Below are 162,496 nucleotides of genomic sequence, written 5' to 3' on the forward strand. Positions count from 1 at the left end.
GTGACGCCATCAATATCCGCGGCAACCAGTCCACAGCCGACTTCTTCCTCAATGGCATTCGCGACGACGTCCAGTATTACCGCCCGCTCTACAATCTGGAGCAGGTCGAGATCCTGCGCGGCTCCAACGCTCTGCTCTTCGGTCGTGGCGGCGGTGGCGGTGTGGTCAACCGCGTCACGAAATCACCTGTGATCGGTGAAGCGTTTCAGGGCTATAGCGCCGCCATTGATACCTTTGGCGCCGGGCAGCTGACCGCCGACATCAATCTGGATACCGGCGATCAGTCCGGTCTGCGCCTGAACGCCTTTGTCGAGGAGATGGCCAATCACCGCGACGCCTTCGCCGGCAACCGCTACGGCATCAACCCGACCGCCCAGATCGCGCTGGGCAATGAGACGACGCTGACCGCCTTCTACGAGTATCTTGATGACGACCGCGTCGTGGACCGCGGCGTCCCGTCCATCGCCGTCCCGGGCGCTCCGGGGCGTCCGCTGGAGGGTTATGACAACACCTTCTTCGGCTCGCGCGACCGCAACCGGACAACGCTCCAGGCCCATACCTTCCGCGTCCGGGTGGATCACGAGTTCACTGATCAGCTGCGCGGCAATGTCACCGCCCAGTATGCCGATTACGACAAGGCCTATCAGAACATCTATGCGGCCGGTTTTGACCCGACGGTGACGCCGAGCCAGGTCACGCTTGACGGCTATCGTGACACGACGGCGCGGACCAATCTCATCGTCCAGGGCAATCTGGTCGGCGAGTTCCAGACCGGATCGATCGGGCATACGCTTCTGGTCGGTGGCGAGTTCGGGGACCAGGACACCGACAATGCCCGCACCGACAATCTCTTTGTCGCCAGCAATGACGACCAGATCACGATTGACTTCACCGATCCGCTCATCATTCCGGACTTCGACTTCGTGACCCCGGCGCGCGACCGCAGCTCGAGCGTCCAGTTCACCTCATTCTACATCCAGGATCAGATCGATCTGACCGACACGCTGAAAGTCATGGTCGGGGCCCGCTTCGACCGCTTCGATGTGTCCGTCCTCGACCGCCAGGCAATCTCGGCGACCGATAATGGCCGCCGCGGCCGGGTCGATGAAGAGCTCTCTCCGCGCTTCGGGCTGATCTACAAGCCGGCTGAAAACATTTCCGTCTACGCCAGCTATTCGGAAACCTTCCTGCCCAGCGCCGGCGATCAATTCCTGACGCTGAGCACGACGACCGAAGATATCCAGCCGCAGACTTTCGAGAACCGCGAGATCGGCGCCAAGTGGGACATCAATGCCGATCTGAGCTTTACCGCAGCCATCTTCCGGCTTGAACGCGGCCAGTTCACCACGGTCGACCCGGACGATCCGTCGATCGTGACCACGGTCGCGGGCAGCACGACCGAGGGCTTCGAGCTCCAGCTGGTCGGCGAAATCACCGACGCCTGGAGCCTCAATGCCGGCTACAGCTATCTCGACGGTGTCGTGGAAGGCGGCGGCTTTGACGGCAATTCCACCCGCCAGACGCCCGAACACATGCTGTCGTTGTGGAACCGCTATCAGATCAATGGCGAACTGGCCGTCGCACTCGGGGCCACCTATCAGGACGCCTCCTTCGTGCTCGAGAATAATGGCGTCGAGCTGCCGGGCTACACCCGCTTCGATGCCGCGGTCTTCTATGATCTCAGCGAAGCAACGCGCCTCCAGCTCAATGTCGAGAATCTGTTCGACACGGACTACTTCCCGGATGCGCATTCGAATTCGAACATTTCGACCGGCGAGCCGCTCAATGCGCGCCTGTCGATCAGTCACGAATTCTGATCGACGACCGGGTCGGAACCGATCGCAAAAAAGGCCGGAGCGTCAGCTCCGGCCTTTCCTGTATCGGGTCGGCGTCGACGCCTATTTCGGGGGCATGCGCGCGCCCGCATCCAGTCGGACGCATTCGGCGTTGATGTAGTCGGAATGAACCATGAAGGCGACAAGATCCGCATATTCTTCCGGCGTGCCGAAGCGCTGCGGGAATTGCAGGTGCGAGGCCAGCGAGACTTTCACTTCCGGCGGCATCTGCTGGTAGATCGGCGTCTCGAAGAAGCCTGGCAGGATGGTATTGACGCGAATGCCTTCCTTGGCGAGATCGCGCGCCATTGGCAGCGTCATGCCGTAGATGCCACCTTTGGAGGCGGCGTAGGCGACCTGGCCGATCTGCCCATCCTGGGCCGCAACCGAGGCCGTATTGACGATCACGCCGCGACCGGAGCCATCGACCGGATCGAGCGACATCATGCCGGCGGCTGATTTCGAGGCGCACAGGAAAGAGCCGATCAGGTTGACGCCGATGACCGTCTGGAAGCCCTTGGCGGAATGCGCGGAAATCTCGCCGGAAGAGGAGGAGCGGCGGGCTGTTTTCTCGGCCCAGCCGATCCCGGCGCAATTGACGAAGACACGTTCCTGGCCATGGGCGTCGCGGGCCTTGGCCAGACCGGCATCGACGCTGGCTTCGTCGGCCACATTGACCTGGCAGAACACGCCGCCAATCTCCTTGGCGACCGCTTCGCCCTTCTCGGCATTCATGTCGAAAATGGCCACTTTCGCGCCTTCGGCGGCGAGGCGGCGGGCTGTACCTTCGCCGAGACCGGAAGCACCGCCCGTGACAATGGCGGCAATGGATGAGTCGAGTTTCATGAGACACTCCCCTTTATCGATGCCAGCGACATAGCGTGACGACCGGCAAAAGAAAATCCGCCACGGCGGCTGGCCTGCTGTGGAAATCCGGCTTGGGGGCTTGATGCGAGCGGTGCTAGAGCAATCGAACGCCTTTGAAACCGACACGGGATTGACGATATGAGCGGACGTTACGCCCTGGTGCTGCATGGTGGTGCCGGAACCCTGGCTGATCGCGATTACGCCAAGGAAATCGAGCATATGCGCGGCCTCGCCGAGGCAGCAAAAGCGCGCCTGGCCATCGGCGCAAATGCCCTCGATATCGTCCAGGATATTGTCCGCGAACTGGAAGCTTCCGGCCTTTATGTCGCTGGCAAGGGTGCGTCGCCCAACAAGGCCGGTCGCTATGAGCTGGATGCCGCCATCATGGACGGCGCCACGCAGCGGGCCGGATCCGTCGCCTCGCTCACCGGCTTCACCAGTCCGGTCTCCGCCGCCCGCGCAATCATGGAGACCACGCCCCATGTCATGCTGGCCGGTCGCGGCGCCGAACGTTTTTGCGGCGAGGCGGAGCTGGAGCGCGTCGAAAGCGTGAATGACTACTATACACCTGCCGCCGCGCCGGATGACCGCGCCATCGCGACCGGGACGGTGGGCTGTGTGGCGCTTGACATGGAAGGTCGCCTCGCCGCGGCGACCTCAACCGGCGGGACGCTGAACAAGATGGAAGGCCGGGTCGGCGACAGCCCGATCATCGGATCGGGCTGCTGGGCTGACGGCCATGTCGCCGTTTCCTGCACGGGTCAGGGTGAGTTTTTCCTGCGCACCGCGACGGCCAAGGATGTCTCCGCCCGCATGCGCTATGGCCATCAATCCCTCGCCGATGCCGCTGCCGGCGCGCTCGCTGATGTTGGTGCCCTCGAAGGCGAGGGCGGCATCATCGCGGTCGACCGCGATGGCAACCTGGCCGCACCCTTCAATTCGCCGGGCATGAAACAGGCCATGGTCCACCCGGACGGCCGCATCACCGCCGGCGTGCGCTGACCATGTCGATCAAGCGGGGATATTTCGGGGTTGGCGCGGAAGGTATTTCCAAGCCGATGAATCTGGGTGCCATCCTGCGCACCGCGCACGCCTTTGGCGGCAGTTTTGCCTTTACCGTGGATGCCAGTCACCAGGTGCGCGACGTCAATCGGGCCGACACGGCCAAATCGGTCGACCACGTTCCCTATTACGAATGGGACGGTGTTGAGGGCATGGCGCTGCCGTCCAATTGCCAGCTGGTCGGAATTGAATTGACCGATGAAGCCATTGAACTGCCAAGCTTCCGTCACCCGCTGTGTGCGGCCTATGTTTTCGGCCGGGAGCGCGGCTCCCTGTCGGAGGAGATGCAGGCCAAATGCGCCCATATCGTCAAGATCCCGACCAAGTTTTGCGTCAATGTCTCGGTCGCCTGCGCGATCACGCTCTATGACCGCCAGATCAATTTCGGCGGCTTCGCCGAGCGTCCGCTCATGCCGGGCGGGCCGACGCTGGAAAGCCTGGCCGATGCGACGAAGAAATTCGGTATCCACCGGTGAAATCGGGGTCGGTCGAGCGATCTTAGGCCGGGATTAACCCTGCCATCATACCGCCATAGCCATGCCCTAGACGGCATTCCGCAAGCGTCTCCATGAGGATGATCACCGTGTTGTTACGATCTGCCTGCCTCGCCTTCAGCCTCGCCACACTCACGACCGCCGGGGCGCAGGCCCAGGATGACCCGCAATTTCGCGGCGAGTACAGCGATTGGCGTGTATTCACGCGCAATACCGAGGCCGGCTATTCCTGCTACGCGCTCAGCCGACCGACAGACAGTTCGCCGCGCGCCCATGAGCACGGCAATGTCTATTTCCTGGTCGCCAGCTGGCGATCGGGGGCGGTCGAGGACCAACCCTCGCTCCTGGTCGGCTATGATCTGCGCCCGACCAGCCCGCCGCAAGTCCGCGTCGGCTCCGACCGCTTTGACATGTTCGCCGATGGCCAGGAAGGCTTCCTCGACGATCTGGATGAAGAGGACGAGCTGGTCCGCGCCATGCGTCGCGGGTCGGCCATGCGGGTCTCCGCGACCACACTCGATGGCGTGTCGACGTCGTATGAGTTCTCATTGTCCGGGGTGACGGCCGCCTTGCAGCGCGTTGAAGCCCTCTGCAACTAGCCCGGGCCCCCTGATCGCGATTCGGAATTGCCGCGCTTTTGTGATAGAGCGCGCGGCTTCGTTTGAATTGAGCTAGTCTGGCGACCATGAACCACGCCCTGAACATTGATGCCCGCAACGCCAATGCCCCGCGCATTGACGAGACCACGCCACGCGCCCGGCCCTCGCTGGCGGGCCTGACGCGCGAGCAATTGCGGGAGGTCGCGATTGATTGCGGCGTGGACGAGAAGAAGGCGAAGATGCGCGCCGAACAGCTGTGGCGCTGGATCTATCATTACGGCGTGACCTCCTTCGACGAGATGACCAATATCTCCAAGGACCTGCGCGCCGTCATCGCGGAGAAATATGCGCTGCACCGGCCCAAGCTGATTGATCGTCAGGTCTCCGTCGACGGCACCCGCAAATACCTCATCGAACTGGCGCCGGGCGTCGAGTGCGAGACAGTCTTCATCCCCGATGTCGCCCGCTCGGGCGCCCTGTGCGTGTCGAGCCAGGTCGGCTGCACGTTGAACTGCACTTTCTGTCATACCGGCACCCAGGCGCTGGTGCGCAATCTGACGGCGGCCGAGATTGTCGCCCAGGTCATGATTGCGCGCGATGATCTGGACGAGTGGCCGACCTCGAACGAGAACCGGAAGATCACCAATATCGTCTTCATGGGGATGGGCGAGCCACTCTATAACCTCGACCATGTCGCAACCGCGATCGACATCATCTCGGACGGGGAGGGCATTGCCATTTCCCGCCGACGGACGACGGTGTCGACCTCCGGCGTGGTGCCGAAGATCAAGGAACTCGGCGACCTCACCGGCACCATGCTGGCGATCTCGCTGCACGCGACCAATGATCCGCTGCGTGACGAGCTCGTGCCGCTGAACAAGAAGTACCCGCTGAAAGAATTGATGGAGGCGATCCGCGCCTATCCGGGCCTGGGCAATTCCAAGCGCGTGACCTTCGAATATGTGATGCTCAAGGGCGTCAATGACAGCCTCGCCGAAGCCAAGGCGCTGGTGAAACTGCTCAAGGGCGTGCCCGCCAAGATCAATCTCATCCCCTTCAATCCCTGGCCGAACAGCCCGTATGAATGCTCGGACTGGGACCAGATCGAAGCCTTCGCGGACGTGGTCAACAAGGCCGGCTATGCCTCACCGATCCGCACCCCGCGCGGCCGCGACATCTTTGCGGCCTGTGGCCAGCTGCGCTCGGAAAGCCAGAAGGTGAAAGCCAGCGTGCTGCGCAAGCAGCGCCTGGAAGCGGAAACCGCCTCACAGCCGGATACATCCGGAGCGATTTGAGTCGCTTGCCGATAAGACATTTTCCCGAAAGTCTCTCGTAGGCTGATACCCTGCAGATTCGCCCCGCACATGGGGGAAATGATCGTGACAAGACTCCTTATCGTATTCCTTGCGTTGATTGGCCTTGCGGCCTGTCAGGCACCACAGGACCGCGCTTACGCCATTCTCGCCGAAGCGGCGGAGCGCGGGGATATTTCGGGCGCGCAGAGCCTCAGAGTCGGTGACGATGAACCCGTACGCCTTCTTGCCGAGGGCGTGGACGAGGCCAGCCGGTTCCGGCTGGCTTCCTTGTCCAAAATCTTCACCCAGATAGCGCTTCTTCGACTGGCCGACCAGGGCGAGCTCAATCTGGACCAATCTCTGTCCAGCCTGCGGCCGGGGCTCACGGCTGACTGGGCCGAGGTCGTTTCTGTGCGCCAGCTCCTGAACTTCAGTTCCGGCCTGCCCCGCGACCTCGATGATGAGACAGGCGGCGTCCGGTTCGACGCTACGGGTCATGCGCTCGCCTTCATGGACGCCCAGGGTCATCTGGCGCCCGACTACACGCCTGGCACCCGGACACGCTATTCCAATCTCGGCTACATGCACCTTGGCGCTGTGATCGAAGCGGTAACTGGTCAGACTTACGCCGACGCCATAGACGCGCTTGTCATCCGACCGGCAAGTCTCGTTGATACGGGCTTTGGCGTCGATCATCTCGGTCAGGGCAGACATTTGAACGGTTATGAGGGCGACCCGCTCGTCCTTGTCTCCGATCACCCGATTGCGCAACGTTACAGCACGGGCGGCCTACATGGTTCCATACGGGACCTGGAACTCCTAAGCCGCGAAATCCTCAATCCGGGTTTTCTCAGCGACGCAGCCCAACGCGAATTCTTTACCCAGTTCGGACGCCCGGATGCGCGCGACCCATCCTATGTCCTGGCGACCGGTCACGTGCCCGGCTTCACACATGCCTGGCTGATAGCGCGCGAACCGGCCCTTGCCATTGTCAGCCTGAACAATCGGGTTGAGGGCGAGCTGCGACAGATACCCGACATCATTACCCGGTCGGGAGCTGTCCTGTATCCGGCGATTGCCGAGCGAAGCGGGCGGTATCGCCCGGTCGAGGCCGACGGCTGGATCACGATCTCGGACTTCGATCAAATCACCGACCAGCCCATCCTGCCAAAACTGTCCGCGATGATTGAAGCTGTTCTGAGCGGCGACACCAACGCATCGCGTGACGCAACCATGCGCCTGCACGGGTACGAGCCCGACACGGCGAGCGCCTCGGACCTGGAGGATTTTGCAGGTTTCACAGGAGCTTATGTCCGCATTGCAGCGGACTTTGGTCCATTCCATCCGATCGCCTGGCGAATGGATGGCGAACGCTTGCAAATCTATCTCGAATCCGCAGACGGGCAGCGCGGGATCCACTTCGCCGCGGCGCCGTCCGAAGCAGACCCGACGGTGACGGACAGTCTCTCGTTGGGAACATATGGCTTCGAACCCTGAGCTGGGTTGGCATCATCTTCCCGGCGGTCTACCCCTCCAACATGACTGACGCCGTCCTCTATCGCTGGAAACTGAAACCCGGTCGCGAGGCCGAATTCGAAACTGCCTGGGCCGAGGGAACACGTCGGATCCACTCCGCTTGCGGCTCTTACGGCGCCATCCTTCATCGCGGTGAGGACGGGCTCTACTGGTCCTATGCGGCCTGGCCGGACGAAGCGACCCGCAAGACCTGCTTTACCAACCATGACTGGTTTTCACAGGACTGTTTCAAGACCATGCAGGCCTGTATCGCCGAGCGGTTCGACGAGATGCGTCTGACTGTCGCCGAAGATGCGCTGACCTCGCGCGAAGCTGCGCTTGAGGTCCCTGTTCTCACGACGGACCGGCTGCTTCTGCGCCCCCTGACCCTCGACGACGCCAAGGCCGTCTACCCGGCGCTCAGCGACGAACAGACCATGACCTACTGGTCCAGCGCGCCCCTGGCTTCGCTCGAAGCCGTGCGCGATTATCTGAGCTGGAATATTCATTCGGCCAGCGTCAGGACCTGGGCCATCACCCGTCCGCAAGCCCCGGACGACGCGCTGGGCTGGGTGATCCTGCTGAACCGCCGCTCCGGCGTTGCCGAGATTGGCTACATCATCAGGCCGGATGCCACACGACGAGGCTATGTCAGCGAGGCCGCCGGACGAGTGCTCGACTTTGGCTTCGACAAGCTCGATCTTCGCCGCGTCTACGCGGATACCGATCCGGACAATACCGGCTCGATCGCCGTCCTGACAAAGCTGGGCTTTACGCTCGAGGGTCGCTTGCGCGACGAGTGGGAGACGCATATCGGCGTGCGCGACACCCTGCTTTTCGGATTGCTGAAACGAGAGTGGAAGACCGCTTGAAGGACCAATTCGGGACCGGCGGCCTGTAAACACTAATTAACCATCGAAGCGCTAATTGTGGCTTATCAATACGAGTCGCCACGAAATCGATGCTGAATTCACTCAAAACTATACTTTTGATTGCAGGAATCGGCGCCACACCTTTGCTTGGCGCGCTTGAGCCCGCATCGAACGACCAATATGCCGCGATCTTCCCGCCGGGCTGGGATGCCCGGGACATTGTCCTGGCCGCCGCCGGCGCGGACCAGGCAGCACTGACCTTCGGGCGTACCCAGAATATTGGTGTCTTCATACTCGACAACGCCGCTGATCGTGACGCGCTGCGCCATGCCGGCGCGCTGATCATCCTGCCCGCCAATGCCTTTCGCGGCTGCCTTGTCGCCCCCTCTCCCACACAGGACGTTGCTTCATGACCAGTCTCAGCCACATCCGCCAGCGCGCGCAGATCGCAACCGTCCTGATCATGGCCGGGCTCTGGCTTGCTCTGCTGGCAACAGCCGCCTTCGTCGCCGCCCATCGTATCCTGCCCGCTGGCCTGGTTGGCATGGCCCTCCTGGCGATCGCCGCGACAAGCTGGCGCATGTCGCCGAACTCCCGGTCGTCCCGCACGACCGTCGGCACCGCCCTGATCGGCTTCCCGGCGCTTTTCGTCTACGTGATGAGCGGATCGGCCTGGCAGATCGACATGCACATGATGTTCTTCGCGGCGCTGTCGATTTCCGCCCTGATGCTGGACTGGCGCGTCATTCTCGCCGCCTCCGCTGCCACGGCGGTGCATCACCTGTCCCTGAATTTCTTTCTGCCCTGGGCCGTCTTCCCGGATGGTGCCGACTTCTTCCGCGTTGTCTTCCATGCCGTGATCGTTGTGGGCCAATCCGCTGCCCTGGTGTGGATGACCTACCACGCGGCGGCGGCCCTGGAGGGCGCTCACCGCAAAGCGGCCGAGGCCGAGGAGGCCCAGAAAGCTGCCGCTCGCAGTGCGGAGGACCAATCGACCACCCGCGACAATGCCGAACAGCAACGCGCCAATGTCGCCAATCTGGCTCAGACCTTTGAGTCCGCATTGCGGGTCGTGGCGGGCGGAATTTCCGGGGCGGCCCAGCAGGTCAGTACGCTTGCCTCCGACCTGACGGGTGACGCGCTGGCGACGCGTGAGGGCGCGACACAGGCCTCATCGCGCGCTTCGACCACCAATTCCAATGTTCAGTCGGTCGCCGCGGCCGCACAGGAGCTTTCGGCCTCTATCGGCGAGGTCGCACGCATTCTCGAGAATAGCGGCGATGTGTCCGACCGGGCCGCCGCGGAAGCCGAAGGTGCCGGGCGCTCGATCGATGCTCTGGAAGGCGCGGCGAAGGAAATCGAGGACATTATGCGCCTGGTGGCCGATGTCGCCGAGCAGACCAATCTGCTCGCGCTGAACGCAACGATTGAAGCGGCACGCGCGGGCGAGGCTGGCAAGGGCTTCGCGGTCGTGGCGTCGGAAGTGAAAGCGCTGGCCGAACAGACCACCCGCGCCTCCAGCGACATCGGTCAGAAGATCGAAGCCATGCGGGGCGCATCAGGCGGCGCTGCTGGCGCGCTGGGCCGCATCACCGAAATCATCGCGGAACTGCGCAACTCCACCGAAAGCGTGCAGGGCGCCTTCGCCGAGCAGAACCAGGCCACCCAGGAGATTGCCTCCCTGGCCGAGCGCGCGGCGATGGAAACCACCGAAGTCAATAACGCCATGGGCTCGGTCACCGACGCCGCCGAGCGGACCAATACGGCCGCAGAAGCCTTCACCCGTGCCTCAAGCGAGTTGGGGGAAGCGGCGGGTCGCCTTGATGAGGAACTCAACCGCTTCCGGTCCGAACTGGATGCCGCCTGATCAGTCCGGCTTGCGGAACCGCAGGACGAAACGATCCGTCTGACGGCGGATCGACGGATCAAAGGGGCTGATCTCGCGGCTGTCTTCGGCATTGGCCAGCATGTCGCTGCTCGCGTCGAGCTCGAAGCCGGCCGCCGTGACCTCCGCGATTACCGAGGCCTCATCGATACGGTGCAGGCTTTCAACCACGTCGAGACCCGTGCCCTCGACCGCGTGATGATCGATCACGACGAACACGCCGCCGGGGCGCAGGCTGTCAAAGGCTTCGGCGTTCATCGCGACGCGATCCGTGCCGTCCCAGCCCGTGTCGTGATAGAACAGAACCATGAAGACCGCGTCGAGCGGCTCCGTTCCGACATGCTCGCCGAAGGTTTCGATGGTGGAGCTGAAATGGGTCATGTTCGGCCGCTCTCCGGCAAAGGCCGCAAGCCCGGCATCGGTCTCGGCAAAGCGCTCCGCCACCCAGGTCGGGTTCATGGTGTAGACATGGCCGTCACTGCCAACCGCGGTCGACAGGACACGCGAGTAATAACCAGAACCGGCGGCCAGATCGGCAACGCGCCAGCCCGGTTCCAGGCCAGCAAACAGAAGCACTTCGGCCGGATGGCGATTGGCATCCAGCTGGCGATCCGCCTCCGGGCGGGTCGCATCGGCCACCGCGCTCTCGATGCTCGCCGGCATCGGATCGTCCTGGGACAGGACCGGGCTGGCGGCGAGAGCCGCCAGGGCGACAGAAGCAATGAATAGTCGACGCATGTTTTCCCCTCACAAAACAGGATGCTTTCTCGTCCTCCATACACCAGCGCGACCCCGGATGCTCCTGACAGCTCACTCACGAAGCCGTGACGGATTGGGCCAATCGAGATTCTTTTACGGTTGATAAGGACTTAGCCTCTATAACTCTGGTCTGACGGCATCACGTCGCGATGGAGGGGTCCGTGCATTTCATTCTGGCATTCGCCGCGCTCGCATCCGCGCTTGCGGCCTGGCTGTATCACCGCGAGAGCCGCCGCCTCTAGGCCGTGCGGGTAAGCGTCACCACCGACATCCAGACCTTGCGCGACACAGCCATGACGGCTTAGCTCCCCGGATCAACGCTTTTCCGGAGTGGCAATCATGCTGTTGCACCATGCGTCCTGGCCCGAGGTCGACACCTATCTCAAGCGCTGCAAGGGGATCATAATCCCCATCGGTTCCACCGAACAGCACGGCCCGAACGGGCTCGTGGGTACGGATGCGATCTGTCCGGAAGTGATCGCCGCTGAGGCCGGTGCAGAAGCCGGTCTTCTGGTTGGCCCGACCTTCAATGTCGGTATCGCCCAGCATCATCTCGGTTTCGCCGGCTCGATGACGCTGCGCCCCTCGACCATGATCGCCGCGCTCAATGACTGGATCGAAAGCCTGACGCGCCACGGCTTTGACCGCATCTACTTCCTCAACGGACACGGTGGAAACATCACCACGATCAACGCCGCCTTCGCGGAGTATTACGCCAATTTCTCGCTCGATGGCGCCGCTTGTCCGGTCAAGCTCATGCAGCGCAACTGGTGGGAACTCGCTGGCGTGATGGACACTTGCCGAAAGCTCTTTCCGGTCGGTGAAGGCATGCACGCGACAGCATCCGAAGTCTCCGTGACCTATTACGCTCACCCGCACGCGATCAAGAATGTCGAGATGAGCCCCAAGATCGCCCCGGTCGGCGGGTTCACAGACGCTGCGGACTATCGGCGGAAATTCCCCGATGGCCGGATCGGGTCCGACCCGTCCCAGGCCAGCCCGGAAAAAGGCGCCGAGATCGTCAGCTTCGCCAAGCAGGCACTGATCGCCGAATGCACCAGCTTCTTTGACGCGAAGCCGGCACTGGAACCAGCGGAGTAGACGCGGCCCGGATCAAGGAGTCCCGCGAGACCGCGACACAAAACATTCATTTCACCGCGCCCCGCGCGCTCGGTATACGCCCACTCTGACGTGTCGATACGGAGTGCGCCGAAATGAAAGCTTGGATCTGCCTGCCTGCATTGGCCCTGCTGGCCGCTTGTTCAGCCGAGCATGGCTCGACCATCAATACCGGCTTCAGCGAGGACAATCTGGCGACCTCGGACGCCTGCTTTGCCGAAACGCCCTCCAGCTTGCTCGACCCGGGACAGACGCTTCTGGAAACCGGCCCCGCTGGCCTGACCCGCGTGTCCTGGTCACTGGGCGGCGAGACCGGGGATATGGCTGTGTCGATTGCCGAGATCGAACAACCCACCAAGACCGCGCTTGATGCGGCCAATGCCGCCTTCTACAGCGCCGCCGGCCAGCAGCATGATCACAACACGGATGCGGTCATTTATCACCGCACGACGGACGGGACCTTCTGCACGGTGATCAGAGACGAAGCGACCGGTCGCGCGCTGGTGGACGCCATCATGAATTTGCCGGCAGCGGATCAGTCCGCGGAATAGGCGCCAGCCAACGGGGCGGGTTTGCCGGATGCCGACCGGGCATTGCCGGTCACAGGGCGCGTATCTCCGGCCCGACCTGCTCGACCGGAATTGCGGTGAGATGATCACCGGCCGCCGGCCCGCCGGTACAATCGCCGCTCGTCACATCGAAGCTCGCGCCATGGACCGGGCAGACCAGCGTCTCGCCCTTGTGCAGCAGGCCGCGACCGTCCGGCAGACAGAGCGGCAGGCCGGCATGCGGGCAGAGATTGGTGAAGGCCGTGACGGTTTCACCGCGACGGATCAGCACCACGGCCCCACCTTCCCAGTCAGAGGCACGGGCGCCAGGGTCCGGCAGGTCCTCCAGACGTCCGAGAATTGTTCCGGGCGGCGGTTTGGGCCGCATCAGCCGGCCTCCACCGGCGGATTGATGGCCCAGCGATAGGGCGCGATCTCGACCCGCACGAACAGGCCGGCAGACTGATAGGGGTCCTCGGCCAGCCAGGCATCCAGAGTGGCCCGGTCCTCCGCCTCGATGATCAAGAGCGACCCCGCCATGTCGCCCGCCTCATTGAGCCAGGGGCCAGCAGCCTTGACGCTGTTACCGGCCGCTTTCAGCCAGGCGATATGGGCGTCACGATTGGCCATGCGGATGTCGAGCGCGCCGGGCTTGTCCCAGGTGTGGACCAGAAAGAGCATCAGGCCGTCTCCAGCGTGAAGGGGCGCGCGAGCAAGGTCTCGATGGCATCATCGACGCTGGCCCGGCCAGAAAGGATCTCGTTGACCGCCTCGCAGATCGGCATCTCGACACCATGTCGGCGCGCGAGCTCAACCACGGCCGGGGCGCTGGCCACCCCCTCGGTGACCGCGCGTCGACTGGCCATGATGTCGTCCAGCGACACCCCCCGCCCCAGCGCCAGCCCGCAGGACATGTTGCGCGATTGCGGCGAGGAACAGGTCAGGACCAGGTCACCCAGACCGCACAGGCCCGACAGCGTTTCGCGCTGGGCGCCCAGCGCCAGGGCCAGCCGCGTCATCTCGGCGAAGCCGCGTGAAATCAGGGCCGCATGCGCCGACTTGCCCAGCCCCTTGCCCTCGGAAATCCCGCACCCGATGGCGAGCACATTTTTCACTGCGCCGCCAATTTCCGCGCCGACCAGATCGGTGGCGAGGTAGGGCCGGAAGCGCGGCGTGCCCAGCGCCTCTATCAGCTGATTGCCCACCGCCTCATCGGCACAGGCCAGCGTCACAGCCGTCGGCAGGCCCTGGGCCGTGTCGATGGCAAAGCTGGGCCCGGACAGGACCGCCGGGAGCGCCGCAGGAATGGTCTCTTTGAGCACCTGGGTCATCATCGACAGGGAGGATTGCTCAATCCCCTTGGCACACAGGACAATCGGCAGGCCGGGCCGGGCATAGGGCAGGAACGTCTCCAGCACGCGCCGCAAATGCTGCGCCGGCGCTACGGCAAGGATGGCGTCGCAGGCATCGAGATCGGAAATCGAGGTCGTCGCCTCGATGGCTTGGCTCAGCTTGACGTCCGGCAAATAGATTGTGTTCTCGTGCTTGGTGTTCACCGCATCGGTGACATCCTGCTCGAAGGACCACAGGGTCACATCACGCCCCGCCTTGGCCGCCGTTTGCGCCAGGGCTGTGCCCCAGGCGCCGGCGCCTATCACGCCAATGCTCTGATACTCGCTCATGCCTTGGGTCCCTTTCGTCCGGAGCCGATGGCCGGATCGGCCTTGGCCGACACCGCATCCAGCGGCCAGCGCGCCCGTGCCGGCGCATCCAGTCCGTCAACTTCGCCCCGCGCCAGCCTTTCCAGGCCGACCAGGGCAATCATGGCGGCATTATCCGTACACCATTTCATCGGTGGTGCGATCAAGCGGAAGCCCGCCGTCTCCGCTTCGACCTCCAGCGCCGCGCGTACGGCCTTGTTGGCCGCCACACCGCCCGCCACGACCAGTGACATCGGACGCGGCGCGTCCGGATAGCGCTCGGCAAACATCGCCAGCGCGCGGCGCGTCCGGCGAGCCAAAGCCCGCGCTATGGCCGCCTGCATGCTGGCGGACAAATCCGCCTTGTCCTGTTCGCTCGGTGCCTCGAGCCCGTCCCAGATCTGGCGGGCCGCCGTTTTCAGGCCGGCAAAGGAGAAATCACAACCCGGCTTGCCCTTGAGGGGCATGGGCAAGTCAAAACGCGTCGCATCCCCGCTTTTGGCCATGCGCTCCAGCGCCGGGCCCCCGGGGAAGCCCAGTCCCATGACCTTGGCGGTCTTGTCGAAGGCCTCGCCGGCCGCATCATCGAGGGTCGAGCCGAGGCGGTGATAGACGCCGACATCCTCGGCAATCAGCAATTGGGTATGCCCGCCGGAGACCAGAAGCAGCAGATAGGGAAAGGCGAGCGGTTCGGAGATCCGCGGTGACAACGCATGCCCCTCGAGATGATTGACCGCGATCAGCGGCTTGCCGGCACCCAGTGCGAGGCCCTTGGCGGTCATCAGGGCCGCCATCACTCCGCCGATCAGGCCCGGCCCGGAGGTCGCCGCAATCCCGTCGAGCTCGGCGATCTCCATCCCCGCCTCGGCAAGGGCCTCGACAACCAGACCATCCATGGCCTCGGCATGCGCCCGCGCGGCAATCTCGGGCACGACACCGCCAAAAGGCGCGTGGGCCTCGGTCTGACCGAGGACACAATCCGCAAGCACCTCGATCGTACCATCCGGCGCCCGGCGCAGAATCGCCGCTGCGGTCTCGTCGCAACTGGATTCCAGTCCGAGCACGGTCAGTGTGCGCGCTTGCGCTTTGGGGGAGGGGGGCGCTAAGTCCATGACTGTCCACTAGCCCCAAGACCGGGATGATTGCAACGTGAAGCCGCCGTCCAGACCGCTCGCCATCGCCACTCGCCGCTCTCCCCTCGCCCTGGTCCAGGCACATGATGTGCAGGCCCGGCTGGCGGCCCAATGCGGTCTGACCGGCGACGACGTCGAAGCGCACTTCCCCATCCTCGGCCTGGTCTCGACTGGCGACCGCATCCAGGACCGCACCTTGATCGAGGCAGGCGGGAAAGGCCTTTTCACCAAGGAAATCGACGAGGCCCAGCTGGACGGACGCGCCGCCTTCGCGGTGCACTCCATGAAGGACGTTCCGACCGTCCTGCCCGATGGGCTGACCCTCGGCGCCCTGCTCGAGCGTGAAGACCCGCGCGACATGCTGATCGCCCGCGGCGGTGAAACCCGCCTGGCCGATCTGCCCGAAGGCGTCACCATCGGAACAGCGAGCCTGCGCCGCCAGGCCCAGCTCCTCTTCAAGCGTCCGGATCTCAAGGTCGTGCCCCTGCGTGGCAATGTCGACACTCGGCTGGGCAAGCTCGCGGAGGGCGAGATCTACGCCACATTCCTCGCCCGTGCCGGCCTCAACCGGCTGGGTCGGGAGGAAGCCCGCCGGGATCCGCTGGACCCGTCCGACATGCTGCCTGCCTGCGCCCAGGGCGCGGTGGGTGTTGCCATTCGCGACGGCGATGAAGAGGCCGCTGCGCATCTGAGCGGCCTGCATCACAGCGGGACCGAGATCGCTGTGACCGCCGAACGCGCCTTTCTCGCCACGCTCGACGGCTCTTGCCGAACGCCGATTGCCGCCCATGTGAATAAGGTATCCATGGACTTCATCGGCGAAGTTTTGACTCCTGACGGCACGCAGTGCTGGCGAAAGCAGATTCGATTCGACATGACGACCGCCACTTCCGATAGCGCCCGTGAAGCCGGTGAGGTTCTGGGCCGTGCCGTGCGCGCTGCTGCCGGTGATGGTCTCGCTGCGGCCCTGGTGAATGCATGACGGTTTTGGTCACACGTGGCTGGCCGGGCGCGGAGCGCACCGCCTCCGGGCTGAGACGCCTGGGGATCGACCCCATCATCTCGCCTGTGCTCGACATCAATTTCCGCGCGCGCATCGATGCCAGCCTCGACGGCGTCCAGGCCCTTGTCTTCACCTCCGCAAACGGGGTTCGGGCCTGGGGGCCACGACGTCCGGAACGCGATCTCCCGGTCTATGCGGTCGCCGATGCCACGGCGCAGGCCGCGCGTGATATCGGCTTCAAGAAAGTCCATTCCGCCCGCGGCGATGTCACCTCGCTGGCCAATCTGATCCGGCGCAAGGTCAAGGCCGAAAAGGGCAGCCTTCTGCATGTGCGCGGCATCCACGTCTCCGGTGATCTGTCCGGCGCCCTCAAGCCCGATGGCTACAAGATCCGCGATGCAATTGGCTATGGCGCGGTTGCTGTCGATGCGCTTGGCGAAGAGGCTATTGCTGCCATTGTTTCCGGAGCGCCCGTCTCCGTCCTGATCCATTCGGCGCGTGGCGCGAAGACCTTTCTCGACCTGCTGCGCAAATTCGGGCTCCACCACTGGCTCGGCTCCGTGACGGCGCTTGGCATTTCTGCCAATGCGCTCAAGCCGCTGGAAGGCGCTGGCTTCGGCGCGCTGATCGCGGCGCCGGCTCCGAATGAAGACGCGCTGCTGGCGCTCCTCGATGATTCATCGGAACTGGCCTCGGCAGGCCACGCGTCCTAAGCTGACGCAAATTCGCGCGAATCATGGGCCGTCATGGCTGATCCCAACGAAACTCTCGATCCCGAACCCGTCGATGCCGAGTTCGAGCCGGCGGATGACAGCCGTCCGGCGACCAAGCCTGCCCGCAAGGGCGGCGGGGCGCTTGGCCTTGTCCTGGTCTTCCTGCTCGCGAGCGTTGCCGGCGGCGCCATCGGCTTTGCCGCCTCGCGCTATGTACCGGCCGCCGACATGCCTGAACCGGGCGCGGCCGCTGAGCGCGCGGCCCTGACCAGCGAGATAACAGGCCTGGAAACGCGTCTGGCCGCGCTCGAAGGCGAAGACCCGGTCGCCGCGATAGCTGATGAGGTTTCAGCGATCGCGCAACGTCTCGCCGCTCTGGAGAACGCTCCGTCCCCCAATCCAGGCGACGTTCCCGTCGACCTGTCCGCCATCGAGGCGCGGCTGGACAGTCTGGAGAGCGTCGTCCCGCCGGGAAGCGACCCGGTTGCCCCCTTTGACCCCACCGAGATGGAAGCCCGGCTCGCCGCGCTCGAGACCGCGCAATCCCTGACCGATGCCCGTGCCCAGCAGGCGCTGGAGGCCAGCCAATCTGCAACCGACAGTCCCGGCATTGATCCGCAAATCCTGCAAGCCCTCACGGACCGCATTGTGGCTGTCGAAGCGTCAGTGGATACGCTGGCAGCACCCGCGCAGTCGGACCCGGTGATCGCACAACTCCGCCAGGATCTGCTGAGCCTTCAAACCGAATTGGCGGCAGTGCGACGACTGGCAGAAGGTGCACGCGACCAGGCGGAAAACGCGGCCCAGACGGCTGCGGCGACGCCAGCCGATACGGGGCAGGCATCACGACAGCTCGCCGCCCGTGCCCTGGCCCTGACCGCCTTGCGCGAAATTGCCGGCACTGGAGACGGATTCGAGGCGGAGCGCGCGGCCCTGGCCCGACTTTGGCGGGGTCAGCCGGATCTCGCGGCCATGGCCGACTACTCACGCACCGGCGTACCGACAATCGGCGAATTGGCCACCCTCTTTCCGGGCGATGCCATTCGTGAAGCGGCCGGGCCGGGTCGGGTCTTCTTCGGCCTGATCGAAGTCCGGCGCACGGACGGCGATGACAATGATACCGGTCCGCTCGCCATGACCGCGCTTGCCGAGCGACGGTTGGCCGATGACGATCTGGTCGGCGCCGTCACCATCGCCGAGCGTCTGGAAGGCGACGCGCTCGAGACGGTACGGGACTGGTTGTTCCAGGCGCGCGCGCGCCTTGATCTGGATCAACGCCTGCAAGCGCTGCGTGACGCCTTGGCGGCCGACGCCGCCGAACAGGGAAGTGACCCGACATGATCCGCCTCATCCTGGCTGTCTCATTCGCCCTTCTTACGGCGGCATTGGGCGCTTTTCTCGCGCTCAATCCAGGCCGCGCCAGTTTCGAGTTTCTTGGTGTAGAGACCGAAATGCCCTTCGTCGTCGCCGCCGGCGGCGTGATCCTTTTTGCCTTTCTCATGCTGGTGGTCTGGTGGGGCATTTATCTGTTGTGGACCTCGCCGGACAAGGTGAAGGGCTTCATGGGGCGGCGTCGCCGCGAGCAGGGCTATGACGCGTTGGAGAAGGCTTTGATCGCCTCTGCTGCGGGGGATGGCGAAGCGGCTGTGCGACAAGCCGCCCGGGCCGATGCCCTGCTGGACCGCCCGGCGCTCTCCCGCCTTCTCGCCGCGCGCGCCGCCGAGGCCGCCGGTAATCTCGATGGCGCCCAGACCCATTACGAAGCCCTGCTGGACGATCAACGCACCCGCGTCGTCGCTCGGCGCGGCCTGGCTCAATTGTCGCTTGAGCGCGGCGATCACGGTGCCACGATCGACCATGCCACCGATGCCTTCCAGCAGGCCAAGGGCGCCCGCTGGGCGTTCGATTCCCTGTTTGATGCCCAGGTCGCCAAGGGACGCTGGCAGGATGCCCTGACAACCCTGACCGAAGGTGAGAAGCGCAAGCACGTGGCGCCGGACACCGCACGCCGGCGCCGCGCGGTATTGCTGACGGCTGCCGCGCTCGAGACCGAAAGCAGCGATGCCGACAGCGCTCGCGAGCTCGCCGTCTCCGCGCACAAGGCCGCCGCCGGTTTTGCGCCGGCGGCGGCCCTGGCTGCGCGCCTGCTCGCCGATGGCCGCCGTCACAAGCGCGCCTCGGAAGTGCTGGAATCCGCCTGGGCCGCCGCGCCGCATCCCGCGCTGGCGAGGGCCTTCCAGGATTTGCGCAAGTCCGACACCAAGGCCAAGCGCCTCGAGCGGCTGAAGACACTCGCCGCGCTCAATCCCGAACACCGCGAAAGCCGGCTCATCCTGATCCAGACTGCGCTGGAGGAAGGGGATGCCCCGTCCGCGCGGGCCTTGCTGGATCCCATGCTGGACGAGACCACGCCGTCCTCGCGCCTGTGCGCCCTGGCCGCCCGTCTGGCGCGGTTGGATGGCAAGGACGAGCTGGCACGCCGCTGGATGACGCGCGCCTCCCATGCCGGCGCCGATGCCGACTGGTCGGATATTGATCCGGAAGGCCGTCTCTTTGCCTACACGCCGGATGACTGGAAGCGGATGGTCTATGTTTTTGGCGACGAGAACCGCCTTACCCATCCGCGTTATGAACGCTATGAGCGGGCGGCCGGTGCGGTGCCGGAAACCGCCCTCCTCGATGCCCCGCGGCCGGTCAAGGCGGCCAGCTCGCGATCCACGCGATTTGTTGATGCCCCGCCGCGCATGCCCGATGATCCCGGGGTTCCGGACGAGGATGACGAGGCGTCCGCGTGACAGGCGGTGATGTGCCCGGCGGTGATGTGACCGACGACGATGTAACGCTGGTCGCGATTGTCGGCGGCTCGGCCTCCGGCAAGACCCGACTGGCCTATGCCATCGCGGACGCCATACCGGGCGCCTATGTCATCAAGGAAGATGATTATTACCTGGATGCGACACTGCTTGATGATTTCGATCCGGCGACCTTCAACTTCGACGAGCCGGCCTCCAAGGAGCATGATCGTCTGATCGCTGACCTCAAATCGTTGAAGGCCGGCCACAGCGTCGATATTCCGCAGTATGATTTCGCCACCCACAGCCGCCACGCAGAGACACTGCATTGTGAGCCGGCACCGGTGATCATCGTCGAAGGGCTTCACGCGGTCGCGAGCCCGGAGCTGGCTGATCTCTTCGACCTGATCATCTATGTTTCCGCGACCCGGCCCGTCCGCTTCGAGCGCCGCCTCAAGCGCGATGTCGCCGAACGCGGACGGACACCGGAATCGGTCAGACACCAGTTCGACACCATCGTGGAACCGATGCACACGCAGCACGTGGAACCGCAAAAACCGGGCGCCGACCTGATCATTACCAATATGGGCCCGCCGGATTTCGAGGGCATGGCGAGACCGGTTCTGGAGCGCTTGCGCAGACAGGTTTCAGGCCGCTGATTTTTGCCCTGATGAAGGGCTTGCCGACCGCTCCGTTCGCGGGTAGTTTCCGCCGCCTTCGGACCGGTAACGGATCGGAGCCCACAAATGGGCCGCTTTAGCTCAGCTGGTAGAGCAACGCATTCGTAATGCGTAGGTCAGGTGTTCGAGTCACCTAAGCGGCACCATTTTCTGATCTCACGACGGTTCGCTACGCTCACGCCTCCGAATGGGCGGCCTGGCCGGCCGACGCGCGGTCGCGCTTGCGAACCCTTCGGGTCCGGTATCGCTCGCGCGCCGGATCCGCGTCCGGAGGCCGGAATGAACTCCCGCGCTTGTCCGGGCCTCGAAACTCCCTACATACCCGTCCAAGCAATGAGGGGGTCTTCATGACCGAGACCAGCGCGTATGTGCCGCCGAAAGTGTGGACGTGGGACAGTGAGAGTGGTGGGCGTTTCGCCAGCATCAACCGGCCCATCTCCGGAGCCACCCATGACAAGGATCTGCCGGCCGGGCAGCATCCGCTTCAGCTCTATTCGCTGGCCACGCCGAATGGTGTGAAGGTCACGATCATGCTCGAGGAATTGCTCGCGGCCGGCCATGGCGATGCCGAGTATGACGCCTGGCTGATCCGGATCACCGAGGGTGAGCAGTTCTCCAGCGGCTTTGTGTCGATCAACCCCAACTCGAAGATCCCGGCCCTGTTGGATCGCAGCACCGAGACCCCGACGCGGGTCTTCGAGTCCGGTGCCATCCTGCTCTATCTCGCCGAGAAGTTTGATGCCTTCCTGCCGAAAGACACCGTGAGCCGGACCGAAGCACTGAACTGGCTGTTCTGGCAAATGGGGTCTGCACCCTATCTGGGCGGTGGCTTTGGCCATTTCTACGCCTATGCGCCGGAGAAGTGGGAATATCCGATCGACCGCTTCGCCATGGAGGTGAAGCGCCAGATGGATGTCCTCGACAAAACACTGGCGGATCGCCCCTATCTGGCTGGTGCGGAATACTCGATCGCCGACATGGCCGTCTGGGCCTGGTATGGCGCGCTGGCGCGCGGCGTTCTCTACGAGGCCGGCGAATTCCTGTCGGTGCAGGACTATACCCATGTGCAGCGTTGGGCCGCCGAGATCGCTGACAGACCTGCGGTCAAGCGCGGCATCAAGGTCAATCGGGTCTGGGGTGAGGAAGCCAATCAGGTGCCCGAGCGCCACTCAGCCGCCGATATCGACGCCAAGATGGGCTAGAGAGATACAGGCGGGGCCGCCCGGAGCCGCCCCGCCTCACGCCTGTTGCTCAGCCCACGCGATTGAGCAGGGCTGCCAGCTCATTCAATCGACGCGCTTCGGCCGGGACGAGGCCTGATGCACCGGCTGCCTCTGCCGCCAGGGCCGCTGCTGCGGCCAGGGCTTCACTATCTGGCGCGCCTGCCGACCAGGCATCCAGCGTTGAACGGATGGACGCGACCGCGTCATCGCCCAAGGCGTCTCCGCGCTCGATCTGATCGAGATAGGCCTGGGCGACAACGGGCTGGTCCGGCCATTCAATATGCAGTTGGGTCTGGGTATTGGCCTCGTCGAAGCGGATCAGCTCGGCCGCTGCGATCTCGTTCGCGGTCAGATGCTCGCTCGGCTGGAGGCGGAACACGTCCATGCCACGGACAATCTCCGGCGCCCAGATGCGTCCATTATGCCAGTAGGCTGCCCAATAGCCTGCAACGCGCAAGGCGTCCGCCCCGAGCGGACCCCGGTCGAAGAAGGCGATCTCGTACGGATTGTTGCTGTCTGTGAAATCGACGACGGACAGACCGCCACTATACCAGCCCTGGACCATGATATCGCGGCCCGGAACCGGAACGAGTGTGCCGTTGTGGGCGACACAATTCTCGACCGCCGATTGTTCGCCCGGGATCTTGAAGAAGCCGCGCCGCTGGAGTTCGCCATCAACAATATCGGCGATGATGTCCGCACCCCAGTTTTCCGGATCCGTTGACTGGCAGCGCGCGCCAAGGCCGCCGCCCCACTCATCCGTGAACAACACCTTGTCGGCATCGTTCGAGAACGTTGCCGAATGCCAGTAGGCCATGTTCGGATCGGCCAGGTCCGAGATGCGACGCGGATTCACCGGATCGGTGATGTCCAGCAGGATGCCATTGCCGCCACAGGCGCCGGCGGCGAGATTCATTTCGGGATACACGGTAATATCGTGACAGGACACGGTTGCGCTGGCTTCCTGCGCACCCTCCTCCATGGCGCCGCCGGCCCAGAGTCCTGCGATCTCGCCGGTCTCATAGTCCGTGAAGATGCGCGGGCGCGCAATCAAGGCAGCCTGCTCGGGCGTGTCCAGCGGCACTTCGATAATGTCGATCGAATAAAGCGCGGTATCCGGGTTTTCGTCCGGCTCGCCGCCACTGCAGCCAGCGAGTTCGCTGTCCGGCCGTGGGCTGCTTGTGCCCTGCACATAGATGTAGGCCGTGCGGTCATCGCTTGGATGCGGCACGAAGGTGTGGGTGTGAGAGCCACGACAGGTCTGGACAGCCGCCACCTGGCGCGGGGCGTTGAGATCACTGATGTCGAAAATTCTCACGCCGAGAAAACGCTCGGGACTCGACTCTGCCTCGACACCGCCGTTGCCGCAATCGAGGCGGCCGCGCGTCTGTTCGGTCGAGAAGAAGACGAGATCACCGTGAACGGAGACGTCGCCCTGGCCGCCGGGACAGACAACCGAGAGAATATGTTCCGGATCATCAGGGTTTTCGGCGTCAAACACGTTGAAACCATGGAAGCCGCCGACGATGACGCGGTCGCCTGTAAAGGCGAGGTCCGAATTGGCGAAGGCCAGGAGGCCCGGCCCGGTATCTTCGTCCTCTGCCGGTTCTGCGTCGGTTTCTGCTTCGGCGTCTCCCTCGGCGTCGATGTCAGCCTCGTCGACCGGGGCCTCATCAAGCGCTGCTGTGGCTTCATCTGCGGACACGGCTGGCAGGCTCAACGGGATCATCGCTGTTTCGCGGTCAAAAAATCCGTCCGGCGGGGGCACCGAGGCTGTCATTTCGAGATTCCAGATGACGCTTTCCGCATCAAAAATTCCCGGCGCGAGATCCGCTCGGGACGGCGGCGCCTCAGCGGTCTCCTCGACCGGTGCGGAGCAGGCGGCCAGGGCTGCTCCCAATGCTGCGAGTGAAACCATGGAACGGAAATTCGGCATCGTGTAGCCCCCTCGGAACGATGAAATTCAAAGACCGGCGAGGATGCCACGCATGCGGGCAATCTCGGCGGATTGGTCGGCAATGATGGCCGACAGGAATTCAGATAATTGTGTGTCTTCGCCATTGCCGGGCTCGGCCAGCAAGGCTTCAACCATGTTGATGGCGCCCTGGTGATGGTGGATCATTCCGACCAGATAGAGACGGTCGAAATCCTCCTCACGCGCATTGGCAAGCTCCACCATCTGCGCCGGCGACAGCATGCCCGCCATCACGGGAATGTCGGACGGTGCCTCCGCATGATCCTCGTGGCCCATCGAGTGCCCGCCATTAGCTGACGTCATTGCGTCATGGCCCGGACCGTCATGCTGCATTTCCAGCGACTGGTCCCGGCGGTGCAGCCAGGCGCGCATCATCTCGATCTCCGAGCTTTGCGACAGCGCAATCCGCTCGGCCATCATCGCGATCTGCGGATTATCCGTCCGGCTCGCGACCAATGCGCCCATCTCAACGGCCTGGCCGTGATGAACGATCATGTGCTGCATGAAGCGGACGTCACCGGCGGTATGGCTTGTCCGCGCCTGACCGACGGATTCAGCAGGCGTCAGCGTGCGCGCGCCTGTTCCCGGAGCACCCGGCTGGAAAATGGGCGGAGCTTTGGCAAAGCCCGTTTCGGCGGCCAGGGACAGCCCCAGAACCGCGACAAAGACAAGATGCGTCATGAACTCCCCTCGCCGGCACAGCCCCGTATGACGGGAATGTAATCATGCTTGCCGGGTCGGGGGAATAGCTGTGCGCTTCAGCTCCCAGCGGTCAGCCTTCGCCGGGGGCCATTTGCGACTGCATATAGCGTTCCTCGCCGACCTTCTCGATCAGGCCGAGCTGGGTCTCCAGGAAGTCGATATGCTCTTCCTCGCTGTCGAGGATGTCGGTGAAAATCTTGCGCGAGACATAGTCACCCACCTGTTCGCAATAGGCGATCGCCTCCTTGTAGAAGGGGTGAGCGCGTTGCTCGACCTTGAGATCGCACTCCAGGCATTCCTTGAGTGTCTCACCGATATAGATCTTGGCCAGGTCCTGGACGTTGGGCAGGCCCTCCAGGAAGAGGATACGCTCGATCAGGATGTCGGCATGCTTCATCTCGTCGATCGATTCCTCGTACTCGACCTTGGCGATCTTGGCGAAGCCCCAATCCTTGAACATGCGCGCATGCAGGAAATACTGGTTCACGGCAGCAAGCTCGAGCTTCAGCGCCCCGTTCAGCAACTCAATGACCTTGGCATCGCCCTTCATGGTGTCTCTCCCGTATGCAGCATGAGCCGCTACTCTACGGAAAGCCGACGGAGAGCCAAAACACTAAGTTTGCAAGTGAAACTGGGTCTCGCTCGCGACTACTCCGCGGCGGTCGCAATCCCGTCCGGTGCAATGCGGGTGGCGGCGATCATGTCGGCGACATCAGGCAGGCATCGGCCGCATTTCGGCTTGGCGTCGCAACGCTTGAAGACACAGGCCGCACCCTTGATCGAGGGATCGGCGGCGGCGGCCTTGAGGTCGCGATCGCGCAGGGCGTTGCAGATGCAGACATACATGGACGGACGCGATTTCCAGTTGATCCTGAGATTATCTTTCCCGCGAATGCGAATGACTGTCAACTGCATAATGTATGCGCCGGGCGGGGCTGTGCGCCCGACGCATAACAAGTGTGTCGAGGCTTCGGACTAGTTGCCACGCATGATCGAGCCGAGCGGGCCCAGCGCCGAGCCTTCACCCTGGCCCGAGCCGGTTACCGGCACATTGGCAAGGATACGGCCGGCCAGGCGAGAGAAGGGCATGGACTGGATCCAGACTTTTCCGGGTCCTTTGAGGTGGGCAAAGAAGACGCCTTCGCCACCGAAGATCATCGACTTGATATTGCCGGCGCGCTCGATTTCGAAATCGACACTCGGCGTATAGGCGACGACGCAACCGGTATCGACATGCAGTTCTTCGCCGGCCGCGAGTTCTCGTTCAATCAGTGTGCCGCCGGCATGAACAAAGACCCAGCCGGTCCCTTCGAGTCGCTGCATGATAAAGCCCTCGCCACCAAACAGCCCGGTCATGATGCGTTTCTGAAGAGCGATACCGACGGAGACCCCCTTGGCCGCTGCGAGAAAGCTGTCCTTCTGACAGATCAATTCGCCACCGAGATCGGGCAGGTGGACCGGGATGATGGTGCCGGGATAGGGCGCGGCAAACGCGACGCGGGCCTTGCCCTGACCGCCGTGGGTGAAGACCGTCATGAACAGGCTCTCGCCGGTCAGCAGCCGTTTGCCGGCTCCGGCGAGCGCGCCCCAGACGCCCTTGTTCTTCTGCGAGCCGTCGCCGAACACGGCCTCCATGCCGATACTGGGCGCCTTGTACATCATCGCACCGGCTTCGGAGACGACGCTCTCACCCGGATCAAGTTCGATTTCCACATACTGAATATCCGACCCGCCGATCTCGTAGTCGATCTCGTCCGCATCACTCATGGCGCTCTCCCTGTCGCATTGGATGAGGCAGGTTAGAGCGGCGTTGATCAGGAACAAGAAAAATCAGGCAGAGTCGCGTCGTGACCGACAGGTCGGAATCTAAATCGCCTGGAAATCGCCCGATTCGGCCGCTTCTCGGATCATATGCGCGAGATGGACCGGCATCTCGCCCTTGTGATTGCGGAAGCTGGCATTCTTGTCGACGCGCGAGATGCAGTCGGGCAAATGGCTCTCGTCCACGATCATGGACCCGGACAGGATCATGACCGGTGTGTCGCCGGCACAGGATTGCGTTGTCTCGAGCGTATCGGTGGGGTGCACGGAATCCGGCAGTCGGAGATCGAGCAGGATGAGGTCATAGCTGGACCGGGAAAGGCACCGCTTGGCGTCTTTCAGCGTTCGTGCCACCTCGAAGGAAATATCGAGATCACCCGCTTCACAGACCGCGTGCTGGACGAGCATCGCATCCGCGAAATCGTCTTCCACATGCAGAACGCGCAAAGCCTGGTTACTCATGTTTTCCTCCCTCAGCTCATATTCTATGCAGGTTGCGTTATCGAACCGTTTACAAAGCCGCGCAAGAGCAATTAAAAATCGCCCGGCACCGGCTGGCCGGCTCTAAGCGCCGCCGCGATCACGGTATTTCTCAACAGCATCGCAATCGTCATCGGCCCGATTCCCCCCGGAACCGGCGTGATCCAGCCCGCATGGCCGACGATTTCGTCGAAGGCGGCATCCCCGACAAGGCGCGTCTTGCCATCACCTCGCTCGGGCGCCGCGATGCGGTTGATACCGACATCCAGGACACACGCCCCCGGCTTGACCCAATCGCCGCGGATCATTTCCGGCCGCCCCACAGCCGGCACGAGGATATCAGCAGTCCGACACAAGGCCGGCAGGTCTGCAGTCCGGGAATGGGCAATTGTGACGGTGGCATTCTTCTCGAGGAAGAGAAGCGCGGCCGGCTTGCCGACCAGGATGGAGCGCCCGACCACGACAACCGACTTGCCTGACAGATCGCCAAGCGTCCGCTCGGCCAGCAGGACGCAGCCCGCCGGCGTGCACGGGCGCAGACCCGGCTTGCCGAGCACCAATCGCCCCGCGCTGACTTCAGTGAGCCCGTCAACATCCTTGTCCGGGTCGATGCGACCGATGACACGATTGGCGTCGATGTGATCGGGCAGGGGCATCTGGACGAGGATGCCGTCGACACTGTCATCCCGGTTGAGCCCCTCGACGATTTCGACAATCTCGGCCTCGCTCACGTCAGCAGGCTTGCGAATCTCGATCGATGTCAGACCGGCAGCCTCGGTACGGCGGACCTTGTTGCGGACATAGACGTCGCTGGCCGGATCATCGCCTACCAGCACCACAGCAAGACAGGGCGGACGGCCCAATGTCTTTGCCAGTTCGGCCCCGACTTCGCCGGCGCGGGCGTCGATCTCGGCGGCAATCGCCTTGCCATCAATCAGGTTTGCGCTCATCCGCGAAGGCCTCCAGCTGAGCGACAAGCCGGGCCTGTTCCGGCCCCTCGGCCGCGATCCGGACTGTCTTCAAACGCGATGTCGCGCCGCGTATCACATCAATGTCGCGCTTGGGAATAGCCAATTGCTTGGCCAGCAGCGCAATCAGCGCTGCATTGGCCTTGCCCTTCTCGGGAATGGCCCGGACCCGCGCGGCAAGGTGGCTCTGGCCGGCCGCATCCACACGCCAGGATTCAATGCCGTCGCGTGAGGCATTGGGCGTTAGCCGCACTTGGAGCGTCGCGGCGTCATCGGACACCGCGACCCGCATCACCTAGAAGAGCCGGACCAGTTCCGTGAGAACATATCCCTGCACGAACCCGATGAGCAGGATCAGGATGATCGGTGAAAAGTCCATGCCGCCCAGGGTCGGCAGGACGCGCCGAATCGGGCCCAGCAATGGTTCCGTAATCGCATTGGTCATGCGCCAGATCATGCCCACGAACTGGTTCTGGCCGTTCACGACATTGAAGCTGATCAGCCAGCTCAGGATGACACCGACAATGACAACCAGCATCAGGAGGTTGAGGAGCGGGTGGATGATGTAAATGATCAGTCCGTCGATCGGAGACATGGACAACCTTCTTTCGCCAGCGTTAGCCTTTCCTCGCTTCTAGCCCGCAATGTGCGCGAAGGTCCAGCGGCGCATGCTTGACACTGCAGCAGCAGAAAAGTACGTGCCTGCTGGGTTCGGGGCCGTAGCTCAGTTGGGAGAGCGCGTCGTTCGCAATGACGAGGTCAGGGGTTCGATTCCCCTCGGCTCCACCAAATCTCCGATCTCGCGGCAGTCCGCTTCGCGGACGCCTCCGATGGGGCGGCCTGACCGGCCGACGCGCGGTCGCGCTTGCGAACCCTGCGGCCTCGATATGGGTTCGTTCGGTTCCCCCCCTGCGGGCTTCGGGTGGCACGGCATCCGCAGCACGTACCCGGAGCGGCGGAGGGCTTGGCGGCAATGTTTCAATAACAGCCGAACGACGCCCTGGTCAGCCAACCAATTGCGGCATGGCCCCCGCGAGTCGGGCCAGATCCTCGACCAGTTTGCGGAAATCGTGTTGGCGGGCCGGCTTCTGAGAGGCCCCCACGACATTGCCGAAAGTGCGCGCCGGGCCGAGCATGTCCCCGGTCTCGCTCATCACCATGACCGGGATATCCCGCAGGCCCGGCGTGTCCTCAAGTCCCCTCAGCAACCAGAGTCCGTCACCCTGCGTCATGCACATGTCGAGCAGGATACAGACCGGGAGCTTGGGAGGATCACTGACCTGCCGACAGCGCAACAGGTCAAGCGCGGCTTCGCCGGAACGGGCAGTCTCGAGCCGCACCGCATTGGAATATCGCTCGAAAGCGGCCCGCACCAGGTCAATATCGTCTTCACAATCCTCGACCAACAAAACGGATTTCATGCGCACACTCACATCCAGCAGCGCGAGCAGGTTCGAAATGCTCGCAAATCCGCACGCCAATGCGCAAATCGGCGAGACCGCGCACGGAGAGACGGCGCCATGCTGACAGATGCTGGCGCGACTTGCCTGTGTTCCAGCTCACATCAAGCTGGGTTTTGGGCTTGCCCGTTGAGCCCTACCTTATACACCTACTTTTAGTGATGATTTAGGGGGCATTTGGGGGACCGGCTTTGGACTGGGGCAAGGCACTACGTGATTTTCGGGCACGGACCCGGGTCAACCAGAAAAACCTGGCTGAACAGCTTGGTATCAGTCAGCCGCAAGTGTCGCGGATCGAGGCCGGGACCGCGACGCCGCACCCGGATATCCTCAGCTCGATCCGTGCGCTGATCGAGCGACCCGGCAATCGCAGTCTGTTTGACGGGTTTTTGACGACAATCCGTTTCAATCCCCATGTCGCATGCCTTGTGCAGCCGGACATCGACACGGTTCGATATGTCGCGCTTTCGCAAGGCTTTCGGGAACACCCTCAATTTCGCCAGATCGATGTTGGCCAGACCGTCCGCAAGGCGGTCAGCCGCAATGGTGAAGCGCTGATCATGGAAACGCTGAGAAGCGGAATATTTGACGGTGAGGTTCTCGCGATTGATGCCCTGTGGAAGGCCTCCATCGACGAGCAGGTGAATTATTGGCATGGCATCCTCACCCCGATCCGGTCCGACGCCGGCGGGTGGTATGTCCACTGCGAGATGGCACCGCTCGCTGCCGCGGAATATCAGACCAAGCTTCAATTGCGCGATACGCCGCTACAATTGCACCGGCTAGGCTCCGGATCGCCAAGTGCGCCGGCCGTCTAGCCGGATCGTGAACGCGAACGCTTCCTTTACCGGCGGATGCTAATACGGCGGCATGACGTTGATCGCCCGCACCTTGCCGGCCCTGCTGGGCCTGATCCTGATCCTGGTTGCTCCGGGCATCTCTGCCCTGGCGAGCCCGCCGGCATCCGGAGAGTCGACGGAGGACGGTCGGCACAGGATGATCACCTCATCCGAAACCTACATGCCCCTGCCGCCGCTGACTGCGACTGTTCAGGCCAACCGCCGGGCGCGCGGTCTCCTGCAGATCGAAGCGGGTCTTGAGATTTCGGACTCACGTCTGCGGCATCGAGTCGAGCGTTACATGCCGCGATTGCGGAATGCCTATGTCTCGGCCCTCTCGATCTATACCGGCATGCATTACAGCTTTGGCGAGGTGCCGGACGCGGACCGGATTGCCCAGATTCTCCAGGAAGCGACCGACATTACGCTGGGTCAGGAGGGCGCTGAAGTTCTGATCGGGATGATTATCATCCACGCCGACTGAGGCCGCGAAACCCTGACCGTCAAAGGCGGGAAATTCTGGCCATGAAATCGGCGAGCTCGACATCGAGCGCGGTCACTCCGCCCGCATCGTGCGTTGCCAGCGTGACATCGACCTTGTTCCAGACATTGAACCACTCCGGATGGTGATCCATCGCCTCCGCCTTTACGGCGACGCGGCTCATAAAACCCCATGCTTCGTTGAAATCAGTGAACTCAAAGACCTTGCGGATGGCGTCGCGCCCGTCCACTGCAGCCCAGCCGTCCAACTGCTCCAACGCGGCCTGTGCGCCAATCCTCTTCATGTCTGCCTCCCGGCTTCGCGTGGTCGTGGCTATTCGGCGGGAACCGAGCGGTCGGCACCCAGCGTCATCGGCTCAATCCCCAGTGCCTTGAACAGGTCGAAATCGTCATGCTGTTCCGGATTGGGCGTGGTCAGCAATTCCTCGCCGACGAAAATGGAATTCGCGCCCGCCAGGAAGCAGAGTGCCTGCAATTCGCGGCTCATGCCTTCGCGGCCGGCCGACAGCCGGACCATGGAGCGCGGCATCAGGATACGCGCGGTCGCAATGGTGCGCACGAAGTCGATCCCGTCGAGCGGTTTGCTGTCTCCCAAAGGCGTGTTCGGAACCGCGACCAGGTGATTGATCGGCACGCTTTCGGGATGCGGATCCATTGAGGCCAGCTCCGTGAGCAGGCCGATCCGCGCCGCCTCGTCTTCGCCCATGCCGACAATCCCGCCGGTGCAGACATGAATGCCGGCGCCGCGAACCCTGGACAGGGTGTCGATCCGGTCCTGATAAGTCCGGGTCGAGATGACGCGGCCATAGTCTTCCGGCGCGGTATCCAGATTGTGATTGTAGTAATCCAGGCCCGCTTCGCGCAGCTTGACGGCCTGATCATCGGTCAGCATGCCCAGCGTGACACATGTCTCCATGCCCATCGACTTCACGCCGCTGATCATGTCGCAGATCTTGTCCTCGTCGCGCGTTTTCAGCTCGCGCCAGGCAGCGCCCATGCAAAATCGCGTCGCGCCTCCGTCCTTGGCCTTTTTGGCCGCATCAAGGACATCATCCAGTGGCATCAGCTTGGAGGCTTTCAGTCCGGTGTCGAAATGCGCGGACTGATTGCAATAGCCGCAGTCCTCGGCACAGCCCCCCGTCTTGATCGACAGAAGCTGGCTGGTCTGCACCTGGTTGGCCGGATGGCATTTCCTGTGCACGGACTGTGCGGCAAAGATGAGATCGTTGAACGGGGCGCGATAGATTTCGCCCGCCGTTTCGCGTGTCCAGTCCGTCCGGACCTGCGTCAGTTGGTCGATATCGTTCAAAAGGCTCATGGAAGATCAGTCCCGAAAAATGACACCGGAAACTAGGAAGACCGGCGCGCCGCGTCCAGACATGACACTGCGCTGGGCCGCGCGACTACTGTTCGTGGTCGCCATTGTGCTCATCACCGACCTCGCCCTGCAACCGGGAACCGCCTTGCCGCCCCGCCTGTTCGGCACCGACAAGCTGGAGCATTTTGCGGCCTTCATGGCGTTGGCCATTCTTGCGCGCGTCGCCTGCCCGAACCTGGCGCGCTCAATCACCGGGATTGTTCTGCTAGTCTATGGGGGTGGTATTGAGTGGCTTCAGGACATCGGCAGCTCAGGCCGAACAGCGTCACTGGCCGATTTCCTTGCCGATGCCATTGGCGTGATCTGCGGATTGCTCGTCGCCTGGTGGGCCGGAACCCGCTCCCGTCACTGACGCGACCCTCGCCCGGCGGCCGGACCCGGAATCGAAAAGGGCCCCGCCCAAGCGGAGCCCTTTCCATGTCAGCGCCTGGCCCGATCAGGCCGAAGGCGTCTCGTCTTCAGCGTTCGGATCAACACCTTTTTCAAGCTTCTCGAAATAGGCCTTGGTCATCTTGAAGACCAGGGGCGACAGGACCAGCAGTGCAATCAGGTTTGGCGCCGCCATCAGGCCGGTCAGCGTATCCGTCGTCAGCCACACGGTATTCATAAGCTGGGTGACGTTATCGCCGGCATAAAGCAGGAAGGTGGCTCCCAGGATCATGCCGATCCAGGCAATGCGGAAAGGCAGGATGATCTTCTCGCCGAGCAGGTATTCCGCACACCGCTCGCCATAATAGGACCAGCCGAGAATGGTGGTGAAGGCGAACAGGGCCAGGGCCCAGGTGACGAAATGATCACCGAAGCCGGGAAGGGCGTCGGCGAAGGCGGCCGTTGTGATGCGGGCGCCCGTGTCGCAAACCTCCGGAACATTGCCGCCGAGGGCGATCAGGCCGGCATCACACTCGCTCGGGATGACGCCCGAAGTGAGGATGGCGAGACCCGTGATCGAGCACACCATGATGGTATCAATGAACGTGCCCAGCATGGCGATGATACCCTGGTCGACCGGATCATCATTCTGCGCCGCGGCGTGCGCGATGGGCGCGGAGCCCTGGCCCGCCTCGTTGGAGAAGATGCCGCGTGCAACACCGCGCTGCATGGCCAGCATCAGGAGTGCGCCGGAGAATCCGCCCGCTGCTGCACCAAAGCCGAAAGCGTGGGAGAAAATGCTGGCGAGCGCGGCCGGTACGGCCTCGATATTGATCACCACGACCACCAGGCCGAGTGCGATATAGACGATGGCCATGGTCGGCACGACTTTTTCGGCCACGCTGGCAATCCGCTTGATGCCGCCGAGGATGACCATGCCGGCCAGCAAGGCGATCACGCCACCGGTGATATAGTATTCGACGCCATAGGTGTCGCCGACCGTGCGGACGACCTCAGCCGTCTGGATTGCGTTGCCTGTTCCGAGGCCCGCCATCACACCGAAGAAGGCGAACAGTCCGCCGAGCCAGACCCACTTCTTGCCCATGCCGTTCTTGATGTAATACATCGGCCCGCCGACCCGGCGTCCGCCTTCGTCGACCTCGCGGAATTTCACCGCCAGAACGCCTTCGGAAAATTTGGTCGCCATACCGACCAGCGCCGTCATCCACATCCAGAAAAGGGCGCCCGGACCACCGATTGCGATGGCGACGGCCACACCGGCAATATTCCCCGTGCCGATGGTGGAGGACAGGGCCGTCATGAGTGCCTGGAAGGGGGTGACATCCCCGGCGCCTTCCGATTTGCGTCCTTTGATCAGTTCGCCAAAGGCGAAGCCGATCTTGCGCAAGGGCATGAATCTCAGCCCGATTGTCAGATAAAGGCCGGTGCCCAGCAGCAGCACCAGCATTGGTGGCCCCCAGACGAAACCATTGACCAAATCGACATACCCAGAAATCACGTCCATGCCGCTCCCCATTTGATGGCTGGGCGCACATTAGGAATTTGTCGCGGGGTGTGGAAAGGCTTTTTTGCGTCTGGATGTCAGCCGCATGAGGACTTGTTAAGTTGAGCGATCATCTGTTCCGGAGGAAATTCCGTCCCATCACGGGAGCCCAACATGATCAGAACCATCCTTCGCGTCCTAGTATCCGGCCTTGTTGTCATGGGCGCCAGCGCTTCGGCCTGGGGCCAGACGCGCATCACGGAATCCGCGCGTGACACCGCGATTGCCGACATCGCCCAGATTATCGAGGACGAATTCTTCGATGCTGAACGCGCAGCCGAGATTGCGGGCTCCCTGCGCAGCGCTCACGCGGAAGGGGCCTTCGACGCGTTTGGTGACGGTGAAGCCCTGGCGACCGCACTGACCACACGCCTGGCCGAGGAAGACCGGCATTTCGGCGTCAATTTCGTCGGGGCCGAGGCTGCCGCGGCCGCAATGCAAAGACCACGCCGAGGCGGAGGCTCCGGCGCCGGCCCGGGAGAGCGTCCGGTCGATCCATGGCTGCCCCTGAGACGCCAGAATTTCGGGTTTGCCAGCGTCGAGATCCTGCCCGGCAATATCGGCTATATTGACCTGCGTCAGTTCGCCCCCATCGAGCCTGCCGAAAGCACGGCGCACGCGGCCCTCGACTTTGTTGCGGGTACCGATGCCGTGATCTTCGACGTGCGCCAGAATGGCGGCGGCGCCCCGTCCATGGTGCAATACCTGGTCAGCCATTTTCTGGAACCGGGTGGTCGGACCCTGATCAACACTTTTGTGTCGCGGGACTATGAATACCCCAACCAGATGTGGTCGCTGCCGTCGCATCCGGCCGGGAACCGCCCTGACGTCCCGCTTTATGTTCTTACCAGCGCCCGGACCGGGTCGGCCGGCGAAGCCTTTCCCTACCACCTCCAGGCGCTTGAACGCGCCACACTGATCGGGGAGACGACCTACGGCGCCGGCAATCCCGGCGGCACCTTCCTGTCCGATGCCGGCTTCTCGATTTTTGTCTCGACGGGCTCGGCCCGCAATCCGGTCACCGGGACGAATTGGGAAGGTACCGGTGTTGTCCCCCACATCGAGACCGATGCCGAGGCCGCGCTCGATACGGCCCTGCGCCACGCCTATGCGGCCTTGCTGGAGACAGATCCCGATGACGGCGCTCGCCGGACGCTGGAATGGGCGCTGGAAGGCCTGACGGCGAATGCCGCACCGGTCTCACTCAACGAGGCCGAGCTTGCCCGCTATGCCGGCGCCTATGGCATTCGCAGTTTCTCGGTCGAGGACGGGCAGTTGATTTACAGCCGCGACGGACGTCCCGGCGCAGCGCTGCAGCCACTCGGCGATCATCGCTTCCGTCTGGACGGCGACGACAATGCCCGCTTCGTCTTCGTGGTGGATGGGTCAGGCCCGGCCGATCGCATGGACCTGCATCTGGGCGATGGGCGCGTACTGGGCAATGCCCGAACGGACTGACCTCAATCCGGCAAAACCTCGATCGTAAAAATGCCGAAGATCCAGTCGTCGTCATTCATGTCCGCGAGTGCGGGGTCGGCGCCGCGCGGCCAGACCAGCATGGCGGGGCCGCGGCCACCAATCCCGAGCGGACGGCCGTCCTGATACAGGGCCAGGATGACGTCATGGGCCTGATAGCGGTCCGCCTCGATGTCGCGCTGATAGCCATCGAGGGCTGTGACCCGGACGGACCGGTTGTTCGCACCGGCGAAGGCCAGGACATCGCGAAGGCGCGGGCCGCGGAAACTGCGCTGATCGCCGCCGAGCGGGAAATCGGTTTCCACCGTGACAAGGTCGAAACCTGCCAGTTCCGACGCGCTCAGGCCGAGCGCCCGCTCGAAGTTGATGCCATAGCTGGCAAAGACCGGCTCCTCGCCGGCCTGCATGGCGCCGCGGTCATACTGCGAGAGCGGACCATGGAGGGTGACAAGGTCCGGGCCGGTCGGGCCAATCTCGGCGGCAGGCTGGCATGCGCCGATGAAAGTCGCCAGCAGGGCGGTGGTTGTCGAAAGGATGGTCAGTCGCATGCGGGTCTCCTGCAAAGCGCAATCGAGATCACAGATAGGATCCGGCGAGGGTCACGACCTGGCCACCCGTACCAATCTTGAAGCGCGCAATACCGGCACCCGATGTCGTATTGACCCCGCCCAGATCCAGCTGCTGCACCCCGCGTGCCCGGAGCTGTTCGATCGCCGTCCATAGCAGAAGATTGTGAGCGCCACGCGGCGCCGCTTCATGGTCCAACCAGCCGATCTGGTAGGTGGCCGAACACCCGTGCACCAGAAAGAGCATCGCGGCCCGCTTCTGCTTGCCGGAATCGGCCCGCAGGATGACCAGGCTGCTCCGGTCCTGCCGCGCTTCGACAAATTCGGGCACAAGGGCCGCCGGCGTCGAGCGATAGCCACGGGCCGCGCGCTGCCCCTCTTCACTGGCCAGCAGCCAGCGATACTGGGCGAGTTTGGTACCATTGGCGACGACAGCCAGATCCGACTTCTCCGCGGCCTTGAGATTATTGCGCCATTTCTGGTCGAGGCCCGCGCGCCGCGTATCGAGGTCCTGAGTCAGATCCAGCGTCACGGTGGAATGGCCGGTCATCACCCGGCTCAAGCGCCGAGTTCCCTCGTCCATCGCCGCGTCCGGCGTGATGATGGCAAGGCGGGGCCAGCCCAGTCCGAGGCCGGTTTTCAGCAGCCGATAGGCCTGCTCGCGCTTCGCGGCGGAAACAGTCTCGAGCCAGACCGGGCCGCGCGTGCAAAGCGCCATGTTGACCAGTCCTGCAATCTTGCGCGTTGTGAACTGGGCCAGACCGACCAGGACACCCTCATCCACGAGGCCGGCGCGAATGACCTGTCCGCCAAGCCGCGTCACCGCTTCGCCGTAACACCAGTCCTGCTGGAGCGCGGCGGGCCGGGCCGTCAGGGCGAGGTCCCAGGTCGGCTGAGCGATATCCAGATCAAGTTGCATGAGACGAAGCGTTAGGGATATCCGGTTAATGAGAGTTAAGCATAGCCGAAAGGACGCAGCGATGTTTGGAAAGCGACCCCAGACTGTCATGGGCCATACCATTGCCGAGCCGCGCCTGACCCTGATGGCGGTCTGGCTGGGCTTTCTCTATGTCGGCCTTCCCCTCCTCGTGATCACCGGCCTGCTCGACCTCGCCATGCAGGCCTTCTTCGGCATCTGTACCGGGCTTTGGTGTCTTCGCTGAAGCAAAGCGCCCAGCCTTCATACGAATTCGCGCGACAGGCGAGGCTGCGCATGTTTGAGTTGCTCTTCCAGAATTGGGGGAGACTGAGATGAGACGCATTCTTGCCGCTTTGGCCGTATTGACGATCGCTGCCTGCAGCGCGCCGACCGAAACATCCGACACGTCAGATGCCGAAAGCGCGGCCGTTGCACAGGCGATTTACGACGCCTTTGCCGCTGGCGACGTGCCGGCCTTTGCCGGCCTCCTCCACCCCGAGATCGTGTGGAATGAAGCCGAGAACTACCCCTATGCCGACAATAATCCCTATATCGGCCGAGACGCCGTGCTCGAAGGCGTGATCGGTCGGGTTGTGAGGGAATGGGAAGGTTTTGAGGCGGTGCCGGACAGCATGATCGCCCAAGGTGACCGTGTTGCTGTCATGGGCCGTTATACCGGCACGTTCAGCGCCACCGGCACGCCCATGGACGCTCAATTCGTCCATGTCTGGACCATCCAGGACGGCCAGGCCATCGCCTTCCAGCAATACGCGGACACCTGGCAAGCCCGCCAAGCCAGCGGTATGGATTAGTCGCAGAGCAGAGTCGGGATTGGACGCTTGTGAACCCAACGGGTTCGCCAGCGCGACCGCGCGTCGGCCGGTCAGGCCGCCTCATCGGAGACGTCCGCGCAGCGGACTGTCGCGAGACAAGAAAAATGTTGGACGTCACAAGTCGTTGGACGTTGCGCAAGTACATTCAATATCTTAGCCGAAGCGTGCGTCCAATTTGGCTAGACCAAACGTCAAATCAGTTTGGACAAAACGTCTCATTCAGCAGAACAAGTTGGATCTTCCTCTCATCGGGCAAAAAAGCGCCGCCCCAGTTGGGGGCGGCCCTTAGACGATTTGGCTGTATCGATTAGAGGTAGCGGTGAAGTTCGTGCGCACGACCCACAATTCGGTCGACGAGATGAGAGGTTTCAGACTCCGGCGAAACACCGAATCCAACACCATCAACGAGTACGAAGCCGCCACCAGGTTCCCGCCGCACTTCGGCTCCAGGCCAGATCTTCTCAGGCTCAACAGCAGCAGCGAGGATCTTCCGCAAACGGCCGCCCTCATTGACAGACCTGAACAATGCCACAAGGTCATAGCGATCAAGTGTCGGCTTGCGGGTAACTTTGAATGACCAATTCCGCGATGTCGCCTCCACTACAATCGCAGGATCAGTAATCACGCGTGCTGTTCCAGGCACCGATGCCGATGCGAACTTCTCGGTAAGTTCATCGCGCAGTACCTCAAGGGCTTGGAAGCCGGTGCGACTCTCTAGCCTAATGCCCACAAGACTGTGAACCTGTTCCCGAGAGACGAAACAAACTACACGTTTCCCATACTCGTTGATCGGCTCCACGCCTTTTTTTCTGAGCAACTTGAGCGCGCTCCGCGCAGAGCATCTCAACAACGGGGCATAATCAGCCGCCCTGGCGTAGGCGTCCTCGAATGCATCGAGAGACGCCTCGCAAATCCGTGATCGGCCAGATTCATCCTCGACAATCTTCAGGTAAGAAAGCTCAACCAGCTGGGCCAAACCGTCAGTTTCCGTTCCGAGACGTGCCTTTGCTTTCGCGAACGTGATTGCGTTCTTGATCTGGGCACCGGGCCGAAGGCGTGTCTTTTGGAAATAGGCGACCCTCGCACCATGGAAGAACGGCGCATCTTGATCATAATCGATCAGGCCAATGGTATTATTCCGAATGAGCTGTGAATAGGCTGCGGGGAGCGAGATGCCGACTTTAGCGGCAAACGACGCGAGAGGCATTCCCTTGGGGTCGAAGCCCTCGCGCCGCCCCTGGTGCGCCCGGGCGATAAAGGCTTTGATCGCGTCTTCCTGGAAATAGCGCTGCCCATCACACCGGAAGTCCATTTTGAGGGTCCCCCTGCTGACCAGCTCGTCGACCTCATCAATTGTGCAGCCCAGCTCCGCCGCGACGTGCTCCAAAGATAAAGCGGTGGCAATATAGCGCCTGACAGCATCGATGTTGTCACTACTGAGGCGATAAGCCCGTGTGTGAGCGCATCGCTGAGTCGGAACCGCCGCCGCCTCCAAAATCTTGCGCAGATATTTGCTTTCGAGCTTCAAGTCAGTAGCGACTGATTCCAAAGTCCAGGCCCCGTCCGCGCCGTCATGTTGAGACAGCCTGCCGGAGGGAGTAGCAAGACCACTACGAACCCGAACTTCGCCAAAGCAATCGCTGACCAGCGTACGCAAGCCTTCCGTTGGAATGGTGCGAGTGAGCTGCGGGGCGTAGTGGCAGCGCGAGTGATAGCGAGTCTGATCGGAATCAGGCTGCAGCCACTTAGCCTCCGCGAGAAATTTCACGATTGCGTCTCGGCCCGCAAGCAGTGACGGAAAACTGAACTGCGCCAAATTTCGGAGCTCACATGGTGTGTGCGAAGGCGATTCTATCCCTCGGTGGAGCTTGGTCAGGACGACCGCAGCCCGGAGAACGGAATGCAAGGACTGTCCAGCAAAGTGAGAAGGCTCTGCCGTCTCCACCCCCGTTACCTTGTTGAAGACGTGACGATCCAACGCGGTGGCGGGGTAGGGTATGGCGTGGTCTTGGCCAATCATTACACCCCGCTGGGTCCAGCCGGCCTCCGGGTACCGCCAATCAATCGGGTCGCCGTCGAGTCCCTCGATCAGCCTCACGTCATGGATGGGGCATGCGGCCACCGGCACGATGTCGAACCAAATCCGGATATAGCGCTCTTCCTCCAGGCAGAGCGGGCAGACCCGGCGTCGACCCTTCGAGAACGTCCGACTGGGGAGCAGATGACCGCAGATTTCATAGCCTTGAGTCGTGCGCCTGGGCGTGTTCCAGGCGAGTTCGTCGCTACCGTAGATGGGGAGTTGGTTCACAACCTCCAACTGCTCGTCGAAATCCCAGTCTAGTCCGTTCAGGCCTAGCGAGAGCAGAAAGGCCTCGGTACTGAACGCGTAGTTGGCGGTCGCTGCCCGCTGCAAAAATCCGTAAACGGGCTCGTGCGGATAGACCTCACCCGGCCAGTTCGACATGGGAAGCCTAGCGATATCCACTACGTCTTGATGGGCACTGACCATCTTATTTCCTTCCATTGCCGCGGTCATGAGAGCGACGGGTCGTTGCGGAATGGATTGAAAACCTCATTGGGGCGCTTGCGATCGTCGTATGCCTCCGCGAAATGGCAGAGTTCCAGCCTATCCGAACCGGCTTCGAGCGCGATTTCGCCCGCGGCGATCATGTAGACCTTGAGGATGCCGATACATCCTTTTGTCGCTTTGAAGAGTCGGCTCGAAAAATCCATTGAGGCAAAATCAGAGAGCTCGAACGGCATTTCCTCGTCGAACTTGTGACAAAGGACCCGAAAATGCTGGCAGTCTACGGGGTCCGTCCAGTCGTAGGGACGCAGCCGCTTGTAAGGCAGGCCGCCGCGCCCGATGAGCTGAGAATCCTCTGCGATGATCGAATAAGTCTCCGGCAGTCCGATGCAAAGGATGTTGAACTGATTGAGGTTGAGCATCTTGCGCAGCAGTTTGCGCGAAAAACTAAGCACCTTCCTGTTCTTCTCAGGGAAGAGCTCCTGAGCCTCATCAAAGATGACAAACTGAACTTCCGACCGTTGGAGTTCCCGCAGGATCGCCAGGATTAAGTTGGAGTTAGTCATCCGCAGCGAGACCTGCATGCCAAGTCCGCTGGCGATGCTGTCCAGCACTGCGCGAGCTCCGCCCTCGATGGGAGAATCGACCAGCAAAACGCTGCGCTTAATCCCATCTGCTCCGATCTCCGGCTTGTATTCCGCCAGAACTTCAGATGCGCCGTAAGTCTTACCGGTCCGGCTTTCGCCGATCAGCGCACAGATATTGCCCCGACCCGGCACTCCACCTTCGACGGGTTTGAAGAATCGCCTAATGGCCTTCGTTGCTTGCTGATGGTTGGCATGGTCAACGAAGATGTTTGTCATCTGCCTCTGACGATCCGCCGGCAGCCGTTCCTTGAAGTCACGCATCACTTCTACTCCCTGAATTGACTTGCGCGGCGAGCATGAGGATCTCGTCCATGTCGTCGCTCCCGGCAGCCGAGTTGATTTCGATCTTGGAAATTTGGGTTTCGCCGGTAGGAGGCGGTTCCAAACCGGTGGTCGGATCCGAGGTCACAAGCACAGGCTCTTCGTGGACTGCGGTCAGGGGTATGAGATCTGCTTCGCCTCCACACTGATCCTCGAATACGAGCTCGCTTACGCCCGGATGGGCACGGTTGCCGTAGAGATAGCGGGTGAGCTTGCGTTCGAGTTGCTTGCGGCGGCCCGACCGGAGGGCACCCATCCCTGCATTTATCAGGGCCGCCCTAGCCTTCCAGAGCGCTTCCGGGTCGCTGCGGTGTTCCTCCCGCATCAGCTCGTGCTCGCGGCAAAGCCGGTGCTGGAAAACAGAGAGCCCCTTGGTGTACTTCCGCCACTTGTCGACGACCGGAAGCTCGATGACCTCTTTGGCGTGATGGTTGTCGAGGTACACCTTAGAGACATCGTAGGGATCGCGGCGGACGTGGTACTTGGCTGAACAAGCCTTGGACGACTGACCTCTGTGATCGGGATGGGCGAGAATGCGATCCAGGTCAGGCGACCAGTACCTGATATGATCCCATTCAACGCCGTACTTCTGGACCGTACGCTCGGCGGTCTGCCCAGCGAGCGCGATGAAGAGCTCCTCGCTGGGAAGGCTCGGGCTGTCGAGAAGGTCCAGCTTGTCTCGCCACGCGTCGATCGGTGCCCTTGGAACCCCCGGCGCCCTGCCGAGTCCCCGGTTCGGCCGCCGATTGTAGTCCGTGACGATCCATTTGGTCGCGAGATCACGAAACTCTGACAGCGTCAAAACAGGCGCCTCCGGCTCCTCGTAATCGCGGTGCTGAACCGCGTTAGAGTGGGTCGTGCCGGGGAAGCGGTGGCTAAAGCGCGCCACTTCGCGCATGAAGCGTTCGACAAGGCCCTTGTGCCAGGGTTCACGCGGGGGAAGGCGAATGAGATTGAAGCCCAGGTCCGCAGCAGCGGCCAAGAGGTGACCGTTGGCAAACTCTCTTCCGTTGTCGATGTAGAGATTCTCAATCCGGCCCATACAAGGCCAGTCTTCGTCATTGAGGCCATCGATATGGTCAATGCGCTTCTGAAAGATTGCATTGCGCAGACCGTCTAGAACGGAAGCGTAGCCCGGGACGTCGAACGAGATCGAAAACCCGACAACCATGCGGGTGGCGCGGTCCAGAAACGCGATAAGGTAAGGACGTCCGAGAATGACGCGGTTGTCGTCGACGAGAATGAGATCCACAGGCGTAAAATCGACCTCAACCTCGCCGTAAGGGCGATCAGGCAACCCACGCGTCTGGTAGCTCTGGCAATTCTTACGCGCATAGTATGTGCCGATACGTCCCGCCTGTTTCACGAAAGGCGACACCTTCCTGCGAATCTCGCGCTCAAGCGTCGACAGGCTCGGCGGCGTCAGAAGTCCTTTCTCGTCGAGGTGTTTGAGCGGAGCGGACTCGCTATATTTCTTGCCTTCCGCCGAGCGGTTGACGTCAGAGATGTAGCTCAGTGCCTCGAGGTGAGCATCTTTTATCGAACCGCCCTGAAGGTACCGGTCGACAGCGCGATCAAGCGCGACCTTTTTCGCTTCGGGGAGCCTTGAGCCCCTTTTTCCCTTCAGGTCATGACGCGGAGCGTAAGCGGCGAGGCCGATTTCTTGGAAATGGGCGTCGTGCAAGCGCTTCCAGTTGAGCACCGAGGTAGGCGAGGGCGAGGTTTCCTCACCGCGTTCAAGGGCTTTCTCGGCGATCCGATCCTTGAGCCACTTCCGGCTTGTTCGAAATCCGGTCGGATGCTGCATCACATATTTCACGTAGTCATGTTTGAGCGCCGCGGCGGCTCGCGCGTGTGGGTCTTCCAGGTGCGGTGCCATCGGAGAAAGGGGTGGGCACATAGATGATCGGGATCGGTATTTAAGTTTCCCAGAGCCATAGAGGTCGACCAACCGAAGATCGGTTTCGATCAGCAATTCTTGTGTCTCGAGGTGAATAAGTATCCACTTGTCGCGTTGGCGCTTTTGGACAAAGTGCTCCTCACCGTTAATCCAAACACTATCGCCGACAACAAGTCTCAGCCGGGGATAGAGATTGCCATGTGGAACCTCGACTGATTTGAGGTGAGAACTGGTCATTCAGCGGCCTCATTGAACCGCACTTCAGTGTTGCGCCCATACTTTGCGCCTGAAGCGAGTACGACCTCGCCGGCAAGGCCCAAGCGCATTACCGAGCCAAAGGCCTCGGCCATCTGACAACGCGCTTCGATTGATGCTTCTTCGCAGAGTTGGCCGATGCTTGAGACGCCGCCGTGTGCTTCAAGCGTACGTCGCACCGTGTATTCACTCGACGGATCCTGCGGTGCATGCCGGTGGCGGTACATCGTCCGCGCGTTTGACAGCCTGGGCTCTGCGTAAAGGTCGCGCTCCGTCCAGACGAGCAATTCGACGCCGTGATCAAAACGATATGCTTGGCGAATAGCGGCTACTCGCGACACCCATTGGTCCGCTTCAGCGAAGTAGCTTGCCTTCGTGTCAATAGCAAAAAGGCGTTCGTCTTTATTCAAAGCGATGAAATCAGGTGTGTATTCACGCCTAACTCGCCCGCTATCATTGCTTTCCATCCAATAGAGGAGCGGATTCGGCTGGCAGACATAGTATTGAATGCGAGGGTCTACCGAAAGAAGGAGGTGGCCTAAGCTTTCGAGGTGGCTTTCAAACGGCGCGTATGAATTCAGGCATTTGGGAGTTTTGGCGAAAATCCCGTCGCGTGCGACCCAAACCTTTCCGGGCTTCCAGGTCCTCGTGGGCTCCGCGCCTTGATAGAGTCCGAGCTGGCGAAATTTTGAAGCGCGGCTTCCCCGCGGCGCGAATGTGGCTTTATCGGTCATGACCATAATTTGCGATGACGAGTAAAAATTGTCAATGTCAATTTAAGGAAGTTGACAAATTTTTTTAGTCTATGGTTAATGCTCGCGGCTGGGCAAGGACAAGAGCTGCAATGAAGTTCGAAATTGAAGAGACATTACACGGACCTAAGCGAGTTGCGGAAATGACGAGCTTGGCAATGGACGGTCAACGGAACTGGCGACACCGAGGGCACCTAGGTCCGAGCGATGGCACGCGTGGAAAAATGAGGACAAGGTCCGTCGCGGCTCTCGCGGTCCGCGCTTGGGCTTCGTCACTTGGCTTTCCGCCGCGCGAAAGTGAGCAGCTGGGCCAAGCAACAGCGGCGAGCGTATTATACGCTGCTATTATCAACTCGCCTTCGACACTGAAAGTAGAGGGGACACGCTCAGCAGTGGCCGAGTTTTTCGCGCAATATTCCGAGCACGACCATATCGCACGGGGCGTGAGCGGTCTCGGCGACACTCAGCAAGTTATCTCAATTACTTGGGCGGACAACGGCCCGCCAGAGCTCAACAAGAACGTGCCGGGAGCAAACGAGCTCGATGAAGTGATCGCGATGCGACAGTTAAATTTGATCGCACTCGGCGACTGGGTCGCTGATCAAGCTGATCATCCACTCTTTCTGATCAAAGCTCTCGACGCCTGATCTAATCCTATTGAGAGACTCATCTACTAGTGCGTTTTGGAGGGCAGGCACCTCGCCTGACGGGAAGACCACTTGGCGTTCTAAAAACTCCAACGAAATGGCTCAGAAACCTTCGATAGACGCTCAACCCTGCAAATCAATAAGCCTTCTAGGGCGGCCACCAGCTCGATGCGCCACGAGCCTCGCGCACAGCTGGTAGATCGCGCCCGCCAAATTTTACCCAGATTGAACAGGTGTCGGCTTAGGTGGGGCCGACTACGTAAAGCCCGCCCCACTTCAGCCGGGGCCCGAGAGAGCTGAAACCCTGCTATGCTTAGGCTAGGCTATCCAAAGGATTCCCATGCCTCGCGAGCTGGCTTCACTTCAAAAGCCGACCTCGGTCGCTCCGCAGTATAGCTCGTATGCTTCACGCGTAGCGAACCAGTTGGGAGATCACGGATCAAGTCAGTGTGACCGTAGGTAGGACGAAACCACTCGGAAAGCTCGAATGGGCGCAGGATCAAGGGAAACCATGGCGTCGCTCGACCAATGTCCGCCGGCGACTGAACGATACAAGGCCAGAACACCGGATCAGCATCATAGCTCCTGGCGCGGTACACCTCACCAGCGAGAAATAAGATAGATCCCTCTGCACTAGTGACATCCAGGTGACCGTCAAAATTAAAACTACGACAATCGCCCTCAATCGCCGCGATGGCTAGGACTGCCCGCTCCGTCGATTGCATGTACGGCTCGGACTGAGTGATGCGAACACTCTCGGCATCGTCTGGAAAGCGCTCGCAGCGGACCATGCGGCGGGAGATACTGCCAGGTTGCCCGAAGAAGCACGGGAAATGCTGATCCAGGGCCTGCCGCTTTCCACCGACCCATTCCGGAATGCGTCTGGGCGAGCCCGCGTGGCCAACCCACTCACTGAGCGACGCAATAGCCGTTTCTTCCGACGGCAGGCGGAGACAAAAGAGCCGCAACGGCGACCTCCATATTTTCTGAATAAGAGTTGTGATGACCATACCACAGAATTCCAATAATGCAAGAAAAACAATAAGTTCCAATTGGCAACGGCGCGGTGACAACAGGAAAGTTGAGCGAACCGACGCCCCATAGTTGTCGCCTGACAAGAAGACGCCGGCTGAAGCGCGGGCGCCGATTTGGCAACGCGATCTCCCCACTGTCGGGTCAATTCATGTAGACATGGATGTCATTGCCCGGGACACCTTGCGTTTCACACGTTCAACCAACAGCGCATCTTCCCCGGCGCTACGGGAAGAACTCGAGCATCCCGCAAATTCCAAACCAACTAGATGCGGACTATTTCAAAATGCACCTTAAACCCGCAGCTGCCAGATTGCCCATGTGATGCGGCGCGCTTCCTCATAGGCCGGTGATATCTTGTTTTGCTGGGCTTACGCTCGGGGTAAAGTCGGCGCTGGCCAACGTGCTGGCGGCTTGCTTGCGTGAGGGGTGACGCCAGTTTGCGCGTAATGCTGAAGTCCCTTCATCAACCCAGAAATGAGACCCCATGATCACACTTATTGCCGCGTCTGCCCTGATCTTCACGACAGTCGACCACCATGATCAGCCTAGCCACGATGGAAACCATCACGGGCATACCGAGGCCAGCTCGACGGTCGCGGCGGAGGTGCGGACAGCCGACGCTGATGGGCGCACTGCTGTCGTCAGTCATGAAGCTCTTACCGAGCTGGGCATGTCGGCCATGACGATGCGCTTCTCTGTAGCTGAGACCGTGGATTTCGATCTCTTCCGGCCAGGTGCACACCTGATGATTACCGTCGTGAATACTGCGGACGGGTTCCAGATCGCTGACGCCGAATTATCACACCACTGACCATGCCGGCCTCAGGGGGATGGCCGCATCCCCTTGAAAGCCAGCTCCAACCAGCGGCCCAATCCAGCCTTGCCCGCCAAGCTGGGCTTCTCGATCCAGGACCAGGACGCGGCGGAAATCAAAAGCGTAACGGGAATTGAATAAATGGCGACCTCCAGCGGGTCCGCCGCTGGATACCAGTACAGCACCACCTGCATGACGGGATAATGCCAGATATAAATACCATAGGACCAGTCGGGCAGGCGGGCGCCGGTCGGCCAGCGCCCCAGCCCTGCAAAGGCGACCGCAAACAATATGGACGCCAGTGTGAGGTTGAGAAATACCTCTGCCAAGGGATGACTGCCCAACGCAATCCAGACCGGCAATACAATTAGGGTCGGCCAAGGAAGAACCGGAATCTTTTCACGCCAAACATGAACCAGCATGCCCAGAGTGAACGCCGACGCCAGACGCAGGCCGCTCTCGATCATGGCCGGCGCATCGGACCAGAAGGACCGGACGACCAAATAAGCGGCGGTCACTCCGACAAAAAGGAAAAGTTTAGCGCCCCGCCCCCAAGGCAGCGGAGAGAAGAAAATCAGCGCAGCACCAGCATAGGCCAGCACCTCATAGCGCAAGGTCCAGAGAGTCGCCGAGAACTCGCCCGCCCAAGGATTGTCCGAGAAGATGCCTGCGGGGCCCTGGCTCGTATCAAGAAAGCCAAGTACTTGGACGGGAAAGCTCAACGTCTGCAATGAGCCGAAATAAGATGCGGCGCTCAGGTCTGTTACAACTGGACCAATGGCCAGGACGGCCAGAAGCGAAAGAGCGAGCAACGCTGGCCAGATCCGAAGCATGCGCGCCGCGGCGAACTGGAATGGATTGGATCGACGCTCGAGACTGTCGGCGATCAGAAAACCGCTCAGGACGAAAAAAGCATTTACCGCCGCATAACTGAGCGACCAGCCATTGATGACCAATGGGGGCGGCAACGTGGGCCCCTGCGTAACGATAATTGCATGTTCAGCAAGCACGGCAGCCGCCAACACCAGACGGATCGGCGTGAGCCGATTGTCGCGACCCGCGAATGCCGTCCCGATCGTTATCAAACCTGCGATGTCAGTCCCTCCATCGGCCCTTGCCAGAATACGCGGAGGACGCGCGCATCCCTCAAGCCGACGATCTGCTTAACGGCGCTTTGCCAATTCCATTCGGACCAAGCGCTGCAAACGCAAGACGAGCAAAAGCAAGCCGGCGAGCACCGTAACCAATGCAAACACCGACGCTGTGATCAGCAGGGGATTGTTGAAGTTTTCCCGCTCCTCATAGTCCATGATGTGGAGCATCCAGAAGAAGTCGAAGACGCGCCAGGTATCATTCCTGCGCGCAGTCACCATCCCTGTCTCCGGAGACACATAGATGCGCGTGCCCTCGCCATCCGCGAAATCGATCCGCCAGGCCGACCCGGAGCGACGGTATTCCCAGCTCGGTTCATCGAAGAATCGAACGGCAGCGATTTCCGGTCGATCAGCATGATCGGCGCTGGCTATCTCAATCGCCATTTCACGGGAAATCGGTGTGAGGCGTTCCCCTGTCTCGGCGTCCACGAGTACGCTCGCCCCGCTCAGTTCGGTGACACAGTAAACGACACGGCCCTGCCATACGCGCAGATCGATAGCTTCAAGCGCCCCTCCGATCGCGAGGTCAGAGAGTGCGGCCTGCACTGGCAGGACCCCTGACACATCGAGCGCCGGTGCCGTGAACTCCGCGATGTTGTGTTCCCCGCGAACCCGGTCCAGCGGCAAGGCGCTCATCACAACGCCGCCGGCAATCCATAGTACGATCTGAATTCCGACCACCAGGGCGAGCCACTTGTGAATGCGAAGGGTCCAGCGAAGCAGCACGGTCATGGGGGCCTCCGGGGCGATCTGCGAGCAATCAGAACGTCCCGTACGCAGCCCATCGGGTTATCCCTCAGGCGGAAAGCTGTCCCGCAACCGCCTGCGCGCCCGGTAGACACGCACTTCCGCAGCCTTTTCAGACAAGCCCATGACCGATCCGATTTCAGCGTGGCTCATCCCGTCGATTACGGAAAGCAAGAGCGGTGTCCGCAAACCCTCGGGCATGGCTTGGATGGCAGTATTCACGCGCGCCAGCTCATCCCGGTCAGAAACGATCCGTTCAGGTGTGGTCGGATCGACTGGCGCGGGCACCGAAGGTTCTTCCAGGCCTATCCAGTTGCGCACCGCGCGGCGGCGATGATGGTCCTTCGCCTTGTTCCGGGCGATCACAAACATCCAGGTTACGAAGGCGCGGGTCTCGTCGAAGCGGTGAAGGTTTCGGTGGATGGCGATAAAAGTGTTCTGCGCAACATCGTCGGCATCGGACCGACTGCCGAGCTGCCGTTCGAGGAAATTCACCAGCCGGGGCGCGTGGCGTTGCATCAGGCGATTGAAGGCCATTCGATCGCCCGCCCGCGCCCGGCAAGCCAATTGTTCGTCGCTGGGCGTCAGACCGGGGGCGTCAGCGTTCGGCATCAAGGGCCGCCGCCAGGCGCGCATCGAATATTTCGCGCTGCTCGACGTCCATCACGGCGCGCATGGCGAGGATGTGATTGAGCGTGGACAGCTGCAATTCGCCCATCACATCATGAAGGGCCTCTGCAGCCTCGACGACTTCCGGTGACATTTCCCGACTTTCCATCAAGGACGTGCCGATCGCGTGCCGGGCCTCTGCCAGTCGTTGGTCGAAGGCAGATTTTTCGCGAGCAAAATCCGCCTCCAAGGCCTCGATTTCCGCTTCCTGATCGCGGGTCAAATGGAGCTGGCCGTGAATCACGGCGTGAAGGCTGACCGTCACGGTATCGGAACGATTGCCTAGCTGAGCGCCCAGCCACACGCCTGCCAGTCCGCCCAGAAGCCCCAAGATTGCCGCTGTAACGCCTGCGCGCCAGATCACAGCTCAGTCCCCTCGCCCATTAGGGTTGTCAAAGGCAATTCGGCACGGGCGCCAAATACAGCGAGCAAGTCGGGCTCGCCAGACGGAGCCAGGCCAACCCCGACGACGCTACCGACCAGTAGCGCCAGAACGGCAGGTGCGGCACGGATCGCCAGGCCAGTTGATAGCCCCGAAATGTCCGGCACACGACGAGCCGGCGCTTCAAGACCGTCCCAAACATTCTTCTGGAAGCGCTCGAGGTCCAGACTTGTATGATCGGCAGCGATCCGTTCCAGGACATCATTCATGTGTTCATCGGACATCAAAGCCCTCCGTCAGGATGTGTGTAGATGGGCAAGCTTCCACCCATCTCCGGTGCGGACCAGAATAGCGGTGCCGTGGGCATCCCGTTCACGGGCCTCGCCCCGGACTTCATACTCCATCCGGATGTCGAAGGTCGCAAATGCCATTTCCTGATCAACTTGGACAGAATACCCTGACCAGTCGTACACATGGAATGTCACGTGCTCGGCGGCAAATTCGGGCACGAGATGGTGGTCGCGATATACGGCCCAACCGATATCACTGCCACTTCCCTCGAAAATGGTGAAGTCTTCTCCGTCCGCCATCACCCAGCGTTCGGCCGCCACGACATCCTCGTCCGACAGGGCACCGGAATAGTTTTCCAGAACCTGTTCGATCTCGTCCACCTCGTTCGCGAGGGCGGCTGTCGAAAGGCTCGTAGCCAAAACCATCGTCAAAGCCAAAGTACGATGCATCATCAATCTCCTTTGCGGGTCTCGAATTCGTGTCAGCCACCGAACAGGTGGCGCAAGCCGCCATGGGCGAGCGCCCCGCCAAGAAAGCCGTTGAGCATGAGGGCTGCGGCAAGTGCGAACAGCGTCAGCGAGAAGAGAAGCGCCGGCGTCTGACTGCTAGTCTTGCGCGCCCATTCCCCCAGCAGTGCAAGCCCGGCCAAGCCGACCAAAAGGCCGGTGCCGATGACCCGGTGCGCTAACATCACCCCCGTCTCGCCGGCAGCCATTGGCCCCGAATGAGCCCAACCCAGCAGGGCAGCGAGCGCTCCTGCCGCCGCGCCTGTCCAAACGAGAAAGCGGACCGTTTCCGCTCCAGCGGGCAAACGCCCAGCCAATGTGAGTGCCTGTGCGAGGGCAGCGGCGAGGATCAGGCCAATCGGGAAATGTACGGCAACCGAGTGGAAAGCACCGAGTCGCGACATGGCCCGCTCGAAAGGCGTCGAAGCGCCCCGTTCACCCCAATGGGCGTGCCCGGCCGCCGTCGTGGACAACACGTCAGCGTGATCAAGCTCATCGATATGAAGAGCTTCTTCGCCATCATGCACATGACCAGACCCATCCATCTGCATCGCAGCCGGTTCGGACGCGGGTCGCACGCTTGGCTCAGCATCTCGTGACGTGGTCGCTGGCTCAACTTGTCCGGCAGCGGGCGGATCGTGTTCCGCAGGCGGATGGCTCCACCCCCCTGCGGAAAAGCTGACCGCTGCAACGATGGCACACACCGCCATCATGCCTATTCGAAATCCGGACACGCGTATCTCCACCTTGGTTTGATGGAGATACGCACGTCCACGAGTTTTCCCTCAGCCCAAGCGGACCGACCTCAAGCGCAGGGAGTTCGTGATGACCGAGACGGAAGACAGGCTCATCGCCGCAGCCGCTATCATCGGTGACAACATGATGCCGAAGACCGGGTAGAGAATGCCAGCCGCCACCGGGACGCCAGCAGCATTGTAGACCAGGGCAAAAAACAGGTTCTCGCGGATATTGCGCATAGTCGCGAGGGCAAGCTTGCGGGCCCTGACAATGCCGGTCAGATCGCCTTTCACAAGGGTCAGGCCGGCGCTCTCAATCGCCACATCAGCGCCAGTCCCCATGGCAATGCCAACATCGGCCTGCGCAAGAGCGGGCGCGTCATTGACGCCATCGCCGGCCATGGCGACCCTGCACCCGTCCGCCTGGAGCTCTTCCACGATCCGGGCCTTGTCGCGCGGCAGTACATCAGCCCGCACATCGTTCAGCCCGAGCCTGGCCGCAACCGATCTGGCCGTGCGCTCATTGTCGCCGGTTGCCATCACCAGCCGGAATCCCAGCTTTTGAAGATCTTCAAGCGCCTGGGCCGCGCTCGGTTTGATCGGATCGACCACGCAGACCATGCCGGCCAGTTGGCCTTCAATCGCAACAAACATCACGGTCTCACCTTCGTCCCGGCGAGCATTGGCGTCGGCGGTTGCGGTCTCACTGACCGAAATGCCCGCGGCATCCATGAGCGCAGCATTGCCAAGAGCAATAGCCTTTCCGGAGACCCGGCCTGTCACGCCCTTGCCCGTGATGGCCTCGAACTGGTCGGCGACTTCCATCGTCGCCCCGCGACTCTTGGCGCCTTGTACTATGGCCTCCGCGAGTGGATGCTCGGACCCGCGCTCGAGGCTTGCGGCCATTTGCAGGACGTCATCCTCCAGATGGCCCGCGAACGCGATCACGGCCGCGAGTTCGGGGCGCCCCATGGTCAGCGTACCGGTCTTGTCGACAATCAGTGTATCAACCTTGGCGAATCGTTCGAGCGCCTCAGCATTCTTGATCAGAACTCCGGCCTGGGCGCCTCGCCCCGTTGCGGTCATCACGGACATGGGCGTGGCCAAGCCCAGTGCGCAGGGACAGGCGATGATCAAGACGGAAACGGCCGCGATAAGGCCATAGGCCGAAGCCGGTTCAGGTCCCCAGACCGACCAGGAAATGAACGCGATCGCCGCGACGACGATCACGGCCGGCACAAAACGACCCGACGCCATGTCAGCGAACTTTTGGATGGGCGCTCGGCTGCGCTGGGCATTGGCAACCATTTCCACGATCTGGCTCAACACCGTGTCTTTGCCGACCCGGCGAGCCGCAATCACAAGACTCCCATTGCCGTTGACCGTCGCCCCGGTGACCGCCTCGCCCTTGACCTTCTCGACCGGGACGGGCTCACCGGAAATCATCGATTCATCGACCGAGGACCGGCCGTCGACCACAACACCATCGGCCGGAATTTTTTCGCCCGGACGGACACGCAAATGGTCGCCCTCACGGATATGCTCGAGAGGCACTTCCTCGTCGTCCCCATCCACATTGACCCGCAATGCCGTCTTGGGCGCCAGATCCAGAAGGGCCCGGATCGCCGAACCGGTCTGTTCCCGGGCCCGCAACTCCATCAACTGCCCGAGCAGCACCAGAACGATAATCACCGCCGCCGCTTCAAAATAGACGCCCACATGACCGTTCGCGTGGCGGAAGGCGTCCGGAAATAGTCCAGGCGCCAACACCGCCACCACACTGAAAAGATAGGCCGCACCGGTTCCCATCGCGATCAGGGTGAACATGTTGAGATGACGGTTAATGACTGACTTCACGCCACGCTCGAAAAAAGGCCAACCCGACCACAGGACGACAGGTGTTGCCAGAACCAGCTCAGCCCAAGCCGCGCGGGTCTCACCCAAGGCTTCGCGCAGGAAGCCGAGACCAAGCATCGGCCCCATCGCCAGAACCAGGACCGGAAGGGTCAGGGCGGCACCGAACCAGAAGCGACGTGTGAAGTCGATTAACTCAGGATTGGGCCCCTCTTGACCGGTTGGCACCCCCATCGGCTCGAGCGCCATGCCGCAGATCGGGCAATCACCCGGCTCGTCGCGAATGATCTCGGGATCCATTGGACAGGTGTATGTCGTACCTGCCGGCATGTCTTCATACGCGTCACGATGGGCTCCGCTTAAAAAATGCTCGGGATCCTCAGCGAAACGATCATGACAGCGCTGCGAGCAGAAATGGTATGCGTCTCCCGCGTGCTCGTAGCTGGGCTTGCCGGCACCCAGCCGCACCTCCATGCCGCAGACCGGATCGGTCGCGACGGGCTGGTGATGCATATGTTCGTCGGCCTTATCTGATGTGCAATGCTGACAACTCATCGGGCAGTCCTCCTTTGGATTTCCCGGTTGTGAGGCTTCCAGTGGCTGGAAGGTCAAGCGGCACGTTTCTGATTAATCGCCGGCCAGCCCGTTCATGATCGGACAGTCTGGCCGGTCATCGCCATGACACGCCAGAACGAGACGTTGCAGCTCTGACTTGATCATCGTCATCTCGGCCAATTTCCGATCAACCTGTGCAACATGATCCATCGCCAAAGCCTTCACATCGGCACTCGCCCTCGATCGGTCTTCGTACAGCGACAGCAGAGCGCGACAGTCGTCGAGCGAAAAGCCCAGACTTCGCGCCCGACCGACAAAAGCGAGCTTGTGAACATCTGTTTCTGAGTAGACGCGGTATCCATTGTCCGCCCGCGCCGGCGCGACCAGGCCCACCTCCTCGTAATACCGCAAGGTTTTCGAGGGCAGGCCGGTCGCACGGGAGACGTCTTTCACATTCACTGCACGCCTCCTGCCACTGCGGCGGATTGTGTCGGCCCGGCCAGCCCCACACGTTTCCAGATCAGGAACGCCGCTGGAATAACCAGAAGGGTCAGGATGGTGGCGCTGGTCATACCGCCGACCATGGGTGCCGCGATCCGTCGCATCACTTCAGACCCGGTTCCATCACCGAACATGATCGGCAATAGGCCGGCAATCGTAGCAATGACAGTCATCATGATCGGGCGCACCCGCAACAGGGCCCCCTCGATCACCGCCTCGTCAATATCCGATCTGTTCAGCGGCCGGCCGTCTTCATCTGCAAGAGACTGATGGCGGGTGAGCGCTTGCTCCAGATAGACGATCATCAACACCCCGATCTCGACAGCAACGCCTGCCAGGGCAATGAAACCCACACCGACAGCGACGGAGAGATTATACCCGAGCATGTCGAGCAGCCAGACCCCGCCGACCAAAGCCAGCGGCAGCGTCCCCATGATCATCAGGACCGGGGTCAGCCTCCGGAAATTCAGGAAGAGCAGCAGCAAGATGATGACCAGGGTCACCGGAACGACCACCGCCAGCTTTGCCTGTGCCCGCTCCATGTATTCGAACTGACCGGACCAACTGATCGAATATCCCGGCGGCAATTCCATATACTCGGCCAAAGCCTGCTGGGCTTCCTCAACATAGCTCCCGATATCGACCCCATTGATATCGACATAAACCCAGCCATTGGTACGGGCATTTTCGCTGCGGATCACACCAGGGCCATCGGCGATCGAGATATCAGCAACCCGCCCCAGCGGAATCTCGGCACCGGTCGGCGTGACCACCGGCAGATCCCGGATCGAGTCCACAGAATTACGATAGTCACGCGGGTAGCGAAGATTGATGGGATAACGCTCCCGGCCCTCGACACTCTCGCCAACAGTCATGCCACCGATCGCAGTCCGAACGACATCATGGACGTCGGCGACATTCAGCCCGAACCGGGCGGCTTCCAGCCGATTGACGTCGATATCAACGAACCGGCCTCCGGTAACCCGTTCGGCATAAACCGATGCGGTTCCGTCCAGTGTCCGGATAATGGCTTCCACCTCCTCGCCAATCTCGGCAATCACATCCAGGTCCGGGCCGGCAATCTTGATACCGACAGGCGTCTTGATTCCTGTCGCCAGCATGTCGATTCGACCGCGGATCGGCATGATCCAGGCATTGGTGAGGCTGGGCACATCCACAGCGGCATCCAGTTCGGCTCGAATGTCGTCAATTGTGATGCCCGGCCTCCACTCTTCGCGCGGTCGCAGCTGGATGGTGGTCTCAATCATGGTCAACGGAGCCGGGTCTGTGGCGGTCTCGGCTCGCCCCGCCTTTCCGTGCACTGTCAGGACCTCCGGCACGGTCATGATCAGGCGGTTGGTCTGCTGCAGCAATTCGGTGACTTTGCCCGCCGACACGCCGGGGAAAGCACTCGGCATGTAGAGGATGTCACCTTCATCGAGATCCGGCATGAACTCGCTTCCCATGCGGGACAACGGCACGGCGGCACTGGCGAGCACCAGGCCGGCCGCGAGCAGCACGGCAACAGGACGGCGGATCGCAAGACCGATGAAAGGCCGATAGCCCGCGATCAAAAGGCGATTGACCGGATTCTTGTGCTCCGGCGTGATCCGGCCCCGCACAAGATAACCCATCAGAACCGGCACCAGGGTAATGGCCAGGCCGGCAGCCGCCGCCATGGCGTAGGTCTTGGTAAAGGCGAGCGGATGAAAGAGCCGCCCCTCCTGGGCTTCCAGTGCGAAGATCGGAACGAAGCTGAAGGTCACAATCAGGAGCGAAAAGAAGAGCGCCGGCCCCACTTCGACAGAGGCCTTGGTGACGATCTCCCACCGGTTTTCGCGCGTGATCGGTTCACGCTCAGCATGCTTATGCATGTTCTCGATCATGACGATCGCGGCATCCACCATGGCGCCGATGGCGATCGCTATGCCGCCCAACGACATGATATTGGCATTAATGCCTTGGGCATTCATCACGATAATCGCGGTGAGAATACCCAGCGGCAAGCTCAGGAAGATCACGAGTGACGAGCGGAAATGGAAAAGGAAAAGCGCACAAATCAGCCCCACGACAAGGAATTCTTCGATCAACTTTTCCCGCAGGGAGGACACTGCCCGTTCAATCAGGCCTGCCCGGTTGTAGGTGGTGACGATCTCCACGCCCTCGGGCAGCGAAGCGCCGAGTTCACTCAGACGCTCTTCGACGCGCTGGATGGTCGCGCGGGCATTCTCGCCATATCGCATGACGACAACGCCGCCGACCGCCTCGCCCTCGCCATTGAGCTCGCCGATGCCCCGCCGTAATTCCGGTCCAATTGTGATGTCGGCAATGTCCGACATCAGTATTGGTGTGCCGGTTTCAGTAACCGCAACCGGGATCGCTTCCAGGTCCTCGACACCCTCGATATAGCCGGATGCCCGAACCATGTACTCGGCTTCCGCCATCTCGATGACTCGGCCGCCACTTTCCTGGTTGCCCCGTTCGATCGCGGTTCGGACCGCAGAGAGTGGTATACCCAGGGCACGCAGCCGGTCGGGGTCGGCGACAACCTGGTATTGCCGCACCATGCCGCCAATCGTGGCCACCTCGGACACACCCTCGATTGTCTGGAGTTCGTATTTGAGGAACCAGTCCTGCAGTGAGCGGAGGTCGGCCAGATCGTGCTGCCCGGTCCGGTCGACCAGGGCATATTGATAGATCCAGCCAACGCCGGTTGCATCCGGCCCCAATGCCGGACGGGCCGCGTCTGGCAAGGTTGGAGCCACCTGGGACAGGTATTCCAGAACCCGGGAACGAGCCCAGTAGAGATCGGTCCCATCCTCGAAAATGACATAGACATAGCTGTCGTTGAAAAAGGAGTAGCCGCGAACTGTCACGGCGCCCGGCACCGCCAGCATGGCCGTTGTCAGTGGATAGGTGACTTGATCCTCGACGACCTGCGGAGCCTGCCCGGGGTAAGTTGTCTTGATGATGACCTGAACATCCGACAAGTCGGGAATGGCGTCCATTGGCATGCGGGAGAGCGAATACACACCACTCCCTGCCAACATGGTTGCCAGAATGAGGACGATCAGCCGATTGCCTATCGACCAACGGATAAGAGAGCCGATCATTCCTCGCCCCCAGCATCAACTGGCCGCACGACCGCAATGCCCGAAATCTGCCATTGGCCTGGCCGCGTTTCATCAATCGAAAAGCTGACATGGTCCCCTTCAGAGACCCCATCAAGCGTAACACCGTCGCCCAACTCGTAGACCATGCTCATGGCCGGCATATCGATCGCCTCGATGCGCTCATGATCGATCTCAACCATGTTGATATCGGACATCAGGGTAACGACACGGCCTTGCCCTTCGACCACGGGATCCGGCTGCGCCGCGTCCGATCTAGCTATCGAGGCGAGGCGCCACTGCCCTTCATCGTTCTGACGCAAGGTGAAGCTAACCTCATCACCCTCCGACAGGCCGTCGAGCGAAACGGCGTCCAACGTGAAAAAAGACATGCTCATCACCGGCCATCCGAGTTCCGGGATCGGATCATGTGTCAGGTCGATCATGCCGTGCGACGCCATCACACCGTCGACAACCCCTGCGCCTTGTACGATTTCCGGGGGGGCGGCGGGCGCGTCAGCCCCCGCCATGCGCAAGGCGACACCCTGAAGACTAGCTTCGGAATCGATCAGGAACTGGCTGGACACCACCACGCGCTCACCTTCCGACAGGCCAGTGAGAACCTCGACGCGTCCATCGGCCTCAGCACCCGTGCGCACTTGCGCCAGACGGTACCGGCCGTCACCCAGTGCCAGAACCACCCGCTCCGATTGACCGGTACGGATGACCGCCTCGAACGGAACTGACAGCACATTGTCGCGCGGCGACGCCTCGATGCGAACATTCACATAGGCTTCGGGGCGCAAGGCACCATCGCTGTTTGCAAAGCGCATGCGCACCGGAATGGAACGACTTCGCGGGTCCACAGTCGGGTAGAGATACTCTACCTGACCGTGCCACATCCGGCCTGGCTGGGCGCGCGACTGCAGCCGGACGCTTTGCCCTGGCTCGATCGCTGCAGCCTCATCTTCAAACAAATCCGCGACAACCCAGACCTCTCGCAGGTCCGCAATCGTCATCACCACCATGCTCGGATGAGCATGCGCGCCTTCGCGAACATTCATCTCCAGCACAACGCCTGTTCGTGGCGCGTAAACGTCAACCAATCTTTGTGGCGTGCCGCGTTGCGCGATTGAGTCAATCTGGGCCTGATTGACCCCAAGGGCTCGCAGACGCGAGCCCGCCGCCGCCACCAGGCCTGGGCGGGACACATTGACGGCTTGCAGGAATTCACTTTGAGCCGTGACAATTTCCGGCGAGTACATACGGAAAAGCAGGTCGCCCGCTTCCACCACATCACCTACAGCGGCGATGCGCAGATCCTCGATCCAGCCTTGCGCCCGCACATCAACCACAGAGGCTAGGTCATCAATGGGCCGCACATAGCCAACCGTGGCCAGGTCTTCCGCAAACCGACCCCGTGTCACATTTGCCGTCCGGACTCCGATGTTGTTCTCGACAGCCGAGGAGATGGTAATGGTGGAATCGTCCGTGGGCTCACTACCGGCATATACCGGGATCAAGTCCATACCCATGGGCGACCTGCCCGGCTCGTCCTGGCGAAAATTTGGGTCCATCGGAGCGACCCAGTAGAGAATTTCCCGCTCGTCGGATGTTGCGGCAATATCGCTTCCGCCCACAAGGCTCATGCCGAGCGCGCCAAGAGCGATCCCCGCCAACAAAGTGCCGGTACCCAGAAGGATTGTACGCGGGGTCATTGGACGTCTCCCGTCAGGAACAGGATCCGGCTATGCGCCTGCAACGCGTCAACGCGGGTCCGGATCAAGGTCAGCTCGATATCCAGCAAGGCGAGCTCGGAGCGCACGAGTTCGGCAAAGTCTGCCTGCTCGTTTTCGTAGGCTGCAAGGACGGCTGCCGTTGTTTCACGCGCGCGCTCCAGCACACCCGTTTCATAAATCATGGCCGTTTCGTTGAGGCGCTGGAAGCGTATCCAGTCTTCATCCAGTTGTCGGCGCAGATCGAGCAGCAACGCTCGACGGTCCAGCTCTTCGGCGGAACGCATCTGACGGGCTCCAGCCACGCTTTCATCCTGCCGCCGCTGACTGAAAATGGGCATTTGCACGCTCACACCGATGCTGGCGACGTCCGACCGGCTGCCTCGCACGCCATATCCGGCATCCACACTCCAGACCGGATTGTAGGCCTCCAGTGCCAGATCGATCTCCCGCTCGCTTGCCTCGATCCGGGCGTTTCGTGACATCACGGACGGATGTCTGGCCAAGGCATCCAAAGCCTCGTCGCCCCCGGGCAATGCCGGCAGGACAGGTAATCGCGGCAGCATGTCTCGTCCTGCTGCGGCAGCGCCGACATAACGCGCCAACTGCGCCCGGGCTGTTCCAATTTGCCGATCGATCTCAATTTGCCTGGCATCCAGCAATGCGGTTTCCAGGTCCACGCGGATGACGTCATGGGAATTGCCTCGCCCGCTGGCAAACAGGGCCGTAGCCACCTCGCTGAGCTGTCGGATCTCTTCGCGCCGGGCCCGCGTCAATTCACCTGCCTGTTCCCAGTAATAGGCTTCCAGCCAGGCCAGACGGACTGATCGTGTGATCAATCGCTGTTCCAACCCGCCAAGGGCCAGAACGCCCTGGGCCTGCGCCCGCTGCCGCTCTCGCTGCAGGTGACGGCTCGCGTTGCTGGGTATGACCTGCCGCACGCCGACCTGCATCTGGGTCATCGCTTCACTGTTGGGGTCTAGATTGCTGAGGGGGAGGTTGGCGAGGCCAACCCGCAACGTCGGATCCGGCAGAGCCATGGCCGCCTCGCCGGCACGCTCGAGCGCTACGGCACGCGATCTCAAACTCCCAATGGCCGGGTCTTCGGTTTGGCCGGCGATCAACACGGCCTCCGCCAAGCTGAGCGGAGAGGGTTCAGAAGCAGGTTGCGCAATCGCAGTTGAAAGCTGAAGCGCAGCCGCAAATGCGGCAATGGCGGGCATGGACATGAATGTCTCCGATGCGGGCAGAACGAAGGTGAAATGAGCCCATTAACAAGGCTCGGCTTCGTCACGCGCGCGGAGGACGATCCAGATGATCCAGAATGGTGGAAACCGGCCGGAGCACGACCCTGCGGGTAGTTCGTTCGATATGGCCCGCTGCCGGGCGCGTCGTCGCACTATCTGGGATCAGGGTCGAAAAGGAACAAGCAAGGCCGCACGGATTACCGGAGCACGCATCCATGCCATTACAGGGCTGGCCACGCTCTGCGGCGCCGACATCTTCAATGCCGCTGCCTTGCGGGCAGCAATCATGGTCCAACATTTGGGTCATGTCGCTTGGGGCCGCGGCATCCGGGCCGACGTCGGAGGCATAGCCTGTCCCGCCCAGCGCGAGTGCGCCCAGCAAAACCAGGATCAGGCTGAACCGTCGCCAAACCAAAATCGTGTGCCTCCTTCGCGCGCCGATCATGACACCCTATACGATGAGTATTGGTATTTCCCTCACGCGGAATGTCACAGGCGTGTCCCCTTTATGATCCGGGAGGCTCACGTTCCGCTCTGCTCGGCAGCTGCCGTCCGGACCCAATGAGACAGATAGATGCGTTCGAACGCGAAAACGGCAGCGATCGAAATCACAGCGATCAGAACAATCAACGGGTCCTGCTGCAGTTTGAGACCGGTAAACGCCATCAGAACCACAGCATCCAGCCCCAGAGCGGTCAGTAGAATGACACCGGACGCGCCAATTTCCACACGGCGGAATTTCCACACACCGAAATGAACGGCCATGTCCATGACCAGATAGAAGAAGGCGCCGAGTGACGCGATCCGGCCCAGATCAAAGAACACCGCCAGCACGGAGGCGATAACGACCGTGTATACCAAGGTGTGGCGCTGGATCGGCCCAGGCATTCCGAAATGCCTGTGTGGAATCATTTTCATATCGGTCAACATGGCCAGCATGCGAGAGACGGCAAATACACTGGCGAGCACGGCCGAAGCAGTCGCCACCGCCGCGAGCAATACCGTAAGATAAAACCCGAAACGCCCGAGCGCCGGCTCGGCGGCTTCTGCCAGCGCGAAATCCCGTGCCGCCACAATCCTATCCAGTGGCAAGCTGGACCCGACACCGAATGCCACGAGTAGGTAGAGCAGGACACACACCAGGATCGACGCCATGATAGCGCGTCCGACATTACGATGCGGTTCGGTGATTTCCGCGCCGCTATTCGTGATGGTGGTGAACCCCTTGAAGGCGAGAATGGCTAGCGCTACTGACGCGACGAATCCGAGCAGTCCGCTCGCGCCCTCATCACCAGCTGCGCTAGCGGCAAACCCGATTCCACTGGACCAGAGCGCCGCGATCCCAAACGCGGCAATCCCGCCGATCTTGAGCAGGGCCATGAACATCGAGAACAGTCCGATGGACCGATTGCCCGAAATGTTGATCAGAAAGGCAAATCCGATGACGCTGACCGCCAGGACGGGCACCAGCGGACCTCCCGACACATCGAAACCTCGCAGGACGTAAGTCGCAAAAGTCCGCGCCACCAAGCTTTCCGCGATCACCATGCTCAACGCCATAAGGAGAGCCGCGCCGGCTGCAATCGCTCCCGACCCGTAGCACTTCTCCAAGATCATGGCGACGCCGCCAGAGGACGGCCACGCATTGGACATTTTGATATAGCTATAGGCACTGAATCCCGTGATCACAGCGCCGATGATGAACGCCAGCGGGAAAAGGCGGCCAGCCAGCTCTGCCACCTGACCAGTCAGCGCAAAAATGCCGGCGCCGATCATCACGCCTGTTCCCATCGCAACAGCACCGGGAAGCGAGATGGAGCCAGCGTTGTAATGCGTTTGTTTGTGCTCAGTCATGACACCCTCGCGGCAACAGCTTCAACCAAGCGGCCACGATCTCTCCTGTGGGTCAAGCTGATGGCAATAAGCCAACACCATGTGGCTGGAAATATCGGCGCGTACTGGCAGATAAAGCTCAGGGCTGCGGGAAGTGATCGTTTGGTTTTCCGTCGCCTTGTCCATCCCGCGCTCTCCGGTTCAGTCCACGTCAACGATTCAGGACGATAAAAGCCGAAGCCGCGAGGAGGGCGAGTACAGGGCCCCTACCGATGACACCACGGGCTACCGAGTAGTTCTGCAGCAACGCCTCGAGGTCTTTCGGGATCGCCATTGGCTTGATAGCGAGAACGCCTGCCCCTCCGGTGTTGCCCTTGGGGACCCATCCGAAGACGTAGCCCGGTATCACGGCCACGAGCCGCACAACCTGTCCGCGATTTTCCTGCCGGTTGGACCGGCGGATACCGAGCTTCAGCATCCACCAGTGCGCGGACAAGTGTTTGAGAAAATAGCGTTGGCCGAGAATGTGGACCCGCTCAAAATGGCAGAACGCCAGTTCGTCCTCAAGGAGAGCATAAGCAGCGCGCGCGGTTCATTTCTTCGGCCCAGGCCGATGTCAGACTACGGCTCATGATCACACTTCGGCCAAATCGAACAGGGAGCATGATGCCGAGACAGAGAATTTCGGCACCTGTGAAGCAACAGCGGAACAATTGAACTCATTCAATTCACCAACAGGTTCCACGAGGGCACGGTGAGGGAGGTAGATGCATCGTTCAAGCTTAATCTCAACGTTGCTCGTAACCTCTTTGGACTCATCGCTACCGTCGAATATAGTGGCATCAACCAGCACGCTGCGGCGGCGGCTCGCAGAATTGAGCCGCCGGGGCAACAATACGTGCACACATTGCAGATTGACCTGCGAGCGCCGTCTCTCGCAGGTGCCGCCTTGGCCGTCGTCACTCTCGCGCAGAGTTTCGTTGAACATCGTCGTCCTCCTTGACCGACAGATTGTGACGCCCCGCGCAGCTTCTCGGTAAAACTGTGAAACGCATCGGCGACCAGGACGCGGACAGCTGGCTAGAGGCTGCCCAGGCTTCGGGCCACGGTCAGCAGGCCTTTTCCCGATTGGCAGCAAACGCCCGACTCTCGCCGGACTGCATTTCGGCTCCAAGCTCGTCATGGTCCGGTGGCATCGGGCTACTCCTTGGCGAAATCTGGAACAACCTAATTCCTCTAGCGACTACAGGGCCAACACCGGCGTCGGCGCGGGGTGGGATTGGAACTGGTAGTGAGCCCCCGGACCGGGGCGGCGATCCGAGGGCCCGAACGCGAGTCCAAGCTAGGTCTGCTCCTCCTGTTCCGGCAGCACCGGCCGCGGCGCAAACCATTTGTAGACGGCCGGCAGGACCAGCAGCGTCAGGACGGTCGACGTCACCAGTCCGCCGATGACCACCGCCGCCAGGGGACGCTGCACCTCCGAACCGATCCCGCTGGCAAACAGGAGCGGCATCAGGCCGAGCCCGGTCGTCGTGGCAGTCATCAGCACCGGTTGGGCCCGCATCACGGCGGCCTCGACGCTGAAGGCGTCGACATCCCGCCGCGTCCGCGCAAAGCGGTCGAGGAAGGAGACCAGCACCATGCCATTGCCCAGGGCGATGCCGAACAGGGCAATGAAGCCGACCGAGGCCGGCACAGACAGGTTCTGGCCGGTCAGCCAGAGCGCTGCGATGCCGCCGACCAGGGCGAGCGGGATGTTGGCCACGATCAGCAGGGCGCTTTTCAGGCGGCCGAAGCTGAACAGGAGCAGTAGCATCACGATGCCCAGCGTGACCGGGATGACCACGGCGAAGCGGGCATTGGCCTGCTGCTGCAGTTCGAACTGACCGCCCCATTCGACGTAGTAGCCGGATGGCAGGTCAACTCCAGCGGCAACGGCTTGCTGCCCTTCGGTCACGAAGGAGCCGATGTCGCGGCCGCGGACATTGGTCTGGATGGTGATGAAGCGCCGCCCGTTCTCGCGGGTCACCTGGCGCGGCCCCTCGATCCGTTCCACGTTCGCCACCTGGCTCAGCGGGATCAGTTCGCCGCCCGGCCCGTTCAGGACGATACGGCCGATGCGCTCCGCATTGGCGCGATCGGCCTCGGGATAGCGCACGACGATATCGAACCGCCGAATGCCCTCGAAGACCTGCCCGGCGGTTTCACCACCGACTGCACTGCGCACGACCGACAGAACGTCCTCGACGTTGAGCCCGAAGCGGCTCATCGCGTCGCGATCGACCGTGATGCGCAATTGCGGCGCTCCGGTCACCTGGTCGGTCTGGACGTCCGCCGACCCGTCGATGCCGCGGATCACGCGGGCAATCTCCGCCGCTTCCCGTTCCAGCACCGCCATGTCCTCGCCGAACAGTTTGATCGCGAGGTCCGCCTTGGTGCCGGTGAGCAGTTCGTCCGTCGCGGCCGCGATCGGCTGGGTGATGTTGAACCGTGCTCCGGGGAAGTCCTCGAAGCGCTCGCTCATGCGAGCCAGGAGGTCCGCCTGCGTGCGCGCCGTCGTCCATTCCGATCTCGGCCTCAAGGCAACGAAGGCTTCGCCGCTGTTGACCGGATCGGCATGAGCGCCGACTTCGCCGCGGCCGACCCGTGTCACCACGCGCTCGACCTCCGGAAAATCGTCGAGCAGGGTCTGCTCGAACCGGGTGACCGTATTGCGGGCCTCCGGCAGGCTGATAGAAGGGGCCATCGTCAAGCGGATAAGCAGGTCGCCCTCGTTCATGCGCGGGGTGAATTCCGAGCCGAGGCGCGGAAAGATCAGCGCGCCCGCCGCCAGCATGACGCCGGCGAGCAGGACGGCCGCCCAGCGCCGCGCCACGAAGAAGCCGACCGCCGGACCAAACCAGCGGGCATAGAGTCCGCCGCCTTGCGCACGGGCCGACCTTGGCCGCAGACCGAGAAAGGCCGCGGCCGGCGCCAGAAGGACGGCGAAGACCAGCGAACCCGCCATGGCAAAGACAACGGCAAATGCAAGCGGCCGGAACGTTTTCCCCTCGACGCCATCGAGCGTGAGAATCGGCAGGAAGACGACCACGACGATGAGGATGGCAAAAACCAGCGGCTGCAGCACCTCGGCGCAGGCTTGTGCCACCACATTGCGCCGGTTTGCCTCAGCTTCGGCCTCACGCAGGCGGCGATTAGCGTTCTCCACCATGACCACCGCCCCGTCGACCATCATGCCGATAGCGGTCGCGATCCCGCCCAGCGACATCAGATTCGCCGAAACGTTGAAGAGACGCATCGCGATCAGGGCAAAGCCGACCGAGAAGGGGATGGACGCCACCACAATCAGGCTCGGCCGCCAGCCGCGCAGGAAGGCGAACAGGATGACGGCAACCAGCAGGGCCCCCTGCCAGAGTGCCGTCGTCATGGTCGAGACGGCGGCACCGACCAGTTCGGACTGGTCGTAATAGGGCACGGCCTCGACACCTTCGGGCAGGGTTTCGTTGATGCGGTCCAGCCGGTCGTGAACGCGGCCGATCACTTCATTGGTATTGGCCCCGATCAGCTTGAGCACCAGCCCGGCGACAATCTCGCCCTGGCCGTTCATCGTAGCCAGGCCTTGGCGGGGTGCGCCGCCGATCCCGATCCCGGCGATATCCCGAACGCGCACCGGCACGCCATCGACGACCTTGACGACGATATCGCCCAAATCGTGCTCGCCTTCGGCCAGGCCGACCGCCCGTACCGTATATTGTTCGGAATTCTCGACCAGGAACTGCGCCCCGGCATTGGCATTATTGGCCCCGACGGCCGCCACCACGTCCGCAACGGTGAGGTCGTAGCGCAGGAGCGCGTCCGGCCGCACCTCGATCTGGTATTGCCGTTCGAACCCGCCCAGCGAGAGAACCTCCGTCACGCCGCGTATGGTTTGCAGGTCGAACTTCACCAGCCAGTCTTGGATGGTGCGCAGTTCGACACCGTTCAGGGCGCCATCGGTGCTGTCGAGGAAATAGAAGAGGATCTGTCCGAGCCCGGTGGTGATCGGCCCCATGGCCGGCTCGCCGAAGCCGTTCGGTATGTCCTCGCGTGCCAGCCGGAGACGTTCGCCGACAAGCTGGCGGGCCCAGTAAATATCGGTCCCGTCCTCGAAATAGATATTCACCACCGACAGGCCAAAATTCGAGGTGGAGCGGACCTCCGTCAGCCGCGGCAGCCCGTTCATGGCCGTCTCGACCGGGAAGGTGACGTAGCGCTCCACCTCTTCGGGGGCGAGGCCTTCGGTTTCGGTGAAGACCTGCACCAGGGCGGGCGTGACGTCGGGGAAAGCGTCAACCGGCATGGTCCGGAAGGTGACGCCGCCCGCTACGATGACCGCGATGAAGCCGAGCACCGCCAGGAGGCGTCCGCCGGCGAGGCGATGCAGGAGCCGCGTGGCCGCCCCTTGGTATTCCGGGGAGGTGTTGTCAGTGGGCGTGTCCATCTTCGAACTCCCCTTTTTGCAGTTCCGATTTCAGAGCGAAGGCGCCGGCGGTTGCGATACGTTCGCCCGGCTCGACCCCTGCGAGGATTTCCGCAAAGCGGTCAGAGCGCCGTCCGATGCGGACCGGACGAACTTCGAAACCGTGATCGGTACGTACGAAGACCGCATCGGCGCCGTCGATCGTCTGCAGCGCACTGGCCGGCACACGGGTGCTGGCTCGGGCGGCGAGCGCCTCGGCGTGAACCGTGACGAACATGCCCGGACGCAAGCGCTCGCCGGCATTGTCGAGCACGATCCGTGCCCGGCCCGTGCGAGTGCTTTCGCCGAGCTGGGGGCTGACGAAGGCGATCTCGCTGACGATTTCGGGGCCGCCGTCGCCCGGATCGATCCGGACGGGACTTCCGGCCCGCAGCTGGTCGAGATCGGCACCGTAGATGGCCGCATCGACCCAGACCGTGGACGTATCGGCAATGATAAAGGCCGGCGGCTGCGCGCCTTCCTCGATCACCTCGCCCAGCACGGCGTGGCGCTCGATGACGATTCCGGAGATCGGTGCCGCGAGCGCGTAGCGTGTCAGGGGCTGATCCGTTCCCGAGGCAAGGGTGGCGCGCGCCGCCTCGTCAACGCCCAGCGCCTCCAATTGCTGGCGGGCGCTGCGCACCTCGATGCGCGATTCCTCCAACGCCTGGCGGGCGTCGAGGAAATCCTGTTCCGCCGAAATCTGCTGCTCCCACAGCCGCCTCTCGCGCTCGAACCGCGATTGGTTGAGGTCGAGGCGGGCCAGGGCGGACAGGGATCCGGCCTTGGCGTCCGCCAGGGCGCGACTGTCGAGCACGGCGAGGAGCTGGCCGGTTTCGACCGCGTCACCCTCGGTGACATGGACGGCATGAACGATACCGGATACCCGCGGCGAGACATGGGCCAGACGCGTTTGGTCAAACCTGACCTCGGCGGGCAATTCCACCTCGCCATCCACGGGGCCAGAATCGACCGCGTCAACCGTAATGCCGAGCGCGGCGATATCGTCGTCGGACAGCTCTATGATTCCGACTTCATCGGCGTGATTGTCCTCTGCATGCCCGGTGTCAGTCGCGTTGTCATGGGCATCTGCGCCTACTGGAGCCTCGTGCGCGGACACTTGAGCGGGCGGGCCCGAACAAGCAGCCAGGAGGGAAAATGCCGCCGTGCCGGCGAGCAGTGTTCTGGTCATTGTCATGGGTTTGCCTCCGCGCCGGCAACGCCGGCGAGCTGTTTCAGGCGAGGTGCTCCGAAGAGCACGTCAAGTTCGATGGCCGAGCGAGCGAGTTCTGCCCGGGCCTCAATCGCCTGGATGCGTGTGTCGAAGTAAGTGCGCTGGACGTCCAGCAGATCGAGAAGCTGCAGCGCGCCCTCGCGATAGGCGAGACTGGTACGGGAGAAGGCGTTCTCAGCGGCAGGCAGCACGTGTCCGCTCAATGCTGCATAACGCTGCTGCGCGTCGCTCCACCGACGGTAGGCGGCTGCATGTCGCGCCAGCAATTGCCGCCGCAGAGCCTCCTCGTCCAGTCGGGCCCCGGTCTCGCGCGCCGCGGCTGCGGCGATCGCGCCCTGATTCCGGTCGATCACCGGGATCGGCATTTCGACCATGGCGAGATACGCCGTCTCGCTATCGCTGCCATAGCGCCTAATCCCGGCACCGACCGTGATATCCGGGATGGCTTCGGCCCGTTCCCTGGCAATCTCTTCGCTTCGTGCCCGGGATGTCTGCTGGGCCACCGCCAGATCCGGATTGCGCCGCATCATCGCCTCCGGCGTCAGTGCCGACAGTTCCGGGTTGTTCACAAGCACGGACGGGGGCGCGACCTCGCCCGCCGCCGCGCCGCCCCACATCGCGGCCAGCGCAAGACCTGCACGCCGCGCCTCGGTCAACGCCGATGCCGCCTCGATGCCGGCCGTGGCGGCCAGAATATCGGCCCGGTCGAGATTGATCGGCGAGGACCGCCCCGCCTCGACGCGCTGGCGTATGGCCGAAGCGGCAGCTTCCGCGAGATCCTGGAGCTCCGCCCTGACGCGGGCGGTTTCCTGGGCGGCACGGGCGTCTACGAATGCCGTGGCCGCTTCGCCCAGAAGGCCGGCAATCTCGGCGTTCAGCCTTGCTGTCTCGACACCGGCCCAGGCCTCGGCCGCCTCACGGGCGCGGCGACGGTCGCCGCCCAGCGGGATGGTCTGGCGCACGGCGACGGTGAGGTCGCCATCTCCTATACCGCCGCGATCACCGCCAAAGCCTTCGAGTTCTGCCTCGAAGGAGGGATTGTCCCACAGCCCAGCTTGAAGGGCGTCGCCGTGTCGGGCGGTCACCTCAGCGCGCAACGAAGCGATATGCGGGTTGGAATGTACGGCGCGTTGCAGGGCCGAGGAGAGTTCAAGCGGACCATTCTGCGAGACCGGCTGTGCCAGCACCGCGGACGCGATGAGAGCGCTGCAAGCCATGCCTGCAACCCCTCGACCCGGCCAATTCGGCCGGGGAGATTTGTCTGAATACATTCAGTTTTTCCAGTTGTCTGAAGAGAACGAAGGGTTCGAACGCTCTCGTCAGGCAATCGGCGGCTGGTATGGCGGCGCCTGCGCTCGGCCCGTACCGGATTCGTGGGAAAGGCGATAGGAGACCCGACCGGCCGGCGCACTCAGGTGCGGCGCGCCCGTTTTGGCCGGCATCGCATGATGGCAAACCCCACAGGCATGGACGGGGTGCTGCGCATGACGGTGATTGCTCTCACCGGAATCGTCCTCGGCGCGGTCCTCATGGCCCTGATGGTGGTCGTACCCTGGCACAGCGGCTTCCACCACCTCTCCCGAGAAGGATAGGACAGTCAGGAGAGCCAACAATGTGCGCAGCAAGTTTAGCACCAACACCTCCGGTTCGACAGTTCCTACAGAGAAGCGCCGTGTCGATCAACTCTCAAGCAATTGGAACAGTCTAATCCATCTAGCGGCTGGAGGTTCAACCTAATCGTCTGTGCCTTGTCAAACGAGCCGAAGGGCTCAGATCAGATGATCGACTGCCATTTTCGGTAGTGATGCAAACGACCGATGGGCGCCGATCTAGTCTCTCGACCTGATGGCGTGACTAGCTGGCTGAAGACAAATGTGGAAATGTCGGGCTATTCGGCATGACACTTCCACCGCCGTGTAACCCGCCAAGATTGCTGTCTTCATGTCAATTTTTAAGTCGAAATTTCTTGATCGCACCGCGTCCAGCCTAAGCCAAATTCGCGGCGACCAACTGGGAATGTTGCCAATTCTGATCGCGTCCGATCTTCTTGTGAAATTCAAAGTTGAACAAATTCTCACCGAGGTTGGCGCGTCGATCCCGATCTTCCCTGGGTTCAACTTTACCTTAGGCCGCAATCGGGGGGTTAGCTTCGGAATCCTGGATAGTTCGCATTGGATTGCGCCCTATCTGCTTTCAAGTTTCGCCATCGTCTTGGTTGTTTTTGCATTGAGCTGGGCCGCACGGCAAAGCTCCAAACTCATCAACTTCGCCGGCATTCTGTTTGCGGCGGGCGGGTTGGCAAATGCGATCGATAGGCTTGGCGATGGAGCCGTAACAGATTATTTGGATTTTGGATGGCAGGCGCTCCGCTGGCCCACATTCAATTTGGCCGACATTCTTATCTTCATTGGCGTAGTTCTGTTACTGATCGCATGGAGGAATGGGTCTCAGAATTTGGAAGACGGCGAGCAATAGTCAACTATTGCTCTTTGAGAGCCTTTGATTTGTGATCCGACAGGCATTTGGAGTGATCGAAGAGGCTTGTGACGATTTCACAAGAGCCGACTTTGCCACCGGCGCAGCCGTCGATCATGCGCATAAGTTCGCTTTCGAGCACACGAAGCTGCTCGATGCGTTTTTGCGTTTCAACTAGATGATGCCGCGCAAGTTCGTCCGCCTTGGCACAATCTGTGCCAGGGTTCTCCTGAAGATCGATCAGGTCTCGAATGGCTTCGACGGTAAAACCTAGATCACGCGCATGTCGGATAAAGCCGAGCAAGTCCACCGAGGCTTGCCCGTAGACGCGCCGTCCGCTTTCAACCCGCCTCGGTTCTGGCATTAGGCCGACGCTCTCGTAATACCGGATCGTCGTCACTTTGACGCCTGACGTTTCTGCCGCTTGGCCGATGGTGAATTCTTTTTGCATTTTTCTCTTGCTTCTACAGTCGCTGTAGAAATTAGACTCCATCTTAAACGTAGGAGTCAAGAAAATGAGTTGTTGCCCAAGCGACCAAAAATTCGATGGATCATCGGTCGCGTACAGACGCGCCCTGTGGGCCGTCATTTTTATCAATCTTGTGATGTTCGTCGTCGAAATCTCGGCAGGCTTCGCTTCAGGTTCGCAATCGCTGAAAGCCGATGCCCTGGATTTCGCAGGCGATACGATGACCTACACAATCAGCCTTCTGGTCATTGGCTCCGCTCTCGCGGTTCGAGCCAAAGCCGCTCTCTTCAAAGGTGGCCTTTTGTTCGCGATCGCGATTGCCGTGCTGAGCATGACACTGCTCCGCGCATTCTCTGGCGAGCCGCCAGTCGCAGAGACCATGGGCATTGTCGGGTTCGCGGCACTACTCGCCAACGCTATCAGCGTGCTGATCCTTCTCAAATGGAGAGACGGTGACGCAAACGTCCGTTCGGTTTGGCTTTGCTCTCGTAATGACGCTATCGGCAATGTCGGCGTCATGATCGCCGGTGGCCTCGTTGCCCTGACAGGGTCAGCCTGGCCGGATCTCATTCTCGCGTTTGTGCTCGCCGGCATATTCACCCGCTCGGCTTGGTCCATCTGCTCGCAGGCTCTCTCAGAGCTTCGCGACCACGCAGCAGTCGCCAACACAGGAGAAGCGTAATGTCCCCTTTGCTCACCGGTGTCGTCGCTTATGTTCTCATAACGGCCGCTCTCTCGATCCCATTCATGTTTCGAGCGCGGTCTGAGTTTCGACAGCAAGGTAAATGGTCGCCGCTGACCGCTGCCTTCTCGGGCCTCATCATGCACGGGCACTTCCTCGCCACGATCGCTCTCGCCTGGCTCGATCGTGGCAGTTTGTTCGCGTCGAACATGATCTCGCTGGCGATCGGGGGAGGGCTCTTCCTTGGTGGCGCTTACGTCATTTTCCTTGGCCGCTACGCCTATGGTTCACAGAAGCGGGTTTACGGCTTGCTCGAAGATGAGTTGATCCAACACGGTATCTATAAGCGCACACGCAATCCCCAGTATGTCGGCTACAGCGGCATGTTTCTCGGTGCTGCCATCGCGGCCGGATCCGGACTCGCCCTGTTTTCCGCATTGGCCTTCATCGCGATCATCCACGTGTTCATCACTTGGGTAGAGGAGCCGCACATTCGCAGAACCTTCGGAGATACGTTTGATCAGTATGCGCGCAAGGTCGGTCGGTATTGGTAGCGGAGCGTAGATCCTCGAATCCTGATCGCGAATTCTACATCAGGCGTTAGTTTAGAGTCTTGCTCGGTGCCTTTAGTGACAGGACGAGCGCACAGTCCGGCGTGTCTGTGCGCTGGCACTGGCTCGTGATCTCTTCCAGAGACGCTGCGAGCTGCCTGAGATCGGCGACCTTGCGATGGATTTGGGACAGATGCATCTCGGCCATCCCTGCAACCTGTTTGCAGGAAAAGGTCTGCTTCTCCGTCATGGTAAGAAGTTCCCTGACTTCCGCGAGAGCAAATCCCAACTGTCTTAGCCGAAGTGCAAACCGCAGGCGCTCGATGTCCGCCTGCGAAAACAGCCTGTGGCCAGCGTCGGAGCGCGCCGATGCGGCGACCAGATCGATGCTCTCATAGTATCGGATCGTCTCGATGTTGCAGTCCAACAGCTTCGCGACGGTGCCTCGTTTAAGCGGTCCCTTCATCGGGTCAACCTGTCCCCATGCAAATTTCTCTTGATCCTGCAGTTACTACAGGGACTACCATTCTGCAGTTATGAGATCGACCCAGAAAAACCTTATCCCTTCATCCTTCGTATCTGGCAGCGGGGCAGTCAGCGGCTTTCTCGCTTTTGTCGGCGCGTCCTGCTGCGTGGTTCCGATCTTACTAGTTCAACTTGGTGTCGCCTCCGGCTTGGTTGCAAAGCTCGGTTTCTTTGCACGCTGGCAGGATTGGTTCGCTTGGGGGGCGACCGGCATGCTCGCGTTCTCGCTGACGCTGGCGTTGTGGCGCGGAAGCCCGGGCCGGATATTCTGGATATGGTGGATTGTTGGCGCGGTATTTCTCGCCGTGTCGCTCATCCTGCCGAACTACGAGATGCGATTGCAAAGCTGGTTATTGGACTGGCTCCGAGCTTGATATGGCCAAACCTTCGCCGACCTATCAGTTTCGCGACGGAGGAACTATACCGCCGCCCGGGCCTATCGGTCGTCTCTCACGCCTGATTTTCGGCGCAGGCGCAATCTATTGGGCGGCCCAATTGTTTCGCTTCGGCGAGATGGATGCCTTGACCAATGCATGGGTGATCGGGTTCACGGCGTTTGCTGTCCACTTGGCCCCATACACGCTGAACATTGGACTGGGTTTTCGGCTAGGGCTTTGGCCTCGACTGCTGGCTACGGGCTTGTTGATCGGCGCCGCGGCTATCGGATGGCAATCTTCCGGCGAGTGGATCAATTCACAGCTTTGGTCGACCACCTATTGGCTCAATACCTATGTCTATCTCCACCTTGGTGGTTCATTTTTCCTGGCTGCTCTCTTCGGAACGCCCGGCTGCGAAATGCGCGCAATACCGATATTGATTGGCCGGATAGCAGGGCGTGAAACCCGCGATCACGAATGTCCCGGGCCGATTGGTGCAATTGATCAATGGGAGCGTTCCTTAAAGTCCGATGGTTGATATCCAACTCAAATCAACACTCACCTGTCCCCATTGTGGCAGCATACACGCCAATTTGGAGATGCCGACGAACGCCTGCCAGTACTTCTGGGACTGTCCGTCATGCAGCACGCTGCTGAAACCGAAGCCGGGCGATTGCTGCGTCTTCTGCTCCTTTGGAACCGTACCGTGCCCGCCTATTCAGGAGGGCGATGCGTGCTGTGCAGCAGGGTGGCCTCCCCGCGCTCGTCGGCTTGGGTGTTAGAGTACGGCACATCATGCGCTTTGTGCGGTGAACCGGACAATTCAGACATCCGCCGAATACAGAACTCAGCCGACAGGTTATGACCCCTCCTAAGCCAAAGCGGATGCTAGGTGTTGGCAAGAAGTCAATGCGGCCAAATGATCGTACAGCAGATCAGGGCTGTCGACCTTGTCGTGGCCCTTTTGAACACACAAACGATCCACTTGGATCATGAACCCCGACGCTTTCCAGCTTGGTTTGTCCAAGCTTCTTGGACTTTGTCCAACGACTTGTGACGTCCAACAAAAAATGGCGCACCCAAGAGGATTCGAACCTCTGACCTCTGCCTTCGGAGGGCAGCGCTCTATCCAGCTGAGCTATGGGTGCGTCGAAGGCGAAGCCATAGCCGATGCGGGTAAGGTGCGCAACGCGGCTTTGCGCCTGATGGTCAGCGCGTGTGGCTCGATGGCCGCGCCCGTGCTTCAGCCATCACCCGGGGTCTGGCGTTTTACGAAAATCGCGTAGGCGACCCGGCCCAGTCCGGCGATCAGGGCGATGATGACGGCCACCATCGACAGTGTGTTGGCCATTTCGAGCGGGGCCAGCAGCCAGGCGCCGGCATGGATGAGTCCGCCAATCACCAGGGCCAGGCCGAAGAAGCGCTGCGCCGCCATCAAGCCCGGCTTGCTATCGCAGGCGGGATCGGCGTTTCGCGGACGCTTGCCGGTGGCATTGCCAAACAGGACCAGAATCAACCCGATCATGACCTGGGTCACGCGATCCGGCATGTCCGGCCCGACCCAGTTGAAATCGGCGAGAAGCGACATGCCATAAGCCGTCGCCAGAAGAATGGCGGCGAGGGCGAGTGAACCCTTCAGCGAGCGCGTGATCATGGCATTTCCTTTCATTCCGGAGGGCTGACGGGCGGCACGCCGGTACCAAGGCCGAACGCCCCGGCAAAGCCGAGCAGCGCCTCTTCCAGCACCGAGACATTGAGATGGTAGATGACTGACTTCCCGGCCTTTTCAGTCGAGACGAGTCCGGCCCCGCGCAGTACATTGAAATGGGCCGACATGGTTGGTCGCGAAACCGGGAAGGCGTCGGCCAGATCACCGGCCGACCGCGGGCCCGACTTCAACAGGCGGAGCACTTCACGGCGGGTCGGGTCGGAGAGAGCCTTGAAAACATCATTCATGAAATGATATTTAGCTAATCATCTAATTGATGTCAAGCCCTGCTCTCGCGCAATCGCCCCGGACGAAGCCGGGGCGCGGTAGCGACACGCGATAGGGTCAGGCTAGGCCGGTGCCGCCGACCTCGTCGGCGCCATCATCCATATCACCGGAGTTGCGCCGGCCACCGAGATCGTCGCCATCACTGTCATCGCGGCGGCGGCGGCCGTCCTTGGCCTGGGAGTAGCCGGTCAGGCCTACCCCCCAGTCGCGGTCGAAACCGTCGACCCCGCGATTGCGGAAATGGACTTTCCGTCCCGGCCGCATCAGCCAGCCATAAAGCCAGATCGCCGCGATCGCACTGGCGAGAATGAGGATGACGGCAAAGCCGGCACCCATTTCACCTTGCGGCTGCAGGAAGACGCCAAAGAACCAGGCCAGGGCGACAAAAAACGGGGCGCTCACCGAGATGGCGAAAAACTTCCGGATATAATGCGTGCGCATGCGAGCCTCCCTGTTAGTCCTGCTGGTTGATTGCTGATCTGCGGCCCTCCTTCGGCCGCCATCACAATGGGCCGCAATCATGCCGAAAAAGGGGCAGGTCTGGCGGGATGGTCGCGACGGGAGTCCCCGCAGACGCGCGCGCGTGCATCAGGCATCCTGGCGGTTATAGGTGAGGGCAAGGAAGACATCTTCCAGATCAGCTTCCTCGGTGCGCAAATCCTCGATCCGGCCCCCGGCGGCGCGAAACTTCTCGATCATCTCGGCAACCGATTGCTGGCCATAGCGATAGGTGATGGCCAGTGCCCCGTCAGAACGGATCTCGGCGTCATACTCGGACAGCTCCGTCGGCACGGCGCTGAGAGCCTCGGCGGGCTCGATGACCAGGGTCTTGGAATCCATCCGCTTGAGCAGGGTTTCCTTTGGTTCGCAGGCGATCACCTGACCATGATCGATAATGGCGATCTGGTCACAGAGCTCCTGGGCTTCCTCGAGATAATGCGTGGTCAGGACAATCGTCGTGCCGCGCGCATGCAGTTCGCGGACATAGTCCCAGAGCTGGCGGCGAAGCTCGATATCGACCCCCGCCGTCGGTTCGTCGAGCACCAGGATGGGCGGGGTGTGGACCATGGCCTTGGCGACCAGGAGGCGGCGCTTCATGCCGCCGGAGAGCTGGCGTACATAGGCATTGCGCTTGTCGGACAGGCCGACCGCCTCGAGCAATTCATCCGTCTTGCGCTCGGCCTTGGGCACGCCATAGAAGCCCGCCATCAACTCCAGCGTCTCATGCGGCGTGAAGAAGACGTCCATGTTGATTTCCTGCGGCACCACCCCGATGGCGGCGCGCGCGGCGCGACTGTCCTGGTCGACATCAATGCCCCAGGTCTTCGCGGTCCCGCCGGACTTCTTCACCAGTCCCGCGAAAATATTGATGAAGGTCGACTTGCCGGCCCCATTGGGTCCGAGGAGACCGAAGATCGATCCGCGCGGCACTTTCAGGTCGATCCCCTTCAGCGCGACTTTCGGCTCGGCGAGCTTGGAACCGCGATAGGTCTTCTTCAGGCCGGTGGCCTCGAGCGCGAAATCAGGAAGGGAGGAGCTGTCGGACATGTCGCCTCGGAATTGACGGATGAGGGCCAAAGGCCATAACTAGGCTCCACACTTAGGGATCGTCATTCATCCTGTCCATGAGGGCTTGTCCATGGCCGACGCCGCCAATTCCGTACCGCCGTCCGAAATCATTGTCACCGACCAGCACCGCATGGCCTGCGATGGCGGCGATGGCGCATTGGGACATCCGCGCGTTTATCTGGAAATGGGCCAGGATGATTTCGTCGAATGCCCCTATTGCGACCGCCGCTTTGTGCGGGCCGGCTCGTCCGAAGACCCCAAGGCCTGACGCACCGCGCCAGACTGACGGGTCAAATGCAGGCGGCTGGGGAGGCGCATTGTGGCTGACACCGGAACACCGCCGCCCGCCAGGCGCGGCAAATCCACCTCGCAAGTCATCGGGCTCTTGGTCGGGATCGCCCTCGCCGTTCTGTTGCAAGTCCTGCCGCTGCCCGAAGGGCTGAGCCGCGAAGCCTGGCTGCTCGCCTCCCTCGCCCTGATGATGGCGGTCTGGTGGGCCACAGAAGCCATTCCAATCGCGGCCACGGCGCTGATCCCGATGGCGCTTTTCCCCTTGCTGGGCATCACTTCGACCGGTGCCGCGACCGGCCCCTATGCCAGCCCGATCGTGATGCTGCTCCTGGGTGGCTTTATCGTCGCCCTGTCGATCGAGCGCTGGAATCTGCACACACGGATCGCGCTCAATATCGTCAGCGGTTTCGGCGGAAGACCGGCCGCCCTCATTCTCGGCTTCATGCTGGCCTCGGCGCTCCTGTCGATGTGGATTTCCAATACGGCGACTACGCTGATGATGATCCCGATCGCCCTGCGTGTGGCCCAGGAAGTCGAGCGCGAGGGCGTCAGTTCGAGATTCTTCGCCCCGGCCCTGGCCCTTGGCGTCGCCTACGCGGCCTCGATCGGCGGTATGGCGACGCCGGTCGGCACGCCGACCAATCTGATCGGCATCGGTTATCTGCAAAACGAGTTCGACATCGCGATCGATTTCGCGACCTGGATGGGGATGGGACTGCCCATTGTCGCCCTTTTGATCCCCGTCGCCTGGCTCATTCTCACCCGCCTCGCCTTTGATCTGAAGGGTGGCGGTGACAGCGTTGCAGCGAAAGACCTCGTTCGCACCGAGCTCGCCCGACTGGGCTCCATGACCCGGCCGGAATGGCGTGTCGCCCTCCTGTTCGGAACGGTCGCCATCCTGTGGATGGGCCGGGTCCTGCCCGGCGAACTGATCGGCCAACCCGGCACGGAGTGGGGCTGGAACCCGCTTCTGGCCTGGCTCGGTACCACACTCGACCTGCCCGTCACCCTCGCCCTCGGCAATACCCAGATCGCGGTCATGGGGGCGCTGGCCACCTTCCTCGTGCCGGCCGGTGATCGCGGCGAACGTCAGGGTGAAATGCTGATGGATTGGGAAGGCCTTGCCCGCCTGCCCTGGAATGTCGTCATCCTGTTCGGCGGTGGACTCTCACTGGCCGCCGCCCTCTCCTCCACGGGACTGGCCGACTGGCTGGGCGGACAGATGGGCTTCCTCGCCGACATGCCGGTGCCGGTCCTCCTGCTGATCTTTGTGGCCTTGGTCGTCTTCCTCACCGAGCTGACCTCGAATGTCGCCACGACAACCGCCTTCCTGCCCGTGCTCGGCGTGATCGCGCTTGAGGCGGGTGTGGAACCGGAGACCCTGGTCGTCCCGGTCGCCATTGCCGCCTCGACCGCCTTCATGCTGCCTGTCGCAACCGCCCCGAACGCCATCGTCTATGCCTCCGGTGCCGTGACCCAATTGCAGATGATGAAGGCCGGGGTGCGCATCAATCTGGCGGCCATCGCCATCATCACCGGGATTTTCGTGCTCTTCGGCTAAGCCGCGGCACCGAAATCGCCATGGCGCTGGCGCCTGGCGGAACGGGAGGGGAACGGGATGTCGGCCAATGCCGTCAACCGGTTTGATTTGAATAACGTGACATCGTCGACATCCCGTTCGCGGAGATTTCCCGGACGCTCTCGCCCCCGATTCCAATGCGCCAGGTAGATGGGGTCGGTCGTTTAGTGCCCCGCGACCTGATCGCACGCCCTGCCGGAGTGTCGGACTGTCATCCCCGACACGCGGACAGGCTCCGCTCGCTTCCGGGCACAAGTGACAGGGCCCGCGCCTCCCATCCCGAAAACCGACGGCATTATTGCCCGGGGGCAGAGGGGGGAGGATAAGTTTTGTGAGAATTTCCGCCCCACACACCGTCATCCCGGCGCAGGCCGGAACCCGGTCTGCGACGCAAGCTGTTGCCAGGATTGGCGAAACCGCATGTGCGAGACTGGGTCCTGACTTGCGTCAGGATGACGGTGTTGGGGGTGTCAGGCGAGGATAGGCAGATACGCGCCGTACCGGAGCGAGCAAAAAGCTCCTAATCGAAGGCGGCGTCAACCGGCCAGTCTTCGCTTTCAGTGCGCCAGAGGATTGAGGCGATCTTCCACTCACCATTGATCTTGAACAGGGTGATGAAATTGACCCCGATCAGGAAGACCTCGCCGGTCACGCCATTGACGCCTTCATAGGCGGAGCGGGCATAGGCGATCTCGCCCCATTGGGTGATTTCGGTGCGGGTGGCGCGTTCGGTGAAGCCGTTCTCGACCAGCCACGGACCGGAGCGCTCGATATAGTCATCCAGCGTAATGACCCGGCCGGCGCCATTTCCGTCCTCGCCCGGACCGACCGCTCCCATGGCAGCACCGTCCATATAGAGGTCACGCATGGCCTCGAAGTCGCGGGCCTGGCCGACCGGGCCGGAGATGACCGCGTAGAGCGCGTCGATCTGCGCTTCGATGGCGGCGGTTTCATCGGTCTGCGCGGTGGCGGGCGCGATGATGGCGGCGGACGCGGCCAATGCCGCGAGAAGTGTGCGTTTCATGGGGCTCCCCAGCTTTGATGCCGTGCGAGCGTCGCCAAGTCGCGCCTGGGAGGCAAGTTACTGTTCGGACATCCGGGAGCAGGTGAATGCCTGGCGCTCTGCTTCGGCGGCGGCGATATCCGTATTCGCGTCGATGACGCGGCGATAGAGGATGAGGCCGGTTTGAGTGGGAGCCTCGAAGCTCCGATCGGTTTCTTCCGGGACGTTGGATGCCGAGCGCGCGAAAAGACGGATTGAAGTGGTGGCGCTTCCGGCATCCCGATCGCTGATCGCCGCGAAATTATTCGTATTGGAATCGTAGAAACTCACCGAGGCGTAGTTTCCGTCTGCGGGCCAGGGCGCTTCGATGCGCAGCGGGCCGTCATTGAGATCGTAAAGGCAGACCGAATAGAGAATGTCCGGGCTGGCGCGGACAATGGTCTGGTTGTCGGCGGTAACAGGCGGGGCGTGGCGGACCCGTCCGGCCTCTCCGCCCAGCGTCTCGATCCGGTCCATGGCCCGCGACATGATCAGGCCGGGCATCACAGTCAGCGTGATGCCCGCTCCTATCGCCAGGCCGAGCACAAAGGGCAGGAAGGGCAGGCCGCGACGCGTCATGTCTCGCCCCCGCAGCTGACCGGCTCTATGCGTGGGAAAGTCAGTGTGTCCAGCGCGTCGAGCACGGCCGGGTCGGGGTGATAGAGGCGCAGAGTGAGTGAGAACAGGCCGGCATTCTCGGTGACGATCGCGCCGGGCTCGTCCTGTCCGACCGGTATGATGACTCGACCCGTCGCGTCGGTGCGCGCCGTGGTCTGGCTGACCGCATGGCGGTCGCGGTTATTGCGCGGCAGAAAGCTGTCCTCGTCATAGATGGTCAGGGACCACCAGCGTGTCGGCGGCATATCGCCGATGACTTCATAGCGGCATCGCTCTGTGAGGTTATGGCCTTCACTGTCGCGGGTGGCGGTGAAATAGACCGCTTCCTCCCGGCTCAGCGCCAGCAGGCCTCTGCGCGCCACCAGCGAGCGGACCAGCGGATTGGCGTCTGGCGAGCCGATATTCGGATTGCTGACCCAGGCGCCGTTATGCACGCCGCCAATTTCGCCCGGGCTGAAGGCCAGGGCGATTGCCATAACGGTTCCGGCCACCAGGCCGAGAATGAAGGTAATGAGATGGCGCAGCGTCATGTTGCAAACCTAGCCAGATTGGTGCTGACCGGGAAAGCGAAAAGCGTCAGCCGGTCTTGGCTTGCATATTGGTCAGGGTTTGCAGCATGCCCTGGATATTGCGGAGCTTGGCCCGGCCATCCTCGGCCTGGGCCTCGGCGAGGCCGACTGCGGATTTCAGATGGCGCAGGGCCCGGGCCTGGGCGTCAGCCGAGCAATTTCCGATCGGCAAGGCGCCGCCAGTGGCGAGGCGCAAGAGTCCGGTGGCCTTGTCCAGCGCCGGTCGATCTCCCGACTCGACCATGTTCATGATCTTGCTCTCATCCACAATTTTCATGCCCATGGCGTCGAAATTGGCCGCCAGTTCCAGCTTGTCGCGTTCGGGGTATTTGCCCTTGAGGATTTTCGACTGCTGGGCGGTCAGCTTGGCCAGGCGCTCCAAGGGCTTGGCGTCGCCGCGAACATACCAGGACTCGCATCTGGATGAGCTCAGCGTCGAGCGGACATAGCCGGCCAGTTTCTGCTTGTTGGCCTCGCCGACGAGATTTTCCTCGAGCGCAATCAGCCGATCCAGCTCTTCGTCCGGTCCGCGTGAGTGGCGCAGTAATTCGTCGATGATCTCGGGCTGAAGCAGCCGGGCCGAGCGTGAGGCGAAGGCCTTGATCAGGGCATCGGCGGGCAGCGTGCTGTCGGCGCAGATGACCAGGCGGCTGGCGAGATCCCGGGCGAGCCGGACCTCGTCGCGAACACTGGTCGGACGCAGGCGCTTCGGGCGCTCAAGCTCCTTGAGTATATTCGTCGCGATGGTTGCCCGGCAGGCGGGATACTCCTTGGCCTTGATTTTCTTGGCGAGGCGTTTGGCCGCGCTGGGGGCGAGATTCAGGGCATCGGCGGAGTGGTCGCCATCGAACAGGCAGGCAAGACGCTCCAGTGTTTCGCCGAGATCCTTGCAGCTGCCGAGCAGCGCGTCACGTCCCGCGTCAAACGCGATGACTTCGGCCATGTAGTGGTCAACTTCATCCAGCGCGAATGTGCGGGCCGCTTCGTCGGCCGGCAGGCTGTCACCCATGTCGAGCAGGGCTTCCAGCTTGTCTGCGAACTTCTTTTCATGGCGAAGCCGGTCGGCCATGGCTGCGCGCAGCGAGTAAGCACGGCGGTCACGATTGTGAATCTCCGCGGCGATGTCGGCGAATTGCGCCTTCTTCGGATATTCCGGCAGTTTCTGATCGCGGCCATCCTTGTAGATGCGTGCCAGGGATTTCTGGACCAGCTCATTGAGCAGTTTCACATAGCCGTGCACGCCGGCATCGCTGTCCTTTGCCGAAGCAATGGCGACTTTCTGTACCGCGTGCTGGAGTTCTGTGCCGGAGGCTTCGAGGTTTTCTACCAGATCCGGGCGATGCAGCAATTCCATCGGTATGGCCTGCACGCGTTCGAACCAGCCCGTCAGAACGCGCCGAATGGTGTCGCGGGCATGTGGCTTGGACAGATCATCCGGGGTCAGGCAGGGTAGTTGTGCTTCGCCGGTCTTTTCCGTCTCCGCACCCATCGTCTCGGCCCCGGCTTCGAAGACGGGCACGGAGCGAAATTTGCGATGTTCCGAATTGAAGGTCTCCTTGGACACTCGGACCGAGGCATCCTTGTTCTTGGCGACCAGAGTCTGGGCCAGCTTGATGGCCTTTGCACGGTCCTCCAGCGCCTCGCTGAGCGCCCAGCCCGACTTGCGGTTTTTCTTGAAAAAGACTTCGTAGTGGACGTCGCCGGACATGTACCAACTCCCCTGGAGCCTTATTGATGGCACAAAGAGGCTTAAAACCGGGTGAACCATGCTCCTGATTCATCAAGGGAGCTTGGCGTGTCGGCCCGGCCGCGGCTATGGTTCCGGCACGCGGATCAATTTGCGCCCCGATTGACGGGGTCAGCGCGCGGAGATGGCATGGCGACGATTGCACTCGTGGATGATGATGAAAACATCATCACATCGGTTTCGATCTTTCTCGAAGGCGAAGGATATCATGTGCGGACCTATAATGACGGGGCCTCCGCACTGACCGCCCTGACAGAGGATCCGCCGGACCTTGGGATTTTCGACATCAAGATGCCGCGCATGGACGGGCTGGAATTGCTGCGCCGCCTGCGCCAGTCCTCCAATCTGCCGGTCATCTTCCTGACCTCGAAGGATGACGAGTTCGATGAGGCGCTCGGGCTCAATCTCGGCGCCGATGACTATATCGCCAAACCCTTCTCCCAGCGTTTGCTGGGCGAGCGGGTGAAGGCGGTCCTGCGCCGCGCCCGCCTGTCCGGGGATCCTGTCGGCACGGTGGGTCTCGAGCCGGGTGACAGCAAGCCGCTCGAGCGCGGCAGCCTGCTGCTGGACCCGAACCGCCATGCCTGTTCCTGGAAGGGTGAACCGGTCCGCCTGACGGTCACCGAATTCCTCATTCTCCAGGCCCTGGCGACACGCCCGGGCTATGTGAAGAGCCGCGACAATCTGATGGACGCGGCCTATGACGATCAGGTCTATGTCGACGACCGGACGATCGACAGCCATATCAAGCGTATTCGCAAGAAATTCCGGGAATCCGACAAGAGTTTCGACGCGATCGAGACCCTCTACGGCGTGGGTTACCGCTATAAAGAAGACTGATTCCAGCGCCGCGATGTCGGGTCTGCAGCGTGTCGGGACGCTGCTTCGCAGCCTCGCGCCGCGGCCGTCCTCGCGGCTGGCGCAGCTGATCCTGATGGCCAATTTCGTCGCTCTCGGCGTTCTGGTCGTGGGCATGCTGGCCCTGACCGAGACCCGTCGCGGCCTCGTCAATGCCAAGCTGGATTCGCTGCGTGCCCAGGGCGAGCTGATCGCCAATGTGCTGGCCGAGGGTGCGTCCGATGGCGCGCCCGCTCCCGCCCTGCGCAATGAAGATGCCCGCGCCATCTTGCGCCAGCTCTACGTGCCCGAGGAATCCCGCGTCATCGTTTTTGACAAGGGTGCGGCGATTGTCGCGGACAGCCATCTTCTGGCCGATGTATTCGAGACCACGCAATTGCCGCCACCCGGCGCGCAACGCCCACCCATCGCCGAAAGCGCCCGCTCCCTGCCCGTGCAGGTGCTCGACGCGCTCGCCAACCTCCTGCGCTCTTCCGAGGAGCGCGAAGCGATGGGGCGCGATCTGCGAGAGGAAGTGCGCCAGGTCATCAATGGCGAGACCGTCGCCGGGGTGCGGCGCGAGGCGGATGGTCGCCGCGTGGTGTCGGTCTCGCTGCCAATCCAGCCGGTCCGGGCGATTGTCGGCGTGGTGACGATCGAATCCTACGACCTCGACACGCTGATCGAGGCGGAGCGGCGGGCGCTCCTGCCCTTCATGATCATTGCTGCTCTGGTGACGGCGATGTCGTCGCTGGCCCTGACCGTTTTCATCGCCCGCCCGATCCGCCGACTGGCGCGGGCGGCGCGGGAGGCGCGGCGGGCCGGTGGCCGGCGCGTTACCATGCCCGATCTGCGAAGCCGCAATGACGAGATCGGCGAGCTTGGCGTGGCGCTGTCGGACATGACCGAGGCGCTCTATGATCGGCTTGACGCCATCGAGAGTTTCGCCGCCGATGTCGCCCACGAGTTGAAAAACCCCCTCACCTCGATCCGTTCCGCCGTTGAAGTCCTGCCCAGGGCGAAGGATGAAGAGCGACGCGGTCGCCTGCTCGCCGTGATCGCCGCCGATGTCGGGCGGCTGGATCGCCTGATCACCGACATCTCCCGGGCATCCCGTGTCGATGCGGAGCTGGCGCGCGAGGATGTCAGCCGATTCGATCTCGGCGACCTGATCGGGGAGCTGGTGGAATCCTATAACGAGGCAGGCAGCCATTCCGCCCGTATCCGGTTGGACCAGCAGGTTCGGTCGGCACTGGTCATAGGTCGCGGCGATCCGCTTGGTCAGGTCTTCCGCAACCTGCTCGACAACGCCCTGACTTTTTCGCCGGAGGGCGGAGAAATCCTGGTCTCGATGCGGCGCGGCCAGATGGAGGGGCGGACCAGTCTCAAAATCCATGTGGATGATCAAGGACCCGGTATTCCCGAAGACAATCTGGAAGCCGTGTTCGACCGCTTCTACACGGAACGCCCGAAAGGCGCGGCGTTCGGCACCCATTCCGGTCTTGGCCTCGCAATCTCACGCCAGATCGTGAAAGCGCACGGCGGTACAATCGTGGCCCGCAATCGTCGCAATCAGGATGGCGATGTGGTGGGCGCGCGATTCACCGTCGAACTTCCGGCGGCCTCCGCCGACTGACAAATTGACCGCGCGATTGCAAAAAGACGCTTCCCCCTCAACTCAAGCCGCGTTTAGATGCTGGCATGATCGGAGTCGTCGTCGTCAGCCATGGCCGTTTGGCCGATGAATTTGTTGCCGCCACGGAGCACGTGGTGGGCCCCATGGATGCGTTCCTGGCCGTCTGTATCGGTCCGGACGACGATATGGAGAAGCGTCGGGGCGACATCAAGCAGGCCATCGAGGACGCGGATCGCGGCGAGGGCGTGCTCATTCTGACCGACATGTTCGGCGGCACGCCATCCAATCTCGCCATTTCCCTGCTTGAGCCGGGCAAGGTCGAAGTGATTGCGGGCGTGAATCTTCCGATGTTGATCAAGCTGGCCGAGGCGCGCTCGCGCGCCGATCTCGATAGTCTCTCGCGCATGGGTGAGGATGCAGGCAAGCGCTATATCGCGATCGCGTCCAATGTCCTTGAAGGTGCCGGCAAGTGACGCCGGTCGCGCGCAAGGTGACCATCTGCAATGCGAGGGGGCTTCATGCTCGTGCGGCGGCCAAATTTGTCGAAATGGCCCAAGGCTTTGATGCCACGATCCATGTCTCGCGTGATGGCGAGACCGTGAATGCGGATTCGATTATGGAATTGCTCATGCTGGCCGCTGCCAAGGGCTCGGTCATCGGGATCGAGTCCGAGGGTCCGGACGCGGAAAAGGCAGCGGACCGCCTCAGCGAGCTGGTCGAAGCCGGCTTCCACGAAGACGACTGAGACATTCGTAGGCTGTATGGCGCCGCGATATGAAAAAGCCCGCCAAGCGGCGGGCTTTTTGTTGCGTCAGCTTGCTCAGTTCTGGCCGATCGGGGTGCGATCAAGATCGACATCCGGCGCGCCAGGCGCATAATCAGCCTTCCCGTCCGAACCCATCATCGGGTCGAGGTCCCCATCCATCAATGGATCATCGACGATCGGCGCGGCCGGCGTGTCGCTTGCCTCCGTGGCGACCGTCGCGACCGGCTCGGACTCAGGCTGGTCGTCAGCCGAGGCCGCGGGTTCTGCTTCGATGACGGTTTCCGGCGTCGCTTCAGATTCGACGCCAGCCTCGGCTTCCAAGGTGTCATTGCCCGGCATGGGCGGCGGCGGAGCGACCGGCATGGTCCGTTCATCGTCGAGATCAACACTTGCCGGAGAAGCGGCAGAGCTTGCAGCGTCATCGCCTTGAGGGTCAGCGGTTTCAACCGCGGTCAGGGCCGCGGCTGCAGCGACATCATCAAGACTGGGTAGATCTTCATCGACCGTCGGATCTGCGGCCTCCGCTTCCGTATCCGCGACCACGGCTTCCGCATCTGTGATCTCAGCCTCCGCAGATGCAATCTCGCTCTCTGGGAGAGCGATCTCGGTCTCCTCGGCTTCGGTCCCGGTTTCTGCCTGGTCCGGCAGATCCTCGTCAGTCTCTGAAACCGACTCACTGTCGGTGCTGGCGTCGACCGCCTCGCTGGTGTTGGTGGTTTCTTGCGCCTCGACATTTTCCTCTGCCGGCGCGGGCGCGAGGTCAGTCTCTGCATCCTCGGACGCAACGGACTCTGCTATCGGCTCGACCTCATCCGAAGCATCGCTCTCGGCACCTGGCGCCTCGATGTCCTGGGCGGTTTCGGTGTCCTGGACGGCATCGGCCGGTGCTTCCGCGTCGCCGGCAGCGTCCGGTATCGCAGCGTCAGCCGCGATTTCGGTTTCCGTGTCGTCGGTCGGCGCGGCCGGCAGAAGGTCGTCCTGGGCCGGCGCTTCGACTTCGCCCGATCCGTTGTCGTCCTGCGGAATTTCGCCGGTTGCAACCGCCTCGGAGGCGCCGTCTTCTATGGCGGCCTGCGATTCTTCGCTTTCGTCTATGGCTTCCGGCGAGTCTTCCGCTTCCGCGCTCGCGCCCGACTCCGGTCCGGACGCCGTGTCAGTCTCTGCCGCGGCTGTCTCGGCGACATCCGCATCATCATTGCCTTCCGCCGTCGCGGTCGCTGCCGCGATGGCAGCACTGGCGACCACGCCAGCCTTCGCCGCGCCGGATGTGTCGCTGGCGCGCACGCCTTCCTCGGGCGGGTTGCGCAGCGCGTGTTCGGCGAGACGGGCGACGCGAGCATTGAAGCGTCCGCCATCACGCACGCGATTTATCAGTCCGCCCAGCATGAAGAGCAGCAGGCTACCACCGATGATGGCCAAGGTCGGCAAAGCCGCCCCGAGAATGCTGCCGGCCGCCAGGGCCAGCGCACCGAGGGCCGGGATGTAAACCAGGCGCCAGGACCGTCCGAGAAAGCTCAGAAGGGCGAGCAGGCCGGCTCCAACGCCGAGCCCCCATTCGGTCAATTGTGCCATCGGTATGAAGCCGAGCGATGCGAGCGCGTCCAGGATGCCGGACGGCAGGGCTGCCTCAAGGCGCCAGCCCGGCAGGCCGGGCAGAAAGGCGGCGATCTCCGCATAAACATCAAAGGCCGGCACAGATGCGATCAGATTGGCATTGACCTCGGCCAGGAAGCCGTGAATGGCCGGCCAAACGGCGGCGATGGCCACCAAGGCGAGAGCGAGCACGGAGAGCCACCAATTGAAGCCTCGCGTTACGCCGGAGCGCGCCAGCAGGCCGGTTGCCTCCGGTGCCGCGCGCATCCAGGTGCCTCGCGTATGATTGACAATGGCCGCCGGGCGGGAGCGTCGATTGGGGCCGGCCTGGACCCGCAGAACGCTGGCCGTATCCCCCGGTGCCAGTGCATTCGAGCGCTCCAGAAGACGGACATCATGCGCCATGCCGTCCGTATCCGTGACCCGACCCATTCCATCATCCGAGGCGGAAACTTCACCTGAAACCGTGTAGAAATCGATCCGGCGGGCGCCGAAAGACTGCCCGGCATGTGCGGTCGGTAACAAAGACATGGCTTTACGCACCTCTAACAACGAACGCCTGGCCGGATGTGTCAAAACGGCAGGCCTCTCACCCATTCGCGAGGAACCCTACAAGTTTGATGCCGGAAATAGAACGGTCTTCATCCATTCTTCAGAAATTGTTCAACATCTGTTCCGCGCGAGGCGTGCTGAAAGCGGGCTTCCGTGTTCTTCGGCGAGCCGCTAGCTTGCCGCCATGCGAAGCTTGATTGTCTGTTTTTGCCTTGCCCTGACTGCCTGCGGCGGGGTGCCGGTACCGGAGCTGCCCGGTCTGGCGCCACCCGGGCGTGGGCCTTTCATGCCGCGTGATGAATTGCCGGTTCCTCCGAATGTAGAGCGCATGATGGGACCCGAGGATTGTCGGGGCTCGACCCTGGCCGCGGTATCGGCCTCCCTGCCTGATTATCCGGCCCGGGCCTGGGCGCGGGGACGGCAGGGTTGGGTCGTGGTGCGCTTTCATGTCTATGCAGATGGCAGTGTGCATCGTGCGCGGGTTCACCGTGCTGTGCCCGACGGACCGTTCAACCGCGCCACGGAGCGCGCAGTCTCGAATTGGCGGTTCGCGCCGCTGGAGGGCGTCGAAATTCTGGAGAATTGCGCCGTCATGTTCGAATTTCGCGCCGGCGAAGTGCACATTCGCTGAGCCGATCCCGCTTTCCACACATTCCTTCAGTGGGCGGGCGCGCATTCTTCGCTCCGCCTCGCTCGCGCGGGCCTGCCGGATATAGCAGGGCGGACGACCGATCCTGCCATTGCGCCGGGCTCGGGTTTTCCCCATTCGGTCTGGCGGGGTATATAACTTATTAAGATTTTTACCGGCCCGGGCATCGCCCGCGAGTCCACTGGCCGGTATCATGGTGATTCGTGAGGGCCGCAAGCGATTGGGGGCGGGTCCGCACCCAGGGCGACATTGATGACCGGACAGACATTTCAGTTCGTGACACTTGCTGTCACCGTCGGCGCCGTAGCCTTTGCCGTGGCCGTGGGTATCTGGGCCTTCAAGCTGACCTCGGGTGCGCGCGGCGCGCAGGCGCTATGGCGCCGCAAGCTGGCCGAGCTCGAGGATCGTATCGCGCGAGCCGATAGCGTTTTCGGCGCCCATCCCGGTCTCGTCCTTGTCTGGGATCAACCGCCCTTTGATGAAGCCGACACAGGCTGGGGTGAGCCGCGCATCTTCGGGTCCTCCGTGGCCCTGGCCTCACTGCTGCGCTTCGCCGAGGCCAGCGATGGCCCCAATCCTGCCGGCATCCTGATGGAAGGTCTTGCGGACTATGAGGCTCGCTCGGCTGGCGGCGATGAAACCACGCTGCGTCGCCGCTTCCAGGAGCTGATGCAGAAAGGCCAGCCTTTCTCGCTGACAATTCTTGGCCCCAGCGGTCGATTTCTGGAAGTTGATGGCCGGGCCGCCGGGACGCAGCTTGTGGTCTGGCTGTCCGATGCGACGATCCGCGGTCTCGAAGAATCCGGCGCTCGGGGGCGCATCGAGGAGGCGCGCCGCCTGGTGTCCAAGGACCCGCTGGCTTTTCTCGATATGCTCGGTCGTGCGCCTTTCCCGGCCTGGCGAATGAATGCCAGCGGCCGCATGGAATGGGCGAACCAGGCCTATGTGAAAGCGGTCGAGGGCGACACGATTGACCACACGCTTGATCGCCAGATCCTGCTCGACACGGCGATGTCGGACCTCGCGTCCCGCGCGACGACAGATGCCGACCCGGTCGAGGAGATGCGCATTGTGGTGGTCGACGGATCGCGCCGTGGCCTGCGATTCATGGTCTTCCCGGTCTCGGGTGGCGCTGCCGGCTTCGCCCTCGATGTCACGGATGGCGAAGAGGCCAAGGCGGCATTGGCCCGTTTCCGCCGGGCCCATGACGATACGCTCAATCACATGGCCGAGGCTGTGGTGGTGTTTGATCGGTCCAAACGCCTGAACTTTCATAACAAGGCCTTCTCCAACCTGTTCAAGCTCGATGATGCCTGGCTGAATGAGCGGCCGGGTCACGCGCAATTCCTCGATCGCATGCGCGAAAAGCGACTGCTGCCGGAGCAGGCCGATTTCAGTGCGTGGAAGACCGAGGAATTGGCGCGTTATGACGCCCCGCCGAATGAGGAAACGCCGGACGAGCTCTGGCCATTGCCGGATGGCCGCACGCTGCGCGTCGCCCGTCAGCGCCATCCGCTGGGTGGCCTCATGCTGATTTTCGAGGACAAGACGGACGAGCTCGCCCTGCGCGCGCGTTATAACACGCTGATCAATGTGCAGCGGGCCACGCTCGACAAGCTTCACGAGGCCGTTGCCGTTTTCGGGGCCAATGGGCGGCTGCAACTGAACAATTCGGCCTTCGAGGATCTCTGGGGTTTCGAGGCGGACGAGCTGGACGGCCAGCCTGATTTCGACGCCGTGTCCGAGACCTGCGCCGCCCTGTTTACCGATGACCGTGTCTGGACCGATATCAAGGCGCGGGTCACCGACCCCAGCCCGCAGGCGCGCAAACAGGTGACCGGTGAGATGCGGCGTTCAGACGGTCGTGTCCTGACTTATCTCACGCGCCCGTTGCCTGATGGCGCGACGCTGATCTGCTGGGATGATGTCACCGATAGCCGCCGCATCGAAGAAGCGCTGCGCGAGCGGGCCGAAGCGCTGGAGACCTCCGAGCGCATCAAGACCGAATTCGTCGAGCATGTGAGCTATCAATTGCGCACGCCGCTGACCACGATTGGCGGCTATGCCGACATGCTGGCCCAGGGGTTTGCCGGCGAGTTGTCCGATCGCCAGAAAGAGCCGATGTCGGCAATTCAGTCGGCGGCCGCTCATCTGGCCAAGCTGATTGATGATATTCTCGATGTCGCGGCGATCGATGCCGGGCAACTCGAGCTCGAGCTCGGCGATGTTGATCTGGGCGAGGTGGCACGCGAGGCAGCCGAGCTGGTCGCCGCCCGAGCCGATCATCACGCCATCAAGCTTGATATCGAGGTGGAAGACGGTCTTGGCCTGCTCCGGGCGGACCGTAATCGCCTTAAACAGGTTTCAATGAACCTGCTCTCGAACGCCATTCGTCATGTTGCGACCGGGGGGGCTGTCACGATCGGCGCGCGCTGCAATGGCGAGGATATTACGCTCTGGGTCCAGGATGATGGCGAGGGGATTGCGCCTGAGAAACAAGCCAGCGTGTTCGACCGTTTCTCCCGCGGCGAGCGTGGCGGCGCCGGCCTTGGCCTGTCACTGGTCAAGGAAATCGCCGAACTTCATGGCGGTTGGGTCGAGCTTCAGTCAGAGCCGGAGAATGGCACGCTGGTTTCCTGCCACCTGCCATTGGAGCCGCGCAGCACGGCGGTGCCACCCGAGCTGGATCTCGCCAACCGGGCGGCGACGCGCTTGGCGGGCGATCGGGCCCGCGCCGAATAATCGTCAGATTGGTTGTTGTGGTCGCGGTCGTGCCGGGGCGATCAGCCCTGGTCCTGCGGCATCCGCACGACCAGGCCGTCCAGGGCGTCGGTGACCTTGATCTGGCAGGACAGGCGCGAGGTCTCCTGAACCGCTTCAGCGAAATCCAGCATCGAGTCTTCCATCGCTTCGCGCGAACCGGTCTTGTCGGCCCAGGCCGGGTCGACATAGACGTGACAGGTCGCACAGGCGCAGGCGCCGCCACAATCGGCGTCGATTCCGGGAACCAGATTGCGCACGGCGCCTTCCATCACGGTCAGCCCGGTGGCGACATCGATGACGTGTTCGGTTCCGTTGTGCTCGATATAAGTGATCTTCGGCATGCTTGTCTCCGTTGGGTCCCCAGCACATGAACAGCGTTCACGGCCGAGTCAAGATTCAGCCTCACCGCTTGCCGTTCCGGGCGGGCTTCGCTAAGCGCAATCCATGGGGAATTCGAACACTGTTTCCTTGCCCGACCTGGCAGCCACGCAGGCCCTCGCCAATCGCCTGTCCGTGGCTTTGCGCCCCGGTGACACCGTCTTTCTGACCGGTGATCTCGGCGCCGGCAAGACGACCTTGGCCCGCACGGTCATTGCGACCCTGTGTGGCGTCGAGGATGCGCCCAGCCCGACCTATACGCTGATCCAGACCTATGAGGGCGATAAGGGCGAGCTCTGGCATGCCGATCTCTACCGGATCGAACACGCCCGGGAGCTGGACGAGCTGGGTCTGGACGACGCCTTTGGTGACATCATCGTGATGATTGAATGGCCGGACCGGCTGTTCGGCCTGGTGCCGGATGACCGTCTGGAAATCCATCTCGAAATGGCCGGGGATAGTCCGGGCGACGCCATGGACACACCGCGGCGGGCACGCTTAACAGGGTTCGGGGAGTGGGAGACACGCCTTGACGAAATCTGACCGAAACGCCGCAATGACGGCCTTCCTGGACGCTGCCGGATGGGGCGATGCCGAGCATCAGCCATTGCCCGGTGACGCCTCCACGCGGCGCTATGTCCGCTTGGTCAAGGGCGCCGAAATGGCCATGCTGATGGATGCGCCGGCATCCGCCGAAGCGCCCGTCTGTCCGCCTGACGCTGACCCCGATAAACGCGCAGCGCTGGGCTATAACGCCGTGGCGCGTCTGGCCGGGTCCAACCTGGTGGCCTTTGCCGGTCTGGCCGATGCCCTGTGCGAGCGCGGATTCTCGGCGCCAACCATCCTCGCCAGCGATATCGAGCATGGCTTCCTCCTGCTGGAGGATCTCGGCGATGATCTGATTGCGCGCTTGCTGCCCGGGACGCTGCATGAGGGTACGCTCTACGCCAAGGCGGTGGATGTGCTCGCGGCGATCTACCGGTCCAGCTTCCCGGCGTCGGTGGAGCGCGACGGGCAGTCCTGGCCGCTCCTGCGCTATGATGCGACGGCGCTGATGGCCGAGGCGGACCTCTTCCTCGACTGGTTCATGGACAAGCATGTCGGCGCCGGGCTCGACGCCGCCGCACGCGATGACTGGCGCTCAATCTGGGCCCGCGCCTTCGAGCGTCTGGATCATTGTGCGCCCGGTCTGGTCCTGCGAGATTTCCATGCCGAGAACTTGATCTATCTGCCCGAGCGGGACGGCGAGGCCGAAATCGGCCTGCTCGACTTTCAGGACGCGTTGATCGGGCACCCGGCCTATGACCTCGTCTCGCTCCTCGAGGATGCCCGGCGCAATGTGGAGCGCAAGCTGGCGGTGCCGCTCAAGGCCCGTTTCGTCGCCCAGGCCGGGATTGAGGATGCGGCCGGATTTGATGCCGCCTATGCCGTTCTCGGGGCCCAGCGCAATGCCAAGATCCTGGGGATATTCGTCCGCCTCGCCATGCGCGATGGCAAGCAGCGCTATCTCGACCTCTTGCCGCGCGTCGCCCGCCATTTTGTGGCCGACCTCCAGCACCCGGCCCTGATGCCGCTGCACATGTGGGTGAAGTCGCATGCACCGCAGGTCTTCGCGGAAGCGCACAAATGATTGAGATCCGCACCGCCATGGCGCTCGCCGCCGGTTTGGGGACGCGCATGCGACCGGTCACCAATGACCGGCCCAAAGCCCTGGTCGAGGTCGGCGGCAAGGCCCTGCTGGACTGGGTTCTCGACCGCTATGCGGCGGGCGGGGTCGAGCGCTGTGTGGTCAATATCCACCATTTCGCTGATTCGATGGAGGCGCATCTGGCCGGTCGGAGCCACGCGCCCGAGATCATTATCTCCGACGAACGCGGTGAGGTGCTGGAAACCGGCGGCGGCGTGGTCAAGGCCCTGCCCGAGCTGGGGACTGACCCGGTTTTCATTTCCAATATTGATGCGATCTGGGAAGAGGCGGGCGCCGCCTCGCTCGACAGTTTGCGGGCGGCCTGGGATGACAGCCAAATGGATGCCCTGCTCCTGATGGCCCCCATGGGCGAGACACTCGGCTTTGATGGTCCCGGTGACTCCTTCCTGGAAGGTGATGGACGGGTCCGCTTTCGGGGCGAGGCGGCGCGCGCGCCCTTCGCCTATGCCGGCGTCCAGATCCTGCATCCGCGCGCCCTGGCCGGGCGACCGGTCTCGCGCTTCTCGATGATGGAGGTCTGGCGCGAGCTCGCCGGTGCCGGGCGGCTGCACGGGGTCGTGTTGCCGGAATTCTGGATGCATGTCGGTGATCCCATTGCCCTGGCTGAGGCGGAAGCCCGGCTGGCGCGGTGAGCGAGCGGCTCTTCGATACGTCCGGGCCCAGCCTCTACACCCTCCCGCCTCAAGCGGATTTCCTGCGCGCCATTGCGACGACGCTGCGCGAGGCTTTCGATGCGGCCGAAAATCCCGATGCGCTGACCCGCCTCCTCATCCTCACGCCCACGCGCCGGGCTGCGAAGGCGCTGGGTGATGTCTTCGCCGAACTGGCCGGCAATGGCGTTGCCCTCCTGCCGCTCATCCGCCCGATCGGCGATGTCGATGTCGACGACCCGCCCTTCGAACCGGGCGAGCTGGCCGGTCTCGCCGCACCTTCAATCTCGCCGGAGCGTCGCCGCTATGAGCTGGCGCGCCTTATCCTGGCCAAGGAAACCGCGCTTGGGCGTCCGATCGGGGTGGGCGGCGCCCTGTCCCTGGCCGACTCGCTGGCGGCCTTGCTGGATGATTTGGCGACCGAGGATGCCAGCAATCTCGCGGCGCTGGATGAGGCGGTCGAGACTTATCTGCCGGCCGACCGGCGCGAGGCGGTGGAATTCCTCGACATTGTCCAGCGCATCTGGCCGGCACGCCTGGCCGAGCTGGGCCTGACTGATGCGGCCAGCCGTCGCTCGCTGGTTCTGCGGGAGCTGGTGGCGCGCTGGTCGCGCGAAGCGCCGAACCATCCGGTGCTTGCGGTTGGGTCCACCGGCTCCATCCCGGCCGCGCGCGACCTGATGGCGGTGATCGCCAATCTGCCCCGGGGCGCGGTCGTCCTGCCCGGCTTTGACTGGGACGCTGACCAGTCGGCCTGGGATTCGATCGCCGATGATCACCCGCAATGGGCAATGAAGCGATTTGTTGAAGATCTGGGTCTGCCACGGGAGCGAGTGAAAGCCTGGCCGGGCGCCGCCGAGACCGCTGACGCCGCCCGCCGCCGGCGCCTGATCGCTGAAGCCCTGCGGCCGGCCGACACCACGGACGAGTGGCTGACCCGGATCGCCACACTCACAGACCAGTATGGCGATGATTTCTTTACCGCGGGGCTGGACGGGCTGAGCCTGGTCGAAACGCCGGACGAGATCAGCGAAGCGCGGGCCTGTGCCCTCATGCTGCGCGAGACGCTGGAGACACCGGACCGCACGGCAATTCTGGTGACGCCAGACCGCATGCTGGCGCGCCGGGTCTCGGCGGAAATGATCCGTTTCGGTGCGCGACTGGATGATTCTGGCGGCGCGGCTCTGGCCGAGACACCCTCGGGGGCCTTCCTCACGCGCCTGCTGGATGCCGTGACAGATTGCGGCAGCGTCGTCGCGCTGACCGCCTTGTGGGGTTCACCCCTGTTTCGTGGCGGCTGTTCGCGGGGTCAGGCGCACACCGTGCTGGCCAAGTTCGAGGCCGAGGCTCTGCGTGGTGCCCGTCCGGGACAGGATCTGGCCGCGATACGGGCGCGTCTGGACGGCGAGTTCGTCAAGCTCTTCCCCGATGACCGGGCACGGATCGAGGCCATTCTGGACCGGCTTGAGGCGGCCTTCGCCAGCCTCCTGGCGGATGGCAAGCGACCAGCCCGCGACTGGGCGCGCGCCCATGCCGAAGCCGCAGAAGCCCTGGCCGAGGATGACAGCGGAAGCGGGGCCGAGGCGGTCTGGTCGGGTGAGGGTGGTGAGGCGGCGGCGGGTCTGTTGCGGTCCTTGCTCGAGGAAAGCGAGGCGCTGCCCGATATGCGCCTGCGCGATTATGCCCAGGCCTTCGCGGAAATGTGTCGCTCGCGCCGGGTCGCGCCGCGCCTTGGCGTGCATCCCCGCCTGCAGGTTCTCGGACCGCTTGAGGCGCGTCTGATTACGGCCGACCGGGTGATCCTGGCGGGCCTCAATGAGGGTGTCTGGCCACCGGGTCCGGGCGCCGACCCGTGGCTGTCCGCCGGGATGCGGCGCAAGGTCGGACTGGGCGCCCCGGAGCGACGCTATGGTCTGGCGGCGCATGATTTCGCCCAGCTGGCCGCGGCGCCCGAGGTGATCCTGACGCGGGCCCAGAAGTCTGAAGGCTCACCGACCGTGGCGTCGCGCTGGGTCTGGCGGTTGAAGACGCTGGCCCGCGGTGCGCTGGGTGATACGGCCAAGAGGTCATTCGCGCCGGACATCGACTATGTCGCCCTGTCCCGCGCCTTGGATGATCCGGGCACGCCGCCAGTGCCGGCCCCGCGCCCGGCGCCTTGTCCACCGGTCAGCGTGCGGCCCCGCCGGATGTCGATCACTGAAATCCGGACCTGGGTCCGCGATCCCTACTCCATCTACGCCCGCCACGTCCTCGGACTGAGACGTCTCGACCCGGCCGACATGCCGCCCGGACCGCGCGAGCGGGGTTCGGCCTTGCACGATGCGCTGGAAGCGGTTGTGCCAAACTGGACGGATGGCGTGCCGGACGATGCGGTGGCCCAGCTTCTGGCCGTCGCCGAGCCGCATCTGGAAGCGGTCGGGTTCGGCCCGGAGGATCGTGTGCTCGAGCGAGCCCGTTTTGAGCGCGCGGCGCGCTGGCTGGTCGGTTGGGAGGTTGAGCGACGGGCTCGCGGCATTGCGCTCGACAAGGTCGAGATCAAGGGGCGTATGCGGTTTGACGGTCCTGCGGGCGAATGGGCACTGACCGGTCGTTCGGATCGCTTTGACCGCCATCCGGACGGGCGGCTGGACATTATCGACTACAAGACGGGCTCATCCTCGAGCGCCAAGTTGATCGAGGCCGGCTTTGACCCGCAACTACCCCTGACCGCTGCCATGGCGCGCGATGGGGCCTTCGAAGGCCTGGCCGCCGGCGCCCCGGCGGGCCTTTATTACATCTCGCTGCCGGGTAATGCGATGGGTGGCAAAGAGGTGCGGATCGACGGAAGCAAGTCCCTTGAAGCCGGCGAATTTGCCGATCAAGCCGTCGAGGATTTGCGTCAGTGGATTGCTCGTTTCGACGACGAAACAATGTCCTATGGCAGCCAGATCCGCGCACAATATGTGAATGATTACGGCGATTTCGACCATCTGGCCCGGCGAGGCGAGTGGGCCTCAGCTGCCGGTGAGAAGCCGGAGGGCGGGGCATGAGTGAGGCCCGCTTCGATCCGGAAATCAGCCAGTCCGCAACCCAGGCCCAGCGGCGCGCAGCGCGGCCCGAGGCCAGCGTCTTCGTGGAAGCCAATGCCGGCTCCGGCAAAACCCGTGTCCTGGTTGACCGGGTGATCAATCTCCTGCTCGCGGACAACCGGCCGGAGACCGTTCTCTGCGTCACCTATACCAAGGCCGCCGCCGCCGAGATGAAGGAACGCCTCTTCAAGCGTCTGGGCGATTGGTCGGTTACACCGGACACGGTTCTCGCACATGAGCTGAAAGACTTGCTGGGCCGCGATCTCAAGCCCGGCGAAGCGGACACGGCTCGCAAGCTTTTCGCCCAAGCGCTGGAAACGCCGGGCGGTCTCAAGATCCAGACCATTCACGCCTTCTGTGAAAACCTGCTGCGCCGCTTCCCGTTGGAAGCGGGCGCTCCGCCGGGCTTCGAGACCCTGGATGATGCCGCAGCCGGGCAGGCCATGGAGACCGCGCGCCGCGCCGTTCTGGCGTCCTTGTCGGAGCAGGAAATCGGCACCTTGATCGAAGCGGGTGGTCCGGATGCCCTGTCGGTTATTCTGCGCTGGGCGCGCTCCAATCGACATGATTTCGCCGCCACAATGGCGGGTGCTGGCGGTGTCGATGCGCTGGCAGCACAGCTCTGGACCTTGCTGGACCTGCCGGTCGACTGCGATGCGGACACGCTGAAGCGGGACATCATGGCCGCCATGCCGCGTCCCGAGATCGAGGCAGCGGCCCATGCCCTGTGCCATGAGGGGAGCAAAACAGACAACGCGCGCGGCGACGTTCTCAAGCTCGCCCTTTCGGCTGACGCGCCCAGCCCGGCCTACGAGACGTATCTGGCGGCTTTCTTCACCGACAAGGGCAAGGGCAGCAGAGCGAAGAGTCTCGCAACGAAGGCTATCGCCAATAACTTCCCGCACATCCTCACCCTGCTTGAAGCCGAAGCGGAACGACTTGAGGCGGCGCGCGAGACGATCCAGCGCGCCACGATCGCCCAGGCCAGCGCGGTCGCGATCGCCGTCACGGCCCGCTTCGTCAAGGCTTATGACGCGGCGCTGGAGCGTGCGCGGGCGCTTGATTTTGATGATCTTGTGCGTTTGGCGGGGCGCCTCCTGGCGCCTGAGAACCCGTTCTCGGGCTGGGTCGGCTACAAGCTGGACGGCATGCTGGCCCATGCCCTCATCGACGAGGCGCAGGACACGGCGCCGCAGCAGTGGGACATGATCCGTGGCCTGACGGCGGAGTTCTTCGCGGGTGAGGGGGCGGTCGAACAGGGCCGGACCCTGTTCGTGGTCGGTGATGAGAAACAGTCCATCTACTCCTTCCAGGGCGCCGAACCAGCCCGTTTTCTGGAAGAGGGTGACCGCCTTGCCGCGTCTGCAGCAGCAGCCAGCTTGTACTTCGAGCGCCCGAGCCTGAATGTCTCCTTCCGCTCGGCGCCAGAGATTCTCACCGCCGTCGACCAGGCCTTTGCCGCGCGCCTTCCGGCCCCGGAAATGAAATTCCAGGCCGGTGCCACCGATCTGCCCTTCGCCCGCTATCAAGGCCATCGTGCGGCGCGCTCGGGTATGCCGGGCTGTGTGGAGATCTGGCCGGCCATCCCCAAACCCCCGCAGGTCGAGGAGACCTCGATTTTCGACCCGGTCGATCTTCAGGCCCGCGGCACTTCCCGTGACCTGCTCGCCCGGACAGTCGCCGGCGAGATCGCCGACATGCTTCGCCGCGGCGATGCGGTCTGGGAGGAAAAATCGGGGCGTTTCACGGCGCGTCCGGTTCGCCCCTCCGATATTGCCATCCTGGTCTGGCGGCGAACCGGTGGCTTCTTCGAGGAAGTCATTCGCCAGCTCAAGCTGAACGGTGTGCCCGTGGCGGGTGCCGATCGCATGGTGCTGCGCGAGCAGACCGCGGTGAAGGACATGCTGGCGCTGGGGCGCTTTGCCATGACGTCCGGCGATGATCTCGCCCTGGCGGAAATCCTGCGCTCGCCGCTCTTTGATCCGATCGACCCGGAACAGCCGGGCATAGATGAAACCGCGCTCTATGATCTCGCCCGCTCGCGGACCGACCTCAAGCGCCGCGGCACCTTGTGGAATGCGCTCTTCACCAGTGAGGACCCGCGCTTTGCGGATGCCCGCCAGGCCCTGACCCAGCTGCGGGACCAGGCCGACAAGACACGGCTCTATGATCTCTTCACCGGCTTCCTCAATGCCCGCACACCAACCGGTGAGACGCGCTGGGCCCGCATCTATGCCCGTCTGGGTGAGGAGGCGCGCGATCCGCTGCAGGAATTCCTCGCCCGGGCGCTCCAGCATGAGCGCGAGGAGGGTGGCGCGCTGGCGAGCTTCATCGCGCGAATTGAGGGCGAAGAGACCCAGATCAAGCGCGAGATGAGCCCGGACCGTAACGAGGTTCAGGTGATGACGGTCCATGCCTCCAAAGGGCTGGAGCGCCCGGTGATCATTCTTCCGGACACCACGCGCAGCCCGGTCACCGGCAAGACGGATCCGGTTTTTGCGCATCCCGAGTGCGGATTGCTCTGGTCACCGCGCAAGGCTGAAGACCCGGAGGTGGTCGAAGGATTGCGCCTTGAGGCTCAAAACCGGCAATTGGCCGAACATGGCCGGCTGCTCTATGTCGCCCTGACCCGGGCCCGGGATCGCCTGATCGTGTGTGGCTGGCGTCAGGGGCGTGGCGATCTCGGCCAGATTTCCGACGATAGCTGGTACAAGCAACTCGCCGACGCCTGGCAGGGCGAGGGCTGGAACGAGATCGCCACCCCGGTTGATGCTGTTGTCGAAGAGGCTGGCCCCGGTCTGCGCTTCGGGTCGGCACCGGTGGTGCTGGGTCGGGCCGTCGACGAGGATGGCGAGCGCGCAGCGATCCCCGACTGGGCGTCCGCGGCTGTGGCGCTGGAAGAAGGGCAGATCCGCAGCGCGGCCCCGTCCAGCCTGCTGGCGGATGAAGAGGCCGAGCCTGCCGTCCGGTCTCCGCTGGCCGATCCGGGCGGGCATCGCTTCCGTCGCGGTGATGTGATCCACAAACTGCTCCAGACCTTGCCCGACCTGCCCCACGAGCGGCGCGAGGCGGCAGCGTCGCGCTTCCTCTCGGCCCAGCCGGATATTGCCGAGGCCGATCGCGCGCAAATTGTCACCGAGACGCTGGGGATTCTCGATCATCCGGAATTTGCGCCGCTATTCGGACCGGACAGTCGGGCCGAGGTCGCCCTCGTCGGACACGCGCCGGGCCTGCCCGCCAATACGATCATACGTGGCCAGGTCGACCGACTGGTCGTGACCGCGGATGAGGTCCTCATCATCGACTACAAGACCAATCGCCCGCCCCCGAGCGAGGTTGCTGCAGTGGCGAAAGTCTATCTCGGCCAGATGGCCACCTATCGTGCCCTCCTGCGAGCGGTTCATCCCGGAAAATCCGTGCGTTGCGCCCTGCTCTGGACGGATGCGGCGCGATTGATGGTGCTTCCGGACGCGGTTCTTGATCACATCTTCGACGCGGGCGTGGCTTGACGCGGGGGCTCGCCCCCCCTACCTCACGCGCCATCAATTGAGTCCGCCCCCGCGGATTCGTTTCAGCAAAGGAGTGTCCCATGGCGACCAAAGCGGTCAGCGATGAATCCTTCGAGAGTGACGTGATCAATGCCACCGGCCCGGTCCTTGTGGACTTCTGGGCTGAATGGTGTGGTCCGTGCAAACAGATTTCCCCGGCGCTCGAAGAGATTGCCGAAGAAATGTCCGGTGCGCTGACGGTGGCCAAGGTGAATATCGACGACCATCCGATGACGCCGGGCAAATATGGTGTGCGTGGCATTCCGACCCTGATGATCTTCAAGGACGGCCAGGTCGTCTCGACCAAGATCGGCGCCATGGCCAAGGGCAAGATCTCCGAGTGGGTCCAGGAAACGCTCTAGGCGGTTCTTGATCAGCGAAGACAAGAAAACGGGCTCTCCGGTCGGAGGGCCCTTTTTTGTTGCGCGATTGAACGCGTCAGCCCGCATTGATCAGCTGGACGGCCACATCATCGGCGCTGTCAGCGTCGGAAGCGATGTCAGGCATCACGCCCCGGCCCTCGATCCGGCCATTCGAGACCGAATAATAGTCCGCAATGGGCAGCCAGAGCTGCAGACCTTCGGGCAGGTCAAACACGGTCTGGGACAGCATCTGGCCGGCGGTGACCTCCCCGATCAGTGTGGCGCGACCGGAGGCTTTCAGAGCGTCGGCAGCCATCTCGGCGGCGCTGGCGGTGGTTTCGCTGACAAGGACATAGACCGGCCCGTCATAACGGTTCTCGGTAACGGGTTCGAAGCGGATCGGGGTCAAGGAGTTGACCTGAACGGCCTGCCAGAAGGAGCGCAAGGACCAACCCTCCCAGGACGCGATGCCGTCGATATCAGAGGCCGTGGGCGCGCGGTCATGGGCTGCATTCCAGGGCTGCGACACGAAGATGCCGGCCTCAAGCGGTTCAGCCAGGACGTGGCGGACGAGCGGAAGGACCGCGAAGGCCCCGCCGCCATTCTCACGCAGATCGATCACCAAAGCCTCGGCGCCCCGGGCGGCGATCTGGGCATAGGCCGCATTGATCTCCTCAATCGTGTCCTGACCCATCATGGTCGTGACGGTGAGAATGGCCGTCTCATCCTGCCAGCCCAGCGTGGCGCCACCTCCCCCGATGCGCAGATTGTCGACATGGGTGGCCATCTGTTCGGCCGTGCCCTGGGCCTCCGACAAGGTGACGTGGGAAAAGGGGGCGTCAGCCCAGATCGCGCGAAAGCCGTTGAGGAAATCGGCGCGATTGGTCGCCTCGGAGCCCAGCTCCAGCATGGCCGTTTCGATCGCCTGATAGGCGGGTGCGTCGAGCTCCTCGGGATTGTAGTGATGGTCGCGCATCAGTGTGGTGATCGCATTGGCGACCGGCTGCATGTCGGTGGCGCCCGGACCCGGTTCGGCAGACGCCGATGATTGCACCAGAGCCAGCAGGCCGGCGGCCATGAGTGAGAATGTCATGATTTTCTGTCTCCAAAGGGCGCTCGAGTCCTGAGGAAGTGGGATGCCTGTGGCAGCCCGATTGGATGCAGTGTCGCTGCGCTGGCGCTCAGCCCGGTGTGATGTGCGGAGGTTCGTCGCCCAGGGCCAGCGCCTCGCCGACCAGATAGAGCGAGCCGCTGACCAGGATGCGTGGCGAGGGTGTTTCCCTGGCGGCATTTTTCATCGCCGGGATCAGGCCGGTGGCGGCGCAGGCGTCCAGCCCGGCGCGCTTGGACGCGGCCACGACCTCGTCCACCGGCTGCGAGCCGCCGCGGCCGGACTTGAACTCCACCGCGATCAGGCGGCGGGCGAGGCCGGCGAACTGGCTGCACCAGGCCTCCACATCCTTGCCCGGCGTGAAACCGGCAATGATGACCAGCGGTCGGTCCTCACGCTCATCCATGTCGGCAAGAGCGTGGGAGAGGGCCTTGGCGGCGGCTTCGTTATGACCACTGTCGAGCCAGAGCTCGGCTTCGACCTTGCGGGCGATATCGCCGATCGGTCCGGACGACACGCGCTGCAATCGACCGGGCCAGCGCGCATCGCCAATGCCCTTGGCGACGGCGTCCTCCGGCCATTGCAGGACCGCGGCGCAGGCCGCCGCCGCACCAGCATTGAGGATCTGATGCGGACCGAGCAGGCCCGGTGCCGGCAAATCCCAGACCTGGTTCTCGTTCTCGTAGACCAGCCGTCCGTGCTGCATATAGGCATTATAGTCGCGGCCCCAGACATAGGTCGGTGCGCCGATCTTCTGGGCTTCGTCAAGGATGGCGGATTCGGCGATATCGCACTGGCTGGCGATCACCGCCGGCACGCCAAATTTGCAGATGCCGGCCTTGATGCGGGCAATGTCGGCGAGTTCGTCGCCAAGGAATTCCTGGTGGTCGAGACTGACCGGCGTGATCACGCTGAGGGCCGGTTTGGCGATGACATTGGTGGCATCCAGTCGCCCGCCCATGCCGACTTCCAGGATGAGGCGGTCGGCGGGATGTTCGGAAAAGAGCAGGAAGGCGGCTGCCGTGGTGATCTCGAAGAAGGTTATGGGTTCGCCGAAATTGGCGGCTTCGCAGCGGGCAAAGGCCTCGATCAGCGTGCGGTCATCCACCGGCCTGGAATCGAGCAGGATACGCTCATTGAAATTGACCAGATGGGGTGAGGTATAGATATGGACGCGCTCGCCCTTGGCGCGGGCCATCTCGGCCAGAAAGGCGCACAGCGAGCCTTTGCCATTGGTCCCGGCGACATGGATGGTCGGTGGCAGGCTGTCCTGCGGCGAGCCAAGTGCGGCCAGGAGCCGCTGAAGGCGGCCCAGGGAGAGGTCAATTTTCCGGGGATGCAGGCGCGCAAGGCGCGCCAGCGCGTCGTCGAGGGCTTGTCGACGCGTGCTAATGGCTCCCCCCGTCGGTCACCACATGATCAGGCGGCGGCGGGGTGAGGGAGGCGGGCATGGAGGTGCCGGGTTTCTTCATCAAGACCCTCAACATGCGGGCCAGTGTAGCGGGAATGTCGGCGCGATGCACCACTTTGTCGACCATGCCCTTTTCCAGCAAATACTCGGCGCGCTGGAACCCTTCCGGCAATTTTTCGCGAATGGTTTGCTCGATCACGCGCGGCCCGGCAAAGCCGATCAGGGCGCCGGGCTCGGCGATATGGATATCGCCCAGCATGGCGTAGGAAGCGGTTACCCCGCCCGTGGTCGGATCGGTCAACACGACGACATAGGGCAGGCCGGCCTCGCGCAACATGTCGACGGCCAGCGTTGTGCGCGGCATCTGCATCAGCGACAGGGCGCCTTCCTGCATGCGGGCGCCACCGGCCGCGGTGAAAACGATGAGCGGCGCCTTGCGCGACAGGGCGAGCTCGGCGGCCTTGATGAAGCTCTCACCCGCGGCCATGCCAAGCGAGCCACCCATGAAGGCGAAGTTCTGGACCAGAACGACGCTGTCGAGTCCGCCGATCTGGCCATGGGCGATCGCCATCGCATCATCGCGCCCGGTCTTCTTGCGGGCCGCGGCGAGGCGCGTCGTATAGGGTTTGTCGTCGCGGAATTTGAGCGGATCCTTGGCCACTTCCGGCGTGTCGATCTCGGTGTACTCGCCGTCGAAGGTGAACTGGAAGCGATAGGCCGGGGTGATCCGCATATGGTGACCGGCCGGGGTCACGAACATCCCCGCTTCCAGGTCCTTGTGGAAGACCATCTCCTCGGAGATCGGGCATTTGACCCAGAGATTGTCCGGCGTGTCGCGTTTGGAAAAAATCTTCGACATGCCCGGCGGCGTGATTTTCGACAGCCAGTTCAATCCGTTCGACTTCTCGGTCATCGCGTCTTCCGTACTCTTTGCAGCCCGAAGGCCTACCAGTATCAGCGTCGGGCGGCATGCACCGCCGAGGCCAGTCGTTTCACCAGGCCGGTTGCCCCGTCGATGCCGCCCTCATGCATGGCGTCGACAATGGCCGATCCGACCACGACAGCATCAGCCCGTTTGGCGATCGCTTCGGCCTGTTCAGGCTCGCGAACGCCAAATCCCACCGCGACCGGCAGGCCGGACGCGGCCTTGACCCGGTCGACAGCGGCACCAACCTCGGTGACCACGCCGGTTCCGGCCCCGGTCACCCCTGTCGTGGAGACGTAATAAACGAAGCCTGCCGTATTGGCGACCACGGTCGCCAGACGGTCATCATCGGTGGTCGGCGTGGCCAGGCGGATCAGGGCAATGCCTTGCTTGGTCAGTGCGGTGCGCAGCTCGTTGTCCTCTTCCGGCGGGACATCGACACAAATCAGGCCATCCACCCCGGCCTTGGCGGCGGCTTTGGCAAAGGCCTCCCAGCCCATCGAGAAGATCGGGTTGGCATAGCCCATCAAGACCAGCGGCGTTTCGGTGTCGCGCTTGCGGAACTCGGCAGCCTGGGCGAGCGTGCCCTTCAGCGTCATGCCCGCCTCCAGCGCCCGCAGCGCCGAGGCCTGGATGGACGGCCCGTCCGCCATCGGATCGGTAAAGGGCATGCCCAGCTCGATGACATCGGCACCAGCCGCCGGCAGTGCATTCAGCAAGCCCTGGCTGTCACCATCGCCGGCCATCATGTAGGCAACAAATCCGGCACGATTATAGGCGGTCAGCTCCGCGAAACGGGTGGTGAGGCGGTTGGTCATGGCTACAACTCCACCCCCAGCATGCGGGCGACTTGCGGGACGTCCTTGTCGCCGCGGCCGCACATATTCATCAGGATGACGCCGTCCGGGCCGAGCTCCTTCGCGAGGTCGCGGACGCGGGCCAGGGCGTGGCTGGGTTCCAGGGCCGGTATGATGCCTTCCAGCTTGGTGCAGAGCTGGAACATCTCCATCGCCTCCTCATCCGTCGCAGAGACATATTCGGCGCGCTTCATGTCGTGCAGGAAGGCGTGCTCCGGGCCGATACCCGGATAGTCCAGCCCGGCCGAGATGGAATGGGCGTCGATGATCTGGCCGTCATCATCCTGCAGGAGATAGGTCTTGTTGCCGTGCAGGATACCGGGGCGTCCGCCCTTCAGGGAGGCAGCATGCTTGCCGGTTTCGACACCATGGCCGGCAGCCTCGACGCCGATCAGGCGAACCTCCTCATCCTCGATGAAGGGATGGAAGAGGCCCATCGCGTTCGAGCCGCCACCGATACAGGCCACACAGGCATCCGGAAGACGTCCGAGCCGGTCCATCATCTGGGCGCGGGCCTCGCGTCCGATAATCGACTGGAAGTCGCGCACCATGGCGGGATAGGGGTGCGGGCCGGCGACCGTGCCGATGACGTAGAAGGTGTCCGAGACATTGGTCACCCAGTCCCGCAGCGCCTCATTCATGGCGTCCTTGAGCGTGCCCGTGCCGGAAGTCACCGGGATAACCTCGGCGCCCAGCAGCTTCATGCGGAAGACGTTGGGGGCCTGTCGCTCGACATCAGTGGCGCCCATGAAAACCGTACAGGGAATGCCGAAGCGCGCGGCCACGGTGGCCGTCGCCACGCCATGCTGGCCGGCGCCGGTCTCGGCGATGATGCGGGTCTTGCCCATGCGCTTGGCCAGCAGGACCTGGCCGAGGCAATTATTGATCTTGTGGCTGCCGGTATGGTTGAGCTCGTCGCGCTTGAGCCAGATCTTCGCGCCGCCGAATGCCTCCGTCAGGCGTTCGGCGAAATAGATCGGGCTCGGCTTGCCGACATAATCGGTCAGGAAGAGGTCCATCTCGGCCTTGAAGCCCGGATCCGCCTTGGCGGCCTCATAGGCCTTCTCCAGCTCGAGAATGTTCGGCATCAATGTTTCGGCGACGAAACGACCGCCGAAATCGCCAAAGCGGCCATCGATATCGGGCCAGGCGGAAAGCGCATTCGGTCGTGTGTCGGCAGAGGCGGTTTCGCTCATGGCACGCTCCTTGTGCGCTGGAATGGGGCTCAGCAATTCGCCAGGGCGTTGGCGAAGCCGGCGATGCGCGCCGCATCCTTCTGGCCGGGCGCGCTTTCAATACCGGAAGACACGTCAACCGCCCCGGCTCCGGCAGCCGAGACAGCGGCGCAGACATTGGTGTCATCAAGCCCGCCGGACAAGAGCCAGGGCACGGAAATCTGCAGAGATTTCAGCAAAGCATAATCATAGCCATGGCCCAGCCCGCCGGGTCGATCGGCGCCGGCCGGTGGTTTGGCATCAAAGAGCAGCATGTCAGCGATCCGATCATAGGGCTTGGCCGCGTCCAGATCGCTCGCCTCGGCCACCGGCAAGGCCTTGATAACGCCCCGTTTTGCATAGGCACGGGCCTGGATGACGCGCTGCGGGTCTTCCGAACCGTGCAACTGAATCCAGTCCGGCTGCATGGCGTCCCGAATCTGCGCCAGCAAATCATCATCCGGATTGACCGTGACTGCGACTGTCTCGCTGGACTTCGCCAGGTGACACAGCTCGCCAGCCAATGCAGGCGAGACATGGCGGGGGCTCTTGGGGAAAATCACATAACCCGTCCAGCGCGCCCCGGCCGCCTCGGCGGCCGCCACGTCGCGCCCGGTCTTCAATCCGCAGAATTTGATATCGGTCATGGGCTGAGCGTTAGCGGTTTCAAGGGCGCGGGGGAAGCCTTCTGTGAAGCGAGGCCAGGGCACCCGTCCCGAGGGGGCGCATGACTAGAATTCTGCGCGACGCGCGGGCTGACCCATAAATCCCATGGCAGCCAGCGGGCCGTATCGGGTTCTTGAGGTCAAGGGCGCCGTAGGCGCCGCTTCGCGGGCATGCCCCTTGAGCTCAAGAACCCGATACGGCTGTCTCCCGGCAAGGGCTTTAAGGAGACGTACGCGCTTCGCGCGATGATCGGGCCTCAGCCGGCATATCTCTCAGGGCTGACCATTCACCACCGCCTTCCCCGCCTCGGGAAAAGCCGGTTCGGTCCGATTGAGGCAGAAGGCCATGGGCTGGAACAGCATCCAGGCGATGAAGGCCTTGATCTTGGGCTCTTTCGCGCGGGTCGGGTCGAACACCATGTAGTGGCCGTCGCCAAGGTCGAGCTCGGTGGAAAACGGGGCCACCAGCGCTCCCGAGGCCAGCTGTTCGGCGAAATAGATCGGGGTGACCATGGTGGCCGCATCGCCCGAGGCGATGGCGGCGGAGACCTCCATGGTCTGGGTTTCCAGTTCAAGCGCGGGGCGGTCAGGCAGAAGATCGGGGTCACCGCCGGCTGTGCGGAACCAGTCTTGCCACCAGCTGATCGGCCCGAACAGGCGCAGCTTGAGCAGGTCGTCCGGGCGTTCGAACGGGCCGAAGCGGTCGAGCGCGGCGCGCGGGACGAGTGGTGCCGTCGTGTCCCCGAACAGCCGGCGTGCCTCCAGCCCGGGCCATTGCCCCTTGCCAATGCGAATGCCGATATCGGCCTCCCCGGCCTTGATGTCGACCAGGTCGGAGCGGCTGTCGATCCGGACCGCAAGGCTCGGATTGTCGAGCTGGAAGGCGCCGATGCGCGGAACCAGCCAGTTCGAGCAAAAGGTCGGCAGGGCGGTCAGCGAGAGCACGCTGTCGCGATCCTCGCGAACATCACGGAAGGTGCGCTCCAGCAGGCGGAAGGCATCCGACGTGCCGCGCGCCAGGCGGGCGCCGCGCGCGGTGAGCTCGACATGCCGGGCCTTGCGCTCGAAGAGGGTGAAGCCGAGCCGGTCCTCCAGCATTTTGATCTGATAGCTCACGGCTGCCTGGGTCATGCCAAGTGCCTCGCCGGTGCGGGTGAAATTTCCAAGCCGCGCCGCCGTCTCGAAGACGCGGATGGCGTTGACCGGAGGAAGATTGGGCGCTCTATCCATAAATTCAAATTATGACAGACCTATGAGAATGCGTTGGTCACTGACACGATACGCCACCTATATCAAGGCATCGCTTGATATGGAGGCGGTCATGACATTGACCGAACTGATGATTGAAACCACCGAGCCCCGGCTTGTGAACGCGGTCATGCCGCGTCACTCGGCGCGTCAGGACTGGCTGGGCTGGATGGTCCGGCGCTTTGCCTGGCTGGATGGTCATGCGGACTGGAACCGCAAGGCCTAGGGGCTCAGATGGCGGCTCAGGCCGCCGCGAAGGGCAGGGCCGATGCCTGATGCCGATAGGCATTGGCCGCATAGGCGGTGAGGTCGATCGGCGCCGTTGATGCCGATGACGGTTCCGATCGGGTATCAGCTTGTCGCATTTCCGCGATCTGTTGATTCAGCGAGGGTTGCAGCTTCTCCCCAGGCGCTGCCGCCTCGCCCTCATCGCTGTCCTGCCCTTGCTTGCGATTGAGCTCGGCGCGCGCCTGGGCAATCTTGGCGTCGGCCAGCGCCGCGACCTTGCGGTCCTGACCGGACGGCTCGGCCGGCGCCAGGGCTGCCGCCTTGACCTGTTGCATCTTCTCAATGGTGGCCTGTGGGTCGCCCTTTATCTCGCTCGCATCGATCGGGACTTCCCCACCAACTGCATAGGCGCGCCCGTCCGGGCCCTTCTGGAACGTGTAGCTGGCGGCGCCCGCATACTGGCCGCCAGCCGCCTGGTGAGCCTGCTCATGGGCTCTCACCTCGCGATCGCGCGCCTTGAGCGCATCGACCTGCTTGCGCTCCTCGTCGGAAAGCTGTTCAGAGCTCCTGACCTTCGATGCGCCGCCACAGCCGCCGCAGGCTGAACTTCCGCACGACCCGCACGCTGCGAGCCGATTGGTCTGTTCAGTTGCAATCGTTCTGGCGACCCGGGCTATCGCCGGGGTCGAGATGACGGAGGACACGGATGACGCAATCATTGCCGCGAGTATCGCCGCGGCGCGTTAATCCGTCGTAAAGGGAATCAATTAAAGGCCCGTGACCGCCTTGCGGGTCAGGCGATTTCCGGATTGGTCTCGCGCGAGGCGTCGACGCGTTCGCGCAACTCCTTGCCTGTCTTGAAGAAGGGTACATGCTTCTCCTTCACGGCCACGCTTTCGCCGGTGCGCGGATTACGACCCACGCGGGCCGGACGGTGTCGCACGGAGAAGGCGCCAAAGCCGCGCAGCTCGACACGGTCGCCGTCGGCAAGAGCATCGGTGATCCCGTCGAGGATGGTGTTCACGACGCGCTCGACATCCCGGTGGTAAAGATGGGGATTGGCCTCGGCCAGTTTGTCGATCAATTCCGACTTGATCATGCTAACCCTCCGCGTGTGAATGCCTAATCCTTACGTCTGGCGCCCGCCGCGTCAATGCGCACCGGCAAAATTGATCAATAAAAAACGGCCGGAGCGTGGGCCCCGGCCGTTCTTCATGTCCCGTTCGGGAAAGACGCGGATCAGTCGTCCTTGTCTTCGGTATTCTCGCGCAGGGCAGCGCCGAGGATGTCGCCCAGCGAAGCGCCGGCATCCGAGGAACCATACTGCTCGACCGCTTCACGCTCTTCGGAGATCTCGAGCGCCTTGATGGAGAGCGAGATGCGACGCGTGGCCTTGTCGATATTGGTGATGCGGGCATCAACCTTGTCACCGACGGCAAAGCGTTCCGGACGCTGCTCGCCGCGATCGCGGGAAAGGTCGGACTTGCGGATGAAGGCCTTGACCGGGCTGTCATCGCCGAAGGCGACTTCAATACCGCCCGAGGTCACTTCGGTCACGGTGCAGGTGACGGTGTCACCACGGCCCACGCCGGAGCTGTCCATCGGGTCGCCGGCCAGCTGCTTGATGCCAAGGGAAACGCGTTCCTTCTCGACGTCCACATCCAGCACTTTCGCATCGACCATGTCGCCCTTCTTGAAGGCTTCGATGGCCGCTTCGCCCGACTGGTCCCAGGAGATGTCGGAGAGGTGGACCATGCCGTCGATGTCGCCGTCGAGGCCAACGAACAGACCGAACTCGGTGATGTTCTTGATCTCGCCCTTGATGGCGGTACCGGACGGATAGTTCTCGGCGAACACTTCCCACGGATTGCGCTGGGTCTGCTTGACGCCAAGCGAGATGCGGCGCTTGTCGGCGTCGACATCGAGGACCATGACCTGGACTTCCTGGGAGGTCGACAGGATCTTGCCCGGGTGGACGTTCTTCTTGGTCCAGGACATTTCGGAGACGTGGACGAGGCCTTCAACACCCTCTTCCAATTCCACGAAGGCACCGTATTCCGCGATATTGGTGACGCGACCTTCAAAGGTGGCACCGACCGGGTATTTCGCGGCAACGCCTTCCCACGGATCGGACATGAGTTGCTTCATGCCGAGCGAGATGCGCTGGGTTTCCTTGTTGATCTTGATGATCTGGACTTTGACCGTCTGGCCGACTTCCACCACTTCAGACGGGTGGCCAACGCGGCTCCAGGACATGTCGGTGACGTGCAGCAGGCCGTCAATGCCGCCCAGGTCAACGAAGGCACCGTAATCGGTGATGTTCTTGACGACGCCGTCACGGGCTTCGCCCTCGGCCAGCTGGCCGACGAGTTCAGCGCGCTGCTCGGCACGGCTTTCTTCCAGAACGGCGCGGCGCGAGACCACGATATTGCCGCGCGGACGGTCCATCTTCAGGATCGCGAACGGCTGTTCCTGGTTCATCAGCGGGCCGACATCGCGGACCGGACGGATATCAACCTGGGAGCCCGGCAGGAAGGCGGAAGCGCCACCCAGATCCACAGTGAAGCCACCCTTGACGCGGCCGACGATAGCACCGTTGACCGGGTCCTTCTTGTCGAAGGACTTCTCGAGGCGGTCCCAGCTCTCTTCGCGGCGAGCCTTGTCGCGCGAGAGGATGGCGTCGCCGAGGGCGTTTTCGATACGCTCGAGATAAACTTCGACATCGTCGCCGACTTTCGGGGCTTCAGAGCCCGGGCCGGTGAATTCGCGAAGCGGGATGCGACCTTCGGTCTTGAGGCCAACATCGACAACGACATCGCCATTCTCGACGGCGGTAACGGTGCCTTTGATGACCTGGCCTTCAGCCAGATCGCGTCCGGCCAGGCTGGCTTCCAGCATGGCGGCGAAATCATCAGTCGACGGGGTAAGAGTTTCTGTAGACATGTTAAAGGGTTGCTCCGAGGCAGCGAGTTCGGATTTTCTGTGTCTCGCCGCTTGGCCGGGTTCGGCCGGTTGGAATTAAAACAATGTGGGCGGCCGAAACGGGTCCGTGACGCAAGTCGGTCACGGCAATCCGTCGTCAGAACGCCCGGCTATCTGCCACCTTGCTATCGACAGGATCACGCTTTTTGGCGTTTTTCCACAATCGCGACAGCTTCGGTAACGGCCGCGTCTATACTCAAGGATGACGTGTCTAGCAAGGTCGCGTCTTCGGCGGGACGCATGGGGGCGTCGGCGCGCTCGGCATCGCGCAGGTCCCGTTCCCGGGTCTGGGCGAGCATGTCCTCGAGGCTGATCGTCTCGCCGCCTGCCTTCAGTTCGGACCAGCGACGTCGCGCGCGGGTTTCCGTATCGGCCGTGATGTAGAGCTTCACATCGGCATCGGGACAGATGACCGTGCCGATATCACGCCCGTCCAGTATGGCCCCGCCCGGCCGCGTTGCGAAATCGCGCTGGAGTTCATACAGCGCCTCCCGCACGGCGGGCAGTGCCGCGACGCGCGAGGCCATGGCGCCGGCCTCCGCGGTGCGGATCCGGGCCTCGTCTATGGTGGCCAGGTCGAGTGTCCGGGCTGCCCGAGCGCAAGCGGCTTCATCGGTGGGATCGATGCCGGCGTCGATGACCGCGACGCCTGTGGCGCGATAGAGTGAGCCGGTGTCGAGATAGGGCAGCTTGAAATGCGCCGCGAGCGCGCGCGCGATCGTGCCCTTTCCGGACGCGAGCGGACCGTCGACAGCGATAATCATGTGATCGGCTCCAGGACGCCGCCGAGGGCCGCGATATCGTCAAAGAAGTCCGGATAGGAGGTCGCAATCATGGCGACGTCATCGACGCTCGCTGCCGCCTTGGCGCCGAGGCCGATAACGAGACCGCTCATGGCGAGGCGATGATCATGATGGGTCGGGGTCTCGCCCCCGCCGGGAACGCCGCCGATGCCCAGCCCGGTGACAGCCAGGCTGTCCTCGCCCTCTTCGACCGGGACGCCATTGGCGCGCAGGAGGGCGGCGCTGCCGGCGAGCCGGTCGCTTTCCTTGGCCCGCAATTCCTCGAGGCCCGGCATATGGGTCACACCCTCGGCATAAGCGGCGGCGACACACAGGATCGGATACTCGTCGATCATGGAGGGCGCGCGTTCGGCCGGAACGGTGATCCCGCGCAGCTGGCTGTGGCGCACGCGCACATGCATGGTCTTCTCGCCGGCCATCTCGGGACCGGGCGTCAGCGTGATATCGGCGCCCATCTCCCGGAGGGTGTCGATCAACCCGGTGCGGGCCGGATTGTCCATGACGCCGGTCAAGGTGATGTCAGAGCCGGGCACGATCAGCGCGGCAACCATCGCAAAGGCCGAGGAGGAGGGGTCGCCGGGGACTTCGACCGGGCAGGCGGTCAGGGTCTGCGGGCCGTTCAGGGTGATGGTCGTGGCCGGGCCGTCGCGCTCGACGAAAAGCTTCGCGCCGAAGGCTTTCAGCATGGTCTCGGTGTGATCGCGGGTGATCTGCGGCTCGTGCACGACCGTGGTGCCGGTCGCGCCCAGTGCGGCGAGCAGGACGGCCGACTTCACCTGAGCCGAGGCAATGGGCGGCGTGTAGTGGATCCCGGTCAGCGGGCCGCCATCCAGCCGCGCGGGCAGGCGACCATCATTGGTCGTGAAGCGCGCGCCCATCTCACCGAGCGGGTCGGTGACCCGTCGCATGGGGCGTGAGGACAGGCTCTCATCGCCGACAAAGTCAGCGCTGGCACCCGAGCCGGCGACCGCCCCCATCATCAGGCGCACACCGGTTCCGGCATTGCCGAAATCGAGCGGTGCGTCGGGATCGGAGAATCGGCCGCCTGTTCCGGTGATCCGCCATTGTCCGGGACCGAGATGCTCGACCGTCGCACCGAGCGCGGCTGCGGCCTTTCCGGAATTTATGACATCATCGCTTTCTAGCAGTCCGCTGACCTCGGTCACGCCCTGCGCCAGCCCGCCGAGAATGAAGGCGCGATGGGAAATTGACTTGTCTCCCGGGGCCTTTATGGAACCGGACAGGGCGGATGCAGGCACGGCCCGCAGGGCGCCTTCACGGCGCATCAGGGATGGGGTCATCAACGGATTGGCAAGGTTTGAGGTGACATGACGGCGATGAGGTTTTGACAGAGCGCGGTGATCGTGGCAACGGGTCCCGCCGAAATTGAAAACTGGTTATGTAGGGATGCCATGGCCAAGCCTGAATTGGGAAGCAAGCGCGCCTGCCCCAGCTGCAGCGCCAAATTCTACGATCTCGGTCGCCGTCCGGCCCGATGTCCGAAGTGTGAGACCGAGTTTGACCCGGAGCGCGAAGACCCGCGCCTGAAGGCCAAACTCGAGGCTGCCGATGAGGAAGAGGCGCCGAAGAAGGCGGCTGCAACCGACGATGATGACGGTTATGGCGACGAGACGGATGATACGCCGGAGGTCGACGCCGAAGCGACCTTGTCCAGCTCAGATGACGATGATGATGATGACGACGCCTCAGGTCTGAGCGATGACCTGCCGGACGGGTTCGGCGAAGACGGTGTCGATGATGACGATGATGATGATGACGATGATACGGGCGTCCTGATCGATGATGAGGATGATGACGATCTCGGCGACTTCAACATCGATAAGGACGAGGATCTCTAGGCCTCTGCATGAGCGCTGCATTTGCCGCGCAAAAGAGGCTTGATCCCCGCGAAAACCGGGACTAGGTTCCGCGCCTCTCGCCGAGGGCAACGATCCTATCGCCTTCGGTGACCCGAGTTTCGGGGCCATAGCTCAGTTGGGAGAGCGCTTGCATGGCATGCAAGAGGTCGTCGGTTCGATTCCGTCTGGCTCCACCAAGATCAAACCCCGCCGGGACCCGGCGGGGTTTTTTCTTGTTCGCCGTATCCTTGCAATCGGGATCGGCGCGCCTTGCCCTGATCAGTCCGACGTAGCGGTCCAGCCCAGACGATCCTCCCAGTCCCGGCGCCGTTGGTCCGCCTCGGTCCGGGCGTCGTCATCCAGCGTGTCTGCGAGCGTGTCGGCCGCCTCGGCCGCATCGCCCGCTCCGAGGTCGGCAGCCAGCGAATAGAGAGTATAGGCCTCGACGGGGTCTGGTATTCCCCAGTCGGTATCGAGCCAGCTGTCCGCCAGGGCCATCATGGCCAGGCTGTCGCCGGATTCAGAGCCTGCTTCCCACGCGCTGCGTGCGGCGGTTTGGTCGACCGGGCCAGCGAAACCTTCTGCTGCACCGATGCCGATGATGTAGTGGGCCCGCTGCAATCCGGGCTGCCGGTCGAGCGCGTCGGCGGCCAGTGTGACCGCTCGGGCATGCTCCGTGTCAGTCTCGCCGTCGAACATCAGGGTCTCTGCCAGGGCAAGGCCCGCCAGAGGGCCGACCTCCTCGTCGTCAAGCAATTGTTCAAGGATGGCGATCGCGGTTGCGCGCTCAACCTCGTATTCGAACAAGATCAGGTCGGCCAGATCCAGGCCTGCGAAGCTGTCTTCCGCCTGCCAGGCCAGCTCGAAGAAGGACCTTGCCCGGTCGATGTCCGGCTCGACGCCGACGCCGTCGCGATAGATCATGCCCAGAACGGCATTGGCCGGGGCAAAGCCGTCATCCGCTGATTGAACCAGCCAGTACCGCCCCGTGACGGTATCCGGTTCGCCGTTTTCCGGGAAAGTCAGGTCATAGCCGTAGTCGAAGGCCGCTTGGGGGTCGCCGATTTCGGCGAGCTCGCGCAGGCTGGGCTGCGGTGTTAGGGTTTGGCTCCAGGCCAGGCTGTCGGCGCCGGAAACGGCAACCAGACCAGCCAAAAGGCATACGCGCAGCATGTCCGGACTCCTGACATTTGGGAGCGCCAGATCAGCATGCGTCGGCTGAACGCCGCATGAGCAGTGTGTTCAGGCTGATGGCAAGGGTGGGGCGGGCCGAAATTCGGCCGGTCAGGCCGCGTCGGTGGCCGGTTCGCCGGCCAGGACGGCGTGGACGGCCTCGGCGTTCGGGGCTGCGCGCAGTCGCTGGCGGACATCCTCCCGGCGCAGAAGGCGCGACACGCGGGCCAGTGCCTTGAGGTGTTCGGCGCCGGCATTCTCCGGCGCCAGCAGCATGAAGATCAGGTCTGCCGGGCGACCGTCTATCGACTCAAAATCGACCGGCGTGCGGAGCCGGGCGAAGACGCCGACCACCTCATCCATGCCGCTCAGGCGAGCATGGGGGATGGCGACGCCTTGTCCGACTCCGGTCGAGCCGAGGCGTTCCCGCTGGAGCACGGCATCGAAGATCGTGCGGGCGGCTTGCCCGGTCAGACCGGCGGCCAGTTCGGACATGGCCTGCAAGGCCTGTTTCCGGCTGGATGCGCCCAAATCAATGCTTACTCCCGCATTGGGGATCAAATCTGATAACGCCATTGTACGACTGCTCGCTCCTAGGCCGGCTCTGAGCGATCTTCCCGCGCCGGATTGAGCCATCCGATATGGCCGTCCGGTCGCCGGTAGACGATGTTGAGACCGCCATTGGCCGCATTGCGGAACATCAGGAAGGACGAGTCCGCCGCATCCAGTTCCAGCGAGGCCATGCCCACGGTCAGGGTCCGGACTTCTCCGGCCTGTTCCGCGATGACGATCGGCTCAGGCGCACCATTGAGCGGCGCACCACTTGGTTCGTCTTCGTCAAAATCATCGTCATCGGCATGGCTGTCGCGCATGCCCTTGAGAACGACAATCGGAAGACTTTCGGCCGGAAGCTCGGCCTTGTTGTCGTTATGGTGGTTCTTCAGTTTTCTCTTGTACCGGCGGAGGCGCTTCTCCAGGCGCTCCATGGTTTCTTCCGCTGCCTTGTAGGCATCACCGGCTTCGCCGTGAGCCTGCAGCATCACTCCCGACGGCAGATGCACCGAACAGTCGACGCGAAAGCCGACGCCCTCGCGAGAGATCGATACATAAGCTTCACCGGGACGGTTGAAGTATTTGGCTACTCCGTCTTCCACGCGCCCGAGAATCTGTTCTCGCAGCGCGCCGCTGACGTCGATGCCCTTGCTGACCACCTGTATATGCATGCGCTCCTTCCCGCCGGCCATTCACCGGCACGTGAGGCGTTGACGTGCAGTTCCGCCTCTCCTCGGAAAGCGGGCGGAACCTAGTCGCGGGCCGCAGGGGGAGTCAATGACTGTTCTCCGGATGCCAACGGACCGCGTATTCGGTGGAGGGTTTCCACCGGGGCGCTCCAACAAGCGATCCCTAGCCAGCACGTTTGAGTATACGTCGGCGCTGGACCGAGGAGGGGATGTTGAGCGCCTCCCGGTATTTGGCCACAGTCCGGCGGGCGATTTCAATCCCTTCATCCCGCAATTGTTCGACGAGACTGTCATCGGACAGCACATCACTGGCGGATTCCTGGCCGATCATCGTCTTGATCCGATGCCGTACTGCCTCGGCAGAGTGGGCCTCCCCGCCCCCAGCGGAAGGAATGGCCGAGGTGAAGAAATATTTCAGTTCGAACATGCCACGCGGGGTGGCGACATACTTGTTCGAGGTCACCCGGCTCACGGTCGACTCGTGCATGCCGATCGCGTCCGCCACGGTTTTCAGGTTCAGCGGGCGCAGATAGGCCACGCCATGGGCGAGGAACATGTCCTGCTGGCGCACGATCTCGCTGGCAACCTTGAGAATGGTCCGGGCGCGCTGGTCCAGGCTTTTGACCAGCCAGGAGGCGTTCTGGGAGCATTCGGTGATGAAAGTCTTGTCCGTTTCCGATTTCGCGACGGCGGTGATCTCGTTGAAATAGCTGTTATTGACGAGGACGCGCGGCAGGGTTTCGGAGTTCAGCTCGACCTGCCAGCTGCCGTCGGGTGACTGGCGAATAAAGACATCCGGCGATACGGCCCGGGTCGAATCGCTGCCAAAGGCATGTCCGGGCTTGGGCGTCAGGTCGCGGATTTCGGCGATCATCTCGTCGAGATCCTCATTATCGACCCCGCACAGGGATTTCAGCGCCGGATAATCATGCCTGGCCAGGCGCTCGAGATTGTCGAGCAGCGCGGCCATGGCCGGATCGAGCCGATTCTTGTCCTTGAGCTGCAGGGCGAGGCACTCGGGCAGGTCCCGCGCCATTACGCCGGCCGGATCGAAGGTCTGGGTCAAGGACAAGACTGCTTCAACGCGGGCCCGCTCGACACCCAGCTGTTGTGCAATTTCATCGAGATCGGAGCGCATATAGCCATCATCATCGGCCAGGTCGATCAAGTGAGCGCCGATCAGGCGATCAACCGGGTCACCCGTGGCCATCGACAATTGTTCGTGCAGGTGTTCGGCCAGCGAAATCTCGCGGGACGAATTGGCGATGGCGTCGTAATCCTCGCTGGCAGGGCCTCGCCCGCCACTGCCGGCCGAATAGGTCGAGCTTGAGCTCGCGCCGATGGCGGCGCCGGATTCCACGCCTTCCACGCCGGACAGGTCGGACTTGGAATCATCGCCGTGCATCATGTCGGCATCGGCATCCATCGAATCATTGGCATCGGCGGATGGCGCAGCGAGTTCCAGCTCGCGTGGCTCGCCCTGACCCTCTTCGCGAAGTGATTCGGTCGAATCATTCCGGTCATCACGCTCGAGCAGGGGATTGCGTTCCAGCTCGCCTTCGACGAACTCGGCAAGCTCGACATTCGAGAGCTGCAACAGCTTGATGGCTTGTTGGAGCTGGGGCGTCATCACCAGGGATTGTCCCTGGCGCATATCCAGCTTCTGCATCAATCCGGCCATGTGAACCTCTGTTTGGTACGTTTCCTGCAGAGGTTAATCAGCCAAAACTTTCTCCGAGATAAACGCGCCGCACATCCGGGTCGGCCCGGATCTCCGCCGGCGATCCCTCAAACAGCACTTCACCCTCGTGGATGATCGTGGCTCTGTCAGTGATTTCAAGGGTTTCGCGGACATTGTGGTCGGTAATAAGAATCCCGATTCCGCGTTCCTTGAGGAAGCGGATCAAGTCGCGGATATCCGTGATGGCCAGAGGGTCAATGCCGGCGAAGGGCTCATCCAGCAGCATGAAGGAGGGGCGAGTCGCCAGGGCGCGGGCGATTTCCATGCGTCGCCTTTCCCCGCCTGACAGTGACGGAGCCGGCGCGTTGCGGAGGTGCGAAATCCGCAATTCCTCGAGCAGCTGATCGACCAGGGCGTGGCGCGCATCACGGTCCTTCTCGACCACTTCGGCCACAGCCAGAACATTCTGTTCCACCGTCATGCCGTGGAAGATGGACTTTTCCTGCGGCAGATAGCCAATGCCCAGCCGCGCCCGCTGATACATGGGCAGGCGGGTGATATCCTCGCCATCGAGCAGGATGCGGCCATAATCCGCCTGGACCAGGCCGGTAATCATGTAGAAGCAGGTCGTCTTGCCCGCGCCATTCGGCCCGAGCAGGCCGGCGACTTCGCCCCGTTGCAGCGAGACAGACACGCCTTTGACAACCGGCCGCTTGCGATAGGTCTTGCCGATCTGTTCAACAACAAGGCCGCCCGCCATGTCGGTTTCGGCGATGGGCGTGGGTTCGAATAGCGCCATAAAGGTCAGTGTCCTGGTGTCGGAAGCTGAAGATCAGCCTTCCGGAGCATCTTCGCTGGTTTCGGTCTCGTTTGTAGTGCTGGCCGGTTGCAGGACCATGCGCACGCGATCACCGGTCCCGGCCTCACCAAAATTGGAATTACCGGTCGTCAGATCATTCACAAAGCGATTGGTGGTGATGACATTCTCGCCCTGGGTGATGACGACGTCACCGGTGAGCGTGATGACTTCCTCGCTCATCTGGTACACGCCACGATCACCGCGGGCGCGTTGCGCCGGCGTGATGTAGAACACATTGTCGGTCGCGACGATGCGATCGATATCGCCCCAGCCGCCGCCGGGCGCCTCGGTGTAATAGACGTCCATGCGGTCCGCCTGCAGGCTTGAATCGCCCTGCACAACATTGACATTGCCCAGCCAGACAATGTGGCGTTCGGCATCCAGGACTTCAAACGTCTCCGCTTCGATATCCAGTGGCAGCGAGGAATTACCGATCTGGCCTGCAGCTGTGCCGGATGGAAAGGCTGCGCTCATCAGGCCGAGCAGGGCAATCGCAGTTAGGCGCATCATTCGTTTCCTTCCTCGGGCGAGGCCTCCGCCTCGGTGATGGTTCGGCTCTGGGTCAATCGGGCCCGGACATTGCCGGTGAAGACGATCCGGTTGCCACCATCGGAGATTTCATAACTGTCAGCCCGGATTGTACCCATCGGGCCGGTTCCTGCCACCGCTTCCTGTCCGATGACGCGTTCCTCGCGCAGGAATATGCGTGCATGGCTGGACTGGAATTCATATCCGGCCCGTGTCCGGAAATTGACGTCCGAATACAGGTCGAGAATACGATTGGGCAGATCGTAGCGTCCGGATTCCGCTAGCACTTGCGAGACATCAGCTCCGGCATCCAGGAAATTGTAGTCCAGGCGCGGGCGTTCCAGTTCTGTCACGCCGTCGGCCGCGTCGCGGCGGCGGATGGCGACATCCGCGGTCACCGCATAGGGGGTGAGATTCTCGTCGCGGCCGGTGAAGCGCGGATTGGTCATCCGGACATCCGTGCCGACGGCTTCGGCTTCGCGCGCCGCGCCTCCGCCTGACCCCAAGATGAGCTGTACGATCAAGATGCCGAGGATCGTCAACGCCGCCGCCGTGAAGAAGAGGCGCAGGCCCCGCACGAAGGCGGTCCGGCGGCGGGCCACGCTCAAGGCAAGCACGCGCCGCGGCTCCCAGCTGGCATGCGGGGTTGGCTGCAGGGCGTCATGGCCGAAAGAGGCGGTCAGACTCGTCACCGGTTCACAATTATCCTATCGCGCCTTTCGGCGAGGTTGCGCCGCCAGAAAGACCAGTCTTTGCGAGCCTTTTCAAGGCGACCGCCTTCAGGAGTGGGCAAAAATGTCGATTTCCGGCCAACCGGCCAGATCCAGCCGGGCACGCGTCGGCATGAAGTCGAAACAGGCCTTGGCCAGGTCCAGACGGCCCTCGCGCTCAAGCATCTTGGACAGGGCTTCGCGCAGCTTGTGCAGGTGAAGCACGTCGGAAGCCGCATAGTCCAGCTGGGCCGGGGACAACTCGTCCGCCCCCCAGTCCGAGGACTGCTGCTGTTTGTTCATGTCGGCGCCGACGAGTTCGCGGGTGACATCCTTGAGGCCATGCCGGTCGGTATAGGTGCGGGCCAGCTTGGAGGCGATCTTGGTGCAGAAGATCGGTGCCATGGTCACGCCGAGATACTTCTCGACCATGGCCACGTCGAAGCGGGCGAAGTGCAGGATTTTCTCGACCTTGGTATCGGCGAGGACGCGCTTGAGATTGGGACAGTCGTAATCGGGCCGGTTCATCTGCACGACATGGGCGTCGCCATCGCCGGCCGAGAGCTGCACGACACACAGCATGTCGCGGGTCAGGGACAGGCCGAGGGTCTCGGTGTCGACGGCGACCAGCGGCCCGAGGTCGACATCGGCGGGCAGGTCACCCTTGTGATAGTGCACGGTCATGGTGTCATCCTTGTTTGTTCCAGCGTCTAGCGCCGCGCAGCGCGGGGCGCAATGCGCGCAAGCTTGTCAGTGACGCTGGTTTCGTCGTCGCGGTTAAGGAATTGCGGGGTTTCCAGCTCGGCTGAGGGTGCATTGGCGATGACCGCATCGAGCAGCGCCGTGACCGCTGCGCCGTCCGGGCTGGCCCGCCAGTCCGAGCGCCGCTCGATGATCGCGGCGCTTGTCTGCGCCAGCGTGTCCGGGGTCAGCCTGTCGCCGGTCACGCGCGGATCGCTCGGATCCTCGCCACCCATGATGGCCAGCATGTCGGTGCCGATATGCGGCAGATAGTGCGAGGGCTCGTAGAAGGTCGGGTGAGCGACCGTCGCCTCAGCTGAGGGCGCATCGACCGCGGCAAAGGGTCGGAAGCCGGAGAAATCGTACAGCTGCGCGCCGCCGCCGGGCCGGCAGGCATTGACCGGATCGCGGTCGGCATAGCGGGCAAAGGTCTCGGTCAGGGCCGCGCGGAAGGCGAGATAATCCTCGCCGCGGCCGGCCCGGAACATCGCCTCCTCGCGCCAGGCGTGGAGCGGGTGGATAAAGCCAGTCACCTGCACGCCTTCGGCGGTCAGACGGTCAAGCACGCGCTCGAACAGGGCCAGGCGTTCCGGGTCGAAGCGATAGCCCAGATAAAAGCGGTAAATCCCGCGCGCGCCGTTCTCGTACCGCTCTCGCTGGGCCCCGGCCGGATAGGTGTCGGCCCAGGGCACGCGCGGCTGCGATCCGGTGAGATTGTCGGCCAGGAGCTGGATCGCCGCGCCGAACGTACTGGGTGACAGGGCCACGCGGGCCCGGGCGAAATCGGCATGGCCGTCGCGCAGCGCCGACAGCCAATAGGTCGCCTTGGCCTTGGAATGGGTGCCGAATTCGTCGAGATCGAGCCCGATCACCACGCAGCGCAAATCTTCGCTCTGGGCCGCGAGGGCGGCGGCCTGGGAGAGCTCAAAGATATTGGTGCCGCGCATGCCGGCATTGATGAAGCCCTCGGGCAGGTCGGCCGGATCGCGCGGAAACCCGTCCACAGTGCGCGAGGAGCCGAGCAGGATGGCGTCGATCCCGCCACGCGCCAGCTGATCGCCGACATGCACCCGGCCGCCATCCTCGTGGATCCGCGTATCGCGACTGGTCAGACCGGGAATGTCCGGCGAGCCGGTGATGTCGAAGGGGTCGACCAGCGCATTGAAACCCGCGAACCCGGCCAGGGACGCGAAGAGGGCGATCAGCAATGTCACGGCATAGCGGTGCATCTCGGCGCGGTCCTAGAAGGTGTAATAGATGAATTCGGAGGTCTTCCAGGCGTTCAGCACGGACAGGAAGAGCAGGAAGGCGGCGCCGATGGCCGCCAGCCGGGTAAAGCGCCAGCGCAGGCCCGGCTTGGGTTTGATCTGGGCGTCCTTGAGGGTCTGTTCGTCAATCACATCCGCGAAGAGCTCCGGCGTATCCGGCAGCGACCAGACCAGGGTCAGGCCGAAAATCACCCAGGCGATCAGTTCGCCTGACACGCCTTCCAGGCCCAGCCCGGAGAAACCGAACATGCCGGCCAGGATGCGCCCGGCGCCCGACCAGGTCTCGGCCCGGAAGAAGACCCAGGCGATGGTGGTGAAGGCGAAGGTCAGGCCGATGGCAATGATGCGGCGGTGACCGTCAAACCAGCCCTTCGGCCCCCACTTGTTCCAGTAATGGTTCACCGTCAGGCCCAGCCCGTGCAACCCGCCCCAGATCACAAAGGTCCAGGCGGCGCCATGCCAGAGCCCGCCGAGCAGCATGGTCGCCATCAGATTGATCGAGCGCCGTGTCTCGCCATGCCGGTTTCCGCCCAGCGGGATGTAGAGATGATCGCGCAGGAAATGGCTCAGCGTGATGTGCCAGCGGCGCCAGAACTCGACCACTGAAGCGGATTTGTAGGGTCCGTTGAAATTGACCGGCAGCCGAAAGCCCAGGCAACGGGCCAGGCCCAGCGCCATGTCGGAATAGCCGGAGAAGTCGAAGAAGATCTGCAGCGCGTAGGCCATGGCCCCGAACCAGGCGGCGACCAGTCCGGGCGTGTCGCCGCGCTCGGCCATGGCAAACAGGGAGGAGGCATAGGGTTCGATGCTCTCGGCGATCAGGACTTTCTTGGCCAGGCCGATGGCAAAGAGGGACAGGCCGACCCCGAGATTGTCCCAGAGGTCGTCCTTGCGTGTGGTGTCATTGAATTGCGAGGCGATCTGGTGGTGCTGGATCAGCGGGCCGGCCACGATGTGCGGGAAGAAGGAGACGAAAAGGGCGTGCGCAAAGAAGCGGCCCGGATCGGTCTTCCGGCGGGCGACATCGACCAGGTAGGAGATTTGCTGGAAGGAGAAAAAGGAGATGGCCAGCGGCAGACCCAGCCCCAGTTCGGGAATGTCGAGCCCGGTCAGCGCATTGATATTGCTCGCCAGGAAGTCGGCATATTTGAAGAAGCCGAGCAGGGAGAGATTGAAAATGATGCCGACGGCGAGCAGGGGCTGATTGCCCCAGCGCCGCATCAGGCGCGCCACAATGTGGTTGATGATCACCGAGCCGAGCAGAAGCAGGACATGGCGGATGAACCAGAGGGAGCGGATCAGGCTCTCGACTGTCCAGCCATCCAGCTCGTGCCAGGGCGCTCGCGATACGTCCCACCAGGCGTAGAAGAAGAAGCTCGCGGCGGCGAGCAGGGAGAGCGCCGTCCAGTGCGAGATATAGCGCCGCGCCAGATAATAGGTCAGCAGCACGCCGGGCAGGAAAAGAAACAGGAATTCGAAGGAATTGAAGATCATTGCCGCGCCGCACCGGAGGTCGCAGGGACGCTAGCCCTCCCCCGCCGAGGCGGCAAGGCAGGCCTGCACGCAGGCGGGTTATCCACAGGCGTGGCCCTGTTTTGTGACAAATGCGTGTCTTAAGTCTCTGTTAATGAAGTTTGTGGTGAAAAAATTTGCGCACTAATCAGCTATAATTGCTTTATTCTAAAGGTATGAAAGGGCATTGCGAAAACTAACGAAACGTCCGTACACGGACTTTACAATCAGGCGAGCATCTGTAACATTAGTGTCATACACAGTCCTCAAGAGTTTCTCGCAGGAGGGAGACCCAATGAAAAAGCAAAGCACAATGATCGCCGCTTCCCTTGCCGCATCCTTCGCCCTGATGGCACCGGCCGCAGCCCAAGCCCCCGATAGCGGGGAAGCCTTTCTTCTCGAAATGATGGGCGAGCGCGGCTGGGAAGTGTCATGCCAGCTCACCCAGGGTGATGGCGACAGCATTGCCACGCGCGAGCGCGGCCGCGGCCTGCTCGATAATGGCCGTTTCTCGGTCGGTGATGTCGTCAGTGGCCTGTGCACCTATTCGGTGCCGGATCGCGGCGAGCTTCGCCTCACGCTCAATGTCGAACACACCCAGCTGGAATGCCCCTTCACGGTGACCGAGGCCGGCTTCTGCCGCGCCTATCTCCAGCCGGGCGAGACCGGCAGCTTCAACATCCAGCGTCGCTCGACCCCGGTCGCGACCGGCTCGTAAGCGCACATGACGACCTGACCTGTACGAAGCACCACAGGTTAAAGACGCCCGGCTGTGTCCCCCGCAGTCGGGCGTTCTTCTGTCATCTGTTCTGGGGGCGACCCACGCCCAAACGAAAACGGACCGCCAGGCGGTCCGTTCATTCATCACATCTTGTGAAAGAGGATGGTGCCCAGGAGAAGACTCGAACTTCCACTCCCTTGCGGGAACTGGCACCTGAAGCCAGCGCGTCTACCAATTCCGCCACCTGGGCAGGTGTCAGAGGCGCGGTAACTAAAGAAGGCTTGGGGCAGTGTCAACGGACTTTGGGCATTGCCGGCAGCGGCAAACGCAGCCCGATGCGTCACGATGATTTGACGGTTTGGTGGCCGCGGCCCCGCTTGCCGCCGGGCGGTGCCTGATCCACGGTATCGCGCGTGTCTGACCGGGCTCGGGCGCTCTTGTCGGAAATTGGAAACATGCATGAAACTTCTCTTCGCAACCGGGCCGCGAACCGCGCTGCTGTCGGCCCTCCTACTCCTCGCCACGCCTGCCGTTTTGGCGCAATCCGACGCCACGGACCGCGCTGCCATTCTGAACATCCTGGAAAACGGCCCGGTCGCGATCGGCCCCGGTACTGAAAACTGGGAGGTGAACTTTCACCCGGACTGGACGGTCTGGTTTGCCGGCGGGGACGCAGTCCGCGACCGCGGGCCTCATATGGCCGATGTTCGCGATTATGTCGGGCGTGGTGCGGACGTGGTCGAGTTTGAGCTGGATCTGGTCAGCCTTCAGATTCGCGGCGACACGGCCTTCGCCCGCTATAATGCGGTCGAACACATCATTGAGGGCGATGGCGGGCGTCGCGATGTGGCCTATTCGGGCACGGACTGGCTGGTGCGTGAAGACGGTCGCTGGCTGATCCTGTCGACCACGGTCGCCTTTCCGGAGCGCGATATGGCGGACTAGCCGTGCCGCGCCGGACAGACGTTCAAGCGCATTGCCGCATGGACAGGCGCGCGGTTTTTTGGTCTATCCCGGACAAACCCTGTTTTCGCGAGGGCAATCCATGCTGAGAGACGAGATCATCACCGTGTTCGGCGGGTCCGGCTTTGTCGGGCGTCATGTGGTTCGGGCGCTGGCCAAGGCCGGCTACCGGGTCCGCGTCGCCTCACGCCGCCCGCACCTGGCCCAGGACCTGCGCGTCATGGGTGTGGTTGGCCAGGTCCAGCTGGTCCAGGCCAATCTTCGGGTGCCAAGCTCGGTCGAGCGAGCCCTCGATGGTGCCTCAGGCGTGGTCAATCTGGTGGGTGTGCTCAATGAGAGCGGCCGCCAGACCTTCTCTCGCCTGCATGCGCTCGGTGCGAAGACGATTGCGGAGACCGCGGCCGCGATGGGCGTCTCCCGCATGATTCATATCTCGGCCATTGGCGCCTCGGCAGACAGCGCCTCGCGCTATGCCCGAACCAAGGCGGAAGGCGAAGCCGCCGTGCTGGCGGCGCTTCCCGAGGCGACGATCCTGCGGCCCTCCATCGTTTTCGGGACCGAGGACGGCTTCTTCAACCGCTTCGGCGCCATGGCCCGCTTTGTGCCGGCCTTGCCGCTCTTTGGCGGTGGCCAGAGCAAATTCCAGCCCGTTTTCGCCGGTGATGTCGGCAAGGCCGTGCTGGCCGCCTTCGAGCGCAATGACGCGCGCGGCGAAACCTATGAGCTGGGCGGTCCGGGCATCTATACATTCGAAGCGCTGATGAAACTCATTCTGGACGAGATTGACCGTCCGCGTTTCCTTCTGCCCCTGCCCTGGGCAATTGGCAGCGTCATCGCGACCGTGTCCGAACTTGTCGGTGCCCTGCCGCTGATGCCGGTTGTGATCACCCGCGACCAGCTGACCCAGCTGCGCTCTGATAATGTCGTGTCCGAAGGCGCCAAGGGCCTGGCGGATTTGGGTATTGCCGGTGAAACGGTGGAAGCTATCGTGCCGAGCTATCTCGAGCGCTATCGCCGCTATGGCCAGTTCCACGAACGCGAAGCCTGATCCCGCGCGTTCAGGTCGATGAGTTCAAACGGGCCGCGTCGCTACGCGGCCCGTTTTTTCTGACCGCGGCGCAGCCAGGCCAGCACGGGCAGTCCGGCGGCCAAGATCAGCAATCCGCCGACACCCAGCGGTCCATTCCACGGCCATTGCGGTACTGACAGAAAGAGCAGGGAGACGCCGGCGACCGCATTCAGCGAGCCGTGCAGCCCGGCCGCGGCGATGACGCCACCGCGCTCGCGCAGATGGGCGTGATAGGGCGTCCAGAGCGTCGTGAAGGCCGCCATGATGGCGACACCGGTCCAGCCCAGTTCGGGATAATTATAGCCCATCAGAATGATCGGGGCGTGCCAGATACCCCACAGCACGCCCACCACAAGGCACATCGGCCAGAAGCCCAGGCCGGCCAGACGCGGCTGCAGCCAGCCGCGCCAGCCCAGCTCCTCGCTGATCAGCAGGAAGGCGGTGTTGAAGAGGATGCCGACCGGCAGGCCGATTGCCAGCTGGATGACAAGCAGCAGGCTCGGATCCATGGGTAAGTCCTCGCCGCTGGCCGCCAGCTGGGCGGCGATGACTGCTGCCGGATCGCCGGGCGCCTGGCCGGACAGGGCGAGGGTGGCGCCGATCGCGAGGGCGCAGATCAGGATGGGCAGCAGCCAGCCGATCACGGTCCACCTGACGATAAGGCCAAAGCGGAAGCCGGCCAGTCCGATCGCCGCCAGCCGCCGTCCCTTGTCGAAGAAGACCATGCAAACGAGCGCGCCCACAGCCGGCCCCATCATCATCAGCGACAGCAGACCCAGACTGCCGAGCGGACCCTGGGCGCCCATCCCGCCGGTGGCGTGGATGGAATACGCGACCGCCCAGCTGAAACCGAAGGCGATGACAAGGAAGACGGACAGGGCACGCATGGCCACCTCGATTAATTAGCTTTATTCCTAATCAATCATGGGAACACGGCTCGGGCAAGGAAATTCGGCAAACCGCTAAATAAAGAATAGGAGCAAGGCGAGGCCTAGGGCGACGCGGTAGAGGGCAAAGGGCAGAAAGCCGATCCGGTCGACCAGCTTCATCAGGACCGCGATGGCCGCCCAGGCGGTGACGGTCGAAAGGCCCGCCACGATCAGGCCGTCTGTCAGACTGGCGCCCGTGACAGCCCCGTCTGTCCGGGCCAGCTCGATCAGCGAGATGAGTCCGAAGGCCGCGATCACGGGAATGGCCATCAACATGGAGAAGCGGGCACTTTCCTGCCGGGTCAGACCGAGGCCGCGCGCTGCCGTCATGGTCACACCGGAGCGCGACGCGCCGGGAATGAGGGCGAAAAGCTGGGCAATACCGATCAGGGCGGCCTGGCGGAAACTCATCGTCTCCAGCGTATCGACCTGGCGGCCATAGCGGTCAGCCAGCCAGAGCGGCAGGGCGAAGACCAGGGTAGAGATGGCAATCACCAGGGGCGAGCGCAGGGCGTCGACCAGGTCAAAGGCCACAAGGCCGCCGGCGACGATGAAGATGGGCGGCATGGAGGCGCCGACCAGCAGAGCGATGCGACCGCCCGGCGTCATCCGGCCCTGGAGCAGGGCCAGCTTGCCGACCGCAACAGCACCGATATCGCGCCGGAAATAGATCAACACGGCGAGCAGGGACCCGGCATGGGCCATGACATCGATCAGCGGGCCCTGATCGGCCTGACCGGTCACTTGCGGCGCGAGGATGAGATGGGCCGAGGAGGAAATCGGCAGGAATTCGGTAATGCCCTGCACGAGCGCGAGAAGAATGAGATAGATCAAGCTCATGAAACCGGCCTGCTGGAGGGTGAGACGCGATATTTGAACAATCGGCGTGGCTTGGCCAGCACCTTGGCCTGTCCGACACAGCCTGGGCAGGGCGGGCCTGATTGACGACAGGCCCGCAGCGGCTCAAAACCGGGGCAGAAGGACTGATCCATGCCCCATGATTTCGCTGGCAGCCCGCAAGGGCCCGGGCGCCTGAGCCCGAAGGACGCGCTCAGCCATACCGGTCAGGCCACGGCCGCATCGGTTGCGGTGGCCCTCATCCTCACCCTGACCAAGGCTGTGGTCTGGTGGATGTCCGGCTCGGTCGCCCTGCTCGCCTCGATGGCAGACAGCCTGCTCGACCTGACGGCCTCCCTGACCGTGTATCTCTCCGTGCGCTATGCCGCCGAGCCGGCCGATGCCGAGCATCGCTACGGGCATGGCAAGGCGGAAGCCTTTGCCGGCATCCTGCAAGCCATTTTCGTGGCCATGTCGGCGGTTCTCCTCCTGCGCGAGGGGATCGAACATTTGATCGATCCGGTCGAAGTGCGGGCCTCGGGCTGGGCCATCGCTGTGATGGGACTTTCCATCGTCCTGACGCTGGGCCTGCTGGTGGTGCAGACGCGGGCGGTGAAGGAGACCGGATCGGTCGCGGTGGAAGGTGACAGGGCTCATTATTTCTCCGACCTTGGTGCCAATGCCGTGGTCATTGTCGGAATTGTCGGGGCGACGGCAGGCGGTCTGCTCTGGCTGGACGCAGTCGCTGCTCTCGCCGTCTCGCTCTGGCTGTTCTGGACCGCCTGGGGCGTGGCGCGCGGTGCCGGTGACCAATTGATGGACCGCGAACTGCCGGACGAGGCGCGCGAGAATATCCGTACCCTGGCCGGCAATGATCCGCGCATCATCAATATCCACGAGTTGCGCACGCGCGCGTCCGGCCCGCTCATCCATATCCAGTTCCACCTCGCGCTCGACCCGCATCTCACACTCAGCGAGGCGCATGGCATCCTGGTCGACTGCGAGCGTCGACTGATCGAAGCCTATCCGGCCGCCGATATTCTCATCCATGCCGACCCGCATGGAGAGGCCGAACCGCATGGCGCTGAATTTTTCAATGCAGAAAGCACGTCCAAGGACGCTTAGACTTCCGGTTGAAGCGGGTTAGCCTGACACCATGCGTACGCTCCACTTCTGGCCCCTCGACCCGTTCTCAAGACAGGTTCGCCTCGTCCTCGAGGAGAAGTCGCTGCGCCATGACCTGCAGCTGGAAGTGCCCTGGGAGCGCCCGGATGACCTTCTTTCGCTCAATCCGGCCGGTACCACGCCGGTTCTGGTCGATGAAAGCGGTGGCGGTCGACGCGTCATTGTCGAGAGCCGCGCCATCCTGGAATATCTCGAAGAGACCACGCCCAGCCCCTGCCTTTTGCCGGGCGGCCCGGCCGAGCGCGCCGAGGCGCGCCGGCTGGTGGACTGGTTCGATCGCAAATTCGACGGCGAGGTGAATGCCTATCTCCTGCACGAAAAGCTGGAGAAGCGGGCCCAGGGCCTCGGCGCGCCGGACCCGGCAGCCCTGCGCGCGGGCCGCGAGCATTTGCGATGGCATCTCGACCATATGGCCTGGCTCCTGGAAGCGCGCGACGGCCTGGCCGGTCCGCGCTATACGCTCGCCGATATTGCGGCGGCGGCGCATCTGTCCTGCGCGGATTATCTCGGCGATGTCCCTTGGGACGAGTTCGAGCCGGTCAAGCAATGGTATTCCCGCGTAAAGTGCCGCCCGGCGTTTCGGGGCCTGCTGGCGGACAAGCTGCCGGGTGTCCCGGCGGCGGCGCACTATGCGGATCTGGATTTTTGAACCGAGCTCTATGGGGGGTGGTATGCGTACAGTTCTGGTGATTTTGGTCTGGCTATGGTCAGGCGGAGCCATGACGCACGCTCAGGAGTCCGATCCGATGGGCCCCGCGCGGGCGTTTATCGCCTGGAGTTCTGAGGTCAACCAGACCAATACCGAGATTATGGCCTTGATGGAACGTATCTTCGAGGCCGACGAGTATGGTGTCTCGGTCCGTGAAGGGCTGATCAGTGAAGCCGAGGGCGAGGCCGGCCTCGATGCTTGGCGTCGCGAACTCGATACCGCGCTGGCAGGCCTCGAGGCGCGTGTCGAGGTTTTGCGTGAGGGGCCGGAGATGGTTCCCGACGGCAAGGAAAAGATTGTCGATACGCTGACGCGCAATCTGGATTCCGGATTCGAACTTGTCAGTGAGGTCCTCGATGTCGCCGAGGATGCAGCGCGCCAGGACATTGCCGGAAAACCGGTTGATGACTATGCGATTTACGAGGCGCGCTATGCCGTGCTCCAGAACTATTATTCCGGCCAGGTGGCAAACCTCGAGGCGGCGCTCGATTCCGTTGATGCCCGCCATCCACAGGGCCCGCTGCTGCGGGCGACGCTCCTCAACATTGAAAGCGCGATTATCGGCCTTGAGCTGGGCCGTCTTTCCTTCGGCGGCGAGCCATCCGAGCACGCGGTGGACGATCCGCAGGCCGTATTCGCAGAAAACCAGCGCGCCGTCGGTCGTGAAGTCGATCAGGCAGCCGCACTGCTGCGAACCATGCAGGCCGAATTCGCGCGCGTCCCGCGCACCAGCCCTGAGGCGGAGCGCATGATGGATGCGCTGGATGTCATGCTGAGCAGTTTTCCCGAGAGTTTCCAGGTCGAGATCGACGGCGCGGCGATCTTTGACGGCCTGCCCGACCGTATCGCGGCGGGCGGCTCCGAGGCGACCTTCGAATTCGCCGATGAGCTGACAGCCTATGAGGCGGCCCGGGATGTCTTGAATGCCGAGCGGATACGCTTGGCGTCGGAACTCTAGCCGGCGGGAGCGCAATGTCGCCGGACTCTCTCAAATCCCTCGCCCTCGAGCTCGGTTTCTCCACCGCCCGCATCTGTCGGGCGGACGAAGCCTGGCCCGCCGGTGAGCGATTGGCCGAATTCATCGCCGACGGCCATCACGGCTCGATGGTCTGGATGGAAGACACGCTGGAACGGCGCCAGCATCCAACCGCCATGTGGCCGGACGCGAAGTCGGCGGTGGTTGTCGGTTTGAACTACGGACCGGAGCAGGACCCGCTGCCCCTGCTTGAGCGGCGATCGGAAGGCGTGGTTAGCGTCTATGCGCAAAACGCCGACTATCACGACCTCCTCAAGAAGCGGCTCAAGCATCTCGCCCGGGCCTTTGCCGAGAAAACCGGCCAGCCGGTGAAGGTGTTTGTCGATACCGCGCCGCTGATGGAAAAGCCGTTGGCGGAAAAAGCGGGTGTCGGCTGGCAGGGTAAACACACCAATCTTGTGAGCCGCGAATTCGGCTCCTGGCTCTTCCTGGGTGTGATGCTGACCGCGGCCGAGCTGGAACCGGACGCGCCCGAGCGCGACACTTGCGGCTCCTGCCGGGCCTGTCTCGATATCTGCCCGACCGACGCCTTCCCGCAGCCTTACCGGCTCGATGCGCGGCGTTGCATTTCCTATCTGACCATCGAGCACAAGGGTGTCATCCCGGTCGAGTTCCGCGCGCCCATGGGCAATCGCATTTATGGCTGTGATGACTGTCTCGCCGTGTGCCCCTGGAACAAGTTCGCGCAGACCAGCAATGAGATGGCATTCCATCCGAGGCCAGAGCTCAAGGGGCCTTTGCTGGCCGAGCTGGCAGCGCTCGATGATGCCGGATTCCGACAGGTTTTCACCGCCTCGCCGGTCAAGCGGATCGGTCGTGACCGCTTTGTCCGCAATGTCATGATCGCGATCGGCAATTCCGGCGATGCCGGCCTGATCCCCTCGGTCGAGGCGGCGCTGGGAGATGCGGCGCCGGCGGTGCGGGCCATGGCCGTGTGGGCGCTTGCCCGGCTTGATGATGAGCGCGCCCGCGCGGCGTCGGCCGCGGCGCTTGATGCTGAAACGGACGCGGATGTCAGAGCCGAATGGCGCCGCCTCCTGTCTGGGGCTGAATAAGAAATCCGGTTTCGTATTGAGAGGATATTATCCTTTTCGGAGCTAGCCTGACCCCTTGAGCATGATGATGACACGACGTTCGGGGGGGCGATGTCATGACAGGTCTGATTGAAGGCGGCGCGAAATGACGTCGGCAGATTTTCAAAGCGATATGTCGCCCGAGGCCATCTCGGTTTTGATCTGCGAGAGCAGTTCCGTGCAATTGCGCATCCTGTCCGAAGCGGTCCGCCAGGCGGGTTATTCGGTCCAGACGGCCTCGACGGCCGAGGAGGCGCTCAATTTCCTGAACTTGATGCCGGTCGACATTTTCCTGACGGGAATTGAGGTCGGATCAGTGTCTGGCCTGGAGGCCTGCTGGTCGCTGAAATCGAACACCGAGACCGAGTCCGTCTACACCATCGTCATCACGGCGTCCGGCGAAGACCGCCGACTCGAGGAATCGCTGGATGCGGGGGCGGATGATTTCATCCGCAAGCCGGTCAACATGACCGAATTACGGGCCCGGCTGCGGGCCGCCAGCCGCCTGGTGCGGATGCAGAAACAATTCCGGCGTCTGGCCGAAACCGACGCCCTGACCGGCGCCGCCAATCGCCGCGCCTTCATGCAGTATCTCGAGATGAAGGCCCAGTATGCGACCCGTGACGACACGCCGCTCTCCGTCGTCATGGTCGATCTCGATCACTTCAAGACGATCAATGACGAGCATGGCCACGCAGCGGGCGACGCAGTGCTTATCGAGACGGTTGATGCCATCCAGGCCTGTTTGCGTGATGGCGACATGCTGGGGCGGCTGGGTGGCGAGGAATTCTGCATTGTATTCCCCGGCGCCGGTCTGCACTCGGCGGCGCTGGCCGGTGAGCGAATTCGCGCGGCGGTCGAAGCCATGACCATCAAGACAGAGGCGGGTGTCGCGATTCCGGTGACGGCCAGCCTCGGCATCGCCAGCCTCGGTCATGACGATCTGATTGCCGCGCCGGACCTGCTTTTGCAGGCGGCGGACGCCGCACTCTATCGTGCCAAGTCCGGGGGACGAAACCGGGTTGAGCTCGACAATGGCCAGTCTCAGCCGGATCACGGCCTGCGCGCGGCAGGCTGATCACTCTTCATTGCCGGGCGCGGTGCGTCGTGCTTCCAGAATTGCGCCACGCAGGAGCAGGGAAGGGATATCATCGGGTTCCTGCTCGCGCGCATTCTCCATCGCCGCCCAGGCTGCATCCAGTTCACCGCGCGCGAGATGCACCTGACCCCGATACCGCCAGCCAGCGGCCAGGTATGGTGCCTGCTCCACGAGCGCGTCAGCATCCTCGACCAGGCCATCCCAGTCCCGCGTTTCGGCGCGAAGCTGCGCCCGGGCGAGCCGGGTCGGAATGGCGTCCGGCTGAAGGTCCAGCGCAGCGCTATAGGCCTCGGCCGCGGCGTCGATCAGGCCTTCGGCAAAGCGGGTGTCGCCGGCGAGGGTTAGCAGTTCGGCCCGTTCGGTTTCGACCATGCCGACGGCGAGACCGTTTGACAGATTGACGAGGATGTCGGCCCCGATTTCCGGCTCGCCCAGCGCGATCAGGGCGCGGGCCTCGCACACTTCGGCCGGCCAGCCGCCGCCCTCGAGGCGCCAGGTCTGTGCCTGCTCGAGCGCCTCGCTGGAATCGAGCTGGATCTGGCCGAGGCAGGTGTCAAACCGTATCCGCTCGCGATAGGCCGCATCGGTTTGGGCCAGCAGGGCCGGTGTGAGGGCCAGGGCGAGGGCCAGAGCGAGAAGGCAGGCGGGCAGGGCATAACGCATGGGACAACTCCAACACAGGACTGACGCCGGATCGCGCGCCCCCGCGTCGCCGATCCCGACCCTTGCCATAATGCAGAACAGCCCGACCAGGATAGTCCCTCTCCACACAGCAGGCCGGCGAAACAGAGGTTTGTTTTCCGGGCCGAGCTATGAAAAAAGGGAGCAACAGCTGGACGAGACCTGCTCGGCGCTGATGAGGATTCCCTCCCTTTCATGATCATTCTCCAGGTCATCCCCGAACTCGAAGCCGGCGGTGCTGAACGCACGACGCTGGAGGTCGCCGAAGCGGTGGTCGAGGCAGGAGGCCGGGCGCTGGTTGTCAGTGAAGGGGGGCGGCTAGAGCCAGAACTGGCTGCGGTCGGGGGCGAGCTGATCCGACTGCCCGTGGCGAGCAAGAACCCGCTGACATTGTGGTCCAATATGCGCGCCCTGATCGAGATCATCCGGCGCGAGCGCGTGCAGATTGTCCATGCCCGCTCGCGGGCGCCGGCCTGGAGTGCCAAATGGGCCTGCGACCGCACCGAGGCGCATTTCGTCACCACCTATCACGGCACCTACAACGCCCGATCCGGGCTCAAGCGGCGCTACAATTCGGTCATGGCGGCCGGTGAGCGGGTGATCGCCAATTCCAGTTTCATTGCCGACCATGTGCGGCGCGAACACGGTGTCCCGGAAGACCGGCTGGTGGTGATACCGCGCGGTGTGGACCTGGACCGCTTTGATATGGCTGCAGTGCCTGCTTCCCGGGTCGAAGCGCTGTTCCGTGCCTGGCGCCTTGATGTTGCGGAGGCACCGAGGCTTCTTCTGCCCGGGCGCCTGACCGGCTGGAAGGGTCAGCGCGAGGCGATCCGCGCCCTGGCCGCGCTTCCCGCCATGGAATCGGCGCCGCATCTTCTGCTCGTCGGTGATGCCCAGGGGCGCGAGGCCTATGCCGCCGAGCTCGATGAACTGGCTCGTGCGCTCGATGTGGCGGACCGGGTTCATCGTGTCGGTCATTGTTCAGATATGCCGGCGGCCTTCGCCTTGAGTGACCTGGTCCTGACGCCGTCTGTCGAGCCGGAGGCCTTCGGGCGCACCGCCGCCGAGGCGGGGGCGATGGGACGGCTCGTGATCGCCGCTGATCATGGCGGCGCCCGCGAGGTCGTGCGCGATGGCGAAACCGGTTGGCGCGTGCGGCCGGGTGATGTGGATGCGCTTTCCGCGGCGATTGCGACCGCGCTGTCGCTCGGCGCGGAGCAGCGCGCAGACATGGTCATGGCGGCGCGCGATTACATCACGACGCATTTTTCTGCACGCGCCCTGCAAGCTTCGACTTTGCGGGTCTATCATGAGGTCCTAAACTCTCACCCATGACCGATCCGCAGCGCGACATAACCTATATTCTTCATTGGGGTGATCTGGCCTCGACCGTCCGCATGCTGGCAGTTGCCAAGACCATTCGCGACACCTATCGCCGCGACCGGATCGTATTGCTGACGACGCCGGATTTCGAGGGACTGCTCAAGCATTGCCCCTGGTTCAACGTCATTGAGACCGATGCCTGTCCGGATACCCGGCCAATGACAGGGCTGCGCGACAAGCGGATCAAACTGGCCAAGCCGGTCAGGGTTTTCGATCTGGTCGGGAGTGCGGATAGCCGCAAGATCAAAGGGCTGTTCAGGTTCTCGAAGTGCAAATGGCATGAGGTCGTGGCGCGTGCTGGCGATGGGCAACATCCGGCGGACGCGGTTGCGGGCGTACTGAATGCCGCGCTCGGACTTGAGCCGACGCGCTACCCGCTTGGTGCGGCGCCGGTTCCGGATGCGAGCTGGGTCGATTTCCTGGCCAAGCAGTCTCGCATGCTCGACCCGGAATATTTTGGTCTGAATGGACCCTTCGCCTTGCTGGCCCCGGCGGGGGAAAGTGTGAAGCCGGCCTTGCGCTGGCCAAAGGAAAAATGGGCGGCGCTTGCGCATGAATTGCTGCAGGCCGGGATTACGCCGGCCTTGATCGGCGGGCCGGATACGCGTGATGTCGGGCGTCATGTGTCGCAGGTCACGCCGGGGGCACGCGATATTACCGGCAAGGCGAAACTGCCGCAGCTCGCGGGTCTCGCGCGTCGGACCTGTTTTGTCTTTTCCGAAGATACGCCGCTTTTGCATCTACTGACCGCGTCGGGCGCACCGGCGCTGGCGCTATACGGGGATGTCGGAGATCCGGCCCTGATTGCGCCGCGTGGATCCGAGCCCGTCATCCTGATGCATGCGACCACTCTGGCCCAGGTAACGCCGGAGGAGGCGATTGCCGCCATGCGCTTCGCCGGCGGGTTTGCCGATGCGCCCGCTGCGGCGTGAACCGCTCTGCAAGCTTGCCAATTGTGTTCATTTCACCATAGTGCGCGCCTCCCGGCGGAGCTGAGGCGCATTTTGGCCTGATTAGGGCTTGATCCTGCGCCCGCCCGGGAGGATTAGTTAGGTTCAGCTTTGGGGCCACAAGGGAGAAGATGCCATAGCCCGTAGACCGCACGCTGCGCAACCGCCCAAGAAAGAGGGCCCGCGCATTAACCGGGATATCCGCGTACCGCGGGTGCTCCTGATCGACGAAACTGGAGAAAAACAAGGCATTATGCCGACTGAAGCGGCGCTGGAAGCGGCCGATGAAGCCGGACTCGACCTCGTTGAAGTGTCGCCCAATGCCGATCCGCCTGTCTGCAAGATCGTCGATTATGGCAAGCTGAAATACCAGGATCAGAAGAAAAAGGCCGAGGCCAAGAAGAAGCAGAAGACCGTCGAGATCAAGGAGATCAAGATGCGTCCGAACATCGACATTCACGACTATCAGGTGAAGACGAAGGCGATGACGCGCTTTTTCGAGGCCGGCGACAAGGTCAAGGTGACCCTGCGTTTCCGGGGCCGTGAAATGGCCCACCAGGATCGCGGCATGGATATCATGAACCGGGTCAAGGAAGACTTCGGTGAGATCGCCAAGGTCGAGTTCGAGCCCAAGCTCGAAGGTCGTCTCATGGTCATGGTGATGGCACCGCGCTAAGCGGACCAAGCCGATCCGACACGAAAACGGCGCCCCGCGTGGCGCCGTTTTTGTTTGAGCGTGCGCGCGCCGCTGTGTCTCAGCCCGTCGGACGGGCGGGCTCCTCGTCGACATGGTCCAGCTCGTCGGTCTTCGCCAGTTGCGGGAAGAGGCGGAACCAGGCGGCCGCCGTGATGAGGGCCATGCCGCCACCGAGCAGCACGGCGCCGATCGGCCCCATGAAGCGGGCGGCCACGCCCGACTCGAACTCGCCAAGCTCGTTGGAGGCGGAGATGAAGATGAACTCCACCGCCGACACGCGACCGCGCATCCCCATCGGCGTGGCCAGCTGGATGATGGACTGGCGGATGAAGACCGAGATCATGTCGGCAGCCCCGGTCACGGCAAGCGCAATCATGGACAGGATCAGGACTTCCGACAGGGCGAAGCCGATCATGGCGACGCCATAGACAGCGATGGCGCCCAACATCCAGGCGCCGATACGCCGGGTCAGCGGGCGCGTCGCCAGCAAGAGGGCGATGATGGCGGCGCCGATGGCCGGCGCGGTGCGCAGCAGGCCCAGTCCGACCGTGTCGGTATGCAGGACATCCCGGGCGAAAACCGGCAGCAGAGCGGTTACGCCGCCGAACAGGACCACGACCAGGTCCAGAGAGATCGCGCCCAGCACCACCTTGTTGTCGCGCACATAGCGCAGACCCTCGATGACCATGGACAGGCCGCGCTGACCTTCCAGCTTCTCGTGCCGCGGTGTCCGGGCGGTGGCAATGAAAACCGTCGCAACGACCAGCATGCCGGCGCTGACCAGATAGACGGTTGTCGGCCCCAATATATAGAGCAGGCCGCCAATCGCCGGCCCGCCGATCGCGGCGCCCTGGAAACCGAGCGAATTCCAGGCAATGGCCTGGCGCATGTCCTCGCGCGGCACAATCCGCGCCATCAGCGCGCTCGAGGCGGCCGGTGAAAAGGCGTGGGTCACGCCCAGGAAGGTCGCGGCGCCAAAGACGATCACCAGGGTAACAGGTCCGGTGAAGAAGGGGCTGACGGCGAGGGCGCACGCACAGGCGACCCGGATCAGATTGGTCACGACCAGGATGAGTTTGCGGTCGAGCCGGTCAGCCGCCTGGCCACCCAGCAGGGAGAGGAAGAAGACCGGCGCGAACATGGCCAGGCCGACAAAGCCGAGCAACAAGGCCGATTCCTCGACCGAGCGGGTCTGGCGGGCCACATCATAGACCTGCCAGCCGATCGCCACGGCCTGCATCTGACGCGCCGCCGACAGCAATTGCCGCATGATCCAGTAGTGGCGGTAGGCCTGATTGGCGAAGATCGACAGGGAGGGCGTCAGCACAGGGCGAAATCCGAATGTCGCCGCCCGATGCGGCGCGAAGTGCGATTAACCCGCTTTCCTGCGAAAATTCAACAGTCTGGCAAATTCGTTCCGGCGCGCGCCCCATTCCCGCCGCGAGTGTGCCGGAAAGGCGACTCACCCGTTCAGATGATGTTCAGCGCCGGGGATTTCTGATGATATCCTGTTCGAAGCGTGATCAAATGAAGTGGCAGGCGGATGACACTACCGCTGTTCACAAAACTGGAGACAGCATGAACCGGCCCCCCTATTCGGCCCTGCTTTCCGCCGTCGCCCTGGCCCTTGCGGTCGGGGGAGGCGCAGTGCTGGCCGTCGGTGATGAGGCCGGGGACAATCTGTATCTGTCGGCCGGTTTCACGCCGGACCCGCGCACCGTTGATCTGGTCCTGGATGCGCGCATTGACGCGTCCGCGGTCATTGCACCGGATTGCCACGGCTTCATTGCCAGTGAGCGTCCGGACGTGGCGGTCTACTACAATGCCGGACCTTTTCCGCTGATCCTGTCGGCCCGTGCCGAGGAGGACATGATGCTGATTGTCAACGCACCGGACGGGCAATGGTATTGCGATGATGACAGCGGCAGCGGACTGAACCCGTCCATCCGCTTCGGCGAGCCCGCTTCGGGCAATTATGACATCTGGGTCGGTCGCCATGTTGGGCCTGGCCCGGCGACGGCCCGCCTATCGATTTCCGAACTTTACAGCGAGTGACACTTCAATCCTGGGGGAGAGAGACATGAAGTTGCAATTGATGACAGGGGCCGCGCTCGCGGCCATCGTGGCGATCGCGCCGGCTGTGGCCGTGCAGGACCCGTCCGCGTCGCCGGCTTATGGCGCAGGTGCGCTCAATTCCGGCTTTACACCGGACCCGGTGTCGATCGGCCTTCGTGCCGGCGGCGCCATGCCCGCCAGTGACGCCTCGGAATGGTGTCCGGGCTATGTGAGTTATCAGCCATCCTACAATCTCGACTATGATGCCGGCGGGTATGACCTCTATCTCTCGGCGGCCGCGGATGTGGACACCGTGCTTCTGGTCAATGCGCCCGATGGCAGCTGGCATTGTGATGATGACGGTGCGGGTTCCGGCCTGAATGCCGGCATGATGTTCGAGGACCCGCAAAGCGGCGTCTATAATATCTGGGTCGGGACCTATGGGTCGGGCGGTGGCTACGCACCGGCCATGTTGCATATTTCCGAGCTCGGCTTCGACGACAGCAATCCCTACTCGCAAGCGCCGAGCGCCAGTATGGCGCCGCAATACGGCACGCTCAGCCTGAGCGAAGGCTTCGCCAATGATCCGCGCACCATTGCGGTGGAAGCCGGTGGCGACCTTGAGCTTGGCAATTATGGGACCTGTTGGGGCAATGTGGACCGGGCGCCGGACCTGTGGGTCGACTATGCCGGCAGCGAGACCTTTGATCTTTATGTGTCCATGGAAGCACAAAGCGATACCACGCTCGCCATCCAGGGACCCGATGGCGACTGGCATTGCGATGATGACAGTGCTGAGAACCTGAATCCGGGCGTCCAGATCAGTGATCCGCTGCCGGGTCGCTATGCGGTCTGGGCGGCGCGCTATTCCTCGGGGCCGTATCTGCCCGCGACGGTGTATGTGTCGGAGCTTGGCTTCCTCGGGAATGTCGACGAGCCGGCCGTGCTCGATTTCTCGCTGCCGTCGCAATCGGGTTCGACGGCCTTGCAGGCCGGTTTCGTGCCGGACCCGATTGATGTCGATGTGGTCGCCGGCGGGGACGTGGATGTCTATGAAGCCGTTGGCGATGGCGCCGAGACCGGTTTCTGCCGTGGTTGGACAGACACCGCACCGGATTTCGATCTCGACTACCAGGCCGGCGATTTCGACCTCTACCTCTCCGCCTCCTATGACGGGGACGCCACGCTGGTGGTGAATGCGCCGGACGGCAGCTGGCACTGCGATGATGACAGTGCGGGCGAGTTGAATCCGGGTCTGCGTTTCGACGATCCGCAATCCGGCCGCTACGACATCTGGGTCGGGACTTATGGCGAATATGATGGGGGACCTGCCACGCTGCATATCTCCGAGCTCGCCTTCGGCGGCGGTTTCGAGCCGGCCAACCCGCTCGACTTCACGCTTCCGGCCAATTACGGCGATGCCGAACTGGCGGGCGGCTTTGTCCCGGACCCGTATCTGGTCGAACTGATGGCGGGCGGGGACCTCGAGGCGGAAGCTGCGGCGGATCCGTCCTGCCGGGGCTTTGTCACCCAGGCGCCCGATTTCGAACTCACCTTCGAGCCGGGCGCGCTCGACCTCTATATCTCGGCCGTGTCCGATCGCGACACCACGCTGGTGATCAATGGTCCGGACGGCAGCTGGCACTGCAATGATGACGGCGCCGGCAATTTCAATCCGGGTGTCCATTTCGCCGAGCCGCAGGCCGGTGTGTATGACATCTGGGTCGGAACCTATTCATCCGGCGGACCGGCAGATGCGGTTCTGGCGATTTCCGAACTCGGATTCCACGAAGACTAGGCCGCGCAGCGCGCTGGGATCAGGAAGGGCGGCCCGCCTGGGCCGCCCTTTCTCGTTTGCACCCGCTTCCGGGATTTGTGTGCGCCGAAAGAAAAACGGGCGAACGCGCAGTTCGGTCCTAGGCAAGCCGCGAATGTTATACTATATCATTCCGACATCGAGCCGGACCCGACATGCCAGAGAAAAATCCCATCGCCGATCACCGCAGCAAGCTGGACGCCACCGGTGTTGGCCTGTCGGCGCTGTGTATCGCCCATTGCCTCTTCCTGCCGGCCGCTGCTGCGGCAACGCCGATGCTGGTGCCCGAGGCCGGGGAGCTGTTCGGGCTCAGCCATGACTGGCATCTCATCCTGCTGGCCATCGCCGCACCGGTCTCCCTGATCGGTCTGGGCTGGAGTGTTCGCACGACGGGCGCTGGCTGGCCCATCCTTCTGATCGGCCTGCTGGGACTTGCGCTGATGGCGACCGGCGCCTCGCATGTTTTTGAGCGCAGCATTGAAACTGTGCTGACCCTGACGGGTGTCACCATCCTGGCCGGGGCCCATTTCGCCAATTGGCGCACCCGGGCCCGGGCCGGGCATGTCCATGTCCGGGATTGTGGCCTCTGCGACGACCACGATCACTGACACGGCGACTCGCATCCCCGCTTGCAATCAGGCGGATTGTGCGTATAAACCCCCGCTTCCAACACCAGCCAACCGGGCCTTATTCGACATGCCCGCTGGCTGCACCATCCACCGGTCGCCCCCGGGCGTCCTGCAAAGGAGATGAAAATGTCGAAGATGAAGACGAAGAGCGGCGCAAAAAAGCGCTTCAAGCTCACTGCCACAGGTAAGATCAAGGCGGGCCAGACCGGCAAGCGCCATGGCATGATCAAGCGGACTCCCAAGCAAATCCGCAATAAGCGCGGCCAGGTGACCCTGTCACCCCAGGACGCGCGGATCGTGAAAAAATACCTCCCGAACGGCCTTTAGGCCGCTGGCACCGAGTAGGAGCACTTAGATATGTCTCGAGTTACGTCCGGACCGGCGACCGCTAAACGCCACAAGTCAGTCATCAAGAAAGCCAAGGGCTATTACGGCCGCCGCAAGAATACGTTCCGCGTTGCCGTCCAGGCCGTGGAAAAGGCCGGCCAGTACGCCTATCGCGACCGTCGTGCCAAGAAGCGCAATTTCCGCTCGCTGTGGATCCAGCGCATCAATGCCGGCGCCCGCCAGTATGACATGAGCTATTCGGTCTTCATGAACGGCCTCACCAAGGCCGGCATCGAAGTCGACCGCAAGGTCCTCGCCGACATCGCCATGCACGAGCCGGACGCCTTCAAGGCCCTGGTCGACCAGGCGCGTGCGGCTCTGGGCTAAACCCCGGAACACAGAGTTTTGAAAAGGCCCGTCGGCGTGAAGCCGGCGGGCCTTTTTTGTTTTCGGGCCCCAGCTCTCAGTCGCCACCCTTGAGATAATCCGGCAGTTCGTCATCGATCCATTTGCGGCGGAAGAAATCCATGCGGGTGCGGACCGAAATGCGTTTGTCGGTTTTGAGAGGGCCCCAGACCTCGGTCGGGAAGGCATCCGGCCCGAGCCGGATAAGCATGTCCGCCGCCAGGGCGCGGATCGCGGCCGTCCGGTCCCGGGCGGCAGCGACGAACACCCGAGGCAAATCTGGAGCAACGGTCAAAGGCCGGTGCTCGATGGTCGGCCGACGGCGACCCGGCAGACGCTTGTCCGTCGCGGTCGGCGCCTGCTTCCAGTAGATCTCGCCTTGCAGCAGTGCCGCGGTTGCCGCTCGCCGGATCCCGTTGGCGCGTGCCTGGCGCGACAGGGTCTCGAGATGCGGGTCCAGCCAGTCGAACCTCGCCAGCCCCCGAAATATGCGGGTGGTCGGACCGGAGGTTACGGACAGCAGCATGTCGATCGCCGCTTTCCGGACCGCTTCCTCGGTCATGATCTGGTCGAGGAGGTCCGATTCCGCCTGACTCACGACCACCCCGTGAACCACCCGGTAGCGCCGCCAGCTCGGCGAACGTCGGATAAGAACCGGCAAGGCCGTTTCCAGGACATAGGGTTCGGCTTGGGGCAGCAGATCCAGCAGGCGGGTCAGGGCGCGCTTGCGGACAGGTTCGACCCAGTCATTGGTGCGTGCGGCCAGGATGGTGACCGTGAAGGCGGTCAGATGTTCCGGCGCGAGCGCTTCAATCGCTGCCTGGCGCACATGGCCGCTCGGGTGAAACAGATAGGCGGGGGCCAGCTCCGGGTGTGCCTGGAAGGTTTGCTGCGCGAGGTGTCGGGCATCCTCGGGGTCGATCTTCCCATGGTCATGATGGAAGGCCGAGAAGGCGTAGCGATAGTGATCCCCGAAATGGATCAATTGCTTGCCGGACCTCAGCTCGAGCAGGGTCTTGGCGGTTACCGCCCGTTTCTCGGGTGTGTCGGCCGAGCGGAGCAGGTGCCGCTTCGGGGCTCGCACGCGCGGTTGGGATTGGCCGAAAAGGGAGCGCAGGAAAGTCCACATCGGTGTTTTTGTCGCTCGCTCAATCCGGCTATTGATGCTGACCCTAAGCGGGGCAGGCACAGGCGGGCAAGTCGCACATTCCTGCCCGCGTTCACAAACCCGCCGCCTGAGCCGTCACTCCCGGTCGACAGTGCTGACACCAGCGGCTAAATCCAGTTGCGACCGACAGGCCCGTATTTCAGGGACAATACGACATGACCGACACTTCCAATCTCGACACGCTTGAAGCCGAGGTGCGCAGCCAGATTGAGGGCGCGACCGACGAGGCCGGGCTGGACGCAGTGCGCGTCTCGGCGCTGGGCAAGAAGGGCTCGGTGTCGCTGATGATGCGCGAGCTGGGCAAGATGAGCCCGGAAGAGCGCCAGGTGATGGGTCCGGCCCTCAACGGTCTCAAGACCCGGCTCAATGATGCCATCGAGGCGCGCAAGTCTGATCTGGAAGCGGCAGCCCTCAATGCAGCGCTGGCCAGCGAGACGGTGGATGTCACCCTGCCGGTCCGTCCGGCGCCGACCGGATCCCTGCACCCGATCACCCAGGTGATGGAAGAGCTGGCGGTGATTTTCGCCGATATGGGCTTTGCCGTTGCCGAAGGCCCGGACGTGGAAACCGACTTCCACAATTTCACCGCCCTGAACTTCCCCGAAGGTCACCCGGCCCGCGACACCCAGGACACCTTCTTCATGAAGCCGGACGCCGAAGGCATGCGCAAGGTCCTGCGTACCCACACCTCGCCGGTCCAGATCCGCACCATGCTGGAGGGGAACACCCCGATCCGTATCATCGCGCCGGGCCGTGTCTATCGCTGCGACTGGGACCAGACCCACACGCCCATGTTCCACCAGGTCGAGGGCCTGGTGATCGACAAGGAAACCCATATGGGTCACCTCAAGGGCACGCTGATGGATTTCATCGCCGCCTTCTTCGAGACCGACCAGGTCGAGGCGCAATTCCGTCCGCACCATTTCCCCTTCACCGAGCCGTCCGCCGAGATGGATGTGCGCTATGAGCGGGTCGGCGATGCGGTGAAGGTCGGCTCCGGCGACAAATGGATGGAAATCCTCGGCTGCGGCATGGTCCACCCGAATGTGATCCGCAATTGCGGCCTCGACCCGGACGAATACCAGGGCTTCGCCTTCGGCATGGGCGTCGACCGCCTCGCCATGCTGAAATACGGCGCGCCGGACCTGCGTGACTTCTTCAACTCCGATGTCCGCTGGATGGCGCATTACGGCTTCTCGCCGCTCTTGCAGGCGAATCTGGCGACGGGGCTTAGCTAGGCCTCATGTGGCGCTGGCTCACAAATAATCACCAGACGCTGACGGGCGTTGGCGCGATGCTTGTGGGTGTCGCGGCGCTCTTTGTCGCCTGGGACCAGGGTCGGGTGATGCGGGCGCAGCAGCACGGGGCCGTCGTGCCGGTCCTGCAGATCGACGGCTTCATCCAGTCCACCCCGGAGTTTCGCAATCTGGGCCTGCGCATCGTCAATAACGGCGTTGGCCCGGCGATGATCCGCTCTGTCAGCCTCTATCGGGATGGCGAAGCGGTTGACGGATTCCAGGCCCTGACGGATTTGATGCCGGACGGGTATGACCGCTCCTGGTCGAGTGTGAATGGCCGAGCGCTGGCTCCGGGCGGGGAAGTGGAGCCCGGCGTGTTCACTTGGCCGCACGGCGCGATGAGTGCGGCGGAGCTGGGCACCTTGCTCGGCGAGTGGCAGGTCTGGAGTGTCGAGGTCTGCTATTGTTCGGTGTTCGACCGATGCTGGATTTCCTCGTCCGAGAACCAGATGCGTGAGGCGGTCCCGGCCTGCCCGACCGCAACGCTGGACCCGTTTGAGTCGCTCGCGACCGCCGGTTGGGCGCAAACCATGCCGGAGGCGGACGAATGAACCGCGCTCTCGCCTGGCTGAAAAACAATCACACGGCCATCACCTCGCTGGCGGCGATCCTGATCTCCGCGATCGCGCTCTTTGTGGCCTGGGACCAGTCCCGGGTGATGCGCGCCCAGCAGCATGCCGATGTCTGGCCGGCCGTTCAGATCGAGACCCAGATGTCGACGGAGGAAGGCCAGCATGTCTTTCTCGTCGCCATGACCAATGACGGCATTGGTCCGGCCCTGGTCGGCCGGGTCGAGGCCGGGTTTGCCGGCCAGGCGCTGCAAAACTGGGAGGAGATGGGCCAGCATCGCCCCGAGGGCCTGCCCTATCCCAATATGTGGACCGGGGGCGGCCAGGGTGTGATCTTGGCGCCCGGCGAAAGCACTATTCTCGCCCAGATTTCCTGGCCGGTGAGTGAAGAGCGCTGGCCGCTCATTCGTGATTATCAGACCGACTTTTTCGCCCTCACGGTCGAAGCCTGTTTCTGCTCCGTCTATGGACGGTGCTGGACGGCGCGGCGTGAAGGCCGCACCACCCATCCCGAACCGATCGACGCCTGCCCGGTGCCTGATCCGGATACCAATTTGTAAGTGACGGCAGGAGCCGACGATGAAATTCCCGCTTTCCTGGCTGAAATACCACCTCGAGACCGAGGCCACGCTCGACGAGATCGCCGAAGCCATGACCATGGCCGGTCTGGAGATCGAGGAGATCGACAATCCGCTGGAGAAATTCGCGGCCTTTACCGTCTGCCATGTCACGCACGCGGAAAAGCATCCCGATGCCGACAAGCTGAAAGTCTGCACGGTCGAGACGGTCGACGGAACCAAACAGATTGTCTGTGGCGCGCCCAATGCGCGCACCGGCATGTATGCCATCTATGCGCCGCTGGGGACGTATATCCCGGGCCTCGACTTCGCCCTCGACAAGAAGCCGCGCAAGATTCGCGGTGTCGAAAGCCATGGCATGATGTGTTCGGCCAAGGAGCTCGAGCTCGGCGAGGATCATGACGGCATCATCGATCTGCCCGAGCCTTTCGAGGTCGGCACGCCGGCCGTAGTCGCCCTCGGTCAGGCGGACCCGGTGCTGGATTTCGAAGTCACGCCCAATCGTCCCGACTGGCTCGGCGTGCGCGGCATTGCCCGCGACCTGGCCGCGACCGGGATTGGCACGCTCAAGCCGCATGTGATCGAGGATATTCCCGGCAGCTTCCCCTGTCCGGTCGAGATCAAGCTGGAGGCGACCGACACCTGTCCGGTCTATGCCGGTCGTGTCATTCGTGGTGTCAAGAATGGCGAAAGCCCGGACTGGCTGAAGAAGGCGCTGAAGGCCATCGGCCTGCGCCCGATCAATTTCCTCGCCGATATCACCAATATGATCTCCTATGATCGCTGCCGCCCGCTCCATGTCTATGATCTGGCCAAGCTGGACGGCCCGATCCGCGCCCGCCTCGGCAAGGGCGAGGCCGACCGCTTCGAAGCGCTCGACAACAAGGAATATGTCCCGACCGAGGAGATGTGCGTGATCGCCGATGATGCGCGCTGCCTTGGCTTTGGTGGTGTGATCGGCGGCACCTGGTCCGGTGTCTCCGCCGAGACCACGGACGTCTTCATCGAGAGCGCCTGGTTTGATCCGCTCAAGACCCGCGCCACCGCCAAGGCGACCGGGATCGACAGCGATGCCAAATACCGTTTCGAGCGCGGCGTCGACCCGGCCTCGCCCAAGGCGGGTATCGAGCAGGCCACCGAGCTGGTGCTGAAATTCTGTGGCGGTGAAGCCTCCGAAACGCTGGTCGTGGGTGAAACGCCCGCGCCGCCGGCCGATATCGAGTTTCCGGTGTCCGAGGTCAAACGCCTGACCGGGCTCGATCTGCCGCGCGCCGAGATTGTCCGCATCCTGGAAACCCTGGGCTTTGCGCCATCAGGCGAGGGCGATGTGTTGACGGTCGGCGTGCCGAGCTGGCGCATGGATTGTTCGCAGAAAGCCGATCTCGTCGAAGAGGTCGCGCGCATTCACGGTTTCGACAAGCTGGACGCCGTTTCCCTGCCGCGCCCGCCCGTGCGCCGCGAAGCGCCGGCCACGGTGATGCAGCTGCGCGCGCGTCATGCCCGTCGCGCGCTGGCTGGTCGGGGGTACTCGGAGGCCGTGACCTGGTCCTTCTGTCAGTCCGGCCAGGCCAAGCTGTTTGGTGGCCATGGTGACGGGCTGGAGTTGGAAAATCCGATCTCCTCCGAGCTCGATGTCATGCGTCCGACCGCGCTGATCCATCTCCTGACGGCGCTACAGGCCAATGCCGACAAGGGTCAGGATGATCCGCGGCTGTTCGAAGTGGGCCCCATCTATCTCGATGACACGCCCAAGGGCCAGCGCCTGGTCGCGACCGGTGTGCGCCGCGTTGAGGCGGGCCGTCACTGGGCCGGGACGCGCCAGCCCGACATCTTCGACGCCAAGGCCGATGCGCTTGCTGCCCTGGCGGCCGCGGGTGCGCCGGTTGACAGCCTGCAGGTCGCCGCCGAGGCGCGCGACTGGTGGCATCCGGGACGCTCAGGCGTCCTGCGTCTGGGTCCGAAGAATGTGATGGCCGAGTTTGGCGAAATCCATCCGGCCGTGCTCAAGGCACTGGATATTGATGGCCGCGTCCTGGCCTTCGAGATCGTCCTTGATGCGATCCCGCAGCCCAAAAAGGCGTCTGGCCTCAAGGCGCGGACCCAGCTCGACCGGGCGGATCTGACGCCGGTGCGGCGCGATTTCGCCTTCCTGGTCGACAAGTCGGTGACCGCTGACACGCTGGTCCGCGCGGCCAAGGGTGCCGACAAGCAGATGATCTCCGGTGTTTCGGTGTTCGACGTCTATGACGGCAAGGGCGTGCCTGACGGCCAGGTCTCGCTGGCCATCGAGGTGACCTTGCAGCCGCGCGACAAGACGCTCACCGAGAAGGAAATCGAGGCGGTCGGCCAGTCCATCATCGCCAAGGTGGAAAAAGCGACCGGCGCCAGCCTGCGCAGCTGATCGTGTCAGCGCCCGGGCATGGCTGGTCGGTGCCGCCGGACACGCAGCAGGCCGATTATGTGATCGCGGCGGTGCTGGCGGATCCGCTGGCGCGGACCGTGCTCGAGCGCGCGCATGGTCTCGCTCTGCCCGACTGGGCGCTGGTGGCGGGTGCGGTCTACAAGGCCGTGTGGAATGCGATGACCGGGCGCCCGGGCGGGTATGGCATCAATGACTATGATCTCGCCTATTTCGACGCCCGCGATCTGAGTGCCGAGGCCGAGCTGGCCGTCGTCGGCCCGGCCGAGGCGGCCTTCGCCGATCTGTCGGTACCGGTGGAAGTCTGCAATCAGGCCCGCGTCCATCTCTGGTTCAATGCCCAATACGGCACTGACCGGGCCCCCCTGCGTGATACCATGGATGCCCTGCGCCATTTCGCGTCGCCCACCCATGCCATTGCGATCCGGCTGGATCAGGAAGCGCGGCCCGAAGTGCTGGCGCCCTTTGGACTGGAACCGGTGTTCTCGCGTGTGGTTCGTCCGGTCCCGGGGCTGGCCGGCCCGGACGGCTGGAATCGCAAGATCGCGGAACAGGCTTTGCTCTGGCCGGAGCTGGAATTTCTGCCAGTTCGCCTCTGACGCGAGCCATGCCTGCCAGTCTTCAACCCTGCGGGGATTTGCGAGCCCGGATAATCGCCTGAAAGAGGTTTTTTGCTCAATCGCGCGTGAGGCGTATAGCCGATGCTCCATGCAACCGTTAGGGTGTTTAATAAGACCTTAACGCCAAGTCCGGGCCCGTCACCCGGGGGAGTTTGATCGGAACATGGAGCGTGTGACCGCCTTGCTGGCCCAGGCCGCTGCGACGATTCTGGTCCTGATCGGGCTCGTCATCGTGCTCGGTTTGACACATGCCCGCGCCTATGATGCCGGGTATTGTTCAGCCCGGCATTGTCCCGAGCTCGACCGCGATTGGTGGCCATTCGGCCAGCAGCGCCGCGTGGCCGGTGCGTCCCCGTCTCACAGTGTTTCCGCGGATCCTGATTCTGCGACAAACCCGCCAGCTTTGACCGGGACGACGCGCTCTGCGGATCTGACCCGTCATGTCCGGACCGGCGTGACGGGTGGGACCGATACGGGTCCCGGTCTCTCGACCGGTGTGGCTGGTCCGGGGGCTTCCACCCGCAGCCGCCAGTTCAATCGCCCGATCGTTTTCGCCCGTGATCCGGGCGAGCGCATCTGTGCGCCGGAAAGTTATGATATCGAGGATGCCGTGATCGCACGCTGCTGGTTGCGGGTCGGCGACGCTTATCAGGCGGTGGGTCGGATCGACGAGGCCCGCGCTGCTTGGGATGCGGCGCTTCTGATCGGCTCTTCGGCCGGCGGCGCGCAGGCGTCCCTTGTCGCTCATCAACGCCTGCAGGCAGCTGTGCTGGAACGCTCCTGCCCGACGACGCCGCAAAGCCTGTCGCGCATCGCCTATGGCTTTGACCAGACCGAGGATGATGGCGACATCATCGAACTGGCCCTGCGCCAGCGGGCGCTGGCGGCGCTGGGCTATTACAATGGCGAGATCGACGGCAGCTACGGCCCCATGACCCGCCGCTCGGTGCGCGACTTCCAGGGCGATCTCGGCTTCGACCTGACCGGTGTTCTCACCCCGGCCGAAACCGTCACCCTGGTCTGTCATGCGGCCCTGACCGCCCGCGACGCGGATGCCCAGAACCTGCTCGGCATCATGTTCGCAACCGGTCTCGGCCTGCAGCAGAACATCGACACCTCGCTGGAATGGCTGGAAACCGCAGCCGAGCGCGGTCATGCCGGCGCCAATTTCAATCTCGCTGTCATGTACGGGACCGGGACGGTTCAGGGCAGTTACCGGCTTTGCGGTGTCGTCGAGAGCCCCGAGCGCGCGGACAGCTATCTGCGCCGCGCAGCCGATCTCGGCCATGACCGCGCGCGGCGCCTGCGCCGCGCCGTGGGCGTGTCCGGAGACCCAGCGGCGCGTTGGTCGCGTATCTCCGAAGCCCTGATCGATGAGGCGGTCGAAAGCGGCGACCGTTTCTATCTCGCCTGGCAAAGACGCGTCGATGAAATGCGCCGGACCAACGGCAATGAGTTGCACCAGCCCGGTTGTTACCAGGCCGCGATGGACGGAGGCCTGCCCGCTGCCGAATAGGCGCCGGCGCTGGATGGAGGAATAAGATGATGAAGACCCCCACGAAGACAGTGATGATGATGCTGGTCTCCGCCACAGCGCTGGCCGCCTGCGGCGAACATACATCCGGACAGCGCCCGCCGCCCCCGCCAGTCGTGCATCGCGCGCCGCCGCCGCCACCTGATACGGTCAGCCCGGCTATCGCCATGTGCCTCGTCGACACATTGGCCGAGCAGCGCCTTGCCATGCTTGAAGAGGTGCACGGATACCGCGAGGCCATTCGGGCCGATGCAATGGCCGGGGCGAATGTCGCCGATACACGCACCCAGGAAATCATTGCCGCTTTCGAGACCGATCTGGACGCATCCTACCGCTTCGCGACAGCGTCCTGCCGGACCTATAATCGCTGCCTGGAAGAGAATAGTTTTGCTGAAGGCGCCTGCCAGGATACGGCCGCCCTTTGGCATGACGGGCAGGACCGCTTCCATGACCTCTCCGAAAGCCTGGCTGCCGTGCGTGAGCGGATAGCCTCGGACTGCAGTGATTGCCGGCCGTCAGCGCACCACAGCGGGCCCCGCCGACACGCGCCGCATCCGCGTCAGTCCGACGACACGATCGGCTCGGTCTTCTCCACCGACGGGCATTGATCGCCCGCTTCGTCGTGGTGGTGCGTATGCTCTTGCTCCGACCGACGCTCGGCCAGGGCCTGGCGCAGGATCTGGATCGCCGATGAGGTGAAAAGGCCCGCCATCAGCACGGCGACCGCCAGGTCCGGCCAGGGTGTGGCTGTCCAGGCGACGAGCCCGGCCGAGGCCAGCACCGCGACATTGCCGATGGCATCATTGCGCGAGCACAGCCAGACCGAGCGGACATTGGCATCGCCATCGCGCCAACGCATCAGGATCAGTACGCTGGCCAGATTGGCGATCAGGGCCAGGACCGCAATCGATCCCATCAGCCCGGCCTCGGGCTGAACGGTGAAGAAGGCCCGCCAGATTGCCAGGCTGAGAATGGACAGACCGATCAGCATCAGGCTGCCCGCCTTGATCAGCGCGGCATTGGCCCGCCAGGCGGCAGGCTTGCCAATCACATAGAGCGACAGGCCATAGGTCGCGGCATCGGCGGCAAAATCGAGCGCATCGGCCTTCAGCGCCTGGGATCGCGCGGCGGCGCCGGCCAGCATCTCGACCGCGAACATCACGGCATTGATCGCAATCACGACCCACAGGGCGCGCCGGAAGCCCGGCGAGCTGCCGTCAAATTCCTGATTGTCGCAACAACTGGCTGACATGCTCTGTCCTCGCCCTGATTCATCCGATAATGTTCACCCTAATCCCTCTAGCGACTGGAGGTTCAAGGGGTGATGTCAGATTATTCCATCGGGGCCCTGTCCCGGCAAACCGGGGTCAAGGTTCCGACCATTCGCTACTATGAGTCGATCGGCATGCTGGACGCGCCGGACCGCTCACCCGGTGGCCAGCGGCGCTATGATGCGCAGCACCTGGAGCAATTGCGTTTCATCCGGCACGGCCGCGATCTCGGTTTTGGCCTGGATGATTTGCGTGCCCTGCAGGGCCTGTCACGTCAGCCGGACCGCTCCTGCGACGCGGCCGACCGGATTGCCCGTCAGCAATTGGCCGATGTCGAGCGGCGACTGGCGGGTCTAAGGGCGGTCCGCAAGGAATTGAAGCGCATGGTGGCGCAATGTTCCCACGGGGTGATGGATGAGTGTCATGTGATCCAGACCCTGTCGGATCACGGGCTGTGCGATGGCGACCATGCGGCGCACAACAAGGGGTGAGCCGGGTCAGACGCCGAGAAAGGCCGCGTGGTAGTGCGCGACGGCGACCCGGCCATCGGCGGGGGCGCCGTTCAGCGCCTTGACCTGGAAGGCCGAGGCGAATTGCCCGTCCGGATCGCCAGCCCAGGACCAGTTCCAGTTGGCCGCCGGGGCAAAGCCGAAGCGGGCGTAATAATCCGGCTCTCCCAGCAAGACGCACCAGGGCACGCCGAGCGTGGTGAGGAATCCCAGCCCGGCTTCGATCAGGGCGACCCCGATACCACGGGATTGATGCGCCGGAGTGACGGCGACCGGTCCCAGCCCGACGCCGAACAGGTCCTCGCCATCGGCGGTGCGGGCCGTGACTGGCGAAAACATGACGGTGCCGACGATTTGGTCATGGTCTTCAGCGACCAGTTCGAGCGTGTCGGCGTCCGCGGCGCGCAGGGCGACCACCAGGCGCGCCTCGCCCGGTCCCGGAAAGGCGGCTTTCAGCAGCGTATCAACACCGGCTTCATCGCCCGCCTCGAAAGCCCTGATCTGCATCAGAAGGGCAGCCAGGCGCGGCGGCGCGAATAGGCCAGATAGCCGATATTGGCACCTGCGCGCAGGCCGACGCCCGAGCGGATCGGGGCCAGGGTGATATCGTCAGCGCGTTGATAATTCACGCCCAGACCGGCGACGAAATAGGCCGTCCCCTCGACGCCCGGATAGCGCTGATAGAGGCGGTCCACATCGTCGAGATTATACACCAGCACAAAGACCCGGCTGGCATTGCCGCCGGCATCAAAACCGATCGAGGGGCCGCGCCAATAGACTTTCTGGCGCTCATTCAGGCCCCGCAGGGTGAGATAACCTTCGCCATAGCGCAGACCAATGCCGGCCGCGCCGGCCACTTCCTCGCCGGCGATATAACCGACGGGGCGTCCCAGGTCCGAAAAGACGCGTTCCAGGACACTGGCTGCCGCTTCCGCCGTCACCCCGAAGAAATCGGAGACCGCGTCCACGATCTCGTCCTGGGAATAGGATTCCACCGGTTCGGAGTATTCGCTGGGCTGGCCGTAATCCGTGGCCTGCTGATCCTGGGCCAGCAGCGGTGCGGACATGCCGAAGGTCAGGGCGGCGAGAAGGGTCACAAGGGCACGCATGGAAAGCTCCATTGGCAAAACAGGTCCCGTCTGAGTGACAGGCGATTGGGGCGACAGAGCGGCGAAAGGGTTATGGCTTCGTTAACGCGGCCCGATGACCGTGCCATGATAAAGGCATTCCAGTGATTTGCTGAGCAGGGTTCGGGCATGGCCAAGACACATGACATCATCATTATCGGGGCCGGCCTGTCCGGGCTCCGGGCGGCTCAATTGCTGACGCCGGACCATGATGTGCGTGTGATCGAAGCGCGCGACCGGGTTGGCGGGCGGGCCCTGGCTCACACCTTCGCCAATGGCGACACTGTCGATATTGGCGGCCAATGGGTCGGACCTGGCCAGGACCGGCTCTACGATTTGATCGAGGCCATGGGGCAGTCGGTCTATCCGCTCCATGATGACGGTGAGCGCCTCCTGTTCAATCGCGGGCGCCTGTCCGGCTATCACGGCACCATCCCCAAGCTGGCGCCGCATGTCCTCGTCAATCTTCATCTGATGACCAGCCGTTTCGACGCCCTCGCCGCGCAGATCGATCCGGTCTCGCCCTGGACCCACGAACGGGCAGCCGAATGGGACAGCATGACCGTCGCCGAATGGATGCGACGCCAGGCCTGGACACGCGAGGCCTTCGAGGTCTTCGCGGTCGGGATCGGGGCGGTCTTCGCGGCGGAACCGCATGAAGTTTCTCTCCTGCACGGTCTCTTCTACGCGCGGGCCGGGACCTCGCTGGACACTCTCATCTCGACAACGGGCGGGGCGCAGCAGGACCGGGTGCATGGCAATATGGCCGGACTGGCCGATCGCATCGCCGCCGAGCTGGGCGATCGCGTCTCATTGTCCTCGCCGGTCTCGCGGATCCACTGGCATGATGAGGGCGTCGAGGTCGATACGCCCGATGGACCGGTCGCTGGCCGCCGCGCCATCCTGGCTCTGCCGCCCAACCAGGCCATGCGGATAAACTGGGACCCGGTGCTGCCCGCGACCAAGGCCGGTCTGTGGCTTCGCATGCCACCCGGCGCCTGCATCAAATGTGTCGCCCAGTACGAGACGCCCTTCTGGCGTGAGACGGGTCTGGCCGGGCAGGCCGTGGCGCCGCAACTGGATGTCCGGGTGACCTTCGACAACACCGAGGCCGGCAAGTCGGCCGGTCTCATGCTGGGCTTCATCGAGGGTGATCAGGCACGGGTCTGGGCGCGGCGTGATCCGGCCGAGCGGCGCGCCGCCGTGCTCGAAGCCTTTGCTGCCTGTTATGGCGAGCAGGCCCGTCACCCGATCGATTATGTCGACCAGGACTGGACCTCGGAGGTCTGGTCACGCGGTTGCTATGCGGCGCTGATGGGGCCGGGCGTGTGGACCGGGCATGGCGCATATCTGCGTACCCCGCTGGGGCCGGTTCACATGGCCGGTACCGAAACCGCGAGCGCCTATTACGGCTATTTCGAAGGCGCGCTGGAAGCGGCCGAGCGGGCCGTCTCGGAAGTCAAAGCGGCGCTGGGGGCTCGCTGATGTGTGACACACTCGCCCTGCGCAAGGCCGGCGCGGTCTGGTTTGCCAAGAATTCCGACCGTGAACCCGGCGAGATCCAGCGCGTCGAGCGTCACGCGGCTGTCCTTGGTGACACCACTGAAAAGCTCGCTTGTACCCATATCGAGATCGACCAGGTGCCGGATCGGCAGGCCGTCATCATCGCCCGCCCGGACTGGATGTGGGGCGCCGAGATGGGGGTGAATGGGGCTGGCGTTGTGATCGGCAATGAAGCCGTCTTCTCCCGGCGTGTGATAAAGCGTGGCGCCGCCTTGCTCGGCATGGATCTGGTGCGGCTGGGCCTCGAGCGCGGCGGCTCGGCCCATGAAGCGGCGGCGATCATCATCCATTTGCTCGAGACCCACGGGCAGGGCGGACCGGCCGGCTGGCGGGACAAGGGGTTTCGCTATGACAACAGCTTCCTGATCGCCGACGCGGCCGAGATCCTGGTGCTGGAAACCTGCGGTCGGGAGTGGCGGCTGGAGCGGGTCAAATCCCATGCCGCGATCTCCAATGCCTATGCGCTTGAGGGGCCGGTGACCATGGCCTCGGACGGTGCGCCGACCGAGGGTTTCATGGTGTCGGATGAAAGCTGGCTGAAGCGGAAATTCGGGCGTGCGCGGGAGCGGCGGGCTTGTTCCCTGGCTGCGATCGAGGCGATGAAGACGCCAAGCCTGGGCGCTTTGGCCGACATCATGCGACGCCACGATCAGGGCGATGGCTTCGAAGGCGGCTCAAACCGCGACCTTTGCCTTCATGCCGGCCACGGCTTGGCGGGCGGGTTAATGCGCCCCAGTCACACGACCAATTCCATGCTGGTACGCCTGATGCCGGGGGCGCCACCCGCCATCGCCATGACCGGGACCAAGACGCCGTGCATTTCGCTCTACCGGCCGATTGCCTTCGAAGGGCCGTCCTCGCTGCTCAGCACCGGGCTGTGGGAGCAAGGCGCGGTGCATCATGATCGCATGGCTGCCGACCCCGATGCGCGCGAACAGGTCCGCGCCCGCATCGCCGCGGCGGAGGCACATGTCCTCTCGGCCATCGAGGCCGGGCGTCATGATGTGGCCGAGGCACTGGTCGCGGCTTGGGATGATCACGGCCTGGCCGAAACGGAGGGCAGCGGCAGCACGGAAATCGACGCGCCATCGGCCTGACCATCGATCCAGGCCTCGTCCCCGGCCACCAGGATATTGGCGCCATCGGATCCCAGATCCCACAGGGCGCCGCGCAGGAAGGCGGTTGCGCCATGGTCCGCTCCGGCGCTTGGCAGGCGACCGGCCAAGGCGTGGGTCATCCAGGCTTCGCCCTCGGTGAGCCGACCCGCGTCAGAGGGTTCAACATCGTCCGGCCAGCCGGTCGTATAGCCGCCCCAGGGCTGATCCCAGACATCCGACGGCTGCAGGAAGGCCGGCACGGCGATGATGTCGGCGCGGCCAGCCTGGAGTGTTTCATACACGTCGGGATGCCAGCTATCCGCGCAGATCAGCACGCCGAGGCGACCGGCGGATGTCTCGAAGACAGGGATATCGACAGCGCTTGCGGCAGCGGTAAAGCCGGCCTCATCGGGAATGGGGTGAACCTTGCGCACGAGCTGCGGATCGATCCGGCCATCCGGGTGAAAGACGGCAGAGACATTGTAGAGCGGTCCCTGTCCCGCCCGCAGGCGACCCTCGCGGACCTCGGGCGCGGGCAGCACGATGGAGCCGCCCACGATCGTGACCTCATGGCGCTGTGCCAGCGAGCCGAAGACGCGTTGATAGTCGCGGGCCATGCGATCGGCGCGCATCCGGAAGACCGCGGCCGCGAACCGGTCGGTCTCGGACGAGCGGGCGAGTGACAGCATGAAGGGCAGGGGGTTGGCGAGGATGAGATGGGTCATGGCGCCGGTCGTGGTGTCGGCATCGAAGCTGGCCGCCGGGGCATCCGCGGCGACAAGCCAGGTGCCGACATGTTCTGGCAGGACGATGATGCTGCCCGGCGTCAGAAGGCCATCACCGGCGGCCACCTCAAAGTAAGCGTCGAGACGGTCTTCCAGCGTCGCGGCGCTGCGATAATCCCTTGTTCGCAGCCAGGGCTGGATGGCGACCAGGTTCGCCTGGGCGCCTCTCTCCGTTCGGGTCTGGTCTGCCAGATGGAGGTCGCCTCCGGTCACCGGTGCCGGCGGGGTGCGATAAAGCCCCCACAGGCCGGCCAGCAGGATCAGCGCGAACAGGGCAAGGGCCAGTCTGGGCATGCAAATCACTCCGTCGACGGGGCAAGCCTGACCAGTGCCGGGTCCGAGATCAAGCCGGACGGCCTCGTGTCGGTCAGCCAGGCTGTGCAGATGGTGAAAACTTCATTTTTGCGACAGGCCCGGGGCGGGTAGGGTGCAGCACGTATTTTTCGGGGAGCATTCCAGATGCGCAAACTAATGATGATCACCGCGAGCTCGGCCGCATTTTTTGCCGCCGCCTGCACGCCCGCTGACGACACTGCTGACACGGGTGAGACCAGCGCGATGACCGACACGATGAACGACACCACGGCCGATGCTGGCACCATGTCGGCGGAAACCGACGTCGCCAGCTTTGATAATCCGCTCCTGAGCGAGTGGACCGGCGATTATGGCGGCACGCCGAATTTCGACACGGCCAGCCTCGACGACCTGCGCGACGCGCTGCGCGAGGGCATGGCCCTCAATCTCGCCGAGATCGATGCCATCGCCTCCAATCCGGAGCCGGCCACATTCGAAAATACGATTCTCGAGCTCGAGCGCGCCGGTGACCCGCTCGGCCGGGTCTTCTCCTATTGGGGGATCTGGGCGTCGAACATGTCGACCCCGGAATTCCGCGAAATCCAGCGTGAGATGTCGGCCGAACTGTCGGCCTTCAGCTCACAGATCACGCAGAATGAAGCGCTCTTCGCCCGCGTCCGGGCCGTCCATGACGGTGCGGAAATGGAAAGCCTAACGCCGGCCCAGCAGCGCGTGGTCCAGCTGACCTATGACGGCTTTGCCCGCAATGGCGCGACGCTGGAAGGTGAAGCCGCCGAGCGGTATGCCGCGATCAATGCCCGTTTGTCCGAGCTGCACACTGATTTCGCCAATAATGTGCTCAATGATGAAGGCGACTATGTCACCTATCTGAGCGAGGATCAGCTGTCCGGTCTGCCGGCCGATTTCGTGTCGGCGTCGGCCGCTGCAGCGGCAGAGCGGGGTCGCGAGGGTGAGTATGCCATCACCAATACGCGCTCCTCGATGGACCCTTTCCTGACCTTCTCCGACGAGCGCGATCTGCGCGAGCAGGTCTGGAATAATTACTATTCCCGCGGTGATAATGGCGGCGAGTTCGACAATAACGCCATCATCACCGAAATCCTGCAGCTGCGCGACGAGCGCGTCGGCCTGCTGGGCTATGACAATTACGCCTCCTGGCGCCTGGAAAACCGCATGGCGGGCACGCCGGAGCGGGCCATGGAGCTGATGGAAGGTGTCTGGACTGCCGCCGTCGCACGCATCGAGGAAGAGGTCGCCGACATGCAGGCCCTCGCCGATGCCAATGGCGATGACATCACCATCCAGCCCTGGGACTACCGCTATTACGCCGAGCAGGTCCGGTCGGCCCGCTACGACCTCGACAGCGAAGAGGTGAAGCAATACCTGCAGCTGGATAATCTGCGCGAAGGCATGTTCTACGTCGCCGGCGAGCTGTTTGGTTTTGAATTCCGTGAACTGCCGGAAGGCGAAGTCTCGGTCTGGCACCCGACGGTGCGGGTCTGGGAAGTCACCGATCGCGAAAGCGGCGAGAATGTCGGCCTGTGGTATCTCGATCCCTTCGCCCGCCAGGGCAAGCGCTCGGGCGCCTGGGCCAATTCCTTCCGCTCGCACACCACGATTGATGGCGAGACCAATGTCCTGGCCACCAATAACTCGAACTTCGTCGCCGGCGCTCCGGGTGAGCCGGTCCTCGTCTCCTTCGACGATGCGACAACCTTCTTCCACGAGTTCGGTCACGCCCTGCATTACCTGTCATCCAATGTCGATTATCCGACCCTGAATGGCGGCGTGCGCGACTACACCGAATTCCAGTCGCAACTGCTCGAGCGCTGGGTGCTCACTGATCCGGTGGTCAACAACTACCTGACCCATGTCGAGACCGGCGAGCCGATGCCGCAGGCCCTGATCGATCGCATCCGTGCGGCGGCCAATTTCAACCAGGGTTTCTCGACCGGCGAGTATCTCGCCTCGGCCCTGATGGACATGGTCTATCACACGACCGATCCGGCCGAGATCACCGATCCGGACACGTTCGAGCGGGAAACGCTGGAGCGCCTGGGCATGCCGAATGAAATCGTCATGCGTCACCGCTCCCCGCATTTCGGGCACATCTTCTCGGGCGAAGGCTATTCGGCCGGCTATTACGGATACATGTGGGCCGACGTGCTCACCGCCGATGCTGCCGAAGCCTTCCAGGAAGCACCGGGCGGCTTCTATGACGACGAGGTCGCGTCGCGTCTGGTCGAGTATCTCTTCGCCCCGCGCAATTCGATCGACCCGGCCGAGGCCTATCGCCTCTTCCGCGGACGTGATGCCGACGTTTCCGCGCTGATGCGGGACCGTGGTTTCCCGGTCACCGAATAGGTGACAGGCGCATACCCTTGATCAGGGCCGGCGGGGCAATCCGCCGGCCCTTTTCATTCGGGTGTCGTTCAGGAGGATTTGATTGGCAGACGGGGTGGTTGTCGCTAGCGTCCAGGCATGGACGATCAAGCCGCCCCGCCTTCCCCGGACTCAGTCGACCCGGCGCGTCCCCTCGAACAGGCCCGCGCACTGGACCCGGCCCGCTATATCGGGGCACAGGCGCTCGGTTTCGATCAGCGCGAAATCCTTGCCCGCAACTGGCAGGTCGTGGCGCCGGCCAGCGCGCCGGCCAGCGCGCTGGCCAGTCCGGGTGACCATGTTGTCCGCGAGATTGGCGGCGTCCCGATCCTGCTCGTGCGCAATGGCGAAGGCGTGCTCAACGGATTTTTGAATATCTGCCGCCACCGGGCCGGGCCGCTGGCCCTGTGCGATGGCAAGGGAGCCAAGCGGCTGCGCTGCGCCTATCATGGCTGGGCCTATGATCTGGACGGGCAATTGCGCACGGCGCCCGAAATGCAAACCGCCGAGGGCTTTGATGTGTCCGGGATCGCCCTGGAACGGATCGAGGTCGAGGTCTGGGGCGGGATGGTCTTCGCCCGGATCGGGTCCGGACCCGCCTTCGCCGATGTGATGGCCGGCATGGATGAAATCGTCGGTCCGGACCAGCTCGACGGGCTCCGGCATCACCACAGCCGCCTCTATGACGTGGCCTGCAACTGGAAGGTCTATGTCGACAATTATCTGGAGGGCTATCATCTGCCCTTCGTCCATCCGGACCTGACGCAAGTCGTCTCCTATCCGGACTACACCACCGAGCTGGCGCGCCATTGGTCGCTGCAACGCTCGCCGATTGACGCGGAAACCGACGCCTATGCGGCCGGTGAGGCGCTCTATTTCTTCATCTATCCCAACACCATGCTGAACATCCTGCCCGGCCGGATGCAGACCAATCGGGTCGTGCCCGACGGTCCGGACCGCTGCCGCGTGGAATTCGACTTCTATTACGCGCCCGGGAATACCGATCGCGCTGACGCCGATGACGCCTTTTCCGACAGCGTGCAGGAGGAGGACCGGCTGATCTGCGAGCATGTCCAGAAAGGCCTCGCCTCCGGCGCCTACCAACCGGGACGGCTCTCGCCCGCCCAGGAAGCCGGTGTCTGGCACTGGCAGAATCTATTGCGCGAAGCCTATGCCAATTCCGGCTGATGGATCGCGTGTCCGGGGGGACAGATGAACACCAGTGAGACCGACCAGCCGACGCTGGAAACACCGACCCACAAGGCCATTGGCTTCTGGGGCTGCTGGTCCCTCGTTGTGGGGATCATGATCGGGTCGGGCATCTTCATGCTCCCGGCTGTCCTCGCACCCTATGGCCTGCTGGGCTTTACCGGCTGGATCATCACGGCGGGCGGATCCATCCTGCTCGCTCTTGTCCTCGGGCGCCTCGCCCATCGCACGACACGCTCCGGCGGCCCGATCGCCTATGCCCATGACGCCTTCGGCGATCTGGTCGGCTATCTGGTCGCCTGGGGGTATTGGGCGTCCTACTGGATCGCCATTCCGGCCATCGCGATTGCCTTTGTCGGATATCTGACCGTCTTCGTGCCGGCGCTGCAGGGCTCGCCGATTGCCCAGGCGGGCTGTGGGCTGGCGCTGATCTGGGGGCTCGGCCTGATCTCGCTGCATGGCATCCGGGATGCCAGCTTCGTGCAATTGCTGATGACCGTGCTCAAACTTGTCCCGATCTTCCTGATCATCGGCGTCGGCCTGTTCACCGGTGATGTCGCCAACCTGCCTGCAGTCAATCCGTCCGGTGATGGTTTCTTCCCGGTGCTGGCGGCGACCGCGCTCTTGACCATGTGGGCGTTTGCCGGACTTGAAGCGGCGACCATACCGGCCGGCGATGTCCGTGATGCGGCCAGCACGGTTCCCAAGGCGACGGTGATCGGCACGATCACGGTGGCCATCATCTATATCGCGGCGACTGCTTCGGTGATGCTGGTCGTGCCCGCTGCCGAGCTGGTTGAATCAACCTCGCCCTTCTCCGATGCCGCCCGTGCGCTGGGGAGTTGGGGGCCTGGCCTGATCGCCGCCGGGGCGATGGTCTCGACCGCCGGTGCGCTGAATGGTGTGATCCTGCTGTCCGGCCAATTGCCGATGGCTGTGGCGCTGGACAAGCTTGCACCGGCTGTCCTCGGTCACCGCAACAAGGGCGGCGCCCCGCAATTTTCATTGCTTCTCTCGCTGGGTCTGGGGTCGATCCTGCTGGTCGCCAATTATTCGCGCGGCCTGGTCGGGGCTTTCACCTTCCTCTTGATGATGAGCACGGTCTGCCTGCTTTTGCCGCTTCTGGTGAGTGCCCTGGCCGAGCTTCGCCATTCCTGGAAATCGGCCCGCGGCTGGGCGGTCATCGCGCTCGCGGCCGGTGCCTATTCCGCCTTTGCCGTGCTGGGGTCCGGCCTGGAAGTCCTGGCCTGGGGCGGCGTGCTCATTCTCGCAGGTCTGCCGGCCTATTGGCTGGGCAAGCCGAAACTGGTCGTCGAGACATAGGGCGAGCTTATCCCCGCCCCCGCACCCCCAAAGCCGTCATCCTGACGCAAGTCAGGACCCAGTCTCGCACAATGGTTTTTGCCATTTACGGCAACGACTTGCGTCGCAGACTGGGTCCCGGCCTTCGCCGGGATGACGGTGTGTGGGGCGGGCTTTTGCAGAAAACTTATCCCCACCCCCTCGGCGCCAGCGCATACTCCCCTTGTTCCCGCGTCACCTGAGGCCCGGATTGGTTATCCGGGGGCGTGGGGA

At 63.1% G+C, this 162,496-nt stretch carries 163 protein-coding genes, 5 tRNA genes and 1 pseudogene (1 of these 169 cut by a window edge); 80 read left to right on the plus strand and 89 right to left on the minus strand.

The window, feature by feature from the left end; translation table 11 throughout:
* Positions 1 to 1,817: the 3' portion of a TonB-dependent siderophore receptor gene (locus Q0X62_RS12075; protein WP_297736034.1), read on the plus strand. It extends 283 nt beyond the left edge of the window; 1,817 of the gene's 2,100 nt are visible here — the last part of the coding sequence; its start codon lies beyond the left edge, outside the window; its stop codon occupies positions 1,815 to 1,817.
* Between the two features lie 81 nt (positions 1,818 to 1,898).
* On the opposite strand, the gene Q0X62_RS12080 is transcribed toward Q0X62_RS12075, so the two are convergent.
* Positions 1,899 to 2,681 carry an SDR family NAD(P)-dependent oxidoreductase gene (locus tag Q0X62_RS12080; RefSeq protein WP_297736037.1) on the minus strand — a complete coding sequence of 261 codons (783 nt, stop codon included), beginning with the start codon at positions 2,679 to 2,681 and terminating at the stop codon, positions 1,899 to 1,901.
* Positions 2,682 to 2,840: 159 nt separating this feature from the next.
* Between Q0X62_RS12080 and Q0X62_RS12085 the strand changes: the two genes are divergently transcribed.
* The 8 genes from Q0X62_RS12085 (at position 2,841) to Q0X62_RS12120 (ending at position 10,406) form a co-directional block, all read left to right on the plus strand.
* Positions 2,841 to 3,704 carry an isoaspartyl peptidase/L-asparaginase family protein gene (locus Q0X62_RS12085; RefSeq protein WP_297736040.1) on the plus strand — a complete coding sequence of 288 codons (864 nt, stop codon included), beginning with the start codon at positions 2,841 to 2,843 and terminating at the stop codon, positions 3,702 to 3,704.
* A 2-nt stretch (positions 3,705 to 3,706) separates the two neighbouring features.
* The gene (locus Q0X62_RS12090; protein ID WP_297736042.1) at positions 3,707 to 4,240 is read left to right on the plus strand and encodes a TrmH family RNA methyltransferase; all 534 of its coding nucleotides are present in this window, start codon (positions 3,707 to 3,709) and stop codon (positions 4,238 to 4,240) included.
* A 98-nt stretch (positions 4,241 to 4,338) separates the two neighbouring features.
* Positions 4,339 to 4,857, plus strand: coding sequence for an invasion associated locus B family protein (locus Q0X62_RS12095; RefSeq protein WP_297736488.1), 519 nt, complete (start codon positions 4,339 to 4,341; stop codon positions 4,855 to 4,857).
* Between the two features lie 86 nt (positions 4,858 to 4,943).
* On the plus strand, positions 4,944 to 6,152 hold the full coding sequence (gene rlmN, locus Q0X62_RS12100; RefSeq protein ID WP_297736045.1) for a 23S rRNA (adenine(2503)-C(2))-methyltransferase RlmN: 1,209 nt from the start codon (positions 4,944 to 4,946) through the stop codon (positions 6,150 to 6,152).
* An 84-nt stretch (positions 6,153 to 6,236) separates the two neighbouring features.
* Positions 6,237 to 7,649, plus strand: a complete 1,413-nt coding sequence (locus Q0X62_RS12105; protein ID WP_297736048.1) for a serine hydrolase — start codon at positions 6,237 to 6,239, stop codon at positions 7,647 to 7,649.
* 41 nt (positions 7,650 to 7,690) lie between these two features.
* A complete protein-coding gene (locus Q0X62_RS12110; RefSeq protein WP_297736051.1) occupies positions 7,691 to 8,539 on the plus strand; it encodes a GNAT family N-acetyltransferase in 849 nt (282 codons plus the stop codon).
* An 89-nt stretch (positions 8,540 to 8,628) separates the two neighbouring features.
* Positions 8,629 to 8,952 carry a hypothetical protein gene (locus Q0X62_RS12115; protein ID WP_297736054.1) on the plus strand — a complete coding sequence of 108 codons (324 nt, stop codon included), beginning with the start codon at positions 8,629 to 8,631 and terminating at the stop codon, positions 8,950 to 8,952.
* A complete protein-coding gene (locus Q0X62_RS12120; RefSeq protein ID WP_297736057.1) occupies positions 8,949 to 10,406 on the plus strand; it encodes a methyl-accepting chemotaxis protein in 1,458 nt (485 codons plus the stop codon). The genes Q0X62_RS12115 and Q0X62_RS12120 overlap by 4 nt, the downstream gene beginning before the upstream one ends.
* Here the strand turns inward: Q0X62_RS12120 and Q0X62_RS12125 are convergent, their stop codons facing one another.
* Positions 10,407 to 11,162 carry a hypothetical protein gene (locus Q0X62_RS12125; protein ID WP_297736060.1) on the minus strand — a complete coding sequence of 252 codons (756 nt, stop codon included), beginning with the start codon at positions 11,160 to 11,162 and terminating at the stop codon, positions 10,407 to 10,409.
* Positions 11,163 to 11,522: 360 nt separating this feature from the next.
* Here Q0X62_RS12125 and Q0X62_RS12130 point away from each other — a divergent pair, with 360 nt between their 5' ends.
* Positions 11,523 to 12,284 carry a creatininase family protein gene (locus Q0X62_RS12130; RefSeq protein WP_297736063.1) on the plus strand — a complete coding sequence of 254 codons (762 nt, stop codon included), beginning with the start codon at positions 11,523 to 11,525 and terminating at the stop codon, positions 12,282 to 12,284.
* A 113-nt stretch (positions 12,285 to 12,397) separates the two neighbouring features.
* A complete protein-coding gene (locus tag Q0X62_RS12135; protein ID WP_297736065.1) occupies positions 12,398 to 12,853 on the plus strand; it encodes a hypothetical protein in 456 nt (151 codons plus the stop codon).
* A gap of 49 nt (positions 12,854 to 12,902) precedes the next feature.
* Here Q0X62_RS12135 and Q0X62_RS12140 read toward each other — a convergent pair whose 3' ends face one another.
* From Q0X62_RS12140 to tsaD, 4 genes are read right to left on the minus strand one after another with little or no spacing between them, the layout of a single operon-like run.
* Positions 12,903 to 13,238: a Rieske (2Fe-2S) protein gene (locus Q0X62_RS12140; RefSeq protein WP_297736070.1), complete on the minus strand. Its 336-nt coding sequence runs from the start codon at positions 13,236 to 13,238 to the stop codon at positions 12,903 to 12,905.
* Positions 13,238 to 13,531, minus strand: coding sequence for a YciI family protein (locus Q0X62_RS12145; protein ID WP_297736073.1), 294 nt, complete (start codon positions 13,529 to 13,531; stop codon positions 13,238 to 13,240). The genes Q0X62_RS12140 and Q0X62_RS12145 overlap by 1 nt, the downstream gene beginning before the upstream one ends.
* Positions 13,531 to 14,532: an NAD(P)H-dependent glycerol-3-phosphate dehydrogenase gene (locus tag Q0X62_RS12150; protein WP_297736076.1), complete on the minus strand. Its 1,002-nt coding sequence runs from the start codon at positions 14,530 to 14,532 to the stop codon at positions 13,531 to 13,533. The genes Q0X62_RS12145 and Q0X62_RS12150 overlap by 1 nt, the downstream gene beginning before the upstream one ends.
* Positions 14,529 to 15,662, minus strand: coding sequence for a tRNA (adenosine(37)-N6)-threonylcarbamoyltransferase complex transferase subunit TsaD (gene tsaD / locus Q0X62_RS12155; RefSeq protein WP_297736079.1), 1,134 nt, complete (start codon positions 15,660 to 15,662; stop codon positions 14,529 to 14,531). The genes Q0X62_RS12150 and tsaD overlap by 4 nt, the downstream gene beginning before the upstream one ends.
* A gap of 37 nt (positions 15,663 to 15,699) precedes the next feature.
* Between tsaD and hemC the strand changes: the two genes are divergently transcribed.
* The 7 genes from hemC to yghU all read left to right on the plus strand — a co-directional run bounded on the left by hemC (position 15,700) and on the right by yghU (position 22,073).
* Positions 15,700 to 16,665 (plus strand): hydroxymethylbilane synthase, encoded by a 966-nt coding sequence (gene hemC / locus Q0X62_RS12160; RefSeq protein ID WP_297736082.1) that lies wholly within the window; start codon positions 15,700 to 15,702, stop codon positions 16,663 to 16,665.
* Complete coding sequence (locus Q0X62_RS12165; protein ID WP_297736084.1) at positions 16,662 to 17,399, plus strand: uroporphyrinogen-III synthase; 738 nt, start codon at positions 16,662 to 16,664, stop codon at positions 17,397 to 17,399. The genes hemC and Q0X62_RS12165 overlap by 4 nt, the downstream gene beginning before the upstream one ends.
* 33 nt (positions 17,400 to 17,432) lie before the next feature.
* Positions 17,433 to 18,740: a hypothetical protein gene (locus Q0X62_RS12170; protein ID WP_297736087.1), complete on the plus strand. Its 1,308-nt coding sequence runs from the start codon at positions 17,433 to 17,435 to the stop codon at positions 18,738 to 18,740.
* Positions 18,737 to 20,194: a heme biosynthesis HemY N-terminal domain-containing protein gene (locus Q0X62_RS12175; RefSeq protein ID WP_297736090.1), complete on the plus strand. Its 1,458-nt coding sequence runs from the start codon at positions 18,737 to 18,739 to the stop codon at positions 20,192 to 20,194. Before Q0X62_RS12170 ends, Q0X62_RS12175 begins: the two co-directional genes overlap by 4 nt.
* The gene (gene udk / locus Q0X62_RS12180) at positions 20,191 to 20,850 is read left to right on the plus strand and encodes a uridine kinase (RefSeq protein ID WP_297736093.1); all 660 of its coding nucleotides are present in this window, start codon (positions 20,191 to 20,193) and stop codon (positions 20,848 to 20,850) included. The genes Q0X62_RS12175 and udk overlap by 4 nt, the downstream gene beginning before the upstream one ends.
* Before the next feature lie 91 nt (positions 20,851 to 20,941).
* Positions 20,942 to 21,017: transfer RNA gene (locus Q0X62_RS12185), tRNA-Thr, on the plus strand.
* Positions 21,018 to 21,218: 201 nt separating this feature from the next.
* Positions 21,219 to 22,073 carry a glutathione-dependent disulfide-bond oxidoreductase gene (gene yghU / locus Q0X62_RS12190; protein WP_297736096.1) on the plus strand — a complete coding sequence of 285 codons (855 nt, stop codon included), beginning with the start codon at positions 21,219 to 21,221 and terminating at the stop codon, positions 22,071 to 22,073.
* A gap of 49 nt (positions 22,074 to 22,122) precedes the next feature.
* Here the strand turns inward: yghU and Q0X62_RS12195 are convergent, their stop codons facing one another.
* From Q0X62_RS12195 to Q0X62_RS12235, 9 genes are all read right to left on the minus strand, one after another.
* Entirely contained in the window at positions 22,123 to 24,030 is a 1,908-nt protein-coding gene (locus Q0X62_RS12195) for a hypothetical protein (protein WP_297736098.1), read from the minus strand.
* 27 nt (positions 24,031 to 24,057) lie between these two features.
* Complete coding sequence (locus Q0X62_RS12200; RefSeq protein WP_297736101.1) at positions 24,058 to 24,750, minus strand: DUF305 domain-containing protein; 693 nt, start codon at positions 24,748 to 24,750, stop codon at positions 24,058 to 24,060.
* A gap of 91 nt (positions 24,751 to 24,841) precedes the next feature.
* Positions 24,842 to 25,321: a bacterioferritin gene (gene bfr, locus Q0X62_RS12205; RefSeq protein WP_297736104.1), complete on the minus strand. Its 480-nt coding sequence runs from the start codon at positions 25,319 to 25,321 to the stop codon at positions 24,842 to 24,844.
* Positions 25,322 to 25,419: 98 nt separating this feature from the next.
* Complete coding sequence (locus Q0X62_RS12210) at positions 25,420 to 25,686, minus strand: (2Fe-2S)-binding protein (RefSeq protein WP_297736107.1); 267 nt, start codon at positions 25,684 to 25,686, stop codon at positions 25,420 to 25,422.
* A 60-nt stretch (positions 25,687 to 25,746) separates the two neighbouring features.
* Entirely contained in the window at positions 25,747 to 26,538 is a 792-nt protein-coding gene (locus tag Q0X62_RS12215) for a TIGR00266 family protein (protein WP_297736110.1), read from the minus strand.
* Between the two features lie 99 nt (positions 26,539 to 26,637).
* Positions 26,638 to 27,054, minus strand: a complete 417-nt coding sequence (locus tag Q0X62_RS12220) for a response regulator (protein ID WP_297736113.1) — start codon at positions 27,052 to 27,054, stop codon at positions 26,638 to 26,640.
* Positions 27,055 to 27,125: 71 nt separating this feature from the next.
* The gene (gene folD, locus Q0X62_RS12225; protein ID WP_297736116.1) at positions 27,126 to 28,022 is read right to left on the minus strand and encodes a bifunctional methylenetetrahydrofolate dehydrogenase/methenyltetrahydrofolate cyclohydrolase FolD; all 897 of its coding nucleotides are present in this window, start codon (positions 28,020 to 28,022) and stop codon (positions 27,126 to 27,128) included.
* Positions 28,003 to 28,320, minus strand: coding sequence for a DUF167 family protein (locus Q0X62_RS12230; protein WP_297736118.1), 318 nt, complete (start codon positions 28,318 to 28,320; stop codon positions 28,003 to 28,005). The genes folD and Q0X62_RS12230 overlap by 20 nt, the downstream gene beginning before the upstream one ends.
* Before the next feature lie 15 nt (positions 28,321 to 28,335).
* Positions 28,336 to 28,635, minus strand: a complete 300-nt coding sequence (locus tag Q0X62_RS12235; RefSeq protein WP_297736121.1) for a YggT family protein — start codon at positions 28,633 to 28,635, stop codon at positions 28,336 to 28,338.
* Between the two features lie 118 nt (positions 28,636 to 28,753).
* On the opposite strand from Q0X62_RS12235, the gene Q0X62_RS12240 reads away from it, so the two are divergent.
* Positions 28,754 to 28,829, plus strand: a tRNA-Ala gene (locus Q0X62_RS12240).
* Positions 28,830 to 29,044: 215 nt separating this feature from the next.
* Here the strand turns inward: Q0X62_RS12240 and Q0X62_RS12245 are convergent.
* A complete protein-coding gene (locus Q0X62_RS12245; RefSeq protein WP_297736124.1) occupies positions 29,045 to 29,461 on the minus strand; it encodes a response regulator in 417 nt (138 codons plus the stop codon).
* 230 nt (positions 29,462 to 29,691) lie between these two features.
* Between Q0X62_RS12245 and Q0X62_RS12250 the strand changes: the two genes are divergently transcribed.
* Together Q0X62_RS12250 and Q0X62_RS12255 are read left to right on the plus strand one after the other, a co-directional pair.
* Positions 29,692 to 30,318 carry a helix-turn-helix transcriptional regulator gene (locus Q0X62_RS12250; protein WP_297736127.1) on the plus strand — a complete coding sequence of 209 codons (627 nt, stop codon included), beginning with the start codon at positions 29,692 to 29,694 and terminating at the stop codon, positions 30,316 to 30,318.
* 52 nt (positions 30,319 to 30,370) lie between these two features.
* Positions 30,371 to 30,823 (plus strand): hypothetical protein, encoded by a 453-nt coding sequence (locus Q0X62_RS12255; protein ID WP_297736130.1) that lies wholly within the window; start codon positions 30,371 to 30,373, stop codon positions 30,821 to 30,823.
* A gap of 19 nt (positions 30,824 to 30,842) precedes the next feature.
* On the opposite strand, the gene Q0X62_RS12260 is transcribed toward Q0X62_RS12255, so the two are convergent.
* Both Q0X62_RS12260 and bioB read right to left on the minus strand, forming a co-directional pair.
* A complete protein-coding gene (locus Q0X62_RS12260) occupies positions 30,843 to 31,124 on the minus strand; it encodes a 4a-hydroxytetrahydrobiopterin dehydratase (protein ID WP_297736133.1) in 282 nt (93 codons plus the stop codon).
* Between the two features lie 29 nt (positions 31,125 to 31,153).
* The gene (bioB, locus tag Q0X62_RS12265; RefSeq protein WP_297736135.1) at positions 31,154 to 32,158 is read right to left on the minus strand and encodes a biotin synthase BioB; all 1,005 of its coding nucleotides are present in this window, start codon (positions 32,156 to 32,158) and stop codon (positions 31,154 to 31,156) included.
* A gap of 61 nt (positions 32,159 to 32,219) precedes the next feature.
* Between bioB and Q0X62_RS12270 the strand changes: the two genes are divergently transcribed.
* Positions 32,220 to 32,570, plus strand: coding sequence for a VanZ family protein (locus tag Q0X62_RS12270; protein WP_297736138.1), 351 nt, complete (start codon positions 32,220 to 32,222; stop codon positions 32,568 to 32,570).
* 84 nt (positions 32,571 to 32,654) lie between these two features.
* Here Q0X62_RS12270 and Q0X62_RS12275 read toward each other — a convergent pair whose 3' ends face one another.
* Positions 32,655 to 34,112 (minus strand): sodium:alanine symporter family protein, encoded by a 1,458-nt coding sequence (locus Q0X62_RS12275; RefSeq protein WP_297736141.1) that lies wholly within the window; start codon positions 34,110 to 34,112, stop codon positions 32,655 to 32,657.
* Positions 34,113 to 34,265: 153 nt separating this feature from the next.
* On the opposite strand from Q0X62_RS12275, the gene Q0X62_RS12280 reads away from it, so the two are divergent.
* Positions 34,266 to 35,609: a S41 family peptidase gene (locus Q0X62_RS12280; RefSeq protein ID WP_297736145.1), complete on the plus strand. Its 1,344-nt coding sequence runs from the start codon at positions 34,266 to 34,268 to the stop codon at positions 35,607 to 35,609.
* 2 nt (positions 35,610 to 35,611) lie between these two features.
* Here the strand turns inward: Q0X62_RS12280 and Q0X62_RS12285 are convergent, their stop codons facing one another.
* Positions 35,612 to 36,175: a molybdopterin-dependent oxidoreductase gene (locus Q0X62_RS12285; RefSeq protein ID WP_297736148.1), complete on the minus strand. Its 564-nt coding sequence runs from the start codon at positions 36,173 to 36,175 to the stop codon at positions 35,612 to 35,614.
* Positions 36,176 to 36,203: 28 nt separating this feature from the next.
* On the minus strand, positions 36,204 to 37,112 hold the full coding sequence (locus Q0X62_RS12290) for a GNAT family N-acetyltransferase (RefSeq protein WP_297736151.1): 909 nt from the start codon (positions 37,110 to 37,112) through the stop codon (positions 36,204 to 36,206).
* A 61-nt stretch (positions 37,113 to 37,173) separates the two neighbouring features.
* Here Q0X62_RS12290 and Q0X62_RS12295 point away from each other — a divergent pair, with 61 nt between their 5' ends.
* Both Q0X62_RS12295 and Q0X62_RS12300 read left to right on the plus strand, forming a co-directional pair.
* Positions 37,174 to 37,356 (plus strand): hypothetical protein, encoded by a 183-nt coding sequence (locus tag Q0X62_RS12295; RefSeq protein WP_297736155.1) that lies wholly within the window; start codon positions 37,174 to 37,176, stop codon positions 37,354 to 37,356.
* A gap of 88 nt (positions 37,357 to 37,444) precedes the next feature.
* Positions 37,445 to 37,924 carry a nuclear transport factor 2 family protein gene (locus Q0X62_RS12300; protein WP_297736158.1) on the plus strand — a complete coding sequence of 160 codons (480 nt, stop codon included), beginning with the start codon at positions 37,445 to 37,447 and terminating at the stop codon, positions 37,922 to 37,924.
* Between the two features lie 328 nt (positions 37,925 to 38,252).
* Here the strand turns inward: Q0X62_RS12300 and Q0X62_RS12305 are convergent, their stop codons facing one another.
* The 4 genes from Q0X62_RS12305 to Q0X62_RS12320 all read right to left on the minus strand — a co-directional run bounded on the left by Q0X62_RS12305 (position 38,253) and on the right by Q0X62_RS12320 (position 44,329).
* Entirely contained in the window at positions 38,253 to 40,409 is a 2,157-nt protein-coding gene (locus Q0X62_RS12305; RefSeq protein WP_170150444.1) for a TniQ family protein, read from the minus strand.
* 68 nt (positions 40,410 to 40,477) lie between these two features.
* Complete coding sequence (locus tag Q0X62_RS12310) at positions 40,478 to 41,380, minus strand: ATP-binding protein (RefSeq protein WP_121211494.1); 903 nt, start codon at positions 41,378 to 41,380, stop codon at positions 40,478 to 40,480.
* Positions 41,373 to 43,577 (minus strand): Mu transposase C-terminal domain-containing protein, encoded by a 2,205-nt coding sequence (locus Q0X62_RS12315; protein WP_297736167.1) that lies wholly within the window; start codon positions 43,575 to 43,577, stop codon positions 41,373 to 41,375. The genes Q0X62_RS12310 and Q0X62_RS12315 overlap by 8 nt, the downstream gene beginning before the upstream one ends.
* Positions 43,574 to 44,329, minus strand: coding sequence for a hypothetical protein (locus Q0X62_RS12320; RefSeq protein ID WP_297736170.1), 756 nt, complete (start codon positions 44,327 to 44,329; stop codon positions 43,574 to 43,576). The genes Q0X62_RS12315 and Q0X62_RS12320 overlap by 4 nt, the downstream gene beginning before the upstream one ends.
* Positions 44,330 to 44,739: 410 nt before the next feature.
* Between Q0X62_RS12320 and Q0X62_RS12325 the strand changes: the two genes are divergently transcribed.
* Positions 44,740 to 44,994: a hypothetical protein gene (locus Q0X62_RS12325; protein WP_047158062.1), complete on the plus strand. Its 255-nt coding sequence runs from the start codon at positions 44,740 to 44,742 to the stop codon at positions 44,992 to 44,994.
* 1,519 nt (positions 44,995 to 46,513) lie between these two features.
* Complete coding sequence (locus Q0X62_RS12330) at positions 46,514 to 46,840, plus strand: copper-binding protein (protein ID WP_121211487.1); 327 nt, start codon at positions 46,514 to 46,516, stop codon at positions 46,838 to 46,840.
* Between the two features lie 11 nt (positions 46,841 to 46,851).
* Here Q0X62_RS12330 and Q0X62_RS12335 read toward each other — a convergent pair whose 3' ends face one another.
* From Q0X62_RS12335 to Q0X62_RS12425, 19 genes are all read right to left on the minus strand, one after another.
* Positions 46,852 to 47,868 (minus strand): acyltransferase, encoded by a 1,017-nt coding sequence (locus Q0X62_RS12335; protein ID WP_267896459.1) that lies wholly within the window; start codon positions 47,866 to 47,868, stop codon positions 46,852 to 46,854.
* 138 nt (positions 47,869 to 48,006) lie between these two features.
* Positions 48,007 to 48,729, minus strand: coding sequence for a PepSY domain-containing protein (locus Q0X62_RS12340; protein WP_121211483.1), 723 nt, complete (start codon positions 48,727 to 48,729; stop codon positions 48,007 to 48,009).
* Positions 48,730 to 48,786: 57 nt separating this feature from the next.
* Entirely contained in the window at positions 48,787 to 49,356 is a 570-nt protein-coding gene (locus Q0X62_RS12345; RefSeq protein WP_170150442.1) for an RNA polymerase sigma factor, read from the minus strand.
* Positions 49,343 to 49,777, minus strand: a complete 435-nt coding sequence (locus tag Q0X62_RS12350; protein ID WP_121211479.1) for a periplasmic heavy metal sensor — start codon at positions 49,775 to 49,777, stop codon at positions 49,343 to 49,345. The genes Q0X62_RS12345 and Q0X62_RS12350 overlap by 14 nt, the downstream gene beginning before the upstream one ends.
* Positions 49,774 to 50,079, minus strand: a complete 306-nt coding sequence (locus Q0X62_RS12355) for a hypothetical protein (RefSeq protein WP_121211477.1) — start codon at positions 50,077 to 50,079, stop codon at positions 49,774 to 49,776. Before Q0X62_RS12355 ends, Q0X62_RS12350 begins: the two co-directional genes overlap by 4 nt.
* Before the next feature lie 12 nt (positions 50,080 to 50,091).
* Positions 50,092 to 50,535, minus strand: coding sequence for a nuclear transport factor 2 family protein (locus Q0X62_RS12360; RefSeq protein ID WP_158025552.1), 444 nt, complete (start codon positions 50,533 to 50,535; stop codon positions 50,092 to 50,094).
* A 32-nt stretch (positions 50,536 to 50,567) separates the two neighbouring features.
* Positions 50,568 to 51,170 carry a DUF2231 domain-containing protein gene (locus Q0X62_RS12365; RefSeq protein WP_143742905.1) on the minus strand — a complete coding sequence of 201 codons (603 nt, stop codon included), beginning with the start codon at positions 51,168 to 51,170 and terminating at the stop codon, positions 50,568 to 50,570.
* A 207-nt stretch (positions 51,171 to 51,377) separates the two neighbouring features.
* Entirely contained in the window at positions 51,378 to 53,696 is a 2,319-nt protein-coding gene (locus Q0X62_RS12370) for a heavy metal translocating P-type ATPase (protein WP_297736200.1), read from the minus strand.
* A 114-nt stretch (positions 53,697 to 53,810) separates the two neighbouring features.
* Complete coding sequence (cueR, locus tag Q0X62_RS12375) at positions 53,811 to 54,197, minus strand: Cu(I)-responsive transcriptional regulator (RefSeq protein WP_075189177.1); 387 nt, start codon at positions 54,195 to 54,197, stop codon at positions 53,811 to 53,813.
* Positions 54,194 to 57,352: a CusA/CzcA family heavy metal efflux RND transporter gene (locus Q0X62_RS12380; protein WP_121211470.1), complete on the minus strand. Its 3,159-nt coding sequence runs from the start codon at positions 57,350 to 57,352 to the stop codon at positions 54,194 to 54,196. The genes cueR and Q0X62_RS12380 overlap by 4 nt, the downstream gene beginning before the upstream one ends.
* On the minus strand, positions 57,349 to 59,067 hold the full coding sequence (locus tag Q0X62_RS12385; RefSeq protein WP_083634987.1) for an efflux RND transporter periplasmic adaptor subunit: 1,719 nt from the start codon (positions 59,065 to 59,067) through the stop codon (positions 57,349 to 57,351). The genes Q0X62_RS12380 and Q0X62_RS12385 overlap by 4 nt, the downstream gene beginning before the upstream one ends.
* On the minus strand, positions 59,064 to 60,314 hold the full coding sequence (locus tag Q0X62_RS12390; RefSeq protein WP_075189180.1) for a TolC family protein: 1,251 nt from the start codon (positions 60,312 to 60,314) through the stop codon (positions 59,064 to 59,066). Before Q0X62_RS12390 ends, Q0X62_RS12385 begins: the two co-directional genes overlap by 4 nt.
* A 61-nt stretch (positions 60,315 to 60,375) precedes the next feature.
* Positions 60,376 to 60,777 (minus strand): hypothetical protein, encoded by a 402-nt coding sequence (locus tag Q0X62_RS12395; protein WP_147422679.1) that lies wholly within the window; start codon positions 60,775 to 60,777, stop codon positions 60,376 to 60,378.
* 77 nt (positions 60,778 to 60,854) lie between these two features.
* Positions 60,855 to 62,186, minus strand: a complete 1,332-nt coding sequence (locus Q0X62_RS12400; protein ID WP_297736220.1) for an APC family permease — start codon at positions 62,184 to 62,186, stop codon at positions 60,855 to 60,857.
* Positions 62,187 to 62,376: 190 nt separating this feature from the next.
* Entirely contained in the window at positions 62,377 to 62,721 is a 345-nt protein-coding gene (locus Q0X62_RS12405) for a DUF3703 domain-containing protein (RefSeq protein WP_121211463.1), read from the minus strand.
* 78 nt (positions 62,722 to 62,799) lie between these two features.
* On the minus strand, positions 62,800 to 63,153 hold the full coding sequence (locus Q0X62_RS12410) for a hypothetical protein (RefSeq protein ID WP_121211462.1): 354 nt from the start codon (positions 63,151 to 63,153) through the stop codon (positions 62,800 to 62,802).
* Positions 63,154 to 63,507: 354 nt separating this feature from the next.
* On the minus strand, positions 63,508 to 66,645 hold the full coding sequence (locus Q0X62_RS12415) for a CusA/CzcA family heavy metal efflux RND transporter (RefSeq protein ID WP_297736224.1): 3,138 nt from the start codon (positions 66,643 to 66,645) through the stop codon (positions 63,508 to 63,510).
* Positions 66,629 to 67,861: an efflux RND transporter periplasmic adaptor subunit gene (locus Q0X62_RS12420; RefSeq protein WP_121211458.1), complete on the minus strand. Its 1,233-nt coding sequence runs from the start codon at positions 67,859 to 67,861 to the stop codon at positions 66,629 to 66,631. The genes Q0X62_RS12415 and Q0X62_RS12420 overlap by 17 nt, the downstream gene beginning before the upstream one ends.
* Positions 67,858 to 69,114 (minus strand): TolC family protein, encoded by a 1,257-nt coding sequence (locus Q0X62_RS12425; protein ID WP_170150439.1) that lies wholly within the window; start codon positions 69,112 to 69,114, stop codon positions 67,858 to 67,860. The genes Q0X62_RS12420 and Q0X62_RS12425 overlap by 4 nt, the downstream gene beginning before the upstream one ends.
* Positions 69,115 to 69,345: 231 nt before the next feature.
* Here Q0X62_RS12425 and Q0X62_RS12430 point away from each other — a divergent pair, with 231 nt between their 5' ends.
* Together Q0X62_RS12430 and lspA are read left to right on the plus strand one after the other, a co-directional pair.
* The gene (locus Q0X62_RS12430; protein ID WP_297736229.1) at positions 69,346 to 69,489 is read left to right on the plus strand and encodes a hypothetical protein; all 144 of its coding nucleotides are present in this window, start codon (positions 69,346 to 69,348) and stop codon (positions 69,487 to 69,489) included.
* Between the two features lie 349 nt (positions 69,490 to 69,838).
* On the plus strand, positions 69,839 to 70,372 hold the full coding sequence (lspA, locus tag Q0X62_RS12435) for a signal peptidase II (protein WP_297736231.1): 534 nt from the start codon (positions 69,839 to 69,841) through the stop codon (positions 70,370 to 70,372).
* 4 nt (positions 70,373 to 70,376) lie between these two features.
* Here lspA and Q0X62_RS12440 read toward each other — a convergent pair whose 3' ends face one another.
* Complete coding sequence (locus tag Q0X62_RS12440; protein WP_297736234.1) at positions 70,377 to 70,823, minus strand: helix-turn-helix domain-containing protein; 447 nt, start codon at positions 70,821 to 70,823, stop codon at positions 70,377 to 70,379.
* A gap of 64 nt (positions 70,824 to 70,887) precedes the next feature.
* Between Q0X62_RS12440 and Q0X62_RS12445 the strand changes: the two genes are divergently transcribed.
* Positions 70,888 to 71,523 carry a cation transporter gene (locus Q0X62_RS12445; protein WP_297736237.1) on the plus strand — a complete coding sequence of 212 codons (636 nt, stop codon included), beginning with the start codon at positions 70,888 to 70,890 and terminating at the stop codon, positions 71,521 to 71,523.
* Entirely contained in the window at positions 71,523 to 72,077 is a 555-nt protein-coding gene (locus tag Q0X62_RS12450; protein ID WP_121212537.1) for an isoprenylcysteine carboxylmethyltransferase family protein, read from the plus strand. The genes Q0X62_RS12445 and Q0X62_RS12450 overlap by 1 nt, the downstream gene beginning before the upstream one ends.
* Positions 72,078 to 72,123: 46 nt before the next feature.
* On the opposite strand, the gene Q0X62_RS12455 is transcribed toward Q0X62_RS12450, so the two are convergent.
* Positions 72,124 to 72,540, minus strand: coding sequence for a helix-turn-helix domain-containing protein (locus Q0X62_RS12455; protein WP_121212536.1), 417 nt, complete (start codon positions 72,538 to 72,540; stop codon positions 72,124 to 72,126).
* Positions 72,541 to 72,610: 70 nt separating this feature from the next.
* Here Q0X62_RS12455 and Q0X62_RS12460 point away from each other — a divergent pair, with 70 nt between their 5' ends.
* The 3 genes from Q0X62_RS12460 to Q0X62_RS12470 are packed head-to-tail and all read left to right on the plus strand — an operon-like array spanning position 72,611 to position 73,758.
* On the plus strand, positions 72,611 to 72,973 hold the full coding sequence (locus Q0X62_RS12460) for a hypothetical protein (RefSeq protein ID WP_121212535.1): 363 nt from the start codon (positions 72,611 to 72,613) through the stop codon (positions 72,971 to 72,973).
* Position 72,974: 1 nt separating this feature from the next.
* Positions 72,975 to 73,514, plus strand: a complete 540-nt coding sequence (locus tag Q0X62_RS12465; RefSeq protein ID WP_121212534.1) for a hypothetical protein — start codon at positions 72,975 to 72,977, stop codon at positions 73,512 to 73,514.
* Positions 73,507 to 73,758: a GDCCVxC domain-containing (seleno)protein gene (locus tag Q0X62_RS12470; protein WP_121212533.1), complete on the plus strand. Its 252-nt coding sequence runs from the start codon at positions 73,507 to 73,509 to the stop codon at positions 73,756 to 73,758. The genes Q0X62_RS12465 and Q0X62_RS12470 overlap by 8 nt, the downstream gene beginning before the upstream one ends.
* A gap of 289 nt (positions 73,759 to 74,047) precedes the next feature.
* Here the strand turns inward: Q0X62_RS12470 and Q0X62_RS12475 are convergent.
* From Q0X62_RS12475 to Q0X62_RS12495, 5 genes are all read right to left on the minus strand, one after another.
* Positions 74,048 to 74,124, minus strand: a tRNA-Arg gene (locus Q0X62_RS12475).
* Positions 74,125 to 74,219: 95 nt separating this feature from the next.
* Complete coding sequence (locus Q0X62_RS12480) at positions 74,220 to 74,630, minus strand: hypothetical protein (RefSeq protein WP_297736248.1); 411 nt, start codon at positions 74,628 to 74,630, stop codon at positions 74,220 to 74,222.
* A gap of 11 nt (positions 74,631 to 74,641) precedes the next feature.
* Positions 74,642 to 74,932 (minus strand): autorepressor SdpR family transcription factor, encoded by a 291-nt coding sequence (locus Q0X62_RS12485; protein ID WP_297736251.1) that lies wholly within the window; start codon positions 74,930 to 74,932, stop codon positions 74,642 to 74,644.
* A 97-nt stretch (positions 74,933 to 75,029) separates the two neighbouring features.
* Entirely contained in the window at positions 75,030 to 75,413 is a 384-nt protein-coding gene (locus Q0X62_RS12490) for a hypothetical protein (protein ID WP_297736254.1), read from the minus strand.
* A 147-nt stretch (positions 75,414 to 75,560) separates the two neighbouring features.
* The gene (locus tag Q0X62_RS12495) at positions 75,561 to 76,520 is read right to left on the minus strand and encodes an ABC transporter ATP-binding protein (protein ID WP_297736257.1); all 960 of its coding nucleotides are present in this window, start codon (positions 76,518 to 76,520) and stop codon (positions 75,561 to 75,563) included.
* Between the two features lie 91 nt (positions 76,521 to 76,611).
* On the opposite strand from Q0X62_RS12495, the gene Q0X62_RS12500 reads away from it, so the two are divergent.
* Entirely contained in the window at positions 76,612 to 76,809 is a 198-nt protein-coding gene (locus tag Q0X62_RS12500; protein ID WP_297736260.1) for a zinc-finger domain-containing protein, read from the plus strand.
* A 51-nt stretch (positions 76,810 to 76,860) separates the two neighbouring features.
* A complete protein-coding gene (locus Q0X62_RS12505) occupies positions 76,861 to 78,393 on the plus strand; it encodes an SLC13 family permease (protein WP_297736262.1) in 1,533 nt (510 codons plus the stop codon).
* A gap of 538 nt (positions 78,394 to 78,931) precedes the next feature.
* On the opposite strand, the gene Q0X62_RS12510 is transcribed toward Q0X62_RS12505, so the two are convergent.
* Genes Q0X62_RS12510 through Q0X62_RS12525 form a run of 4 tightly spaced genes read right to left on the minus strand, consistent with a single transcriptional unit; the run spans position 78,932 to position 82,348 of the window.
* The gene (locus Q0X62_RS12510; protein ID WP_297736265.1) at positions 78,932 to 79,435 is read right to left on the minus strand and encodes a hypothetical protein; all 504 of its coding nucleotides are present in this window, start codon (positions 79,433 to 79,435) and stop codon (positions 78,932 to 78,934) included.
* Positions 79,436 to 79,492: 57 nt separating this feature from the next.
* Complete coding sequence (locus Q0X62_RS12515) at positions 79,493 to 80,032, minus strand: DUF1254 domain-containing protein (protein ID WP_297736268.1); 540 nt, start codon at positions 80,030 to 80,032, stop codon at positions 79,493 to 79,495.
* Positions 80,029 to 80,601, minus strand: a complete 573-nt coding sequence (locus Q0X62_RS12520; RefSeq protein ID WP_297736273.1) for a DUF1214 domain-containing protein — start codon at positions 80,599 to 80,601, stop codon at positions 80,029 to 80,031. The genes Q0X62_RS12515 and Q0X62_RS12520 overlap by 4 nt, the downstream gene beginning before the upstream one ends.
* 46 nt (positions 80,602 to 80,647) lie before the next feature.
* Positions 80,648 to 82,348, minus strand: coding sequence for a hypothetical protein (locus Q0X62_RS12525; RefSeq protein WP_297736276.1), 1,701 nt, complete (start codon positions 82,346 to 82,348; stop codon positions 80,648 to 80,650).
* A gap of 168 nt (positions 82,349 to 82,516) precedes the next feature.
* Between Q0X62_RS12525 and Q0X62_RS12530 the strand changes: the two genes are divergently transcribed.
* The 4 genes from Q0X62_RS12530 (at position 82,517) to Q0X62_RS12545 (ending at position 85,605) form a co-directional block, all read left to right on the plus strand.
* Positions 82,517 to 83,227, plus strand: coding sequence for a response regulator transcription factor (locus Q0X62_RS12530; protein ID WP_297736279.1), 711 nt, complete (start codon positions 82,517 to 82,519; stop codon positions 83,225 to 83,227).
* A gap of 13 nt (positions 83,228 to 83,240) precedes the next feature.
* Entirely contained in the window at positions 83,241 to 84,860 is a 1,620-nt protein-coding gene (locus Q0X62_RS12535) for a stimulus-sensing domain-containing protein (protein ID WP_297736282.1), read from the plus strand.
* Positions 84,861 to 84,925: 65 nt separating this feature from the next.
* On the plus strand, positions 84,926 to 85,333 hold the full coding sequence (locus Q0X62_RS12540; RefSeq protein WP_295696398.1) for a PTS sugar transporter subunit IIA: 408 nt from the start codon (positions 84,926 to 84,928) through the stop codon (positions 85,331 to 85,333).
* Positions 85,330 to 85,605: an HPr family phosphocarrier protein gene (locus Q0X62_RS12545; protein WP_297736285.1), complete on the plus strand. Its 276-nt coding sequence runs from the start codon at positions 85,330 to 85,332 to the stop codon at positions 85,603 to 85,605. The genes Q0X62_RS12540 and Q0X62_RS12545 overlap by 4 nt, the downstream gene beginning before the upstream one ends.
* 75 nt (positions 85,606 to 85,680) lie before the next feature.
* Here Q0X62_RS12545 and Q0X62_RS12550 read toward each other — a convergent pair whose 3' ends face one another.
* A complete protein-coding gene (locus Q0X62_RS12550; RefSeq protein WP_297736288.1) occupies positions 85,681 to 87,750 on the minus strand; it encodes a hypothetical protein in 2,070 nt (689 codons plus the stop codon).
* 349 nt (positions 87,751 to 88,099) lie between these two features.
* Here Q0X62_RS12550 and Q0X62_RS12555 point away from each other — a divergent pair, with 349 nt between their 5' ends.
* Both Q0X62_RS12555 and Q0X62_RS12560 read left to right on the plus strand, forming a co-directional pair.
* Positions 88,100 to 88,402: an energy transducer TonB gene (locus tag Q0X62_RS12555; RefSeq protein WP_297736291.1), complete on the plus strand. Its 303-nt coding sequence runs from the start codon at positions 88,100 to 88,102 to the stop codon at positions 88,400 to 88,402.
* Positions 88,403 to 88,672: 270 nt separating this feature from the next.
* Positions 88,673 to 91,162 carry a PAS domain-containing sensor histidine kinase gene (locus Q0X62_RS12560; protein ID WP_297736294.1) on the plus strand — a complete coding sequence of 830 codons (2,490 nt, stop codon included), beginning with the start codon at positions 88,673 to 88,675 and terminating at the stop codon, positions 91,160 to 91,162.
* Between the two features lie 41 nt (positions 91,163 to 91,203).
* Here the strand turns inward: Q0X62_RS12560 and Q0X62_RS12565 are convergent, their stop codons facing one another.
* The gene (locus Q0X62_RS12565; protein WP_297736297.1) at positions 91,204 to 91,524 is read right to left on the minus strand and encodes a 2Fe-2S iron-sulfur cluster-binding protein; all 321 of its coding nucleotides are present in this window, start codon (positions 91,522 to 91,524) and stop codon (positions 91,204 to 91,206) included.
* 103 nt (positions 91,525 to 91,627) lie between these two features.
* On the opposite strand from Q0X62_RS12565, the gene tsaE reads away from it, so the two are divergent.
* From tsaE to trxA, 6 genes are all read left to right on the plus strand, one after another.
* The gene (gene tsaE / locus Q0X62_RS12570; protein WP_297736299.1) at positions 91,628 to 92,104 is read left to right on the plus strand and encodes a tRNA (adenosine(37)-N6)-threonylcarbamoyltransferase complex ATPase subunit type 1 TsaE; all 477 of its coding nucleotides are present in this window, start codon (positions 91,628 to 91,630) and stop codon (positions 92,102 to 92,104) included.
* Entirely contained in the window at positions 92,091 to 93,191 is a 1,101-nt protein-coding gene (locus tag Q0X62_RS12575; RefSeq protein ID WP_297736304.1) for a phosphotransferase, read from the plus strand. Before tsaE ends, Q0X62_RS12575 begins: the two co-directional genes overlap by 14 nt.
* Positions 93,188 to 93,901 carry a nucleotidyltransferase family protein gene (locus tag Q0X62_RS12580; protein ID WP_297736307.1) on the plus strand — a complete coding sequence of 238 codons (714 nt, stop codon included), beginning with the start codon at positions 93,188 to 93,190 and terminating at the stop codon, positions 93,899 to 93,901. Before Q0X62_RS12575 ends, Q0X62_RS12580 begins: the two co-directional genes overlap by 4 nt.
* Positions 93,898 to 96,948 (plus strand): double-strand break repair protein AddB, encoded by a 3,051-nt coding sequence (gene addB, locus Q0X62_RS12585; RefSeq protein WP_297736310.1) that lies wholly within the window; start codon positions 93,898 to 93,900, stop codon positions 96,946 to 96,948. The genes Q0X62_RS12580 and addB overlap by 4 nt, the downstream gene beginning before the upstream one ends.
* On the plus strand, positions 96,945 to 100,496 hold the full coding sequence (gene addA / locus Q0X62_RS12590) for a double-strand break repair helicase AddA (protein WP_297736313.1): 3,552 nt from the start codon (positions 96,945 to 96,947) through the stop codon (positions 100,494 to 100,496). The genes addB and addA overlap by 4 nt, the downstream gene beginning before the upstream one ends.
* Before the next feature lie 80 nt (positions 100,497 to 100,576).
* Positions 100,577 to 100,897, plus strand: a complete 321-nt coding sequence (gene trxA / locus Q0X62_RS12595) for a thioredoxin TrxA (RefSeq protein ID WP_297736316.1) — start codon at positions 100,577 to 100,579, stop codon at positions 100,895 to 100,897.
* Between the two features lie 76 nt (positions 100,898 to 100,973).
* Here trxA and Q0X62_RS12600 read toward each other — a convergent pair whose 3' ends face one another.
* From Q0X62_RS12600 to Q0X62_RS12630, 7 genes are all read right to left on the minus strand, one after another.
* On the minus strand, positions 100,974 to 101,990 hold the full coding sequence (locus Q0X62_RS12600) for a S41 family peptidase (RefSeq protein ID WP_297736319.1): 1,017 nt from the start codon (positions 101,988 to 101,990) through the stop codon (positions 100,974 to 100,976).
* Between the two features lie 88 nt (positions 101,991 to 102,078).
* Positions 102,079 to 103,401, minus strand: coding sequence for a folylpolyglutamate synthase/dihydrofolate synthase family protein (locus tag Q0X62_RS12605; protein ID WP_297736495.1), 1,323 nt, complete (start codon positions 103,399 to 103,401; stop codon positions 102,079 to 102,081).
* On the minus strand, positions 103,397 to 104,332 hold the full coding sequence (gene accD, locus Q0X62_RS12610; protein ID WP_297736322.1) for an acetyl-CoA carboxylase, carboxyltransferase subunit beta: 936 nt from the start codon (positions 104,330 to 104,332) through the stop codon (positions 103,397 to 103,399). The genes Q0X62_RS12605 and accD overlap by 5 nt, the downstream gene beginning before the upstream one ends.
* Before the next feature lie 41 nt (positions 104,333 to 104,373).
* Positions 104,374 to 105,162 carry a tryptophan synthase subunit alpha gene (gene trpA, locus Q0X62_RS12615; protein ID WP_297736324.1) on the minus strand — a complete coding sequence of 263 codons (789 nt, stop codon included), beginning with the start codon at positions 105,160 to 105,162 and terminating at the stop codon, positions 104,374 to 104,376.
* 2 nt (positions 105,163 to 105,164) lie between these two features.
* Positions 105,165 to 106,397, minus strand: a complete 1,233-nt coding sequence (gene trpB, locus Q0X62_RS12620) for a tryptophan synthase subunit beta (protein ID WP_297736327.1) — start codon at positions 106,395 to 106,397, stop codon at positions 105,165 to 105,167.
* Between the two features lie 29 nt (positions 106,398 to 106,426).
* Positions 106,427 to 107,062 carry a phosphoribosylanthranilate isomerase gene (locus Q0X62_RS12625; RefSeq protein ID WP_297736331.1) on the minus strand — a complete coding sequence of 212 codons (636 nt, stop codon included), beginning with the start codon at positions 107,060 to 107,062 and terminating at the stop codon, positions 106,427 to 106,429.
* 291 nt (positions 107,063 to 107,353) lie between these two features.
* Positions 107,354 to 108,310: a LysR substrate-binding domain-containing protein gene (locus tag Q0X62_RS12630; RefSeq protein WP_297736333.1), complete on the minus strand. Its 957-nt coding sequence runs from the start codon at positions 108,308 to 108,310 to the stop codon at positions 107,354 to 107,356.
* A gap of 28 nt (positions 108,311 to 108,338) precedes the next feature.
* On the opposite strand from Q0X62_RS12630, the gene Q0X62_RS12635 reads away from it, so the two are divergent.
* Entirely contained in the window at positions 108,339 to 108,554 is a 216-nt protein-coding gene (locus tag Q0X62_RS12635) for a hypothetical protein (protein ID WP_297736335.1), read from the plus strand.
* Positions 108,555 to 108,570: 16 nt separating this feature from the next.
* On the opposite strand, the gene Q0X62_RS12640 is transcribed toward Q0X62_RS12635, so the two are convergent.
* The 5 genes and pseudogenes from Q0X62_RS12640 to aroA all read right to left on the minus strand — a co-directional run bounded on the left by Q0X62_RS12640 (position 108,571) and on the right by aroA (position 113,642).
* A complete protein-coding gene (locus Q0X62_RS12640; protein WP_297736338.1) occupies positions 108,571 to 109,275 on the minus strand; it encodes a putative metalloprotease CJM1_0395 family protein in 705 nt (234 codons plus the stop codon).
* A 74-nt stretch (positions 109,276 to 109,349) separates the two neighbouring features.
* Positions 109,350 to 109,655: an integration host factor subunit beta gene (locus Q0X62_RS12645; protein ID WP_297736342.1), complete on the minus strand. Its 306-nt coding sequence runs from the start codon at positions 109,653 to 109,655 to the stop codon at positions 109,350 to 109,352.
* A 140-nt stretch (positions 109,656 to 109,795) separates the two neighbouring features.
* A pseudogene (gene rpsA / locus Q0X62_RS12650) lies at positions 109,796 to 111,526 on the minus strand (30S ribosomal protein S1); the annotation flags it as partial.
* A gap of 149 nt (positions 111,527 to 111,675) precedes the next feature.
* Entirely contained in the window at positions 111,676 to 112,302 is a 627-nt protein-coding gene (gene cmk, locus Q0X62_RS12655; protein ID WP_297736345.1) for a (d)CMP kinase, read from the minus strand.
* Complete coding sequence (aroA, locus tag Q0X62_RS12660; RefSeq protein WP_297736348.1) at positions 112,299 to 113,642, minus strand: 3-phosphoshikimate 1-carboxyvinyltransferase; 1,344 nt, start codon at positions 113,640 to 113,642, stop codon at positions 112,299 to 112,301. The genes cmk and aroA overlap by 4 nt, the downstream gene beginning before the upstream one ends.
* A 111-nt stretch (positions 113,643 to 113,753) precedes the next feature.
* Here aroA and Q0X62_RS12665 point away from each other — a divergent pair, with 111 nt between their 5' ends.
* The gene (locus Q0X62_RS12665) at positions 113,754 to 114,200 is read left to right on the plus strand and encodes a TIGR02300 family protein (RefSeq protein WP_297736352.1); all 447 of its coding nucleotides are present in this window, start codon (positions 113,754 to 113,756) and stop codon (positions 114,198 to 114,200) included.
* Positions 114,201 to 114,321: 121 nt separating this feature from the next.
* Positions 114,322 to 114,397 (plus strand) — tRNA-Ala (locus tag Q0X62_RS12670).
* Between the two features lie 82 nt (positions 114,398 to 114,479).
* On the opposite strand, the gene Q0X62_RS12675 is transcribed toward Q0X62_RS12670, so the two are convergent.
* The 10 genes from Q0X62_RS12675 to Q0X62_RS12720 all read right to left on the minus strand — a co-directional run bounded on the left by Q0X62_RS12675 (position 114,480) and on the right by Q0X62_RS12720 (position 123,895).
* On the minus strand, positions 114,480 to 115,373 hold the full coding sequence (locus Q0X62_RS12675) for a hypothetical protein (protein ID WP_297736355.1): 894 nt from the start codon (positions 115,371 to 115,373) through the stop codon (positions 114,480 to 114,482).
* 111 nt (positions 115,374 to 115,484) lie between these two features.
* Positions 115,485 to 115,949, minus strand: coding sequence for a PTS IIA-like nitrogen regulatory protein PtsN (ptsN, locus tag Q0X62_RS12680; protein WP_297736358.1), 465 nt, complete (start codon positions 115,947 to 115,949; stop codon positions 115,485 to 115,487).
* Positions 115,950 to 115,966: 17 nt separating this feature from the next.
* Entirely contained in the window at positions 115,967 to 116,596 is a 630-nt protein-coding gene (gene raiA, locus Q0X62_RS12685; RefSeq protein ID WP_297736361.1) for a ribosome-associated translation inhibitor RaiA, read from the minus strand.
* A 181-nt stretch (positions 116,597 to 116,777) separates the two neighbouring features.
* Entirely contained in the window at positions 116,778 to 118,295 is a 1,518-nt protein-coding gene (gene rpoN / locus Q0X62_RS12690) for an RNA polymerase factor sigma-54 (RefSeq protein ID WP_297736363.1), read from the minus strand.
* A 37-nt stretch (positions 118,296 to 118,332) separates the two neighbouring features.
* Positions 118,333 to 119,094 (minus strand): LPS export ABC transporter ATP-binding protein, encoded by a 762-nt coding sequence (gene lptB, locus Q0X62_RS12695; protein WP_366946151.1) that lies wholly within the window; start codon positions 119,092 to 119,094, stop codon positions 118,333 to 118,335.
* Between the two features lie 33 nt (positions 119,095 to 119,127).
* Entirely contained in the window at positions 119,128 to 119,664 is a 537-nt protein-coding gene (locus Q0X62_RS12700; protein WP_297736366.1) for an LptA/OstA family protein, read from the minus strand.
* Positions 119,661 to 120,374 (minus strand): LPS export ABC transporter periplasmic protein LptC, encoded by a 714-nt coding sequence (lptC, locus tag Q0X62_RS12705; RefSeq protein ID WP_297736369.1) that lies wholly within the window; start codon positions 120,372 to 120,374, stop codon positions 119,661 to 119,663. Before lptC ends, Q0X62_RS12700 begins: the two co-directional genes overlap by 4 nt.
* Before the next feature lie 87 nt (positions 120,375 to 120,461).
* A complete protein-coding gene (locus Q0X62_RS12710) occupies positions 120,462 to 121,076 on the minus strand; it encodes a ribonuclease D (protein WP_297736372.1) in 615 nt (204 codons plus the stop codon).
* Between the two features lie 26 nt (positions 121,077 to 121,102).
* A complete protein-coding gene (locus Q0X62_RS12715; RefSeq protein ID WP_297736375.1) occupies positions 121,103 to 122,362 on the minus strand; it encodes a hypothetical protein in 1,260 nt (419 codons plus the stop codon).
* 12 nt (positions 122,363 to 122,374) lie between these two features.
* On the minus strand, positions 122,375 to 123,895 hold the full coding sequence (locus Q0X62_RS12720) for an MBOAT family O-acyltransferase (RefSeq protein ID WP_297736378.1): 1,521 nt from the start codon (positions 123,893 to 123,895) through the stop codon (positions 122,375 to 122,377).
* Between the two features lie 313 nt (positions 123,896 to 124,208).
* Here Q0X62_RS12720 and Q0X62_RS12725 point away from each other — a divergent pair, with 313 nt between their 5' ends.
* Positions 124,209 to 124,631, plus strand: coding sequence for a hypothetical protein (locus Q0X62_RS12725; protein ID WP_297736381.1), 423 nt, complete (start codon positions 124,209 to 124,211; stop codon positions 124,629 to 124,631).
* A gap of 166 nt (positions 124,632 to 124,797) precedes the next feature.
* Here Q0X62_RS12725 and Q0X62_RS12730 read toward each other — a convergent pair.
* A tRNA-Leu gene (locus Q0X62_RS12730) sits at positions 124,798 to 124,884 on the minus strand.
* Positions 124,885 to 125,093: 209 nt separating this feature from the next.
* Here Q0X62_RS12730 and Q0X62_RS12735 point away from each other — a divergent pair.
* Both Q0X62_RS12735 and Q0X62_RS12740 read left to right on the plus strand, forming a co-directional pair.
* Positions 125,094 to 125,579 carry a nuclear transport factor 2 family protein gene (locus Q0X62_RS12735; protein WP_297736384.1) on the plus strand — a complete coding sequence of 162 codons (486 nt, stop codon included), beginning with the start codon at positions 125,094 to 125,096 and terminating at the stop codon, positions 125,577 to 125,579.
* 100 nt (positions 125,580 to 125,679) lie between these two features.
* Positions 125,680 to 126,645 carry a complex I NDUFA9 subunit family protein gene (locus Q0X62_RS12740; protein WP_297736386.1) on the plus strand — a complete coding sequence of 322 codons (966 nt, stop codon included), beginning with the start codon at positions 125,680 to 125,682 and terminating at the stop codon, positions 126,643 to 126,645.
* 41 nt (positions 126,646 to 126,686) lie between these two features.
* On the opposite strand, the gene Q0X62_RS12745 is transcribed toward Q0X62_RS12740, so the two are convergent.
* Both Q0X62_RS12745 and Q0X62_RS12750 read right to left on the minus strand, forming a co-directional pair.
* Positions 126,687 to 127,553 (minus strand): CPBP family intramembrane glutamic endopeptidase, encoded by an 867-nt coding sequence (locus tag Q0X62_RS12745; RefSeq protein WP_297736389.1) that lies wholly within the window; start codon positions 127,551 to 127,553, stop codon positions 126,687 to 126,689.
* A 75-nt stretch (positions 127,554 to 127,628) separates the two neighbouring features.
* On the minus strand, positions 127,629 to 128,435 hold the full coding sequence (locus tag Q0X62_RS12750; protein WP_297736392.1) for an undecaprenyl-diphosphate phosphatase: 807 nt from the start codon (positions 128,433 to 128,435) through the stop codon (positions 127,629 to 127,631).
* A 150-nt stretch (positions 128,436 to 128,585) separates the two neighbouring features.
* On the opposite strand from Q0X62_RS12750, the gene Q0X62_RS12755 reads away from it, so the two are divergent.
* The 5 genes from Q0X62_RS12755 (at position 128,586) to Q0X62_RS12775 (ending at position 133,513) form a co-directional block, all read left to right on the plus strand.
* A complete protein-coding gene (locus Q0X62_RS12755) occupies positions 128,586 to 129,557 on the plus strand; it encodes a cation diffusion facilitator family transporter (protein ID WP_297736394.1) in 972 nt (323 codons plus the stop codon).
* Between the two features lie 31 nt (positions 129,558 to 129,588).
* Positions 129,589 to 130,266: a glutathione S-transferase family protein gene (locus tag Q0X62_RS12760; protein WP_297736396.1), complete on the plus strand. Its 678-nt coding sequence runs from the start codon at positions 129,589 to 129,591 to the stop codon at positions 130,264 to 130,266.
* A 70-nt stretch (positions 130,267 to 130,336) separates the two neighbouring features.
* Positions 130,337 to 131,284 (plus strand): hypothetical protein, encoded by a 948-nt coding sequence (locus tag Q0X62_RS12765; protein WP_297736398.1) that lies wholly within the window; start codon positions 130,337 to 130,339, stop codon positions 131,282 to 131,284.
* A 14-nt stretch (positions 131,285 to 131,298) separates the two neighbouring features.
* On the plus strand, positions 131,299 to 132,417 hold the full coding sequence (queG, locus tag Q0X62_RS12770) for a tRNA epoxyqueuosine(34) reductase QueG (protein WP_297736401.1): 1,119 nt from the start codon (positions 131,299 to 131,301) through the stop codon (positions 132,415 to 132,417).
* A 124-nt stretch (positions 132,418 to 132,541) separates the two neighbouring features.
* Positions 132,542 to 133,513, plus strand: coding sequence for a diguanylate cyclase (locus Q0X62_RS12775; protein WP_297736404.1), 972 nt, complete (start codon positions 132,542 to 132,544; stop codon positions 133,511 to 133,513).
* Here Q0X62_RS12775 and Q0X62_RS12780 read toward each other — a convergent pair whose 3' ends face one another.
* Positions 133,514 to 134,197 carry a hypothetical protein gene (locus Q0X62_RS12780; RefSeq protein WP_297736407.1) on the minus strand — a complete coding sequence of 228 codons (684 nt, stop codon included), beginning with the start codon at positions 134,195 to 134,197 and terminating at the stop codon, positions 133,514 to 133,516.
* Positions 134,198 to 134,410: 213 nt separating this feature from the next.
* On the opposite strand from Q0X62_RS12780, the gene Q0X62_RS12785 reads away from it, so the two are divergent.
* The 3 genes from Q0X62_RS12785 to infC all read left to right on the plus strand — a co-directional run bounded on the left by Q0X62_RS12785 (position 134,411) and on the right by infC (position 137,224).
* Positions 134,411 to 135,550 (plus strand): glycosyltransferase family 4 protein, encoded by a 1,140-nt coding sequence (locus tag Q0X62_RS12785; protein ID WP_297736410.1) that lies wholly within the window; start codon positions 134,411 to 134,413, stop codon positions 135,548 to 135,550.
* A complete protein-coding gene (locus tag Q0X62_RS12790; RefSeq protein ID WP_297736413.1) occupies positions 135,547 to 136,530 on the plus strand; it encodes a glycosyltransferase family 9 protein in 984 nt (327 codons plus the stop codon). Before Q0X62_RS12785 ends, Q0X62_RS12790 begins: the two co-directional genes overlap by 4 nt.
* Before the next feature lie 154 nt (positions 136,531 to 136,684).
* Entirely contained in the window at positions 136,685 to 137,224 is a 540-nt protein-coding gene (infC, locus tag Q0X62_RS12795; protein ID WP_366946155.1) for a translation initiation factor IF-3, read from the plus strand.
* 79 nt (positions 137,225 to 137,303) lie between these two features.
* Here infC and Q0X62_RS12800 read toward each other — a convergent pair whose 3' ends face one another.
* Positions 137,304 to 138,572 (minus strand): MFS transporter, encoded by a 1,269-nt coding sequence (locus tag Q0X62_RS12800; protein WP_297736416.1) that lies wholly within the window; start codon positions 138,570 to 138,572, stop codon positions 137,304 to 137,306.
* A 251-nt stretch (positions 138,573 to 138,823) separates the two neighbouring features.
* On the opposite strand from Q0X62_RS12800, the gene Q0X62_RS12805 reads away from it, so the two are divergent.
* From Q0X62_RS12805 to rplT, 5 genes are all read left to right on the plus strand, one after another.
* Positions 138,824 to 139,300, plus strand: a complete 477-nt coding sequence (locus tag Q0X62_RS12805; RefSeq protein ID WP_297736419.1) for a peptidase S1 — start codon at positions 138,824 to 138,826, stop codon at positions 139,298 to 139,300.
* Between the two features lie 25 nt (positions 139,301 to 139,325).
* Positions 139,326 to 141,098 (plus strand): hypothetical protein, encoded by a 1,773-nt coding sequence (locus tag Q0X62_RS12810; protein WP_297736421.1) that lies wholly within the window; start codon positions 139,326 to 139,328, stop codon positions 141,096 to 141,098.
* A 173-nt stretch (positions 141,099 to 141,271) separates the two neighbouring features.
* Positions 141,272 to 141,724, plus strand: a complete 453-nt coding sequence (locus Q0X62_RS12815) for a MerC domain-containing protein (protein WP_297736424.1) — start codon at positions 141,272 to 141,274, stop codon at positions 141,722 to 141,724.
* 147 nt (positions 141,725 to 141,871) lie between these two features.
* Entirely contained in the window at positions 141,872 to 142,072 is a 201-nt protein-coding gene (gene rpmI, locus Q0X62_RS12820) for a 50S ribosomal protein L35 (protein ID WP_297736427.1), read from the plus strand.
* Positions 142,073 to 142,102: 30 nt separating this feature from the next.
* The gene (rplT, locus tag Q0X62_RS12825) at positions 142,103 to 142,459 is read left to right on the plus strand and encodes a 50S ribosomal protein L20 (protein ID WP_297736430.1); all 357 of its coding nucleotides are present in this window, start codon (positions 142,103 to 142,105) and stop codon (positions 142,457 to 142,459) included.
* 76 nt (positions 142,460 to 142,535) lie between these two features.
* On the opposite strand, the gene Q0X62_RS12830 is transcribed toward rplT, so the two are convergent.
* Entirely contained in the window at positions 142,536 to 143,606 is a 1,071-nt protein-coding gene (locus Q0X62_RS12830) for a hypothetical protein (RefSeq protein WP_297736433.1), read from the minus strand.
* Between the two features lie 194 nt (positions 143,607 to 143,800).
* On the opposite strand from Q0X62_RS12830, the gene pheS reads away from it, so the two are divergent.
* The 7 genes from pheS (at position 143,801) to Q0X62_RS12865 (ending at position 151,271) form a co-directional block, all read left to right on the plus strand.
* A complete protein-coding gene (gene pheS, locus Q0X62_RS12835; protein ID WP_297736436.1) occupies positions 143,801 to 144,883 on the plus strand; it encodes a phenylalanine--tRNA ligase subunit alpha in 1,083 nt (360 codons plus the stop codon).
* 5 nt (positions 144,884 to 144,888) lie between these two features.
* Positions 144,889 to 145,494, plus strand: a complete 606-nt coding sequence (locus Q0X62_RS12840; protein WP_297736439.1) for a hypothetical protein — start codon at positions 144,889 to 144,891, stop codon at positions 145,492 to 145,494.
* On the plus strand, positions 145,491 to 146,072 hold the full coding sequence (locus Q0X62_RS12845; RefSeq protein WP_297736441.1) for a hypothetical protein: 582 nt from the start codon (positions 145,491 to 145,493) through the stop codon (positions 146,070 to 146,072). Before Q0X62_RS12840 ends, Q0X62_RS12845 begins: the two co-directional genes overlap by 4 nt.
* Positions 146,073 to 146,091: 19 nt before the next feature.
* Complete coding sequence (gene pheT / locus Q0X62_RS12850) at positions 146,092 to 148,491, plus strand: phenylalanine--tRNA ligase subunit beta (RefSeq protein ID WP_297736444.1); 2,400 nt, start codon at positions 146,092 to 146,094, stop codon at positions 148,489 to 148,491.
* 2 nt (positions 148,492 to 148,493) lie between these two features.
* Complete coding sequence (locus tag Q0X62_RS12855; RefSeq protein ID WP_297736447.1) at positions 148,494 to 149,108, plus strand: nucleotidyltransferase family protein; 615 nt, start codon at positions 148,494 to 148,496, stop codon at positions 149,106 to 149,108.
* A 184-nt stretch (positions 149,109 to 149,292) separates the two neighbouring features.
* Positions 149,293 to 150,645 (plus strand): peptidoglycan-binding protein, encoded by a 1,353-nt coding sequence (locus Q0X62_RS12860; protein WP_297736450.1) that lies wholly within the window; start codon positions 149,293 to 149,295, stop codon positions 150,643 to 150,645.
* A gap of 26 nt (positions 150,646 to 150,671) precedes the next feature.
* Positions 150,672 to 151,271 (plus strand): hypothetical protein, encoded by a 600-nt coding sequence (locus Q0X62_RS12865; protein WP_297736453.1) that lies wholly within the window; start codon positions 150,672 to 150,674, stop codon positions 151,269 to 151,271.
* Here the strand turns inward: Q0X62_RS12865 and Q0X62_RS12870 are convergent.
* Positions 151,223 to 151,915 carry a cation transporter gene (locus Q0X62_RS12870; protein WP_297736456.1) on the minus strand — a complete coding sequence of 231 codons (693 nt, stop codon included), beginning with the start codon at positions 151,913 to 151,915 and terminating at the stop codon, positions 151,223 to 151,225. The two genes, Q0X62_RS12865 and Q0X62_RS12870, sit on opposite strands and share 49 nt — an antisense overlap.
* Positions 151,916 to 151,987: 72 nt before the next feature.
* Here Q0X62_RS12870 and Q0X62_RS12875 point away from each other — a divergent pair, with 72 nt between their 5' ends.
* Positions 151,988 to 152,425, plus strand: coding sequence for a helix-turn-helix domain-containing protein (locus Q0X62_RS12875; protein WP_297736459.1), 438 nt, complete (start codon positions 151,988 to 151,990; stop codon positions 152,423 to 152,425).
* A gap of 6 nt (positions 152,426 to 152,431) precedes the next feature.
* Here the strand turns inward: Q0X62_RS12875 and Q0X62_RS12880 are convergent, their stop codons facing one another.
* Both Q0X62_RS12880 and Q0X62_RS12885 read right to left on the minus strand, forming a co-directional pair.
* Positions 152,432 to 152,950 carry a GNAT family N-acetyltransferase gene (locus Q0X62_RS12880; RefSeq protein WP_297736461.1) on the minus strand — a complete coding sequence of 173 codons (519 nt, stop codon included), beginning with the start codon at positions 152,948 to 152,950 and terminating at the stop codon, positions 152,432 to 152,434.
* On the minus strand, positions 152,950 to 153,552 hold the full coding sequence (locus tag Q0X62_RS12885) for a DUF1134 domain-containing protein (protein ID WP_297736464.1): 603 nt from the start codon (positions 153,550 to 153,552) through the stop codon (positions 152,950 to 152,952). Before Q0X62_RS12885 ends, Q0X62_RS12880 begins: the two co-directional genes overlap by 1 nt.
* Positions 153,553 to 153,699: 147 nt before the next feature.
* On the opposite strand from Q0X62_RS12885, the gene Q0X62_RS12890 reads away from it, so the two are divergent.
* Both Q0X62_RS12890 and Q0X62_RS12895 read left to right on the plus strand, forming a co-directional pair.
* Entirely contained in the window at positions 153,700 to 155,055 is a 1,356-nt protein-coding gene (locus Q0X62_RS12890) for an FAD-dependent oxidoreductase (RefSeq protein WP_297736467.1), read from the plus strand.
* Positions 155,055 to 156,230 carry a hypothetical protein gene (locus Q0X62_RS12895; protein WP_297736470.1) on the plus strand — a complete coding sequence of 392 codons (1,176 nt, stop codon included), beginning with the start codon at positions 155,055 to 155,057 and terminating at the stop codon, positions 156,228 to 156,230. The genes Q0X62_RS12890 and Q0X62_RS12895 overlap by 1 nt, the downstream gene beginning before the upstream one ends.
* Here the strand turns inward: Q0X62_RS12895 and Q0X62_RS12900 are convergent.
* Entirely contained in the window at positions 156,170 to 157,309 is a 1,140-nt protein-coding gene (locus Q0X62_RS12900) for a carbon-nitrogen hydrolase family protein (protein ID WP_297736472.1), read from the minus strand. The genes Q0X62_RS12895 and Q0X62_RS12900 overlap by 61 nt on opposite strands.
* A gap of 306 nt (positions 157,310 to 157,615) precedes the next feature.
* Between Q0X62_RS12900 and Q0X62_RS12905 the strand changes: the two genes are divergently transcribed.
* The 3 genes from Q0X62_RS12905 to Q0X62_RS12915 all read left to right on the plus strand — a co-directional run bounded on the left by Q0X62_RS12905 (position 157,616) and on the right by Q0X62_RS12915 (position 162,244).
* Positions 157,616 to 159,694, plus strand: a complete 2,079-nt coding sequence (locus Q0X62_RS12905; RefSeq protein WP_366946156.1) for a M3 family metallopeptidase — start codon at positions 157,616 to 157,618, stop codon at positions 159,692 to 159,694.
* Positions 159,695 to 159,811: 117 nt separating this feature from the next.
* Complete coding sequence (locus tag Q0X62_RS12910) at positions 159,812 to 160,900, plus strand: SRPBCC family protein (protein ID WP_297736478.1); 1,089 nt, start codon at positions 159,812 to 159,814, stop codon at positions 160,898 to 160,900.
* Between the two features lie 24 nt (positions 160,901 to 160,924).
* A complete protein-coding gene (locus Q0X62_RS12915) occupies positions 160,925 to 162,244 on the plus strand; it encodes an amino acid permease (protein ID WP_297736482.1) in 1,320 nt (439 codons plus the stop codon).
* The last annotated feature ends 252 nt before the right edge of the window (positions 162,245 to 162,496 follow it).

It is taken from the genome of uncultured Maricaulis sp. (assembly GCF_947259345.1).
Classification (GTDB): domain Bacteria; phylum Pseudomonadota; class Alphaproteobacteria; order Caulobacterales; family Maricaulaceae; genus Maricaulis.

Coding starts and splice junctions, on each gene's coding strand:
- Q0X62_RS12080 (WP_297736037.1), bottom strand. CDS start 2,681: ATGAAACTCGACTCATCCATTGCCGCCATTGTCACGGGCGGTGCTTCC.
- Q0X62_RS12085 (WP_297736040.1), top strand. CDS start 2,841: ATGAGCGGACGTTACGCCCTGGTGCTGCATGGTGGTGCCGGAACCCTG.
- Q0X62_RS12090 (WP_297736042.1), top strand. CDS start 3,707: ATGTCGATCAAGCGGGGATATTTCGGGGTTGGCGCGGAAGGTATTTCC.
- Q0X62_RS12095 (WP_297736488.1), top strand. CDS start 4,339: ATGATCACCGTGTTGTTACGATCTGCCTGCCTCGCCTTCAGCCTCGCC.
- rlmN (WP_297736045.1), top strand. CDS start 4,944: ATGAACCACGCCCTGAACATTGATGCCCGCAACGCCAATGCCCCGCGC.
- Q0X62_RS12110 (WP_297736051.1), top strand. CDS start 7,691: ATGACTGACGCCGTCCTCTATCGCTGGAAACTGAAACCCGGTCGCGAG.
- Q0X62_RS12115 (WP_297736054.1), top strand. CDS start 8,629: ATGCTGAATTCACTCAAAACTATACTTTTGATTGCAGGAATCGGCGCC.
- Q0X62_RS12120 (WP_297736057.1), top strand. CDS start 8,949: ATGACCAGTCTCAGCCACATCCGCCAGCGCGCGCAGATCGCAACCGTC.
- Q0X62_RS12125 (WP_297736060.1), bottom strand. CDS start 11,162: ATGCGTCGACTATTCATTGCTTCTGTCGCCCTGGCGGCTCTCGCCGCC.
- Q0X62_RS12130 (WP_297736063.1), top strand. CDS start 11,523: ATGCTGTTGCACCATGCGTCCTGGCCCGAGGTCGACACCTATCTCAAG.
- Q0X62_RS12135 (WP_297736065.1), top strand. CDS start 12,398: ATGAAAGCTTGGATCTGCCTGCCTGCATTGGCCCTGCTGGCCGCTTGT.
- Q0X62_RS12140 (WP_297736070.1), bottom strand. CDS start 13,238: ATGCGGCCCAAACCGCCGCCCGGAACAATTCTCGGACGTCTGGAGGAC.
- Q0X62_RS12145 (WP_297736073.1), bottom strand. CDS start 13,531: ATGCTCTTTCTGGTCCACACCTGGGACAAGCCCGGCGCGCTCGACATC.
- Q0X62_RS12150 (WP_297736076.1), bottom strand. CDS start 14,532: ATGAGCGAGTATCAGAGCATTGGCGTGATAGGCGCCGGCGCCTGGGGC.
- tsaD (WP_297736079.1), bottom strand. CDS start 15,662: ATGGACTTAGCGCCCCCCTCCCCCAAAGCGCAAGCGCGCACACTGACC.
- Q0X62_RS12165 (WP_297736084.1), top strand. CDS start 16,662: ATGACGGTTTTGGTCACACGTGGCTGGCCGGGCGCGGAGCGCACCGCC.
- Q0X62_RS12170 (WP_297736087.1), top strand. CDS start 17,433: ATGGCTGATCCCAACGAAACTCTCGATCCCGAACCCGTCGATGCCGAG.
- Q0X62_RS12175 (WP_297736090.1), top strand. CDS start 18,737: ATGATCCGCCTCATCCTGGCTGTCTCATTCGCCCTTCTTACGGCGGCA.
- yghU (WP_297736096.1), top strand. CDS start 21,219: ATGACCGAGACCAGCGCGTATGTGCCGCCGAAAGTGTGGACGTGGGAC.
- Q0X62_RS12195 (WP_297736098.1), bottom strand. CDS start 24,030: ATGCCGAATTTCCGTTCCATGGTTTCACTCGCAGCATTGGGAGCAGCC.
- Q0X62_RS12200 (WP_297736101.1), bottom strand. CDS start 24,750: ATGACGCATCTTGTCTTTGTCGCGGTTCTGGGGCTGTCCCTGGCCGCC.
- bfr (WP_297736104.1), bottom strand. CDS start 25,321: ATGAAGGGCGATGCCAAGGTCATTGAGTTGCTGAACGGGGCGCTGAAG.
- Q0X62_RS12210 (WP_297736107.1), bottom strand. CDS start 25,686: ATGCAGTTGACAGTCATTCGCATTCGCGGGAAAGATAATCTCAGGATC.
- Q0X62_RS12215 (WP_297736110.1), bottom strand. CDS start 26,538: ATGAGTGATGCGGACGAGATCGACTACGAGATCGGCGGGTCGGATATT.
- Q0X62_RS12220 (WP_297736113.1), bottom strand. CDS start 27,054: ATGAGTAACCAGGCTTTGCGCGTTCTGCATGTGGAAGACGATTTCGCG.
- folD (WP_297736116.1), bottom strand. CDS start 28,022: ATGAGCGCAAACCTGATTGATGGCAAGGCGATTGCCGCCGAGATCGAC.
- Q0X62_RS12235 (WP_297736121.1), bottom strand. CDS start 28,635: ATGTCTCCGATCGACGGACTGATCATTTACATCATCCACCCGCTCCTC.
- Q0X62_RS12245 (WP_297736124.1), bottom strand. CDS start 29,461: ATGAAATCCGTTTTGTTGGTCGAGGATTGTGAAGACGATATTGACCTG.
- Q0X62_RS12255 (WP_297736130.1), top strand. CDS start 30,371: ATGACGTTGATCGCCCGCACCTTGCCGGCCCTGCTGGGCCTGATCCTG.
- Q0X62_RS12260 (WP_297736133.1), bottom strand. CDS start 31,124: ATGAAGAGGATTGGCGCACAGGCCGCGTTGGAGCAGTTGGACGGCTGG.
- bioB (WP_297736135.1), bottom strand. CDS start 32,158: ATGAGCCTTTTGAACGATATCGACCAACTGACGCAGGTCCGGACGGAC.
- Q0X62_RS12270 (WP_297736138.1), top strand. CDS start 32,220: ATGACACTGCGCTGGGCCGCGCGACTACTGTTCGTGGTCGCCATTGTG.
- Q0X62_RS12275 (WP_297736141.1), bottom strand. CDS start 34,112: ATGGACGTGATTTCTGGGTATGTCGATTTGGTCAATGGTTTCGTCTGG.
- Q0X62_RS12280 (WP_297736145.1), top strand. CDS start 34,266: ATGATCAGAACCATCCTTCGCGTCCTAGTATCCGGCCTTGTTGTCATG.
- Q0X62_RS12285 (WP_297736148.1), bottom strand. CDS start 36,175: ATGCGACTGACCATCCTTTCGACAACCACCGCCCTGCTGGCGACTTTC.
- Q0X62_RS12290 (WP_297736151.1), bottom strand. CDS start 37,112: ATGCAACTTGATCTGGATATCGCTCAGCCGACCTGGGACCTCGCCCTG.
- Q0X62_RS12295 (WP_297736155.1), top strand. CDS start 37,174: ATGTTTGGAAAGCGACCCCAGACTGTCATGGGCCATACCATTGCCGAG.
- Q0X62_RS12300 (WP_297736158.1), top strand. CDS start 37,445: ATGAGACGCATTCTTGCCGCTTTGGCCGTATTGACGATCGCTGCCTGC.
- Q0X62_RS12305 (WP_170150444.1), bottom strand. CDS start 40,409: ATGTCGAACTGGCCGGGTGAGGTCTATCCGCACGAGCCCGTTTACGGA.
- Q0X62_RS12310 (WP_121211494.1), bottom strand. CDS start 41,380: ATGCGTGACTTCAAGGAACGGCTGCCGGCGGATCGTCAGAGGCAGATG.
- Q0X62_RS12315 (WP_297736167.1), bottom strand. CDS start 43,577: ATGACCAGTTCTCACCTCAAATCAGTCGAGGTTCCACATGGCAATCTC.
- Q0X62_RS12320 (WP_297736170.1), bottom strand. CDS start 44,329: ATGACCGATAAAGCCACATTCGCGCCGCGGGGAAGCCGCGCTTCAAAA.
- Q0X62_RS12330 (WP_121211487.1), top strand. CDS start 46,514: ATGATCACACTTATTGCCGCGTCTGCCCTGATCTTCACGACAGTCGAC.
- Q0X62_RS12340 (WP_121211483.1), bottom strand. CDS start 48,729: ATGACCGTGCTGCTTCGCTGGACCCTTCGCATTCACAAGTGGCTCGCC.
- Q0X62_RS12345 (WP_170150442.1), bottom strand. CDS start 49,356: ATGCCGAACGCTGACGCCCCCGGTCTGACGCCCAGCGACGAACAATTG.
- Q0X62_RS12355 (WP_121211477.1), bottom strand. CDS start 50,079: ATGTCCGATGAACACATGAATGATGTCCTGGAACGGATCGCTGCCGAT.
- Q0X62_RS12360 (WP_158025552.1), bottom strand. CDS start 50,535: ATGCATCGTACTTTGGCTTTGACGATGGTTTTGGCTACGAGCCTTTCG.
- Q0X62_RS12370 (WP_297736200.1), bottom strand. CDS start 53,696: ATGCATCACCAGCCCGTCGCGACCGATCCGGTCTGCGGCATGGAGGTG.
- Q0X62_RS12380 (WP_121211470.1), bottom strand. CDS start 57,352: ATGATCGGCTCTCTTATCCGTTGGTCGATAGGCAATCGGCTGATCGTC.
- Q0X62_RS12385 (WP_083634987.1), bottom strand. CDS start 59,067: ATGACCCCGCGTACAATCCTTCTGGGTACCGGCACTTTGTTGGCGGGG.
- Q0X62_RS12390 (WP_075189180.1), bottom strand. CDS start 60,314: ATGTCCATGCCCGCCATTGCCGCATTTGCGGCTGCGCTTCAGCTTTCA.
- Q0X62_RS12395 (WP_147422679.1), bottom strand. CDS start 60,777: ATGATCGGCGCGCGAAGGAGGCACACGATTTTGGTTTGGCGACGGTTC.
- Q0X62_RS12400 (WP_297736220.1), bottom strand. CDS start 62,186: ATGACTGAGCACAAACAAACGCATTACAACGCTGGCTCCATCTCGCTT.
- Q0X62_RS12410 (WP_121211462.1), bottom strand. CDS start 63,153: ATGTTCAACGAAACTCTGCGCGAGAGTGACGACGGCCAAGGCGGCACC.
- Q0X62_RS12415 (WP_297736224.1), bottom strand. CDS start 66,645: ATGGACACGCCCACTGACAACACCTCCCCGGAATACCAAGGGGCGGCC.
- Q0X62_RS12420 (WP_121211458.1), bottom strand. CDS start 67,861: ATGACAATGACCAGAACACTGCTCGCCGGCACGGCGGCATTTTCCCTC.
- Q0X62_RS12425 (WP_170150439.1), bottom strand. CDS start 69,114: ATGGCTTGCAGCGCTCTCATCGCGTCCGCGGTGCTGGCACAGCCGGTC.
- Q0X62_RS12430 (WP_297736229.1), top strand. CDS start 69,346: ATGGCAAACCCCACAGGCATGGACGGGGTGCTGCGCATGACGGTGATT.
- lspA (WP_297736231.1), top strand. CDS start 69,839: ATGTCAATTTTTAAGTCGAAATTTCTTGATCGCACCGCGTCCAGCCTA.
- Q0X62_RS12440 (WP_297736234.1), bottom strand. CDS start 70,823: ATGCAAAAAGAATTCACCATCGGCCAAGCGGCAGAAACGTCAGGCGTC.
- Q0X62_RS12445 (WP_297736237.1), top strand. CDS start 70,888: ATGAGTTGTTGCCCAAGCGACCAAAAATTCGATGGATCATCGGTCGCG.
- Q0X62_RS12450 (WP_121212537.1), top strand. CDS start 71,523: ATGTCCCCTTTGCTCACCGGTGTCGTCGCTTATGTTCTCATAACGGCC.
- Q0X62_RS12455 (WP_121212536.1), bottom strand. CDS start 72,540: ATGAAGGGACCGCTTAAACGAGGCACCGTCGCGAAGCTGTTGGACTGC.
- Q0X62_RS12460 (WP_121212535.1), top strand. CDS start 72,611: ATGAGATCGACCCAGAAAAACCTTATCCCTTCATCCTTCGTATCTGGC.
- Q0X62_RS12465 (WP_121212534.1), top strand. CDS start 72,975: ATGGCCAAACCTTCGCCGACCTATCAGTTTCGCGACGGAGGAACTATA.
- Q0X62_RS12470 (WP_121212533.1), top strand. CDS start 73,507: ATGGTTGATATCCAACTCAAATCAACACTCACCTGTCCCCATTGTGGC.
- Q0X62_RS12480 (WP_297736248.1), bottom strand. CDS start 74,630: ATGATCACGCGCTCGCTGAAGGGTTCACTCGCCCTCGCCGCCATTCTT.
- Q0X62_RS12485 (WP_297736251.1), bottom strand. CDS start 74,932: ATGAATGATGTTTTCAAGGCTCTCTCCGACCCGACCCGCCGTGAAGTG.
- Q0X62_RS12490 (WP_297736254.1), bottom strand. CDS start 75,413: ATGCGCACGCATTATATCCGGAAGTTTTTCGCCATCTCGGTGAGCGCC.
- Q0X62_RS12495 (WP_297736257.1), bottom strand. CDS start 76,520: ATGTCCGACAGCTCCTCCCTTCCTGATTTCGCGCTCGAGGCCACCGGC.
- Q0X62_RS12500 (WP_297736260.1), top strand. CDS start 76,612: ATGGCCGACGCCGCCAATTCCGTACCGCCGTCCGAAATCATTGTCACC.
- Q0X62_RS12510 (WP_297736265.1), bottom strand. CDS start 79,435: ATGAAACGCACACTTCTCGCGGCATTGGCCGCGTCCGCCGCCATCATC.
- Q0X62_RS12515 (WP_297736268.1), bottom strand. CDS start 80,032: ATGACGCGTCGCGGCCTGCCCTTCCTGCCCTTTGTGCTCGGCCTGGCG.
- Q0X62_RS12520 (WP_297736273.1), bottom strand. CDS start 80,601: ATGACGCTGCGCCATCTCATTACCTTCATTCTCGGCCTGGTGGCCGGA.
- Q0X62_RS12525 (WP_297736276.1), bottom strand. CDS start 82,348: ATGTCCGGCGACGTCCACTACGAAGTCTTTTTCAAGAAAAACCGCAAG.
- Q0X62_RS12530 (WP_297736279.1), top strand. CDS start 82,517: ATGGCGACGATTGCACTCGTGGATGATGATGAAAACATCATCACATCG.
- Q0X62_RS12535 (WP_297736282.1), top strand. CDS start 83,241: ATGTCGGGTCTGCAGCGTGTCGGGACGCTGCTTCGCAGCCTCGCGCCG.
- Q0X62_RS12540 (WP_295696398.1), top strand. CDS start 84,926: ATGATCGGAGTCGTCGTCGTCAGCCATGGCCGTTTGGCCGATGAATTT.
- Q0X62_RS12550 (WP_297736288.1), bottom strand. CDS start 87,750: ATGTCTTTGTTACCGACCGCACATGCCGGGCAGTCTTTCGGCGCCCGC.
- Q0X62_RS12555 (WP_297736291.1), top strand. CDS start 88,100: ATGATGGGACCCGAGGATTGTCGGGGCTCGACCCTGGCCGCGGTATCG.
- Q0X62_RS12560 (WP_297736294.1), top strand. CDS start 88,673: ATGACCGGACAGACATTTCAGTTCGTGACACTTGCTGTCACCGTCGGC.
- Q0X62_RS12565 (WP_297736297.1), bottom strand. CDS start 91,524: ATGCCGAAGATCACTTATATCGAGCACAACGGAACCGAACACGTCATC.
- tsaE (WP_297736299.1), top strand. CDS start 91,628: ATGGGGAATTCGAACACTGTTTCCTTGCCCGACCTGGCAGCCACGCAG.
- Q0X62_RS12580 (WP_297736307.1), top strand. CDS start 93,188: ATGATTGAGATCCGCACCGCCATGGCGCTCGCCGCCGGTTTGGGGACG.
- addA (WP_297736313.1), top strand. CDS start 96,945: ATGAGTGAGGCCCGCTTCGATCCGGAAATCAGCCAGTCCGCAACCCAG.
- trxA (WP_297736316.1), top strand. CDS start 100,577: ATGGCGACCAAAGCGGTCAGCGATGAATCCTTCGAGAGTGACGTGATC.
- Q0X62_RS12600 (WP_297736319.1), bottom strand. CDS start 101,990: ATGACATTCTCACTCATGGCCGCCGGCCTGCTGGCTCTGGTGCAATCA.
- accD (WP_297736322.1), bottom strand. CDS start 104,332: ATGACCGAGAAGTCGAACGGATTGAACTGGCTGTCGAAAATCACGCCG.
- trpA (WP_297736324.1), bottom strand. CDS start 105,162: ATGACCAACCGCCTCACCACCCGTTTCGCGGAGCTGACCGCCTATAAT.
- trpB (WP_297736327.1), bottom strand. CDS start 106,397: ATGAGCGAAACCGCCTCTGCCGACACACGACCGAATGCGCTTTCCGCC.
- Q0X62_RS12625 (WP_297736331.1), bottom strand. CDS start 107,062: ATGACCGATATCAAATTCTGCGGATTGAAGACCGGGCGCGACGTGGCG.
- Q0X62_RS12630 (WP_297736333.1), bottom strand. CDS start 108,310: ATGGATAGAGCGCCCAATCTTCCTCCGGTCAACGCCATCCGCGTCTTC.
- Q0X62_RS12635 (WP_297736335.1), top strand. CDS start 108,339: ATGCGTTGGTCACTGACACGATACGCCACCTATATCAAGGCATCGCTT.
- Q0X62_RS12640 (WP_297736338.1), bottom strand. CDS start 109,275: ATGATTGCGTCATCCGTGTCCTCCGTCATCTCGACCCCGGCGATAGCC.
- Q0X62_RS12645 (WP_297736342.1), bottom strand. CDS start 109,655: ATGATCAAGTCGGAATTGATCGACAAACTGGCCGAGGCCAATCCCCAT.
- cmk (WP_297736345.1), bottom strand. CDS start 112,302: ATGATTATCGCTGTCGACGGTCCGCTCGCGTCCGGAAAGGGCACGATC.
- aroA (WP_297736348.1), bottom strand. CDS start 113,642: ATGACCCCATCCCTGATGCGCCGTGAAGGCGCCCTGCGGGCCGTGCCT.
- Q0X62_RS12665 (WP_297736352.1), top strand. CDS start 113,754: ATGGCCAAGCCTGAATTGGGAAGCAAGCGCGCCTGCCCCAGCTGCAGC.
- Q0X62_RS12675 (WP_297736355.1), bottom strand. CDS start 115,373: ATGCTGCGCGTATGCCTTTTGGCTGGTCTGGTTGCCGTTTCCGGCGCC.
- ptsN (WP_297736358.1), bottom strand. CDS start 115,949: ATGGCGTTATCAGATTTGATCCCCAATGCGGGAGTAAGCATTGATTTG.
- raiA (WP_297736361.1), bottom strand. CDS start 116,596: ATGCATATACAGGTGGTCAGCAAGGGCATCGACGTCAGCGGCGCGCTG.
- rpoN (WP_297736363.1), bottom strand. CDS start 118,295: ATGGCCGGATTGATGCAGAAGCTGGATATGCGCCAGGGACAATCCCTG.
- lptB (WP_366946151.1), bottom strand. CDS start 119,094: ATGGCGCTATTCGAACCCACGCCCATCGCCGAAACCGACATGGCGGGC.
- Q0X62_RS12700 (WP_297736366.1), bottom strand. CDS start 119,664: ATGATGCGCCTAACTGCGATTGCCCTGCTCGGCCTGATGAGCGCAGCC.
- Q0X62_RS12710 (WP_297736372.1), bottom strand. CDS start 121,076: ATGACCGTGCACTATCACAAGGGTGACCTGCCCGCCGATGTCGACCTC.
- Q0X62_RS12715 (WP_297736375.1), bottom strand. CDS start 122,362: ATGCACCGCTATGCCGTGACATTGCTGATCGCCCTCTTCGCGTCCCTG.
- Q0X62_RS12720 (WP_297736378.1), bottom strand. CDS start 123,895: ATGATCTTCAATTCCTTCGAATTCCTGTTTCTTTTCCTGCCCGGCGTG.
- Q0X62_RS12725 (WP_297736381.1), top strand. CDS start 124,209: ATGAAAAAGCAAAGCACAATGATCGCCGCTTCCCTTGCCGCATCCTTC.
- Q0X62_RS12735 (WP_297736384.1), top strand. CDS start 125,094: ATGAAACTTCTCTTCGCAACCGGGCCGCGAACCGCGCTGCTGTCGGCC.
- Q0X62_RS12740 (WP_297736386.1), top strand. CDS start 125,680: ATGCTGAGAGACGAGATCATCACCGTGTTCGGCGGGTCCGGCTTTGTC.
- Q0X62_RS12745 (WP_297736389.1), bottom strand. CDS start 127,553: ATGCGTGCCCTGTCCGTCTTCCTTGTCATCGCCTTCGGTTTCAGCTGG.
- Q0X62_RS12750 (WP_297736392.1), bottom strand. CDS start 128,435: ATGAGCTTGATCTATCTCATTCTTCTCGCGCTCGTGCAGGGCATTACC.
- Q0X62_RS12755 (WP_297736394.1), top strand. CDS start 128,586: ATGCCCCATGATTTCGCTGGCAGCCCGCAAGGGCCCGGGCGCCTGAGC.
- Q0X62_RS12760 (WP_297736396.1), top strand. CDS start 129,589: ATGCGTACGCTCCACTTCTGGCCCCTCGACCCGTTCTCAAGACAGGTT.
- Q0X62_RS12765 (WP_297736398.1), top strand. CDS start 130,337: ATGACGCACGCTCAGGAGTCCGATCCGATGGGCCCCGCGCGGGCGTTT.
- queG (WP_297736401.1), top strand. CDS start 131,299: ATGTCGCCGGACTCTCTCAAATCCCTCGCCCTCGAGCTCGGTTTCTCC.
- Q0X62_RS12775 (WP_297736404.1), top strand. CDS start 132,542: ATGACGTCGGCAGATTTTCAAAGCGATATGTCGCCCGAGGCCATCTCG.
- Q0X62_RS12780 (WP_297736407.1), bottom strand. CDS start 134,197: ATGCGTTATGCCCTGCCCGCCTGCCTTCTCGCTCTGGCCCTCGCCCTG.
- Q0X62_RS12785 (WP_297736410.1), top strand. CDS start 134,411: ATGATCATTCTCCAGGTCATCCCCGAACTCGAAGCCGGCGGTGCTGAA.
- Q0X62_RS12790 (WP_297736413.1), top strand. CDS start 135,547: ATGACCGATCCGCAGCGCGACATAACCTATATTCTTCATTGGGGTGAT.
- Q0X62_RS12805 (WP_297736419.1), top strand. CDS start 138,824: ATGAACCGGCCCCCCTATTCGGCCCTGCTTTCCGCCGTCGCCCTGGCC.
- Q0X62_RS12810 (WP_297736421.1), top strand. CDS start 139,326: ATGAAGTTGCAATTGATGACAGGGGCCGCGCTCGCGGCCATCGTGGCG.
- Q0X62_RS12815 (WP_297736424.1), top strand. CDS start 141,272: ATGCCAGAGAAAAATCCCATCGCCGATCACCGCAGCAAGCTGGACGCC.
- rpmI (WP_297736427.1), top strand. CDS start 141,872: ATGTCGAAGATGAAGACGAAGAGCGGCGCAAAAAAGCGCTTCAAGCTC.
- rplT (WP_297736430.1), top strand. CDS start 142,103: ATGTCTCGAGTTACGTCCGGACCGGCGACCGCTAAACGCCACAAGTCA.
- Q0X62_RS12830 (WP_297736433.1), bottom strand. CDS start 143,606: ATGTGGACTTTCCTGCGCTCCCTTTTCGGCCAATCCCAACCGCGCGTG.
- pheS (WP_297736436.1), top strand. CDS start 143,801: ATGACCGACACTTCCAATCTCGACACGCTTGAAGCCGAGGTGCGCAGC.
- Q0X62_RS12840 (WP_297736439.1), top strand. CDS start 144,889: ATGTGGCGCTGGCTCACAAATAATCACCAGACGCTGACGGGCGTTGGC.
- Q0X62_RS12845 (WP_297736441.1), top strand. CDS start 145,491: ATGAACCGCGCTCTCGCCTGGCTGAAAAACAATCACACGGCCATCACC.
- pheT (WP_297736444.1), top strand. CDS start 146,092: ATGAAATTCCCGCTTTCCTGGCTGAAATACCACCTCGAGACCGAGGCC.
- Q0X62_RS12860 (WP_297736450.1), top strand. CDS start 149,293: ATGGAGCGTGTGACCGCCTTGCTGGCCCAGGCCGCTGCGACGATTCTG.
- Q0X62_RS12865 (WP_297736453.1), top strand. CDS start 150,672: ATGATGAAGACCCCCACGAAGACAGTGATGATGATGCTGGTCTCCGCC.
- Q0X62_RS12870 (WP_297736456.1), bottom strand. CDS start 151,915: ATGTCAGCCAGTTGTTGCGACAATCAGGAATTTGACGGCAGCTCGCCG.
- Q0X62_RS12875 (WP_297736459.1), top strand. CDS start 151,988: ATGTCAGATTATTCCATCGGGGCCCTGTCCCGGCAAACCGGGGTCAAG.
- Q0X62_RS12880 (WP_297736461.1), bottom strand. CDS start 152,950: ATGCAGATCAGGGCTTTCGAGGCGGGCGATGAAGCCGGTGTTGATACG.
- Q0X62_RS12885 (WP_297736464.1), bottom strand. CDS start 153,552: ATGCGTGCCCTTGTGACCCTTCTCGCCGCCCTGACCTTCGGCATGTCC.
- Q0X62_RS12890 (WP_297736467.1), top strand. CDS start 153,700: ATGGCCAAGACACATGACATCATCATTATCGGGGCCGGCCTGTCCGGG.
- Q0X62_RS12895 (WP_297736470.1), top strand. CDS start 155,055: ATGTGTGACACACTCGCCCTGCGCAAGGCCGGCGCGGTCTGGTTTGCC.
- Q0X62_RS12900 (WP_297736472.1), bottom strand. CDS start 157,309: ATGCCCAGACTGGCCCTTGCCCTGTTCGCGCTGATCCTGCTGGCCGGC.
- Q0X62_RS12905 (WP_366946156.1), top strand. CDS start 157,616: ATGTCGGCGGAAACCGACGTCGCCAGCTTTGATAATCCGCTCCTGAGC.
- Q0X62_RS12910 (WP_297736478.1), top strand. CDS start 159,812: ATGGACGATCAAGCCGCCCCGCCTTCCCCGGACTCAGTCGACCCGGCG.
- Q0X62_RS12915 (WP_297736482.1), top strand. CDS start 160,925: ATGAACACCAGTGAGACCGACCAGCCGACGCTGGAAACACCGACCCAC.